Annotated in this window: 192 protein-coding genes and 7 pseudogenes; 97 read left to right on the forward strand and 102 right to left on the reverse strand. The window is 59.4% G+C overall.

Features of this window, described 5'->3' with window-relative positions:
• Positions 1–278 precede the first annotated feature (278 nt).
• From BMY54_RS24140 to BMY54_RS24160, 5 genes are all read right to left on the reverse strand, one after another.
• On the reverse strand, positions 279–536 hold the full coding sequence (locus BMY54_RS24140) for a DUF1652 domain-containing protein (protein ID WP_093438847.1): 258 nt from the start codon (positions 534–536) through the stop codon (positions 279–281).
• 136 nt (positions 537–672) lie between these two features.
• Complete coding sequence (locus BMY54_RS24145; protein ID WP_093438852.1) at positions 673–2,169, reverse strand: helix-turn-helix transcriptional regulator; 1,497 nt, start codon at positions 2,167–2,169, stop codon at positions 673–675.
• A gap of 187 nt (positions 2,170–2,356) precedes the next feature.
• Complete coding sequence (locus tag BMY54_RS24150) at positions 2,357–3,250, reverse strand: LysR substrate-binding domain-containing protein (RefSeq protein WP_093438857.1); 894 nt, start codon at positions 3,248–3,250, stop codon at positions 2,357–2,359.
• 6 nt (positions 3,251–3,256) lie between these two features.
• Positions 3,257–5,470 carry a xanthine dehydrogenase family protein molybdopterin-binding subunit gene (locus tag BMY54_RS24155; protein WP_093438862.1) on the reverse strand — a complete coding sequence of 738 codons (2,214 nt, stop codon included), beginning with the start codon at positions 5,468–5,470 and terminating at the stop codon, positions 3,257–3,259.
• Positions 5,470–5,934: a (2Fe-2S)-binding protein gene (locus tag BMY54_RS24160; RefSeq protein WP_093438867.1), complete on the reverse strand. Its 465-nt coding sequence runs from the start codon at positions 5,932–5,934 to the stop codon at positions 5,470–5,472. The genes BMY54_RS24155 and BMY54_RS24160 overlap by 1 nt, the downstream gene beginning before the upstream one ends.
• Before the next feature lie 118 nt (positions 5,935–6,052).
• On the opposite strand from BMY54_RS24160, the gene BMY54_RS24165 reads away from it, so the two are divergent.
• The 9 genes from BMY54_RS24165 to BMY54_RS24205 all read left to right on the forward strand — a co-directional run bounded on the left by BMY54_RS24165 (position 6,053) and on the right by BMY54_RS24205 (position 16,101).
• Positions 6,053–6,958 (forward strand): LysR substrate-binding domain-containing protein, encoded by a 906-nt coding sequence (locus tag BMY54_RS24165; protein WP_093438872.1) that lies wholly within the window; start codon positions 6,053–6,055, stop codon positions 6,956–6,958.
• 489 nt (positions 6,959–7,447) lie between these two features.
• On the forward strand, positions 7,448–8,377 hold the full coding sequence (locus BMY54_RS24170; protein WP_077572225.1) for an amidohydrolase family protein: 930 nt from the start codon (positions 7,448–7,450) through the stop codon (positions 8,375–8,377).
• A gap of 4 nt (positions 8,378–8,381) precedes the next feature.
• Positions 8,382–9,287: an amidohydrolase family protein gene (locus BMY54_RS24175; RefSeq protein ID WP_003224037.1), complete on the forward strand. Its 906-nt coding sequence runs from the start codon at positions 8,382–8,384 to the stop codon at positions 9,285–9,287.
• Between the two features lie 243 nt (positions 9,288–9,530).
• A complete protein-coding gene (locus tag BMY54_RS24180; protein ID WP_093438877.1) occupies positions 9,531–10,916 on the forward strand; it encodes a UbiD family decarboxylase in 1,386 nt (461 codons plus the stop codon).
• Complete coding sequence (locus tag BMY54_RS24185) at positions 10,913–11,530, forward strand: UbiX family flavin prenyltransferase (RefSeq protein ID WP_093438882.1); 618 nt, start codon at positions 10,913–10,915, stop codon at positions 11,528–11,530. The genes BMY54_RS24180 and BMY54_RS24185 overlap by 4 nt, the downstream gene beginning before the upstream one ends.
• Before the next feature lie 99 nt (positions 11,531–11,629).
• Positions 11,630–12,673 carry a CobW family GTP-binding protein gene (locus BMY54_RS24190; protein WP_093438887.1) on the forward strand — a complete coding sequence of 348 codons (1,044 nt, stop codon included), beginning with the start codon at positions 11,630–11,632 and terminating at the stop codon, positions 12,671–12,673.
• A gap of 251 nt (positions 12,674–12,924) precedes the next feature.
• Positions 12,925–14,292, forward strand: coding sequence for a nucleobase:cation symporter-2 family protein (locus BMY54_RS24195; RefSeq protein ID WP_093438891.1), 1,368 nt, complete (start codon positions 12,925–12,927; stop codon positions 14,290–14,292).
• A gap of 13 nt (positions 14,293–14,305) precedes the next feature.
• Entirely contained in the window at positions 14,306–15,694 is a 1,389-nt protein-coding gene (locus tag BMY54_RS24200) for an amidohydrolase family protein (protein ID WP_093438895.1), read from the forward strand.
• 215 nt (positions 15,695–15,909) lie between these two features.
• Positions 15,910–16,101: a hypothetical protein gene (locus tag BMY54_RS24205; RefSeq protein ID WP_077572215.1), complete on the forward strand. Its 192-nt coding sequence runs from the start codon at positions 15,910–15,912 to the stop codon at positions 16,099–16,101.
• A gap of 121 nt (positions 16,102–16,222) precedes the next feature.
• Here the strand turns inward: BMY54_RS24205 and BMY54_RS24210 are convergent, their stop codons facing one another.
• Positions 16,223–16,855: a Vgb family protein gene (locus BMY54_RS24210; protein ID WP_093438900.1), complete on the reverse strand. Its 633-nt coding sequence runs from the start codon at positions 16,853–16,855 to the stop codon at positions 16,223–16,225.
• Positions 16,856–16,886: 31 nt separating this feature from the next.
• Complete coding sequence (locus BMY54_RS24215) at positions 16,887–18,098, reverse strand: helix-turn-helix domain-containing protein (RefSeq protein ID WP_093438905.1); 1,212 nt, start codon at positions 18,096–18,098, stop codon at positions 16,887–16,889.
• Positions 18,099–18,661: 563 nt separating this feature from the next.
• Between BMY54_RS24215 and BMY54_RS24225 the strand changes: the two genes are divergently transcribed.
• A complete protein-coding gene (locus tag BMY54_RS24225) occupies positions 18,662–19,093 on the forward strand; it encodes a nuclear transport factor 2 family protein (protein WP_093438913.1) in 432 nt (143 codons plus the stop codon).
• A 164-nt stretch (positions 19,094–19,257) separates the two neighbouring features.
• Here the strand turns inward: BMY54_RS24225 and mqo are convergent, their stop codons facing one another.
• The gene (gene mqo, locus BMY54_RS24230; protein WP_093438917.1) at positions 19,258–20,904 is read right to left on the reverse strand and encodes a malate dehydrogenase (quinone); all 1,647 of its coding nucleotides are present in this window, start codon (positions 20,902–20,904) and stop codon (positions 19,258–19,260) included.
• 523 nt (positions 20,905–21,427) lie between these two features.
• Here mqo and BMY54_RS24235 point away from each other — a divergent pair.
• Positions 21,428–21,859 (forward strand): nuclear transport factor 2 family protein, encoded by a 432-nt coding sequence (locus BMY54_RS24235; protein WP_093438922.1) that lies wholly within the window; start codon positions 21,428–21,430, stop codon positions 21,857–21,859.
• Between the two features lie 175 nt (positions 21,860–22,034).
• On the opposite strand, the gene BMY54_RS31405 is transcribed toward BMY54_RS24235, so the two are convergent.
• Together BMY54_RS31405 and BMY54_RS31410 are read right to left on the reverse strand one after the other, a co-directional pair.
• Positions 22,035–22,898, reverse strand: a complete 864-nt coding sequence (locus tag BMY54_RS31405) for a methyl-accepting chemotaxis protein (protein ID WP_371857955.1) — start codon at positions 22,896–22,898, stop codon at positions 22,035–22,037.
• A pseudogene (locus tag BMY54_RS31410) lies at positions 22,893–23,666 on the reverse strand (MCP four helix bundle domain-containing protein); the annotation flags it as partial. The pseudogene BMY54_RS31410 and the gene BMY54_RS31405, both read right to left, overlap by 6 nt.
• Positions 23,667–23,891: 225 nt before the next feature.
• Between BMY54_RS31410 and sodC the strand changes: the two are divergent.
• The 3 genes from sodC to BMY54_RS24255 all read left to right on the forward strand — a co-directional run bounded on the left by sodC (position 23,892) and on the right by BMY54_RS24255 (position 25,369).
• Positions 23,892–24,413, forward strand: coding sequence for a superoxide dismutase family protein (gene sodC / locus BMY54_RS24245; protein WP_093438926.1), 522 nt, complete (start codon positions 23,892–23,894; stop codon positions 24,411–24,413).
• A gap of 159 nt (positions 24,414–24,572) precedes the next feature.
• Entirely contained in the window at positions 24,573–24,887 is a 315-nt protein-coding gene (locus tag BMY54_RS24250) for a DUF2388 domain-containing protein (RefSeq protein ID WP_093438930.1), read from the forward strand.
• A gap of 80 nt (positions 24,888–24,967) precedes the next feature.
• A complete protein-coding gene (locus BMY54_RS24255; protein ID WP_175559657.1) occupies positions 24,968–25,369 on the forward strand; it encodes a hypothetical protein in 402 nt (133 codons plus the stop codon).
• Here BMY54_RS24255 and ligD read toward each other — a convergent pair whose 3' ends face one another.
• The 4 genes from ligD to BMY54_RS24275 form a co-directional block, all read right to left on the reverse strand.
• Positions 25,370–27,961, reverse strand: a complete 2,592-nt coding sequence (ligD, locus tag BMY54_RS24260; protein ID WP_093438937.1) for a DNA ligase D — start codon at positions 27,959–27,961, stop codon at positions 25,370–25,372.
• Between the two features lie 17 nt (positions 27,962–27,978).
• The gene (locus tag BMY54_RS24265) at positions 27,979–28,932 is read right to left on the reverse strand and encodes a methyltransferase (RefSeq protein ID WP_093438941.1); all 954 of its coding nucleotides are present in this window, start codon (positions 28,930–28,932) and stop codon (positions 27,979–27,981) included.
• An 11-nt stretch (positions 28,933–28,943) separates the two neighbouring features.
• Positions 28,944–30,320, reverse strand: a complete 1,377-nt coding sequence (locus tag BMY54_RS24270; protein WP_093438945.1) for an iron-containing redox enzyme family protein — start codon at positions 30,318–30,320, stop codon at positions 28,944–28,946.
• Positions 30,321–30,482: 162 nt separating this feature from the next.
• The gene (locus BMY54_RS24275) at positions 30,483–31,253 is read right to left on the reverse strand and encodes a tellurite resistance TerB family protein (RefSeq protein WP_093438950.1); all 771 of its coding nucleotides are present in this window, start codon (positions 31,251–31,253) and stop codon (positions 30,483–30,485) included.
• Positions 31,254–31,512: 259 nt separating this feature from the next.
• Between BMY54_RS24275 and pcsA the strand changes: the two genes are divergently transcribed.
• Complete coding sequence (gene pcsA, locus BMY54_RS24280) at positions 31,513–32,235, forward strand: phosphatidylcholine synthase (protein WP_007919592.1); 723 nt, start codon at positions 31,513–31,515, stop codon at positions 32,233–32,235.
• A gap of 146 nt (positions 32,236–32,381) precedes the next feature.
• On the opposite strand, the gene BMY54_RS24285 is transcribed toward pcsA, so the two are convergent.
• The gene (locus BMY54_RS24285; protein WP_093438955.1) at positions 32,382–33,194 is read right to left on the reverse strand and encodes a class I SAM-dependent methyltransferase; all 813 of its coding nucleotides are present in this window, start codon (positions 33,192–33,194) and stop codon (positions 32,382–32,384) included.
• A gap of 33 nt (positions 33,195–33,227) precedes the next feature.
• A complete protein-coding gene (locus tag BMY54_RS24290) occupies positions 33,228–33,500 on the reverse strand; it encodes a DUF4242 domain-containing protein (protein WP_093438958.1) in 273 nt (90 codons plus the stop codon).
• A 225-nt stretch (positions 33,501–33,725) separates the two neighbouring features.
• Here BMY54_RS24290 and BMY54_RS24295 point away from each other — a divergent pair, with 225 nt between their 5' ends.
• The gene (locus BMY54_RS24295) at positions 33,726–34,187 is read left to right on the forward strand and encodes a GNAT family N-acetyltransferase (RefSeq protein WP_093438962.1); all 462 of its coding nucleotides are present in this window, start codon (positions 33,726–33,728) and stop codon (positions 34,185–34,187) included.
• A gap of 16 nt (positions 34,188–34,203) precedes the next feature.
• Here the strand turns inward: BMY54_RS24295 and BMY54_RS24300 are convergent, their stop codons facing one another.
• From BMY54_RS24300 to BMY54_RS24310, 3 genes are all read right to left on the reverse strand, one after another.
• Complete coding sequence (locus BMY54_RS24300; RefSeq protein ID WP_093438965.1) at positions 34,204–35,415, reverse strand: cytochrome c biogenesis protein DipZ; 1,212 nt, start codon at positions 35,413–35,415, stop codon at positions 34,204–34,206.
• Positions 35,416–35,452: 37 nt separating this feature from the next.
• Positions 35,453–35,707, reverse strand: a complete 255-nt coding sequence (locus BMY54_RS24305; protein ID WP_093438968.1) for a hypothetical protein — start codon at positions 35,705–35,707, stop codon at positions 35,453–35,455.
• Positions 35,708–35,789: 82 nt separating this feature from the next.
• Positions 35,790–36,053 carry a DUF2790 domain-containing protein gene (locus tag BMY54_RS24310; protein WP_093438972.1) on the reverse strand — a complete coding sequence of 88 codons (264 nt, stop codon included), beginning with the start codon at positions 36,051–36,053 and terminating at the stop codon, positions 35,790–35,792.
• A 296-nt stretch (positions 36,054–36,349) separates the two neighbouring features.
• On the opposite strand from BMY54_RS24310, the gene BMY54_RS24315 reads away from it, so the two are divergent.
• The 4 genes from BMY54_RS24315 to BMY54_RS24330 all read left to right on the forward strand — a co-directional run bounded on the left by BMY54_RS24315 (position 36,350) and on the right by BMY54_RS24330 (position 41,831).
• Positions 36,350–37,090 carry a response regulator gene (locus BMY54_RS24315; protein WP_007919579.1) on the forward strand — a complete coding sequence of 247 codons (741 nt, stop codon included), beginning with the start codon at positions 36,350–36,352 and terminating at the stop codon, positions 37,088–37,090.
• Positions 37,087–38,394 (forward strand): sensor histidine kinase, encoded by a 1,308-nt coding sequence (locus BMY54_RS24320; protein WP_093438977.1) that lies wholly within the window; start codon positions 37,087–37,089, stop codon positions 38,392–38,394. Before BMY54_RS24315 ends, BMY54_RS24320 begins: the two co-directional genes overlap by 4 nt.
• Before the next feature lie 241 nt (positions 38,395–38,635).
• Positions 38,636–40,816, forward strand: coding sequence for a hypothetical protein (locus tag BMY54_RS24325; protein WP_093438982.1), 2,181 nt, complete (start codon positions 38,636–38,638; stop codon positions 40,814–40,816).
• Positions 40,803–41,831, forward strand: a complete 1,029-nt coding sequence (locus BMY54_RS24330) for an NAD(P)/FAD-dependent oxidoreductase (RefSeq protein ID WP_093438985.1) — start codon at positions 40,803–40,805, stop codon at positions 41,829–41,831. The genes BMY54_RS24325 and BMY54_RS24330 overlap by 14 nt, the downstream gene beginning before the upstream one ends.
• A gap of 1 nt (position 41,832) precedes the next feature.
• Here the strand turns inward: BMY54_RS24330 and BMY54_RS24335 are convergent, their stop codons facing one another.
• A complete protein-coding gene (locus BMY54_RS24335; protein WP_093438988.1) occupies positions 41,833–42,585 on the reverse strand; it encodes an HvfC family RiPP maturation protein in 753 nt (250 codons plus the stop codon).
• A complete protein-coding gene (locus BMY54_RS24340; protein WP_093438992.1) occupies positions 42,578–43,417 on the reverse strand; it encodes an HvfB family MNIO-type RiPP peptide maturase in 840 nt (279 codons plus the stop codon). Before BMY54_RS24340 ends, BMY54_RS24335 begins: the two co-directional genes overlap by 8 nt.
• Positions 43,418–43,830: 413 nt before the next feature.
• On the opposite strand from BMY54_RS24340, the gene BMY54_RS24345 reads away from it, so the two are divergent.
• Together BMY54_RS24345 and BMY54_RS24350 are read left to right on the forward strand one after the other, a co-directional pair.
• Positions 43,831–44,877, forward strand: coding sequence for a class I SAM-dependent methyltransferase (locus BMY54_RS24345; protein WP_093439469.1), 1,047 nt, complete (start codon positions 43,831–43,833; stop codon positions 44,875–44,877).
• 54 nt (positions 44,878–44,931) lie between these two features.
• Positions 44,932–45,774 (forward strand): NAD-dependent protein deacetylase, encoded by an 843-nt coding sequence (locus BMY54_RS24350; RefSeq protein WP_093438997.1) that lies wholly within the window; start codon positions 44,932–44,934, stop codon positions 45,772–45,774.
• 323 nt (positions 45,775–46,097) lie between these two features.
• Here BMY54_RS24350 and BMY54_RS24355 read toward each other — a convergent pair whose 3' ends face one another.
• Positions 46,098–46,985, reverse strand: a complete 888-nt coding sequence (locus BMY54_RS24355; RefSeq protein ID WP_093439002.1) for a LysR family transcriptional regulator — start codon at positions 46,983–46,985, stop codon at positions 46,098–46,100.
• A 184-nt stretch (positions 46,986–47,169) separates the two neighbouring features.
• On the opposite strand from BMY54_RS24355, the gene BMY54_RS24360 reads away from it, so the two are divergent.
• The 3 genes from BMY54_RS24360 to BMY54_RS24370 are packed head-to-tail and all read left to right on the forward strand — an operon-like array spanning position 47,170 to position 49,751.
• On the forward strand, positions 47,170–47,868 hold the full coding sequence (locus BMY54_RS24360) for a CoA transferase subunit A (protein ID WP_016983257.1): 699 nt from the start codon (positions 47,170–47,172) through the stop codon (positions 47,866–47,868).
• 24 nt (positions 47,869–47,892) lie between these two features.
• A complete protein-coding gene (locus tag BMY54_RS24365) occupies positions 47,893–48,558 on the forward strand; it encodes a CoA transferase subunit B (protein ID WP_093439005.1) in 666 nt (221 codons plus the stop codon).
• A gap of 11 nt (positions 48,559–48,569) precedes the next feature.
• Entirely contained in the window at positions 48,570–49,751 is a 1,182-nt protein-coding gene (locus BMY54_RS24370) for an acetyl-CoA C-acetyltransferase (RefSeq protein WP_093439010.1), read from the forward strand.
• 219 nt (positions 49,752–49,970) lie between these two features.
• On the opposite strand, the gene cobF is transcribed toward BMY54_RS24370, so the two are convergent.
• Together cobF and BMY54_RS24380 are read right to left on the reverse strand one after the other, a co-directional pair.
• On the reverse strand, positions 49,971–50,726 hold the full coding sequence (gene cobF / locus BMY54_RS24375) for a precorrin-6A synthase (deacetylating) (RefSeq protein ID WP_093439014.1): 756 nt from the start codon (positions 50,724–50,726) through the stop codon (positions 49,971–49,973).
• Positions 50,726–51,280 (reverse strand): histidine phosphatase family protein, encoded by a 555-nt coding sequence (locus BMY54_RS24380; protein ID WP_093439019.1) that lies wholly within the window; start codon positions 51,278–51,280, stop codon positions 50,726–50,728. The genes cobF and BMY54_RS24380 overlap by 1 nt, the downstream gene beginning before the upstream one ends.
• A 332-nt stretch (positions 51,281–51,612) precedes the next feature.
• Here BMY54_RS24380 and BMY54_RS24385 point away from each other — a divergent pair, with 332 nt between their 5' ends.
• The 8 genes from BMY54_RS24385 to BMY54_RS24420 all read left to right on the forward strand — a co-directional run bounded on the left by BMY54_RS24385 (position 51,613) and on the right by BMY54_RS24420 (position 59,877).
• A complete protein-coding gene (locus tag BMY54_RS24385) occupies positions 51,613–52,467 on the forward strand; it encodes a MurR/RpiR family transcriptional regulator (protein ID WP_093439023.1) in 855 nt (284 codons plus the stop codon).
• Positions 52,468–52,469: 2 nt separating this feature from the next.
• On the forward strand, positions 52,470–53,114 hold the full coding sequence (locus tag BMY54_RS24390; RefSeq protein ID WP_093439026.1) for a cysteine hydrolase family protein: 645 nt from the start codon (positions 52,470–52,472) through the stop codon (positions 53,112–53,114).
• Positions 53,111–54,442, forward strand: coding sequence for a type I glutamate--ammonia ligase (locus BMY54_RS24395; RefSeq protein ID WP_093439031.1), 1,332 nt, complete (start codon positions 53,111–53,113; stop codon positions 54,440–54,442). Before BMY54_RS24390 ends, BMY54_RS24395 begins: the two co-directional genes overlap by 4 nt.
• Complete coding sequence (locus BMY54_RS24400; RefSeq protein WP_093439035.1) at positions 54,426–55,178, forward strand: N-formylglutamate amidohydrolase; 753 nt, start codon at positions 54,426–54,428, stop codon at positions 55,176–55,178. The genes BMY54_RS24395 and BMY54_RS24400 overlap by 17 nt, the downstream gene beginning before the upstream one ends.
• Positions 55,179–55,259: 81 nt before the next feature.
• Complete coding sequence (locus tag BMY54_RS24405) at positions 55,260–56,609, forward strand: APC family permease (RefSeq protein WP_077572161.1); 1,350 nt, start codon at positions 55,260–55,262, stop codon at positions 56,607–56,609.
• A 118-nt stretch (positions 56,610–56,727) separates the two neighbouring features.
• The gene (locus BMY54_RS24410; protein ID WP_093439039.1) at positions 56,728–57,744 is read left to right on the forward strand and encodes an arginine N-succinyltransferase; all 1,017 of its coding nucleotides are present in this window, start codon (positions 56,728–56,730) and stop codon (positions 57,742–57,744) included.
• Positions 57,745–57,805: 61 nt separating this feature from the next.
• Entirely contained in the window at positions 57,806–58,840 is a 1,035-nt protein-coding gene (gene astA / locus BMY54_RS24415; RefSeq protein ID WP_093439043.1) for an arginine N-succinyltransferase, read from the forward strand.
• 167 nt (positions 58,841–59,007) lie between these two features.
• On the forward strand, positions 59,008–59,877 hold the full coding sequence (locus BMY54_RS24420) for an isocitrate lyase/PEP mutase family protein (protein ID WP_007919546.1): 870 nt from the start codon (positions 59,008–59,010) through the stop codon (positions 59,875–59,877).
• A gap of 133 nt (positions 59,878–60,010) precedes the next feature.
• Here the strand turns inward: BMY54_RS24420 and BMY54_RS24425 are convergent, their stop codons facing one another.
• From BMY54_RS24425 to BMY54_RS24435, 3 genes are all read right to left on the reverse strand, one after another.
• On the reverse strand, positions 60,011–60,313 hold the full coding sequence (locus tag BMY54_RS24425; RefSeq protein WP_034152534.1) for a hypothetical protein: 303 nt from the start codon (positions 60,311–60,313) through the stop codon (positions 60,011–60,013).
• A gap of 402 nt (positions 60,314–60,715) precedes the next feature.
• Positions 60,716–61,954: a M20/M25/M40 family metallo-hydrolase gene (locus BMY54_RS24430; protein ID WP_093439048.1), complete on the reverse strand. Its 1,239-nt coding sequence runs from the start codon at positions 61,952–61,954 to the stop codon at positions 60,716–60,718.
• A 214-nt stretch (positions 61,955–62,168) separates the two neighbouring features.
• Positions 62,169–63,242 (reverse strand): diguanylate cyclase, encoded by a 1,074-nt coding sequence (locus BMY54_RS24435; protein ID WP_093439052.1) that lies wholly within the window; start codon positions 63,240–63,242, stop codon positions 62,169–62,171.
• Between the two features lie 177 nt (positions 63,243–63,419).
• On the opposite strand from BMY54_RS24435, the gene BMY54_RS24440 reads away from it, so the two are divergent.
• From BMY54_RS24440 to BMY54_RS31050, 14 genes are all read left to right on the forward strand, one after another.
• Positions 63,420–64,874, forward strand: coding sequence for a flavin-containing monooxygenase (locus tag BMY54_RS24440; RefSeq protein ID WP_093439056.1), 1,455 nt, complete (start codon positions 63,420–63,422; stop codon positions 64,872–64,874).
• 21 nt (positions 64,875–64,895) lie between these two features.
• Entirely contained in the window at positions 64,896–65,822 is a 927-nt protein-coding gene (locus tag BMY54_RS24445) for an alpha/beta fold hydrolase (RefSeq protein ID WP_093439060.1), read from the forward strand.
• 109 nt (positions 65,823–65,931) lie between these two features.
• On the forward strand, positions 65,932–67,431 hold the full coding sequence (glcD, locus tag BMY54_RS24450; RefSeq protein ID WP_093439064.1) for a glycolate oxidase subunit GlcD: 1,500 nt from the start codon (positions 65,932–65,934) through the stop codon (positions 67,429–67,431).
• On the forward strand, positions 67,431–68,480 hold the full coding sequence (glcE, locus tag BMY54_RS24455) for a glycolate oxidase subunit GlcE (protein ID WP_093439069.1): 1,050 nt from the start codon (positions 67,431–67,433) through the stop codon (positions 68,478–68,480). Before glcD ends, glcE begins: the two co-directional genes overlap by 1 nt.
• A 2-nt stretch (positions 68,481–68,482) precedes the next feature.
• Positions 68,483–69,703, forward strand: a complete 1,221-nt coding sequence (gene glcF, locus BMY54_RS24460; RefSeq protein WP_093439072.1) for a glycolate oxidase subunit GlcF — start codon at positions 68,483–68,485, stop codon at positions 69,701–69,703.
• Positions 69,704–69,791: 88 nt separating this feature from the next.
• Positions 69,792–71,171, forward strand: coding sequence for a 2-oxoadipate dioxygenase/decarboxylase HglS (locus tag BMY54_RS24465; RefSeq protein WP_093439076.1), 1,380 nt, complete (start codon positions 69,792–69,794; stop codon positions 71,169–71,171).
• Positions 71,172–71,602: 431 nt separating this feature from the next.
• Positions 71,603–72,118 carry an Hcp family type VI secretion system effector gene (locus BMY54_RS24470; protein WP_007919523.1) on the forward strand — a complete coding sequence of 172 codons (516 nt, stop codon included), beginning with the start codon at positions 71,603–71,605 and terminating at the stop codon, positions 72,116–72,118.
• 130 nt (positions 72,119–72,248) lie between these two features.
• Positions 72,249–74,291 carry a type VI secretion system Vgr family protein gene (gene tssI, locus BMY54_RS24475; protein WP_093439079.1) on the forward strand — a complete coding sequence of 681 codons (2,043 nt, stop codon included), beginning with the start codon at positions 72,249–72,251 and terminating at the stop codon, positions 74,289–74,291.
• On the forward strand, positions 74,284–75,183 hold the full coding sequence (locus tag BMY54_RS24480; RefSeq protein ID WP_093439084.1) for a DUF4123 domain-containing protein: 900 nt from the start codon (positions 74,284–74,286) through the stop codon (positions 75,181–75,183). Before tssI ends, BMY54_RS24480 begins: the two co-directional genes overlap by 8 nt.
• Positions 75,180–78,542 carry a toxin VasX gene (locus BMY54_RS24485; protein ID WP_093439088.1) on the forward strand — a complete coding sequence of 1,121 codons (3,363 nt, stop codon included), beginning with the start codon at positions 75,180–75,182 and terminating at the stop codon, positions 78,540–78,542. Before BMY54_RS24480 ends, BMY54_RS24485 begins: the two co-directional genes overlap by 4 nt.
• On the forward strand, positions 78,542–79,642 hold the full coding sequence (locus BMY54_RS24490) for a DUF6708 domain-containing protein (RefSeq protein WP_093439091.1): 1,101 nt from the start codon (positions 78,542–78,544) through the stop codon (positions 79,640–79,642). Before BMY54_RS24485 ends, BMY54_RS24490 begins: the two co-directional genes overlap by 1 nt.
• Before the next feature lie 167 nt (positions 79,643–79,809).
• Entirely contained in the window at positions 79,810–80,862 is a 1,053-nt protein-coding gene (locus BMY54_RS24495; RefSeq protein ID WP_256573948.1) for a DUF6708 domain-containing protein, read from the forward strand.
• A gap of 121 nt (positions 80,863–80,983) precedes the next feature.
• Entirely contained in the window at positions 80,984–81,118 is a 135-nt protein-coding gene (locus BMY54_RS31045) for a hypothetical protein (protein ID WP_256573949.1), read from the forward strand.
• An 81-nt stretch (positions 81,119–81,199) separates the two neighbouring features.
• Positions 81,200–82,018 (forward strand): DUF6708 domain-containing protein, encoded by an 819-nt coding sequence (locus BMY54_RS31050; RefSeq protein ID WP_256573950.1) that lies wholly within the window; start codon positions 81,200–81,202, stop codon positions 82,016–82,018.
• Between the two features lie 165 nt (positions 82,019–82,183).
• On the opposite strand, the gene BMY54_RS24505 is transcribed toward BMY54_RS31050, so the two are convergent.
• On the reverse strand, positions 82,184–82,996 hold the full coding sequence (locus BMY54_RS24505) for a VanW family protein (RefSeq protein WP_093439097.1): 813 nt from the start codon (positions 82,994–82,996) through the stop codon (positions 82,184–82,186).
• 224 nt (positions 82,997–83,220) lie between these two features.
• On the opposite strand from BMY54_RS24505, the gene BMY54_RS24510 reads away from it, so the two are divergent.
• Positions 83,221–84,030 (forward strand): glycosyltransferase family 2 protein, encoded by an 810-nt coding sequence (locus BMY54_RS24510; RefSeq protein ID WP_093439102.1) that lies wholly within the window; start codon positions 83,221–83,223, stop codon positions 84,028–84,030.
• Positions 84,031–84,379: 349 nt separating this feature from the next.
• Here the strand turns inward: BMY54_RS24510 and BMY54_RS24515 are convergent, their stop codons facing one another.
• The 7 genes from BMY54_RS24515 to BMY54_RS24545 form a co-directional block, all read right to left on the reverse strand.
• Positions 84,380–84,964: a hypothetical protein gene (locus BMY54_RS24515; RefSeq protein WP_093439107.1), complete on the reverse strand. Its 585-nt coding sequence runs from the start codon at positions 84,962–84,964 to the stop codon at positions 84,380–84,382.
• 85 nt (positions 84,965–85,049) lie between these two features.
• Positions 85,050–85,247: a hypothetical protein gene (locus BMY54_RS24520; protein WP_093439111.1), complete on the reverse strand. Its 198-nt coding sequence runs from the start codon at positions 85,245–85,247 to the stop codon at positions 85,050–85,052.
• A 10-nt stretch (positions 85,248–85,257) separates the two neighbouring features.
• Positions 85,258–85,500, reverse strand: a complete 243-nt coding sequence (locus BMY54_RS24525; RefSeq protein WP_093439116.1) for a hypothetical protein — start codon at positions 85,498–85,500, stop codon at positions 85,258–85,260.
• 194 nt (positions 85,501–85,694) lie between these two features.
• Positions 85,695–86,762, reverse strand: coding sequence for a lipocalin-like domain-containing protein (locus BMY54_RS24530; RefSeq protein ID WP_093439120.1), 1,068 nt, complete (start codon positions 86,760–86,762; stop codon positions 85,695–85,697).
• Positions 86,752–89,223 (reverse strand): ABC transporter permease, encoded by a 2,472-nt coding sequence (locus tag BMY54_RS24535; protein ID WP_093439125.1) that lies wholly within the window; start codon positions 89,221–89,223, stop codon positions 86,752–86,754. The genes BMY54_RS24530 and BMY54_RS24535 overlap by 11 nt, the downstream gene beginning before the upstream one ends.
• Positions 89,220–89,873: an ABC transporter ATP-binding protein gene (locus BMY54_RS24540; protein ID WP_093439129.1), complete on the reverse strand. Its 654-nt coding sequence runs from the start codon at positions 89,871–89,873 to the stop codon at positions 89,220–89,222. Before BMY54_RS24540 ends, BMY54_RS24535 begins: the two co-directional genes overlap by 4 nt.
• Positions 89,874–90,047: 174 nt before the next feature.
• On the reverse strand, positions 90,048–91,745 hold the full coding sequence (locus BMY54_RS24545; protein ID WP_093439134.1) for a sulfatase-like hydrolase/transferase: 1,698 nt from the start codon (positions 91,743–91,745) through the stop codon (positions 90,048–90,050).
• Between the two features lie 389 nt (positions 91,746–92,134).
• On the opposite strand from BMY54_RS24545, the gene BMY54_RS24550 reads away from it, so the two are divergent.
• The 17 genes from BMY54_RS24550 to BMY54_RS24630 all read left to right on the forward strand — a co-directional run bounded on the left by BMY54_RS24550 (position 92,135) and on the right by BMY54_RS24630 (position 110,893).
• Entirely contained in the window at positions 92,135–93,487 is a 1,353-nt protein-coding gene (locus BMY54_RS24550; protein WP_093439138.1) for a UDP-glucose dehydrogenase family protein, read from the forward strand.
• On the forward strand, positions 93,484–94,521 hold the full coding sequence (locus tag BMY54_RS24555) for an NAD-dependent epimerase (RefSeq protein WP_093439143.1): 1,038 nt from the start codon (positions 93,484–93,486) through the stop codon (positions 94,519–94,521). Before BMY54_RS24550 ends, BMY54_RS24555 begins: the two co-directional genes overlap by 4 nt.
• An 18-nt stretch (positions 94,522–94,539) precedes the next feature.
• Complete coding sequence (locus BMY54_RS24560) at positions 94,540–95,286, forward strand: sugar transferase (protein WP_093439148.1); 747 nt, start codon at positions 94,540–94,542, stop codon at positions 95,284–95,286.
• The gene (locus BMY54_RS24565; protein ID WP_093439152.1) at positions 95,286–95,933 is read left to right on the forward strand and encodes a CpsD/CapB family tyrosine-protein kinase; all 648 of its coding nucleotides are present in this window, start codon (positions 95,286–95,288) and stop codon (positions 95,931–95,933) included. Before BMY54_RS24560 ends, BMY54_RS24565 begins: the two co-directional genes overlap by 1 nt.
• A 21-nt stretch (positions 95,934–95,954) precedes the next feature.
• A complete protein-coding gene (locus BMY54_RS24570) occupies positions 95,955–96,980 on the forward strand; it encodes a polysaccharide biosynthesis/export family protein (protein WP_093439157.1) in 1,026 nt (341 codons plus the stop codon).
• A gap of 16 nt (positions 96,981–96,996) precedes the next feature.
• Positions 96,997–98,589 (forward strand): GumC family protein, encoded by a 1,593-nt coding sequence (locus BMY54_RS24575; RefSeq protein WP_093439161.1) that lies wholly within the window; start codon positions 96,997–96,999, stop codon positions 98,587–98,589.
• The gene (locus BMY54_RS24580; RefSeq protein ID WP_093439165.1) at positions 98,586–99,677 is read left to right on the forward strand and encodes a glycosyltransferase family 4 protein; all 1,092 of its coding nucleotides are present in this window, start codon (positions 98,586–98,588) and stop codon (positions 99,675–99,677) included. Before BMY54_RS24575 ends, BMY54_RS24580 begins: the two co-directional genes overlap by 4 nt.
• Complete coding sequence (locus BMY54_RS24585; RefSeq protein WP_093439168.1) at positions 99,674–101,044, forward strand: O-antigen ligase family protein; 1,371 nt, start codon at positions 99,674–99,676, stop codon at positions 101,042–101,044. The genes BMY54_RS24580 and BMY54_RS24585 overlap by 4 nt, the downstream gene beginning before the upstream one ends.
• Positions 101,041–102,009 carry a glycosyltransferase gene (locus BMY54_RS24590; protein ID WP_093439171.1) on the forward strand — a complete coding sequence of 323 codons (969 nt, stop codon included), beginning with the start codon at positions 101,041–101,043 and terminating at the stop codon, positions 102,007–102,009. The genes BMY54_RS24585 and BMY54_RS24590 overlap by 4 nt, the downstream gene beginning before the upstream one ends.
• Entirely contained in the window at positions 102,002–103,138 is a 1,137-nt protein-coding gene (locus BMY54_RS24595) for a glycosyltransferase (protein ID WP_093439173.1), read from the forward strand. Before BMY54_RS24590 ends, BMY54_RS24595 begins: the two co-directional genes overlap by 8 nt.
• A 13-nt stretch (positions 103,139–103,151) precedes the next feature.
• A complete protein-coding gene (locus tag BMY54_RS24600; RefSeq protein ID WP_093439176.1) occupies positions 103,152–104,153 on the forward strand; it encodes a polysaccharide deacetylase family protein in 1,002 nt (333 codons plus the stop codon).
• Positions 104,150–105,457: a lipopolysaccharide biosynthesis protein gene (locus BMY54_RS24605; protein WP_093439482.1), complete on the forward strand. Its 1,308-nt coding sequence runs from the start codon at positions 104,150–104,152 to the stop codon at positions 105,455–105,457. The genes BMY54_RS24600 and BMY54_RS24605 overlap by 4 nt, the downstream gene beginning before the upstream one ends.
• Positions 105,454–107,376, forward strand: a complete 1,923-nt coding sequence (locus BMY54_RS24610) for a hypothetical protein (protein WP_093439179.1) — start codon at positions 105,454–105,456, stop codon at positions 107,374–107,376. The genes BMY54_RS24605 and BMY54_RS24610 overlap by 4 nt, the downstream gene beginning before the upstream one ends.
• A 68-nt stretch (positions 107,377–107,444) precedes the next feature.
• Positions 107,445–108,134 (forward strand): GNAT family N-acetyltransferase, encoded by a 690-nt coding sequence (locus BMY54_RS24615; protein WP_093439486.1) that lies wholly within the window; start codon positions 107,445–107,447, stop codon positions 108,132–108,134.
• Between the two features lie 4 nt (positions 108,135–108,138).
• The gene (locus tag BMY54_RS24620) at positions 108,139–109,323 is read left to right on the forward strand and encodes a GNAT family N-acetyltransferase (protein WP_093439182.1); all 1,185 of its coding nucleotides are present in this window, start codon (positions 108,139–108,141) and stop codon (positions 109,321–109,323) included.
• The gene (locus BMY54_RS24625) at positions 109,295–110,086 is read left to right on the forward strand and encodes a ChbG/HpnK family deacetylase (protein WP_093439490.1); all 792 of its coding nucleotides are present in this window, start codon (positions 109,295–109,297) and stop codon (positions 110,084–110,086) included. Before BMY54_RS24620 ends, BMY54_RS24625 begins: the two co-directional genes overlap by 29 nt.
• A 114-nt stretch (positions 110,087–110,200) precedes the next feature.
• A complete protein-coding gene (locus BMY54_RS24630) occupies positions 110,201–110,893 on the forward strand; it encodes a GNAT family N-acetyltransferase (RefSeq protein WP_093439495.1) in 693 nt (230 codons plus the stop codon).
• 128 nt (positions 110,894–111,021) lie between these two features.
• Here the strand turns inward: BMY54_RS24630 and BMY54_RS24635 are convergent, their stop codons facing one another.
• The gene (locus tag BMY54_RS24635) at positions 111,022–111,819 is read right to left on the reverse strand and encodes a class I SAM-dependent methyltransferase (RefSeq protein WP_093439186.1); all 798 of its coding nucleotides are present in this window, start codon (positions 111,817–111,819) and stop codon (positions 111,022–111,024) included.
• Between the two features lie 249 nt (positions 111,820–112,068).
• Here BMY54_RS24635 and BMY54_RS24640 point away from each other — a divergent pair.
• Positions 112,069–112,206, forward strand: a pseudogene (locus BMY54_RS24640) (DNA-binding protein); the annotation flags it as partial.
• A gap of 98 nt (positions 112,207–112,304) precedes the next feature.
• A complete protein-coding gene (locus BMY54_RS24645) occupies positions 112,305–112,652 on the forward strand; it encodes a hypothetical protein (protein ID WP_093439192.1) in 348 nt (115 codons plus the stop codon).
• A 150-nt stretch (positions 112,653–112,802) separates the two neighbouring features.
• Here BMY54_RS24645 and BMY54_RS24650 read toward each other — a convergent pair whose 3' ends face one another.
• The 5 genes from BMY54_RS24650 to BMY54_RS24670 all read right to left on the reverse strand — a co-directional run bounded on the left by BMY54_RS24650 (position 112,803) and on the right by BMY54_RS24670 (position 121,423).
• On the reverse strand, positions 112,803–114,233 hold the full coding sequence (locus BMY54_RS24650) for a sigma-54-dependent transcriptional regulator (protein ID WP_093439195.1): 1,431 nt from the start codon (positions 114,231–114,233) through the stop codon (positions 112,803–112,805).
• The gene (locus BMY54_RS24655; protein WP_093439198.1) at positions 114,202–115,695 is read right to left on the reverse strand and encodes a sensor histidine kinase; all 1,494 of its coding nucleotides are present in this window, start codon (positions 115,693–115,695) and stop codon (positions 114,202–114,204) included. The genes BMY54_RS24650 and BMY54_RS24655 overlap by 32 nt, the downstream gene beginning before the upstream one ends.
• A 94-nt stretch (positions 115,696–115,789) precedes the next feature.
• Positions 115,790–116,893 (reverse strand): SCO family protein, encoded by a 1,104-nt coding sequence (locus BMY54_RS24660; protein ID WP_093439201.1) that lies wholly within the window; start codon positions 116,891–116,893, stop codon positions 115,790–115,792.
• Positions 116,890–119,697 (reverse strand): multicopper oxidase domain-containing protein, encoded by a 2,808-nt coding sequence (locus BMY54_RS24665; protein ID WP_093439204.1) that lies wholly within the window; start codon positions 119,695–119,697, stop codon positions 116,890–116,892. Before BMY54_RS24665 ends, BMY54_RS24660 begins: the two co-directional genes overlap by 4 nt.
• Positions 119,698–119,974: 277 nt before the next feature.
• A complete protein-coding gene (locus tag BMY54_RS24670) occupies positions 119,975–121,423 on the reverse strand; it encodes a sensor histidine kinase (RefSeq protein ID WP_093439207.1) in 1,449 nt (482 codons plus the stop codon).
• Positions 121,424–121,841: 418 nt separating this feature from the next.
• Here BMY54_RS24670 and BMY54_RS24675 point away from each other — a divergent pair, with 418 nt between their 5' ends.
• From BMY54_RS24675 to BMY54_RS24700, 6 genes are all read left to right on the forward strand, one after another.
• Positions 121,842–123,188 carry a hypothetical protein gene (locus BMY54_RS24675; RefSeq protein ID WP_093439210.1) on the forward strand — a complete coding sequence of 449 codons (1,347 nt, stop codon included), beginning with the start codon at positions 121,842–121,844 and terminating at the stop codon, positions 123,186–123,188.
• A 35-nt stretch (positions 123,189–123,223) separates the two neighbouring features.
• Complete coding sequence (locus BMY54_RS24680) at positions 123,224–125,458, forward strand: Ig-like domain-containing protein (RefSeq protein ID WP_093439213.1); 2,235 nt, start codon at positions 123,224–123,226, stop codon at positions 125,456–125,458.
• 72 nt (positions 125,459–125,530) lie between these two features.
• Positions 125,531–125,995 carry a curlin gene (locus BMY54_RS24685; protein ID WP_093439216.1) on the forward strand — a complete coding sequence of 155 codons (465 nt, stop codon included), beginning with the start codon at positions 125,531–125,533 and terminating at the stop codon, positions 125,993–125,995.
• A gap of 27 nt (positions 125,996–126,022) precedes the next feature.
• Positions 126,023–127,474: a curlin gene (locus tag BMY54_RS24690; RefSeq protein ID WP_093439219.1), complete on the forward strand. Its 1,452-nt coding sequence runs from the start codon at positions 126,023–126,025 to the stop codon at positions 127,472–127,474.
• A 310-nt stretch (positions 127,475–127,784) separates the two neighbouring features.
• Complete coding sequence (locus BMY54_RS24695) at positions 127,785–127,991, forward strand: type II toxin-antitoxin system RelB family antitoxin (RefSeq protein WP_093439222.1); 207 nt, start codon at positions 127,785–127,787, stop codon at positions 127,989–127,991.
• Entirely contained in the window at positions 127,972–128,265 is a 294-nt protein-coding gene (locus tag BMY54_RS24700; protein ID WP_081265248.1) for a type II toxin-antitoxin system RelE/ParE family toxin, read from the forward strand. The genes BMY54_RS24695 and BMY54_RS24700 overlap by 20 nt, the downstream gene beginning before the upstream one ends.
• A gap of 86 nt (positions 128,266–128,351) precedes the next feature.
• On the opposite strand, the gene BMY54_RS24705 is transcribed toward BMY54_RS24700, so the two are convergent.
• The 23 genes from BMY54_RS24705 to BMY54_RS24820 form a co-directional block, all read right to left on the reverse strand.
• On the reverse strand, positions 128,352–128,555 hold the full coding sequence (locus BMY54_RS24705; protein ID WP_093439499.1) for a type II toxin-antitoxin system RelB family antitoxin: 204 nt from the start codon (positions 128,553–128,555) through the stop codon (positions 128,352–128,354).
• Between the two features lie 72 nt (positions 128,556–128,627).
• The gene (locus BMY54_RS24710) at positions 128,628–128,999 is read right to left on the reverse strand and encodes a DUF6124 family protein (protein WP_093439225.1); all 372 of its coding nucleotides are present in this window, start codon (positions 128,997–128,999) and stop codon (positions 128,628–128,630) included.
• A 1,328-nt stretch (positions 129,000–130,327) separates the two neighbouring features.
• Positions 130,328–131,044, reverse strand: a complete 717-nt coding sequence (locus BMY54_RS24715) for a hypothetical protein (RefSeq protein WP_093439228.1) — start codon at positions 131,042–131,044, stop codon at positions 130,328–130,330.
• A gap of 796 nt (positions 131,045–131,840) precedes the next feature.
• Positions 131,841–132,701: a CsgG/HfaB family protein gene (locus tag BMY54_RS24720; protein WP_093439231.1), complete on the reverse strand. Its 861-nt coding sequence runs from the start codon at positions 132,699–132,701 to the stop codon at positions 131,841–131,843.
• 29 nt (positions 132,702–132,730) lie between these two features.
• Complete coding sequence (locus tag BMY54_RS24725; RefSeq protein WP_093439234.1) at positions 132,731–133,162, reverse strand: curli assembly protein CsgF; 432 nt, start codon at positions 133,160–133,162, stop codon at positions 132,731–132,733.
• Complete coding sequence (csgE, locus tag BMY54_RS24730) at positions 133,159–133,551, reverse strand: curli production assembly/transport protein CsgE (protein ID WP_093439237.1); 393 nt, start codon at positions 133,549–133,551, stop codon at positions 133,159–133,161. Before csgE ends, BMY54_RS24725 begins: the two co-directional genes overlap by 4 nt.
• Positions 133,548–134,099, reverse strand: a complete 552-nt coding sequence (locus BMY54_RS24735) for a type II secretion system protein (protein WP_093439240.1) — start codon at positions 134,097–134,099, stop codon at positions 133,548–133,550. Before BMY54_RS24735 ends, csgE begins: the two co-directional genes overlap by 4 nt.
• Entirely contained in the window at positions 134,074–134,448 is a 375-nt protein-coding gene (locus BMY54_RS24740) for a type II secretion system protein (RefSeq protein WP_007919395.1), read from the reverse strand. Before BMY54_RS24740 ends, BMY54_RS24735 begins: the two co-directional genes overlap by 26 nt.
• Before the next feature lie 5 nt (positions 134,449–134,453).
• Positions 134,454–134,927 (reverse strand): type II secretion system protein, encoded by a 474-nt coding sequence (locus BMY54_RS24745; protein WP_093439243.1) that lies wholly within the window; start codon positions 134,925–134,927, stop codon positions 134,454–134,456.
• A 2-nt stretch (positions 134,928–134,929) separates the two neighbouring features.
• Positions 134,930–136,777: a secretin N-terminal domain-containing protein gene (locus BMY54_RS24750; protein WP_093439246.1), complete on the reverse strand. Its 1,848-nt coding sequence runs from the start codon at positions 136,775–136,777 to the stop codon at positions 134,930–134,932.
• A complete protein-coding gene (locus tag BMY54_RS24755) occupies positions 136,774–137,286 on the reverse strand; it encodes a hypothetical protein (protein WP_093439249.1) in 513 nt (170 codons plus the stop codon). The genes BMY54_RS24750 and BMY54_RS24755 overlap by 4 nt, the downstream gene beginning before the upstream one ends.
• A complete protein-coding gene (locus BMY54_RS24760) occupies positions 137,286–137,834 on the reverse strand; it encodes a GspMb/PilO family protein (RefSeq protein WP_093439253.1) in 549 nt (182 codons plus the stop codon). Before BMY54_RS24760 ends, BMY54_RS24755 begins: the two co-directional genes overlap by 1 nt.
• Positions 137,821–138,366: a PilN domain-containing protein gene (locus BMY54_RS24765; RefSeq protein ID WP_093439257.1), complete on the reverse strand. Its 546-nt coding sequence runs from the start codon at positions 138,364–138,366 to the stop codon at positions 137,821–137,823. The genes BMY54_RS24760 and BMY54_RS24765 overlap by 14 nt, the downstream gene beginning before the upstream one ends.
• A 1-nt stretch (position 138,367) precedes the next feature.
• Entirely contained in the window at positions 138,368–139,171 is an 804-nt protein-coding gene (locus tag BMY54_RS24770; protein WP_093439260.1) for a hypothetical protein, read from the reverse strand.
• Positions 139,152–140,858, reverse strand: a complete 1,707-nt coding sequence (locus tag BMY54_RS24775; protein ID WP_093439264.1) for a GspE/PulE family protein — start codon at positions 140,856–140,858, stop codon at positions 139,152–139,154. Before BMY54_RS24775 ends, BMY54_RS24770 begins: the two co-directional genes overlap by 20 nt.
• Positions 140,859–140,939: 81 nt before the next feature.
• On the reverse strand, positions 140,940–141,470 hold the full coding sequence (locus tag BMY54_RS24780) for a response regulator (protein ID WP_093439267.1): 531 nt from the start codon (positions 141,468–141,470) through the stop codon (positions 140,940–140,942).
• Between the two features lie 219 nt (positions 141,471–141,689).
• Positions 141,690–142,451, reverse strand: coding sequence for a peptidylprolyl isomerase (locus BMY54_RS24785; protein WP_093439270.1), 762 nt, complete (start codon positions 142,449–142,451; stop codon positions 141,690–141,692).
• 15 nt (positions 142,452–142,466) lie between these two features.
• A complete protein-coding gene (locus tag BMY54_RS24790) occupies positions 142,467–144,017 on the reverse strand; it encodes an ABC transporter substrate-binding protein (protein ID WP_093439273.1) in 1,551 nt (516 codons plus the stop codon).
• 9 nt (positions 144,018–144,026) lie between these two features.
• The gene (locus BMY54_RS24795) at positions 144,027–144,647 is read right to left on the reverse strand and encodes an SCO family protein (protein ID WP_093439276.1); all 621 of its coding nucleotides are present in this window, start codon (positions 144,645–144,647) and stop codon (positions 144,027–144,029) included.
• On the reverse strand, positions 144,644–145,294 hold the full coding sequence (locus BMY54_RS24800; RefSeq protein WP_093439279.1) for an SCO family protein: 651 nt from the start codon (positions 145,292–145,294) through the stop codon (positions 144,644–144,646). The genes BMY54_RS24795 and BMY54_RS24800 overlap by 4 nt, the downstream gene beginning before the upstream one ends.
• Before the next feature lie 14 nt (positions 145,295–145,308).
• The gene (locus BMY54_RS24805) at positions 145,309–147,231 is read right to left on the reverse strand and encodes a YncE family protein (protein WP_093439282.1); all 1,923 of its coding nucleotides are present in this window, start codon (positions 147,229–147,231) and stop codon (positions 145,309–145,311) included.
• A gap of 300 nt (positions 147,232–147,531) precedes the next feature.
• The gene (gene mnxG / locus BMY54_RS24815; RefSeq protein ID WP_093439289.1) at positions 147,532–153,366 is read right to left on the reverse strand and encodes a manganese-oxidizing multicopper oxidase MnxG; all 5,835 of its coding nucleotides are present in this window, start codon (positions 153,364–153,366) and stop codon (positions 147,532–147,534) included.
• A gap of 200 nt (positions 153,367–153,566) precedes the next feature.
• Positions 153,567–154,175 carry a lytic transglycosylase domain-containing protein gene (locus BMY54_RS24820; protein WP_093439292.1) on the reverse strand — a complete coding sequence of 203 codons (609 nt, stop codon included), beginning with the start codon at positions 154,173–154,175 and terminating at the stop codon, positions 153,567–153,569.
• 205 nt (positions 154,176–154,380) lie between these two features.
• Between BMY54_RS24820 and gspG the strand changes: the two genes are divergently transcribed.
• From gspG to BMY54_RS30680, 3 genes are all read left to right on the forward strand, one after another.
• Entirely contained in the window at positions 154,381–154,809 is a 429-nt protein-coding gene (gene gspG, locus BMY54_RS24825) for a type II secretion system major pseudopilin GspG (protein ID WP_064120121.1), read from the forward strand.
• A gap of 14 nt (positions 154,810–154,823) precedes the next feature.
• Complete coding sequence (locus BMY54_RS24830) at positions 154,824–156,011, forward strand: type II secretion system F family protein (protein ID WP_093439294.1); 1,188 nt, start codon at positions 154,824–154,826, stop codon at positions 156,009–156,011.
• Positions 156,012–156,086: 75 nt separating this feature from the next.
• Entirely contained in the window at positions 156,087–156,671 is a 585-nt protein-coding gene (locus BMY54_RS30680; RefSeq protein WP_175559658.1) for a hypothetical protein, read from the forward strand.
• Positions 156,672–156,933: 262 nt separating this feature from the next.
• Here the strand turns inward: BMY54_RS30680 and BMY54_RS24845 are convergent, their stop codons facing one another.
• The gene (locus tag BMY54_RS24845; RefSeq protein ID WP_093439300.1) at positions 156,934–157,833 is read right to left on the reverse strand and encodes a LysR family transcriptional regulator; all 900 of its coding nucleotides are present in this window, start codon (positions 157,831–157,833) and stop codon (positions 156,934–156,936) included.
• Between the two features lie 162 nt (positions 157,834–157,995).
• On the opposite strand from BMY54_RS24845, the gene BMY54_RS24850 reads away from it, so the two are divergent.
• Both BMY54_RS24850 and BMY54_RS24855 read left to right on the forward strand, forming a co-directional pair.
• A complete protein-coding gene (locus BMY54_RS24850) occupies positions 157,996–159,018 on the forward strand; it encodes an alpha/beta hydrolase (RefSeq protein WP_093439303.1) in 1,023 nt (340 codons plus the stop codon).
• A gap of 108 nt (positions 159,019–159,126) precedes the next feature.
• On the forward strand, positions 159,127–160,554 hold the full coding sequence (locus BMY54_RS24855) for a mechanosensitive ion channel family protein (RefSeq protein ID WP_093439307.1): 1,428 nt from the start codon (positions 159,127–159,129) through the stop codon (positions 160,552–160,554).
• A 235-nt stretch (positions 160,555–160,789) separates the two neighbouring features.
• On the opposite strand, the gene ycaC is transcribed toward BMY54_RS24855, so the two are convergent.
• From ycaC to BMY54_RS24890, 7 genes and pseudogenes are all read right to left on the reverse strand, one after another.
• A complete protein-coding gene (ycaC, locus tag BMY54_RS24860; RefSeq protein WP_007913541.1) occupies positions 160,790–161,413 on the reverse strand; it encodes an isochorismate family cysteine hydrolase YcaC in 624 nt (207 codons plus the stop codon).
• Positions 161,414–161,487: 74 nt separating this feature from the next.
• Positions 161,488–163,326 (reverse strand): amidohydrolase, encoded by a 1,839-nt coding sequence (locus BMY54_RS24865; protein ID WP_093439310.1) that lies wholly within the window; start codon positions 163,324–163,326, stop codon positions 161,488–161,490.
• A gap of 43 nt (positions 163,327–163,369) precedes the next feature.
• Positions 163,370–163,996 (reverse strand): antibiotic biosynthesis monooxygenase, encoded by a 627-nt coding sequence (locus BMY54_RS24870; protein ID WP_093439313.1) that lies wholly within the window; start codon positions 163,994–163,996, stop codon positions 163,370–163,372.
• Entirely contained in the window at positions 163,989–164,402 is a 414-nt protein-coding gene (locus BMY54_RS24875) for a DoxX family protein (RefSeq protein ID WP_093439316.1), read from the reverse strand. Before BMY54_RS24875 ends, BMY54_RS24870 begins: the two co-directional genes overlap by 8 nt.
• A gap of 214 nt (positions 164,403–164,616) precedes the next feature.
• Positions 164,617–164,883, reverse strand: a pseudogene (locus tag BMY54_RS24880) (DUF6124 family protein); the annotation flags it as partial.
• Between the two features lie 445 nt (positions 164,884–165,328).
• Positions 165,329–166,252, reverse strand: a complete 924-nt coding sequence (locus BMY54_RS24885) for a LysR family transcriptional regulator (RefSeq protein WP_093439319.1) — start codon at positions 166,250–166,252, stop codon at positions 165,329–165,331.
• 54 nt (positions 166,253–166,306) lie between these two features.
• A complete protein-coding gene (locus BMY54_RS24890; RefSeq protein WP_093439322.1) occupies positions 166,307–167,290 on the reverse strand; it encodes an MBL fold metallo-hydrolase in 984 nt (327 codons plus the stop codon).
• 248 nt (positions 167,291–167,538) lie between these two features.
• On the opposite strand from BMY54_RS24890, the gene BMY54_RS24895 reads away from it, so the two are divergent.
• Positions 167,539–167,970, forward strand: a complete 432-nt coding sequence (locus BMY54_RS24895) for a helix-turn-helix domain-containing protein (RefSeq protein ID WP_093439325.1) — start codon at positions 167,539–167,541, stop codon at positions 167,968–167,970.
• Between the two features lie 125 nt (positions 167,971–168,095).
• Positions 168,096–170,984 (forward strand): ATP-binding protein, encoded by a 2,889-nt coding sequence (locus tag BMY54_RS24900; protein WP_093439328.1) that lies wholly within the window; start codon positions 168,096–168,098, stop codon positions 170,982–170,984.
• Here the strand turns inward: BMY54_RS24900 and BMY54_RS24905 are convergent.
• Both BMY54_RS24905 and BMY54_RS24910 read right to left on the reverse strand, forming a co-directional pair.
• Positions 170,961–172,418, reverse strand: coding sequence for an ATP-binding protein (locus BMY54_RS24905; RefSeq protein ID WP_093439331.1), 1,458 nt, complete (start codon positions 172,416–172,418; stop codon positions 170,961–170,963). The two genes, BMY54_RS24900 and BMY54_RS24905, sit on opposite strands and share 24 nt — an antisense overlap.
• A 90-nt stretch (positions 172,419–172,508) precedes the next feature.
• Positions 172,509–173,459, reverse strand: coding sequence for a GlxA family transcriptional regulator (locus BMY54_RS24910; RefSeq protein WP_093439335.1), 951 nt, complete (start codon positions 173,457–173,459; stop codon positions 172,509–172,511).
• A gap of 215 nt (positions 173,460–173,674) precedes the next feature.
• Between BMY54_RS24910 and BMY54_RS24915 the strand changes: the two genes are divergently transcribed.
• A complete protein-coding gene (locus BMY54_RS24915; RefSeq protein WP_093439338.1) occupies positions 173,675–174,397 on the forward strand; it encodes a pirin family protein in 723 nt (240 codons plus the stop codon).
• A 49-nt stretch (positions 174,398–174,446) separates the two neighbouring features.
• Here BMY54_RS24915 and BMY54_RS24920 read toward each other — a convergent pair whose 3' ends face one another.
• Entirely contained in the window at positions 174,447–174,842 is a 396-nt protein-coding gene (locus BMY54_RS24920; protein ID WP_093439504.1) for a hypothetical protein, read from the reverse strand.
• 249 nt (positions 174,843–175,091) lie between these two features.
• Positions 175,092–175,967, reverse strand: coding sequence for a LysR family transcriptional regulator (locus BMY54_RS24925; protein WP_093439341.1), 876 nt, complete (start codon positions 175,965–175,967; stop codon positions 175,092–175,094).
• Between the two features lie 111 nt (positions 175,968–176,078).
• Between BMY54_RS24925 and BMY54_RS24930 the strand changes: the two genes are divergently transcribed.
• From BMY54_RS24930 to BMY54_RS24940, 3 genes are all read left to right on the forward strand, one after another.
• Positions 176,079–177,278, forward strand: coding sequence for a YbfB/YjiJ family MFS transporter (locus BMY54_RS24930; protein WP_093439344.1), 1,200 nt, complete (start codon positions 176,079–176,081; stop codon positions 177,276–177,278).
• Between the two features lie 61 nt (positions 177,279–177,339).
• Entirely contained in the window at positions 177,340–178,338 is a 999-nt protein-coding gene (locus BMY54_RS24935; RefSeq protein WP_093439347.1) for an NAD(P)H-quinone oxidoreductase, read from the forward strand.
• Between the two features lie 112 nt (positions 178,339–178,450).
• A complete protein-coding gene (locus BMY54_RS24940) occupies positions 178,451–179,395 on the forward strand; it encodes an alpha/beta hydrolase (protein ID WP_093439350.1) in 945 nt (314 codons plus the stop codon).
• Here BMY54_RS24940 and BMY54_RS24945 read toward each other — a convergent pair.
• Positions 179,392–181,203, reverse strand: coding sequence for an ABC transporter ATP-binding protein (locus BMY54_RS24945; RefSeq protein ID WP_093439353.1), 1,812 nt, complete (start codon positions 181,201–181,203; stop codon positions 179,392–179,394). The genes BMY54_RS24940 and BMY54_RS24945 overlap by 4 nt on opposite strands.
• Before the next feature lie 221 nt (positions 181,204–181,424).
• On the opposite strand from BMY54_RS24945, the gene BMY54_RS24950 reads away from it, so the two are divergent.
• Positions 181,425–181,838, forward strand: a complete 414-nt coding sequence (locus tag BMY54_RS24950; RefSeq protein ID WP_093439356.1) for a VOC family protein — start codon at positions 181,425–181,427, stop codon at positions 181,836–181,838.
• 57 nt (positions 181,839–181,895) lie between these two features.
• On the opposite strand, the gene BMY54_RS24955 is transcribed toward BMY54_RS24950, so the two are convergent.
• The 4 genes from BMY54_RS24955 to BMY54_RS24970 all read right to left on the reverse strand — a co-directional run bounded on the left by BMY54_RS24955 (position 181,896) and on the right by BMY54_RS24970 (position 185,439).
• Complete coding sequence (locus tag BMY54_RS24955; RefSeq protein WP_093439361.1) at positions 181,896–182,225, reverse strand: hypothetical protein; 330 nt, start codon at positions 182,223–182,225, stop codon at positions 181,896–181,898.
• Positions 182,226–182,375: 150 nt separating this feature from the next.
• Positions 182,376–183,401, reverse strand: coding sequence for an RNA 3'-terminal phosphate cyclase (gene rtcA, locus BMY54_RS24960; protein WP_093439366.1), 1,026 nt, complete (start codon positions 183,399–183,401; stop codon positions 182,376–182,378).
• Between the two features lie 8 nt (positions 183,402–183,409).
• Positions 183,410–184,198 (reverse strand): nucleotidyltransferase domain-containing protein, encoded by a 789-nt coding sequence (locus BMY54_RS24965; protein ID WP_093439371.1) that lies wholly within the window; start codon positions 184,196–184,198, stop codon positions 183,410–183,412.
• Between the two features lie 14 nt (positions 184,199–184,212).
• Complete coding sequence (locus tag BMY54_RS24970) at positions 184,213–185,439, reverse strand: RtcB family protein (RefSeq protein WP_093439375.1); 1,227 nt, start codon at positions 185,437–185,439, stop codon at positions 184,213–184,215.
• 246 nt (positions 185,440–185,685) lie between these two features.
• On the opposite strand from BMY54_RS24970, the gene rtcR reads away from it, so the two are divergent.
• From rtcR to BMY54_RS24990, 4 genes and pseudogenes are all read left to right on the forward strand, one after another.
• Entirely contained in the window at positions 185,686–187,284 is a 1,599-nt protein-coding gene (rtcR, locus tag BMY54_RS24975) for an RNA repair transcriptional activator RtcR (protein WP_093439380.1), read from the forward strand.
• A gap of 121 nt (positions 187,285–187,405) precedes the next feature.
• Positions 187,406–187,675, forward strand: coding sequence for a hypothetical protein (locus BMY54_RS24980; protein ID WP_093439507.1), 270 nt, complete (start codon positions 187,406–187,408; stop codon positions 187,673–187,675).
• Between the two features lie 84 nt (positions 187,676–187,759).
• Positions 187,760–188,119, forward strand: a complete 360-nt coding sequence (locus BMY54_RS24985) for a hypothetical protein (RefSeq protein WP_093439384.1) — start codon at positions 187,760–187,762, stop codon at positions 188,117–188,119.
• A 291-nt stretch (positions 188,120–188,410) separates the two neighbouring features.
• Positions 188,411–188,969, forward strand: a pseudogene (locus BMY54_RS24990) (Arm DNA-binding domain-containing protein); the annotation flags it as partial.
• A 102-nt stretch (positions 188,970–189,071) separates the two neighbouring features.
• Here BMY54_RS24990 and BMY54_RS24995 read toward each other — a convergent pair.
• Positions 189,072–189,989, reverse strand: a complete 918-nt coding sequence (locus BMY54_RS24995; RefSeq protein WP_038364722.1) for a LysR family transcriptional regulator — start codon at positions 189,987–189,989, stop codon at positions 189,072–189,074.
• 238 nt (positions 189,990–190,227) lie between these two features.
• Between BMY54_RS24995 and BMY54_RS25000 the strand changes: the two genes are divergently transcribed.
• From BMY54_RS25000 to BMY54_RS25015, 4 genes are all read left to right on the forward strand, one after another.
• Positions 190,228–191,067, forward strand: a complete 840-nt coding sequence (locus BMY54_RS25000; protein ID WP_093439387.1) for a pirin family protein — start codon at positions 190,228–190,230, stop codon at positions 191,065–191,067.
• 72 nt (positions 191,068–191,139) lie between these two features.
• On the forward strand, positions 191,140–192,219 hold the full coding sequence (locus tag BMY54_RS25005; RefSeq protein ID WP_093439391.1) for an alkene reductase: 1,080 nt from the start codon (positions 191,140–191,142) through the stop codon (positions 192,217–192,219).
• A gap of 245 nt (positions 192,220–192,464) precedes the next feature.
• On the forward strand, positions 192,465–193,253 hold the full coding sequence (locus BMY54_RS25010) for an SDR family oxidoreductase (RefSeq protein ID WP_093439394.1): 789 nt from the start codon (positions 192,465–192,467) through the stop codon (positions 193,251–193,253).
• A 198-nt stretch (positions 193,254–193,451) separates the two neighbouring features.
• A complete protein-coding gene (locus tag BMY54_RS25015; RefSeq protein ID WP_224789881.1) occupies positions 193,452–194,144 on the forward strand; it encodes a GntR family transcriptional regulator in 693 nt (230 codons plus the stop codon).
• A gap of 63 nt (positions 194,145–194,207) precedes the next feature.
• On the opposite strand, the gene BMY54_RS25020 is transcribed toward BMY54_RS25015, so the two are convergent.
• The 9 genes from BMY54_RS25020 to BMY54_RS25060 all read right to left on the reverse strand — a co-directional run bounded on the left by BMY54_RS25020 (position 194,208) and on the right by BMY54_RS25060 (position 204,855).
• The gene (locus BMY54_RS25020; RefSeq protein WP_093439400.1) at positions 194,208–195,734 is read right to left on the reverse strand and encodes a UxaA family hydrolase; all 1,527 of its coding nucleotides are present in this window, start codon (positions 195,732–195,734) and stop codon (positions 194,208–194,210) included.
• Positions 195,731–197,101, reverse strand: coding sequence for an MFS transporter (locus BMY54_RS25025; protein WP_093439404.1), 1,371 nt, complete (start codon positions 197,099–197,101; stop codon positions 195,731–195,733). Before BMY54_RS25025 ends, BMY54_RS25020 begins: the two co-directional genes overlap by 4 nt.
• A 110-nt stretch (positions 197,102–197,211) precedes the next feature.
• Positions 197,212–198,138 carry a 3,5-dioxohexanoate:acetyl-CoA acetone transferase gene (locus tag BMY54_RS25030; RefSeq protein ID WP_093439407.1) on the reverse strand — a complete coding sequence of 309 codons (927 nt, stop codon included), beginning with the start codon at positions 198,136–198,138 and terminating at the stop codon, positions 197,212–197,214.
• A gap of 50 nt (positions 198,139–198,188) precedes the next feature.
• Positions 198,189–199,151: a 3-hydroxyacyl-CoA dehydrogenase gene (locus BMY54_RS25035; RefSeq protein ID WP_093439409.1), complete on the reverse strand. Its 963-nt coding sequence runs from the start codon at positions 199,149–199,151 to the stop codon at positions 198,189–198,191.
• Between the two features lie 322 nt (positions 199,152–199,473).
• Positions 199,474–200,694: an alpha/beta fold hydrolase gene (locus tag BMY54_RS25040; RefSeq protein ID WP_093439412.1), complete on the reverse strand. Its 1,221-nt coding sequence runs from the start codon at positions 200,692–200,694 to the stop codon at positions 199,474–199,476.
• Between the two features lie 65 nt (positions 200,695–200,759).
• On the reverse strand, positions 200,760–202,148 hold the full coding sequence (locus BMY54_RS25045) for an MFS transporter (protein WP_093439415.1): 1,389 nt from the start codon (positions 202,146–202,148) through the stop codon (positions 200,760–200,762).
• Between the two features lie 573 nt (positions 202,149–202,721).
• Positions 202,722–203,699 (reverse strand): saccharopine dehydrogenase family protein, encoded by a 978-nt coding sequence (locus tag BMY54_RS25050; protein ID WP_093439418.1) that lies wholly within the window; start codon positions 203,697–203,699, stop codon positions 202,722–202,724.
• Entirely contained in the window at positions 203,696–204,097 is a 402-nt protein-coding gene (locus BMY54_RS25055; protein ID WP_016980706.1) for a VOC family protein, read from the reverse strand. The genes BMY54_RS25050 and BMY54_RS25055 overlap by 4 nt, the downstream gene beginning before the upstream one ends.
• Positions 204,098–204,111: 14 nt before the next feature.
• Complete coding sequence (locus BMY54_RS25060) at positions 204,112–204,855, reverse strand: SDR family NAD(P)-dependent oxidoreductase (RefSeq protein ID WP_093439421.1); 744 nt, start codon at positions 204,853–204,855, stop codon at positions 204,112–204,114.
• A gap of 139 nt (positions 204,856–204,994) precedes the next feature.
• On the opposite strand from BMY54_RS25060, the gene BMY54_RS25065 reads away from it, so the two are divergent.
• Positions 204,995–205,888 carry an AraC family transcriptional regulator gene (locus BMY54_RS25065; protein ID WP_175559659.1) on the forward strand — a complete coding sequence of 298 codons (894 nt, stop codon included), beginning with the start codon at positions 204,995–204,997 and terminating at the stop codon, positions 205,886–205,888.
• A 5-nt stretch (positions 205,889–205,893) separates the two neighbouring features.
• Here the strand turns inward: BMY54_RS25065 and BMY54_RS25070 are convergent, their stop codons facing one another.
• Positions 205,894–206,358: a nuclear transport factor 2 family protein gene (locus BMY54_RS25070; RefSeq protein ID WP_093439426.1), complete on the reverse strand. Its 465-nt coding sequence runs from the start codon at positions 206,356–206,358 to the stop codon at positions 205,894–205,896.
• Positions 206,359–206,480: 122 nt separating this feature from the next.
• Here BMY54_RS25070 and BMY54_RS25075 point away from each other — a divergent pair, with 122 nt between their 5' ends.
• A complete protein-coding gene (locus BMY54_RS25075; protein WP_093439429.1) occupies positions 206,481–206,864 on the forward strand; it encodes a winged helix-turn-helix transcriptional regulator in 384 nt (127 codons plus the stop codon).
• A 14-nt stretch (positions 206,865–206,878) separates the two neighbouring features.
• Here BMY54_RS25075 and BMY54_RS31060 read toward each other — a convergent pair.
• From BMY54_RS31060 to BMY54_RS25100, 5 genes and pseudogenes are all read right to left on the reverse strand, one after another.
• Positions 206,879–207,206 (reverse strand): annotated as a pseudogene (locus tag BMY54_RS31060) (hypothetical protein); the annotation flags it as partial.
• A gap of 67 nt (positions 207,207–207,273) precedes the next feature.
• A pseudogene (locus BMY54_RS25085) lies at positions 207,274–207,452 on the reverse strand (transposase); the annotation flags it as partial.
• Positions 207,418–207,639 (reverse strand): transposase, encoded by a 222-nt coding sequence (locus BMY54_RS25090; RefSeq protein ID WP_093439432.1) that lies wholly within the window; start codon positions 207,637–207,639, stop codon positions 207,418–207,420. The pseudogene BMY54_RS25085 and the gene BMY54_RS25090, both read right to left, overlap by 35 nt.
• Positions 207,640–207,742: 103 nt before the next feature.
• Positions 207,743–208,669 carry a LysR family transcriptional regulator gene (locus BMY54_RS25095; RefSeq protein ID WP_093439435.1) on the reverse strand — a complete coding sequence of 309 codons (927 nt, stop codon included), beginning with the start codon at positions 208,667–208,669 and terminating at the stop codon, positions 207,743–207,745.
• A gap of 84 nt (positions 208,670–208,753) precedes the next feature.
• Complete coding sequence (locus BMY54_RS25100; RefSeq protein ID WP_007913179.1) at positions 208,754–209,290, reverse strand: 2,4'-dihydroxyacetophenone dioxygenase family protein; 537 nt, start codon at positions 209,288–209,290, stop codon at positions 208,754–208,756.
• A 352-nt stretch (positions 209,291–209,642) separates the two neighbouring features.
• Between BMY54_RS25100 and BMY54_RS25105 the strand changes: the two genes are divergently transcribed.
• Positions 209,643–210,647: an LLM class oxidoreductase gene (locus BMY54_RS25105; protein ID WP_093439438.1), complete on the forward strand. Its 1,005-nt coding sequence runs from the start codon at positions 209,643–209,645 to the stop codon at positions 210,645–210,647.
• The gene (locus tag BMY54_RS25110; RefSeq protein WP_093439441.1) at positions 210,644–211,591 is read left to right on the forward strand and encodes a nuclear transport factor 2 family protein; all 948 of its coding nucleotides are present in this window, start codon (positions 210,644–210,646) and stop codon (positions 211,589–211,591) included. Before BMY54_RS25105 ends, BMY54_RS25110 begins: the two co-directional genes overlap by 4 nt.
• Before the next feature lie 18 nt (positions 211,592–211,609).
• On the opposite strand, the gene BMY54_RS25115 is transcribed toward BMY54_RS25110, so the two are convergent.
• The 5 genes and pseudogenes from BMY54_RS25115 to BMY54_RS31065 form a co-directional block, all read right to left on the reverse strand.
• Positions 211,610–212,626 carry a LacI family DNA-binding transcriptional regulator gene (locus BMY54_RS25115; protein WP_093439446.1) on the reverse strand — a complete coding sequence of 339 codons (1,017 nt, stop codon included), beginning with the start codon at positions 212,624–212,626 and terminating at the stop codon, positions 211,610–211,612.
• 161 nt (positions 212,627–212,787) lie between these two features.
• Positions 212,788–213,750 carry a cyclase family protein gene (locus BMY54_RS25120; protein ID WP_027620510.1) on the reverse strand — a complete coding sequence of 321 codons (963 nt, stop codon included), beginning with the start codon at positions 213,748–213,750 and terminating at the stop codon, positions 212,788–212,790.
• Positions 213,751–213,797: 47 nt separating this feature from the next.
• Positions 213,798–214,889, reverse strand: a complete 1,092-nt coding sequence (locus BMY54_RS25125) for a glycerol dehydrogenase (protein ID WP_256573954.1) — start codon at positions 214,887–214,889, stop codon at positions 213,798–213,800.
• Between the two features lie 75 nt (positions 214,890–214,964).
• Positions 214,965–215,795 carry an SDR family oxidoreductase gene (locus BMY54_RS25130; RefSeq protein WP_256573955.1) on the reverse strand — a complete coding sequence of 277 codons (831 nt, stop codon included), beginning with the start codon at positions 215,793–215,795 and terminating at the stop codon, positions 214,965–214,967.
• A 594-nt stretch (positions 215,796–216,389) separates the two neighbouring features.
• Positions 216,390–216,542 (reverse strand): annotated as a pseudogene (locus tag BMY54_RS31065) (LysR family transcriptional regulator); the annotation flags it as partial.

The raw sequence follows: 216,542 nt of genomic DNA on the forward strand, positions 1-216,542 counted from the left end.
GTGGGAGCGCAGCGACCGTTTGGCGAAGCCAAACACAGCGAGAGGAGGTGCAGCGAAGCAAACCGTAGGCGCTGCGCCCGGATCGATCCCGGAGCGAAGGAACCCCGAGCCCCAGCGAGCGGGCCGAACGCCGGGGCCCAGCCTTTTGCTTACTTTTCGGCGTCTGGAAAAGTGAGTCGCTGTAAGAGCGAAACCGCCAGCCGCAGCACCCAAAGAAACGGATATCCACCCAACCCCCAAGAGCATGGTCGGCCCAAAGGCCGCCAAGCCTAAAAGCCCTAAGCCAAATCAGGATCCCGAAAAGAACGCAAAGTGTTGCTCTCCAACTCATACCGCAATTCTTCAATCAAAGCCTCAACCGACTCCGGCGTCCGCAGCGCATCAAGCTTCAACCCACTGATCACCAGATCCACCTGCCCCGACACCGGGTGATAAAGCTTCACGGTCAGCGAATGATCCCCATCCACCAGACACTCACACGCCAGCGGCGAAAAACTGCGTTCAAGCTGCGTGCGCAACTGCGCAAGATTCATCATCAGACTGTTCCTATAACGACTGCGAAGGGCCGCGATCCCGAGCCAGAAAAAACTCGTATCGCACCCCGCCAGACTAAGAACAGCCGTCGACCGCCAACACCTCAATATGCACCTGATGAACTAGTGCATTTGCACCTCAGCGCTGGCCCTTGGCGCCCCACTCCCCGGAAAACAATCCACGCTCGCGCGCCCAGACAATCGCCTCACTGCGACTGTGCACATCGAGCTTGGAATACACCGTGGCGACATGATTACGCACCGTGTTCGGTGCCAGTTTCAGCCGCGCCGCGATCTCCTTGTCCGCCAGCCCTTCACAGATCAACCCCAGCACATCGCGCTCACGCGCCGTCAGATCGGTGAACGAAACGCTAGGCAGTTGCGGCGAGTTGACCTTTTTCACATTGGCCAGTTTCTCGATCAACGTACGGCTAAACCAGGAAGCGTCTTTCATCACCTCCTCAATCGCCGCCACCAACTCAAGCTCGGTACGCTTGCGCTCGGTAATGTCCATCAGCACCAGCAAATAGCACGGTGTGTCCTGAATATTCACAGTGTCGGCGGACAGCGCGCACTCGAGCAGATCCGCATCCTTCTTGCGCACCCGCACATCCACCCGATCGACTCGCCCGTTTTTCGCCAGCGCCGCCAGCAACCGCGTGCGCGCGCCGCTGTCATCGATAAAGTCCAGCTGCGGCACGGTTTTGCCGAGCACGTCGTCGCTGTCATAAGCCAGGGTTTCGAGGAACGCCTGATTGACGTCGATCACCTGCTGTTCGTCGGCACTGCAAATCAGGATCGGCACCGGCGTCAGGCGAAACGCTTTGGCAAAACGCTCCTCACTCTGCCGCAACGCCACCTCGGCCTTGTGCCGCAGCTCCATGTCGACAAAGGAGAACAGCATGCAATCCTCATCGTTGAGCGTCAGTGGCTGACCGGCCACGATCACCTGCTTGCTACTGCCATCGGGCAGGCGCAGCTCGGCTTGCATCTGCGGGATGGTCGCGACGTCGCGCAGGCGCTGAATAGCCAGGTCCCGGTGTTCGGCCTGCTCGAAAATGTCGATTTCATAAGAGGACGTGCCAATCACCTGCTCGCGGGTGTACCCAGTCATTTCCAGAAACCCCGGATTGACCTTGATGTAACGCAGATCACTGAGCCGGCAGATCACTGCCGGTGCCGGGTTGGCGTTAAACGTCCTTTCGAAGCGCTGCTCGGCATTGGCCCAATCGGTGACATCGCTCATGATCAGCACCAGCGACTCGGGCTGCCCTTCGCGGTCAGTGAGAATCATGCTGCGTACGCTGTGCACCCAGATGCGTTCCGGGTCGTCGCTCGGCGACACTTCGATCAGCACGTCATTGAAACTCTCACAGCGCGCTACCCGGCTGATCGGGTAGTTTTCGGCGGTGATCGAGTGATTATTGCGATAGCGCAGGTTGAATTTCTTGGCGTATTCGTCGGCATTGTGGCCCAGATCGGTGATCCGTTTGACACCGTGCATGGCCAGCGCAGCTTCGTTGGCCCAGAGAATGCTCTGATCCAGCTCCAACAGGATCACCCCGTCGGACAGCCCGGCGATGATCTGCTGCAACTGGCGGCGGTTGGTTTCGGTGGTCAGGACTTCCTGGCTCATTGGATCTCCACAAGTGATACGGCCATGTGAAGAGTACGACCGCACGAGCTTGCGATCGTGCCAGCGTTAAATTCTTGCAACAACGCAAATCCCCTGTGGGAGCGAGCTTGCTCGCGAATGCGGTACTTCATTCAAACATTTTTCGACTGTCACTGTGCCTTCGCGAGCAAGCTCGCTCCCACAGGATTCAATGTTGGCTTGAGGTTTCGACCAACTCGCGCAGCGTATCGAGAAACAGCTTGAGCACCGGCGAAGCATCGTCCGCCCGATAAGTGGCATACAGCGGCACCTCCGGCAACGCCGGGGTCAGGCGCCGGAACACCAACCCCGCCGGGGCCAGTTGCTCAATGGACGCCGGCAACAGCGCCACGCCAAACCCGGCACGCACCAGACTCAGCAAGGTCTGCACCTCGATCACTTGTTGACGAATCTGCGGCGTGAACCCGGCCTGAATGCAGCATTGAAACAGAAAATGGGCGAACCGCGACTGCTTCAATTCCAGCGCCACAAACGGCTCCTGTGCCAGATCCGCCGGCGCCAGCACCGCGCGGCCAGCCAGCGGATGATCCGCCGGCATCACCACGTTGATCGGCTCGTAGATCAGCAGTTCATTGCGCAACTGCGGATCGTCATAGCCGACGCGAAACACACAAGCGTCGATGCGTTTCTCCTTCAACGCCTTGACCTGCGCCGCCGGGGTCATTTCATGCAAACGCCAGTTGACCTGCGGATAACGCTGGCGAAACAGGTGCAAGGCCTTGGGCAGCACGCCGACCATCACCGAACTGATCATGCCGATTTCCAGCTCACCGAGTTGTCCGCGCCCGGTCTGCCGCGTCAGGTCCAACGCCCGCTCAAGCTGTTCGAACACCAGCGGCGCCTGCTCCTTAAGCATCTGCCCCGCCGCCGTGAGTTCGACCCGATGATGGCTGCGCTCGAACAACGGCGTGCCGAGTTCTTCCTCCAGCAAACGAATCTGCTGGCTCAGCGGCGGCTGGCAGATATGCAGGCGCTCGGCGGCGCGACCGAAGTGCAGCTCATCGGCCAACGCCATGAAGTACCGCAGCAGACGCAGATCCATGACGGCTTACCCCAGACTCAGCGGCGTCGAACGCTGGCGTACGCCGGTCAGCGCGAACAAGGCATTGGCGATGGCCGGCACTACCGAAGGGCTGCCCAACTCGCCGACGCCACCGGGCTTACTCGGCTCGCCATTCAACACGACGATGTCGGTGGCCGGCATGTCGGACATGCGCATCACCCGGTAATCGTGGAAATTGCTCTGCACCACCCGGCCCTGTTTGATGTCGAGCCGATCGAACAACGCATGGCCAAGTCCCCACATCAGACCGCCGTAGATCTGTTCCTCGACACCGCCCGGCGAAACCGCCAGACCGCAATCGACCACACAGGTGAGTTTCTCGACCTGGGCCTTGCCATCAACCGTTGCCACTCGCGCAACCACCGCAATAAAACTGGTGTAACCCTGATTGGTCGCGATCCCCAGCGCCGTGCCCGGCGGCAACGGTTTGCCCCAACCGGCGCGCTCGGCAGCCTGCTTGAGCACGGCCACATGTCGTGGCCGCTCCTGCATATTGGCCAGCCGGAACGCCAATGGATCTTCGCCAGCGGCGTGGGCCAGCTCATCCATGAAGCTTTCCACGGCGAACACGTTGGGGATGAAGCTCACCGAGCGATACCAGCCGCTGGGCACGTGGCTTTCATGCTTGACCCAGTTCAGTTCCAGGTGCGGCGGTCGATAGGCGAAGTCCCACGCGGTGATCGCCTCGGTGGTGCTGTAATCCATATGGTCCGGCCGTTCGAAGTAACCCGGCTCCCACTGCTCCGGCGAGGCCGGCGACACCGCGTGCAGTTGCAGCGCGGTGAGTTTGCCCTGGGCGTCGAGCGCGCCTTTGACTCGATGCAAGGTCGCGGGGTGATTGAACAGCGCGTGCATTTCGTCCTCGCGACTGTTGAGCAGTTTCACCGGCACGCCGGTTTTCTGCGCCAGATACGCGACTTCGAACAACCAGTATTTAGCCTCCCGCGCGCCGAAGCTGCCGCCGGAGACCAATTCATGAATGGTCACGTTGGCCTTGTCGATGCCGCACACGGTTTGCGCCGCTTCCAGTGCCGAGGACGGCACCTGCACACCGCCCCAGTAAGTGATCGCTTTGTCCTTGACGTGGGCGGTGATGCAGATCGGTTCCAGCGGGTTCTGCACCTTGTAGGGCATGGTGTAATCGGCTTCGATCAGCTTCGCCGCGCCTGACCATTGCCCGGCGACATCACCCTGGGCCATGGCTTTGACGGTTTGTGCTTGCGGATCGCCGATGGCCTTGACCTGCGCGCTGGACAGTTGCTCGCTGTCGAACCCGGCCAAGGGCGAATCGCTCCATTTGATCGCCAGCAGATTGCGCCCCTGCTGCGCGGCCCAGAACGTATCCGCCAACACAGCGACGCCTTCCTGATTGCCGCCGAGCACATCAGGGCGCCCCGCAATCGCCAGCACTTTGCGCACGCCTGGCACCTGCAACGCGGCCGCTGAGTCGACGCTGAGCACTGTCGATCCAACCACCGGCGCGCGCTGAATCACAGCGACCAGCATGTCCGGCAGTTGCACGTCGATGCTGTACTTGAATTGCCCGCAGACCTTGGCCGCCGCATCACGTTTGTGGCGCAGTTTGCCGATGTATTTGAACTGCGCCGGATCCTTCAGCTTGACGTTTGTCGGGGCTGGCAGATTCGCCGCGACGCCGACCAGTTCGCCGTAACCGAGGCTGCGTTTGTTCGCAATGTAAACGACCCGACCTTCTTCGGTGGTGCAACTGTCAGGGCTGACTTTCCACTGCTTGGCGGCTGCCGTGATCAGTAGTGCCCGCGCCATGGCTCCGGCCATGCGCAGGCGCTCGTATTCCAGGGAAACACTGGTGCTGCCGCCAGTGGAAAAGACCTTCCAGACCGGATGAATGTAAGTCTCGAAAAACGGATCTTCCGGGGTGATGACCTGCACGGTCATCGGGTTGACGTCCAGTTCTTCCGCCACGCACGCGGCCAGCGCTGTTTGCGTGCCGGTGCCGGAGTCGTGCTTGTGCACCACCAGTTTCACCGTGCCGTCGGGAAAGATGCGCACCCAGGCATTGGGTTCGAATTCACTCGCCGAGGCCGGCGCTTTTGGGTCAGTCGCCGCCACGCCACCCGGCAGATAAAGGGCAATCGCCAGGCCCGAAGCAACCGTCGCCGCTTGCTTGAGAAACACTCGCCGCGGCAATTCTATGCGGCTGTCGTCGATAAGGCTCATCACGCCTCCTTCGGCGCATTCGCCGCGCGTTTGATCGCTTTGTTGATGCGCCCGTAAGTGCCGCAGCGGCAGATATTCCCGGACATCGCGTTGCGGATCGAATCGTCGGTCACCGCCGCACCGGTGTTGAGCAACGCGGCGGCGGACATGATCTGCCCGGATTGACAGTAACCGCATTGCGGCACATCTTCGGCGATCCAGGCCAGTTGCAACGGGTGGTTTTGCGTCGGTGACAAGCCTTCGATGGTGGTGATGCGGTGGCCCGCGACGGCCGCCGCCGGCAATTGGCAGGAACGTACCGCGACGCCGTCCAGGTGCACGGTGCAGGCACCGCACAGGCCCATGCCGCAACCGAACTTGGTGCCGGTGAGTTTCAGTTGATCACGCAGTACCCATAACAAGGGCTTGGAGGAGGATGCTTCATCCAGCTCGCGTCGTTCGCCGTTAACCGTGAATGCAATCATTGTCAGGCTCCAAAAGAGCGGCCCGTCTTTGTGCGGGCCTGGTGACCGATTATTGGAACCCCGGGCAAAACGCGGCCAGCGACGATTTCTGCCAACCGCTGTAAGCAGGACTAACAACATGTACAAGCGATACCCGTCGGTGCAGTCCATGAGCGCGTTTATCCACGCGGCGCGCAGCGGCAGTTTCTCCAGTGCTGCGCGCAAGCTCGATCTGACCCACAGCGCCATCAGTCAGCAGATCCGCGCGCTGGAAGATTTCATCGGCCAGCCGCTGTTCGTGCGTGAAGGTGGCGGCAGCAATCTGACCGACGCCGGGCAGTTGTTTGCCAGTGTGCTGTCGGACGGTCTGGCGCAGATTGATCGCGCCTTGTCCTCGGTGAAAAACCGCAGCATGGCGCAACGCCTGACCCTCGACGTCGACAGTGAACTGGCGCAGAGCTGGCTCAATCCGCGCCTGCCGCAGCTGCTCGATGAACTGCCGGATTACGAGGTGACGCTGCTGTCGATGCCGCGCAGTGATCGCAGTACGTTTGAGCGGGTCGATCTGGCGTTGCGTTATGGCTATGGCGATTGGGACGACTGCGAGATGACGCAGATTTGTGGCGATCGGGTATTGGCGGTGGCTTCGCCAGAGTTGCTGGAACGCTATGGTTTGCAAGTGCCGCTTAGCCCGGCGCAGATCCTGCAGTTGCCGCTATTGGGGTATACGCGGCGGTCGTGGATTCCATGGCTGGATGCGGCCGGGATGACACCAAACGAACCGTCGGCGCGGGTGATTTTTGATAATGCGGCGAATTTGATTGCGGCGGCTGAGGCCGGCGTTGGCGCAGGGTTGGTGCGTGGATTACTGGCGGCTGATGCATTGCGCTGTGGGCGATTGGTGGCGTTGAACGAGGCGCAGATTGCGGCGCATTACAACCTGTATGCGGTGTGGCCGCATGGGCAGGCTGAGCGTGTGGCGCCGGTGGTTGAAGCGATCAGGCAGTTGGCTTTGCGTACGCTTGAAATCCAGCCCTCACCCTAACCCTCCCGAAACGTCGGACCGCCCAGAGGTAGAGGGGACCGATCGGGGGATATTGGCGAATTACACCGACTTGAGAGATCAGCATTGAATCCATAATCGACTCGATCTGAAAGAGGGATGCTGCAGAAAATCGTCGACCTGAATCTGCCTCACCGAATCCATAATCGACTCGATCTTTCAGGTCGATGTCAGGCACAAGACACCTCGGTCGGCCCCCTCTCCCTCCGGGCGGTCCGACGTTTCGGGAGGGCTGGGGTGAGGGTCGCTTTTGACCTGTCCATATCGAACGCATATCACCACCGCGCCCAATTAATATTGTACGAACCCAACCCCGTCTTCCAATACTCGCCCTCAGCAACCACCCACCCGGGCCGGATGCGAACAGGCGAGGGAATGCGCATGTCTTGCGCATAGCAACGGCCGATTGCCCGGGACGTGGATGCCGAGAGCCGCAAGGCTCCCTTCCCCGCTATCAGGAGATCGACTGCAATGATCATCGATATCAGCTGCTATCCCACGGATCTCGTGGACCTCGCCTGGAGGCATGACGGTGACCCGTTCACCGGCGAGCGTCTGCTGGAGATGATGGATGGCCCGTACATGGTCAACGGCAAGCCGCGCCGTATCGACAAAGCCTTCATCCAGCCGCCGCAGGGCAACACGATTTACACCTGGACCGACGGCGACCTCAGCGGCCGCGAATCCATCGACGCCTACATGGCCTATACCCTGAAAATGGTCCAGACCTACCCGGACCGCTTCATCGGCTGCTTCGTCTACAACCCGCGCTGCGGTGTGGAAAACGGCGTCGAGGCGATCGAGCGCTACGTCAAGGAACACGGTTTCGGCATGGTGCAGATGCAGGCCAACATGCATGCCTACCGGCCTGACCGTGCACTTGACTGGGTGCGCCCATGCTTCGAGAAATGCGCCGAGCTGGGTATTCCGGTCAAGCTGCACACCGGCGATGGGCCTTACAGCATCCCGTCGGAATGGGTGCCGATGATCAAGGAGTTTCCCAACGTCAATTTCATCATGGCCCACTTCGGCGTGCAGACCGGCGGCGTCTATGTGTTCGAACCGATGCAATGGGCGATGGAATTGCCCAACGTCTACTGCGAATCCGGCTGGTGCCTGCAATCGCGGATCGTCGAATTCGCCAAGGTCTTGCCGACGCACAAGATCCTCTTCGGCACCGACACGCCACCGAACGAACCGGGCATGTGGCTGCGCCTGCTCGAAGTGCTCTGCCACGAGCCGCCGCAAGGCCTGAACCTCGACGAGGACACCCTCGAAGAATACCTGGGCAACAACACCGCGCGGATGATCGGCCTCGAACCGACCCCGCCACCGCGTTCCGTTTCCGAAGCAGAGGCGCAACTCAAGCGTCCCGTCACTACTCAACTGGCCAGGAGCTGAACCGATGATCATCGACACCCATCTGCACCCCACCAATCTGGTCGACGAGGCCTGGCGCCACACCGGCGAACCGTTCACCGGTGAGCGCATGCTCAAGTTGATGGACGGCCCGTACATGATCAACGGCAAACCGCGCCGCATCGACATGGGTTTCATCCAGCCGCCACCGGGCAACACCGGTTATCGCGACGGCAACCGCCGGGGCCGCGAGGGCGTGCGCGACTACATGTCCTACGTCGCCGAACTCTGTGTGAAGTACCCGGACCGCTTCATCGGCAACTTCAACTTCAACCCGCGCTGGGGGCCGGAAAACGGTGCGGCGGAGCTGGAATTCCACATCAAGGAATACGGCTTCAAGATGCTCAAACTGCACGCCAACATGCACGGCTATCGCCCGGATCGCGCACTCGACTGGTTGCGCCCGGCGATGAAGGTCTGCGCCAAGTACAACATCGTCGTGCTGATCCACACCGGCGACGGCCCGTACACGATTCCAACGATGTTCTACCCGATCATCCGCGAGTTCCCGATGGTCAATTTCATCATCGGCCACTTCGGTATCCAGACTGGTGGCAACTACTCATTCGAAGCGTTCTGGATGGCCATGGACACGCCGAACGTTTACTGCGAATCGGGCTGGTGCTTCCAGTCGCGGATCGTCGAATTCGCCAAGGAGCTGCCGCGCAACAAGATCGTGTTCGGCACCGATTCACCGCCGAACGAACCGGGCATGTGGCTGCGCGAACTTGAGGTGTTGTGCTCACCGGCGCCGCAAGGTCTGGGTATCGATGAGGATCATCTCGAAGACTACCTGGGCAACAACATCGCCCGGTTGTGCGGGATCGAACCGACGCCACCGCCCAAGGATCTGGTCGAGGCCGACATACGCCTGACCACCACCTATCTGTAGCCATACACAAAACCTGTGGGAGCGAGCTTGCTCGCGAATGCGGTGTGTCATTCAACAACGATGGTGACTGAATCAATGCCTTCGCGAGCAAGCTCGCTCCCACAGGGTTCGTTGCCAGAATTTAAAAGCACAGCGACTTTACAGGCACGAAGATGACCCGGCGTTCGCTCGACCGGCAGGCCAACGGCTGGCCGCGCGATCGCCCTCTCACCCCTGCGTGCCTGCTTTTTACGAGGTGACACCATGACCCGTTCGACGCTCGGCGATTCTCAGGACTTTCACGTGTTCATCGACGCCTATCGCCGTGAGTACCCGGACGATGTGCTGACTGTCACCCCAGCGATTTCCGCCGATCAGGACGTCACCGCCCTGGTCGATGCCCTCGCCACCCAAGGTCGCGATCCACTGCTGATCTGCGAACACGTCGGCAACCTCGGTGTTCCGGTGGCGACCAATCTGTTTGCCTCCCGAACCCGCATTGCCCGGCTGTTCGGCGTCACTGCGGCGCAACTGCACGAAACCTTCCAGACCCGCGCCAACCAGCCCATCGCACCACGCTATGTGGAGAGCGGTCCGATCCTCGATGAGGTCTTCGAAGGCGAAGCGCTGGACCTGGCGCTGCTGCCGATGCTCAAACATTTCGCCAGCGATCGCGGCCCATACATCACTAACGCCATCATCATTGCCGAGGACCCGCTGACCGGCATCGCCAACATGAGCTATCACCGCTCGATGCGCCACGCCCGGCAAGCACTTGCGACCAGCCTGCATTCCCGTGGGCACTTGTGGCGGATGTTGCAGACCGCTCGCGAGCGTGGCGAAGAGTTGCGCGTGGCGATGGTCGTCGGTGCGCATCCGTTGTTCATGCTCGCCGCTGCTGCGCGCTTGCCTTATGGCGCCGATGAACGTGCCGTCGCTGGCGGGCTGTTCGGCGCGCCGCTGGAGCTGGTGAAAACCCCACGCTACGGCATCGGTGTGCCGGCGTATGCCGAGTTCGTGCTGGAGGGTGCGATCGACCCGGCGGCCTACGCCGAGGAAGGCCCGTTCGGTGAATTCAGCGGTTACTCCTCGGATCGTTCGACCAACAACGTGCTGCGCGTGGATACGCTGTTAAAGCGCAAAGACGCCTGGCTGGTCGACGTCATGGGCGGCCGCTACGCCGAGCACCTGACCCTCGCCCGCCTGCCGCGCGAAGCGGAAATGAGCGAGAAACTGAAAGCGCGTTTCCCCGCCGTCACCGCCGTGCATTACCCCAATTCCGGCACGCACTTTCACTGCTACGTGGCGCTGGATCAGAGTCGCGACGGCGAGGCGCGGCAGATCATGCTCGCCTTGCTCGGCTGGGATCCGTACCTGAAAACCGTGATCGCGGTGGACAGCGACATCGACATCAGCGATGACAGCCAGGTGCTGTGGGCGCTGGCCACGCATTTCCAGCCGCATCTGGATATTTTTACCATTGATGGCTTGCCGGGCAGTCCGCTCGATCCATCGTCCTCGGTGAATGGCACCACCTCGCGGATGGGCCTCGATGCAACTCGCGGCTCCGGGTTTGACGGAATCAAGGCGCAGCTCGATCAGGAAGTTCTCGAGCGCGCGCGGGTTTTGCTCAAAGGACTTGAATCATGAACCGCCAGCGGATGGTGGTCGGTATCAGCGGCGCGTCCGGGTTTATCTATGGCGTGCGACTCCTGCAATTGCTCGCCGAGCTGAACATCGAAAGCCATCTGATCATCAGCCGCGCCGCGCTGCTGACCATGGCCCACGAAACCGACTACAAATTGGCCGACGTGACCGCGCTGGCCAGTCATTACCACCGCGCCGATGACGTCGCCGCCGGGATCGCCAGCGGATCGTTTCGCTGCCTCGGGATGGTGGTTGCGCCGTGCTCGATGAGGACGTTGGCGGAGATTGCCAACGGCACGTCCTCGGGGCTGATCGGCCGCGCCGCCGACGTCACGCTCAAGGAACGCCGCACGCTGGTGTTGATGGCCCGCGAAACGCCGCTGACCCTCGCCCATCTGCGCAACATGACCGCCGTCACCGAGATGGGCGGGATCATCGCCCCGCCGGTGCCCGCCTTCTATGCCCGCCCGGAAAGCCTTGCGCAAATGGTCGACCACAGCCTCGGTCGCGTGCTCGATCTGTTTGGTCTCGATGCGGGCGTCGCCACCCGCTGGCGAGAACACACAACCCCCTGTAGGAGTGAGCCTGCTCGCGATGACGTTGTATCAATCACATAAATGTCGGCTGATACACCGCCATCGCGAGCAGGCTCACTCCTACAGAAAAGCAGCATCACCCGAATTCAGTGTGCACCGGTCAATCAAAGGAGCCTCACCATGAACACCCCCTTCAACGCCCCAACCCGCAACACCAAAATCCCTGTAACCATCCTCACTGGTTTCCTCGGTGCCGGTAAAACCACCCTGCTCAATTACATCCTCAAGGAAAACCACGGCCGCAAAATCGCCGTGATCGAAAACGAGTTCGGCGAAGTCGGTATCGACGGCGACCTCGTCCTCAGTTCCGAGACCGAAGAAATCTACGAGATGGTCAACGGCTGCGTGTGCTGCACTGCCGAGGTTCGCGAGGACCTGGTGCGCATCGTCCGCGAACTGGTGGCGCGGCCGGTGCGACTCGATCACATCCTCATCGAAACCAGTGGCCTGGCCGATCCGTATCCAGTGGCGCAGAGCTTCTTCATCAATGACCCGATCGCCGAAGAAGTAGAACTCGACGCGATCGTAACCATGGTCGACGCCAAACACATCGCTCAGCATCTGGAGGATCTGCAACTCGATGGCGTCGACAATCAGGCGGTGGACCAGATTGTCTGCGCCGACCGGATCGTCATCAACAAGGTCGATCTGGTCAGCACTGAGGAAGTGGAAACCCTGCGCGGCAAGATCCGTGGCTTGAACGCCACAGCGGATCTGGTGACCTCGACTCACGCGCAAATCGATCTGACGAAAATCCTCGGCATCGGCGCATTCGAATGCACGCAGAAGCTCATGGAAATCGGTGCTGAACCTGAGCACCACGACCACCACGATCATCATCACGAAGCGCCCGATCACGAACACGATCCAAGCGTGTCATCGGTGGGCATCGCCGTGGACGGCGCGGTCAACCTGATGGCTTTCCACCGCTGGATCAGCGAACTACGTTCCTCCCAGGCCGACAATCTGTACCGCATGAAAGGCGTGCTGGCGGTGGCCAACGAGGACCAGCGCTACGTGCTGCAAGGCGTGCACAGTCTGGTGGAATTCCGCGCCTCGACCGCGTGGGGCACGGAGCCCCGCTCGAGCAAGATCGTATTCATCGGCCGCGACCTCGACCGCGCGGCGCTGAACCAGGGCTTCGCCGCCTGCCTGGCAGGCTGAAACAAGGCATCGAAGCCGGTGGATGGCGGCTTCGCAGCACGAATGACTGATGTTCGCCACTTGGGGCTGCACAAGTCCCTGTGGGAGCGAGCTTGCTCGCGAAGAGGCCGTCACATTCAACCTCTCAGTTGACTGACATATCGCCTTCGCGAGCAAGCTCGCTCCCACAGGGTTCCACTGTGTCCTTGAGCTGATCAGCATCAGACGAATACCCCTCTCTACCGCATAAAAACAGCCAGAGGTGTTTCCCCATGTCGTCAGCCCCATCTCCAACGCAATCCGCCGCCACCGTGCACCCCGTCGACCGCATTTTACCGGTGCGACAGATGCTCACCCTCGGCCTGCAACACATGGCCGTGTCGTACATCGGCGCCATCGCCGTGCCGTTGATTGTCGCCAGTGCCTTGAAAATGTCTCATGCCGACACGGTGGTGCTGATCAGCACCACGCTGTTCTGCTCGGGCATCGCCACCCTGTTGCAAACCGTTGGTTTCTGGAAATTCGGCGTGCGCCTGCCAATTCTGCAAGGCGTGGCGTTCAGTAGCGTCGGCCCGGTGATCGCCATCGGCAGCAACCCGGAGGTGGGCTTTGCCGGAGTCTGCGGGGCGGTGATCGGAGCCGGGTTATTCACCATGCTGATGGCGCCGTTCGTGGGTCGATTGCGGCGATTTTTTCCGCCGGTGGTGACCGGTTGCATCGTCACCGTGATCGGCTTGCAGCTGTTCCCGATTGCCTATGAATGGGTCGGCGGCGGGCGCAACGCGAGCAACTTCGGCGCCCCGGCGTTTCTCGGTGTGGCGGTGGTGGTGTTGCTGACGATTCTGCTGGTCAACCGCTACGGCAGCCCGCTACTGCGCAACATGGCGGTGCTGATCGGGATGCTGATCGGTGCAGGCCTCGCGTATGGCCTCGGCATGGGCAGTTTCCACAGCGTCGAAGAAGCGCCGTGGCTGACCGTACCCTACCCGTTCTATTTCGGTCTGCCGACTTTCAGTCTGATCCCGATCGCGACCATGGTGGTGGTGATGATCGTGCAGATGGTCGAGTCGATGGGGCTGTTCGTGGCCATCGGCGACATCGTCGAAAAGCCGGTGGAAGACAAACAGGTCATCAATGGCCTGCGCGCCAACGGCCTGGCCAGCACCATCGCCGGGATGTTCGCCGCGTTTCCGTTTATCGCCTTCATGGAAAACGTCGGCCTGGTGATCCTCACCGGCGTGCGCAGCCGTTGGGTGGTCGCAGTCAGCGGCCTGCTGATGTGCTCGATTGCCCTGGTGCCGAAGGCCGGCGCGATCATCGCTTCGATGCCGACCGCCGCCCTCGGAGGAGCTGGCATCGCCATGTTCGGCGTGGTCGCAGCGGCAGGCATCCAGACCCTCGCCAAAGTCGACTACGAGCGCAATCGCTACAACGTGCTGATCGTCGGTTTCACCATCGCCGCCGCGCTGGTACCGGTGCTCGCGCCAACCCTGTTCAAACAACTCCCCGAGTGGTCGCAGCCGTTCCTGCACAGCAGCGTGGTCATCGCCTGTCTGGTGTCGGTGCTGCTCAACGCCGCGCTGAATGGCGTCAGTGTGGCGGAAACCACCGCCAGCAAATCCGCCTCGCACATCCTTTAGTTTGGAGCTGCCCATGACTCAACTTCAGAACATCCTGATCAAGCACCCGGTCGCGGTGATGACCGGCCTGCGCGGCCCCCGCGCGCGGGCCGGTGCCGTGGACATCCGCGTGGTCAATGGCCGCATTGCCGAAATGGCTGCGAACCTTGAGCCACAACCCGGCGAACGGGTGATCGACGCGCGCAACTGCGTGGTCTACCCGGGCTGGATCAACACCCACCATCACCTGTTCCAGAACCTGCTCAAAGCCGTGCCCGAAGGTTTGAATCAAGACCTGCAAGGCTGGCTGGCCAGCGTGCCCTACCCGCGCCTCAACCGCTTTACCCCGCAACTGGCGCGGATCGCCGCGCGGTTGGGCATGGTCGAATTGCTGCTGTCCGGCGTCACCACCTGCGCCGATCACCATTATCTCTACCACGCCCACGGCAGCACCGAGACCGGTGATCTGCTGTTCGATCTGGCGGATGAGTTTGGCCTGCGCTTTGTCCTGTGCCGTGGCGGCGCGCTGGAGTCGGCGAGCGCCCATCCGGGCTTCTCGAAAACCGCGCTGCAACCGGAAAGCCTTGAGCAAATGGTCGGCGATATCGAACGGTTGAAATCGCGGTACCACCAGGACACCCCGGACGCGATGCGCCGCGTGGTGGTCGCCCCGACCACGCCAACGTTCTCGCTGCCGCCAACCCTGTTGCGCGAACTCGCGCACACCGCGCGCGGCCTTGGCTTACGCCTGCACACACACTTATCGGAAACGCAAAACTACGTGAATTTCTGCCGCGAAAAATACAATTGCCTGCCGGTGGAATTCGTCGCCGAGCACGAATGGCTCGGCCCGGATGTCTGGTTCGCCCATGCCGTGCATCTACAACCCGGTGAAATCCGCATGCTCGCGCAGACCGGCACCGGCGTCTCCCACTGCCCGGTGAGTAACGCTCGGCTGGGCAGCGGCGTGGCGCCTGTGCCGCAGATGTATGAGGCCGGCGTGCCGATTTCCCTGGGAGTGGATGGCGTAGCCTCGAACGAGTCCGGAAGCATGGTTGGCGAAGCCAACACTGCATGGCTGATCCACCGCGCAGAACAAGGCGCCTCGGCGACCACGGTGGAAGATGTCATTCACTGGGGCACGGCGGGCGGCGCGCAAGTGCTAGGCCTCGGCGCCGTTGGCACACTTGAAGTCGGTCAGGCGGCGGATCTGGTGATCTACAGCCTCGACCATCCACGCTTCTATGGCTTCCACGACAGCGCCGTCGCGTCCGTGGTAGCGGGTGAACCGATCACGGTGAAATACAGCCTGGTCGGCGGCCGCGTGGTCGTGGAGAACGGCGTGATTCCGGGCCTGGACATCGAACGCATGCGCGCCGAAGCATGGGAAGGTGTGCAGCAACTGATGAACGTCGACGACTGATTCCAATCCACCACAACTTCAATGTGGGAGTGAGCCTGCTCGCGAAGGCATATTGTCAGCCACTGCAACATTGACTGATCCAACGCTTTCGCGAGCAGGCTCGCTCCCACATAAAGCCGTCGCATTCGCGACTTCCTGCTTTCTCGACTAACGTTATTACCTCATCGGACAGAGCCCCTGCCCGCAACACCGGGCTCTTGATCAAGGAGAGACTGATGACGTCGCGTCGCAACATCGAACAGACCTATCGCACCTGGTCCAGCCCGATTCTGCTGGAGCTGAAAAAGCGTGAACACCAAATGGCGCCGGTCGAGCGTCAGGCACTTGAGAATGTTTTGCTGGAAAGAAGGTTGCTGGACATCGGCGGCCCGGAGGGTATTGAACGTCGTCGAAACAGCGGTGCCTGACACTGCGCTTTCGCGAGCAGGCTCGCTCCCACCGGGCATGAAGTGTTCACACATCATGTGTTCACCCGCAATCACTGTGGGAGCGAGCCTGCTCGAGAAGAGGCCCGTGTAGACGTCTCCATCATTTGGGGCGACGCACCGCCCTCACCCGCCCTGTGTCTCCACCGCCGCAATAGAATCGATCAGCGCCGTCGGCTTCCAGTCCGGAAACACCTTGCCCCGCGGGCATTTTCAGAGCCTCAAGGACCTTGCCATCCTGCGAATCGATCCGCCGCAGCTCACTCTCATCATCCTCCCAGGTGCCATGCCACAACGCACCCTCCACCCAGGTCACCCCGGTGACAAACCGGTTCGACTCCAACGTACGCAGGATCTCGCCAGTCTGCGGATCAATCTGATGAATCTTGCGCTCGCGATACTGCCCGACCCATAACGAGCCATCCGCCCAGGCCATGCCTGAGTCGCCGCCATTCCCCGGGGCCGGGATGGTGTGGAGCACGCGCCCCGTGGCCGGATCGATCTTGTGGATGCGGCGGTCGGCAATCTGGTACAGGTGCTGGCCGTCAAAAGCGGTACCGCCGTCGGCGCCAACCTTGATCGTGCGCACGGTTTCGCCACTGGCCGGATCCAGTGCATTGAGCTGGCCGTCGCTGGCAAACCAGACCTGCTGGCCATCGAATGTCACGCCGTGAATGCCTTTGATGTCATCAAAAGGACCGTACTCGCGAAGGATTTCTGCGTTTGCTTGTTTCATGGCAACTTCCTCGTGGATGTGTGGGTCCAGCCTAGCCATTGCCCAGCGACACCGGGAGTAACAAGATCGTCGCGAAACCCGGCAGCGGCGGCGTCATCCAGCGCCGCGCCCGGCCCACGCCGAAGGCCTGCACCTTGTCCGCCTGCGCCAATGCCTCCAATGCCCGCTGCACCTGGCGCTGACTATTGCCCAAGGCCAGTGCCAACGCCGAACTCGACCAAGCCTCGCCGTCGGCAAGCAAGGCCAGCAACGCCGCGTATTTGTCTTCAACCGGCAACGTCAGCAACGCAACGTCCTCAGCCACCAGCGCAAAGCCCCTTGGTGTTGCGGCGATATTCGCCAGCGGCTTCAGTGCCGCACGCAATCGGCCGATTTCGACCCGCAGGCGAGCACGGTGCGATTCATCCGTGAGGGGGAAACCAAAGGCTGTGGCGAACAGCGTTTCGCGCGCAACATCGTCCGGCCAGGCTTGCGCAAGTAATCGTGCGAGACTGAACAGCACCGGCCGCGTGGCCAGCGCCACCGTCATGCCGGCACCGCGCACGCTATAGCGGCAGGCATCGACGATCAGTGTCGACGAGTTGAACAAAGCTTCAACCTGAGCCAGATTCACTCGTTGCGCCTGACCGGCAACGATCAACCGCGCTGCCGGCGCAGCGAGCATGTGACAGGCGTGATCGACCTCGGCGCTCAGTGCGGCGATCCAGGCCTGTTGCGCCGCAGCCTGCGCTCGAGCCAGCGCCGCGCTGGCCTTGTGTGCCTGGACCCGACGCACGGCGATTCCGGCGGCGATCAACTCATGAGCAGTACGCAGCGTCGGCGGCAACGGCGCCGGGTCAGTTTCACCCAGCAACGTTTCGGCCTCATCCAGTTCGCCGATCAACAGCAACCGGCGAATCTGCAAATAGCGCGCGTGCGCCGCGTTCACGCCGTCACCGTGCTCCTGCAAGACCCGCCGCGCCGCCTCCAGCGCCTTCACCGGCCAGCCCAGATCCCGCGCTGCCAGCGCCACCTCGGCCTCGGCGACCACACAACGCGCCCGTGACAGCGGTTCATTGCTGCCGAACGCCTTTATCGCCCGTTGCAACAACGCCTTGGCGCGGGGCAGATCACCGAGCTGAGCCATGGCAATTGCGCGCAGGGCCAGCGCCGGCGGGTCCTCACGCAGAGCGACGTAGTTCAACGCGCCTAGCGGGTCACCGGCGGACAGCGCTCTGCCGGCAGCGTTGATCAGCGAATCCACGGTTCATTATTCCCCAATGGCTGAATCGTCAGCTGAGTCTAATACCTGGATTAACGGTCGACGTCGCGACACATTTGAGAGGGGATGAAAAACGCAAAGTGCGAGGGCGCGAATTCGCCTGGGCCATGGATGACATTTATTTCGAGGGGGAATGGCGCGGCGTACAAACACGATTCGCGCGCAACACCCCGGACCTCATCTTGCACCCGAATCTCAGACCGGAGAAATCGTTGCGAGCAGGCCGATCAGAATGGTCAGTGTCAGAAAGCCACCCAGAAAAAACGCCATCTTGTTCATGTTGCTCTCCTCAATGCTGAGCTTGCGGTGCACTGGGCGCTTCGGGATGAAGAACTGCCGCGAGTGCCGAACCGTGGGGCTATTTTGAGCGGATGACTGAGCTGGTAACAGAGGCAGATCCAGTGAAAAAATACGGATCAGATGCGCATCTGATCCGCATGGGCCATGGGCCGATATTCAGATCGCGGCACAAGGGTTCAATTTCGGCGAGGTTGATCTAGAGTCATTGCCGTCGCGACAACAACAAGAAAAATCCTGGAGTGAACATGACCGACCTGAACCTGCAACCCAACGTCGCCGCATCGCTGGGCAAATGGCACGAAATGATCCGCACCGGCGACCTCAGCGCCTTGCCCGGCCTGCTCGACCCGCAAGCCGTGTTCCGCTCGCCGATGGCCCACACGCCTTATCCGGGCGCGCCAGTGGTGTCGATGATCCTCAATACCGTGTTCGAGGTGTTTGAAGAGTTCACCTATCACCGTGAGCTGGCGACTGCCGATGGCTTGAATGTGATTCTGGAGTTCAGCGCCAAGGTGGGTTCGAAGGAGCTGAAAGGCATCGACATGATTCGCTTCGATGAGCACGGGAAGATTGTCGAGTTCGAGGTGATGGTTCGCCCGTTGAGCGGATTGCAGGCGTTGGGTGAGGAGATGGGACGGCGAATCGGCGCTTATCTGGCGTCCGCCAAAGCCATGTAGGAGCTGCCGCAGGCTGCGATCTGTTGATCTTGATGTTTCAAAAGCAAGATCAAGATCAAAAGATCGCAGCCTCGTTTCACTCGACAGTTCCTACAAAACTATTTGCCATAAAAAAGCCCACTGACCGTCGCCGGTTCAGTGGGCTTTGTGTGTCAGGCGTTTAGTTACAGCGCCATGTCACGTGCAGCGTTTTCCTTCGGAGCTTCAGCCTTTTCAGCTGCAGGTGCGGCCGGGGCAGCAGCCTGACCGATCACTGGAGGTGTCGGCAGTTCGAGGATCTTGGCGGTGTAAGCCCACTCTGCAGCCACTTTGGCTGGATCGTTGTTCAGCTGAGTGCCGTAGCTTGGAACGATCTGGTGCAGCTTGGTTTGCCACTCTGGGGTCGCGACTTTGTCTTTGAAGACTTTCTGCAGCACGCTCAGCATGATCGGTGCAGCGGTCGACGCGCCTGGCGATGCGCCCAGCAGGCCGGCGATGGAACCGTCTTGTGCAGCAACGATTTCGGTGCCCAGTTTCAGCACGCCGCCAGCGGCTTCATCACGCTTGATGATTTGCACGCGTTGGCCGGCTTGCCACAGGCGCCAGTCTTCGGCTTTGGCGTTCGGGAAGTATTCCTTCAGCGCGTTCAGACGGTCTTCATCCGACAGCATCAGTTGGCCAGCCAGGTACTCGACCAGCGGGTATTCCTTGATGCCGACCTTGGTCATAGGCCAGATGTTGTGGGTGGTGGTGCTGGTCAGCAGATCCAGGTACGAGCCTTCTTTCAGGAACTTGGTGCTGAAGGTCGCGAATGGGCCAAACAGGATGACGCGCTTGCCGTCCAGAACACGGGTGTCCAGGTGCGGAACGGACATCGGTGGTGCGCCAACCGACGCTTTACCGTAGGCCTTGGCCAGGTGCTGTTCAGCGATGGCCGGGTTATCGGTCACCAGGAACGAACCGCCAACCGGGAAGCCAGCGTATTCCTTGGCTTCAGGAATGCCCGACTTCTGCAGCAGGTGCAGTGCACCGCCGCCAGCGCCGATGAACACGAACTTGGCATCGGTTTCGGTTTTAGTGCCGTCTTTCAGGTTTTTGTAGCTGACGCGCCAAGTGCCATCGGCATTCTTGGTGATGTCCTGGACTTCGCTCGACAGTTTCAGATCGAAGTTAGGCTTGGTTTGCAGGTACGCAGCGAACTGGCGGGTGATTTCGCCGAAGTTCATGTCGGTACCCAGCGGGCTCCAGGTGGCCGCGATTTTCTGGTTCGGGTCACGCCCTTCCATCATCAGCGGGACCCACTTCTTGATCACAGCCGGGTCTTCGGAGTACTGCATGCCGGCGAACAGCGGGCTCGCTTGCAGGGCTTCGTAGCGCTTTTTCAGGAACTTGATGTTGTCATCGCCCCACACGAAGCTCATGTGCGGCGTGGTGTTGATGAACGAGCGAGGGTTCTTCAGAACGCCTTGCTGAACCTGCCAGGCCCAGAACTGACGGGAGACCTGGAACGCTTCGTTGATCTCGACGGCTTTCGGGATCGTCACGTTGCCTTTGTCGTCTTCCGGGGTGTAGTTCAGCTCAGCGAGCGCCGAGTGACCGGTACCGGCGTTGTTCCAGCCGTTGGAGCTTTCCAGGGCGACGCCGTCGAGGCGCTCGACCATTTCCATCGACCAGCTTGGCTCCAGCTCATTGATCCACACACCGAGGGTGGTGCTCATGATGCCGCCGCCGATCAGCAGGACGTCGACTTTCTTTGCTTCGTCAGCATTGGCGGATGTCATCCCCATCGCCAAAGCCAGACCCAGCAGGGCTGTGTTCACTTTCTTAAACATCTGTTGCACCTATGATAAAACGCCTTCCGCCCGCCGCTGTTATCTGTATGCGATCCGCTTTGATGACGCTCAGGCTCGCGTCGCAGATTCCGGCACACTTCAATTTTGACGGGTGGGCACACAAGGCCGACATGCTGCATCGACCTCAGTTAATGTCCCTTCTGAACTGACTTCTTATCATTATTGGCTTCAGCTACTTGAGCGACAGGGATTCCGTCGGCCCGCCCGAAGGCAGGCAAACCGAATAAGGTCAAACCAAGTTGGCGCGAAGAATATCACGTCAGGGCAAACCCGCGCGTCTGTTCCCGACTTGAGAGTCTTTTTCCGCTCAGGGACTTATCGGCCGCCAGTCGCTGAACATGACCCTCTGATGAGTGCGTCGACGCAAACCATCCTGCATTCAAGTGTAGTTGCCCAGACATTGAGCACTTTTGGGCAGTGCCTTGCTCAAGCATTATCTGCTACGTTGTACGACGACTGACAAATCAGTCGTCAACCCCATAACAACAAGGAAACAACCTCAATGACCAAGACCCGACTCCTGATCGGCTTTCTCTGTGCCTTCAACGGTTACGCCATGGCCGCCTCTGCCCCGGCGGAAAAAGACGTTGCCCAAGCGGTGGATCATCTGACCCAGGCGATGCTGCACAAGGACATCGCCGAACTGAACGCGCTCACCGCGCCCAACCTGACTTATGGCCATTCCAGCGGCAAGATCCAGGACAAGAAAGAGTTCATCGCCGACATCGAAACCGGCAAGAGCGCGTTCAAGACCCTGGAAATGCAGCACCAGACCATCACCCTGTCCGGCGACACCGCGCTGGTCCGCCACCACTTTTCCGCACAGGCGCTGAAGGGGACCGAGGTGGTGCCGACGGAGATCGAGAACTTTCAGATCTGGCAGAAGCAGCATGGCAAGTGGTTGCTGGTTGGGCGGCAGGCGTTCAAGTTCTGATTGTGGTGAATTTATCCAGCATTAGTGTTGGCTGAATTGACCTCTTCGCGAGCAAGCTCGCTCCCACTGTGTTCGGTGGCGCAGCGAATATTGCATTTACACCACGAAACCTGTGGGAGCGAGCTTGCTCGCGAAAGCGCTAGCCCGGCCAACACAAATACGATGGATTTCACCACTACAACCGAAACCGATCCACCGACTGCGCCAACTGCCCCGCCAGACTCGACAATTCATCCGTGGTATTCGCCGTTTGCCCGATCACCCGGCTGTTGCCTTCGGACATCCCGGCAATCATTTCCACCTGATGGGCAATCTCGTTACTGGCCTGGCTCTGCTCACCAATCGTGCGGGTGATGTCGTTGACCAGTTGCGTCGTGCTCAACGTCGCATCGAGAATTTCGCGGATGGCCCGCTCGACATCCGCCGTCACCGCCATGCCCTTGTCCACCTGCGCGACACCCGCCTCCATGCTGCTGACCGCCTCCCGGGTGCTGTGCTGAATGCGCGCGACCATCGCTGCGATTTCCTGGGTGGAAGCGCTGGTGCGCGCAGCGAGACTGCGCACTTCGTCCGCGACCACGGCAAAACCCCGACCCTGCTCGCCGGCCCGGGCCGCTTCAATGGCGGCGTTGAGCGCCAGCAGATTGGTCTGGTCGGCGATGCTCTTGATCACCTGAATGATGTTGAAAATGGCTTCGGATTCCTGATCCAGTGTGCGGATCACCTGTGCCGACTGTTGCGCGGAACGCGCGATATCGTCCATGTCGCTGACCACTTGATGAATAACTCCGCCGCCCTCTTTTGCCAAAGTTTCGGCTTGATTGGCCATGCTCAGGGCACGTTCGGCGTGGCGGGTGATTTCCTCGATGCTCGCGGTCATCTGGCTGGCGGCGGCGGCCATGGTGCCGGCGGCGACGCTTTGTTGCTGGCTGCTGTCGGCGACCTGATGGCAACCCTGACTGAGTTGTTCGCTCATGCCACTGACACCGTGAGCATTGCGCCGCACCACATCGATCATGTTGCGCAAGTCGCGCTGCATGGTTGCCAGTGTGCGTATCAGAGTACTGGCTTCGTCCTTGCCGGATGGCTCGGCAATCGGCTCGCTGAGGTTGCCGTGGGCGATGCTTTCGGCGATGCGACTGGCAGTCTTCAACGGCCCCATGATGCTCAGAATCACCCAGCGTCCCTGAATCAACAGCAGCACAAGACTGGCGATCAACACCACACCGAGCGCAACGTTGGCGCTGTGGATGGCTGATTCGGTTGCAGCGCTGGTCTGCCGCGTATTGGACTCGATCAACTCGCTCAACGCGGCCATTTGTTCTTCAAGCTGGCCAAACGCCGTGTTGAAGGTGCCCAGTTCCTGTTGAGCCGCATCAGGGTTGTCCAGCGCCAGCCCGACAATCCGTTCGCCCGCGTTGATGTAGGTATCGAGGCTCGGTTTGATCTGCTCCAGCGCCGTGCGCAATGCCGGATTGATCGGTAACTTGAGGTTTTCCTCGAGCACCTCACGAAAATGCCCGGCATGCTCGTTGATCGAATCGCGCACCTCGCTTGCCGTGCTGGTGCTTTTGCCCAGCCCGACCAGCATTGCCGAGTAGACATCGGCGCGCAGGGCGTCGTGCATCATGTCGGCTTCCATGTGGTTGCGCAGCGCGCTCATGCTGACCGCGTTATCGCTGACCGCCGAGGCCATCCGCTGATTGCCGACGTAACTGACCAGACTCACGATCAAGGCTGTCAGCAGACTTGTCACAATCAGCAACACTAAACGCAATTTGATCGACACCGGATCTTCCTCACTCATCACGCCCGTAAGCGCTTGTCAGCCTTCAGTTAAGCCTATTTGCGCAGGTCTGCCGCGCCAGAGCGTGTCAACCGGTGTCGGCATGCAGGCTTAACGCAGCAAAACTTTCGGATTGCGCGGCAAGTCTCACGTTGCAACGCAGCGGAAACGGCCTTCATCACCGGTTAATGTCGGCAGGCTATTGAGTCCGTCGCTCTGAACATTCGTACAGAAAAGGAAACGCCTATGAAACGCGCATTGTGGTTGGGTCTGCTCGGCACCTTCGCCATCGGCACCGCACAAGCGGCGACGGAAAAAGTTGCGATCAATCTGGTCAGCGCTGACAGCGCGCCGCAGGCGATCGGCTCGGTCACCATCAGTGAAACGGCGTATGGCCTGTTGTTCACGCCTGACTTGAAATCTCTGCCGGCCGGCGTGCACGGTTTCCACGTGCATGAAAACGGCAGCTGCGAGGCCGGCATGAAGGATGGCGTGAAAGGGGCCGCACTGGCGGCGGGCGGGCATTTCGATCCGCAAAAAACCGCCAAGCACCTCGGCCCTTACGCCGACGGCCATTTGGGTGACCTTCCGGCGATTTATGTGACTGCGGACGGCATCGCCAACTATCCGGTACTGGCGCCGCGCCTGAAGAAGATATCCGAGATCAAAGGTCACGCCCTGATGATCCACGCCGGCGGCGACAACCACGCCGACATGCCCAAACCACTGGGCGGTGGCGGTGATCGCATGGCCTGCGGGGTGATCTGACTCATTCCAGCGTGAAAGCGGGCAACCCGCCATGGCGTTGCCCGCGTCTGTTTTGCAATAACGCAGACTTTGCTGCGCCACGGAACTCCCGCCGCGCACGCCCCTCTCACATTATGTAATCCTTCCCTTTTTGCTTCGCGCTTGTGGAGGAACACCGTCATGCGCAAGTTAGTGCTCGTTTCTTCTTTACTCTTATGCCTGCCGGTCGGTTCGGCGTTGGCCCGCGTTGATGCGGGTGATGTCGCCACTTCGGCAGGTGTCTCCGCGTCGCTGTACTCGACCTTCAAGGATCACAAAATGGTGATTCCGGCCCGTGACGACTTGTCTGCATTTGTCGCCAGTGGCGGGGCCATTCGTGGGGTTTATCTTGAATCGGTGCTGCAACAGGCTCGCCAGGAAAATCCTGGACTCAATGCCAGTGATGAAGATCTGGCCAACGCGATTCTGGTGCATTACGAAGGCCTGAATCAGTAGCCGTCACGGAAAACGCAGCCGATGGATGGCTGCTGAAGGCGCATAGGCAAAACTGTCCGACGGCCTCTATGATGGAGGCCATGACGACTTCTGTGCCCTTGCGCTCCCCCTGCCCGCCCGGCGCCTGCATTTGCGGGCGCGATCCGTTGCTGGAGACGCCCGGCGCGGATTTGCGCATCCTGCGGCTGACCCGAGAGGAAGAAAAACGCCTGCTCGCTCGCCTCGAAATGCTCAAGGACCTGAATGACCTCAAACATCTGCAACAGCGCATGTTCGAGCAATTGGGGATTCGCGTCGACGTCGCTCCCGGTTTCAACGAAGTGCGCACCATGCGCGGGATCGCTATTCAAATCGACGAGTTACCGGGCCTGTGCCGCAAGACACGTGCAGCGATCCCGGCCGCCATTCGCCGCGGACTGGAAAACCACCCGGAAATCGCCTTCGAATTGCTCAACGCTCACGACTTGCTACGCGACACCTGATCACTTTTTCAGCCCCAGGCGTTTGCGCATTTCGGCGGTGATGCTCTGGCGGGTTTTCTTCATGTCGGCCCACGGCTCGTCACCGACCTCAGCCAACCGCTCATGAACGTTGTGCACGTTCCACTGATTGCCGCCCTTGAGCTCGGCGACCTCTTCGCGAAACAACGGCACCGAAACCGGCAAGCCTTCGCGGGTGCGCGCGGCGTAAGCGCAGATAGTGGTGGCGCCCAGACCGTTGCGCAGGTAATCGATAAAGATCCGCCCGACGCGGTTTTTCGGCCCGGACACCGCAGAAAAGCGCTCCGGCAACAGCTTGGCGATATGACTGACGATGGCGTGGCTGAAGTCCTTGACCTCGTCCCAACCGAGTTTGCGGGTCAGCGGCACCACCAGGTGAATACCCTTGCCGCCGCTGGTTTTGAGAAACGCCTTGAGGCCCAGTTCATCAAGTACGGTCAATGTCAGTGCCGTCGCTTCGACCATGCTTTTCCATGGCAGTGCCGGATCCGGATCGAGGTCAAGAACGAAGCGATCGGGCTTGTCCAGATCGACCGTGGTCGCGTTCCAGGTGTGCAGTTCGACGGTGCTCATCTGTACCGCGCCGATCAGCGCCTCGGCATTGTTGATCAGCATCACCGGTTGCCCGGTGACGTTTTTGTCCAGCGTGGTAATGCCGGGGATCGCCAGGCGTTCGGCGTTCTTCTGGAAAAACAACTCACCGGCGATGCCGTCCGGCGCGCGCACCAATGCCACCGGACGATCCTTGAGCTGCGGCAGAATCCATTCGGCAACGCTGGTGTAATACTCGGCCAGTTGCATCTTGGTGGTGCCGCTGACCGCGTCGATCACGCGATCCGGGTGAGTGATGCGCACCTTGCCGTTGGCCAGTCCGAGCTGCGACGGCGCGGTTTCTGCGCTGCTCGCCGGGGCTTTTTTCGGCGCTTTCTTCGTGGCTGATTTCTTCGCTGCAGTCTTCACCGGTTTCGCTCGCTCCTCAGTGATTCCCTTGGCCGGTTTGTCATCGCGCAAGCCATGGAACACGGCGTGGCGCACTGAACCGTCCTTGGTCATTTCGGCGAATGCGACTTCCGCCAGCAGTTTCGGCTTGAGCCAGTGCACGCCTTTGACCTCGAAGCCGCTGGGTGGATTGACCACCGCCGCCTTCTTCACCTGCAACGGTTTGAGTTGAGCCAGAATGCTTTTCAACGTCGACTCGTTGAAACCGGTGCCGACTTTGCCGGCGTAGCGCAACTCGCCGCTGTCGCGGTCATGCAGCCCCAGCAACAACGCGCCGAAGGCACTGCGCGAACCTTTCGGATCGGTGTAACCGACGACCACGAATTCCTGGCGGTGTTTGCACTTGAGCTTGATCCAGTCGCCGCTGCGCCGCGACACATAGGGCGAACCAAGGCGTTTGCCGATCAGGCCTTCCATCTGCATCTGGCAGGCGCTGTTGAGCAGGGCGTCCGGGGTTTCGTCGAAGGCCTCGGAGAAGCGCAACAACGGTTGCTCATGACTGCCGAGCACCGTGGCCAGCGCGGCGCGACGTTCCTCGACCGGCACTTCACGCAGGTCGACACCGTTGAGATACGGCAGATCGAACAGGTAGTAGAGAATGTTGCCGCTGCTTCCAGCTTCAAAAGCATTTTGCAGGGCCTGAAAGTCCGGTACGCCGTTTTCGTTGGCGACAACCATTTCGCCGTCGAGCCATGCGGATTCCAGCCCCAGCGCGGCCACTGCTTTGGCTTGTTGCGGCAACTTGTGCGTCCAGTCATGTCCGTTGCGGGTGAACAGTTGCACCTGATCATGATCGATGCGCGCCATGATCCGGTAGCCGTCGAACTTGATCTCGTAGCTCCACTGCCCTTCCGGCGCGCTGTCGACCAGCGTGGCCAGTTCCGGCTTGAGTTGCGTCGGCAATTTGGCCTTGTGCGCGCCGGTGAGCTTGCCGCTCGCGGGCTTGCGGGTTTTCGCCGCAGGTTTCTTCAGCGGTTTGCTTTGCTCGGCGGCCAGTTTGGGTTTGCCCACTATCGTGCGTTCGCTCAGGACACTGTCCGGCTCGGCCAGCAGCACGTCGTAATCATCCTGCGGCCGCGCGGCATCGTCCTGATGCTTGATCAGAAACCATTGTTCCTTCTTGCCCGGCATGTGCGTGCGCACCAGATTCCAGACACCGCCGAGCTTTTCGCCTTGCAGCTCGAACTTGAGTTTGCCCTTTTCGTAGGCCTTGTGCGGATCTTCCAGCGGAATCCACACGCCACGATCCCAGACGATCACATCACCGGCGCCGTAGTGCCCTTGCGGAATGTTGCCCTCGAACGTTGCGTAATCCAGCGGATGATCCTCGACATGCACCGCCAGCCGCTTGACCTTGGGGTCGAGTGACGGCCCTTTCGGCACCGCCCAGCTTTTCAAGGCGCCATCGAGTTCCAGGCGAAAGTCGTAATGCAGGTGTGAAGCGTCGTGCTTCTGGATGCAGAACTGCAAAGCATGCTCGGCAGCGGTTTTACCTCCCGAGCGCTTGACGGCAGCCGGTTCCGAGGTCGCCGAAAAATCGCGCATGCGGTTGTAGTCGTCGAGGTTCCTGTTCATCGTGCACCTGCCTTGTTTCAGCCCATTCGGGTCACGGTCAGCGCCACCACTGCGATGCGGTCGACCCGTTGATAGCCGGGGTTGAGCAGTTCTTCGCCAAAAACATCCGGGTCGAGTTCGCGGTACGTCCAGCCGAAGCGTTTTTCATCGAGGCGCGGCAGCACGGTGTCGAGAAACGGATCACGACCATCGACCATCGCCACACCGGTGTAGAGAAGCAGCGAGCCACCAGGCGCCAATCGATTCAAGGCCTGTTCGACGATACGCAGCGAAAGCCCTGCCCCCAGCGTCCCGCCACCGTGGCGATAGGCGCGTTCCGCCGGGTCGGCCATGTACGGCGGGTTGGCGACGATCAGGTCGAACTCGCCGTCGACGCCCTGCAGCAGATCACTGGCACGCACTTCAACGTTGGCGACTTCCGCCAGTGCCGCATTGATCGCAGTCAGACGCAACGCCGCAGGGTTGATGTCCAGCGCCAGCACCTCTGCCTCGCGACGGGCCCGGCCGATCAGAATCGCACCGACGCCAGCGCCGCAGCCGATGTCCACCGCGCGATGAATCGGCGCGAAGTTCTGCTGCAGGTGGGCGTGGATCAGTTGCGCGAAACGGTAGGTGTCGGGGCCGAAAAACACCGCGTCAGCGGCCTCGGTGGGAAATGCCGAATGGACGAACAGCAAATCATCCAGGCTCGACCAGCGCACCCGACTCTTCAGCTCACCTTCGTAGTGATCAATGATCTGTGCGTCTTGCAGTTGCCGCTGTTCATCGGCTGACAACAACCCCGGCGTGAAAGGACGCGACCAGCCGAACACATCGCGCAAAGAGTCGGCCATCTGGCCCTCGTCACGCTGGTTGACCCGTTGATGGGTCAACGGCGTCGGCGTGGTGAACCGATATCCGTCTGCCAACAAGCGCCGGCCCAATTGCAGCAGCACGAGGTCGTTGGGGCAGAGTTGTTCTTCCTGATTCATCGGCGGTGTCCTTAAGGCAAGCGGGATTTGAGTTCGATAAAACGCCGGGTGGCGAGCAGCCCGGCCGGGTGTGCATGGCGGGCCGGGGCGAGCCAGGGGATCAGAATCGCCATTTGCGCCGAGGCATCCTGACCTTGCAGCGCGGTGTTGAGCGCCTGTACGTCGGGATCCTGTGCAAGCCCTTCGATGGGCGCTGCGGTCTGACTGTGCCGCCGAACGGGTTTCGCTTTATCCGACGGCGTCCAGTCGCCGGCAATCCAGTCGTGCACCAGTTGTTTTTCGTAGGCATTGAACACGCCGAACATCGCCGCACCGTCGCCCGCGATCAGTTGCCAAAAACGGCTGGCCTGCGGGTCTTCGTGGCGCTTGATCCAGCCCTTGTTCTGCAACGCTTGGAGGAAACCGGGCAATTGCTCGGGTGCAGCCAGCCACTGATTGACGGTCTGCCCTTCGAAACGGCAGTAATCGGAGTGCATGTGTTGGGCAAACGGGCACTTGCGCTCGAGCATCGCCAGCAATTGCTGCTCAAGGTCGAAGCCTTCAATGATTGCGCGGCTGCCCTGCCCCAGATCGTTGAGCCGATAGCCCAGCGCTACCCGGCGCAGAAACTCAGCGCGATCGGCCTCGAGCGGCAGCAGGTCAAGCGTCGCCTGCACGGCTTTTTGCGCATGGCCGGTGCTGGCGTTGTCGATGGTCACGTGCAGGGTGAAATAGTATGGATCGATCCCCAGTTCACTGAGTTCGTAACTGCTGATCAACAGGTGCAACGGCAGTTGTTCGTAGCCGAGGTTGTAGCCGATCACCTCGGGCAGATAATCAGCACCACAGACACCGAGGGCCAGTTGTATCGCGCCTTGCAGGTAGCGTTCATCGTCGATGGCGCTGCTGTCCTGCAGATCGTGCTCGGCGAGCAATTTCTGATAAATCACCACGTGGTTCTGCGCCGGATTGCCTTCGCCCAGCTCTTCCAGAAAGGTTCGCAGCAGGCCCTGGAAACGTGGGTCCTGCCAGCGCGGCAACAGACCATAGAGCCAGGCGCCGTCGACCAGTTTGGTCGGTGCCACCGCTTGCAGGAAATACAGCGCCTGCGCCTTGCCACGGAAAAATTGCCGAGGCCCGCCGGCCTTGCGCTGCTGCAGATAGTCGGCGTATTGCCGGGCGACATCGGCGCAATGTTCGGCCACCCAGGCGTGCCACGTTGCCGGGTCTTCAGGCAACACATCGGCAAGTTGCGCGGCATGTTGCAGTTGCTCCTGCAAAAACGCCTGCGCAAGGTCCTGGGAATCGTCATCGCGCAACAACGCTTCATAGACCTGCCGCATGTTCCCGGCGGCGTTCATCAGGTGCGGTTGGGCAGGCGCGGCTTGCAGGGGTGTCAGGACAGTCATGGCAAAATTCTCGGTCGGTTGGCAGGGCGCTGTTCCACACGCCTCTACAGCAGCAGAGAGGCGGCGCCTGCGAAAAATTCAATCGACGTGAAAATTGCCCGGACGGACGGCGAAGCAGCTCCTTGACGGAGCTGCGGGTGGTTATGATTTTTTGCCGTTACATCAGGCCTGGCCTTTGGCCTGCTGCTCCAGATGCACCTGCAAATCCGGGTCGATCCGCAAGGCTGCTGCCAGTTCATCCAGATAGCTGCGCTCGGCGTCCTGTTGGTCATCCACGAGGATCACGCTGACCAGATACATTTCAGCGGCCATGGCCGGATCGCCTTTGGCCGCCTGCGCGACTTCGTTGGCGTCCAGCGGTTTCGAGACTTCGTCCTCAAACCATTGCTGCAATTGTGGGTCGTCGGTGTGTTTGCTGATTTCCCCACTGATCATCTGTTGTTCCCGGGCGTCGATCTCACCGTCAGCCTTGGCCGCCGCGATCAACGCGCGCAATACAGCGTGGCTGTGCTCCTCGACTTCCGGGCCGGCAAGCAGATTGGCCGTCTGCGGGATTTGTTGCGGTGCCGCGCTGGCCTGGCTGCGTTGCCACGCCTGATACGCCTGGAACGCCATCATGCCCAGCGACGCCAGCGCCGCATAATTGGTCCCGCCGGAACGATTTTGCGTGCTGCCCCCGCCGCTCAGCGCCCCACCCAAAGCGCCGCCAAGTCCACCACCGGCACCGCCGCCGAGCAAACCACCGAGCAAGCCGCCCAAGCCGCCAAGTCCACCGGCAGATCCGCCGCCGCTGGCCGCGCCCGAGCCGCCACCGAGCAGTCCGCCCAGCAACCCACCTAAACCACCCAAACCATCGCCAGCAGACGCTGAAGATTGTTGTCCCGCCGAGGCTTGGCCTTGCAGCAGTTTTTCGAGCAAATCGTTGGTGTTCATGACGTTATCCTCAGGCATTGGCAGTGACTGCGTCTGGCAACGATAGACCCCTTAAGCCATAGCGCCAGCACCGTTTGGCTGACGCTCGAAGCCTTGACGGATTTCGCCCGCGTATTTTTTCGCCGGCCAGCTAAGATTGATCAGTGGTGAACCTTATCCCGGCCAGACCGGTCGATAGCTGCAACCCCGACCCGGTTTGCCGGCGCCCTGCTACTCAAGGGTGATACCCGGCTTGCTTCACTTTCTGGAGAACGCCCCCGTGATATCGACCGTACACATCGCCAGGCTCAAAGCATGGGGCGCCCATGGTTTTACCGCGACTGGCGTGGTCACAGCCTTCCTGGCCACCCTCGCCCTGCTGGAAAACCAGCCGACCCATTGCCTGATGTGGCTGGGCGTGGCGCTGATTGTCGACGGCCTCGACGGCGCACTGGCGCGCAAGGTCAACGTGCAATCGGTGCTGCCGAGTTTCGACGGTTCGATCCTCGATCTGGTGATCGATTACCTGACATACGTGTTCATCCCGGCGCTGTTCATCTATCGCTACATTCCGTTGCCCGACTACACCCTGCTGCTGACCGTGTCGCTGATTCTGGTGTCGTCGCTGTTCTGCTTCTGCAACGTCAACATGAAGAGCAAGGACAATTACTTTGTCGGCTTTCCGGCGGCGTGGAATGTGGTCGCACTGTGCCTTTACATCATTGGACCGGGGCCGTGGATCACCTTCCTGACCGTGATCGGCCTGGCGTTGCTGACGGTGACGCGAATGAAGTTCCTGCACCCGTTCCGCGTGCGCCGGTTCATGCCGATCAACATTGCGGTGACGGCGATCTGGCTACTGTGCAGTTTGTCGCTGGTGCTCAACCACCCGGTGATCAACCCGTTGGTGATGGGCTTGTGGTTGCTGATGTCGGCGTACTTTCTGGGGATCTGCATCTGGCGCACGGCGCTGGAGTGGTTTGATCGGCCGCAGGTGAAATAGGCTCCAGAACCCAACACAAATCCATTGTAGGAGTGAGCCTGCTCGCGATAGCGGTCTGTCAGCTGAATATTTTTTACTGAAAGACCCCTATCGCGAGCAGGCTCACTCCTACAGGGATCGCAATAGATTCGAAAGTCGGGGGTGAATCAGCGCTTAGTAATCACCACCTCCAGATACTCGCTCGGCACTACCAGCGAACCCTCTCCCGCCCGATTCAACCGATTGAGCAGATCCGCCAGATCACTCTCCAGCGCCTGCCCGCTCTCCGGCGGTAATGCCGCAAAGGCCTTGTGCACCGGCCCGTACCAATGGCGAAAGATGTCGATGAAATGCGCCGCCGAGCGATAGCGGAAATTGAAATCGCGCCGTGTCACCCGCAGCAGAAAATCACGGTCATCGAAATGTTTGTGCAGCCAGGCATCGGAGCCCCAATTCGAGGGAGGCTGGGCACCAGCCGGCGGTGGCAGATGCCGGCCCAAAACCTTGAACATCTGCCCAACAAAACCTTCCGGCGTCCAGTTGGCCAGACCTATCCGCCCACCACGGCGACAAACCCGGCCCAACTCGGCCGCAGCCGTGTCCTGATCCGGCGCGAACATCACACCAAAGGTCGACAGCACCGCGTCGTAACTCTCATCGGCGAACGGCAGTGCCTCAGCATCGGCAACCTGAAACGTCACGTCCAGATGCTCCGCCCGGGCCCGATCCTGGCCGCGTTCCAACAAAGCCGCGATGTAGTCGGTCGAGGTGACTTGGCAGCCACGGCGCGCCGCCGCCAGCGTCGCATTACCGTTGCCGGCAGCGACATCCAGCACCTCTTCATCGCACCGCAGGTCACAGGCTTCGGCAAGGTTTTCGCCGACGATTTGCAACGTCGTGCCAATCACGGCGTAGTCGCCACTGGCCCAGGCGACTTTCTGGCGTTCCTTCAGGGCTGTCAGATCAATCGGGGTACTCATAAGAGTGAACTCCGCTGCGGGTGGGGTCGGTAATCATTCGGCCGTCGTCGGATCGATGACCGTCATCACTCGCGCCACACTGTTGGCAGGAAATCCTCCAAGCCTGGCGTGTTCGCGTACCTGCTCTTCGTCAGGCGCGATGTACACGCAATAGATTTTGTCGGCGGTGACATAACTCTGTAGCCACTGCACCTGTGGCCCAAGTTCGCGCAACACCTGGCAGGACGTTTGTGAGACGTTTTTGAGTTCGGCTTCGGACAGCTTCCCGGCCCCTGGAATCTCGCGTTCAATCACGAATTTCGGCATGGCAACCTCGCGCTCTTGTTATGGGGCAAGGCCGGCTGTGACCCTGCTCAGGCACTATCGCGCCGAGACCGCTCGGCGTCCCTGCCAATCGTCTGGCAACCCCGTAAAACCGCGGGTTTGCCGATGAGCGGTGGAAATCTGTAAAGCGTCTGGAACACCTGGAAGATTGCCAACGTTCGAGGATTGGTTTCTGATGCCCGCTCGCTTCTGGAACGGACTCTACCGATGTCACTGAAACTCGATTGGCTCGCGCATCACATGCACCACAGCGACCGTTATGCTCAATGGATCCACCAGCAATTCCCCTACGAATACATCGACCAACCCCTGGCTGAATGGCAGCGTGAATTTGCCGAGGGCCAAGGCAATGGCGACTGGTCTTGCCTGATCGCCATGGACGGTGAACGCCTGGTCGGCGGCGCGGCGCTGGCACGCGATGACCTCGCCCTGCGCCCTGATCTTGGTCCTTGGCTGGCCTGCGTGTTCGTCAGTCCTGAAGCGCGCGGGCAAGGCCTGGCAGAACGCTTGATTGCAGGGATTTGTCAGGAGGCGAAAGAGTGCGGGTTTGCGCGTTTGTATCTGCATACGCAGTCCAAGCAGGACTACTACGCCAAACGCGGCTGGCAAGTCCTGGAGCGTTTTCGCGCCTGGGACAATGAACAATGGCTCATGGTCCGCGACCTCTGAGCTAGTGGTTTGCTGATCACGCCGCAGGCGCCTTAGCCTCCTCCAGCAACTGCTGGATCATCTGCTCCTGCGCCTCGTAGCGACCTTCACCGAAGTGGCTGTAACGCACCTGCCCCTTGGCGTCGATCAGGTAATGCGCCGGCCAGTACTGGTTATCGAAGTTACGCCAGATCGCGTAGTTGTTGTCGATGGCCACCGGGTAGGTGATGCCGAGCTTTTTCACCTGGTCCTTGACGTTGTCGATGATCCGCTCGTAGCCGTATTCCGGGGTGTGCACGCCGATCACCACGAGGCCGTCCTTCTCGTACTTCTTCGCCCAGTCCTTGACGTACGGCAGGGTGTGCTGGCAGTTGATGCAGTCGTAGGTCCAAAAGTCCACCAGCACCACTTTGCCGCGCAGGGCGTCTGCGTTCAGTTCAGGCGAATTCAACCATTGCACGGCGCCAGCGAGTGACGGCATCGCACCTTTGCCCTCCTCCATCGGCGAGTCCGCGCGGACTTTGCTGATGAAGTAGTCGACCACTTTCGGCACGTTTTCCAACACGCGTTTTTCGACACTGGCGACGCCTTCGGAGGAGGTGTTGGCCAACAAGGTTTTATCGACGCCGGTGGCAATCACCGCTGCCGTCGCCAGTACCGCAACCCCGGCACCACGACGCAACCAACCGGTGAACGGGATCGACGGTTTCAAACGGTTGACCAGCCCGCGCCCGGTGAAGATCAACGTGCCCAGCGACAACGCACTGCCGGCGCCGTAGGCCAGCAGCAACAGGCTGGTCTGCGCGTTGGCGCCTTGCAGCATGGCACCGGTGAGAATCACCCCGAGAATCGGTCCCGCGCACGGTGCCCAAAGCAGACCGGTGGCCACGCCGAGCATGATCGAACCCATCGGCCCGGCCTTTTTCCGGGTGTCCGGGTCCAGACGATTGCCGAGCATCACCAAGGGGCGTGTCAGCCAGCCGCCGATGCGCGCCGAGATCAGCGACAGGGCGAACACGCTCATCACGACCAGCGCGACGTACCGGCCACTGTTGCTGGCCTGGATCACCCATTCGCTGCTGACCACGGCGAGGCTGGAGATCAGCGCGAAGGTCAGGGCCATGCCGCCGAGGGTCAACAGTATCGAAGCGCGACTGCGTTGAGCGCCGGCAAACAGAAACGGCACCACCGGCAAAATACAGGGGCTGAGCACGGTCAGCAGACCGCCGAGAAATGCGATGAGGTACATAGTGAGTCACCCTTGATCAATGATTGTGACGAGCCGTTCAGACGCTCTGGCTTTCCAGCCATTGGCTCTGCGGCGTACGGCTGGCGCCGTTCTCGGCAAACATCTGCCCTTGTGGCGTGCGGCTGGAGCCGTCCGCTGCAATCAGGCCGTCGCTGCCCTGCTGGGCCACCGGCGTCAGTTGGAAGCAGGTGCTGCTGTGGCAGCTATGCTGTTCAACCGCAGCGTTGGCATGGGCGGCGACGCCGGCCAGGGAGAAAGCAATGGCGGTGAATAAGCGCGCGACGTTGTTCATGGTGTTGTTCCTTCTATGAAGAGTTGGCTTGGTGGCCTTTGTTGGCCTGGTTGCCGTTGATGGCTTGGTTGCCGTTGGTGACTCAGTTGTCGTTGTTGCAGCCGTCGGCAAATTTGCTGTAATCGAGTACGCGGGTTTTGCCGGCAGAATCGAGGTAGGTCATGCGCGCCTCGACGATGCCGCAGGACACCGAGTCGCCCTGTTTCAGCGAGATCACTTTCTGGATATCCAGGTGGGTGCCGTAGGTGTAGGTTTGCGCGGTGACAGCGGCTTCGGCCCGGGCCGAGAGCGTGCAGATGTTCAGCGCGGCAAACAGGCAGGCGGCGATTACGGATTTGTTGTTCATGGCGTTTCCTCAAGGCTTCAGTGGGGTTTGAGCCGAGGCGATCTGTGTGGGCCTCGATGGAGCCTATTTGAGGCTCGCGAGGTATCGCCTCTGTGTCAGGAACAGGCGCGTTTCAATCGCTGTGTATCCTTGCCATCGGGGGATACACAGCGATACAAAACCCTGAAAAAATCGCGTTTTTGCGTCCCCGTGTATCCGTTGTGACGGCAGATACACTGCAATACAAAGGCAGGCAGGCGGCCCACCGCAGGCTCGATACACTGCACGGCAGTCCCTTTTGATAGAGGTTTGCACCGATGGATCATGTCGATCACATTCTCATCGTCGACGACGACCGCGAGATCCGTGAACTGGTGGGCAACTACCTGAAGAAAAACGGCCTGCGCACCACGGTGGTCGCCGATGGCCGGCAGATGCGCAGCTTTCTCGAAGCCAACACTGTCGACCTGATCGTGCTCGACATCATGATGCCCGGCGACGATGGCCTGCAGCTGTGCCGCGAACTGCGGGTGGGCAAACACAAGGCCACGCCGGTCCTGATGCTGACCGCGCGCAACGATGAAACCGACCGCATCATCGGCCTCGAAATGGGCGCCGATGATTACCTGACCAAACCGTTCGCCGCCCGCGAATTGCTCGCACGGATCAACGCTGTGCTGCGCCGCACGCGCATGCTGCCGCCGAATCTGGTGGTCACCGAGGCCGGGCGCTTGCTGGCTTTCGGCCGGTGGCAACTGGACACCTCGGCCCGTCACCTGCTGGACAAGGACGGCACCATGGTCGCCCTCAGCGGTGCCGAATATCGCTTGCTGCGGGTCTTTCTCGATCACCCGCAACGGGTGCTCAGCCGCGACCAACTGCTCAATCTGACCCAGGGCCGCGACGCCGATCTGTTTGACCGCTCGATCGACTTGCTGGTCAGCCGTTTGCGTCAGCGCCTGCTAGATGATGCGCGCGAGCCGGCTTACATCAAGACCGTGCGCAGCGAAGGTTACGTGTTCTCACTGCCGGTCGAGATTCTCGGGGCCCCGGCATGAGCATCAATCTGCACTGGCCGCGCACCCTCGCCTCGCGCCTGTCGCTGATTTTCCTGATCGGCCTGTTGCTCGCTCAGGCGCTGTCGTTCGGTGCGCAGTATTACGAGCGTTACCAAAGCGCCAAGAACACCATGCTCGGCAATCTGGAAACCGACGTCTCGACCTCGATTGCGATCCTTGATCGCTTGCCTGCCGAAGAGCGCCCTGCCTGGCTCGAGCGTCTGGCGCGAAAGAATTATGGCTACCTGTTGAGCGAAGGCGAACCGGGCACACCGATCGAGGCCAGTGATGTGCCGGTGGCGGTCACCTCGATCACCGAAGCCATCGGTGAACGTTATCCGCTGACCTTCACCGATATTCCCGGGCCGAAGAAACACTTTCAGGGCCATTTGCGCCTGAGCGACGGCAGCCCGGTGACCATCGACGTGCGTCCCGCCATGGTCCCGCTATCGCCCTGGTTGCCGGCGGTTCTGCTCGGCCAACTGGCGTTGATGATCGCCTGCACCTGGCTGGCCGTGCGTATCGCGATCCGTCCGCTGACCCGTCTGGCCAACGCCGTGGAAACCCTCGACCCCAACGCCCACCCGATCAACCTCGACGAAAGCGGCCCGAACGAAGTGGTCTACGCAGCACGGGCGTTCAACACGATGCAGGCGCGCATTGCCGCTTATCTCAAGGAACGCATGCAACTGCTGGCGGCGATTTCCCATGACCTGCAAACGCCGATCACGCGGATGAAACTGCGCGCCGAACTCATGGACGATTGCGCCGAGAAAGACAAACTGTGGAATGACCTCAACGAGATGGAACACCTGGTTCGCGAAGGCGTGGCGTATGCGCGCAGCATCCATGGTTCGACCGAAGAAAGCCGCCGCACCAATATGGATTCCTTCCTCGAAAGCCTGGTGTTCGACTATCAGGACATGGGCAAGCAGGTGCAACTGGTCGGCAAGAGTGCGGCGGTCATCGACACCCGTCCTCATGCGTTGCGCCGGGTTCTGGTGAACCTGACCGACAACGCACTGAAATTTGCCGGCGCCGCCGAAGTCTGGGTTGAAGCCAACAAAGGCAACCTGGCGATCACCGTCATGGACCGCGGCCCGGGCATCGCCGACGCCGAACTGGCGCAGGTGCTGCAACCGTTCTACCGCGTGGAAAACTCGCGCAATCGCGATACCGGCGGCACCGGGCTGGGACTGGCGATCGCCCAGCAACTGGCCATGGCGCTCGGTGGTTCGCTGACGTTGAGCAATCGCCAGGGTGGCGGGTTGTGCGCGGAACTGAAGCTGCCGCTGCATCCATAAACGCTTTAACGGCGCCTGTTTAAACGCTACCGACCAGTACCGGTCGGTGGCCTGCACACCGCCGCGCCAATGCCTACAACTTCATCAGAATCCACTGACTGTGCGCCTTGGCTGATGCGCTTATGGTTGTGTTGCCCGTTTCGCACTGTTCACCATTGGTCGCCACTGTCAGATCTGACAGTAGCAAGTCAGCGCCGGGCTACGGTTCCATGACAATTGGCCCAACCTGTCGAGGCGCAACATGACTCTGCTCGAATCCGTTACCCACGTGTGTACGCGCCTGGCGCCCGGCGGCTGGCATTCGCTGATGCTCGCCCACGGCCTGGACTTGCTGGCTGAACCGCTGGCGGCGGAACTGCACAAGCCCCTGAAAATCGACCGGTCAATACCCGGATTTACCGATTTCGCAACGACCGGCAGCCGGGCGATCGAGGCTGGCGCACCGGCGCACAGCCTGCTGTATCACGCGCTGGCCTCGCCAAACGTGCTCAGCGATGAAAACGGCCGGACACTACAGCTGTTTCCCACTGCCGCCGAGATCGAGACCGTGCTCGACTATGTCTACAGCGTCAGTCCGCCCACGCTCGACAGCCTGCGCCACAAAGCCCGGGGCGCGCCGTTAGCGGTGGTCGCGTTTGCCAGTGAATATCGCTGCGCCGCCGACACCGTGCATGGCCGGCATGCCGACCTGTGCTTCTCGCGTACCGGTATCGCCCGCGTCGGCACCGCCCCCCCGTGCTATGACGCAACGCTGCGCAGTTTCCTGCCCTTCGTCGACGATGACCCGCACGGCATCCGGGTGATGCCAGTGCGCTACAGCGCCTACATTGCCGTGCAACTCAAGGGCGATGCCGAGCGCTTCGGGCCGATGGATTTTCAGGTGGACCTCGACCCCGGACTGGATTTCTGGGTGCCCGTGCACAAGCTGTTCAATGGTTCGCAGTGTCTGGAGGGTCTGAACCTGACGGTGACGCTGGGCAACCACCAGATCAACGAAAAACTGCGGCATGTCCATTTGCGCCACAGCGGTACCGGTTGGCAGGAACCGCAGATCAGCCAGCCACCCTTCGTCGTCACGGAAAATCTTGCGCATTGGGCCTCGACTGTAGATCTCGGCCCCGGTCTGCTGGTGCCTGAAGCCAGAGCCCGGCTGGTTGCGCCCGTCGAATATCAAGGGCAGCCCTTGTCCTTTGTGCTGCCGGCCAATACCGGCGGCATGGTGCACGGACGTCACCGGGTCGAAGCGGATGGCAGCATCGAAGACCTGAACGAGCATGAAGGTGTCGAGGCGTTGGTACGTCAGGGCGGTTATCGCGCCTTGCATTATCAGGACGGCACTGCCGATGGCTGGGTGTTGCCACGCTGCCCGATGCTGGAAAACCATTTGCCGGCCGTCGCCGCCTATTCGCTGATCGGCCCTCCGGACTTCTATCCGTTATGCAGTCAACGCAAGCTGTTGCACTGGGTCAGCGACGAACCAGCGTTACCAAGTGCCGGTCTCTGGCACGCCCGACTTGAAGCGCTCTCCAACGTACGCTACTGCGCCAACCTCGATCTGCAGGATCAACTGTTCACCCCGACTGACCGTGGGGTGAGCGCCATCGTTGCCCTCGCCGATCAAACCGACACGGTGCAATCCATTGCCCCGCTACCACCGTCATCGCGGCCGACCTCGCTGCCCGACGGCGCCGCCGGGGTGTTCGGGCCTGGCTGGGAGGTCGGCTGGGTTCGCCAGCGCACGGCAGACGACGAATGGATCAACGTCCTCGCCGGCTATCAGATGGCCAGCCCGTTTCCCGAGGATGCGAAGATCTGCGCAGCGCTAGGTTCTTTCTGGCCTGGCGTGGCACCGGATTCGGCACGGGTCTTTGAGCCGCGCTCGACGCTGCACAGCATCATTCCCCTGACCGATGAGGAAATCGGCATGGGCGGCGTGGCCTGGGATAATCAGCGCGGCCCGCAACTGATCACTCAAGACGATCGGCTGATCGTCCAGTACCACGCGTACGCCCATGCCGATTACACACAGGTGGCCCTCGATGGCCAGTTCTCCCTGAGCACGACCGGCCACACTGCGCAAACCATCTATCAGCAGCGCGTGCGTTCGATGTATCGCGTGTACCGTGCGCTCGGCGCCGCCAGCGATAAATCCCTGCGCAATGCCTGGCCACTGTTGTCGTTCGTTGACGTGCAGCGGCCGAACGCGGAACTGGACAGCGCGCAGGCGCAAGCCGGGCAGCTCCTCGACGGCTGGGTGCAGCGCTTTTTGCTGTACAAGCGCGGCGCCGTGCAGATCCCTGCAAGTGATTTCAGGTTGCGCCACGTCGAAGTCGAAGAGTTGGTGATCTTGCTGCTCAGCGCCGATGCAATCCTGATCAAACGCGACACCCTGCCATGGCGGGTCGCCCATGAAACATTTTGATGTTGTGGTCGTCGGCGCCGGCCCTGCGGGCTGCGCAACGGCAATCAGTTGCGCCCGTCACGGGCTGCGCGTGGCCTTGATCGAACGGCAGGCGTTCCCGCGGTTTCGCCCCGGCGAAAGCCTGCATCCGGGCATCGAACCGCTGCTCCGACAACTGGGGGTCGCCGAGCAGCTATGTGGCCGCGGGGCCCGGCGCTTTGACGGCCACTGGGTGCACTGGAACGGTGTACCGCGCTTCAATGCCTTTGGCGCCGATGATCGCGGCGCCTGGCAGGGTTTTCATCTGGAGCGGGCGCAACTGGACGCGACGTTACTGGCGCAAGCGGCCACGTTGGGGGTGGAGATCAGTCAGCCCTGCCGGGCACGGCGAGTGCTGACTCAGGCCAATCGGGTGATCGGCGTGGAGACCGACAGCGCACGCCTTTACGCGACCTGCCTGATCGATGCCAGTGGCGCTTGCGACTGGCTCGCTCGCCAACTCGGTCTGCCGGTTCGCCACTGTTCACCGCCGCTGGTGGCGCGTTACGGCTACTTGCAAGGTCACAGCGCAACCTATGCAACAACCGCGCACTTGCTCGCCGATCCTGACGGATGGACCTGGATCGCCCAGGTTGAGCCGCAGTTGCTGCACTGGACGCACCTGACGTTCGAGAACAACAAGCGCTCGACGAGGCTTCCCGAGACCCTGCAAGCATTGCCAGCCGTAGGGCGGATACGCGGCGCCGATGTAACCTGGCGCATCACCCCGGCCGTCACCGGTGCTGGTTATTTTCTGGTGGGCGATGCTGCCAACCGGCTCGACCCGGCGTCCTCCCACGGCGTGCTCAAAGCGTTGATGAGCGGTATGCAAGCCGCGCAAGCCGTAGCGGATGGTCTGCGCCAACCGGCCTTGCAAACAGCGGCGCAGGCGCAATATCGCCAATGGCTGAACGCTGGATTCGCACGCGATGTGGCGCACCTGCGCGACTTCTATCGTCTGCATCCCTGCCCGCCGTCGTGGCTGCCTGCCGCATGACTTACAGGACGCTGGCGAGCACGCCCTCCTGGTGAAACTGCCGCAACAACGCCGATCCGCTGTCCATGAACGTTTCGGTGTCGGGCACCCCTGCTTCTACTGCCAGATCTTGCAATTGCTGGCGGCCATCAAGGTCAGGAAACGCTTCAATGCGCTGTAACAGGCGCCAGGCCAGCGGGCTCAGCTCGGAAAACTGCACATTCCAGTCTGCCGTGCGCCGCACCAGCAACAGGGTCGGATGCGCCGGCGGCGTGGCGGGCTGATGGTTCGGATCAAGTGCATGCACCGGCCACACATACGCCAATGGCCAGGCCAGTGCCGAGATCTGCAGCGGACGCTCCAGCAACAGCGCCGGATCGCTTGGCGGCAGCGCTTGAGCATCGGACTGCTGCAAGATCATCTCGACCCACTCGTAATGCGCCAGCTCCAGCAGAAACGCCGGCCACTCGCCCTCGCGCAACACCTGCGGTGGCGACGCGAGATAGTCGAGAAACGTTTCGGCAATCTCGCCAAACTTTGGGGTCTGCGCCCGCCACTCGCGCAAAAAGCCTCGTACCAGCAGGCTCCAGCGTTGTTCCCCGATGATCCGGATCAACACCGGAAACGTGCCGCTCAACAATAGCGAAACGTTGTTGAACACCAGATCGCGATAAACGTTGACCCGCGCCACGTTCATGTCGGCCGGTGGCGATTGATGTTCGGGATCGCGCAAATACCGGGTCAGTGCCTGTTGTTGCAGTATCAGGCTATTCACGAGGGCGACCTCCGGCTTGCAAATGGCGAATGGTCTGCAACTCGGCGACCAGTTCGGAAAATGCCGGGAAATTGAAGTCCCGCTCAAGCAGCGTTGGCTGCGCGCCAAACCGCCTATAAGCCTCCGCCAGCAGAGACCACACGACCGGTTTGACTGAGGCACCATGGGTGTCGATTTTCAGCGTCTCGGACTCATCGAAATGCCCCGCCACATGCATCCCGACCACCCGGTCCGGCTCGATACCGGCGAGGAAGGTTTGCGGATCGAAGCCGTGGTTGATCGCGTTGACATAGACATTGTTGACGTCCAGCAGCAGGTCGCAATCGGCCTCGCGCAACACGGCATTGGTGAAGCTCAGCTCGTCCATGTCCTGACGCGGGGCGGCATAGTAGGAGACGTTTTCCACGGCCAGGCGCCGGCCGAGAATGTCCTGAGCCTGACGGATCCGCGCGGCAACGTGCTGCACCGCTTCTCCGGTGAACGGCAACGGCAGCAAGTCATACAGATGCCCGTCATCGCTGCAGTAACTCAGGTGCTCGCTGTACAGCGGCACGTTGTAATGGTCGAGAAACACCCGAACCTCCTGCAAGAATCCGACATCCAGCGGCGCCGGCCCGCCCAGCGACAGCGACAAGCCGTGACAGGACAACGGATAGCGCTCGGCCAGTTCGCGTAACGCCGCACCGTGCGCGCCGCCGACTCCGATCCAGTTTTCCGGGGCGACTTCGAGAAAGTCGAAGGCGCCGCTACGGGCAGCCTGCAGGTCTTTCAGCAGACCACGGCGCAGGCCGAGGCCAACACTGGGTGGCATTGACGAGGGCGGCGTATGCATGGGATGTACCTCAGCAGTGGGTTTGCCACATTTGAGCCGCCGGATGTATTGCGGTTGTGTGCAGATGACCGGGCATTTGCAGCCCTGTGTGTCCCACCATCACGGCGATACACAGTGATACAGGTTCTCTGCCGATCAATATTGTGGGAGCGAGCCTGCTCGCGAAAGCGTCAGCACTGCCAATACCAGAATTGCCTGAAATGCCGCCTTCGCGAGCAGGCTCGCTCCCACAGGTTTTCGTTGCTCACAAATCCAGCGACACGCCCGGACCGGGGCTAGACTCCTTTATTACCCAGTCGAGGGGGACGCAGGACGTCAGCCGTGCCCTGCCCAACTCCGTGACCACCGCCCGGTGGCGCACGCCTCGACCCTCGACGCCGCCGGACCGTGATCCTGTTTCAGGAGCACACATGATGGATGAGGCGAAGCTCAACCAATTCATGGGCAAACTGGTCAACGACATGGGCGGCGCGGCGATGCTGGCCAATGTCATCGTCGGCGAAGAGCTCGGGCTGTACCGGGCAATGGCCGACAGTCAGCCGATCAGTGCCGATGCCCTCGCTGCCAAAACCACCTGCAACCCGCGTCTGGTGCGCGAATGGCTCAGCGCTCATGCGGCGTCCGGCTACATGGAGCACCACGACGGTCAGTTCCGTTTACCCGAAGAACAGGCACTGGCCCTGGCCGTTGAAGATTCCCCGGTGTATGTCGCTGGTGGCCTCGGGGTGGTGGCATCGTTTTTCCACGACAAGGACAAACTGGTCAAAGCCATGCGCGGCAACGGTGCCCTGCCCTGGGGCGATCACCACCCGTGCATGTTCACCGGCACCGAGCGGTTCTTCCGGCCCGGCTACAAGGGCCACCTGATCGCCGAATGGCTGCCGGCGCTGGACGGCGTGGTAGCCAAGCTTGAGCAAGGCGCGAAAGTCGCCGATATCGGCTGCGGTCATGGCGCCTCGACCGTGATCATGGCCCAGGCGTTTCCCAACTCGCGTTTCGTCGGCTATGACTATCACGCGCCCTCGATCACCGTCGCTACCCAGCGCGCCGAGGAAGGTGGCGTCAGCAGCCGGGCGAAGTTCTTTCAGGGTTCGGCGAAAAGCTACCCCGGCGACGACTACGACCTGATCTGCTATTTCGACTGCCTGCACGATATGGGCGATCCGGTCGGTGCCGCCCGTCACGCCTATGACTCGCTGAAAGACGATGGCACGGTGTTGCTTGTCGAGCCGTTCGCCAACGACACGCTGGACGACAACATCAACCCTGTCGGGCGGCTGTTCTATGCGGCCTCGACGTTTATCTGCACACCGAACTCGCTATCGCAGGAAGTCGGCCTGGGCCTGGGCGCACAAGCAGGGGAAATGCGTTTGCGCAAGGTGTTTACCGAGGCCGGTTTCAAGCAGTTCCGCCGGGCCACGCAAACGCCGTTCAACCTGATTCTGGAGGCACGCAAGTAACCCGCGCGGGTCGCGTGCTAACCTGCTGGCACTGCCCATTTCGGAGCGCTGACCATGCTCGACAGCCCGACCCGCGAACACCTCGACACCTTGCAAGAGGTGATGGCCGATGGCGACTTCCTCGTCCTGACCGGAGCCGGCATCAGCACGCCGTCGGGCATTCCGGATTACCGCGACAGCGACGGTGTGCGCCGTGGCCGGCAGCCGATGATGTACCAGGAGTTCCTCGCCGCCCCCGAGTCGCGCCGCCGCTACTGGGCGCGGGCCATGCTGGGGTGGCCGAGGGTGCGTCAGGCGCAACCGAATGCCGCGCACCAAGCGTTGGCCAGTTTGCAGCGCCATGGGCTGATCCACGGTTTGATCACCCAGAACGTCGATACCCTGCACGATCAAGCCGGCAGTCACGATGTGATCGAACTGCACGGCAGCCTGCATCGCGTCCTCTGCCTGGACTGCGGCCAGCGCAGTGAGCGCGATTCGATTCAACAATTGATGGAAATGCACAACCCGTATCTGGCCGGGGTCGATGCAGTCCAGGCGCCGGATGGCGACACCCTGCTCGACCCGGCCTTCGAAGCGCGCTTTCAGGTGCCGCGCTGCCCGCATTGCGCTGGCGAGCGGATGAAACCGGACGTGGTGTTTTTCGGCGAGAACGTCGCGCAGCCCACGGCGGCAAGGGCGATGGCGGCGGCAGAGAATGCAGCGGGGATGTTGGTGGTGGGTTCGTCGTTGATGGCGTACTCGGCGTTTCGCCTGTGCCGGGTGATTGCCGATCGTGGCAAGCCGTTGATTGCGATCAATCTGGGCAAGACCCGCGCGGATGATTTGCTGGATTTGAAGATTGAAGCGTCGTGTGAACAGCTTTTGCCGTTGTTGGTTGAAGTGCTGGATCGGTGAGTTGCTGCACTTTGTGCTCGACTCAGGACCCAAGCCCCTCACCCTAGCCCTCTCCCAAGGGAGAGGGAACTGACCGAGTTGTCAGGCCTGGATACGGCGACCTGAAAATGCTGAGTCGAGCCCACAAGCTGAATACCCCACGATCAGCTCCCTTTCCACCTCGCCCTAGCCCTCTGCCAGGGAAGAGGGAACTGACCGAGCTGTCAGGACTTAATACTGCGACCTGAAAATTTCGAGCCGAACCCATTTTTTGAAATGCCCCCGATCAGCTCCCTTCCCCCTCGCCCCCTCTGGGGGAGAGGGTTGGGGTGAGGGGGTAGATCTCACAGTCGCCCCAGATCTTCAGCCTTGAGAATATCGAACAATGCCTGGGCCGCCGCCGACAGTTCATTGCCCGGCTCAGTCAGCACGCCGATGGCCCGCTGCACCGAGTCATCCAGGGTCAGGCAGTGGGCGCCGAGCTCCTGCATCTGCTCGGCGCACAACGCCGGCACGGCACTGACGCCCAGACCGCTGGCGACCATCCGCCCGACCGTGGCCAGTTGATGGCTTTCAAATTCCACCGGCAACTTCATGCCTCGCGCCTGCAGGTGCTCTTCGAGCATCACTCGCACCGTCGAAGGCCGCTGCAAGGTGATGAACGGCTCCTGCAACAACGTCTGCCAATCGATCTCGTCGCGCTGCGCCAGCGGCGAATCCTTCGATACCACCCCGACGAAGCGATCCAAGTACAACGGCGTAAACGTCATCGAAGTGTTTTGCATCGGCTCGAACGCCACGCCCAGTTCCACCTGACGGTCACGGACCATTTCCAGCACTTGCTCATTGATCACGTCATTGACCGTGACGTTGACGTTCGGGTAGCGCGCACGAAACGTCTTGAGGATCGGCGGCAGCAGGTTGCCGGCAAACGACGGCATCGCCGCCAGCGTCACCCGCCCGCGCTGCAAGCTGAAGCGTTGGCGCATTTCGTCTTCGGCGTTATCCCAGTCGGCGATCAGCCGCCGCGCCAGCGGCAGCAAGGATTCACCTTCCGCAGTCAGCGCGACATTGCGTGTGTTACGGCTGAACAGGCGCCCGCCCAGGCCCTCTTCCAAGGCTTTGATGGTCAGGCTCAAGGCCGATTGCGACAGGTGCAGACGCTCGCAGGCCACGGCGAAGCTCAGGCTCTGTGCCACAGCGAGGAAGGCGCGGATCTGTTTGATGGTCATACTCAAGCCTCAGGATCGTCGGTGCATCGTGGGAACGATCAAGCGTTAAGCGGCAAGCCATAACGCGATTATTGAGTTTTATCTATCAATCAACCTTAAAAATCAACTTAACAAATATATCCTCCAGCGAGACACTCCAACCATTCGGCTAGCCAGCCGCCCGCAAATAATAAAAGAGGTGCATATGGCAGGTTTCGACAAGCGCGTGAGTTCCTACGAGGAAGCCCTGGCCGGGCTTGAGGACGGCATGACCGTTATCGCCGGCGGCTTCGGTCTGTGCGGCATTCCGGAAAACCTGATCGCCGAGATCAAACGCAAAGGCACCCGCGACCTCACCGTCGTTTCCAACAACTGCGGCGTCGACGGTTTTGGCCTCGGCGTGCTGCTTACCGATCGTCAGATCAGCAAAGTCATCGCCTCCTACGTCGGCGAAAACAAGCTGTTCGAAGAACAACTGCTCAAAGGCGACATCGAAGTCATCCTGACCCCGCAAGGCACCCTCGCCGAGAAGATGCGCGCAGGCGGCGCCGGCATTCCGGCCTTCTTCACCGCCACCGGCGTCGGCACCCCGGTCGCCGAAGGCAAGGAAGTACGCGAATTCAAAGGTCGTAAGTACCTGATGGAAGAATCCATCACCGGCGACTTCGCCATCGTCAAAGGCTGGAAAGCCGACCACTTCGGCAACGTCATCTACCGTCACACTGCGCAGAACTTCAACCCGCTGGCGGCTACCGCCGGCAAGATCACCGTGGTTGAAGTCGAAGAAATCGTCGAACCCGGCGAACTCGACCCCTCGCAGATCCACACCCCGGGCATCTACGTCGATCGGGTCATTTGCGGCACGTTCGAAAAACGCATCGAACAGCGCACCATCCGCAAATAATTCAGGCTGACGGAGAATAAAACCATGGCACTTACCCGCGAACAAATGGCTCAGCGCGTCGCCCGCGAAATGCAGGACGGCTTTTATGTGAACCTCGGCATCGGTATTCCGACCCTGGTCGCCAACTACATTCCCGAAGGCATGGAAGTCATGCTGCAGTCGGAAAACGGCCTGCTCGGCATGGGTCCGTTTCCGACTGAAGACACCATCGATGCCGACATGATCAACGCCGGCAAACAGACCGTGACCGCACGCATCGGCGCGTCGATCTTCAACTCCGCCGAATCATTCGCGATGATCCGTGGCGGTCATGTCGACCTGACCGTGCTCGGCGCGTTCGAAGTGGACGTCGAAGGCAACATCGCCTCGTGGATGATCCCCGGCAAACTGGTCAAGGGCATGGGCGGTGCGATGGATCTGGTGGCCGGCGCCGACAACATCATCGTGATCATGACCCACGCGTCCAAGGATGGTGAGTCGAAACTGCTATCCAAGTGCAGCCTGCCGCTGACCGGCGCCGGGTGCATCAAGCGTGTGCTGACCGACCTCGCCTACCTGGAAATCGAAAATGGCGCTTTTGTCCTCAAGGAACGCGCACCTGGCGTCAGCGTCGAGGAAATCGTCGCCAAAACCGCTGGTAAACTGATCGTCCCGGATCACGTACCGGAAATGCAGTTCGCTGCCCAGTGAGGAATTCGAAAATGCAAGACGTCGTAATTGTTGCCGCCACGCGCACCGCGATCGGCAGTTTCCAGGGCTCCCTGGCCAGCGTGTCCGCGGTTGATCTGGGCGCGGCGGTGATCCGCCAGTTGCTCGAACAAACCGGTCTGGAAGGTGCGCAGGTCGATGAAGTGATCATGGGCCAGGTGCTGACCGCTGGCGCCGGCCAGAACCCGGCGCGTCAGGCCGCGATCAAGGCCGGCCTGCCCCACGCCGTGCCAGCAATGACCCTGAACAAGGTTTGCGGTTCGGGCCTCAAAGCCCTGCATCTGGGTGCGCAAGCGATCCGTTGCGGCGACGCTGACGTGATCATCGCCGGCGGCCAGGAAAACATGAGCCTGTCCAACTACGTCATGCCGGGCGCACGCACCGGTCTGCGTATGGGCCATGCGCAAATCGTCGACACCATGATCAGCGATGGCCTGTGGGATGCGTTCAACGATTACCACATGGGCATCACTGCCGAGAACCTCGTCGACAAATACGAGATCAGCCGCGAACAGCAGGACGCCTTCGCCGCAGCCTCGCAGCAGAAAGCCGCCGCCGCGATTGAGGCCGGTCGCTTTGTCGATGAGATCACCCCGATCCTGATCCCGCAGCGCAAAGGCGATCCGGTTGCCTTCAAGGTTGATGAACAGCCGCGTGGCGACACCACTGCCGAATCCCTGGCGAAACTGCGCCCGGCATTTAAAAAGGACGGCAGCGTCACGGCCGGCAACGCTTCGTCGCTGAATGACGGCGCCGCTGCGGTCATCTTGATGAGCGCCGAGAAAGCCAAAGCCCTCGGTCTGCCGGTTCTGGCGAAAATAGCTGCCTACGCCAACGCAGGTGTTGATCCTGCAATCATGGGCATCGGCCCGGTTTCGGCGACTCGCCGCTGCCTCGACAAGGCTGGCTGGAACATCGGTCAACTCGACCTGATCGAGGCCAACGAAGCCTTCGCTGCGCAATCGCTGGCGGTGGCCAAGGACCTGCAATGGGATCTGGACAAGGTCAACGTCAACGGCGGCGCCATCGCGCTGGGCCATCCGATCGGTGCATCGGGTTGCCGCGTGCTGGTGACCCTGCTGCATGAAATGATCAAGCGTGATGCGAAAAAGGGTCTGGCGACCCTGTGCATCGGCGGCGGCCAAGGCGTGGCGCTGGCGCTGGAACGCGTATAACCAGAGTTCAACAGTGAATGGCGGATCCACGACATCCGCCGCTTGCTGGCAACAAAAAACCCGGTGCGACTTGCGTTGCACCGGGTGTTTTTTTGCCTGTTCGAAATGTGCGTTGAATGTTCCGGCGCCTTCGCGAGCAAGCTCGCTCCCACATTTTGAAATGCGTTCCCCTGTGGGAGCGAGCTTGCTCGCGAAGGGGCCTTACCGGCCAGTGAAAATCTAAGGCTTGCGCAACAAATACGTATCCATGATCCACCCATGCTCGGCCCGCGCCGCCTTGCGCACCCGCTCGATCTCATCCGCAACATCCGCCAGCCGGCCGCTGATCAAAATCTCATCCGGCGTGCCCAAGTAGGCGCCCCAATAAATCCGGGTCTGCCGATCGGCCACCCGCTGATACGAATCCTCGGCATCGAGCATCACCACCAGACTGTCCGCATCACTCACCTGCCCTGCCGCCAAACGCCGCCCGGTGGTGATTTCGATGGAACGACCGATGGTGTTCAACGGCACCTTGTGCTGCGCCGCCAACGCCTGAACGCTAGTGATCCCGGGGATCACCTCAAACTCGAAGGCGCACGCGCCCGAGGCCAGAATCGCCTGGAGGATGCGCACGGTGCTGTCGTACAACGCCGGGTCGCCCCACACCAGGAAACCGCCGCACTGACCGTCAGACAATTGGTCATTGATCAGGCGTTCGAAGGTCTGCTGCTTGGCGCGGTTCAGCTCATCAACACTGGCGGCGTAGTCGACATCGCCGCGTTCGCGCTCCGGACTGTGGGCCTCGACGAAGCGATAGTCAGGGTTGTCGATGTAGCGCTCACAAATCTCGCGGCGCAGGTCGATCAGCTTGTCCTTGCTCTGGCCTTTATCCATCAGAAAGAACACGTCGACCCGATTCAACGCCTTCACCGCCTGCATCGTGATGTAGTCGGGATTGCCGGCACCGATGCCGATCACCAGCAGTTGTTTCATCACAAAGCTCCTTTAAGACACAGGCGCCAGCGCCCGGTGAAGCGCAGTTCGAGCAGCGACAACGGTTCGACATCGATGTCATGCAACGCCGAACCGCGCAGCACGTGGATCAGCGCGGCGCGGATGACAAACGGATGCGTCACCGCCACGACATGTCCCGACGTGCCTTGCAGGTTAGCTAGCCAAGTCGCCACGCGCTGGCACAACTGCGCCACTGACTCACCGTCATGCGGAGTGGCGTGGGGATTGTCCAGCCAGGCCTGCAGCGCGGCGTCTTCCGAGGCTTGCAGGGCTTTGATCGACTGGCCATGCCAACGTCCCCAGTCACAATCGCGCAGCGCCTCATCAATCTGCGCGTCGGTGCCAAACCAAGCCGCTGTCTGGCGCGTGCGCAACTCCGGCGCGCAAATCAAGCGTCGCGCGGCGTCGAAACGCTCGGCCAATTCGCACGATGCCAGCTGGCTATTTTCAACAGGTTCATTCGTAGGAAAACACGCCAATTTCTGTGCGACGGTTCGCGCATGGCAAATCAATGTCAAACGAGTGGTCTGCACAGGGATCGCTCCGGTGGGCCTTCATGAAAAACAGCGGCGCAAAGCCGTTCTGTCGGCAATTGTGCCGTAAACCGAGGGCTGCCGGGTTGTTGCATCGCCCCGGCAAGTGCGGACAAAAGCAAAAAATACGGCAATCTCTGACACTATCGTGGGCGATGGACTACAAGCCCTGTAGAAGTCCGTGTGGCCCTTGTTATACAGGCGTCTCGCCCCATTTCGGGGCCTTTTCAACACGCTGAAAAATTCACTAGACATGTAACGTCAGTTACATAAATACTGTTTTTACGGATTATGAAGCGAATTCAACACCCCCTCATCCAGCAGGAGCCCGGATGCCCCCTCTTAGAGACCTGATCACCGATCCCGGCCTGGATCTTACGCCGTCGGAGCGCAAAGTCGTTCGCGCCTTGCTTGATCAGTATCCCCGCAACGGTCTGGGGCCGATGGCGCGTCTGGCCGAACATGCCGGCGTCAGCGATCCGACCATTGTGCGGCTGGTGAAAAAACTCGGCTTCGGTGGTTACGCCGAATTCCAGGATGCCCTGCTCAGTGACATGGATCACCGCCTGCGCTCGCCGCGCACGCTGTTGCAACCGCGCGCCCATCAACACAGGGACGACGCCTGGAGCCACTATCTGGGCGACAGTCATCGCCTGCTGGTCGAAACCCAATCGCTGACCCAACCCGAAGACGTGCGCATTCTCACCGACTGGCTGCTCGATGCCCGTCATCAGGTGTATTGCTTCGGCGGGCGCTTCAGCAGCCTGATGGCCACCTACCTGCTCAATCACCTGCGCCTGCTGCGGCCTGGTTGCTTTGCCCTGGAAGATAACGCGCAACTGCCCGATCGCCTGTTCGATCTGCAACGCCAGGATGTGGTGTTGCTGTTCGACTATCGCCGCTACCAGACCCAGGCCTTGCGAGTCGCCAGCGCGGCAAAAAACAACAACGCGCGCGTGGTGTTGTTCACCGACATCTATGCCTCGCCGCTGCGTGAACTGGCCGATCTGATCATCAGCGCGCCGGTGGAATCGGCTTCGCCGTTCGACACCATGGTGCCAGCGCTGGCTCAGGTCGAAGCACTGATCGCCTGCCTGACCTTGCGCACCGAAAACCTCGCCGATCGCCTGGAAGGCATCGATGCCCTGCGCAATGACTTCAACACCCACCTGCTGGAGGATAAATAAGGATGTTCAGCCTTCCCCACCGCTCGCCGCGGGACTTGCCGTTTGTCACCGATCACACCGCACTGTTGCTGGTGGACATGCAGCGTGCCTGGCTTGAACCGCAGTTCGACGCGCACCTCAACGGGCCTGACGCCGAGTATTTCCTGACCCGTGCACACATGCAGGTGGTGCCCAACCAACGTCGTTTGCTCAGTGCCTTTCGTGAAGCGCGGCAGAATGTACTGCACACCATTATCGAAAGCCTTACGGCTGATGGCCGTGACCGCTCGCTCGACCACAAACTCTCGGACATGCACCTGCCCAAAGGCAGCGCGCAGGCGCGGATCATTGAAGACCTGAGCCCGGTGGAAAACGAAATCGTCCTGCCGAAGACCTCGTCCGGGGTGTTCAACTCGACCAACATCGACTACGTGCTGCGCAACCTCGGAACCCGTCACTTGATCATCGCCGGCATCGTCACCGACCAGTGCGTGGACATGGCCGTGCGCGACGCCGCCGATCGCGGCTATCTGGTCACCCTGGTAGAAGACGCCTGCGCCACCTACAGCGCCGAACGCCATCACGCCTGCCTGAATGCGATCAAGGGTTACTGCTGGATCACCGACACCGACACCGTGCTCGCCCGCCTGCAGGAGATGCAGCCATGAGCACGCGCCTGACGCCACTGCCGATGACCACGTTGGTCACCACCGACCTGATCGGCATCACCCGCGGCCGCTCGTTTCCCACTGATGAGCTGGAGCATTATCAAGCCGCCGGCTGCGGCTGGGTGCCGGCCAACAGCGCATTGACGCCGCAGGACATCATTGCTTCGACCAATCCGTGGGGCGCCTATGGCGATTTGCGGCTGATTCCCGACCTGAGCAGCCGCGTCACGGTCGGCAACGGCCCGGACGTCGACGCACCGGCGCTGGATTTCATCCACGGCGATATCCGCGAAACCGATGGCCGCCCGTGGGGCGCCTGCCCGCGCACGTTGTTGCGTGATGAAATCGAGCGTTATCGCGATGAACTGGGCTTGCAGGTCAACGCCGCGTTCGAACATGAATTCAACCTGCACGCCGGTTTTGCCGAGCATCTGGCGTTCTCCCTCGAAGCCCAGCGCCAAGGTGCCGAGTTCGGTGGCTGGCTGCTCAGCGCCCTGCGCGCCGGCGGTGTCGAGCCGGAAATGTTTCTGCCGGAATACGGCAAGCATCAATACGAAATCACCTGCCGCCCGACGCTCGGCGTAGCGGCGGCTGATCGTGCCGTCAACGTGCGCGAGATCACCCGCGAGATCGCCCGGCAAATGGGCCTCGACCTGAGCTTCGCGCCGAAAACTGCGGCGGATGCGGTGTGCAACGGCGTGCATCTACACGTCAGCCTGCTCGATCTGGCCGGCCAGCCAATGCTCTATGACCCCGGTACCAGCAACGGTCTGTCGAGTCTTGGCCAGCATTGGGCGGCGGGGATCCTGCATTACTTGCCGGCCCTCTGTGCCTTCACCGCGCCGACGCCGGTGTCGTACGAGCGCTTGCAGCCGCATCACTGGAGCGCCTCTTACGCTTGTCTGGGTCAACAGAACCGCGAGGCGGCGCTGCGCATCTGCCCGACCGTGAGCCTCGGCGGCAAATCCGTGGCCCAGCAGTTCAACCTTGAGTTCCGCGCCATGGACGCCACCGCCTCGCCGCATCTGGCCATGGCCGCGCTGCTGATCGCCGGACGTCTGGGCATCGAACAGCGTCTGGCGCTGAACGCCATCACTAACGAAATTCCCGATTCACTCAATGACGAGCAACGCAAGGCCCGGGGCATCATCGCCCTGCCCGCCTCGCTGGCCCAGGCGCTGGATTGCCTGCGCAACAGTGGCACCTTCACTGCATGGCTGCCCAAGCCGCTGCTCGACACTTACTACGCCCTGAAAACCGAGGAACTGGCGCTGACGGAACAGCTCTCGCCCGCTGACTTGTGTGAGCACTATGCACGCCTGTACTGAATCCGCCGAGCTGGGGTTGTACACCCGACCGGCCTACAACCTGAGCCGCGCCGACTCGACGCACCCTGTGATTCTGGTGTGCGAACACGCCAACCGCTACATCCCCGAGGCCCTGAACAATTTGGGCCTGGACGAGGCTGCCGCCGCTGAACACATCGCCTGGGACATTGGTGCGCTGCAACTCGCCGAACAGTTATCGGAAAGGCTCGGCGCAACCCTGTTGAGCGCCAATTACTCACGCCTGCTGATCGATCTGAACCGGCCCCGCCACGCCCCGGACAGTATTCCGGCGCAGAGCGAAATCTATCAGGTGCCGGGTAACCGCGAGCTGGACGAAGCCACCCGCGAGTACCGCCGCCGAACCTTGTTCAAACCGTTTCACGCACGTTTGCAAACGTTGATCGACGAACGTGTTGCCCAAGGTCAAGCGGTGCGTGTAGTGGGTATTCACAGTTTCACCCCGGTGTTTTACGGCCAGCCGCGACCGCTGGAGGCCGGCGTGCTGTTCGGTCAGGCCAAGGCCTACGCGCAACGCCTGCTCGACGGCCTCGGCGAGCATCCGCTGAAAGTGGCCGGTAATCAGCCCTACAAGATCGATCCGCTGGGCGACATGACCGTGCCGGTGCACGGCGATGCCCGTGGCCTCGACTCGGTGCTGATCGAGGTGCGCAACGATTTGCTGCGCAGCCCCGAAGCCGTATCGCGCTGGGCCGGATACCTCGCGCCTTTGCTGTAATGAATGAAAGACTGCTGACGCTGTAAACGATGGATCGATAACAACTAAAACGACCGACTGGCTGACAAGGAGTTGCGCTTCATGGAAATTGAAGAATTCGGCTACAAGCAAGAGTTGAAACGTAGCCTGACGCTGACCGACCTGGTGGTATACGGGATGATCTTCATGATCCCCATCGCCCCGTTCGGTGTGTATGGCTACGTCAACGCCGAGGCACCGGGGATGGTGCCGCTGGCGTACATCATCGGCATGGTGGCGATGCTGTTCACCGCGCTGAGTTACGGCAGCATGGCCAAGGCTTTTCCGATTGCCGGTTCGGTCTATTCCTACGCGCAGCGTGGCCTCAATCAACACGTCGGCTTCATCGCCGGCTGGCTGATGCTGCTCGATTACCTGCTGATCCCGCCGCTGCTCTATGTCTACGCGGCGATGGCCCTCAACCATTTGTACCCGGACATTCCGAAAGTCGGCTTTATTCTCGCGTTTCTGGTCAGCGCGACCTTCGTCAACCTGCGCGGCATCACCTTCACCGCACGGATGAACATCATCTTCCTGCTCGCGCAACTGGTGGTGCTGGGGATCTTCCTGTTCTACGCCTGGAATGCCCTGCACAACGGTGGCGGTAACGGCGAGCTGACCCTGGCGCCGCTGTATCACGCGGAAACCTTTAACTTCGCCCTGCTGATGCAAGCGGTGTCGATTGCGGTGCTGTCGTTCCTTGGCTTCGATGCGATCTCGACACTCGCTGAAGAAATCAAGGGCGATCCGGGCAAGAGCGTCGGTAAAGCGGCGCTGATCACGCTGGTAGTCATGGGGGTGATTTTCGTTGCACAAACCTGGATCGCCACCGACCTGGCGGCAGGCATGGGCTTCAAATCCGCTGACACTGCGTTCTATGAAATCGCCGAAATCGCTGCCGGCAGCTGGCTGGCGACCCTGACCGCTGTAGCGACGGCGCTGGCCTGGGGCGTGGCTGTAGCGATCACCTCGCAAGCCGCTGTCTCGCGCCTGCTGTTCGGCATGGCCCGCGACGGCAAGTTGCCGAAAGTGCTGGCCAAGGTGCATCCGAAACACAACACGCCATACCTGAGCATTTATCTGGTGGCGGTGCTGTCGCTGGTGATCTGCTACCTGTTCATCAACTCGGTCGACACCCTGACCTCGCTGGTCAACTTCGGCGCGCTCAGTGGCTTCATGCTGCTGCACCTGACAGTGATCAACTACTACTGGCGTCGGCAGAAGTCCGGCCAGGTGGTGCGTCACCTGATCTGCCCGGTCATCGGCTTCATCATCGTCGCGGCCATCATGTACAACATGGGCGTCGATGCGCAGAAGCTCGGCCTGATCTGGATTGCCCTGGGCCTGGTGTATCTGTTCTTCCTGAATAAACTCGGCGCCAGTACTGCGCTGCCTGACCCGAGCAACGGCTGACAAGAAAAAGAGCGGCGTCTGACAACAAATCAGGCGACCGCCGATTTATCGCGTGGACACCGACAGTGATAGTCAGGTTTGGCGACATCGCCGAACCTTTTGATACAGGAGTACATCCATGCTGGTCTTACGCCCAGTCGAACAGACTGACCTGCCCCAGCTACAACAATTGGCCCGCGACAGTCTGGTGGGCGTGACCTCCCTGCCGGACGACAGCGAACGCCTGCGCGCAAAAATCGCCGCGTCATGTGCATCGTTCGCTAGCGCAGCGGCGGCCCACGGCCCGGAGAATTACTTCTTTGTGCTGGAAGACCTGGACGACCAGCGTCTGGTTGGCTGCTCGGAGATTCTGGCGACGGCGGGCTTCGACGAGCCGTTCTACAGCCTGCGCAATCGCCATTTCACCAGTGCATCCCGCGAACTGAACATTGAACACGGCGTGCCGGCGCTGTCGCTGTGCCATGACCTCAGCGGCCACACATTGCTGCGTGGTTTTCACATTAATGCCGAACTGGTGCGTACGCCGTTTTCCGAATTGTTGTCACGGGCGCGCCTGTTGTTCATCGCCGCTCACACGCGGCGCTTTGCCGAGGCGGTGATTACTGAACTGGTCGGCTACAGCGACGAGCAAGGCCATTCGCCGTTCTGGGATGCGCTGGGCAAACACTTCTTCGACCTGCCCTACGCGGAAGCCGAACGCCTGTGCGGGCTGCAGAGCCGCACGTTTCTCGCCGAACTGATGCCGCAATATCCGATCTACGTGCCGATGCTGCCGCAAGCCGCGCAGGACTGCATTGGGCGCATCCACCCGGATGGCCAGGAAGCGTTCGACATCCTCGAGCGTGAAGGCTTCGAAACCAACAGCTACATCGACTTGTTCGACGCCGGCCCGACCCTGTATGCGCGCACCAGCAACATTCGTTCGATCGCCCGCAGCCAGACGGCAACGGTGCAGCAAAAACCCCAAATCGATGCCCGCGGTCGTTATCTGCTGAGCAACGACGCGCTGCACGGCTTCCGGTCGATCATGGCCGAACTCGATTACCAGACCGATCAACCGCTGTCCCTCACCCCTGCAATGTGTGCGGCGCTGAACGTGACCGATGGCAGCCCGATCCGGCTGATTGCCCTGTGAAACCCGCCCGGTTGCGCAGTCAACGACAGTGCCCGAACAGGCGCGCAGAAGGAGTTACAGCATGATTGTCCGTCCGGTCAAAGTCAGCGACCTGCCTGCCTTGCTCGCGCTGGTACAACAGGCCGGCCCAGGGTTCACCACCCTGCCGGCCAACGAAGATCGCCTGTCCCACCGGGTCCGTTGGGCGCAACGGGCGTTCGCCGAACAAGTGGAACGAGCCGACGCAGACTATCTGTTTGTGCTCGAAGACGACGACATGCGCGTGGTCGGCGTCAGCGCTCTGGCCGGGGCGGTCGGCCTGCGCGAACCCTGGTACAACTATCGGGTCGGGTTGACCGTCAGTTCGGCGCCGGACCTGGGCATTCAACGGCAGATCCCGACACTGTTTCTCAACAACGAACTCACCGGCCAATCGGAGCTGTGCTCGCTGTTTCTCGGCCATGATCAGCGCCACGGTAGCAATGGCCGCTTGTTGTCACTGGGGCGTTTGCTGTTCGTTGCCGAGTTCCCGCACCTGTTCGGCGAGAAGATGATTGCCGAACTGCGCGGCAGTGCCGATGAACACGGTTGTTCGCCGTTCTGGGACAGCCTGGGTCGGCATTTCTTCCAAATGGACTTCAGCCATGCCGACCACTTGTCCGGGCTGGGCAACAAATCGTTCATCGCCGAACTGATGCCGCGCCAGCCGCTGTACACCTGCCTGCTCACCGAACAGGCCCAGGCCGCGATCGGCCAGGCGCACCCGAATACCGAGCCGGCGCTGAAAATCCTCCAGGCCGAAGGTTTCACCCACAAAGGCTACATCGACATCTTCGATGGCGGCCCGGTGATCGAAGCGCCAGTGCGCAATATCCGCACCGTGCGCGAGAGCGTCGAGCTGGCTCTGAGCCTCGGCAGCCCCGACGAACAGGCGCCGCTGTGGCTGATTCACAACCGCCGCCTGGAAAACTGCCGCATCACCGTGGCCCGCGCCCGCCGGGTCGGCAGCAGCCTGGTGATCGACCGCCTCACCGCCAAGCGCCTGCAACTGCAACCGGGCAATTCGGTACGCGCGGTGATGCTGCCCAATCAACAGCAACAGGCGGTGGCGGCCTGACGGTCACCACCGCAAAAAGGTAAATCCTTTCAGCAAAAGAGTCCGCGACAACCTGTCCCTTGCAAATTCGTCATGATCCTTGACCCATTCGCGTGATAGCCTTTTCATTCTTCGGCGTTGACACCTTTGTTCAAGCCCTTCCATTCCTTTGTATTGGTGGAACTCGTATGACCAGGCTTTCCCATCAAGATTTGCGCCGTAACTTCCGTCAACTGCTGGCTTCCGACACCTGCTATCACACGGCTTCGGTGTTCGATCCGATGTCCGCGCGCATCGCTGCTGACCTGGGTTTTGAAGTGGGCATCCTCGGTGGTTCCGTGGCCTCGTTGCAGGTGCTCGGTGCCCCGGACTTTGCCCTGATCACCCTCAGCGAGTTCGCCGAACAGGCCACCCGCATCGGCCGCGTCGCCCAATTGCCGGTGATCGCCGACGCCGACCACGGCTACGGCAACGCCCTCAACGTGATGCGCACCATCGTCGAACTGGAGCGCGCCGGCGTCGCCGCCCTGACCATCGAAGACACCTTGCTGCCGGCGCAATTCGGGCGCAAATCCACCGATTTGATCACCGTTGCCGAAGGCGTCGGCAAGATCCGCGCGGCGCTGGAAGCCCGGGTTGATACGGAAATGGCGATCATCGCCCGTACCAATGCCGGCATTTTGCCGAACCAGGAAATCATCAGCCGCACTCGCCAGTACCAGGCGGCCGGGGCTGACGGCATCTGCATGGTCGGGATTCAGGATTTCGATCAGCTCGAGCAAATCGCCGAACACCTGACCGTACCGTTGATGCTGGTGACCTACGGCAACCCGGCGCTGCGAGACGACAAACGTCTGGCCGAACTCGGTGTACGCGTGACCATTGATGGCCATGGTGCTTACTTTGCGGCGATCAAAGCGACGTATGACAGCTTGCGTGAACAGCGGCAGATCTTCACCCAGGCCTCCGACCTGAGCGCGACCGAGTTGACGCACACCTATACACAGCCGGAGGAATACATTCTCTGGGCCAAGGAATACATGAGCGTCAAGGAGTGATGCGCACGCTTCACCGGCCCTTTCGCGAGCAGGCTCGCTCCCACAGTGGATCTTGGTTGAACACAACATTCGTGTTCGACACCGATCAAATGTGGGAGCGAGCCTGCTCGCGAAGGCGTCCGCCGCTACACCGCTAAACCGGCGTCTTGTAAGCCTCTTCCCGCTGCACCGCCCGCGCCTGAATCACATTCAGAATCGCACAGCCCTCGCGCATCAACAGATGCACCGCGCTGGTCACCCGCGTCAGATCACAATCGGAAATACCCTTGAGGTTGAGACTGGCAAAGGTGTCGGCCAGATCGCGCACGACCACAAACCGGTGCATCGCACAGGCGGCCATGTCGCTGAGTTCTGAGTGGGTGTTAAGGAAGAGCACCGGGGATTCGGCGTCGTAGGTGTCGATGGGGAGGAAGCGGGGCATTACTTGGTCGGTCATAGAGTTCACTCCAAATAGGGGTCAGGTGCTGTATTCGACCGGCCAAGATCGTCGCAGATTTTTCTGCGAGCCGAGACTATAAGAGCCGCGCTCAACGGCCGCAATGAGCGCTTCTGTCGGACTTTTCGGTATTTTTTGTACGCCGTTCGCGACTTCCACTTTTCCCACAAAAGCCCCTCACCCTAGCCCTCTCCCAGAGGGAGAGGGAACTGATTGGGGGATGCTCGGGATCTACGCCGACGTGAGAGATCGCGTTGAATGCAAGTTTGAATTCAACTTGATCTGCCGGTTGCCACATGGACCACAAACAACACGGTCAGTCCCCTCTCCCTCTGGGAGAGGGCTAGGGTGAGGGCAAATGCACCTGATACCCCACCCGCATCAATCACACCACAAACCCACTCACCGCGGTTTGGCCAACTCCATAATCATCCGCGACAACAGATAAATCCGCGGCGCCACGCTCGCCACTTCGGCGTACTCCTCCGGCGTATGAATATTGCCGCCAACAATCCCGAAACCATCCAGCGTCGGCGTGCCGACCCCGGCGGACAAACTGGCATCCGCCGCGCCGCCACTGCCCTCCTCGGTCAGCTTGCGGCCAATCTCGCCATAAATCCCCTGAGCCATGGCCATCAAACGGTCCGACTCAGGCGTCTGCGGCATCGGTGGCAAGCCGCGTTGCAATGAAGTCTTCACTTCCGTCTCAGCAATCAACTTGTCCTGCGACACCCGCGCCAGATCCTTCTCGATCCGGTCAAACTCCTCCGGCACCGCCGCGCGCACGTCAGCCTTGGCCGTGGCTTGATCGGGAATCACGTTGGTGCGGTCGCCGGCCTTGAGCACGGTGAAGTTGATGGTGGTCTTCTTCGCCTCATCGCCGAGTTTGCCCAACTGCAGAATCTGGTGCGCCGCTTCCATCGCGGCGTTGCGCCCCAGTTCCGGGGCGACGCCGGCGTGTGCGGCTTTACCCTTGACCTCGACCAGCGCCGTCGCGCTGCCCTTGCGCCACACCACCAAGCCATCAGCCGGGCGCCCCGGCTCAAGGTTGAGAGTCACGTCGTGCTGTTTAGCGGTTTTCTTGATCAGATCGGTGGCGACGTCCGAACCGGTTTCTTCACTGGCGTCGAGCAGAAAGGTGATTTGCGCGTAGTCCTTGAAGTCGAGGTTTTTCAAGACTTTCAGCGCATAGATCCCAGCGACGATGCCGCCCTTGTCATCCATCACCCCTGGCCCGTAAGCGCGGCCGTCCTTGATGTGGAACGGCCGCTCGGCCGCCGAACCTTCCTTGAACACCGTGTCCATGTGCGCCATCAGGAGGATTTTCGCCTTGCCGGTGCCTTTCAGCGTCGCCAGTACATGGTTGGATTTTTCCGGCGTGTTCGGCACCAGTTCGATGGTCGCGCCGAGTTTTTTCAACTCATCGATGGCGATGTCGCTGACTTGCTTGAGGCCTGGCTCGTAACCGGAACCGGAGTCGATATTGACCAGCCGCTCCAGCAATTTCAGCGCTTCTGGCTGGTATTGCTCGGCATCAGCGAGCACTTGTTTGTGCGGTTCGGCAAAGGCGTGGGCAGCCGAGAAGGCGAGAGACAGGCCGAGGCTAGCGGCCAGCAGGGAGCGAGAAAATGAGCACGTCATGAAGCGATCCTTGTTTCGCGTCGGGGGGATTTAACCGTACCCGACATCGGCGCGAGGCTCTACACCGAATGCGACACTGATCTAACCGACAACACACAACCCCCTGTGGGAGCGAGCTTGCTCGCGAAAGCGGTGGATCAGTCAACATTGATACAGCCTGGCAGGACGCCTTCGCGAGCAAGCTCGCTCCCACAGGGGATCTACGGTGTAGCGGTCAAACCGAATCCAGTAACGTCTGCCGGGACTTGTCATCGCAATTGCAGATCACCCGGTTACGCCCGCTGGCCTTGGCTTCGTACAACGCCTGATCGGCATCATTGAGCCAGCGTGTTGCGTCGGCATGCGCCGGATCGTACGCCGCCAGGCCGATACTCAAACTGACCTTCAATGCCGGATTCTGCTCATAACCCAGAATCGCGAAGCGCTCACGCAACGCTTCCATCGCCTGCGCGGCGTTGAACAGCGGCAGATCCGGCAAAATCACGCAGAACTCATCACCGCCATAACGCCCGGCAACGTCCGTCGCCCGCAGGTTTTGTTTAAGCAACTTGCTCAGTTGGCGCAACACGATGTCGCCCGCGACATGGCCGTAGGTGTCGTTGATCGCCTTGAAGTGATCGATGTCGATCAGCGCAATCGCCGCACCCTGCTTCTGCCGCTTGCAGCGCTGAAAAGCGATCTCCAGTTGATCCTTCCAGGCGCCATGATTGAGCAGCCCGGTCAGGCTGTCGGTGCGGCTCAAGGCGAGCAATTCGCGTTTATGCAAGCCAAGCGTGTAGGCCTGACGAAAGCAGATCCAGCCCAGCGCCAAGGGGTACAGCAGCAGTAACGGGAAACAGGCGTACATTTGTGCAGGCGTAGTTTGCGGAATGAATGCCGGAGCAAACACCACCAGCCCGACGCCGACCCCGAGCAACTGCGCCGCAGAGCCTGCCAATAGAAAACGTGAACCACCGATTGCGACGTTGTTCATTGCCATCATCGAAATGGTCGTGGCAGTGGGCAGCGGATTGAAATGCATGGCGGCAAGCCAAAAGCCGCCGAAAAAAGCGTCAATCAACAGATTGCGGTGTTCAGCGTGGTAAGGAACCCGGGCGCGGCGCGCCCATTGAAACGCCAGATGCGGCCAGACCAGGCCGTTGAAGAACATCAGTGCCCAGACCCACAGCGGCGGATCGAGCGAGTACATCGACACGCTCACGCACACGAGCCCCAGAATCAACCCGAGGATGCGCGACGTATAAAGCCTCCTGGCCAATGAAAGTCCCTTTCCTCCGGTATTTCCCATAAGGACCTCGATCACGCACACCGCAGGACGGATGTGCTGGAAGTCTAACAGGGCGACGTTAAATAGCCATCACCGGCCAGCGGGCTGAATAGCGCGACATCAGGACCGCACACAGGGCAAATATTTGGCTATACATGAAAGGAGCAAAATGGAAAAAAAACTATAAGAAGGAGACCCATGCACCTCTATCACGTGTTGATCATCGGCAGCGGTTTTGGCGGTCAATGTGCTGCGGTCAACCTGCTCAAGGCCGGGATCGACGATTTTCGCCTGCTGGAGCGACGGGACTTCTTTGGCGGCACCTGGTGCCAGAACACCTACCCCGGCGCGGCGGTGGACGTGCCGTCGCCGCTGTATTCGCTGTCGTTCGCGCCGTACCGCTGGTCGCAGATGTTCGCCGGACAGGCCGAACTGCAGCGCTACACCGAGCATGTCATCGAGCAGTTCGGTTTGCGTGAGCGCGTGGAGCTGGAGGCCAATGTCGAGCGCGTCGAATGGGACGACACAGAAAAACGCTGGGCTGTGCACACCGCCAGCAAAGGCACCTTTTATGCGCAGTTCCTGATCAATGCCACCGGACCATTGAGCCAACCGGTCATCCCACACTTTCCCGGCCAGGATCGCTTTCAAGGCAAGACGTTTCATACGAACAACTGGGATCACAGCTACGACTACCGCGCTAAACGCGTGGCCATCGTCGGCAGCGGTGCCAGTGCGGTGCAGGTGATTCCGGCGATTGCGCCGCAAGTCGATCACCTGCACGTGTTTCAGCGCACGCCACACTGGGTGCTACCCCGCGCCGATCGTCAGTTCGGGCCGCTGCAACGCTGGCTGCTCGGTCTGAAACCAGCCTACCAGCTGTTGCGCTGGCTGATTTACTGGCAATTCGAAACCCGGGTCATCGCGTTCAAATACTCGAAAGCGGCGATTCACATGGTCCAGCAGCACGCCCTGCGCTTCCTCAAACGCCAGGTGCCAGACCCGGCGCTGCAAGAAAAACTCACCCCGGACTTCACCATCGGCTGCAAACGGGTGCTGGTGTCCAGCACCTATTACCCGGCGCTGAGTCGCGCCAACGTCACCTTGCATACCCGCGAGCAAGGCATTGCGTCCATCGACGAAACCGGGATCAACACTCAGGACGGTCAGCACATCGACGTTGATCTGATCGTCTGGTCGACCGGGTACGACGCCACCGACGGGGTGATTTCCTACCCGGTCAGCGGAAAAAACGCCGTGCAACTCAGAGAGGTCTGGGCGCAATACCCACGCGCCTATCTGGGTACCAGCCTGCCGGACTTTCCCAACCTGTTTATCGTCACCGGCCCGAACACCGGCATTGGGCACACCTCGGCGCTGTTCATCATCGAATCGCAGATGAACTACATCCTTGACTGCATTCGTACCGTGCAGGCGAAGGGTCTGCGCAGCATCGAAGTGCGCCGTGAAGCGGAACGTACCTACACTGAGATGATTCATCGGGAGATGGAGCGCACGGTCTGGAAGTCCGGCGGCTGCCACAGTTGGTATCAAAGCAAGAGCGGTCATGTGATCGCGATGTTTCCCGGCTTCAGTTTCAGCTATCACCGCTTGACCCGAGCGCTGAAACCGGCCGACCACATTCTGTCCTGAACACGTAAAAGGAAGACGTCGATGCTTTTGCTGTTTGTCGCCCTCGCGGTTTTCGTGGCCTGGAGCTGGTTGAGTTATCCGGCGGTCGGTCATTGGCTGTACGACCTGAACATGGCCATCGAGGCCAAGTTGTACAAATTGCACAAGATCGAAGTGCCGATCGCCGAGATGACCGTCTCGACTTGGCAGGGCGGGCCGTATGAAGCGGCCAGCGCGATTCTGATGCTGCATGGTTACAGCGCCGACAAGAACCTGTGGCTGCGCTTTTCCCGGCACTTTGTGCGCCAGTATCGGGTAATCATCCCGGACCTCGCCGGCCATGGTGAAACCGGCTTCAAGGCGGGCGGCGGCTACGACATTCCGCTGCAGGCCAAGCGCATGATCCAGTTGCTCGACGTTTGCGGCGTGGAGAAAGTCCATGTGATCGGCAACTCGATGGGCGGCTACATCGCCGCGTGGCTGGCGGCGACTTATCCGGATCGCATCGCTTCGGTGGCACTGATCGACCCGGCGGGCGTCACCGCACCCGAGGCCAGCGACATGGAGCGCCATCTGGCGCGCGGGCATAACCCGTTTCTGATCAATTCCCGGGAAGAGTTCCAGCAGTTCTACGCGATGACCATGGCCACGCCGCCATGGGTACCCAAATTGGTGCTGGACGCCATCGCCCAGCGCTACGAACAACAACGCGATGAACTGGAAGAGATCTTCCGCGATTTTCGCGCCAGCCCGCCGATGGAGCCGAAACTGGTCGACATCAAGTGCCCGGCGCTATTGCTCTGGGGGCGCAAGGATCGGCTGATCGACGTCAGCAGCGTGCCGGTGTGGAGCAAGGGCATTGCGAATTTGCGTGTGGATGTCTGGGATCACGTCGGGCACATGCCGATGGTTGAACAGCCGGGGAATACTGCGCGCCTGTATCGCGAGTTTTTGGGGAGCCAAAGATGACAATGCACTCTGCCCCTGATCGTTCCCACGCTCCGCGTCCAGTGACGCGGAGCGTCACGGGCTGCATTCCCACGCAGAGCGTGGGAACGATCAAGGGTAAGGGCTTGAGATGAACATTCTTTATGACGAACGCCTCGACGGCCGGTTGCCGCAGGTGAACAAGGCTGACCTGCTCAAGGCCTTGCAACACGCCGTGCCTGACCTCGACATTTTGTGGCGTGAAGAAGAACTCAAACCCTACGAATGCGATGGCCTCTCCGCCTACCGCACCACACCGATGCTGGTCGCCCTGCCCCGACGACTTGAGCAAGTGCAAATCCTGCTCAAACTCTGCCATGAAAAAAACGTCCCGGTGGTTGCCCGTGGTGCCGGCACCGGGTTGTCCGGCGGCGCCTTGCCGCTGGAGCAGGGCCTGCTGTTGGTGATGGCGCGCTTCAACAACATCCTGCACATCGACCCGGCCGCGCGCACCGCGCGGGTTCAGCCGGGGGTGCGCAATCTGGCGATCTCCCAGGCCGCCGCGCCCTTCGGCCTGTATTACGCGCCGGATCCATCCTCGCAGATCGCCTGTTCGATCGGCGGCAACGTCGCCGAAAATGCCGGCGGTGTGCATTGCCTCAAGTACGGTTTGACCGTGCACAACCTGCTGAAAATCGAAGTGCTGACCATCGAAGGCGAACGCCTGACCCTCGGTTCGGACGCCCTCGATTCAGCGGGTTTCGATTTGCTCGCGCTGTTCACCGGCTCCGAAGGTTTGCTGGGGATCATCACCGAAGTCACGGTCAAACTGCTGCCCAAACCGCAGGTCGCGAAAGTCCTGCTGGCCAGTTTCGATTCCGTGGAAAAGGCTGGCCGCGCGGTCGCCGAAATCATCGCGGCGGGGATTATTCCCGGCGGTCTGGAGATGATGGACAACCTCGCCATTCGCGCCGCCGAAGATTTCATCCACGCCGGTTACCCGGTCGACGCCGAGGCGATTCTGCTGTGCGAACTCGATGGTGTCGAAGCCGATGTCCACGACGATTGCCAACGGGTGCGCGAGGTCATGACCGCGGCCGGCGCCACCGAAGTGCGTCAGGCCCGCGACGAAGCCGAGCGCGTGCGTTTCTGGGCCGGGCGCAAAAATGCCTTTCCGGCCATCGGTCGTTTGTCACCGGACTATTACTGCATGGACGGCACCATCCCGCGCCGCGAATTGCCCGGGGTTTTGCAAGGCATCGCCCGCCTCAGCGAAGAATACGGATTGCGCGTGGCCAACGTTTTCCATGCCGGTGATGGCAACATGCACCCGCTGATTCTGTTCGACGCCAATCAACCCGGCGAACTGCACCGCGCCGAAGCCTTGGGCGGCAAGATCCTCGAACTGTGCGTGCAGGTCGGCGGCAGCATCACTGGCGAACACGGCGTCGGCCGCGAAAAAATCAACCAGATGTGCGCGCAGTTCAACAACGATGAGTTGAGTCTGTTTCACGCCGTAAAAGCCGCGTTCGACCCTAAAGGCCTACTCAATCCCGGCAAGAACATTCCGACCCTGCACCGCTGCGCCGAATTCGGTGCCATGCATATTCATGCCGGGCAATTGCCGTTCCCCGAACTGGAGCGTTTCTAATGGCTGACGTCGATGCCGCCGGCGCCTTGCTTGATCAGGTCAACGAAGCGCGGGCCAACGCCACTCCGTTGAAGATTCAGGGCGGCAACAGCAAAGCCTTTCTCGGCCGCGAAGTAGCCGGTGAAGTGCTCGATACCCGCGCCCACTGCGGCATCGTCCGTTATGAACCGACCGAACTGGTGATCACCGCGCGCGCCGGCACGCCGTTGTCCGAACTCCTCGCGGCGCTGGACGCTGTTGGACAAATGTTGCCGTGCGAGCCGCCGGCATTCGGTGAAGGCGCCACCGTCGGCGGCATGATCGCCACGGGGTTGTCCGGGCCACGACGGCCGTGGTCTGGCTCAGTGCGCGACTTCGTCCTCGGCACCCGAGTCATCACCGGCCTCGGTCAGCACCTGCGTTTCGGCGGCGAAGTGATGAAGAACGTCGCCGGTTATGACCTGTCGCGGTTGATGGCCGGCAGTTACGGCTGCCTCGGCGTGCTCACCGAAGTGTCGCTGAAAGTCCTGCCGAAACCGCGCCAGTGCCTGAGCATTCGCCTCGACATGGAATGCGCGCGGGCGCTGGCGAAGCTTGCCGAATGGGGTCAGCAACCGTTGCCGATCAGCGCCGCGTGCCACGATGGCCAGAGCCTGTATTTGCGGCTTGAGGGCGGCGAAGGTTCGGTGACGGCGGCGCATCAACGCCTCGGGGGTGAGCCGTTGGATTCAGGGTTCTGGCGGGATCTGAATGAGCAGCGTCTTGCGTTTTTCAACGAAGGTTTGCCGCTGTGGCGCTTGTCGTTGCCGAACAATCTCGGGCCACTGGATCTGCCCGGCGAGCAACTGATCGACTGGGCCGGCGCGCAACGCTGGCTAAAATCCGACGTTGAGCACATTCATATCCTCGCTCAGGAACTCGGCGGCCAGGCCACCTGCTTTACCCACGGCGCCAGCATTTCACCGTTCCAGCCGCTGGCCTGGACACTGCTGCGCTATCACCAACAACTCAAGGCGCAACTCGACCCGCAGGGGCTGTTCAACCCCGGGCGCATGTACGCGGAGTTCTAGCCATGCAAACCACCCTCAGCGAACAATCGCGACAACTGCCCCGCGCCGCCGAGGCAGAAAAGATTCTGCGCACCTGCGTGCACTGTGGTTTTTGCAACGCGACCTGTCCGACCTATCAATTGCTCGGTGATGAACTCGATGGCCCGCGCGGGCGCATCTACCTGATCAAGCAAGTGCTCGAAGGCGCACCCGCGACGGCGCAGACACAACTGCATCTGGATCGCTGCCTGTCGTGCCGTAACTGCGAAACCACCTGCCCGTCCGGCGTCGACTATCACAACCTGCTCGACATCGGCCGCGCGGTGGTCGATCACGCGGTGCCGCGTCCGGCGGCGCAACGCCTATTGCGCGAAGGGTTGCGCGCATTGGCGCCGAATCCGGGATTGTTCAAAGGTTTGTTGCGGGTGGGCACGACGTTTCGCCCGCTGCTGCCGCGCTTGCTGGAAAGCAAACTGCCGCAGCATCTGCCGTTTTCCGGTTTGCGCCCCGCCCCGCGCCATGCCCGGCAGGTGTTGTTGCTTGAAGGCTGCGTACAGCCGGGGTTATCGCCAAATACCAATGACGCCACGGCGCGGGTGCTGGATCGCTTGGGCATCAGTGTCACCCCGGTGGCCGAGGCCGGGTGTTGCGGCGCGCTGGACTATCACCTCGACGCGCAAGCCAAAGGCCTCGACCGCGCGCGGCAGAACATCGATGCCTGGTGGCCGCACCTGCAAAACGGCGCCGAAGCGATTGTGCAGGCCGCCAGCGGTTGCGGCGCATTCATCAAGGATTACGGGCATTTGCTGGCAGACGATCCGGTGTATGCGGCCAAGGCACGGGAAATCAGCGAGCGGACGCTGGATCTGGTGCAGGTACTCGCACAGGAACCGCTCGAACAGATCTGCGCCGCCACTGAACGGCGGATTGCCGTGCATTGCCCATGCACGTTGCAGCACGCATTGAAACTGGGCGGCGCGGTGGAAGCCGTGCTGACACGCCTCGGTTTCAACCTCACTGCCGTGCCCGACGGCCATTTGTGCTGCGGTTCGGCAGGCACGTATTCGCTGACGCAACCGCTGCTGGCGCGGCAACTGCGCGACAACCGCCTCAACGCTCTGGAGAGTGGCCGCCCTGAGCTGATCGTTACCTCCAACGTCGGCTGTCAGAGCCATCTGGGCAGCGCCGGGCGCACGCGCGTGATGCACTGGATCGAACTGGTGGATCAGTCGTTGGCAGAATGAAGTTCGTAGGATTCTTCGTTTGCCCGCGTGCGAGAAGGCTGCGATCTTTTCCCTCATCCATTCCGTGACCGTGGCAGGAATTTTTTTCATGACCGTACAGCCGTTCGTCAGCCCCGACCTGATCCGCCAACGCTTCTCCAAAGCGATGTCCGACATGTACCGCGAAGAAGTGCCGCTGTACGGCGCGCTGATGGAGCTGGTGGAGCGAACCAACCGCGAGGTGCTGGCCCGTCAGCCAGACATCGCCCGGCAGCTCGACAGCACCGGTGAAATCGGGCGGCTGGACATGGAGCGTCACGGCGCGATCCGCGTGGGCACTGCCACGGAGTTGGCCACCCTTGCCCGCCTGTTTGCGGTGATGGGCATGCAACCGGTGGGCTATTACGACCTGACTCCGGCGGGCGTGCCAGTGCATTCCACGGCGTTTCGCGCGGTGCATGAAGAGGCGCTGCAAGTCAGCCCGTTTCGGGTGTTCACGTCGTTGTTGCGCCTGGAGTTGATTGAGGATGCGCAACTGCGTGCCTTCGCCGAATCAGTACTGGCCCAGCGTTCGATCTTTACCTCTGAAGCATTACGCCTGATCGCGCAAGCTGAAACCGCAGGTGGTTTGAATGAAAGCGAGGCCGAGGCATTCGTCCTGCAGGCGCTGGAAACTTTTCGCTGGCATCACAGCGCTACGGTTACCGCTGCGCAATATCAAACTTTGAGCGCCCAACACCGTTTGATCGCCGATGTGGTGGCGTTCAAAGGACCGCACATCAATCACCTGACGCCGCGCACGCTGGACATCGACAGCGTGCAGGAACAAATGCCGGCCCATGGCATCACCCCGAAAGCCGTCATCGAAGGCCCGCCGCGCCGGCAGTGCCCGATCCTCTTGCGCCAGACCAGTTTCAAGGCGCTGGACGAGCCGATCGCCTTCACCGATCAGAACCAGACCCGTAGCAGCCACAGCGCGCGTTTCGGCGAGATCGAACAGCGCGGCGCGGCACTCACGCCCAAAGGCCGGGCCCTGTACGACCGCTTGTTGAATGCCGCACGCGATGAACTCGGCGACTTCCCCAACGAAGCCAACGCCGCACGCTACAACGCGCTGATGGCTCAGCACTTTGGCGAATTTCCTGACAGTGTCGAGGGTATGCGTGAACAAGAGCTGGCGTACTTTCGCTATTTCGCTACGGAAAAAGGACTGGCTGCTGGAGGGCTTGGGCAGTCGTCTCTGGAGGACTTGTTGCGCGATGGCTATGTGAAAGCGGAACCGTTGGTGTACGAAGATTTCCTGCCGGTGAGCGCAGCGGGGATTTTTCAGTCGAACCTTGGCGATGCGGCGCAGGCGCATTATGGCGAGCATTCCAATCGGCAGGCCTTCGAGCAGGCGCTGGGGCGCGCGACCATTGATGAGTTGGGGTTGTATGCGGCGACGCAGCAGCGTTCCATTGATGAGTGTCTGACACAACTTGCGCGTTGAAAAATCAAAAGATCGCAGACTTCGGCAACTCCTACATTTGGAATGCATTTCCCCTGTAGGAGCTGCCGCAGGCTGCGATCTTTTGATTTGAAAGTTTTTAAGCAGCCGCTTCAGCCAAATGAAGGCATCTGGCCATTGTGCGCAAGAAGTTGCGCACTTGTTTTGCAAAACAGACCGCTAAAACCGCTGAGAGCCACGTCGTACAAGGCCTGCAGCCAAGTGCGCAAGAAGTTGCGCAGTACTGCGCAACTTCTTGCGCACTTTTGCATTGGGCGAGCGCTTTATTTCGCACAAGCGCCTGAAAAATCAGACAAACACCCCGGCCCGTATGGCCGGCACAATTGTTGGCACGCTCCTTGATAACAGTCAGGCACCCACCGGGCGATTTCGCCTCCCGGGCACCTTAAATTATTCCGCAAGGAGAGCACCCCATGGCAACACCAGCGTACATGTCGGTTACCGGCGAAAAACAAGGCCTGATCACTGCAGGCGCTTTCACCGCTGACTCCGTAGGCAACACCTACCAGGAAGGCCACGAAGACCAGGTTATGGTTCAGGCTTTCAGCCACGACGTGATCATCCCGCGTGACCCACAATCCGGTCAGCCAACCGGTCAGCGCGTTCACAAGCCAGTTGTGATCACCAAGGTCTACGACAAGGCTTCGCCACTGCTGCAAGCCGCTCTGACCTCCGGCGAGCGCATGAGCGAAATCGTTATCCAGTGGTTCCGTACTTCTGCTCAAGGTACCCAAGAGCACTACTACACCACCAAACTGGAAGACGCGATCATCGTCGCCATCAACAACAAAATGCACAACTGCCAGGATCCAGGCAACTCGCACTTCACCCACCTGGAAGAAGTGCAGTTCACCTACCGTAAAATCACCTGGACCCACGAAGTATCCGGTACTTCGGGTTCCGATGACTGGCGTGCTCCAGTCGTTTAATTACGGCTGATCGTTACAAGCATCGGCCAGCTCTGCTGGTCGATGTTGTTTTCGCCCTCCAGAATTTCGCGTAAGTTGAGCCGTTTTGCGGTCGTCGACTCACGCCGCTGTACAGCACGAGGAACAAGGGATGTTCGCGCCGGCCAATGAAACTCACTTTGCCCTGACCATCGAAGGTCTTTCCGCTGACTTTCAGGTATTCACCCTGCAAGGCCGCGAAGCCATCAGCCAGCCTTTTGTGTTCGAGGTGGAGCTGGTCAGTGAGCAGCCGTCGCTGGACCTCGAAACCCTGCTGCACAAACCGGCCTTCCTGCAACTGTCGCCTGACGGCAGCGGCATCCACGGCCAGATCTACCGCGCCGCGCAAGGTGATTCGGGCAAACGCCTGACCCGTTACTCAGTGACCCTGCGCCCGCAATTGTCCTACCTGGCGCACCGCGTCAATCAGCGCATCTTCCAGAACCTCAACGTGCCGAAAATCATCGGCATGGTCCTCGAAGAGCACGGCATTCAAAGCAACGCCTACGAATTCAAGACCGGTTCGATCTATCCCGAGCGCATCTACTGCGTGCAATACGATGAATCGGACCTGCATTTCATCCAGCGCCTGTGCGAGGAAGAAGGTATTCATTACCACTTCGAGCACACGGCGACGGCGCACAAACTGGTATTCGGCGATGACCAGACGGTGTTCCCGAAACTCAAGCCTGTGGCCTATCAGCAAGACTCCGGCATGGTCGCCAGCGACCCGGTGATCAAGCGTTTCGACCTGCGCCTGGAAACCCGCACCAGCCGCACCACCCGCCGCGATTACGACTTCGAAAAACCGCGCCTCACCCTCGAAAGCGAAAACCGTGGCGACGCCCTGCCCGACCTTGAGGACTACGATTATCCGGGTCGTTTCATCGACCGCGAGCGCGGCAAACACCTGGCCAAACGCGCCCTCGAACGCCATCGCAGCGACTTCCAGCTCGCCGAAGGCAAGAGCGATCAGCCGTTGCTGGTCAGCGGCCACTTCCTCGCCCTGACCGCGCACCCGAAAGCCAAATGGAACGACCTCTGGTTACTGACCGAAGTCCTCCACGAAGGCAAGCAGCCGCAAGTTCTCGAAGAGTCGGTAACCAGCGACACCACTGCACTCAAAGACGATTTCCATCAGGGCTATCGCAACCGCTTCCAGGCCACGCCGTGGGACGTGCCGAACCGCCCGCCCCTGCGCCACCCGAAACCGCGCATCCTCGGCAGCCAGAGCGCCGTGGTCACTGGCCCGAAAGGTGAAGAGATCCACTGCGACGAATACGGCCGCGTCAAAGTCCAGTTCCACTGGGACCGCGAAGGCGAAGCCGACGACAAAACCAGCTGCTGGCTGCGCGTCTCCAGCGCCTGGGCCGGCGCCCAGTACGGCGGCATCGCCATCCCACGCATCGGCATGGAAGTGCTGGTCACCTTCCTTGAAGGCGACCCCGATCAACCGTTGATCAGCGGCTGCCTGTACCACAAGGAAAACACCGTCCCCTATCCACTGCCGGCGAACAAGACCCGCAGCACCTTCAAGACCCTCAGTTCCATGGGCGGTGGCGGCTACAACGAACTGCGCGTCGAAGACAAAAAAGGTCAGGAGCAGATATACCTGCACGCCCAGCGTGACTGGGACGAAAACGTCGAACACGACCAGAAAATCCGCGTCGGCAACGAACGCCACGACACGGTCGAGCAAAACAGCTACAGCGAATTCAAAGCCGAAGAACACCACACCGTCTACGCCGACCGCAAAGTCGAAACCCGCGCCAACGACCACCTCACCGTCGGCGTCAATCAGCACATCAAGATCGGCACCGGTCAGTTCATCGACGCCGGGCAAGAAATCCACCTCAGCAGCGGCATGAAAGTGGTGATGGAAGCCGGTGCGGAGCTGACCCTCATCGGCGGCGGCAGCTTCATCAAGATTGATGCTGGTGGCGTGACGATGAGTGGGCCGGTGATCAATATGAACTCCGGTGGTAGCCCGGGGAGCGGCACGGGGGCGGCGCCGTTGTTGCCGGGGCCGTTGAAGCAGGCGGATACCGATAAGGCTGGGCAGTTGCTGGTGCCGGCGCAGCGGCAAGCGTTGATGCAGAAGAAGCCGATTTGTGCGGTGTGCGAGAAAGCCAAATTGGAGGCACAGAATGCTTAAGTCGGAATTTCCATTGGAAAACGGCCTCCCCCAAGGCCTTCCATGGAATGGCACGGTAGGTTTACTGCTTGATGGTGTCAGCGTTGAGAAGCTTCCGCAGCACCTGTATCAGTGGACGGAAAACCCCGAGTTCGAGCCGCTTTATCTTGGGACTCGCTGGGCAGAGCTGGGCGATATCTCCCCATGCCTCGTGCAAATAAAAGCACAGAACAATCCGGTCCTGACCCGGTTCCTGAACGCATCGCGTCAGGAATGGGGGCACTTGGTGTTTAGCGATCAATCATGGGATCAACTGGTCGCACACTTTCGCTGGCTCACCAGCGTCATGCACCCACTCGGTGAGGAAGTGTTATTGCGAATCGCGGACCCGGCCGTAACCCACGCACTGCTCGCTCACGCAGAAACCATCAAGGATCCGACCCTATTCGGCCCGTGCAAACAAATCGTTACTGCCGATGCAGCACTGGATTGCTGGTACATAAACAATAGGCCGGGCAACGCTCCCGAGCCCGACCACAGCAAGCGCTATCGATTGAGCGAAGCACAACTCAGTCAACTGGATGAGGTGAACTTTCGCAATGTTGTGATGCGTCTCGATGCACACATGCAAGAGTATTTTCCAAGCTATCAGGCACAGTCGACCCCACAGCAACGCTGGGAACACCTGCATGCGTTGGCTTCCACCTCCTATGATCGCGGCTTCAACACCGAACTCGATATCACCCTCTACGCCAACATTCACGGGTTCCTTGGCGAGCAAGCACTGGAAGAACATCCAGACCTCGACGCCATACTCAAAACCCCGTCGGAACAAACGCCCGCGCAACGACTCGAAAGGGTCGCTGATATTGCCCAGGAACGGGCTGCAACCCTGAACAGGATCCAAGGATGACAACGCCAACATCGACCGGCAAAAGCCCGAACAACGTTGCAAAAAGCCGGGATGACGGCAAGTGTGCCATGGGCGGCTGCTCGTTGATGAAGGCAAAAATCCAGCTCATCCCACTACGTTACGGCCTCGTTGAACGACTCGACCCGTCAAGCGCGCTGACCATCCCGTACAAAACCACTTCCCGCCCACTAGGCATTCGATTGATGCGTGACGGCTGGCTCTACGTCATCGTTGACAAAAAACCTCAAGCCGTCATGCACGAATACCGAATCCAGAACGGCATCGTGACCCAACTGCTTTGGGAAAAGGGCGAAATCACCGCCAACAAACGCGAAAGCAACGTGGGCGAAGCCGTGTTGGTATTCCCGCGTTTGAGCAAACTCTACGTCAATTACTCCGAGGTGCAATGGACCGCCGCAAAATGCGCGCAGGTCATCAAGCACAAGTCTGAACGTGAGTATTTCATGCAGAAGGTCGATCTCACCAATGCAGACCCTGAGAAAGGCGCAGCTAATCTACTGACTCCAGGTCAGGCGGAAAAGTGGATTGCGGAGATTGCGGAGCAGCCGAGTAAAGAGCCGCCTGTTACGGGTGCCAAACCTGAGGAAAGTCAGGACTATCTCTGGGAGCAAGCGTCGCACTTCAAGAAAACTCAGTTAGGCACGCTCAAAAAGCAAGTCAAGGCAGAACATGAGCGTGACCATCTGTACTTGGTCTTACAGGATGACCTGGGCGTGTTACGCGATCTCGCTGAGCATCAGGACTTGGTCACTGGCTGGATCAGCGACTGGAGCGACGCTGAGGCCAATCAAAAGAAGTATGTGTTTGGTTGCTACATCGAATCGTTGTACACCGTAACAGGCGAAACCATTCTGAATGCCGCCCAAGGCGACCCTCGTTTTGCCAAACTCAAGGACGAAACAAGCGAAGAGCAGCGGCAATCGATCGTCGACTATGTCAACGTTAAAAATCAAACCCAGTATTCAGGCGCTGGTACGCATCGTGGGGCTATTGCAGCCTCAAAGTCGCGGATGCGTACGAATCTTGGACCTTTGTATTCCAAGTACGAAGACCTGATCGAGACCATCGAAGACAACGCGGATGAAGCGCTCAATGGCGCAAAAATGGGACAAGAAGGCATTAACGACCTGATTGACCGACCGGCTATGGAAGCCTTCCTTAAACAACAGCGAGCACAATTAAGCCGTTGGAACAAGCGTTTGGATCTGATAACTGAAGATCGAGCAAAATTAGTATGTGAAAAACGCTTCTATAAATCTGCTTGGTATTTTGACCCAAAACTAGTAACCCAACTTGAATCGGCTCTTGCTACTGAATACGCGTGCATGAAAGATATATGCCGCACCGACAAGGCTACCGAAGCGATTGCAGACCTAATAGAAAAAGAGCCGGGCTTTACAGTTCCAACCTTCTTTACTGCAAGTTTGACCGATCAGAAGGACCTGTTTGCAAAAATCGGCTCATTAATAAAATCGGCTCGGGATATACCCCTTTCAGCGAAGGACTTCCAAGGACTGCAAAAAATTAGTCGAGATTTTGTCACGCTCCTGACCCAGGATCTCGCGGCATCAATCAATCTAAGCAACGATGGTATAACTTTCGATCAAGCACGAAACACTGCTTATGAACCTGCCAAACAACTCCGCTTGGCGAATGCTCTAGAAGAAGCTATAGAAGGACTACGCAACGGCCGGGCAATAGACCCATCTAAAATTCTACGAAACATTCCCGGCTCAGCATGGATCGACGTACTAAGAACATTTGGCAAAAAAGGAATTACTCTTGAGTTTGCTTCTGCAAGCCAGCTTCATGCGTTCGAAGCTGACATGGCGAAACTCACCGAACTCCGCCAGCAGATGTCCTCGTTGAAAAACAGGATCAGAGAGACATTGGCTAACGAGCGAAAAGGTCGGGCCCCCAAGGGGAGCTATCGATCATTGGTTGCACAGCGTAAATCTGTTCAGCAATCCGTCGCCCCGTTAGAGAAAAGAATCGCGCCTGCGATGATTGCTGTTGGCGAAGGCCCGAGTAAAGCAAGTATAAAAATAAAAGGACTAACCAGCGCCCAAGAAGCTGAAGTCCACCGAATGGCCGAAGATCATCGCTTAAACACAGGCGATAAGGTAAGGGGACTAGGAAAAGACATCTTTCAATCTGCGGGAGGCGACATCTTCGCATCCGCTGTATTTGTCGTACAATTAATTAGCTTTGTCACTGTTTATTCAGAGTTAAGAAGAAAACCCAGCTGGGATAAAACCGATTACGTTGCATTTGGCAATGCGTTCTTCTCTGCAAGCGGAGGAGGCTTTGCGGCTGCACAGGGGATATCTGCCACCACTCTAAACGTAGTCAAAAACAACTATTCAAGTGCTGCCGGCAAAGTCCAGCTAGCCGCGCGCATTGGAAAGCTCACCGGGGGGCTGGGACTAGCTGCTTACGGGTTCGGTATGGCGGCGGCAGCCACAAGTCTGTACGGGGAAAAAGGCTCTGTCGCTCGTTGGACTGAAGCCTTGAGGTCGGGAGATAGTGCAAAGCTGGCTGGTGCCAGCATGACAATCGCGGGCGACTCTGGACAGTTCGTCGTTAACGGTTGGGCAGTTGCACGAACAGGGCAATATATGTTTGAGGCGGCTTCAAATGTTAGTCAAGCAAGAGCTGTCGCTTGGGTTACAGCTGGAGGCAAACTTCTGAGCGTTGCTGCGAGAGCCAACCTAATAGGGTTAGGCTTGACGGTGTTGCAGCTAGGTGGCGAGTGGATTTACAACCGAAACAATAAAACGAAGCTTGATAACTGGCTTCAGCAGGGCGCGTGGGGAAAGAAGAACCAAAATCGCGGATTCCAAGAAGATCGCATGCAATTGGCAGAGATCACTTCAACCCCTCAGGTCGGTCTAAGACAAATAAATAACAGGCCTACTGCAGTGATTAGCATTCCAAATATAACAATTCGAGAGCTGGATGATGTTGGATTTGGCCTTACCGCGTATTGGTCAAGCAATCTCCAGCGCAATGACTGGGAGCCTTGGACTGAACCTTTGCTATATCAACTCAATTTACTGAGTCCACCAGACGCGCCACTCCAATTGGGGTTAGAAATTTTTGCGCATGAGGCTAACGCTCAGCACGGTCTTGCCATAAAGTTGCGATACCATCCACTCCCCGGAGACCAAAAACTTCAAGAAATAATGTTTGAAACCAAGACACTTAACGTTGGAAGCGGGAAGGAATTTTCAACAACCGGGTTTCTCAGCGCACGAAATACAACTGCTCAAGCATTCATTGTGACCACCGACACGCTAACTGTGCTCGAATCATCAAAACAAGCCGGGCAAACCTAATGTCTTCAATAAATGAGCAATCCAGCGACGATCTAAATCTCGAAAAAATACGGCCCGTGGCTGGTGAGAAACGTAAGTTCGCGACAGGTGAGGCATTATTCTTCTCCCCGCTTCCGATACCAACGGGCAACGTCCCCATGGATTTGGGCGGAAGCTTTGTTGAGGTAAATGACACATTCCTCGACGTAGGCAGTAGTAATTTCGGCAAGGCTTTCCAAGCGAGGGCAATGATTGGGCTCGGGATGATGTTTATTTTTTCATGCCTGATTATTCTGCCTTTGCTTGCAGGATCTACTACCTGGGGATCCCCATTTTCCGAGTCCTTTTGGGACAGAACAACAGGCATGTTCGATTTCGGTGTGACCTTTAGTATCTGGGGTGGAGGAATAGCTGCGCTCTTGGGTATTTACGTTATCTTGAGCACTACCAGAGCGAAGTCGCGCACCCGTCCAATTAGATTCAACCGCCAACGCCGTGAAGTCTGTTTCTTTCCCGAAGGTTCTGACCTCCCCGTCATTCAACCATGGGAAGAGATAGTATCTTGGCTTTCAATCAGTACAGGTGTTACTGGAGTGGGCGTAACAAGCGCCTATACATTTGGTATGGCGTTCGACGATTCCAGAGCTGACGTAGTGCATTTTGTGAGACAAGGCGTGATGACTCCTGCCCATGCCTTGAGTAAGTGGGAAGCCATACGGATCTATATGGAAAAAGGTCCAGAGTTCTGCCCAGGCAAGGCACCCTACGAGGGTCGCCACACCTTTGATAAAAAACGACAAGACATGTACGAGGAATACCAGCACAACGAACGTTCCGCTTTAGGAGTTGGTTGGTGGTACCTGGCACATTTGATCACTTGGTGGCGTTTTCCGTATTGGGTAGCAGAATGGGACCATCGTTTCAGCATGAAATCTCTACCTGAATCCATTGCTGAGTGGTCTAAACCTCTTCCGCCTGAACAATGGGGCAAGCCAAGCCCGGCGCTTAAAGAGCAAAGCGCGAAAATCGAAAAAGCCTTTGCTCAAGGACAGGATTTTATGACGTACTTCAAGGCAAACCTAAACGAAAGCCAATCAGTTGGTAAAAAATCCAATGGATAAAAAAATCGTAACGTTTGTAGTTGCGTGAAAGTCTGCCGATTTACTCTAAAAAGAATTGGCACATAATGAGACCGATTTTTCTTAATTGAAAAATAACACACATCAGAAATTATTGCTTTTATAACTCGACGAAGCCTTTCTGAAACTACCGAAAAGATGAGCCCTTTGTGCCTAACAATAAATATGAGCGATTACCCCACGCGGGGGACTTCGAAAAAGATAATGGACTAGAAATAATATACTTGTCTCCGAAACCGATACCAACCGGGATGCCTGCGATCAGCTCTCGGCAACTACACCGCAATGCTAATAACACCTTCCTGGACTTTCCTACAGGGCAAGGGAACTTCGAGTTCATGGCGCGAATTGGTATTGGTTCGATAATATTGATTATCACCTCGCTTTTTTTGTTCTCAGCTTTCGCTTCTTGGATCAGAAGATACTCAGAACCGTTCCTGAGTGCTTGGGCCAGTTTTTTCTTCAACCCCGTGATATGGTTCATAATTCTATCAATTGCTGCACTCTATCTTTATTACTTTACAAAGTTAGCCAATGAACTTTCTTCAAACCCACCTCTACGTTTTAATCGCGAGCGCCGCGAAGTTGTATACGTAGCTAAAAAAGGAGAAAAGCCCAGATATACAGCTTGGGAAAGCGTTATAGCCTGCATATCTTCCGGCAAACTGATAACACAATATTCTGTAACCCCAGAGCACAAGCTAATGATCGGTCTGCGCGAAACGACCAGCGGCGAAGTCCTTTGGAGCGTAATACCATGTGGTAGCTTAAGTCTGGCGATATCAGAATGGGAGGCTATTAGAGCTTACATGGAGAATGGTATAGACAGCCTCCCAACCAATTATAGCGACGAACTTGAAGAAGGTACTGTCGAGTTTTTCAAATTATGCCGTGAGAGCTATCGCGAAGAACATTCCCTAGTACGTTACATCTGGGGTTTTATCACAATTCAGTTATTTAGTGGCTGGACTTTACCATGCTACATATCCGAATGGATTAACAATCGTCCTAAAGCGCTTTTCCCCAAGGAAGTATTAGAGTGGTCAAAGCCCCTGCCACTAGCAGATCATGCAAAGCCCAGCAAAGAGCTAGTTGCGGAAACCGAAGAAATCCGCAAGCACTTCGCAAGAGGGAAGACTCTTTTAGATTACTTCAGCGTAAAATTCTCTGATGAGGATACAAAATCCGAGACAAGTGAATAATTACTACCTCGGACTTTGCGTCGCTAGTATATATGGCGCATTCCGAGTTCCCGTAAGATGCCATATACAACGGCGAAATAGAGCAACCACGAAGGATGCCACACTCTACCGGATCAATTGAATGCCTGATAAAAAATCCTACCGTTTGCCTCAAGCCGGTGACACTGAAAACAAATTCGGAACCGAATTTATTTATCTTTCGCCGATGCCAGTTCCAACAGGGGTGCAAGCCTTCAGCGCTCGCAACTTACATTAAGAGGCAAACGAAACCTATCTGGATTTTTCCGTAGGACGCGGAAACTTTGAGTTCATGGCGAGAGTGGGTATTGGCGTCGTCATGTTTTTTATTATTTTTCTATTTCTTGCAACCGGATATTTGTCCTGGCTACGACGAAATTTTGAACCGTTCTTATCAAGTTGGTGGGAGTTTTTCTCCGGCCCGGTTGTGTGGGCCATTGTAATACCATTAGCCTTGCTCTATACCGTGATCTTTTATCTTTCCACACGCCAGATCACACAACATCCACCCTTACGTTTTAACCGTCAACGTCGCGAGATCGTTTTCATTCCAAAAAAAGGAAGTCGCCCTCATTATGTAGCTTGGGAAAGTACTATTGCTTGCGTAACTGCTGGCCAACTAGTAACGCAATATGCAACGATACCTGAATTCAAATTAATGATCGGCTTGCGTGAAGCAGAAACCGGAAACATTCTTTGGTCATCGGTGGCTTGTGAGAGTTTAAGTTTAGCCATTTCCGAATGGGAGGCTATACGGGCCTATATGGAAGAAGGACCCTCAGCCTTGCCTGCACCACAAACAGACGAACTTGAAGAAGGAAGTGTGGCGTTTTTCCATTTATGTCGACGAACTTACCGAGCAGAACACTCCGTAATCCGTTACGCCTGGGGCTTCCTGACGATACAGTTTTTTAGCGGCTGGACTTTGCCCTGCTATATTTCCGGTTGGGTAAATAACCGCCCAAAGGCAAAATTCCCTAAAGAAGTACTGCAGTGGTCGAAGCCAATATCCACTGATCAGCATGCAAATCCGAGCGAGGAACTTTTAAATAAAAGTGCCGAGATTCGCTCGACCTTTTCAAAGGGGAAAACTTTTCTCGACCATTTCAAACTCAAGCGATCTGATCAAGCACAGTAAATAGACAATCGGGGGATAAACCACGTTTTCTTTCTTCTAGAAGTGGTCTCCCCCCGAATAGCCTGCCCCCCTTACTCGGTAAACAGCTAACCCACATAAAAATCCGCGAAAATCTGAAGAGCAACAGTACGTCATCAAAGCTGAAACCCCGCATTCACAATGCATCTATTCAACCAGTTCGCCCGCCACTTCATACTTCACCACGACCCGATTCCGATAAAGCCTCTCCCTTTCCACCAACGACCCCACCTGCCCCTTTTCCCTGACCTCCCGCCAAATCTCATTCTCCCGATACACCCGCGCCCCCTCCCGCACAAACCGATGCGCCTCCTGGAACACGTGATAGCGATATTCCCTCACCCGATCACACAGCAACTCCCCTTCGAGTTGTGTCTCGCCGACGTTCAATTTCAACTGAAAGCTCCGATCCGTCGGGTTGTGCAGCACCAGGTCAACGTAGTTATAGAAAATCGCCGCCCCGGATCCAAACGGCAGCACCCGCCCCTCATCCGGAAACGGGTCGAAGCTGTGGTTGGAGCGTTCGACCACCACCAGCGGTGAATGAATGGCCATCCAGTGAATCAGGTTGCTCAGTTGGCAAATTCCACCGCCGACCCCGCGTCGTGCCTCGCCGAAGGACAGTTCCATGCCTTCAACGTAGCCTCGCTTCAACGTCGGGCGGCCGACGAGGCGGCAGAAGGAGAAGTGTTCGCCGGGGGCGATGATGACGCCGTCGATGGCGGCGACGGCGAGTTTGAGGTTGATGACTTTGTTGTGTTGCAGGGCGAGGTCGGAGTCGCCGAGTTTGCGGATGAGTTTTGAGGTGTGTTTGAGGTAGCGATATGGCAGACGCTCGGCCGTGGCGACGGGGCGTGCGTAGCGTTTGCTGGAACAGCGCCAGGCAATCTGGCGGAACAGTCTTTTTTGCCACACGCGCAGCCAGTAGAGGGCTGGGTGGTAGAGGGAGAGTGGTTTCATCCGTGACACAACGGCGCGCGCCGTTTCTTCCTTGAGCCGTGAGGGGGGCGCACATTTTATCCGGTAATGACCGGCAGCACCCCATGCATTTCATTAGACCAGCAGCCTCTCTTCGGCATACATCTACCGTCACATCCGCAAATTAAGGTTCGACTAAGGTTGCCTCGCTACGATCGCGGCAACGAAACCCTGTTGTCCTTGAATCGCAGATGAGTCCTTCCGACATGAAAGCGTTTGATTTACCAGCCCAGCCAGCGTCGAATTTCAGCCTTGTCTTGGTAAATTACAAAACCCCGGACATCACCCGAATGTGCCTCGAGCTTTTGCGTGAGCATGTCCAGGAACAACGCATTCCGGTGTGGGTGGTGGACAACGATTCGGCGGATGCCAGTCTCGATTACTTGCGTTCGCTCGATTGGATCAACTTGATTGAACGGCCTTCCCCGGGCAAGGAAATCGGCCATATTGCGCATGGCAAGGCGCTGGATCTGGCGCTGGAAAAAGTCGACACCGATTATTTGTTTCTGTTGCACACCGACACCTTTGTCTACGACAAGGAAGTGTTTGCGATGATGATGCGTGAATGCACGAAAAAACCGGATATGGCCGCAGTCGGTTGTGTAGAACAACTCAATCGCGGGGTTGTTCGTGACACTTGGCGGTTAACTTCGCGTTTCTGCAAGCACTATGCTCGTAAAGCGAAAGTGCGTCTGGGTCTGCGTTCGAAAATGCCAAGACCCTACAAGGAAACTCATCTGAAAAGTTTCTGCACATTGTGGAATGTCCGTCTGATGAAGTCCCTGGGCCTGCACTTCTGCATGGATGAGCAGGTGCCCGGTTATGCGCTGCAAGATCAAATGAGCAGCCTGGGCTATGGCATCAAGTTCCTGTCACCGCGCAAGATTTTCAGCTATCTGGATCACATTCAGTCAGGAACCGTCGCGGCGGCGGGCACCTACGGGGTAAATCACCGCAGGACAAAAATGTATCAGGCCACGCTGAAGCGCTTTCAAGGGGCAGCTAGACACAACTGAAGCGCACACCTCGGTCTAATTCACAGCAAACAAAAAGGGCGACTATAAAGTCGCCCTTTTTGTTTGCAGAAATTGTATACATTCACTCCGAAGAGGTGTTCGCCCAGTGTAATGGCCTGGCAATCCATGCACCGGTAAAGAGCCCTGACACTGGGCGAACGGGTAGGATTTTAATAGAAGTTGGCGCTTATGTCCTCATTCTTGAATATGAAATTTATGTACGGAAACGTTAATAGATATTTATCGGCGATTCCTTTCATGAAACTTTCAATGAGGTCAAACCACACTAATAGTATGACTACTCTCATACAAAAACTGTACAAGAGCAGTCATCTTGTAGAGTTAAAGCTCAACTTTCGTGTTGACTGGTCACTTTTAAGATATCGGTGTAAGTGACAATAACGCTCTGCCCTTCTTTCAGATCTTTCAGCTTGGCTTGAATTTCAGGCTGTTTCACGTCGAGGACTTTCGATTGACCTTGCGGGTTTTGCAGGGTCACCTGATATGTTTTCAAATCAATTTTGGTGATTTTCAACTGTACCTGAACCTGACGATACGCCTCGCCACCGGGGTTATCGCTGCCCGGAGCCTTACGCAACTCACCAGTACGTTCGGTGGTACCAGGCAGACCTTTATCCACATCGGTGTCGAGGTAAGCGGCGACAGAACGCTGCACCTGGATGGTGACCTGATCGCCGGCCTTGAGATTGTCGAGGTTTTTCGCCTTGTCGCTGAGCTGAACGTGAACCGGCTTACCTTCGGCACCTTCCAGCACAACTTGATGGTTGGCGGCATCGACGGAGATCACTTTGGTGGTGACCTTATCCGCCTCGATGGAAGCGGACAGCGGAATATCGGCAGCGAAGGCGCCGAAGCTGGTGGCGGACAGTACGGTTGCGAGGGTGATGGCCTTGGCCAGTGCGTCGAGCTTCATAATCAATACTTTCCCTGTGATGAATGGCAGCGCTCGCCGCCGAATCGACTTCGGCGACGAGCGTGCCACTGAGCATAGACGCAGTTCAGGGCTTGGCTTTGGTTTGTGACGGCGAGCTTTGTTGCTTGGCGGTGTCCTGCGCGGTGGATTCACCACTGGGCGTGCCTTTGCCATTGTTTTCACGCTGTTTCGGGTCGGTGGGCCGCAGGGCGTCGTTGTCACGTTCGGTCTCGCCCGGTGGACGGGGTTCGTCGGGGTGTTCGCCTTGGGTGATGGGTTTCATCGGGTTGTCCTCAGGCTTTGGGGTCGTCGAGTTCACGGGCGACGTTGATCGCGGGTGAATCCTTGTGCAGGTCGTCGGCTTTGGCGCGCAGGATCTGCCATTGCTCAAGGTCGATGGCGCCTTGGCCGAGCAGGTCGTCGGCGATGCGTTGCAGGTCGAAGTAATGTGCGTCGGGGGATTGCTGCCAGTAGGTTTCGTCGTCGAACAGGCGTTGCCAAGTGGTCATGTCTGGAGGTTGCAGGTCGTCGCTCATGGGAGAGTCCTCGACGGCGTTTCGCAAAGGTGTGAGAGATATTCGGTAGAGGGGTTGAGAAGTAGCGGAGTTCCAGCCAATTTCTCTGTGGTGTCTGGGCGGGCGCTTTCGCGAGCAGGCTCGCTTCCACATTTTGATTTCGGTCAGATCCGGATTCTGCGCCCGTTACAACTCGCAGTTTTTACGAGGCGCTGTCAGTACCCGGTCATTTCCAGATAGCCCTGGCCGGGATGGCTGCCGCTGATGTGCACCGGGCCTTCCCAATAGGGGATGCGCAGGTTCATCCAGGCATTGGGGTTGAGCGCGTCGAGGCTGATGTCGAGGTGTTTGTCGGGGATGCTGATCGACCATTTCACCGGCATCGCCCGGCCGGCGACCTTGGCCGTGGTTTGCGGGGTGAGCCGGATCTGCGAGCTACTGAGGGTTTGCGTCTGACCATCAGCAGCAACCCAGGTACCGGTGAGATACGGCGCTCCATCCTTCTGGCGCATGCGATACAGCATCACGTGTTCGCCACTGTCCAGGTGCAGGGAAAACCAGTCCCAACCGGTTTGATTGGCAGTCAGCGGCTGGCTGCTCCATTCGCGATCGAGCCATGCCGGGCCGCTGACGGTGTAGCTCTGACCGTAGATCTGCAAGGTGCCGCTGGCCTGGAAAAACGGCTGACTGTAGTAGTAAGACGCCTGACCTTCTTCGGATTTCTGGCTGAAGCCCTTGTCGCCCTGCAGCACCAGCGGACGGCTGGACGTGAGGTGCAGTTGATAGGCGAAATCCTTGTCGCGAGCACTGAGTTGCAGGTCGCTCAGGGGATCCTGCGCCTGACTGGCGAACCGCCAATCATCGATCCACGCCTCGAACGGCGCCAGTTGCACACCCGCCTGCCCCACCCCGCCTCGCGCATAACGTTCGGCAGCGTGATGTACCGTGCTCGACGTCACCGCCGCATGCCCCAGCCAGATCGTTTGATTGCCCCACCCTGCCGTCTCCGCCACAGGTTTCAAAGCGCTGCGAAACAAGGTCCACTGCACGCCGAATTCATTGCCCTGCTGATCCTTGAGATTGGCGGTGACGTACCACCACTCAATGCGAAAGCCGTCATGCGCCCCGTGATCTGCCGGAAAACTGAACACCCGCCCCGGCACCACCGGCGTAAACGCCAACGCCTGATTGCCCATCCCGGCGAAGCCCTTCTGCTCCGGCGCCGATTGATCGCAACCGCCGAGCAGCAGCAAAACCAGGAGCACAAAGCGGTTAATCCTCATGGGCAAACGTCCTCAACAGGTCCGCCGGTTGCGTGCGGTACAACGAGTACAGCGGCCATGCCGACGCCAGCAATGTCGCCAGTAACGCCAGTCCCATCAGTTGCAGCAATTGCCATGGGAATATCCGCAACGGCAACCGCCAACCAAACGCCTGAACGTTGATCACCGCATCCAGGCACCACGCCAGCGCGATCCCCAGCGGCAACGCTAACACCAGCGTCAGCACCGCCAACAGCCAGGTCTGACCAAGATTGAGCAGCATCAATTGCCGCCGCGTTACGCCCAACGCCCACAGCGGTGCGAGTTGTCCGAGGCGACTCTGGCTTTGCGTCAGCAGGCTGATGAACAGCGCCACACCCGCCACCGCCAGGGTCAAACTGTTCAACGCCGCCGTCGCCGCAAAGGTCCGTTCGAAGACTTGCACCGACCAGCCCTTGAGCCGCGCCTGATCAACGATGCGACTGTCATCGAGTTGAAAACGCGTCTGCAATGCAGCTAAAAATCCCGGGATGTTCTGCGGTTCGATGCGCAGATTGAAACGGTTCGGCGTCAGTTGCGGCCAGCCGCGCAACAGGTGGTTGATGTTGACCAGCAAGTGGCCCTTGGGATTGCCGTAGTCGGCGTAGATGCCAACGATGCGCGGCGACCATGGGCCATTGGGTGTCGGAATCGCCACGTGTTCACCCACGTGCAATTTCAGGCGCCGGGCGATTTGCTCACTGAGCATCACCGCATCATCGGTGGCCAGATGCGCCCACGGGTCGTCGCCAACGGCATCGAGCAGCGGCCAGTGCTGGCGATAATGCGCGTGATCGATGATGCCGAACACTTCCGCCGGCCAGCCCTGCAACGTCACCGCGACCTGCCAGTTGGGCAGAATCGCCGCGATGTTCGGCTGCTGCTTTAGCCAGCTGTACATTTCCCGCGACTGTGCCGGATTGCTCGGGTTGATATACAGCTCGGCGCTCAGGCGTTGTTCGAGCCAGTCATCGAAGGTCTGGCGAAAACCGGCGGTCATGCTGCCGGCACCGATGTTGGCGGCGAGCGCCAAAAGCAACGCCATCAGCGCCAGGCTCAGTGCCGGCAATTGCTGACGACAATCGGCGAGAAACCACTGCCCCAGCACCGAGCGACTGCGCCCGAGCAACTGATTCAACAACGCGCTGAGCAACACCGGCAAAGCCAACGCGGCGCCGATCAGCAACCCAGCCATCAGGACAAAACCGCTGGCCAGACTGTCACCCCAGATCAACGCCACCAAGGCCAGCAAACCGAGCACTGCCGCCAGCCAGCCTTGTCGGCGCAGCCAACGCGCATATTGCTGATGCCAGGCTTGCGGATCCGCCACGGCCAACAACGGCAAACGGGCGGCGCGCAGCAGACTGTTGGACCCGGCGAGCAACGCGCCGAGCAGGCTCAAGCCGATGCCGCTGAACCACCACCACGGACTGAGGCGCAACTGCCCCGCCACTTCCGCGCCATACAAACCGCGCAAGCTGGCGGCGACGTCCGGCAGCAAGACACTCGCCAACCAATAGCCGCTGATCACACCGAACAATCCGCCGATCAGCGCCAGCACACCCAGTTCGACGATCAGGCACACGATCAACATCCGCGCGCTGACCCCGCAGGCGCGCAACGTACGCAGCAGACCGCGTCGTTGCTCAAGAGCCAGGCCAATCGCGGCGTGGACAATGAACAAGCCCACCACGAATGACAAAAAACCTAACGCATCGAGATTCAGGTGAAAGCTCTCGGTCAGTCGCGTCAGATTGTTTTCCTCGCCGCTGCTTTTGAGCTGCAACTGACCTTTGAACACGGCGGGCAACTCGCCGTGGAAATCCTTGGGCAGCAATAGCCGCGACAATTGCCCGGGTTGTTCCAGCAGCGTTTGCGCGACGCCGATGTCCACCAGCAACAGGCCGGGCGCCATGTCCTTTTGCGCGAGCAACGGTGGCAAGCGCAGCCCATTAGCCGTTTGTGGTGTGTCGCCTTCACGCAGATCAAGCGCCTGCAAGGTTTCCGGAGAAATCCAGGTAGTGCCGGGGGGCATGAAGAACTCGACGACACGCTCAATCGGCAGCGCCTGCCCGGCCACTGCGGAATCGGCCGGCAATGACACCGGCTCGATGCCCATCAATTGCAGGCGCTGATCTTCATGGCCCTTGAGCAGCAACCGCCCCTGCAGCAGCGGAGACACCGGCCAGCCCTGTCGGCGCAGGTCAACGAACCATTGCTGCGCGAACGTCGCGCCGTTCGGCGTACTGAGACTGGCCTGGGGTTCGCCGCCGATCAACTGGCTGGCCCGTGCGTAGCTGTCGCGCGCCTGACTGTTCAGCGCTTCGACGCCGGTGAGCAAACTGGTTGCCAGCCACAACCCGGTCAGCACACTGAAAAACTGCACCGGATGGCGCCGCCAGTGGCTGAGCAGCGCGCGCAGGGTCTGTCGGAAAACGCTCACGTCAGCCGCCCGTTGGACAACACCACCCGCTGGGCTAAACGGGCAGCGACCCGTTGGCTGTGGGTGACCATCAACAACGTGGTCGACGTGTCATCGAGCAATTCCAGCAACAGCCGCAGCACTTCGTCACTGGTCGCTTCATCGAGGCTGCCGGTGGGTTCATCGGCCAGCAGCAATTTCGGCTGCGAGGCCAATGCCCGGCCCAATGCGACCCGCTGCTGCTGACCACCGGAAAGTTGCTCGGGATAGCGCTTGAGCAAATCGCCGAGGCCCAGACGCTGCACCAGGTGCGCCTGCCAACGCGGTTCATGCCGCCCGGCCAGACGCGCCTGAAACGCCAGGTTGTCCTCCACGCGCAAACTGCCGATCAGGTTGAACTGCTGGAACACCAGACCGATTTCCGTCCGCCGCCAGTTCGCCAGTTGCGCTTCGTTCATGTTTTCCAGCCGATGCTCGCCGCTGCGAATGCTGCCGCTGTCGACTTTGTCGAGACCGGCCACCAGGTGCAGCAAGGTGCTTTTGCCACTGCCGGATTCGCCCATCAGTGCCAGGCTGCTACCGGATTCCAGCGTCAGGTCGACGCCTTGCAGCACCGGCAATGGGCCTTGCGGGGTGAGATAGCTTTTGAAGACGTTTTCAACACGAAGCATGCCGCCACCTGATCGGTCAGTGTGGAGCAAGGATAGCGGATGGCGCTGACAGACCTGAATCTTGCGTTGAAGCAAACCGCCCCTTCGCGAGCAGGCTCGCTCCCACAGGTTGATCGCATTTCAAATGTGGGAGCGAGCCTGCATGCGAAAGCGCCAACCCGGCCAACCCAAAACTCACTGCCCCGCCGCCACACTCGTCGGCGCCTGCGACGGCGTGACAATGCTGCCCAGATCAATGTGCTTCCACTCAGGCTTGGCACCCAACCGTGCATTGAAGCGGTAGTTGAAGGTGAACTCATCCGCCGTCGCGACACTCAGTGGCTTGCCATAAACAGCCTCGATCCCCGCCAGGTCGTAGCCCATCAACTGCAGCAACGTCGGAAAGATGTTGTAGTGGCTGGAGCGATCCTTGTTCGCCGCCAGTTGCGCCGACCAGTCCAGTGTCTTCAGATCGCTGCCCTGAATCACCACCAGCGGCACCAGCCCTTCCTCCTCCACCGGATCGCCACCGCAATGGGTGTTCAGGCCCGGATTACCGCGTTCATGCAAATCCTGGCCATGATCAGAGGTATAGATCAGTAACGCATTGTTCAGATTGGCCTGGGCAAACACCCGCGCGAAAAACTCGCCGACGTTCCACAACAGCGTGTTCTTGTAGGCGTTGCGGTACAGCAGCCAGTCATCTGGCTGGCCATTGAAACCGGTGCGTTCGCCGGTATCGGCCACCTCGGTGAACTGCCCGCGCGGTAAGGTCGGGCGGTAGGCCATGAACGCATCGGGATACTTGTCGTGCACCGGAAAGTGCGCGCCGACCTTGTTGATCACCACCAGCTCCGGCTTGTCGTCGTTGAGCAGTTCGATGAGCTTCGCTGCCGCCGCCATGTCGCGATCGCGCACGCTGGTCTGGTCGAATTGCACGAACTGGTCGATGTCCTTCTTCTCGGTATCAGTCATCAGGTTCTGCAGATTGCCGGCGGTGCGCTGGGCGTCGATGTACACGGTGCGCAGCCCAGCCTTCTTGGCGTACTGCCAGATCGACGGCAACGTGGTGTTGATGCGCATGTAGTCGGCGCGGGTGCCGCCGTAACGCAGGGTCACGTTGGTGTCGGCGCTGCAATTGGCGATGGACGCGGCGTAGCCATAATTGAAGATGTCGACACCGGGATGCGCCTGCTTGAGGTTGCTGTGCACCCCGAACGGCGCGTTGATGTCCAGATAATTGCCGGAGATGCTTTCATCGATGATCAGCACGATATCGTGACCGACGGCTGGCGAGGTGCGCGTCAGTGTCACTGGTTCGCGCGGGCCGACGGTGCTGTGCAGGGCTTCATAGGCAAACAGGTTCAGGTAGGCCAGCGGCGTGTACATGATCGGCAAACCCCGCGCGCCCTCGCCCGCACGCAAGAACAGCACCGCACTGAGCAGCAACACGCCGCACAGCGGCGCCGCCACACGTAACGCGTTGGGAATCGCCAGGCCGTGGCGAGGCTTCAGACCGATGCCGAACAGCAACAACAAACCGCTGAGGGCGCCGTGCAGGATCGCGTCTCGATACTGGTACGCCGCTTCCTGGATGAAGCCGCCGGAATACACCAGCGAGACGAAGCTGCTGTAGCTCAGGTAATCCGCCGTGACCCGGGTGTAGACATCGAAAAACACTGCGGAGGCGAACATCACCAATGCGAATGCATGCCGGATGAGACTCTGCCGTATATAGGCCGTTAGATATAACGCTAAAGTTAGCGCCAAAAACATCGCGCCAAAAAGAAGTACAGCAAAACCGAGGCCGATAGCATTTAACCGCTCTATGTAATATTCGACATAAAGCAGAAAATAAATAATTAAAAGCAATTCTTTCGCATATCTGAACATGGCGATACCGGTCTTGCAAAACGGCGGAGAGTCAAAAGCTTGTCAATCAGAATCTGACACTAGCACCCGGCCATCAAAGCGCAAGAATTGACTGCCTTTTGTAAAAAGCGTCAAAAAACCGATGACTCAAATCTGACACACATCAAACCCCAGAAGCCTTTAAATTAAAGGCTTACGACCGTTTATCGCTTATTTTGAATCTGAACAAATCTGCAAAAAACCAACAAACTCAATCGCAGCAATGACTTGATGGCCAATCGCCAAAAAATGCTCAAGTGTTATACAGATGCAACATGTCATTTTGCTGACACGCTTTGCAAACCCTGCGCTATACCCCATTTACAGTCTTCTTCCGAACTTCTTCTTTTCGCTCTATCGAGGGTGCGCAGATGGACGTGAGCGTATTTGGCACGGGCTATGTTGGATTAATACAAGCCGCCGCACTTGCAGATGTCGGTCATCGCGTTTTATGCGTGGATATTGACCCAAACAAGATTAAACAACTGCAACAAGCGGTGCCGCCAATTAGCGAGCCAGGTTTGTCCAGCACTCTTGAAGAGAACATCAAGGCCGGCCGTCTGCTGTTCAGCACCCAGGCCAGCGATGCGGTCGAGCATGCCGAGCTGATCTTCATCGCCGTCGGCACCCCGGCCGATGAGGACGGTTCTGCCGACCTCAGCCACGTGCTCAACGTCGCCCGGCAAATAGCTTCGCACATGGAGGCCGATCGCACGTTGATCATCAAATCCACGGTACCGGTCGGCACGGCCGATCAGGTGCTGGCCACCGCCAACAGCGAATTGCATCGCCGCGACAAGGCAGGTCTGACCGTACGGGTGGTCTCCAACCCTGAATTTCTCAAGGAAGGCAGCGCCCTCGCCGACTGCATGCGCCCGGACCGGATCATCGTCGGCACCCGTGACGACGCAGCTCGCGAGCAGATGAGCGAGCTGTACGCGCCGTTCTGCCGCAACCACGAAAAACTGATGTTCATGGACAACCGCAGCGCCGAGCTGACCAAGTACGCCGCCAACGCCATGCTCGCCACGCGCATCAGTTTCATGAACGAACTGGCCAACCTCACCGAACTGCTCGGTGCCGACATCGAAGCGGTGCGCAAAGGCATCGGTTCTGACCCGCGCATCGGTTACCACTTCATCTATCCGGGCTGCGGCTTCGGTGGCTCATGCTTTCCCAAAGACCTGCGCGCCCTGCTGCACACCGCTGAACACAACGGCATGCCGTTGAAACTGCTGCGCAGCGTCACCGACGTCAACGACCTGCAGCGGCACATACTCTTCAGCAAACTGAAAGCGCAATTCCCGCAAGGCCTTGCCGGTAAGTCCATCGCGATCTGGGGCTTGGCGTTCAAACCCAACACCGATGACATGCGCGAAGCCCCGAGCCGCTATCTGATGGATGCGCTGTGGGCCGAGGGTGCCAGCGTGCAGGCCTACGACCCGGAAGCGATGTCCGAATGCCGGCGCCTCTACGGCTACCGCAACGACCTGCACCTGTGCGCCACCCGCGACGACACCCTGGAAGACGCCGACGCACTGGTGATCTGCACCGAGTGGAAAAACTTCCGCGTGGTCGATTTCGAGTTGCTCGCCGAAAAGCTCCGTTCGAAGGTGATCATCGACGGCCGCAACCTGTACAACCCGGAACAAGTGGCTGCCGCCGGTTTGCATTACAGCGGCATCGGCCTGCGCCACATTGCCCCCGAAGGGCTACGGCCATGAAGGTGCTGGTCACCGGTGCGGCCGGTTTCATTGGTGCCCATTGCGTGTTGCGGCTGCTGCGCGACGGGCATTCAGTGGTCGGTCTGGACAATTTCAACGCCTACTATGACCCGCAACTCAAGCACGACCGCGTGCAGTGGGTGCGTGAGCAGGCCGGCGATTTCCAGCTCGTCACGGTTGACCTGGCCGACGCCTCGGCCATTGACGCGCTGTTTGTCCGCGAACGGCCGCAAGTGGTGATTCACCTCGCCGCGCAAGCCGGGGTGCGTTACTCGCTGGACAATCCCAAGGCGTATCTGGACAGCAACCTCAACGGTTTCCTGAATATTCTCGAGAGCTGCCGGCATCACCCGGTCGAACACCTGATCTACGCGTCATCGAGCTCGGTGTACGGCGCCAATCAGCACACGCCCTACTCTGTGAAAGACGGCGTCAATCACCCGCTGTCGCTGTACGCCGCGACCAAGAAAGCCAACGAGCTGATGGCGCACAGTTACAGCCATCTGTTTGGCATTCCCTGCACCGGCCTGCGCTTTTTCACCGTGTACGGGCCTTGGGGCCGGCCGGACATGTCGCCGATCCAGTTTGCCCGGGCGATCAGCGAAGGCGAGCCACTGAAGCTGTTCAACTATGGCGAGCACCAGCGCGATTTCACCTACATCGACGACATCATCGAAAGCATCGCCCGCCTCACCGAATGCCCTCCGCACGCCGACCCGCACTGGGATCGCGAGCTGCCCGACCCGGCCAGCAGCATGGCGCCGTGGCGGCTGTTCAACATCGGCGGGCAGCACCCGGTCGAGCTGAAAACCTATTTGGCGCTGCTGGAAAAACATCTCGGCCAGAAAGCCATTGTCGAGCTGCTGCCGCTGCAACCGGGCGACGTGCTCAACACTTGCGCCGAGGCCAGCGACCTGGCCCAGGCCACCGGGTTTCAGCCCCGGATCGAGCTGGATGAGGGACTTGGGCGATTCATCGCCTGGTTCCGCGACTACTACCCCACTGCCTATCGCCCACGCGCCGCTCGCGGCTGAATTAATGCGGAGGACTCCATGACTGGACATGAGAAAGGTGTGCCGATCCAGGAAATGCGCCGTGACAAGCGCGTTGACCCCGAGCACCGAATGCGTCTCGACGCGGCAATCCATCGCCAGGGTCGCGGCTGGTTCACTGGCCGCGACGGCGGTCGCCCATGGCAACTGTCACGCACCAATCGCGTGGTCGCCTGCCTCGGTGCGCTAATGATTCTGGTGCTGATCTCGCCACTGCTGCTGGGTCTGGCACTGGTCATCAAGTTCAGCAGCCCAGGTCCGGTGATGTTCGTGCAAAAGCGTACCGGTTACCGCGGCCGCAAGTTCGGCATGTACAAATTCCGCACCATGGTCGCCAACGCCGAAGAATTGAAAGAATCGCTGCGCCACCTCAACAAGCACGGTGCCGACGCCATCGATTTCAAAATCGACCACGATCCGCGCATCACCCGCATCGGCGGTTTTCTGCGGCGCACCAGCCTCGATGAACTGCCGAACCTGATCAACGTGGTGACCGGTGACATGCGCCTGGTCGGCCCTCGCCCGACCTCGTTCAACGCTTACCGCTACAAGGACAATCACCTCGCCCGTCTGGCGATCTACCCCGGCATGACCGGCCTGTGGCAGATCTCCGGACGCAGCAATATCGACTTCGACCAGCGCGTTGAGTTGGACCTCAGCTACATCGCCGAGCAGAGCCTTTTGCTTGATCTGAAGATTCTGTTGAAAACCCCCTTCAAAGTATTCAGCGGCCACGGAGCAAGCTAATGGACGGTTCAACCAACAAAAGCCTGAGCATTGCCAACCCCAGCGAATCGAACCTGACCTCGACCGTGCTGGATCTCGACCTGCGGATCCTGTTCCTGACCGCCGCAAATCCCGGCGCCGGCACCACCACCAGTGCCTTGGCGCTGGCCAGCCAACTGGCGCAAATGAGCAGCGGCCAGGTGCTGCTGGTCGATGCCAGCCAGTCGGCGAGCAACCTCACGCAGCAGCTGAACCTGAGCAAGGAGCGCGGCCTGCGCGACTTGCTGTTCAACCCGGACAACCCGCCGCTGTTGCAGGACTGCGTGGTGCAGGTGTCGAGCCTGCCCTTCCACGTGCTGCCCAATGGCCGGCCGATCCGCACCATGGAACACCTGACCGCCGAGCGCCTGAGCCCGTTGCTCGATCAATTGGGCAGCCAGTACCGCTTCGTGGTGATCGACGGCGACGCGGTGTATTCCGCTGCCGACACCCTGGTCATCAGCACTCAGGTCGACGGCGTGGTGTTTGTCGTACGCGCCGAAGACACCCGCTGGGAAGCCGCCCAGGCCGCCGTGCAACGCCTGACTCAGGCCGGAGCCAAAGTGGTCGGTAGCGTGTTCAACCGGCGCAAGTACTACATGCCCAAATGGCTTTACAAAAACCTCTAAGCGAACGCGAAGGATGACGCCATGAACGCCAAGATTCTTGTGCTGCTGATGCTGCCGCTTGCAGGCTGCTCGAGCACCTCCGAAACCCAGAACATGCCGGTGAATATCCTCACCGCCACCCCGGCCAACGCCCAGGCGACCGATATGCCGAAGATCGAGCAGACCCTGCGCCCGCAGGACGTGCTCGACGTGATCTTCCATATCAGCACCAGCGGCTCGGACGCTTACCGCGTGCAGTCGGGTGACCAGATCGGCCTGAACTTCACCGCAGCCAGCCAGCTCAACGGCAATCAACTGGTACTGCCCGACGGCACCATCGAACTGCCGGGCGCCAACACCTCGGTGAAAATCGCCGGGCTGACCAGCGATCAGGCCCGCGAAGAAATCCAGCGCGCCTATCAGCGCAAGCAACTGTTCCAGCCCAACCGTAATCAGCTGACCGTGCAAATCATCAGCCCGCTGACCAATGAGCAAAACCTGAAAAGCGCGCTGAACCACCCGGCCACCGGCATGAGCCGCGAGATCACTGTCGGCACTGACGGCTACGCGAGTTTCCCGGAAATCGGCGCCGTGCCGCTGCAAGGCATGACCGTCAATCAACTGGAAACCTTCCTCAACCAGAAATACGCGCAACTGCCGGGCCGGATGACCGTGGACGTGCTGTTGAAATCCACCGCCGGCAACGAAATCTATGTGCTGGGCGAAGTCGGTCAACCAGGTTCCTACCCGATCCGCCGGCCGGTGTCGGTGCTTGAAGCACTGACCTTGGCCCGAGGCACCAACGTCAAGGCGCGCCTGGATTCGGTGGTGATCATGCGGCGCAATGGCAATCAGGTGCAGGCGGTGCATTACGACGTCGAAAAAGCCTTGTCCGGCGATGCCTCGCAAATCGCTTACCTGCAACCGGACGACATGCTGTTCGTGCCAAAAACCAAACTGGCCAGCGCCGGCGAACTCGCTCGCCAACTGGCCGATGTGGTGCTGTTCCAGGGCGTCGGGTTCAGCTTCGGCTACCGCGTCGACAACAAAGGCAGCAACAACAACTGACTCTCAGGTGACCGACATGAATCCAAAGGAAAACTACCTGCATGAGTTCTTCAGGATCTTCTTCGCCAACAAACAACTGGTGAAACGGGTCTTCCTGATCTTTGCAGTCATCGCCCTGCTCCTGCCGCTGGTGCTCAAACAGAGCTTCGATATCACCGCGCAGGTGATCGTGCAGTCGAAAAAACTCTCCCAGGGTGACGCCACCACGTCACTCACGGTGGACAACGCCACGTTCATTCCGCCGTCGCTGGCGGACATGGAAACCGAGAGCAACATCCTCCGCTCGCCGGCGCTGATCCGTCAGACCATCAGCGAACTGCGCGACAAGGGCGAATACACGCCTTCGCCGGGCATTTTCAGCAGACTGGTGGCCGAGCCGTTCAAGCGCTACGTCACTTCACCGCTGCGCCAATACGTGATCAATCCGCTGCGCAATGTGCTCGGGCTGGACACCGATCCGGTTCGTGACACCGCGCTCGACGCCTTCACCCAGCAAGCCATCGATAGCCTGAAAATCGAGACCCTGCCCGGCTCCAACGTGATCTCGATCATCTACAGCTTCCCCGATCCGCATCAGGGCACGACGTTTGTTTCAGCCTTGCTGCAGAACTATCTGTTCAGCCGTCAGGCCTTGCAGTCGATCGACTTGCCGCAGTCCTTCTATGAGTCGAAAAAGCATCTCTACCAAGTGCGCCTCGACGGCCTGGAAGGCAATCGCCAAGCCTTGCTGGAAAGTGTCGGCTCGTCGGATCCGAAGGAAGAAATCACCTTCCGCCTCAACGCGATCAACACCGAAGAGCAAGCCCTGAACCTGTATCAGGATCGCCTGTTGCAGAGCCAGCGCTGGCTCGAATATCTGAAAACCGCGTTGGCTGCGGCCAGCAACAACAAGCTCAACGACTACACCTTCCCCTACACCTTCACCACCACCGTCGACAACGTGGCGTTCGAAGATCGGGAAATCAAACAGATGGGCGAGCAATTGACCACCCAGGTCAGCCGCTACATGAATGATCTGGCGGTGTTCCAGCCCGGCAGTGAACCGATGCTGCTGACCCGCGAGCAGATTGCTCGCACCCGTGGCCAGTTCCTCAAAGTGGTGAGCAACCGCATCCAGGAGCGCACCAACGATCTGGCGGTGGTCAAGCAAGTGATCGATCAGAAAACCGCGCGCATCGCCGAGTTCAAGAACCGCATCCACGAGTTGCAGCAGACGCAAAGCAAGCTGCGGCAGATGGACACCGAAATCGATGCGCTGCACGCCGCCTTCTCGACTTACGCCCAACGTTTCGCCGAAAGCAGCACCACCGGCGCGCTCAACGACGATCTGTCCAACGCCCGGGTGCTCAGCCCGCCGTTCGAACCGACCGAAGCAGCGTTCCCGAAACCGGGCCTGATCATTCCATTCGGTTTGTTCACCGGGTTGTTGCTGGCGATTGCCCTGGTCTACGTGCGTGAGTTCTTCGATCACCGCTTCAAACACCCGGCGCAAATCAGCCACGAACTGGGTCTGCCGGTGCTGTTGGTGATCAACGACCAGAACGCGCTGCCGAGCAATCCGCACAAGAACTGGACGGTGCCAAGCTTCCTGCACTGGGTGCGCAATTGAGCACCGCATCCTCCCCGACTGCCGCGCTGCCGATCATTCATTTGCTCAGCAGCGGCGGCTTCTATGGCGCCGAGCGCATGTTGCTGGATCATTGTCTGGCGACGCCGGGTCAGCATCAGGTGCTGTTCCTCGACGCGCCGCCAGAACTGATCGCGCGCTTTCGCACGGCCGGGGTCGACTGTCGCGGCTGTGCCGGGCTGGGAGAATTGCTGCAGTATCTGCGTCAGCGCCGCAGTGAAAAACCGCTGATCAATACGCACAACTTCAAAGGGCTGTTGTTCGGTTGGGTCGGCGCAAGCCTGTTGCGCCTGCCGCTGGTGATCACCCAGCACGGCTTCACACCGCGCAGTCGCAAGCAGAAGTTCTACACCTGGCTAAGTCTGCAACTGTGCCGCACCGCGTCGGTGGATCGGGTGGTCTGCGTGGCGGAAAGTATCGCCGCGCTGCACCGTCAGGCCAGCGTCCGCGCGGAGAAATTGCAGGTGATCCCCAATGGTTTGCCAGCCGCTGCGGCGCTGGTGCCTGACGCGGATCGGCAGCGCTGGCTGGTCGGTTACGTCGGTCGTTTGAGCAGCGAGAAAGGCCCGGATCTGTTTCTTGATGCGCTGATTCCGCTGTGTCACCAGCATCCACAACTGGATGCGGTGATGCTCGGTGACGGCCCGGAACGCGAAGTGTTGCAGACGCGGATCGACAATGCCGGTTTGCAGCAACGTATTCGTTTGCCCGGTTATCAGATCGCCATGCAACCGTGGTGGCGGCAACTCGATGCGCTGGTGATCAGCTCGCGCACCGAAGGCACACCAATGATTTTGCTTGAAGCCATGCAGGCCGGGGTGCCGGTGGTGGCGTTCGGCGTCGGCGGCATTCCCGATGTGCTCGAGCACCGGCACAACGGCTTACTCGCCACACCGGCCGACTGCGCCGCCCTCGCCCGTCAGCTCGACACGTTGCTGAGCGAGCCGAAACTGGCCCGGCAACTGCGCGACAACGCAAAACGCACACAACAGGATCGCTACGACCTCAAGGCGCTCGCTGAGCGCTGGTCGCAGCTGTACATCCGCACGGCACGGGAGGCACGCGCATGATTTTCCCGCTCTCGATCGTCAGTCTGCTCGGTCTGGTCTGCATCGGTTTGCTGGCCAGCCCTTATCCGTTTCTGGCGCCGGGGGCGGTGCTGGGCCTGGTGGGATTTGCGCTGCTGTACCGCAAGCCGACCTGGGGCCTGCTCGGCATTGCTGCACTGGTGCCGTTCGAGGGCTTTTTCAAGGACACGTCGTTCTCCGGCAGCAAGCTGATCGGTGCTTCACTGGCGGTGATCCTGATGCTGCAACTGGCGTTGCACCAGATTCCCTCGGAGCGCCTGCGCAGCAATATCTGGCGCTTCCTGATCTGGTTTCTGGTGCTGTACTTTCTGAGTTTGCTCAACACCGATGACCTGGGCATGTCGCTCGGCCACCTGCGCGAGCTCAGCGTCGGTCTGATTCTGTTTGTCATCACCCTGTTGATCGGCCGCGAGCTGAACCTCGATCTGTTCGCCCGGCTGGTCACCCTCGCCGTCAGCACCACCTGTGCGATGGCAATGTTCTCGACCAAATTTCAGGATCAGGGTCGCGCCGCCGGACTGCTCGAAGACCCCAACGCGTTCGCCCTGCTGATCGCCTTTGCGATTCCGCTGGGGCTGCTACTGGTGATCCGCAGCCCGAACCTGCTGCACCGATTGTTCTGGGGCGGTTGCTGCCTGATGCTGTTGGGCGGCATGACCAAAACCGAATCGCGCTCGGGTCTGGTGGTCTTGGCCTTGAGCCTGCTGATCGGCTGCTGGCATTACCGCACCCAACTGACACGGATTCGCCCTCGGCATCTGGGCTTCGCCATGCTTGGCGCGGCGATCGTGATTCCGCTGGCGATCTACGCAATGCCCGCCGGTTACATGGCGCGCATCCAGTCCCTGAGTATTCTCAGCGCCGGTTCCAAGGCTCAGGACGAATCCCTCGGCCGCCGCGCTTCGTACATCGTGGTTGGCAGTCAGATGATCCGCGAGAACCCACTGCTCGGCTCCGGCCCCGGCACCTTTCCGCTGCACTACGCGACCACGGGTTACGCCAAGGCGTTTTCGGCCAACCGCAAAATCGGCGACCTCTATCGTCGTGCGCACAACACCTACCTGGAAATCTTCAGCGAACTGGGGATTCCCGCCGGGCTGTTGTTCGTCGGCATGCTCGGTCTCGGCCTGTACAACCTGATCCGCGCACGCGCCGCGTGGATGTTGCGCCGCGAATGGCATCAGGCCGACATGATGACCCACCTCGGTGTGAGCTTCCTGTCGCTGACCTTGTTCCTGATGTTCCTCAGCGCACCGAACCAGAAATACGTGTGGATCATGCTCGCCATGACCAGCGTCCTGCGCCTGAAAGCCGAGCAGGCGCCCCTGAGCACGGAGGCAAAGGCATGAGCCGCATCAGCATCGTCATCCCGATGTTCAACGAGGCGCGGCACATTGGCCGCACCTTGCTTGCCGCGCAAAAAGCTGCCCATGCGGCCAATGTCGAGTGCGAGTTGATCGTGGTCGACAACGGCTCGACCGATCAGGGACCACACATCGCCCGCCAGTTCGGCGCGCAGGTGCTGGTGCAGCCGGGTTTGTTGATCGGCGCCCTGCGCAATCGCGGCACGGCCATCGCCACGGGTGAATGGCTGGCCTTCATCGACGCTGACATTGAAATGCCGGAGAGTTGGCTCAAGCCGTTGTTCGACATTGAGGCCAGCGGCCAGGCCGATGTCTTCGGCCTTGATCTGCACACCCCCGCCGAAGCGCCGTGGTACGCCACAGCCTGGCAACGCCGCACCGCGCGCGCGTCGTCGCAGGCGTCCCACGTCGTTGACTGGCTGCCCAGCTCAAACCTGCTGATGCGCCGGGGCTGGTTCGACAAGGTCGGCGGTTTCAACGAAAGCCTGCGCACTGGCGAAGACAAGGAATTCACCCTGCGCCTGCACGAACAGGGTGCGCGGCTGCTGTCGATCAATGACAACGTCGCCCTGCATTGGGGTTACGAAATGAACTGGCGCGAATGGATGGGCAAGGAGTTGTGGCGTCAGGGCAGTCACCTGCAACTGCTGCGCGCCCATGGCTTCAGCCTGCGCCTGTTGCGCTTTCCGGTGCTGTCGCTGCTGGTGTGGTTGCTGGACTTTCTGGCGATTTCGGCGCTGCTCGATGGCTTTCCGCATCACGCGATCGTCATGGTCAGCCTGACACTCCTACCGGGACTGGTGCTCAGCCTGCGGCAAAGCTCCAAACACCGCAATATCGGCCTGACCCTGCAGCTGTGGGGCCTGCATTGGGTGCGTCTGCACCTGGCCGGCGCCGCGTTCATTCTGAGTCTGTGTCATTGGAACGCCAGGAGGCCTGCCCGTGGCTGAATTCATTTTCTGGATGTGCCTGTTGCTGCCGGTCTACGCCTATATTGGCTACCCGCTGCTGCTGACGATTCTGGCGCCACTGTTCCCGGCCTGGCGTCACACGCCGGCGCCGCCATTGAGCGTCAGCATCGTGATTGCCGCGCACAACGAGGCGCGGCACATCGAACACAAGTTGCGCACCTTGCTGGCGCAGGATTACCAGCCGGCCTCGCTGCAGATCATTCTCGCCAGTGACGGTTCGACCGATGACACCGTGGCCTGCGCACACAAGATCGTTGATCCGCGCATCACCGTCCTCGATCTACCGCGCCAAGGCAAAGCGGCGACGTTGAATGCCGGCGTGGCCCTCAGCACCGGCGACATTCTGGTGTTCACTGACGCCGACAATCAATGGTCGCGCGAAACCCTTGGGTATTTGCTCGCGCCACTGAGTGATCCGAATGTCGGCGGTTGTGCCGGGCACATGGTGATTCCGGTCACCGGCGGCGGTTTGAGCGTGGGTGACAGCCTCTATCGGCATTACGAAGGCTGGCTGCGCCGGGTCGAGAATCGCACCGGGTGCATGGTCTCTGCCGACGGCGCCCTGCTCGCCCTGCGCCGCGAGTTGTTCCAGAACGTGCCGGCCGAGGTCAACGACGATTTCTTTATCAGCACCTGCGCGCCGGTCGCGCACAAACGCATCGTCTACGTGCCGGAAGCGCAAGTGATCGATCACGGTGTCGATGAGGCTGACAAGCAATTCCGCCGCCGTCAGCGCGTCACCGTCGGTGGTCTGCAAAGCCTCGCCCAGCGCCGCGAACTGCTCAATCCGCTGAAATATGGCCTGTATTCGATCGCGCTGATCAGCCACAAATTGATCCGCCGTCTCGCACCGATCCTGTTGCTGCCGCTGCTGCTGAGCAACTTCTGGCTGTGGGAAGACCACGGTTTCTATCGCTTGGCCCTGATCGCGCAACTGTTCGGCTATGCCGTGGCGATTGCCGGTTTGCTGGATTCGCAACACCGCTTGCCGAAACCCTTCCGCCTCGCCGCGTTTCTGCTGGTCACCCTCGCCGGGATGAGTCTTGGCCTGTGGCAGTTCCTGCGCGGTCAGCGGTATGCCCAGTGGAATCCGGAACAGAACCGTTAAGAGGACCGAAGCCATGGCGATCAAACAATTACTCAAACGCACCAGTGGCTGGCTCTATCTCAACTCGTCCATGGGCCGCAACCAACTGCACGGCGCCGGGGTGATCCTGATGCTGCACCGGGTGCTGTCGAACGACCGCGCCGCCGACCTGCCGCATCGCAACGAACTCTGCGTAGGGCCGAAAGCCTTCGAGCATTTGCTGATGTGGCTGCGCAAGCATTTCGATTGCGTGCCGCTGATGGAAATCCTTCAGCCCAACTCACTGCGTACCGAACGCCCACGGGTGGCATTGACCTTCGATGACGGCTGGCGCGACAACGCGGTGAACGCCTTCCCGCTGCTGCAAAAATATCAGGTGCCGGCGAGCATTTTTCTCTCCACCGATTTCATCGGCAGCCGTCAGCGCTTCTGGTGGGAAAGCCTTGGCGAAACCCTGTGGGGCAGTCATGGCGACAAGGCGCGGATGCATTTGATCGAATGCCTGCATGCCATGCATCACCCGTTGCCGGTGCTGCTGGATGACATCGACGTCGACCGTCGCAGCCTGGCATTGCTCCATTACCTGCAAGGGCTGAAGTCGATTGACTCGCAGGAGCTGGAACGGCTGACCGATGAATGCCCGCAGGAGTCGCAACCGCAAGCGCTGGACTGGCATCAGGTGCGCGCACTGGAGGCGTCCGGGCTGGTGCGTTTCGGTCCGCACGGCGCCAGTCACGCCATCCTCACCGGTCTCGACGATGTGCGCCTGAGCGAAGAAATCAGCCGCAGCCGTGACGCCCTGCACAACGGCTGCAATCGTGCGCTGCCGGTGTATTGCTACCCCAATGGCGACAACGATGAACGCGTGCGCCAACAGATTGCCCGTCACGATTACCCGTTTGCGCTGGGCACCGGCACCGGCATTTATCGCGGCGAAGGCGATCCGCTGAACCTGCCGCGCTTCGGTGTCAGTCAGCGCACCGCGCGTAATCCGGAATTGCTGTCGTGGCGGATTTTTCGCGGGGCGCGGCCATGAGCCGAAGCAATTACCTCAAACATTTGGCGCTGAGCATGGGCACCAAACTGGCGATGATCGCCCTGCGTTTGCTGCGCAATGTGCTGCTGGCGCGGATTCTCGGGCCGAGCGAGCGCGGGCTGTTTGCGTTGCTCAGCACCCTGCCGGATCTGATCAGCGCCGCCACCAGTGGCGGCCTGAATTCGGCGGTGGGTTATCAGGCCGCCAAGCAGCGGCCGATGGGTTTGTTGCTGAGTCAGGTGTTGGTGTTCGGCTGTTTGCTCGCGGCGTTGCTGACCTTGCTGGTGGTGGCACTGGTGCGTGAGTTTGGCACCGAGCTGGATGTGACGATGCAGCTCGGTTTGCTCGCTTGGCTGTTGTTGCTGGCAGTGCCGCTAACGGTATTGAAAAGCGGCCTGCTGACACTGCACAACGCCTCGGGTGGCGTAGTCGCATTCAATGCCTTGCGCCTGGTCGAGTCGCTGGCGCCGCTGTTGCTGTTTCTCGCATTGTTCTGGATGTGGCAAAGCGCGGCCCTGGAAGCGGCGCTGATCAGTTGGCTGGCCGGCATCAGTCTGGTAGTGCTGGTCGGTTGGGTCTGGCTCAAACGCGCACAACCGTTGCAACTGCAATGGGACCGCGCCAGCCAGAACGAACTGCTGCGCTACAGCGCGCGCAGCCATCCGGATCTGTTGTTTCAGCAAGTGATCCTGCGTTCGGATTACCTGTTCATCGGCGCCCTGCTCGGCAGCACCGCCCTCGGTCACTACGCCATGGCCAGCGCCGCTGCTGAATTGCTGTTGATCGTCCCGGAAGCGGTGACCACGCCACTGATGAAACGCCTGCTGCAGCAAGACGAAGGCATGGACAAGGTCACGCCGCTGGCCCTGCGCCTGACCGCCACGGTGATGCTCGGCGCGTGCCTGACCATGGCGGTGATTGGCGAATGGCTGATCGTCACCTTGTTTGGTGCGGCGTACCAACCGGCGTATCCGGCGCTGCTCGCCTTGCTGCCGGGGCTGTTGGGCCTGTGCTACGCGAGCATTTTGCGTCTGGACCTGTTGGGCAAGAATCGTCCCGGCACGGTGTCGTTGCTGATGGGCCTCGGTGCCCTGCTCAATCTGGCGCTGAATCTGGTGCTGATTCCGGCTTACGGCATCGTCGGCGCGGCGGCGGCTTCGTCGATTGCCTACCTGGCGGTGACCGTGGCAATGCTGGTGCTTTACTGCCGTTTGAGCGACGTGCCGTTCTGGCAAACCCTGATCATTCTGCCGCGCGACGTCACACCGATGTGGCTGATGCTGCAACGGCGCAAAACCGCATGAAAGGCCTGGTCTTGCTGTTCGGTCTCGGCCTGTCGCTGGACGCCTTCGCGGCGTCGATGCGCTGGGCCGAGATTCGTGACGGCAGCCTGTATCTGCAAACCGATCGTCCGGACACGCTGACCGTGCGCTGGACGCCGGCGTGGCAGGCCGATGCCAATGAAGAGCATCTGTATTTGCTCGATGGCCAGGGCAAACTGGCAGGTGATCGTTTTATAAAGGCCAGTGAAATTCGTGGCAGTCAGAGCTGGCCACTGCTGCCCGGCGCGGCGAGTTATCGACTGGAAATTCCCGGCTACAGCTTTCGCAATTACCGCGTCGAACATGACGAGCACACGGTCGCGCTGTTCGCCCCGGCGAAAGTGCATTTCAGCGTCGACACCCGCAACGGCGACGAGTTGTATTTCAAGGTTGCGCCAGGTGAACACGCGGTGCTGGCGGGCAAGTTTCACGGAGGTGTCAGCGGGTTGCAGGCACAGCGGGTCGGCGCTGAGCAGCAACTGACGCTGGCATTGAAACCGTATCGCGCCTACTGGCAGTTCGATCAGGTCGCCCTGCCCGTCAGCGAGCGCGAGCAAGTCTGGCGTCTGCGTCTGCAAGGCAGCGGCAAAGCGGCGTTCTGGCTGGATGGCACGGCCAACCTGTTCGCGCAGAACCCGCAGCAACTGAAAGCGCTGCGTGAAGACGCCGGTCAGACGCATCTGGTCTTGCACGACAAAGTGCTCGGGCGCACGCCGGATCTGGGCATCGCCCTGCCCTACTTGATGCCGCCACCCGCCAGTCATGCCGCGCTCGATGCGCTGAAACCGACGGCGGCGAGTTACTACAGTTTTGTCGACGTGACGGCGAAGAATCCGCAGTTCGAAGACGCGTTCCGTCAGGTGTATCAGGAGCGTTTCGGCATCAGGCAGGACATCACCTTGCTCGCCGGCAGTCAGCGCCAGGCTGACTTGCGCGCCGATGTGCAAAGCAACGGCGGGCTTGATGCGTGGTTAGCCAGCACCCGAGCGCTGGGTGGCAAGGGCACCCACTACATCGGTTTTGCCGATGAGCCGAACCTCAACTATTCCAGTTACCCGCAGTATCAGGCGATTTTCACCAGCATGGCGCGGCAGGTGCGCAGCGATCCGGCCAATGCCAAGGCCGGCGTGCGCATCGCCATGCCGGCCAGTTCGCGGCTGGTCAACGGGCCGTTTGCCAATAACGCTGCGGACAAGCGCGGCATCGATTGGGCACGGCGTCTGCTCAGCGAATCCGGCGATCAGGTTGACGCGCTGGCGTGGCACGAATGGATGATCCGCGACCTGCTCGCCACACGCGTCTATCGCGACAGCGTGCGCCGCGCGGCCGAATTGGTTGGCCTCGATGGCAAAGGCCAGCCGCGCAAAGCCTTGTTGCTCGACCAGACCAATCTGTCCAGCGGCTCCAGCCTCAGCCCTTATGATCAGGAAACCCACTACACCTCGCTGTGGTGGGCGTCGGTGGTGATCAACGCGTCGCAGGATGGCTTGTTGACGATGCTCAACTGGTTCCAGGCCGCCGATGAGCCGCAGTACCCCAAGGGCATGCTGCGTGTCTCGGCCGATGAACAACACTTCGAGCTGAAGCCGGTAGGCCTGGCCCAGCAATTCATAGCCCAACACTGGCTGCATCAAGTGCTGTGGCTGGAAAACGATGCCTTTGAAGTCGATGTGCTGGCGATGGCCGGCGACGATCAGCGCGGCTTGCTTGGGGTAAATAAAGGCACTCGGCTGCAACGTGTAGACCTGGCCGGCGCCAAGTGTCCGCTGAACAACGGCGCCCTGCGCTACTTCGGTGCTGACAATCGCAGTCGCGACGCGCCGTTTACCTGCCAGGACGGGCGTGTGCGTTTCGAGCTGCCGGGGCAAACCCTGTTCGCCCTCGGCTGGAGCGCTTCATGAACCGTCCGTTGATGTTCAGCCGCGCAGGCCTGTGGCCGCGCGATGCCTCGTCATCAGGAGCCAAAACCATGAACATGCTAAGCAAACTGACTGAACACCTGCGGCAGAAAGGACTCACTGCTACCGCCAAAAAAGCGTGGAAACACTACATCTTTTCCCATCAGGAACTGCTGTGGATGGAGCGCGATCTGGTCAGCCCGGTGCCGCCGCACAACCTCAAACCGTACCCGCCGCTGCGGGTGGTGAAGATCACGGCGGACAACGCCAGCGCCTTCGCGCGCTACTTCGGCGACCGCGTCGGCACCATGGCGGAGCTGGCCAAAGAAGGTCACACCGGGCACATGCACCTGGACGATCAGGGCGATGCCGTGGCGTTTATCTGGGGCAGTTCGCGGGACTATTTCGACCGGCACTATTACGGTTGCATGTTTCCGGTGAAACCCGGCGAGTTCTTCGAGTTCGGCGGTGAACTGACCCGCGCCTACTGGGGCAGCGAGTTGTCGGTGGATCTGCAACTGGAGCTGTGGAAAGCCATGGCTGCACAGGGTTGCGACAAGGTTGTCGACGTCTGCGAATTCCACAACATCCCGGCGCTCAAGCTGCACTTGCGCATGGGCTATACCGAGCAGAACCGCATCATGAATGTGTACACCTTGTTCGGTCGCTGGCGTTTCTACCGCGAAAGCCGCTACAGCGGTTCGCGTCTGGAGGCGCTGCGCAAACCTTCCCGTCCACCCGTAACAGCCACGGCGGCCTGAGTCTATGGTGACGCGATTCGAATGGCGCACTTCGCTGTGCGCCGCCGATTTCCCGGAAGCAGCGTATGAAGCGCTGCGCCTGCGGGTGACGGATCACACGCCGTTCAACCACCTCGGCTGGTTGTGCGCGGCCGAGCAGGCCCTTGGCGCGGATGAGCGTTTGCACACTCTGCTGGGGTGGGAAGCGGACGAATTGCGTCTGTGCCTGCCATTGGTGGCGAGTCGCGAGCGCTTTGCCGGCCTGCCGTTCCGGGTCGTGCATCACTTGGGGTATCCACTGGCCGATCGTTTGGCGCTGTTGTCTTTGCTTGGCCATGAAGACATGCGCAAGGCCTTGCTGTTGATTCACCAACGGCTGCCCCACGCGTTGCTGCAACTCAATGAGTTGTCCGAACCTGCGGGTGAGGAAAGTGCGCTGACCGAATGGATGGCGCGCAGTTCCACCGCTGAACGACGCCTGAGTTGTCGGGTGCCGGTGCATCTGATCAGCGAGGCCGATCATCAGGAAGTCTCCGGCGACCCGCGCTACAAGCTGCGGCGGGCACGCAAGCGGATCGCCGCGTGCGGTGCCGAAGTGCGGCGCATCGTACCCGATGCGTTGAGCATGGGCCCGCTGTTAAAGGTCATCAGCGACGTCGAAGCGGTGAGCTGGAAAGGCGACGAAGGCGTGGGGATTTTCGCTAGCGAACGCAGCAGCCAACTGATCGAGCGCGCCTTCACCGCCCTCGCCGGCCAGGGCCTGGTGCGGGTGGTGACGCTGGAACTGAATGGCCACTGCATCAGTTATCGCCTCGGTCTGCTGGAGCAAGGACGGCTCTACGATTACAACCTCGCCTTCCTGCCGCAATACGCCGATCTGGGCAGCGGCCGGGTGTTGCTGGAGGAATGGATTCGCTGGGGGCTGGACGACAACTGGCGCTGGATCGACGCCTCGCGGGTCAGCCTGGAAAACTCCAGTCATCAACTGCATGAACGCATGACCGGACAACTGGAGCACTGGCGCTGGAGTTTTTATTCCTGGCGGCCGAGTGGTCTGGTGCTCGGCCTGGGCCTGCGCCTGTGGCATCGCCTCAAACCGCACGTACAAGCCTGGCGCGCCCGTCGTACCGAGCCTGCGAAACCCACACCGAAACCTGTCGCGATCACCACGGAGGGCGAACATGCCTCGCCAAGTCATAGTCAACGCTGACGATTTCGGCCTTAGTCCGAACGAAAATTCGGTGATCTTCGCCGCGTTTCAGGCTGGGGTCATCAGTTCTGCCACCGCCATGGCCAACATGCCGGCGTTCGAAGCGGCGTGTGCCATGGCGCGGCATCCGACGTTGCAAGGTCGGGTCGGGCTGCACTTCAACCTGACTTACGGACGACCACTGAGCCTGGGGATTCTGGCGCGTCGCACCTTTTGCGATGACTTCGGCGTGTTTGACCTCAGCCTGCCCCGCCACAGTTTCTGGCTGGGCCGCGAGGATCGCGAGGCGGTACGCGAAGAATTGCAGGCGCAGTGGCAGCGCTGCGTCGATCACGGCATGCGTCCCAGCCACATCGATTCTCACCAGCACGTGCACAACATCTGGCCGATCGGCGAGATCGTCGCGCGGTTTGCCGCGCATCAAGGTGTACCGATTCGGCTGGCGCGCAACCTGGGGCAGAACCTCAATTTGCCCAAACGTGTGTTCAAGGGATTGCTCAATTGGCGTTTGCAGAGTCTGGCCGGCGTTACCGCCGACTATGTGTGCACGCCGATCGACCTGCGCAACGGCAACGCGCCGACCGACGGCGTGCTGGAAATCGTCGCCCACCCGACGCAACTCGGCGCCGATTTCGGTGACGCCTATCTCAACCCGAACGAGTCATTGAGCCTTGTGCTAGAGCAGCGGCTGACGGGCGTTGCGCGGGTTTCCTATAGCGATCTGAACAAGGATTTTCTACGCGGGGCGACGGCACTCGATTGAGTTACACACGTTGAAATACTTTCCAAAGTGGCCCTTTGAAATTAAATGGCCGGCGTGATCTATACCCACAAAAGCACCATCCACCACACCCGGGCTGCGGCCACGGAGGGCATCATGAGCGTGATCGAAAAACTACAAGAGCGCATCCGGCAAAAAGGCTTCGGCCGCACGTTCGGCACGTTGTGGAAACGCTACGTGTTCTTCCATTGGGAACTGTTGTGGATGGAGCGTGACCTGGTCAGCCCGGTACCGCCGCACAAGCTGCGGCCTTACGACGGGCTACGCAAAGTCGATATCACGCCGCAGAATGCCATCGCGTTCACCAAGCATTTTGGTGACCGGGTAGGCACCATGGCGGAACTGGCGGCCGAGGGTCACACCGGGCACATGTACCTCGATAAGGATGACCACGCCGTTGCGTTTATCTGGGGCAGCATCCGCGACTATCACGACCGGCACTATTATGGCTGCACCTTCCCGGTGAAGCCCGGCGAGTTCTTTGAATTCGGTGGTGAGATGACCCGTGCGTATTTCGGCAGCAGCCTGTCGGTGGACGTGCAGGTGGCGCTGTGGGAGGCGATGGCGGCGCAGGGTTGCGACAAGGTGGTGGATGTTTGCGAGACGCACAATATTCCGGCGCTGAAGCTGCATCTGCGCATGGGTTACCACGAGCAGGGCCGCGTGATGCACGTTTACTGCCTGTTCGGGCGCTGGAAGTTTTTCCGCGAAACGCGGTATGAGGGTTCGCGTCTGGAACCGCTGCGCAAACCAGGGCGGCCGGTGGTGAGTGCGGCGGCGCAGGCTTGATTCAACTCTGAAAGGTTGTGGCGGTCATGAGGCCGCCTTCGCGAGCAGGCTCGCTCCTACATTTGAAATGCATTCCCCTGTAGGAGTGAGCCTGCTCGCGATGAGGCCGGTAGCCGCGCTGATTATTTTCAGGCCTTGATGGCGACCAAGGTAAAACACATCGGCAGCTGCGCTTCCTGATTCAAATACCGGTCATACGCCTCTTCCCGATTCGAATGCGCATACTCCCTGAAGTGCGCAATATTCAGCCCTGCCCCGATGGCACCACCGAAAATCGCCCCCAGCGTGTGCACAAACCAATACGACTTCGCCGCCTGCTGTTCAACCTTGCCGACATAGACAATCGGTTCTTCCTGCACAAACGGCTCGGCGCGGAAGTACGAACTCGCGAGGCGATAGGGATCTTCCCCATCCGGGTCGACCATTTCCAGAAACGGGTGGGTTTCGTAGATCACCAGTTTCCCGCCCGGTTTCAGCGTTGAAGCGACATGGCGGAAAAACTCGCCGATGTCCGGCATCCAGTTCAAAACACCAATGGTGATCAGCGCCACATCGAAGCGATTGTGCAAGGACGCTGGCAAATGATGGATATCGCTTTCGATGAACTCGGCTTTGTGCGGTGAACGCTTGTTCAGCTCGCGGGCCTGTTCTAGAAACGCCGCCGATTGATCGACGCCGACCACGCTTCTGGCACCAAGCGCAAACAGCGAGAGACTCTCACGGCCATTGTTGCAGCCCAGTTGAATCACATCCTTGCCATCGACCTCCAGCAACCCGCTCAGGGTCTCATCGAGGCAAGAGAAATCCGCCTGTGCGACTTCGCCGAGCAAGGCCTGCCAATCAGGCGAATCCTGGTGATGGCGGGCGGAATCGTTCCACGCCTGTCGATTGCTTTCGATGGCGGTTTTATTGTTAGGCACTTCCATGGCGCACTCCGGACGATGCTCGTGATTGAGCGGATCCGAGTCTAGATCAGCCCGGCAATTGCGGTTGTTGCAAACTTGTAAGCCAATTCCTGCGGCAACTCCTACATATCAGGGTGTTCTGGCCTACAAATGTCGGCGAATTATCAAAACAGATAAAGGACACGGCTGACTATTCAACTCTGCTCACGTGGATACCCTCACAAAGCGCAGTCATCCGACGCGCACAAAAATGGCTAAGGAGGTTTAACCATGAGCCAGACTTTGACGAATTTCGACGTGATAGCACTGCTGGACAGTGACGAAGCCATCAACGAATACCTGTCTCAGGTTCTTGCAAATGGGGATAACGAAGAGTTTCTTCGCGCAATCGGCTATGTGCTCAAGGCCTGCGCACAACCGGAGCATGTGATCAATCACCCGGTTGTTTGAATGTCGGGCAGCTATAGTTAATAGCCTTGGGGAAAACCGCACTCGCAGGTGCCGCCATGCATATGCTCGATCGGCTGTTGTTGACCGGCTGTCTGCTCGCTGCCACTCAGGCGCAAGCGCTGGACAGCAATTTCAATTATTACGGGCCGAACCAGCCCTTCGCCCACCCTGCCCCGTATTCACTGAGTTCCACGCCGCCCAAGCCTTACGACGATACGGCGCCGCAGGATTTTGTAGTGATCCCGGGTGACCATGAGTTCTACGATTCACAACTGCCGACTGTGGCGGACGCGACGGTGCGGGTGTTTATCCGCACGTACGATGCCGAGCGCGGGATTTATGTGAATGACGAGGTGCTGGATCCGGGTTGTTTGCTGGAGTGTTTGAGTCGGCAGCAGCATTGATCCGGGTTGCTCACAACATCTGCGGCACCACCGATCCCTTGTAGGAGTGAGCCTGCTCGCGATAGCGGTGTGTCAGCAATAAAGAGGTCGACTGACACACCGCTATCGCGAGCAGGCTCACTCCTACAGGGGAAATGCGGTGTGCCTGGGTTACCACTGCCGTTTATCCGGGCGGGCGAGGCCGAGTTTTTCGATGCGGTAGCGCAGCATGTCGCGGCTCAGGCCCAGCAGGCGCGCGGATTTGGTGACGTTCCAGTCGGTCTTGTCGAGCATTTTGCGCACCATGTCGCGCTCGACTTCCGGCAGGTTCATCGATTCGGTGTTGCTCGCCGGACGCGGTTCGTAGTGCATCGGTGCTTCATGAATATGCAGCGGCGGCTCGTCGACCAGGCTCATGCACACGTTGAGCTGATGCGCAGCGATGGTGTCGCTGGGCGCCAGCAACACGGTCTGCTCGAGCATGTTGCGCAGCTCGCGCACATTGCCCGGCCAGGTGTAACTGAGCAGCAGCTCTTCGGCCTGCTGACTGAAATGCAGATTTGGTTTGCCGTAGCGTTTGCCATGACTGGCGAGGAAGTGCCGCGCCAGCAACAGAATATCGTCGCCCCGGGCATACAGGCGTGGCACTTTGATCGAAATGATCCGCAGGCGGAAAAACAGATCACGGCGGAATTTGCCCTGCTGCACCATCTGTTCAAGGTTGCAGTTGGTCGCACTGATCACCCGCAGATTGACTTTGCGCTCCTTCACCGAACCGACCCGGCGAATGGTGCGATCCTCCAGCAACTTCAAAATCTTCGCCTGCAAGAGCAGATCCATCTCGCCAATCTCATCCAGAAACAGCGTGCCACCATCCGCGGCTTCCACCAGACCAACGCGACGATCCTTGGCGTCGGTGAACGCACCTTTCTCATGGCCGAACAGCTCCGACTCGACCAGATTCGATGGAATCGACGCGCAGTTGAATTCAATGAACGGCCCTTTGCTACGCGGACCGTCGAAGTGCAACGCGCGGGCCACCAACTCTTTGCCGGTGCCGGTCTCGCCTTCCACCAAAACCGGCGGTAGATCGGTGTTGGCCATGCGTCGCTCGGCGTCGAGCAACTGGCCGATGGTATTTTTCAGGTACTGCATCGGCGCCGAGTCGCCAATAAGCGCCTGCACCCCAGACTTCTGCGCCTCGCGCTCCTGATAGAACGACAACGTGCGCTCCATCCGTTCGGTGGCCAGGGCCTTGTCGAGCAGCAGTTTGAGTTCCGTCAGCGCCACCGGTTTGGTGACGTAGTGAAAGGCGCCCTCCTTCATCGCCACCACCGCATCTTCGACGTTGCCGTAACCGGTCATCATGATCACTTTGAGATCCGGCGCGCTGATGCGCAGCTTCTGGATCAGGTCGTGACCGCTCATGCCCGGCAGCGAGTTGTCGGTCAGCACAATGTCGGGCATGAAGGTTTCCAGTTGCGCCAACGCGTCTTCGGCCGAATGGCAGACGGTCACCTCGAAGTCCTTGCGCTCCAGGTAGGTCTGAATATTCTCGGCCAGCAGTTCGTCATCCTCGACCAGCAGAATGCTGTGTTCCATATTCCCCTCCCGATGCCACTTTGAAGTTGAGACTGACGCGGGTTCCCTCCTGCTCGCGGCTGGTCAGCACGACCGAACCTTCAAAACGCTCCATGATTCTTTTGACCAACGCCAGACCAACCCCGAGGCCGCCCTGTTTGGTGGTGAAAAACGGTTTGAACACCAACAGTTGCTGCTGCGCGCTCATGCCCTTGCCGGTGTCGCTCACGGTCAGGCGCACGCGGTCGGACTGCGGCGATTCGAATTCGACGCTGAGCACACCGCCCTTGGGCATCGCTTCCAGGGCGTTGGCAAACAGGCTATTGAGGATTTGCGTGAGCAGCACCTTCTGGCTGACGACCGGCGCGCAATTCTGCGCAGTGAAGCGCACTTCGACGTTGCAGCGTTTGATCAATGCTTCGAAGGCGCCAACGGTGTCTTCGACCGCCATCACCAGGTCCACCGCCTCGCCGTCGTCGTTCATCGGCCGCAGCGACACCAGCAACTCGCGCACCCAGCGCGACATGCGATCGACCTGGCTGATGATGTCGCCGATGTTGCGCTGCGCACCGGGGCTGGCGATTTCCTGGGCCAGTTCGGCGCTGGAGCGAATGGTCGCCAGCGGATTACGCAGACTGTGCGCCACCGCCGAAGACATCTCGCCGAGGGCGACAAAGGTTTCATTGCTGATCAACTGTTGCTGCTGGCTCTGCAGCAGTTTCGCCGCGCGGCGGACGATCCAGAACAACGCGAGAAAGATCGCCGCACCACCGAAACAGGTCGCCGCCCAGATCGAGGCGAATCCACGGTCGATGCGGTCGACCAGATCCGCCGGTTCCTTGTAGATCTCGACCATGGCGACGACTTTGCTTTTGTCGGCGTTGAACATCGGGATGTAGTTCTCGATGAACAAATACTTCGGCTCGCGCAGTAACTGCTGCTCGGGTTTCTCATCGTCGATCTTGTGATAACTGGAAGACACCGCGACTTTCATCTCGAACGATTCGTCGAGTTCGTCGTCATCCTCGAATTTGACCCCGATCAGTTCCGGATTGGTCGACCAGATCACCGTGCGATCCAGCGCGTACACCGTGGCCAGGAGAACGTCGGGCAGGTGTTGGACATGGTCGAGGAACTCGGCGCGGGCGGCTGCATGGGCAACGGGATCGACATCGGGAAAGTTGTCGTCCTGGCGCGGGTCGAGCATTTCGCCCATGGTGCGCGCCGGGGTGATACCGGCGTGGCGTATTTCCGCTGCGCCGATGGCCTGAACGAATTGCGCCGTCAGCAACGCATCGCGCTCAACGCTTTCAGTGACGATGAAGCGCGTGGAGATATAGCCAAGGCCCACCGCCACGGCGGCAATGATGAAAAAACTCGCGAGCGAGAACCAGCGCAGCAGATTGAACTGTTCACGCCAGCTCTTGCCCATTGCCGCCGGGGTGTCCGGCGCAGGTGTTTGTTGTGCTTCCAGTCGCTGCATGGGAGTGCCCTGGAGGTTTTGTATCGAGCCAGTTACTGCCATCAGTGTAGGTGGCTCTGACCGCGACACACGGTTCAATGATGCTATTTCGCCGCTACCGCATCTGACTCACCGTCGCGGCTGAATCGCCCGGTTTTACTGGCGTCAATGCACCGTCAGCCACGGCCGGGGTGGACGGTTGTTGACGCTCGGTTTCATCACGGAGGAAATCGATGATCGACTGCGCAGATGCCTCGTCGAGACGCAGGTTGGGCATCGGAATTCGCTCGAACTGTTCGTAGAGTTGCTGGGCAATCGGGTCTTTTTCCGCAAGCAGGCGATCCGGCTCGCGGATCCAGCGATTCAGCCACTTCGGATCACGGTGACGGGTCACGCCGATCAGGTCAGGGCCGATGCTGCGCATGCCAAGGCCCTGGCCATCCATTGGGCCGAGGCTGTGGCAGGAGGCGCAGCGGGTGCGGAACAGTTCTTCGCCATTGCTCGGCGGACGAATGTCCGGGGCGTTGGCGTAGCTTTCCTCGATGCTTGGCTGCTTCCAGTTCTGCAAGGTGTTGGCCAGTTGATCGGCGAGGATCCACGGGTTTTCGAACGGCGAGGCTTTCATCCAGCGCCCGGTGGTCTGGTTGCCGACTATCAGGCTGAGGTTGTGGTCCTTGTTGCGGCCGTTGTCGACGCCTTCGATAAACAGCCCGAGTTTTTTGCGCAGGTCGGTGACGTCTTCGAACTCGCCGGTGAGAAACCTCCAGCCGGGGCCGACTTTGAAGCGCTGCGAATAGGCCTTGAGCACTTCGGGCGTATCACTGAGCGGATCGATGCTGATCGAGTAGAAAAAGATGTCCTGGCCAACCCGATCACCGAGCAGTTTTTGCACCTGGCGCAGGCGCGCGGTTTCCAAGGGGCAGGAATCGCTGCACGAAGTGAAGATGAAGTTGATCACCACCACTTTGTCTTTGATCAGGTCATCGAAGAAATGCACCTGCTGACCGTCCTGATCGGTCAGCAAGGTGTTGGGGAAATAGTCGCCACCCCACGGGGTGGCGGATTCGCTCGCCGCTGGTGGCTCGCCGACGCTGGCCTGATGCGCCAGCAGCACACGGCTGGCGAACACACAGACCACCAGCATCAGCACCAGGTGCATGCCCAGCGCCCGGGAGCGCGGGGTATGCACGGGTTGGCTGTCACCGTGGCGACGGTTCATGGCTTGATCACCACTTGTGGGCCCATACCGTCGCCGCTGCGGAAGGTAGGCAGCGCGGCCGAGTTGACGTAGCGCACACCGTCCCAGCTTGGCAGTGGGGTTGGCATCAGTTGCAGCTGACCGGGTTTCTCCAGGTCCCAACGCAGCAGCATCGAGTTGTCCTCATGCTGAGTGTTGTGGCAGTGCTCCATGTAGGTCCCGGCGAACTCGCGGAAGTTGATCGCCATCTCGACGTTGTCCAGACCATCCGCTTCAGAACCAATCCGATAGACATCTTTGCGCGCCCATTTTTCCCATTCCGGCGGTGCCTTGCCGCCGCGACTGAGAATAATGCCCTCCTCGAAGTGCACGTGCACCGGATGGCTCCAGCCCGTGCCGCCAGCCTTGATCTTCCACACCTCCAGCGTACCGAACCCGGTGACACCGGCATCGGTCGGGCCACTGGACAATTGGGTCGAGGCATTGAGTCGGCGTGGGTCCATGTGGAAGCCGAACCCGCCGTCAGTCTTGACCGTCCACGGCGCTTCATCGGTGCCGTCGGAACGGCCGAAGGTGAAGGTGCGGTGGCGAGCCTTGGCCAGCAGGGCTTTGTCGGCGGCGTTGTCGCGATGGAGTTTCAGCGGGATCATCACCAGCCCTTCAGCCTTGCCCGGTTTCGCCGGTTCGTAGGCTGCCGGGTTCATCGCCAGATCCTGACCGGTGTAAGCCTTGACGTTGAGCTGCAAGACCTTGCCCACCGCCGGATCGCCTCTGTCCCATTGCGGGCCTTTGCTGGTCTGCTTGATCACTGCCAGGTATTTTTCCGACAGGATGTCGCCCAACGGAATGACCTCTTTGGGTCCCTTGCCGTCGTCGTGGGCCTGCAGGTTGACGAAAAACAGCTTGTCCCCCGGCTTGATGCCGTTTTTCGAGAAGTTGACGATGATATCGAAGCGCTCGGCGATGCCCTGGGTCGGCAGGATCGCGTTGTGGTTCTGTTTATCGCCATCGGCGTCGAGGTCCATGCTGCCGTCGAACGGCACGCTGTGCTCCATGATGTTGCCGTCGTTGGCGATCATGTGGAACGGCACGCGGCTGTAGGTCACGCCGGAGTTTTTCGGCCCTTGGAACTCGCCGCCGCTGCCTTTGATTTCCCGCACCAACGCCAGTTTGAAGTAGCGCGACACCGAGCCATTGAGGATGCGGAAGCGATAACTGCGCGCACGCACGTCGAGGGCCGGTTTCCACTGCCAGTTGACCAGCACCTGATCACCGAGGAAGCCGTCGGTGTTGAACGGGTTGAACCACAACTGGCCTTCCTGATCCCACGCCTTGTCGGCGAACACCAGATTGACATCGTAGTCACGGTTACCCCATGGCAAGGCGCTGCCACTGGGGAATCGCAGGTTGACGCCGTCGTTCACCGACTCGTTGCCGCGATCCAGCGCGCTGTAGTAGTTCATCATCGCCGCGTTGCCCTTGTAGACGTTCTGCGCGGTGAAATCGAGCATGTGGTCATGGAACCAGTGGGTGCTCATGGTCTCGCGCCAGTCGCCGCGGATCTTGATGGTGCCGTTGTCACAGGTCTTCTTCGCCGGTGCGAGGTCGTTGACCCACAGGGTTTCGCCCGGTGCGCACGGGAACGCCGCGCGCGGGTCTTCGGCCTTGGTGTTGATGCTGTCGTAACCGGCGAGCTGGATCGGCCAGCGATAGTCATAGAACTGCCCCGGAAAGAAGAACGCGTTGGCATAACCGTCGCTTTCTGCCGGCGCGTGACCGTTGTGCTCGTGGGTGCTGATGGTGTGCAGACCGAAACCACGGTTGGCCGACGGATCGATCGGCAAGCCGTTGTAGTGACGCATCATCACCGGTTGGCCGTAGCGCACCATCAACAGTTTCGGCGGCAGCGTGCCGTCGAAGGTCCACACTGCGTTGTGGTTCTGCACCGGCATGGCCGGGTGGAAACGCGGGTCGACGCCTTTCGCAGTACCGTCAGTCAGCGGTACACCCGCGACGTTGTGGTACAAGCCGCCGGGGCCGAATTCGCCCACCGCGTAATGGTGCATTTGCACGCTGTCACGCAGGCCACCATTGAGGCGCGCGCCGGTCTGCGCGGTTTTATAGGCGACCTGTGGGTAGAACTCGTTCCAGCGCTGGTGTGCCCAGCCTTTTCCTGGTGGCCGGCCTTCAGCGGACGAGCCGATGTGGCGATTGAGGAACACTTCGATCTGCGCCTGCCACGGGTTGCGGTCGACCACGTTAGAGAACTGGCTGGGAAACGGCGTCAGCCCCGGTTGGCGCAAAAACGCATCAAGGACGGTGCCGGGTGGCGCGCTGCGGGCGACGTTGTTCGGGTCCTGAGCCGGTGCCGGGCCGATCGCAGCGGGCGGAAACGGCAATGGCGCGGCCGGGGTGGTCGGGTCGAGTTTTTCCGGGCCGAACTCTTCGAACAGGGTCAACTGCTGGGTGAACGGCTGCGCGCCATAGAGCGGGCTCGGCTTGCCGTTGGTGGGGTAGTTGAAACTGGTCTGCACGGCCGGCGGCAGGACGTTCTCCGTGCGTGTCGAGGCACGGGTGCCTTTGACGCCGTCGGGCAAATCGAAGGAGTCTTCGTTGGCCTCGGGCATGGTCAGGATGGCGTTGAGCGCCGTCGGTTCGTCTGCCGGCTCGTCGTAGTACACCGACGGGTCGGAGGTTTCTGGCTGTCGTTCGTCATCGATCGGACTGGCGCGAACGCCGGCCATGGTGCCGAGGGTCAACATCAGAAAGACACTCAGAGGCGTCAGCAGAAAGGTATTGCTTGGGTTACGCGTTGTTCTGTCCATCACCAGCCGCCTCATCAAGGAAGGGGTGATGGTGTTTTGCAACTAGTGCGCCAAGAAATTATTTCCAGTTGTAACAGGGACTTGGAAGGTCTGCGGGTTTCCCCACTCCCCGGTGACCGGGGCTTGACACCCAGTGATGGGGGAAGTTCATAAATTTTTGCGGCGTTTATAAACCTGTGTAGGAGCTGCCGAAGGCTGCGATCTTTTGATCTTGGTTTTTAAGATCAAGATCAATAGATCGCAGCCTTCGGCAGCTCCTACAGGGGGAAGATGTGAATCAGGGGACCAGTTGAAACGCCAGACGAACGGTGGTGCCCTCACCTTCGCGGCTGTCGAGGGTCACGCCGCCGCCGAAGCGCTCCATGATGCGTTTGACCAGCACCAGACCGACCCCGAGGCCGCCAGACTTGGTGGTAAAAAACGGCCGGAACGCCATGGTCCGTTGTTCTTCGTTCATGCCTTTACCCGTGTCACTGAGCACCACGCACACGCCACGGTCATCACTCGGTTCGAGGCTGACAGTCAATGTGCCGCCCTTGTCCATCGCCTCCAGCGCGTTGGCCAGCAGGCTGTTGAGGATCTGCGTCAGTTGTACCGGTTGGCTGAGCACCATCGGCGTGTGTTGCGGATGAAACACCACCTGCACGCCGGCCTTGGCGATCTGCTGTTCAAAAGCGACAAGGCTTTCGTGCAGCGCCGCTACCAGGTTCACCGGTTCCGGGTCATCGTTGAGCGGACGCAGGGACTGCAGCAACTCGCGCACCCATTTCGACATGCGGTCGACCTGGCCGATGATGTCCTTGATGTTCTTTTCTGCCGGGCCGGCGTCGAACTCCAGCGCCAGTTCGGCGCTGGAACGGATCGTCGCCAACGGGTTGCGCAAACTGTGCGCCACCGCAGAAGACATCTCGCCCAGTGCGACAAAGGTTTCATTGGCGATCAGTTGTTTTTGCTGGGCGGCGAGCAGAATCGCCGCGCGCCGGACGATCCAGTACAGGCCCAGGTAAATCAGCCCGCCGCCGAGCGCAGTGGCCAGCCAGATCAGGGCCAGCCCGCGCTCCATGCGCGCGATCAGGTCTTTGGGTTCCTTGTAGATCTCGACCATCGCCGTGACGTTCTTGCCCTCGGCGTCGAACAGCGGAATGTAGTTCTCGATAAAGATGTAATCCGGCGGGATGACGAACTTCTGCTCTTCCCGGGCCTTGTCGACATCGTGGTAACTGGCCGACACCGGAATCTTTTCGTTAAAGGAGCGATCAAGGTCTTCGTCGGCATGGATGCTGGTGCCGATGAGCGCTGGGTTGGTCGACCAGATCACCTGGCGGTCCGGCGCGTAAATGTTGGCGAGAATCACGTCCGGCAGGTGTTCGATGTGGTCGAGAAATTCACCGCGCGCACCTGCCCGGGACTGCGGGTCGACATCGGGAAAATCCTTGTCCTGACGTGGATCGAGCAACTCGCCCATCGTGCGGATGTTGGGAATCGACACGTGGCGCACTTCGGCAGACGCGATGGCCTGGATGAACTGCGCGGTGAGCAAGGCATCGCGCTGCACGCTTTCTTCGATCACGAAACGCGTTGAAACCGCGCCTAGTGCGATGGCCACGGTGCCGATCACGGCCATGCTGATCAGCGAAAACCAGCGCAGCAGGTTGAACGGTTGCTTGCGCGAACCCAAGCGTAGCGTGCCCTCCTCAACCGGAAGCGATTTCGACTGCATGTTCATGGCGGCGACTTCCCGATACGTCCTATAGGGTTATAGCCCACGGGTGGGGGTTTGCCCGGATGCGGGGATATCGACCCGATAAGACCGCCCAAACCACCACAAATCCCTGTGGGAGCGAGCTTGCTCGCGAAGGCGGCAGATCAATCGACATTTTCGTCACAGGAAGTCCGCTTTCGCGAGCAGGCTCACTCCTACAAGGATCTGTGTTCGGCAGGCCATGAGTGTTCATCCCCACCGTCCCCAATCCTGGGGAATGACGCCCTTTCCCCGCTGGCCAAAAACCTGACCCTTCTGCGCGTCAAGCCCTCTACCCCGGCCCTCTCCCGCCCATCCACCACACCTTGGCATGGAAGGTGTACAGGCCCTGTGCAACTGACCCATCCCCAAGGGGCAGGTACTTCGATAGAGGGATTAACTCATGCACCCTTTACTGTCCAAAACCGCGACTGTCCTGGTCGTGAGCGCGTTGGCCCAGGGCATAGCCCAGGCCGCTTTGTTTGCTGTTGACCCGGGTCCGTACACGGTGGCCACTGGCGGTTTCGCCAGTTGGTATCAGGACACCCACGGTCGCACCCTGGATCTGTGCCTGTCCAAAGCACTCAGCTCTCGCGTGCCGAGCACGCCCGGCGCACCTTCGTACATGTGCTCGCTGCTGCCGGCGCCCGGCATATTCGATGACGCCCAACCGCTGGCTTTCCCCAGCAACTTCCCCGACGAGGCGTTCTGGTTTACCGCTGACGGCACGATTGTCGACGCCGCGCGCGGCATCAACCTCTCCTACGGCTCGGCGATCGAAGCCGCGTTCAGTGGCGGTGACCCGGCGGAAGGCGATCAGATCAGCTTTGCGCGGATCCGCATCCGGGTCGATATTCCTACGGCCGGCACCTACGTCATCACCCACCCGTATGGCGTCGAAGTGTTCAACATCGACACGCCCGGCCGCCGCGCGATCAACATGACCCGCGACATCGGCATCGGCACACCGAAAACCTACGACGGCGCGCTCAAGGGTGACGTCGGACCGTTCCTGCGCAGTCTCAACGGGCCCTACACCGAAACCAACCCGGTGACTGGCTCGGCAGAACAGTTTGTCGGTGATCCGAACCTTGAAGAAGCCGTGACCGGCAGCCCGTTCAACACCAACTTCATCCGCATCGAAGGCCCCAATGGTCTGGATCTGCGGACGACGACATTTGCCGTCTCCGGCAAGTTGTCGACGGTAGTTCGACCCACACCAATGATTACCCAGCGCAGCACTTACTCACGCAAGGCGGGGACCAGCGCACCGGTCGCCCAGCAAGACGTGTTCGTCCTCGCCCCACCAGCGCCCGGCACCGTCGCCGTGACCAGTTTCACCCCGGTGCTGAACATGACCGAAGCCAACTCCACCGGTGCCTGGTATGCGCAATCGTCGGCCAACCCGACCGTCCCGAGCGTCCTGCAAGTGACCGCCGACAACCACCTGGCCATCGCCAGCAGCACGCCGACCACCCTGCCCATGACCCTGACCGACCTGGTAGTGATCCAGAGCGCGCAATACAGCCTGAGCTCCGGACAACTCACCGTGGTGGCCTCGACCAGTGACGAAACCTCGCCACCCGTACTCACCGCCACCTCCGGCAGCGGCGCCGCCATCGGTGCGCTGAGCGGCGACGGCGCGCTGAAAAGTCTGGCCACCGGGATCTCGCCGATACCGCCAGCCAAGGTGCGCGTGACGTCGTCCAACGGCGGCAGCGACACCGAAGAAGTGGTCATCGTGCAATGAACGCTCACATGCCCAGATCCGCATCAGGAGGCATCATGAACAAGTGGCCACGCTTTGCGCTCAACGCGCTCGGGCTCGCTCTCTCGCTGACCGGCAGTGCCTATGCGCAACTCGCCGCCGTCGACCCCGGCCCCTACACCTTTGCCACCGGGAAATTCCCGATGTGGTACCAGGACAACAATCTGCTGTCGATGGAGCTCTGCCAGTCGCGCGCCGCCAGCTCGCGAGTAGCGGTCAGCACGCCACCGGCCTACATGTGCACGCTGCTGCCGGAACCGGGCATCTTCGATGACAGCCTGCCGATGGTGTTCCCCGACAACTGGCCGCCGGAAGCCTTCTGGTTTCTCGCCGAAACCACTATTCCCAACAACGGCGCGGGCTATGGCATGGACGCTTATGTCGCGGGGATAGAAGCAGCGTTTTCCTCCGGTAATCCGGTGGACGGCGATCAAATAGCTTTCGCGCGAATTCGCATCCGGGTGAACGTTCCCGTAGCCGGCACATACACCATCACCCACCCGTATGGCGTCGAAACGGTCAACGTCACCACCCCCGGGCGCCGTGCGATCAACATCACCAAGGACATCGGCATCGGCGCGCCGGGCAACTTCAGCGGCGCATTGACCGGTGCCATTGGCCCGTTCCTGCGCAGCGTCAACGGCCCTTACACCGAAGTGAATCCTGACAGCGGCGGTGTCGAAACTTTCGTCGGTGATCCGAACCTCACCGAGGCCGTGACCGGCAGCCCGTTCGACACCAACTTCGTACGCATTGTCGGGCCATCCGCTGCGGGTACGATTCAAACCAGCCTGTTTACCGTCGCCGGCAAAGTGCTCGACAACCGTCAGCAAACCGCTGTCGAACTCGACCGCGCCACCTATCGCCGCACCTCGGCCGGTGTGCGTGCCGAAGTGTTCGCCAAGGCTGACAGCAGCTCGACCCTGTGCTTCCGCGAAACGGTGGCGCTGCTGCCCGGCCCTCCGCCAACGCCTTGCCAGACCAGCCTGACCGGTGACAATACCGGTTTGTTCTTCGGTCAGCGCCTGGGCAACGGCACCCTGCCGTCAGTCATCGTCGTGACCGCGACCAACCCGGCCGGGACCACACGCCCGACATCGGTGTCGAGCAAGCTCACCGACGTGGTGAAAGTGCAGACTGCGCGCTACAACTGGTCCAACAAAACCTTGTTGATCGAAGCGACATCGACCGATGAAGTAGCGATCCCGGACATGGTTGCGCAAGGTTACGGACGTCTATCGAAGTCCGGCACCTTGCAGCGCATCACCGTCGCCGACCTGACTCAGCCACCGGCCACCGTGACGGTGAAATCCGCCGCTGGTGGCAGTGACACCGAGCCGGTTGTCGTGGTCGGCACCGCACCGGACACCGGAGAAAACCAGGCACCGATCGCTAACGCCGACACCGGCAGCACCAGTTTCGGCGTGCCGATCACCCTCAGCCTGTTGACCAACGACAGCGATCCCGACGGCAACAACCCACTGGGCATCACCGCGCTGACCCAACCGGCGGCCGGCCAAGGCACCGTCGCCCTCAGCGGCACCGCCGCCGTGGTCTACACGCCGCCAGCCGTGGTCAACACGCCACTGACCACGACCTTCACCTACAAAGCGCAGGACGCCAAAGGTCTGGCCTCGGCCAACCCGGCCACCGTGACGATCACCGTCGCGCCAAACCGGGCACCGACCGCCGTCGCCGACAGCGTCGCCACGTTGGGCGTTGCGATCCCGATCAACGTACTGGCCAACGACACCGATCCGGAAGGCAACGTACCGCTGGGCGTCGCCAGCCTGACCCAACCGGCCGCCGGCCGTGGCACGGTCAGCACTGACGGCACGGTAATCACCTACACCCCACCGGCCACCGTCACCACGGCGTTCACCACGACCTTCACCTACATCGCCCGGGACAGCTTCGGCGCCCTGTCGACGCCGGCCACGGTCACGGTGCAAGTGTCGCCACGGCCAGCAGCGGAAACCTTCACCGTTACCGCTTCCACAGTGCAGGCACGCTCGGGCGGGCGCTTCAACTGGGACTTCACCGGCACCTCGTCAGTGACCACCGGCAACACCATCACCGTGCAGGTCACCACCCCGACCGGGCTGGTCACCCTCGGCACCACCACCGTACCGGTCACCGGACGCTGGCGGCTGACGCTGAACAACACGACGGTAGTGCCATCGGCCAACCCGACCGCGACGATCCGCTCGTCCCAGGGCACCGTGCGCACGGTCTCGGTGACCACGCTGTAAGCCTGATCCCCAGCCACTTGCGGGTGGCTGGGGCCGACTTCGAACCGGTTAACGCCTGACAGGATGTGAGCCATGAACACGCCGACCGCCGCCCTGCTTTGCCTGCTCCTGCTGTGCAGCACAGTAGGCGTGCGCGCCGACGACCTGATGGACAACGACGACCTGGCCCCGACCAGCAGCGACCTCGGCGAACTGCCCCCACCGGTGGGTCAGCAAGCCCTGATCGACCAACTCGGCCAGGCCAACGTCGCCCTGCTGCAACAGAACGGTCAGTCGCTGCTCGGGCAGATCGTGCAATCGGGCAGCAATCAGGAGGCGTACATCCTGCAACAGGGCAGCGACCTGATGGCGCTGATCAACCAGAACGGTTCCGGCAACGCCGCCTCGATCACTCAGAACGGCAGCCACAACCGCGCGCAGATTTCGCAAAACGGCAACAACAACGACGCCAGCATCGAGCAGGCCGGCGCGGGGCTGCAAAGCGCCGTGACCCAGTCGGGCAACGGCATGAGCGTTTCGGTCAAGCAATATCGCTAAGCACTGCAAATCATCGGAGAGATCATCATGTTCAAACTGACGCCCCTCACCGCCGCCCTCCTGGTCATGATCAGTGCCCAGGCGATGGCCGACGACAGCCTGTCCAACCAAAGCCAGGTCGGTACCGCCAACATCGCCGACGTGAAACAGACCCAGGCACCGTTCAGCACCGCCACCCAGACCCAACTGGGCCAGGGCAACGACGCCGCCGCCGTGCAAGACCACGCCAGCAGCGTGATCACCCAGGACGCGGTCGGCGACTACAACGCCGGCTACGCCGAACAACTTTACGAAGACAACGCCACCATCACCCAACAACAGATCGGCGCCTTCAACACCGCCCACGCCAGCCAGTCGTTGGGCTTCGGTTCACCGAACAGCGCGCTGCAACAGCAGCAAGGCACGGGCAACTTCTCGTTCATCTATCAGGATTCGCAGAACGGCAGCGAAGGCAAAACCTTCCAGTTCGGCGACAGCAACGAAGCCAACATCGAACAACTCTATGAAGGCAGCGGCAACAGTTCAGTGATCACCCAATACGGCACCGCCAACTACGGCACCGCCGAACAGGTCACTCATAACGGCGGCCAGATCGGCATCAACCAGGCCGGCGAAAGCAACTACGCCTACGGCGACCAGCGCAACGGCACCGGCGGCAACATCACCATCAACCAGTTCGGCAACCTCAACGGCAGCGAAATCTGGCAGGACGCGCAACTCGCCAGTCAGGCCACCGTCAACCAATACGGCGACAGCAACGAAACCGTGGTCGACCAAAGCTTCGGCGAAAACAACAGCGCCGCCGTCACCCAGGTCGGCAACAGCAACGCGATCTACGCCGACCAATTCGAATCGGTCAACTCGACACTGGCGCTGTATCAAGTCGGCAATGGCAACGTCCACTACACCTATCAGAGCGGCGACGGCCACACGCTCAGCGCCACCTCGGTGGGCAATGACAACAAGGTCTACGCCAGCAACTGGAAAGGCCCGCAATCGGGTGGACAGTTCGGCAGTAACCAGCGTGCGACCGTCACCCAGGCGGGCAATGGCAACATCGCCAGCTTCACTCAGGATGGCGTCGGCCATGTGATGACCACGCACCAGACCGGGGCTGGCAACAAGACCACGGTCAGTCAGGCGGAGTCGTATAACGAGCTGTATTTTGATCAGAACGGCAGCGACAACATTTTGATCTCGGATCAGCGCGGCACGGGCAACCTGGTGCAGGGTTCTTCGAATGGCACCGGCAACAGTGCTGAGTTTGATCAGTCCGGGTCTGGCAACCAGGCGTATACCGCGCAGTTGTATGGCAGTGACAACATGATCACGGTGAAACAGGCGGACACGATGAACGTGGCGTACGTGACCCAGGGCGGGACGGGGAACATTGCCAATGTCGATCAGAGTGGGGTTACGCAGACGGCGAATATTCAGCAGTTCGGGTCGGCTAACCAGGCGACGGTTTTGCAGCAGTAGGGGTTGGGTGTTGATGGGCCGCGATTCTCTGGTGAGGGGGGTCGCGGTTTTTTTGTGTCCGTAGGACCGATCAACGACACGCGTTGTTTAAAGCCCAGACGCGCCACGTCCTACAGAAAAATGAATGGTTTATGGAAAACCTGCACGTTTTCCTACCACGTCTAGCGGTTGGCCGTCGGAAGCGCAGCGACTAGGATTTTTCGGGACAACCTGAACCCTACGGAGCTCGACCGACGTGCAAATCATCCAGACAACCACGACAACATTCCCCTTACCGAATAGACTTCCAGGCATTGATCCCGGAGGTGCCATGATCGACCCAAAGATGATTGACCCGCTATGCCCAGTCGTCTCGGATCTTGATCCTGAAGAACAGGCTGCGAGCTATGACCGCTGGTTCAGGGCGGAAGTACAAGCGTCTCTCGATGATCCGCGTCCGAATCTTTCGCATGAACAAGTAATGGCCGAGATATATGCCTTGATTAAGGCAAAAGACAATGGTTTCGAGGCCGATTGAGTGGAGGCCCGAAGCACGGGCGAAGCTGGTAACAGTGCTCGAATACATAGTCGAAAGGAATGTTGGAGCAGCCAAAGAGATCTTGAAGGCAGTTGGAAAGGCCATAGCTTATCTTCCTGATCATCCCTATCTCTATCGATCAGGCCGGATCACCGGCACTCGGGAGATCGTCGTAAATTCCAGCTATCTGATCATTTATCGAGTGACAGATCGGATCGAAATCGTGAACGTTCTGCATGCGCGTCAGGAGTATCCGAGACGCGATTCTTTCTAAGCCATTCATCAACAAAAAAAACCGCGCTGCCTTCAGGAGCGCGGTTTTTTTATTGGGTACGATCAATCTTTAGGAACCGGGTCTTCCTAGCGCAACGCCTCACGAGCCTCATGTTTGATTCGCTGTTCCGCCATCAATGCCTTCATCTCTGCCATTACCTGCTCATTCGGAATGCTGGGGCGTGGGTCATTCATTGATTTCTGGACTTTGGCACAGAGCCAATGGTCGTAGCTGGCGGCTTGTTCTTCGCTTTCGAACTCTGGAACGGTTGAGGAAAACAGGGGATCCATGGTGCCTCCGGACTGAGTGTAATCGCGGTTTCTGTTCTTGATCGTTCCCACGCTCTGCGTGGGAACGATCAATCAGCCATCCTTCAACTCGACGTGATCCAGCGCTTGATTCACCGCCAGTTCGCCCAGCATGACGACTTGAGCGATGCCCAATGCTGTCTTGCGTTGTGAAGTTTCCAGCGAGGCGGCGAAGTTGATCAGCATTTCGCTGGCCGAGCCTAGGGTTTCGCTGGCGTTGGCCAGCAGGGATTCGGTGTTGTACCTGGGGTTGGCGAGGTACATGGGTTCCGGCTCGTTGGTGCTGGACATGATGTGAGGTGTGGGGTTGAGGTAGAAGTCGAGGGCACGGTCGGCGGCTTCGTGGAGTTTTTTGCTGTCGACGGAGGCGTAGGGGGATGTGGTGTTGGTGTCTGATTCTGGGGGGTTGGGTGTTGGTTTTTTCATGATTATTTACCCTGTATGACGGTTATAGCTGGCCCCCCATTCGGTTTCCAAGCGAATAGGTGGCAGCTGTACGCAGGTTGGAAACCCGGGACAGAGGCAACCCGGCAGACACAAGGTCTCCCACGCACAGCCGCCATAACAAAGTGCACACAGTGAAGGTGCGCAAGGATACGTTATGAATGGCGCTTGTGCGCTCTGTAGTTACTCGGGTTTCCACGCCCGGTCGCTGAATTGGCAGCGACGAATACAGGCTAGAGACCAGACGTCCGACGGACAACCTGAAAACCTTGTGGGAAGGTTCCGCAAAATCGAAACATCCTTTAAACATCCCGAATTGAAATACGCATGTGTAGGAGCTGCCGAAGGCTGCGATCTTTTGATCTTGATTTTTGATATTCATCTTAAAAAATCAGAGTCAAAAGATCGCAGCCTTCGGCAGCTCCTACAGTGAATGAGAGCAACCGGCGGGAATTGGTCGGCTCATAGATCGCCATCGCTGGCAAGCCAGCTCCCACAAGGATTTGGGTACATCCGCAATAGCTACTGGTGTCTGAGAGATAGCTATCGCGAGCAGGCTCACTCCTACAATTGAATCGCGTGCTGTCAGCAAGAGATTGGGTGGCTGTCAGGCCGCCTTCGCGAGCAAGCTCAGCTCCTACGAAGATCAAAAGCCAAGCACGCCGTGCTTCTCACCACTCAACAGGATGAGCGTTAGCTCGGCTGCAGCTTTTGATCTTGATCCACGGGCGACGTCGGAAGGCTTCGTTCCGGGATTGATCCGGGCGTGGGAGCGCAGCGACCGTTTGGCGCAGCCAAACACAGCGAGAGGAGGTGCAGCGAAGCAAACCGTAGGCGCTGCGCCCGGATCGGTCCCGGAGCGAAGGAACCCCGAGCCCCAGCGAGCGGGCCGCACGTAGGAGCAAGCGTTTTTTGCTTACTTTTTGCTGGGCCGGCATTCCGGCGTTTGAAAAAAAGTGAGTCGCCGTAAGGGCGAAACCCTAGATGGCCATTGCCGCAGGAATGGATATGTACTCAATCAGAAAGAACCCCACCGCCTGACAGAAAGCCTTCGCGAGCAAGCTCGCTCCCACAGGGGAACTGAGTGCAGATGGAAGAGATTTGTTGCCTGTCAGGCCGCCATCGCTGGCAAGTCGAATCGTCGCACCGCAGCTGCGACAGAAAAGCAAAATCAAAACCCACACCGATTGGATGCATTCAGAAAGGATGGGCGGTGCCAGGCAAACGCTTTGCGATAGCGGGGAATTGGATACGGGTAACCCGCGACTTCCTGATGAAGAGGTCGCGGATGTTTATGTGCTGGTGAACACTCAGCTCTTGTTGCTCTTTGTGATAACGAACCACAATCCCGTGTATTCAAGCGTGATCGATGAGTAAGTCAGGTCGCCGACTATCCGCTGGACGCCCACCTTGGAGTTGAAATTCACAATAGACTCATGGAACACGTCCATGACGATTTTCTTGTTTTCCTCCACCGGGATGTCGGGGTTGAGCGCCTCAGTCGTCGCAAGCAAAACAGTCAATATCTGCCGTTGTTCTTCCTCGCTGCCGCTCGGCGAAAAAACCATCAGGGTCACGCCATCTACGTTGGCATCATTCGTATCAATGGTTCCCTGCATCAGCAGATCCTTGCTCAATTGATACAAAAACGTCGGCTGGGCTCCGCCTGTCCGAACTTCAAAGTCGGCGATTTTATAATTTTTATTGTATCGGCCAATGGCAGCGTTGAACGCGTCATGGAATTCGGAAGCGGTCAGCCCCAACGAGGTCGCTGAAGGCGCAGCGTTGCGGTTGGCGCTGGCGGACACCACCTCAGATCTACCGGCATGCTCAATCTGGGTAGAGAGATAGGTCAGAAGAGCGAAGGACAGCGACGTCAGGATTATCCCCGTCAGAAAACTGCTCAACCGGCCGGGAACGTTTCCGGTTTTTTTGTTCCTGTATACCTTCGGCGCTATCAGGCCAACCACCCCATAAACGGCAAACACGACAGTCAGCACAAACACCAGCCCGAACAATATCAGCACTTATTCATTCCTTTTGAATTGCGAAAGTGATGGCATTCTAACGTCACCCCTCCGAAAAAGCCCAATCGTGACGAAGGGAAAGCCACAGTTTGGTTCAGTGTATTCAAACAGAGATTGGTCGGCTTTCACGCCGCTTTCGCGAGCAAGCTCGCTCCCACAGTTTTAATGTGCGTACAACCCAAGCGGCAAAGCCGCCCCACTCAACAGGATGAGCGTTAGCTCGGCTGCAGCTCTTGATCTTGACCCACGGGCGACGTCGGAAGGCTGAGTGGAGGGATTGATCCGGGCGTGGGAGCGCAGCGACCGTTTGGCGCAGCCAAACACAGCGAGAGGAGGTGCAGCGAAGCAAACCGTAGGCGCTGCGCCCGGATCGATCCCGCAGCGAAGGAACCCCGAGCCCCAGCGAGCGGGCCGCACGTAGGAGCAAGCGTTTTTTTGCTTACTTTTTTTAGGCGTTTGTAAAAAAAGTGAGTCGCCGTAAGGGCGAAACCCTAGGTGGCCATTGCCGCAGGAATGGATATGTACTCAATCAGAAAGAACCCCACCGCCTGACAGAAAGCCTTCGCGAGCAAGCTCGCTCCCACAGTTGGAACTGGATACATCTGCCAGAGGTTGGTCGGCTATAAGGCCGCCATCGCTGGCAAGCCAGCTCCCACAAGGATTTGGGTACATCCGCAATAGCAACTGTGTCTGAGAGATAGCTATCGCGAGCAGGCTCACTCCTACAGGTTTAAACCGGTTTCGACCGAGAGAGCCTGGTCGGCTGTCAGGCCGCCAAGCTCAAAGATCCAACAGCTCACTCCGCCTCAGGATCAACCTTGTTCTGAGTCAAATACCGATTCAACACATCATCCTGCCCAGGCACAGAAGCGTCCCCCGCCACCTGCCACAAATGCCGCTCAATCCCCTGCGCCACCATATGCCCCACCGCCGCCTCAATCGCCGACAACACACACAACTGCGCCGGCTCATTCGTCGTATACCCAACCTCCGCCTCAAGCAACTTCTTGAACTCGATAAACTTGAAAATCCCCGCGCTACGCGCCACCGAATAAATCGTCTTGCTGGTCATCACATTCGCCAACACCTGCCCGCTGCGCACATCCACCGCCCGCAAATTCACGGTCACCTGATCCACCCGATACTCACGCTGCAAATCAATCCCCAGATACCGCGCCCCTTCCCCACCGCTACGCACGTTAGTGTCATAAGCGATGATCCCACCCTCGAGCATCATGTTCGCCGCCTGCAACGGTGGCAGCTCACCCTGAATATTCACCGGCGTATTCGGCTTTTTCTGCGACGCGCGAATAATCTTGCGCTCGGTCAACAGGTTCTGCAGCCCTTCCCTTTCCAGCACCACAAACCAGCCACTGGCCTGCATCGCGTCCATCAACATCGACGCCGCACCCTGAGTCACGCTGGTGGAAAACGAACTCGCCGGCGTCGGTTTGTACTGCCCGGTCTGGTCACGGAAGCCGTACACCACCGCCATCAACCGCCCCTTGGGGCGCGGCATCTTCAGCAAGTCGTAATAAGTCGAAGCCCTTGGAGTCAAGGTCGGGGTTTCGGTGTCCTGCTCGGCCGACATCGGCTCACGCAGACTGCACCCTTGTAATGTCGCCAACAGCAGCCCTAACGCGATGATCTTTTTCATGTCCATCACTCCCCGGAACCGTCAGCCCGTCATGGGTTGAGGCCGTTCACCTGAATTTCCGAAACCTCACCGGTCGCTCGATCGGTCACTTCAATGCTCAGTGCCCCGGAGTCGTCGATGACGTTGACGATAAAAGAGTCGGTGGACAGGCTCCCCGTGTTGCCGGTGGAGATGTTGTCCAGCAACTGCCCTAGCAGCCGCGATTGCAATTGACTGGTGAAGCGCTCCAGCGCCGAGGTGCCGGCCACGGTCGAACGGCTCTTGAGATCAGGGTCGTCGTAATCGTTTTGCGCCTGCGCGTTGTTGAGCAGCCAGGTGCCGTTGAGCGGGTTGCCGCCGAACGACGGGTTGACCGGCGTGTAGACCAGTTCAGTGGCCTGGACAGCCGCAACGCTGGCGAGCCCGATCAACAACCCCGAGATCCAGAATCCGCTGCGCCGTGAGAACGTTGTGCTGTTCATAATTCGTCCTTCTCAAGGTCGGTGGTGTCCTGCAACAGAGCCTCCAGCTTGCGCTGGACAACCTGGCGTCGAACCCAGTCGGCGGCCGCGTAGGCCTCGTCCTTCAGTTCCACGGTGTTCGGCGGCAGGAAGCGCCGATAAACCAGGCGTTGCTGATATTCCACGGTCACCAGGCTGCCCCAGCGCGCGTCGGGCCGCTCGCGCACCACCAGGTTGAAATCCATTGGGCTGGTGTCACGCAGGCGTTCACTGAACGAGTAGTAAAAGTCGTGGCCGATGTGCGAGATCGTGTCGTCGACGATGAAGCCCATCATTTCGTCTTCTTCACCGGCGTGGGCGCAGCACGCCACAGCGGTGAGGATCAGCGCGCACCACCATTGGCGAGTCATGGCTGCAACGCCTGCGGCAAATTTGACTGGCCTTTGGCCGGGCCCCCGCTACTAGTGCCAGTGCCCTCAAGAAAGGCTTTTTCAGCCACGAACTGCCAGTCCGAATAACGCTGCATGCCTTCGAAATCCGACCACTGCGACGGGAAGCCCGCCTGCTTCAACGGCAGCTCGGTCGACGGGCTGTTGAGGCCGGTGATGCGTCCATCGAAACCGCGTTGTACTGCCCATTCACCCTGACCGATCGGGTCTGGATAAAGCTGACGCAAATGATGTTTCGCTTCTGGAAAACGTTGATCGTCGAGCAGATCGACCAACTCTTTCGGGTACTGCGCCAACCCCGGCGAACTGCGGTAGTAGCTGCGCAGCGCCTGCGCGTACTGAGTGCCGACCCAGAGCAACTGGCGTTCACGGTCGCGGCGCGAAGCGGTCGACCACAACTCGCCAGCACTGGCCAGGCCCATGCCCATCACCACAATCAGGAACAGCACGCCCAGGTAAGTGAAGCCGCCCTGCTGCGCACGGTTACCACTCGGAATACTGGCTGCCATCACGCGCCCTCCCGGTAGCACCGCTTTTGATATCAGCCACGCCGCCGGCAACGCCGTCCGGTGGCGCGATCAGCACCCACTGGTCTTTGCGTTCGGTGATCGGATCGAGTGGTGCGTTGCGCAGGTAACGTTGTTCGATCAGTTGCTCGATGGAATCCGGATACCGCCCGGTGTCGCCGTAAAAGTGATCCAGCGCCTCGCGCATCGCCGACAGGCTCTGGCGCAAGGTGGTTTCCTTCGACGCTTCGAGGCTGTTGAAGTAGCGCGGCAGCGCGATGGTCATCAGCGTGGCGATGATCGCCATCACCACCATCAGCTCCAGCAAGGTAAAACCTTTTTCCCGGCGCATGAGGTTCACCACTCGCGATAGGCGATGCCGTTGAGGCCCTTGCCCCGGGCGTGGGAGTAGACGTCAAAGACGTCCTCGCCATCGCGCGGGATCTGAGCCGAACTGTCGTAGGCGCGCACGCCCCAACCCCCTTCGTCATCCCGTTTCGCCGGCACCAGCGGATCGCGCGGGATGCGGCGTAAAAAGTAGAACTTGGCGCCCTTCGCACTGCGCACATCGCGCACGCCTTCGACCAGCACTTTCAGGTTCGGCGGGTAGCCGCTGCTGTTCAGCGACTTCTCGATGTACCCGGCATCGAAGGCGCGTTTGTAGGCGTCGATGGCATCGCGAATCTGGTACAGCGCGTTGCGCAATTCCTGCTCCTTGCCACGCCGCACCAGGGTCTCGGTCAGCGGCGCAGCCATGCTCGCCAACAGGCCGATCAGGGCCAGCGTCACCACGACTTCGATCAGGGTGAAACCGCGTTGGGAGGCGTTCATGATCAAGGCTTCTCGACAGTGACGCGGGTGGTGGCCACGGCCGATTCACCGACGGCACGTGGCTGCGCGGCAGGCGACGGCATCACGTAACTCTGCGAACGATCCGGTGCCTGAATGTGCATGCTGGTTTCGGTGCCGGTGGAGAATTCCATGTCCGACGGGCTCTGGTACGGCAGGTTGCGCACGATCCGTGGGGTGATCGACAGCACCAGTTCGGATTTGCCGATGGTGTCTTTGTTGCTGCCGAACAAGCGGCCGAGTCCGGGAATGTCACCGAGGCCGGGAATCTTGTTGCCGGTGGCGCCGTGGTCGTTGCGCACCAGCCCGGCGAGGATCTGGGTTTCGCCGTCGTGCAGACGCAGCGAAGTTTGCGCGTTGCGGGTATCGACCTGCACCGGGATCGTGCCTTGGCGGGTCGGCTCCAGCGGCGTGGCATTACTCACTTCCAGGGCGATCTTGATCGCCACTTCGTTGTTCAGGTGTACGGTGGGGGTCACTTCGAGCTTCAGACCGACATCCAGATAGGTCACGCTTTCGGTGATCACCGGCCCCTGTGTCGACGGCACCGAGGTGGCGCTGATGATCGGCACACGCTGGCCGATGTGGATGCGCGCCTGCTCACGGTTGCTGACGCGAATCACCGGGCTGGCGAGGGTGTTGATGTCGTTGTCCTGCGCGTTGATCTTGGCCTGCGGCGATGGGCCGATGGAGATGCGGTCGGAGTTGATGCCCTTGAGTTGCCCGAGCAGCGTGACCGGCGAACCATCGCTGTTAACCACGCCGAAAGTGCTCGGCCATTGCAGGCCAAGGTCGAGAATGCGCTGGGTGGCGACTTCCATCACCTCCACTTCGAGCACCACTTCCGGGTTGGACTGGTCTTGCGATTGCAGAAGTTTCTCGGCCATGCGCACGGCATCTTCGGTGTCGCGCATGGTCAGGGTATTGAGGCGTTCGTCGACAAACACGTCGCGGGTCTTGAGCATGGTTTTCACCATGTTCAGCGCGGTGTTGGCGTCGATGCTGGTCAAGTAGAAGGTGCGCATTACCAGTTCCTGGTAATCCTTCACTTTCTGCGGCGAGTCCGGGTAGATCAGCAAGGTGTTTTCGTTCACCACTTTCTGGTGCAACTGGTTCTGTTGCAGCAGCAAGGTCACGGCGTCTTCGATGCGCACGTCACGCACGAATATTGTCGCTTTCATGTCCGGGCGCAGGTCTTTGTCGAAGATGAAATTCAGCCCGGCGACTTGCGACAACACTTCAAAAATGGTCTTGAGGTTGGCGTCACGAAATTCCAGAGTCACCGGTCGATCGAGCTTGGTGCGCAGTTGCGGATAAGCAATCACGTTGCGGCTCTGCACCAGGCGAATGTTGCCTTGCAGCTCCAACGCACCTTCATTGGCCGGGTCGAGTTCGAGGATCTGTTTGACCTGACGATCAGCGCCGTAGATGTCGCCGCGACGCAGATCGCCACGGGCCAGCTCGAGTTTTTCGTCCATGCTGCGCAGGTACTCCATCTGCTTCAGGGCATCCTGGGCGCGGCGGTTGTTCGGCTCGATGGTCAGCACGCGCATGTATGCAGTGCGCGCCGAGGTGAAATCGCGACGCGCGCGGTCGGTGTCGCCGGCCGTCAGCAACGCCGTGATCGCCTTGGCCCGGCCGGTGTTGAGCAGCAGGTGCAATTCGGTGTCGCGAGGGTTTTCACGCAGGCCTTCTTCGATCCGCGCCAGCCCCGCCTCGTACTGACCCTGTTCAATCAGGTCGGCGGCTTCCTTATTGGCCACCTGCGCAGTGCTGCACGCGGCCAGCCCGGCACACAGGCCCAGGCTCATCAGCAAACGGGAACGGTTCATTGCGTACTCCCCACAGACAAGGTCTGCGACAAATGCAAAGGCAGGTAAACCAGGCTCAATTCCAGATCGGAAATGCCGGTGATCTTCCAGGTGTCGTCGATCACATCCCCGTTGCGCACGACGTAGATCTTTTCGCCGTTCTGCAAAAACACTTGCAGGTCGCTGCGGTCATGCAGCCGACCGACGAACTGAAACGGCACCGGTGGCAGGCTCGGGGCTTGCACCACTGTGGCCGGGTTGATCGCTTGTTCGGTGACCGTGGCCAGGGTCGGCGCGGCCTTCCAGGATTTCGCCGCGAACAGATCGCCGGCCGGGCTCAGGTCCCTGATCGGCGCGTCTTTGGCCTTGGCGGTGCTGGCCGGCAGCGCGCCCCGGGTTTTCCCCGGCGTGGCGACCGCTACTTCGCTGGAATCGGCGTCTTCACTTGGCGAGAAATACTCCGGCAACCATGCCAGCGCCGCCGCCACGCCGAAGAACGCCAGCCACCCTGTCACGCGCTTGGTATTCATCACGACCTCGACAGGTAAAGGGTCATACGGATCCGGCCATTGAGGTCGGTGTCGCCAATCTTCTTGCGTTGCAATTCGAGGTCTTCCACCACCACTGCCGGCAACTGACCGAGCAAGGCGTGCACGAAGCGGCGCAGTTGCGGGTAGCTGCCGCGCACTGGCAAGAGGATCTGATAGCGCGCCAGATGGGTTTTCGGGTCGACACCGAGGGCGTACTCACCGCGCGCCAGGGTGATGTGCTCCTGGGCTGCGAGGGCGTAGATGCGGTCGATGGCGACCGTGGCTTGCGGCTGCGCCGGCAGTTTGTTGCGAAAGTCGTCGAGCTGACGCTGCGGCACCACCGGCGGCGCGATGCTGCCGTCTTCAACCTTGGCCAGGTACGCGCTGGCTTCCTGAGTCTGCTGGCTCAAGTGCTGCAACGATTGCCAGCCCGGCAGCAAGCCACCGAGTGCCCAAGCCACGGCGACCAGCAGCAGCGCCAACCCGGCCAGGCCCGGAATGCCGAGGCCTTGCAGGTATTCGTGGACGATCAGTCTAGGGATTCGCATCGCCCATCTCCCAGGTCGCCGACAGGTTGAATTGCACCGGTTGTTCCGGCGATTTGACGACAATTTCGTGGCTCAGCAGCGACACGTCGGACAGCTCGTCGCTGGCTTCCAGCCGTTTGTGGAAATCGAGCATCGCTTGCAGATCCCGAGCTTCAGCGCTGATGCGTACCTGGCCTTTACGGGCATCCGGGGTCAGGCTCAGCAGCGCAACGTCATCGCGGGGCATCGCTTCGAGCATGGCGAACAGCCGTTCCCACGGCCGGCGCAGTTGTTGCGAGACCTTGCGCATCTCGGCGAGGTTCACCGCTTGCTCGCGGATTTGCGCCGGGCTCAGGGTGGACTTGGCGCCGCTGTCACCGGTGAGCTGACGCTGCGTGGTTTGCAGATGACCTTGTTGCTGTTCGGTGTGCGCGTCGAGGTGCTGTTGGACGCCGAAGCACAGCAGCGCCAGCAGCACGCCGCCGCCGAGCAGGCTCCAGCCCAACGGGCCGGAACGTGGCCGTGGCTGAAAATCGAGATTAAGCGCGCGCATGTCAGGCCACCGCCCGGGACATGACGTACAAGCCGTCACGCACGGTCATCGCGTCGTCTTCAAGGGTGCGCAGTTGCACCCCCGCCACGTCCGGATGCGCATCGAGCCGCGCCGGCGCATGCAGATATACATTGAAGGCGCGTTCGCTGGTCGAGGCTTGCAACTGCCGTTCGCGACCGATCAGTGCATTCAACGCGGCATCGCTGTCGCTGCCGCCCACCGAACGCACGCCAGCCCAGCGCCCTTCCCTCGCCAGCAACAACACGCTGCGCTGCGGCTCGGCGACGACGAAGAGGAAGTCGCCGGCATCGAGACTTTTGTCGAAGCGGTTGAACGCCGCCATCAGGTACGGCTGCACCGAGCGCAGGCGCAAACCGCGAGCACTGACCAGCGTGCGCAGGCGTTCGAGCAAGTCTTGCGGCAAGGCGCTGGCGATGCGGTCGTAACCGGCCGGCTCGGCGGACAACACCAGACTCCACGGCTGGGTTGGTGGACCGAACAGGTCTTCGAAACACAGTTGGGCAAAGCCGCGCAGTTCTTCCGGGCTGCTGATCTGCGCGCTCCATGGCACCAGGCAGAAGCGGCTGAAATGCCCGGAGATGACCACGCTCAATTCGGCACCGGCGCGGGCGTGTTCACCGAGCAGGCGATCGAGGGTGTCCAGCGCCACCGCGTAACTCTGGAAGCCTTCGTCGATGTAGCCGACGCTGCCCAGCCACAGGGTGTCGCTACCGCGCCGCTGACCGAGGCCAACACCGCTGGCGCCGAGCACGGCGACAAAACGCTCACGAGATAAATGTGACACGATTGATCTCCTCCAGCGTGGTGCGACCTTGTTCCACCAGCTCCAGCGCCGATTCGCGCAGCAGGCGCAAACCACGGGCACAGGCCAGGGCTTTGATTTGGGTGATCGGTTGGCGCTCGACGATCATCTGGCGCAGTTCGTCGTCGAGGTGCAGCAGTTCGGCAATCGCCGTGCGCCCGCGATAACCGCTGCCCCGGCAGTGTCCGCAGCCCTTGCCGTGGACGAAGTGGTAGTGGTCGACTTTCTGCGGATCGAGGCCCGAGGCGCGCAGTTCTTCATCGCTTGGATTGACCGGTGCGCTGCAACTGGCGCACACCAGCCGGATCAGGCGCTGGGCGAGAATCGCGTTGAGCGCCGAGACCAGGCTGTAGGGGTCGATTTCCATTTGGGTGAAGCGGCCGATCACGTCGAAGACGTTGTTGGCGTGGATGGTGGTGAACACCAAGTGGCCGGTGAGCGCCGACTGAACGGCGATCTGCGCGGTGTCGGGGTCGCGGATCTCACCGACCATGATTTTGTCCGGGTCGTGGCGCAGGATCGAGCGCAAGCCACGGGCGAAGGTCAGGCCTTTTTTCTCGTTGACCGGGATTTGCAGCACCCCCGGCAATTGATATTCAACCGGGTCTTCGATGGTAATGATCTTGTCCACGCCGTGGTTGATCTCGGTGATCATCGCGTACAGCGTGGTGGTTTTACCGCTGCCGGTCGGGCCAGTCACCAGCACCATGCCGTAGGGCTCGGCGGCGAGGCGGCGCAACTGGCGCAGGGTTTCGTCTTCAAAGCCCAGCGCCTGCAATTGCACGCCGCAGACCTTGTCGGCGAGATCCTGTTTGTCGAGCACCCGCAGCACCGCGTCTTCGCCGAAGATGCTCGGCATGATCGACACGCGAAAGTCGATCTGGCGGCCACTGATGCCGATCTTGAAGCGACCGTCTTGCGGCACGCGTTTTTCGCCGATGTCCAGTTCGGCCATGACCTTGACCCGCGAAATCACCTGCTCGGCGAATTCGTTGCCCTGGACTTTGCTGATGTTGTTGAGCACGCCGTCGATGCGGTACTTGATCACCAGGCCATGGCCGGTGGTGCCGAGATGGATGTCGCTGGCGTGCATTTTCAGCGCGTCGTACAGGGTCGAGTTGACCAGTTTCACCACGCTGCTGGCGTCTTCGCTGATGCTGGTCAGCGACAGGCTTTGCAGGGTGTCGATTTCGTGGTGAGTGTCGCCCTGAGCGTTCAGCGATTCGACGGCATGAAAGCTTTCTTCGTGGCGGGCCAGATACGCCTTGAGGTCATCGGCGTGCACCAGGTACAGCGGCGCGCCGTGCAGGCAATCGTCGATCCAGGCCAAGCGCGCCGGGTCGAAGGGGTCGGCAAATACGCCGATGACTTCGTCGTTGTGGCGCAGCAGGATGAATTCACGTTTCAGGCATTGTGCGAGGGTGACCCGGTCGAACACCGGCGTCGCGGCAAACAGGCTGTCGGTGTCGAGCACCGGGTAATGCAGGGTGGCGCCGAGGGTGTGAATGAACGGCATCGGCGCCAGTTCACAGAGTACGCCGAGGGCTTCTAGGACGCGTTCGCCGGAGGTGGCGGCCCGCGCCCGGGCCTGGGCAAGCTGTTCACTGGAAAAACGCTCTGGGGCGCTTTCGGCCGGCAGCGGTTCGACGACAACGGACAGACGTTCCATGGCTTGCTCTCCAACCGGGGCTTAGAGCCCTGTCGGCGCGGCAAACCTTGGCGGCAAGTGCCGGAACGTCTGTTCGCGCCATTACTCCCCGGTGAGCATTTGATCGTCGTCCGGTGCCATGGCGTGCAACTGTCGTCGCCGATCCGCCAACACCCAACTGCCATCGTACAACTGCAACGGGAAGCTCTCGGTCCTGCTCTGGCGTCGTTCGACAAAGCCCTCGGAAGGGCTCGCACCGGGTTTCGCTTCACGCTTGATGCCCAGAAGGTCGCAGACCGCCCGCGCCAGTTCCGCCAAGGGAAACGGTTTGAACAGGATGTGGCTGACCCCCAGTTGCCGCGCCCGCTCACAGACTTCAGCGGTCGGGTGACCCGTTATCAGCACAAAATGGCACGTCCTGTTCTGGCGGACCGCGTCGAGCACCTCAAAGCCTTCCATATCGGGCAAGCGGTAATCGAACACCAGCACGTCGGGGGCAAAGGTTCCGGCCAAACCGATAGCCGTCGCTCCGTCATGTGCAATCGCGACGTCCAGCCCCTGCGCCGACAGATAATCCTGAAGGTTCTGTGCAAGCAGCTGTTCGTCTTCGACAACCAGTACTTTGTTAACCAAGGTCGACTCCTTGAAACAGCAGGTCCGATGACCCCGCCCTGAGAGTGCGCCTTACCAGGGGTAACGCACACTTCATGCCAGGCTGAGCGCCGGTAATTTTATGTCTTCATGTCCTTGAATTTAATGACAATGCCCGCTCGTCCTGGTACCCCGTTCCCCAGAAACGGGGAAGCACCTGAATGGGCATCGAAGCCATTCCCCACTATTGGGGGGGAACCTTCAGTCGTCGTCAATTCGTTCGATCCTGTTCTGCACCCGTAATTGCGCGAGCACCTGACGACGAGCCTGGGTCTGTTGCTGTCGGGCGAGCTCTGCCCTGACTGTATCCAGCCCCTGTAAATCTGGGACATCGGCGGCCTCCAAGTGGTTCGGCAAATAAATCACATGCCAGCCAAACGGTGAACGCAGTGGTTGGCTGGCAAAACTCGCCCCGCTGACAATCGAGGCGCGCATTTGCATCAAGCGTAGACGCGCTTGAGCCACTGTGGCTGCATCTGCTTGCACGGGCACGCGGATCAACAGGTGACGGGGTTGCAAGGTATTGGCGCGGATCAGTTCGGCGAACATCTGCTGCGCCGCCAGTTCGCGGCGGGTGTACTCGGTGAAGGAGGCCTCATCGAAACCGGCGTCCTGCAAGCGCCGGACGAATTTTTCCGCGCCGCCGATGGCCATGCGGGTTTGCTCGATCTGCTGACGCAGCGCTTGCTCGTCGATCTGCCGGCCACGTTTCTGCGATTCCTGCCACAGCAATTCTTTGTCGATCAGCATTTGCAGCGCCGCCTGGCGCAGTTCCTTGTAGGCCTTGGGGCTGCGAATACTCGTCACCGCGCGGCCCTGATCTTCCAGGTATTCGGCGAAGAAGCGCTCGAAGCGAAACCCGGAAATCTCCGTGCCGTTGACCCGTGCCACGGCCGGCTCGTTATTCGCCCACGCCAGCGGCAGCCAGCAAGTCAGCAGCAAGATCAGCGTTGTGAGTTTCATGATCGGGCCCTCCGTTCAGGGGCTGGCAACCATCGGTTTATAGGGTGCGACCAGATAGAAACGTTGATCGGGCAAATCCACGGTAACCACATGCGCGCCGCTCAAGCCCAGCCGTCGACCGGGACCGAAACTCAGGCGCGGGGTCAGGCCGGTGTCGAAGTCGTGCAGGCCTTCCAGCGCCGCCACCAGTTTCTCGCGGCTGGCGTCGCGGCCGGCCTGCTTCATGCCTTCGCTGAGCAGCAACATCGAGGCATAGGCGCCGACTTGCAGCACCGCGTGCTGGGCGCCGAGTCCTTGGCCTTCACGCAGTAACGTCAGGGCCATGCGCCCAGCCTGGGTCCAATCGCTGGGCACGAACGGATAGGCGAGAAACACCCGCCGGGTGAATCCGTCGGGGACTTGCAGCAGATCACCCGCCACCTGACTAGAGGCGGCAAACAGGTAAGGCACTTGCCCGGCGCTTTGCAGCCGCGTCGCCAGACGACTGAAGCCGCCGCCAGTGCCCAGATAAAACACCGAACGCGAACCCAGCGGCAGCGCATCCGCCGCCGGGTCGTAGGCTTGCAGATGGACTTTCTGCCAGCCGTGATCCTGCAAGTACTGGCCGAGGTTTTGCGCGGCTTGCGTCTGGATCGGGTCATCGGGATAAGCAATCAGTGTCGGCCCTTGCAGCACGCGCAAACTGGCCGTGGCGTAATCGGCCAGCGCGATCAACTGCTCACGCAGGCCTGGTAACGGCTCGAATATCTGCGGACTGGCCTGCAGGGTGCCGAGGATCGACATCGGCCCGATCAGCGGCATACCGGCCTGTTCCAGGCGAGCCCCCAGTTCGCTGTCGAGAGCCGGTGCCAGCGGTGCGATCAGGGCGAACACCTGCTCCTGCTCGATCAACTGCTGCAAGGCTTGCTCGGCACTGGCGCGGTCCGGGCCGGGATCGATCACCGTCAAGCGCAACTGCCGGCCGTGAATGCCACCGGCCTGATTGATCCGCGCGACACTGCCGTTGAGCACCGCCGCAACGGTCATGCCCTCCTCGGCCAACGGCCCTTGGCTGGGCAGCAAGGTGCCCAGATGCAAGGTCTCGGCATCGAGGCCAGGGTCGCGTTCGTCGGCGAGGCGTTTGAGATAGGCGGTGAGGTTGCGCTGATCCTTCATCGACAGCAGAAAGCGCGGCATGCTCGGGTCGAGACGGTTGTGGCCGGGGTCTCGGCCCTGCTCAATGGCCGTGGCCAGAGTGCTTTCGCTGTAGGCCGGATAGCTGCGGCCGTTGACCTGTTGCTGGCCATACGTGCTGGTCAGTCGCGCCCAGTTCAATTCGGGGGGACGCACGCCACCTTCAGGTCGGCCGAGGCCATCGGCGCCATGGCAATTGGCGCACGGCAGGCTGGTCGCCGGCAGCAACACATCCGCCGCGCCGACCCGCGCCATGATCGCTTCGCCACTGGCCGACAAGCCTTGGCGGTACAAGCGTTTTCCCGCCGCCTCTTCGGGTGTCAGCGGCGCAGCGCTCGTGCCAAGGCTGACGCCGGCGAGCAGGACCATGGCGAGGACGCGGTAGCGTTTCATGGCGCGGACTCAGCGGCCGGCCACGGGCATTGTCAGCAACTGCAAGCGCTGGGCAATGGCGGCAGCCGGGGCGTCAGGACGGATTTTGCTCCAGCGTTTATTGGCGACATCGCCGACGATCAACTGCGTGGAGTGTTGCTCTGGCGTCGGTACGATCTGGCCGATGCGACTCAGCACCAAGTCCATCTGCGCCTTGTCGCCGGTGAGAAAAAGCCAATGAGGGTCATCGGAACCCTGCTTCAAGGTGTAAGCCTTGAGCACCGCCGGCGTGTCGCGCAGCGGGTCACTGGTAAGGGAAATGAAGGTGATGTCTTGCGCCTTGTCGCCCAACAGCTCGCGGACTTCCTTGAGCTTTTGCGTGATCAGCGGGCAGGCGTCATTGCAACTGGTGAAGATCACGTTAAGCAGGACGATGCGGTTTTGCAGCGCATCGCTGTAGAAGCGCAGGGTCGCGCCGTTCTGATCCTGTAAAGGCGTGTCGGTGAACCAGGTTTTCGCGTCGTGGGTACCTTTGGCCGGCGCGGCGGCCACAGCGGCTGGCGGCTCAGAGACGTGGTCTTCGTGAGCAAACGCGACGTTACCAAGAATCCAGAAGCACACGGTCAGGGCGATCCAGTCGAGCAGTCTCATGGCTGTTGCTCCATGGCGATGGCTGTGTGTTTGGCGTGGGTGCGCAGGCCGCTGAGTTTTTCCACTTCCTTGGCCAACAGTGCTGGATCGGTGAAGCCGTAATAGCGCATCCAGTGACGATTGTTGCCGTCGCCGACGAGGATCAACGGTTGGTGATTCTTGAAGTCGCCGCTGAAACTGCCGAGGCCCTTGAGGGTTTCATTGATCGACTGCGGCGAGCCGGTCAGCCAGCTCCAGCCCGGCCCGCGCTGGAAGGTGCGGGCATAATCCTGCAGGCGTTTCGGGTCGTCGCGCTGCGGGTCGATGCTGATCGACACCAGTTGCACTTCGTTGCCGACCCGCGCACCGAGCTGTTTCTGCACCTTGCCCATGATCGACGAGACCACCGGACACACCGTGGTGCAACTGGTGTAGATGAAGCTCATGACGACGATTTTGCCCTGCACCAGGTCTTGTTCCAGGCGTACGGTTTTGCCGTTCTGGTCGAGCAGCGGCACGTTGGCGAATTTCACCTGGGCGTGTTCCTGAGTGCTGCTGGCCGGGGCTTTGTGCCCAGCGTGTTCGTCTGCCGAGTGAGCGTTGGCGTATTGGATGCCAAGGCTCAACAGGCACAGGGTCAGCAGGCCACTGGATGCAAATCGGTTCATGTCGAAACTCCTCTTCAACGGGCTTGGCCGGGGGCTACCCGAACACTGGCAAAGGTCTTGTCATCGAAACCGGCGCCCAAAGAGGCCGCACGCACATGCAGATACCAAGCGCCGCTGCGGTCGAGGGTGATCGGCGCTTCGTACACGCCGTCGGCGACTTCCAGCGCCGCCACTTCGCGGGGATGCGAGGTGGGCGCGAGGTAGTAGCGCAATTGCACGTCTTTCACGCCGCTGCGCTGGGTTTTGTCTTTGCCCTGCACGATGCGGAAACGCACGACGTAGGGGTCGTTGAGCGCCACGGCAGTCTTGTCGAGGAGGAACTCGACTTTCGGTGCGCCGAAGTGTTTTACCAGGGCGCCATTGGTTTCGATCTGCGCGGTAAAGCAGTGAATGATGTTCGGTTGATTGAGCAGGAACGCCACGTCAAAGCGCCCCGCCGCCGGCAGCTTCACCCGCGCGCTGTACAGTCCCGGCGAGATTTCGCGCAAGCTGCGATCGATGACCATGGCGGCGCGGGCGATCTGGCCACGGTTGGGGTAGCCGGACATCGGCGCGTTCATGCCTTCGGCGTAGAAGTAGGTGGTGTTGTCGACCGGGTTGACCACGAACACCGCGTTGTCGTCGCGCGACACCGCCAGGCTTGAGGCCAGTGGCAAATCCCCGGCCAGACGCGGCGCTTGCGGGCCGGCTTCGAACCCCTGGCTGATCGGCTGGCGGCCTTCGCCTAAAGAAGACAGGTTGATCATGGTGACTTTCGGTGAAGCGAGTCCGCGGATGTAGGCGTAGGCCTGGGTGAACACCACTTGGTAGGGTTCGGCGCTGACGTCGAGGTCGTGAATGGCGCTGTTGGTCGCGGCGTCGATGATGCTGGCGCGGTTTTCCACGGTGTTGAGCACCACGCCGAAGCGGCCGTCGGCGCTGAAACCCATGGGGCCGAGGCCTTGTTGCAGTTTGATCACCCGGCGGATGGCGTGCGTGTTGGCGTCGATCACGGTCACCGTGCCGTCCTTGCCATCGGCCACATACACCGCGCCGGACAGCGCGGAATAGGCGACTGACAGCGGATGCGAGCCGGTTTTGATCTGCTCGACGATGGTCAGGCTGGCGATGTCGACCACGCTGACGGTGCCGTCGTCACGGTTGCTGACGAAGGCGAAGCGGCTGTCCTTGCTGAAGCTGATTTCGTGGTGGCCGCGCCCGGTCTGCAAGTATTTGAGGGGTTTGAGGCTTTGGCTGTCGATCACTGTGACGCCGGAGTCTTCGGTTTTGCTGGCGTTGTTGCCGACCCAGAGCAGACGTTCATCCGGTTGCAGCGCCAGGCGCACCGGTTGGCTGCCGGCTTTGATCGAATCGAGAACCTTGAATTGTTCGCTGTCGATGACGGCCACTTCGCCGGCCGTCGGCATGGAAACGAACACACGTTTGTTGTCTTTGGGCGTGACCCAGTCCATCGGCGGTTGCTTGAGTTCGATTCGCGCGAGCGTGCTGGTGATGCCGCCGACCGACACCGACGGATCGACCACAGCGATGCTCGCGTCGCGGTTCATCACCAGCAGGAAATAGCTGTTGAGGTCGAGCAACGGCCGCGCACCGATGTTGGATTTGAGAAACACCCCGACCCGGGCCTTGCAGCTCTGGTCGCGGCCCTGGGCCTGATCGGCGGCGAGGGTTTGCGGATCGACCCAGGCCCCCGGCGCTACCCCGGACAACGGCTGGCCGGAGGCGCTGTCAGTGACGCGAAACTGCACATCGGCGAATTCACCTTCACGCAGTTTGCCGTCAGCGGCCAATGGCTTGAGGTTGAAATCCACCGCCACGCCGTCGCGGTTCAGCGTCTGACCCGCACCGGTTTGTGCCAGCGCAATCTCACTCAGCGTCAGCAACGCACCGGCCATGGCCAGCGTGCAAATACCGATGATGTTGATGATCCTGTTCATCTAACTCTCCCCTACCTCTTCACCTGGCAAAACACCGCCCCCCATGTGGGAGCGAGCCTGCTCGCGAAAGCGTCTTCAGCCTCACCCTCACAAACCGAGTTGCCCCCATTCGCGAGCAAGCTCGCTCCCACAAGGGATTTGCGTACATCCACTTCCTCACTGCCAACCACTGTCCCCTGTGGGAGCGAGCTTGCTCGCGAAAGCGGTCTGTCAGCCAACACACCTGTTGCATGTGCCGCCCTCTTCGCGAGCAGGCTCGCTCCCACAGGGATTTGCATCCACCGGGGCATTGCCGCTCTGCTACTGCCCCTGCGGCGCCGGTTCCGGTTCGTTGGTCACGCGCAGCAGTCCCCATAACCCGGAGGTGTTGCCGTAGGCGGCGTAATCGCGGAACAGATAATCCCCCGGGATCGCATTGCTGCCACCAGCGCTCGGGATCATGAAGCTGAAGTGCGCGGCCGGCAGGACGCTTTCGTGGGCGCCGATGTACATCGACATCGGGTTGTAGCCGAAGCGCACTGAGCCGACGCCCGGCGACCCCATCGGATAACCCCCGGTATCGCTCTTCTCGGCCTGGAACGGATTGACCGACCAGACGTGCCCATCGAGCTGGAACGTGGTGCCACGACTGCCACCGCTCGGCATCAAAATATGCGTGCGGAACGGTTGCCCGGGTTTGGCATACAGCACCGGCGTCTGCGGATCACCGCCCACCAACGCGTTGCTGTAGGCCATGTGCGCATTACTCATGTCGCCGTAACCCGCGCCATCGGCATGCCCGAACGGTGCGTCCGGAGCGAGGCCGAAGCGGTACCACAGCGGTTCGGTCTTGTAGTTGATCGCCATGCTCGAGTTGTCCTGCGGATCGGTCGGCACGCCGAAGCCTTCGGCGGCAATCCCTTCCACTGGCCGGCCATTGGCCCAACGGGTGTTCAACGCCTTGTGCCAGACCATCGCAAAGTCGCGGTAGCTGGTTTGCCCAGGCGCGGTGACCGTGGCGTTGACCTTGCGCGCATCGTCGACCCAGGTCGCGCCGATCGGCAGGATGCTCATCGCTCCGCCAAGACCTTTTTGCGGCTGCTTGATCACGTCCGCCGGGGTGATGTTCAAGCCGCCGAACTCCACCGCTGTGGCGTTGATGTTGTCGACGCTGCGGCCCAGTTGAGTTACCGGTTTGCCTTCACGCTCCAGGTGCCCGGCGTAGTACTGATAGGTACGGGTCGGGTACGCGCCGCTGTTGCCGACACGCGGTGGCACGGTCTGAATCGGGTTGGCGCCGACATTGGCGCCGTCGGATTTGGTGATGTCGTACGCCAGCAACTGCGCGTGCAGGCCGACGTGGCTGGACGGCCGCATCAGGTTGTTGCTGAAGGTGGTCGAGCCCAGACCGCTGTTGCGATCACGCTTGACCATACCTTGCATCACCGCGGTTTGCGTCAAGTCGGGCATCACGCTCGGCAGACGGTTTTCCAGAGTGATGTTGATGCAATCCCCCGCGGCTGCACGCAGCACCAACGGCTCGACCGGAATGCCGGGTTTCAGCTTGCCACTCACCGGATCGAGATCGGATTTACGCACATAGAGAATCGCGGTTGGGTCATGCAACGGCCCGCTCTGCCCGCCGATGGTGATGGTTTCGCCATCCTCCGGATCGGTCACCGTGACCTGCGGAATGCTCACCGTGCGCGAGTTCAGCACCAGGGTGCCACCCGCCGGATTCAGCGGCCCGCCGACATGTTGACCAAGCCCTTCGGGATCGCCGATGGTCAGGCCCAGCGCATTGCCGAGAATGTCGTTGGCCAGCGCCGCGACCACTTCGTAGTTGCGCTGCACCGTAGGCCGGGTGCCAATGCCGTTAGGGTTGGCGCCATAGCGCGGGCAACTGCCCTCGAACGCCACGGTGTTGCGCATGCCCGCCGGATTCGGGTTGTTGGGGATGGCGAACAGGTCGGCGCGTTTGGCGGTGTAGTTGCGCATCACGCCCCAGATACCGCTCCAGTAGCCTTCGATCGAAGCGTCCATCGAGTACAGATAATCACCCGTGGTCGCCGCCGAACTGGACAACATCGACACCGGCGCAATGAAGCCCATCTGCTCGGAGATGCCGATCATCTGCGACGCGCGCCAGCCGGAGTTGGAGCTGTTGCCGAAACCGGAACCGCTCTGCAGCCATTTCACACCGTGCAGGGTGACGTTGTGCTCTTCCTCATGGCCGCCGGCATGCACCCGCAACCGCACGTTGTCGCCGGTATAGGTGCGCAGCATCGGCGTGAACGGATCGCCCGGCTCGGCGCCGCCCTTGTTGATGTGCGGTGGAAACAGCGTGGTACCGCCGGTGGGTCCGGTCGCCGAAGTGAGCAGATTCGGCGCCAGATTCATCGCCGGAATGGCGCGGTCGGTACGGCTTTGCATGGCGAACGACAGATCACCGCCGAGGCCGTCAGCCTGCATGCCGCGTTTGCCATCCGGGCCGACCTTGTTCGGGTCGTACACGCGCAGGGCCAGCGGTTCGTTGCGATAGTTGACGACGAACATGCCCGGATCATCCACCGAGATCGCCTGCGGACATGGCCGGCTCGGGCAGCCCGGCACCTGACCGCCCTGCACTTCCAGCACGCCTTCTAGCAAGTTGCTGGCGTTGTTGCGTACTGGCGGGTTGATCGCGTAACGGAAGCTGTCGGCGGTGGCCGGGAACGCCTGCGCGTTGGGCACACCGTTAGGGCCAGCCCCCACATAGACGCCAGCTTCATAGGCGTGCTGGAAGTCGCTGTATTCGAGGAAGAACTCGCGGAAGCTGTCGTTCTTGCCGTCGCCATCGAGGTCGCCGGTGTTGATCACCGCCTGCCATGAGGTCGGCCCACCATCCTGGCGCGCGCCGCTGTACAACGGCTCGCCGGTTTCGGCGTGGAACCAGGTGGAACCGGCCGGCTCGGCAAGCACAGTCGCGTACAGTCCAATCTGCTGATGCGTCGATGGGCCTAAGTGGTCGTGGGTGAAGATGGTGCCGAGGCCGCGATCGACGCCTTTGGCGTTGACCACCGGATCGACGAACCAGCGCTGCATCGCCGTGCGCGCACCCAGCCAGTCGGCGCGACCATACTGGCCGAAAAATGGGTGGTTCCTGGCTATCGGGCAGGCCTGGGTGCCGTCACGTGGATCGGTGCCGGCGCACTGGTTGAACTCGCGGATCGCATGAATGCGTTCCTGCACGGCGCCGGGTGAGAGCACGCCGTCCTCGTAGTTCCAGCCGTTGGAGGAGCCGTCCGCCGAGGTCAGATCCCACTTCGGCAAGTGAATGTGCTGGCCGATTACGTCGGTCGGCGTGCGCACCTGATAGTCGTCCATCTCATAGGTGGCCGGGACCAGGTTGGTTTGCTGGTATTGCACGCAATCGAAAGTGTTCATGCGCATCACCAGCGGCTCTGGTGGACGTTGCTTGGTGATCACCGGCCAGGCGTCTTCCCACAGCGCGAGAATGCGCGCCTGCGGAAAGTGATAACCGACTTTGTTGTACACCGCGTCGAACTGAATGTTGGCGGCTTTGTAGATCCGTGGGCGGTCGGCGGTGAAGCTCGAGGCGCCGACAAAGGACATGCCGTCGATGCGCTCACCGCTGGCGAACTCGCCGCTGCCGGCGTTGCTGGTCAGGCGTTTTTGCCGATCGTCCATGCACGGCTCGTAGTACGGCGCGCCGGCCATCGGCAAGGCACCGTTGGTGCGGAACGCCTTGGCCACCACTTGATTGCCGGGCAGCAAGGCGTAGCTTGGGTGATCTTTTTTCGCGTGGAAAGCCATCGCGGCCTGTTCGACTTCAGTGCCTTCTTCCGGCAGGTAAATCGGCTTGGCACGGCTGACTTCCTTGGAGAAGTCCAGCGAAGTGGTCACGGTGTGCGCTTCGCCGCCGGCCGCGACGCCATCCAGTGCGTGACGCTGCAAGCCGCCATTCCATCCGCCGGACTGCGCCGGGTCGAGATTGGCCCACAGTGCCTTGCCGCTGGCCTTCAAAGACTGCGCGGTGGCCGCGTCGAGCATGTCCAGCGGCGGCGTTGGCGGACGTTGGCCGACCGAGCTTTCCATGCCGCCGATCCAGAACGGATAGCCAGGGTTTTTCAGGCTGCCGTCGGCATTGCGATTGGCTTCGCTGCGATCGACCAGCGCCAGCGAACCGATGGCTTGACCAGCGGCATTGCCGCCATGGTGCTCACCGTCGTCATCGCCCTCTTCTTCGTCATCGTCGTGATCATTTTCGGCGACCAGGGTTTCGCCGATCTTCGGCACGACCACGACTTTGCCCGGCATTGGCGCCATGGCTTTGCCTGGAAGCGGCACGATGGCCGGAATCGGCGTACCGGCGACGATTTCGCCATCGGGCAAGGCCCGTGCACCCGCCGCCGGTTTGCCACTGCGCAAGGCAAACGGTTCGCTGTGATAGCCGTCGGCGCCCTGCTGCGAAACATCGAGTCGCGTGCCTTCTTCGAACACGTCGTGCACCCGCCACATGGCCCACATGCCTTGGGCGAAGTGCGGATAGAAATGGCAGTGATAGATCGCATCACCGGCCACGCGGTTGCGGTTGCCCGAGCCACCGTTGGCAATTTCATAGGTATAACCGGCACCCGGGCCGATACCCTGGGCGTCGACGTAATCGGAGTTGTCGTCGTTGGGGTTGAACAGCCACTGATGGCCGTGCAGGTGGAAGATGTGTTGCTCGTGGCCATTGTGGGTGTTGCGGAATTTGACGAAGTCACCGATGTAGCTGTGGTTGACGTTCGACGGCTCCGACGGATACAGAGCCATGGTGGCTTTCACGCCGATCTGATCGGCGCGCGGTGTCTGGCCGGGGGCGATGTTCTCAAGCCCGGTGTTGGCCGGCACATCCACCAGCATCGCTACATCGCCGACGGTGTGCGAGCTGAGGAAGAACTCTTCGTAAGCGCACGACAGGCAGTCGTGCATCGGCCCCACGCCCAAGCGGTTGGCGACCACTTCGGCGCCCATACCGCCGGAGCCGTAGTTGATCATGAACGAGTCGCGTGTCGGCTCCAGCACATGGGCCATCACCGGGTCGGCCCAGTACGCTGGGAACGCTTGGGTGGCGGCGGTTTCGTCCTGGAATTGCGAAGCGAAATCGCGGAACGCTTCGAGGCGGTTGGGAATTGCCGGGTTGCGTTTGCCCATCGATTCCAGCGGGTAGGTGCTCGACGGAAAACTGCCATCGGCGTTGCTGCCCATGACAATCGCATCGCTTTCGCTGGAGATGATTTCATTGCCGTCGACCATGCCGATGATCGGCGTACCGGCCTTGCCTTCGCGCAACCACGGTTCGCGCTGCGGGTAGCGCGCCTGGTAATCGACGATCGGTTGGCCGGTGGGTGCGCGGCCGGTGGTGGCCAGGCGCATTTCTTCTTCGGTGAGGGTATTGCGATAAGTGCGACCGCCCTTGGGCAGCACGACGACCTGGCCGAACAGACCATTGGCAACGTTGCCGGCCGCGCCCTCGCCACCAAACGTCGCGCCTCGGCTGCTGACGGCAAACGCGCCCTCACGTTCGGCGAACAAGGTGTAGGAACGGCTGGAGCCCGGAGGCACCAGGCTGTTGGCGTTACGCCCGGTGAACGAAGAGATGTCATCAATGCTGTTCACCGCTTGCAGGCCGTTGACCTGGAAACCGACGTGACGATCCGCCACCTGCTCATCGACTTTGAAGGCTTCGGCGCCGTTGGCGTTTTCCGCGCCCTCTTCTTCGCCCTGGTTTTCAAAGTGCTTGTTCGGGTTGGCCTGATAGTCGAGCATGTTCTGCAGATTGATCGTCAGGCAATCGCCGGCGGCCACACGCAATACCAATGGCCGAGGGCGCTTGTCCGGACGCAGCGAGACTTTGCCCGGCACTGCGGCGCCGCCGTAAGCCAGCGACTGCTCATGTTCATCGACCACGTCGCGGCGCAGGGCGAACATCATGCCGTTGATGTTCTGCGCACCGAGGCGGTTGAACATCAGCGGTTGATCGAAGGCGACGACGTTGGCCACCAGGTTGCGCTCGCAACGCACGGCTGCACCGGCCAGCTCGACGCTGAGCATCGAGGCCAGAATCACCAGCCAATTCAACAGAGACGGAGCGTGATGAATGCCAACCATGATCAGTAACCTCGTAGTGGGTGCTCTTGGGAACACTTCTCGACAAATGCCTCGGAGCAATCCGCGTGCCACAAAAAATTTCATTACCGTTCAATCAGTTACCGCAACCATTTGAGGATCCGGGGGATATTCCCCACCGGTTTTCCCCACTTTTCGGGCCTCTGCGGTTTGCCCCCGAATGTGGGGAAAACCGGGTTGGGTCACAACGGCGCATCCATGGCCAGGCCCTGCAGACGCCGGTACTGACGCAATACGTTCGGTACATAACGCTGGGTTTCGGCAAACGGCGGAATCACCCGGCCACGGCTGAGCACCGCGTCGGGCCCGGCGTTATAGGCCGCCACGGCGAGAGCAATGTCGTTGTCGAACAAGGTCATCAGGCGTTTGAGATATTTCGCCCCGCCCTGGATGTTGGCCTTGGGGTCGTAGACGTCGGTCACACCCAGTTCGCGCGCGGTGTCGGGCATCAACTGCATGAGTCCGCCTGCGCCTTTGGCTGAGGTCGCACCGGGGTTGTAGTGGGATTCGGCGTTGATCACCGCGTGCAGCAGCGCTTCGGGTAATTGATTGACTTTGGCGGCTGCCGAGACCAGTTCCGCGTAGGGCTGGTTGGCGATCATTTGTGGCTGTTGATCGAGGCTGGCCACAGGCATTTCAGCCTCGTGGATCACCCGTTCGTAGGTGCGTCCGGGCCGGTGAACGTTGGACAGGACATAGCTGCCCTTGGCGTCCACGGAGATGAATACGTCGGCTTGCGCGGCGCCGCTGAGCAGCACACATCCGAGCAATCCGCTGGCGAGAAATTTCATGTCGGGCCTCCCCGGATCGACCCCGATAAATTGGGGGAAATGCCCCAATGGCCGATCACGTTTGAGCCATACGCAAGCACTGTGCCGACTCTTGAAATGCCCGATTTACAAGGGTTTCAGCCAATCAGCCGGTTTTCAGTGAGGCTGAGCATGGCAATTGCATAGGCCCTTCAGGCGACACGGCTGCCACTTACGGGAGGTCATCATGAAGCTGCAATTTCGTCCGCGTGGCCAACGCGGTTTTACCCTGCTCGAATTGCTCGTGGTGCTGGTGGTGCTCGGCCTGTTGGCCGGGATCGTCGCGCCGAAATACTTCGCCCAACTCGGTCGCTCCGAAGTGAAAGTGGCCAAGGCGCAGATCGAAGGGCTGAGCAAAGCGCTGGATATCTACCGACTGGAAGTCGGCCACTACCCGTCCACCGAACAGGGCCTGCAGGCCTTGGTCACCGCACCGAGTGACGAAGCGAAATGGACCGGCCCGTACTTGCAGAAAAAGCTCCCGCAGGATCCGTGGGGACGTAATTACACCTACCGCTATCCCGGCGAAAACAGCGAGTACGACTTGCTCTCGATGGGCAAGGACGGCCAGCCCGGCGGTGAAGGTGAAAACGCTGAAGTGACCAACTGGCAGTAAACGGAGCGCGGCCCATGCGATTTCATTTGAAAGCGGTCGGCAAGGCGGGCGTGGTGTCCTTGAGCGTCGAGGCGGCGGGTGACAGCGACGCACGGCGGATCGCCGAGGATCAGGGCTTGCGTGTGCTCAGCTCGCACGCCGACAAGCATTGGCGCTCACTGAAACTGCGCCAGCGCGAGACCTTCAACCTGGTGTTATTCAGCCAGGAATTGACCACCCTGCTCAACGCCGGCCTACCGTTGATCGATGCGCTGGAAAGCCTCGCCGAAAAAGAAACAGCGCCAGCTGCCCGGAAAACCTTGAGTGAGCTGGTGCGCCTGCTTTATGAGGGCAAATCCTTCTCGCAGGCGTTGGGCCAGTTGTCGGCGGTGTTCCCGCCGTTGTACGTGGCGCTGGTACAGTCCAGCGAGAAGACCGGCGCGGTCGGCGATGCATTGGGCCGTTACGTCAGTTACCGGCAGCGCATGGACGAGGTGCGGCAGAAGATCATCAGTGCCTCGATCTACCCAATGCTGCTGCTGATCGTCGGTGGTGGCGTGGTGTTGTTCTTGATGGGTTACGTGGTGCCACGCTTCAGTCTGGTGTTTGAAGGCTTGGGCAATAACCTGCCGTGGCTGTCGCAGGTGCTGATGAGCAGCGGCATGTTTTTGCATGCGCATCAGGCTGAGTTTTTTGGCGGGCTGGCGGCGCTGGTCATTGCCCTCGCCGTCCTGCAGAAGCAACCGGCGTTTCGCCGTGGGCTGGATCGGCTGGTGGAGAAACTGCCAGCCGTGCATCAACGGATTTTCATGTATGAGCTGGCGCGGTTTTATCGTTCGCTGGGGATTCTGCTGCAAGGCGGAATTCCGCTGGTGACCGCCATGAGCATGGTGCGTGGCTTGCTCACCGTTGCCTCGCGGGTACGCCTGGATCAGGCCTGCGAGCGGGTGCGCGAGGGGCAGTCATTGTCCACCGCGCTGGAGCTCAATCACCTGGTGACACCGGTGTCCCTGCGCCTACTGCGCGCCGGCGAACAGTCCGGCAACCTCGGGCAGATGATGGAACGCAGCGCCGACTTCTACGACGAGGAAATCAGCCGCTGGCTGGAGTGGTTCGTTAAATTGTTCGAGCCGCTGCTGATGACCTTCATCGGCCTGCTGATCGGGGTCATCGTGATCCTGATGTACATCCCGATTTTCGAACTGGCTTCAAGTATTCACTGACCCCCGGGAACGGGTCCGGTCCCTGCAACAATGCACTTTTACGTTCCCAACAAAACCACAAAGACGGAGAACGATATGCACATTCAAAAGCTCGTGCTCGCAATGGCCATCGGCGCAGTTCTGTCAGCGTCTACGGTGCTGATTCCGGACAGTTTGTCCGGGGTATCCAGTGCTCATGCCAAGGATGGTGGGAGTGGTGGTGGAGGCAGTGGTGGCGGTAGCGGAGGGGGCGGCGGCGGAAATGGTGGGGGCGGAGGTGGAGGAAGTGGCGGGGGCGGGGGCGGTCACGGTGGCAACGGTGGTGGCAGCGGTGGAGGTGGCAGCGGTGGAAATGGTGGGGGCGGAAGTGGCGGCGGAGGCAGTCACGGCGGTGGCGGCAACAGTGGCAGTGGTGGTGGCGGTGGCAACAGTGGCCACAGCGGCAGCGACCACGGCTCGGGACACTCGGGCGACAGCGCCTCATCCGGCCGCAACGGCGCCCATGCTGAAGCGGGAGATGACCATGGCGTCCACCGCGCTGGAGAAGTCGGCGATGACCACGGGGTCCACCGCGCTGGTGAAGTCGGTGATGATCGTGGCGTCCACGCTGCGGCTGAAGCCGGCGATGATCGCGGCGTACATGTCGGCGGCGAGCCGGGCGATGACAAGCGCGCCAACTGATTTTTAGAAACACCACAAAACCTGTGGGAGCGAGCTTGCTCGCGAATGCTGAGGGTCAGCCAATGATGTTTTGACTGACACACCGCTTTCGCGAGCAAGCTCGCTCCCACAGGGTTTTGTGGCGTGCGCAGATTTCACAGACGACCTTTATCAAATGTGGGAGCGAGCTTGCTCGCGAATGCTGAGGGTCAGCCAATGATGTTTTAACTGACACACCGCCATCGCGAGCAGGCTCACTCCTACAGTTTGATCTGCGTATAAATCAGAGGGCGACGTGGCTCTCGTTCAAGCGTTCACGCAAAAACTCGACCAGCGCCTGCACCGGCCTTGAGGCCTGACGATGCTGCGGATACACCGCCGATAACGTCAGCGGCTCGGGGCGCAAGTCATCCAGCACCGGCACCAACCGGCCATCCTTCAGCGCCGCGCCGACAATGAACGTCGGCAAATAGGTAATCCCCATCCCCTGCACTGCGGCATCCCTGAGCAACTCGCCGTTGTTAACGCGCATGCGCCCGGTGACATTCACCAACAACGGCTTACCCTGCCCCGCGTTAAAGCGCCATTGCACCGAACGCCCATGGCCATAAGGCAGGCAGTCATGGCTGTGCAGGTCTTCCGGCTTGAGCGGCGTGCCGCGCTCGGCGAGGTACGCCGGGCTGGCGCAGTACACGCGCTCGATCGACGCGATGCGCCGGGCAATCAGCGTCGAGTCTTCCAGAACGCCAATGCGCAACGCCAGATCGTAGCCCTCACCGAGCAAATCCACCGGCCGATCACTCAGATCGACCTCTACCGTAACCTCACGATAGCGCTGCAAGAACAGCGGCAGCAGACAGCCCAGATGTGCCACGGCAAACGACAGCGGCGCGCTCAAGCGAATCGTCCCGCGTGGTTCGGCGGTTTGCCCGGCGATGCCCTGCTCCACTTGCTCGACTTCACCCAACAGGCGCAACGCCGACTCGTAATAACTCTGCCCCAGCGGCGTCACGTCCAGACGCCGAGTCGAGCGGTTCAACAACCGCACGCCGAGACGCTCTTCCAACTGCATCAAGCGTCGGCTGACGAACTGCTTGGACAGGCCCAGTTGATCGGCCGCAGAGGTGAAGCTGCCGGAGTCCATGACCTGGCAAAAAATACGCATGTCTTCGAACGGGTTCATTGTCACTCTCTGGTAGACAGTTAAACGCTTTATAGCCGCTTTTTCACTTTTGAGCAGCCCATTAATCTGTGCTCACGGTGTTGCTGAGGCCCTGAAGCCCAGCGCCACAGCAGCCCGCAACCCAGGCATAAAAAATCAAAAACATTCAAAAGGATTTCCACCATGAACATCGTCAAGAAAACCCTCACCGCTTCCCTCCTCGCCCTGTCCATCGGCAACGCTTTCGCCGCCGAAACCAGCGGTGTCGAACACAACACCCAAGCCTTCCTCAACGCCCTCGCCGCCGGTGGTGGCAAACCGCTGGAGCAACTGAGCCCGAAAGACGCCCGTGCGGTGCTGACCGGCGCGCAGGCTTCGGTGAAGGTGGACTTGTCCGGTGTTGAAGTCAGTGACAAAGCGATCAAGGTCGATGGCCAGACCCTCAACCTGAAAGTGGTGCGGCCGGCCAAAGTCAAAGGCGAGTTGCCGGTGTTCATGTTCTTCCACGGTGGCGGCTGGGTGCTCGGCGATTTCCCGACCCACCAACGCTTGATTCGTGACTTGGTGGTGGGTTCTGGCGCGGTTGCGGTGTACGTCGACTACACGCCGTCGCCGGAAGCCCAGTACCCGACCGCGATCAACCAGGCCTACGCCGCGACGAAATGGGTGGCTGAGCACGGCAAGGAGATCGGTGTCGACGGTAAGCGCCTGGCCGTGGCCGGCAACAGCGTCGGCGGCAACATGGCGGCGGTCGTGGCGTTGATGGCCAAGGAGCAGAAAGCCCCGGCGCTGCGCTTCCAACTGCTGATGTGGCCGGTGACCAACGCGCAGTTCGACGACGGTTCGTACCAGCAATTTGCTGAGGGCCACTTCCTCACCAAAGGCATGATGCAGTGGTTCTGGGACAACTACACCACCAACCCGGCCGAGCGTGCGCAGATCCATGCCTCGCCGCTGAATGCCAGCGCCGAACAGCTCAAGGGCTTGCCTGCGGCACTGGTGCAGACTGCCGAGTTCGATGTGCTGCGTGACGAAGGCGAAGGCTATGCGCGGCACCTGGATGCGGCGGGTGTAGCGGTGACCTCGGTGCGCTACAACGGGATGATTCATGACTTTGGTTTGCTCAATCCGCTGAGTCAGATTCCGGAAGTGAAAGCGGCGGTGCGTCAGGCGGCGGCTGAGCTGAAGACTCATCTGAATCCTTAACAGCAAAAGATTGCAGCCTGCGGCAGCGCCTACATTGGAATACGTTCTTCTGTAGGCGCTGCCGCAGGCTGCGATCTTTTTATTGGCAGACACTGCGGAGCACCGGCCATGACCTTTTTCTACACTCACCTGCTGTCCTGGAGCGCTGCCCTGCTGCTGCTCGACGCGGTGCTCTGGCACTTCTCGCCCTTCAGCCATCGCGCCCCGAGAGTCGGAGTGCGCCTGGTGTTGTTTCTGGCGTTCACGGCGCTGGTGATCAACGCCGGCGTCAGTCCGTTGCAAGCACCACAATTCACCGATGACCGCGTGGCGCAACTGGGTGCGACGGCACTGGGAATTCTCTGGTGGCTGTACGCCGCGCGGGTGCTGACCGAAGTCATCGGCCTGGCGCTGATGCGCCGCATCGGCCACAGCGGTCGTTTGCTGCAGGACGTGATCGGCGCCCTGGTGTTTCTGGTCGCCACCGTCGCCGCAGCCGGTTACGTGTTGGAATTGCCGGTAAAAGGACTGCTGGCAACCTCGGGCGTGGTGGCCATCGTTGTCGGTCTGGCGCTGCAAAGCACCTTGGCCGATGTGTTTTCCGGGATCGTGCTCAACACCACCAAGCCGTATCAGGTGGATGATTTCGTGGTGATCGACGGCGTCGAAGGCAAGGTCTTCGACATCGACTGGCGCGCCACGCACTTGCTGACCAGCGCCGGGACCATGGCGGTGGTGCCGAACTCGGTCGCGGCCAAGGCGAAGATCGTCAATCTCAGCCGCCCGAACAACATGCATGGCGTGTCGATCAGCATTCAGGTGCCGAATCACATCCGCCCGCGGCGGGTACTCGATGCGCTTGATCGCACTTTGCAGGGCAGCAGTTCGCTGTTGCTGACGCCAGCGCCGAAAGCCGTGCTGAAAGAGGCCGGCGAAACCATGTCGGAGTACGTCGCCAGCGGGTTCATCGCCGAGCTCGGCAAGAAAAGCGAAGTACGCAATCAACTGTTCGACCTCGCCCACCGGCATCTGGAAGCGGCAGGGATTTCGCGGCATCCGGATGGCGTGATCGAACCCTCGACCCGCGCCCGTGCGTTGCTCGATGAAGTGAAAATCTTCCGCTCGCTGAGCAGTGATGAGCGCGATCGTCTGGCGGAATCGATGATTGCCCAGCAGTACACGGCGGGCCAGGTGGTGCTGGATCTGGACGAGGTTCCGGACAGTCTGTTCGTGATTGCCACCGGGGTGGTCAGTGCGACGGTGCCGGACGGCGACAGCCAGGTCGAGGCTGGGCGGATGGGGCCGAGTGAGGTCATGGGTGAACAGAGCATTCTGGCGGATACGCCGTCGCAGGCGACGTTCACGGCGTTGACGTCGAGCATCATTTATCGACTCGACAAGAACCTCACTCGCCAGTGCATGGAGCAGCGCACGGAGGTGGGTCAGGCGTTGAATAAATTGCAGGCGGTGCGTCAGCAGAACAGTCGCCTCGCGTTGATGGCTAAACCGGTGGCGGTGAGGAAAGGTGGTTTTCTCGGTTGGTTGCAGAAGCGTTGAAGCGGCAAGATCAAGATCAAAAGCCTCCCCCTCACCCCAACCCTCCCGAAACGTCGGACCGCCCCCAAGGGGGCGAGGGGGAAAGGGAGTCGATCTCCGGGCATTTCAAGACCTGAGTTCGGCTCGGTATTGCACGTCGGCGTACCTCGCAAGAACCCCTCGGTCAGTCCCCTCTCCCTCCGGGAGAGGGTTAGGCGGGCGGCGTTCCGATGAGGGGCTCTTCAAGATCAGCCGATTACTTGGCCGTGAACTTGGTATAGCTGTTGATCAAATTGCGATAGTTAGGCAGACGCTCCGACAGCAAATGCGCCAAACCTTCCATGTCGTTGCGCCAGTCACCCTGCAGCTCGCACGCCACCGAGAACCAGTTCAGCAGGTGGGCACCCGCTGCCGACATCCGCGCCCACGCCGCCTGCTGCACGGTGGTGTTGAAGGTGCCGGACGAGTCAGTCACCACAAACACTTCGTAGCCTTCAGCAATCGCCGACAGGGTCGGGAACGCCACGCAAACGTCAGTCACCACACCGGCGATGATCAGTTGCTTGCGACCGGTGGCCTTGATCGCTTTGACGAAATCTTCGTTGTCCCACGCATTGATCTGGCCCGGGCGCTGAATGAATGGCGCATCCGGGAACTGCTCGCGCAACTCAGGCACGATCGGGCCGTTCGGGCCTGCGTCGAAACTGGTGGTGAGGATGGTCGGCAGCTTGAAGAACTTGGCGATGTCGCCTAGCGCCAGCACGTTGTTCTTGAATTCGTTCGGAGTGAAATCCTGGACCAGCGAGATCAGACCGGTCTGGTGATCGACCAGCAATACAACCGCGTCATCTTTGTTCAGACGTGTGTAAGGAACGCTCATGGGAAAACTCCTGATGGACGGATGGATGGATGAAGCGTGAAGCGCCGACCGGACGGCCGGCGCTTCAGGGAAAATCAGAAAGCGAAGCAGGAACAGCCAAACGCGCCCCAGAAACCGGCGAAATCGCTGACCGGTGCGTTCGACATCCGCGCCTTTTCATGGCTGTGGGTGTGCACTGCACACGGCCCGCTGCACTGGTGAACCTGCGCCTGCAATGGCGAATTTGGCCGCCAGTGGCCTGGGACTTTGGCCACCGGCGACCAGTCCGGCAGCACTGGAATCGAGCGTGGGCCGAGGTCTTCGAAGTCGCCGGCCGCGTAGACAATCTTGCCGCCGACCACGGTCATGACCGATTCGATCCACTTGATCGCTTCTTCTTCAACATGGAAGAAGTCCGCGCTCAGCGCCGCCAGATCCGCCAGTTGCCCGACCTTGATCTGGCCTTTCTTGCCCTGCTCCGAGGAGAACCAGGCGCTGCCGTGGGTGAACAGTTCCAGCGCGGTGGCGCGCGGCAGACCTTCTTCGTACAAGGCCAGCCCGCCGACGGTGCGACCGCTGACCATCCAGTACAGCGACGTCCACGGGTTGTAACTGGAAACGCGCGTGGCATCGGTGCCGGCGCCGACCGGAACACCTTCGGCGAGCATGCGTTTGATCGGTGGTGTCGCCTCGGCGGCTTGTTTGCCGTAACGGTCGACAAAGTATTCGCCCTGGAACGCCATGCGATCCTGAATCGCAATGCCGCCGCCCAGTGCTTTCACCCGTTCGATGTTTTGCGGGGTGATGGTTTCAGCGTGGTCGAAGAACCACGGCAGACCGTTGAACGGAATGTCGCGATTGACCTTCTCGAACACGTCGAGCATGCGGCTGATCGACTCGTTGTAGGTCGCGTGCAAACGGAACGGCCAGCGCTGTTCGACCAAGTGGCGCACCACCGGCTCCAACTCCTCCTCCATTGTCTGCGGCAGGTCCGGGCGCGGTTCGAGGAAGTCTTCGAAATCGGCTGCCGAGAACACCAGCATTTCCCCGGCGCCGTTATGGCGCAGGAAGTCGTCGCCCTGGTGCAACTTGACGCTGCCGGTCCAGTTCTGGAAATCGCTCAGCTCTTCTTTCGGTTTCTGGGTGAACAGGTTGTAGGCGATGCGCACGGTCAACTGGTCGTCTTTGGCCAGTTGTTCGATCACCTGATAATCGTCCGGGTAGTTCTGGAAACCGCCGCCGGCATCGATCGCGCTGGTCAGGCCGAGGCGATTGAGTTCGCGCATGAACTGGCGGGTCGAGTTGACCTGATATTCCAGCGGCAGCTTCGGCCCCTTGGCCAGCGTCGAGTAGAGGATCATCGCGTTAGGCCGCGCGACCAGCATGCCGGTCGGGTTGCCGTTGGCATCGCGAACGATCTCGCCACCCGGCGGGTTCGGCGTGTCGCGGGTGTAGCCGGCCACGCGCAGGGCGGCGCGATTGAGTAGCGCACGGTCATACAGGTGCAGGATGAACACTGGTGTGTCCGGCGCGGCCTGGTTGATTTCTTCGAGGGTCGGCATGCGTTTTTCAGCGAACTGGAATTCGTTCCAGCCACCGACCACGCGCACCCATTGCGGGGTTGGCGTGCGGTCAGCCTGATCCTTGAGCATGCGCAGCGCGTCGGCCAGCGACGGCACGCCTTCCCAGCGCAGTTCGAGGTTGTAGTTCAAACCGCCACGGATCAAGTGCAAGTGCGAGTCATTGAGGCCGGGAATAACGCAGCGGCCATGCATATCGACCACTTGCGTGTTCGGCCCGCGCAGGGCCATGGCCTGGTTGTCGTTGCCAACGACCACGAAGCGGCCGTCGGTGATGGCCACGGCACTGGCCAGCGGTTTGGTGCGGTCTACGGTATGAAACTGGCCATTGAATAAAATCAGATCGGCGCTCATCGCAGTTCCTCAAGCAAAGTGAAAAGGAGCAAACCCCGCGCGCTCAGCGTGGCGAGGTCTCTTGGGAATCGAGGTGTTCATGGGCTTGGCTGGCTTCGAGCCACGGCGTAAACAAACGGGTTACCGGCGGCATCACCACGTAGACCACCGACAGAACGATGGTCAGGGTGATCAGGAACGTGGCCACCACGTAGTTGGAAAGAATCGGATGCAGCGCCAGCAGCGGTCCCCAGATCAGCGGCACGAGCAAGGTGTGCGGCAGAATCACCAGCAGCGTGACGACCGCTTGCTTCCAGCGCGGCGGCGGCGAAGCGGCATCGGCCAGTGGTGTAAACCAGAACTCCTTGATCGGCGCGACTTCAGTCTGATCGCCGTCAGCCAGCATCGGCGCCGCTTCGGCGACCAGTGCCTGACGCTGCGGCGACTCCAGCCACCCCTGCATCGCTTCAGTGGAGCTGAAACGCAGCACGCAAGTGTAGAAATCGAGACGCCCGCGCTTGCCGCGCACCACGTCCACGCCCAAATGGCCTTCACGCTGGCTCGCGACGCGGACGATATTGCGCAGCCAGGCCTCATACGCTGACTCGAAACCGGCCTTGACCCGGTGCTTGATGATCAGCGTGACCGTCTCATCGGCCCCCGGCGTTTGTGGATCGAGGACTTCAGGCATAACGCAGCACTCCGGGCAAACGAACAGGAATCACCAGCCGTCCCGGCCCGGCGATCAACACAGTGGTAAACAGGATCAACAGCAACCAGCCGAACTGCCCTTCAGCCACACTCCATTGCGGATGCACGACCAGCAGTGCCACCAGCAGCACAAAGAGAATAGGCAAGCACGCCAATCGCGCCAGCACCCCGGCGACGATCAGTACTGGACAGAGGACTTCGGCGAAGATCGCCAGGATCAGGGTGAGGTGGGCACCGAGGTGGAACGGGTCTTCGATCAGTTGCAGTTGCGCGGTGAAATCCAGCAGCTTGGGCAAGCCGTGGACCCAGAGCAGAAACAACCCGCCGCTGACCCGCAGGAACAGCAAACCGATGTCGCGTGCCCGTTCATCTGTTGAGGCATTCATGACCCGACCCTTGAAATGTCATTGACTGGAATCATGCCAATGATGGTCGGGAGGAAATTGGATAGATGTGCTCAGTTCTGCGACATTCCAAAATTCTTGGAGGACCGCAAATCCCTGTGGGAGCGAGCTTGCTCGCGAAAGCGGCGTGCCATTCAAAGTATTTATAACTGACCCGACGCCTTCGCGAGCAAGCTCGCTCCCACAGGGAATGGGTTCAGGCCGGTGGTTCGAGGTTATCCAGCACCCGATTCACCGCCAGTTCACCGAGCATGATCAACTGCGCAATCCCCAACAACGCCCGGCGCTGCGGCGCGGGCAACAGGTGGGCGACGTCCTGGGCAATGGTCTTGGCCGAGGCGAGTGTTTCGCTGGCGTCAGTCAGCAGTTCTTCGGCTTTGGTGTCGGCGGTTCCGCGAGTTCTGCGTGGCGGTGGCGTGGAGCCGGGTGGAAGGAGGTAGTGGTCGAGGTGGCGACCGTATGCAGGTTAGCGAACCGGTAAAAAGGCAACCCGGTAGACCCGAAGGTCTCCCGCATACAGCCGCCATAGCGAAGTGCAGACGATAGCCTGCTACGAAGCATGGAGCGCTGATGCACTTTTTTTGGTCCGAGTCGCTAAACCCGATCGCTGAGTTTTCAGCGACCACCAAACGATAGAGACCCGACCACAAGCGCACAAGCCGGCGGATTCTGGCGTAGCTGTAGGCAAAGGCGCAAGGTTGCGTAGCCTGAAAGAGTGTCTGATGGTGTTGCTTAAACGGCGATGTTTAAACCACCAACAACTCAGGGATCACGCCTTCCCAATGTGGGAGCGAGCTTGCTCGCGAAAGCGGTGTGTCATTCGAAGTATTTATCGACTGATACGACGCCTTCGCGAGCAAGCTCGCTCCCACAGGGATCAGTGCTGTATTTGAGATTGGCGTAGGGATTCAGCTAGCCGGGATATTCAGCGGCGCCGCCATGAACTGACTGATCCGCGAGCGCAGCCATTTCTCCGCCGGATCGTTGTCATGCACCCCGCTCCAGGCCATCGACAATTGCGCCGCATCGATCGGAAACGGTGGATCTTCGGCGCGCAGCGCACACCCTTCCACCAACGCGCAGGCGGCGTAATCCGGCACAGTGGCGATCATCTCGGTGCCGGCGAGCAAGGCGCGCAGGCCGCTGAATTGCGGCACGCCCAACACCACGCGGCGGGTACGACCGACCTTGGCCAGGTCCATGTCGATATTGCCGCTCAGGTCGCCGGAGAACGACACCATCGCGTGCGGGCGCTCGCAGTATTCGTCGAGGGTCAGCGGCCCGGGACGGTCGTCGCCGCGCAGGACTTTGCAGGGAATGTCGCGCAATGTCTTGCGCTTGGCGTTGGCCGGCAGATCGGTGGTGTAGCTGACGCCCACTGAGATTTCCCCAGAGGCCAACAGTGCCGGCATCAACAAGTAATTGGCGCGGCGCACGACCACGACAATCCCCGGCGCCTCTTGCTGAAGCTGACGCAACAACGGTGGAAACAGGCCAAATTCGGCGTCGTCCGACAGGCCGATGCGAAACACGTCGCAACTGCTCGCCGGCTCGAACTCCTTGGCCCGGCTGACCGCGCCAGAGATGACGTCCATCGCCGGTTGCAGCTCTTTGAGAATCGCTAGCGCCCGCGCGGTCGGCTCCATGCCGCGACCGTTGCGCAGCAGTAACGGATCGTCGAACAGATCACGCAAACGCCCCAACGCCGCGCTGACGGCCGGTTGCCCCATGAACAGCTTTTCGGCAACGCGGGTCAGGTTCTTTTCGAACATCAGCGCTTCGAAAATCACCAGCAGGTTCATGTCGACGCGACGCAGATCGTTACGGTTCATGGGCATGTTTTCCTTTTCGGTGTCAGCTGCTTTTGCGGGTGGGCGCTGCGCACTTTACTCGATTAACGGCACCTTGGCCGCGCGCTTATACGGACCGTATTCCACGGGCACCCACTGAAAATGTTTGCCCTGCGCGGTGATGTGACCGATGCCCGGGAACGGCAGGTGCGCCGCCGTCACCCACGTCTTGCTGGCGACCGCCGCACTGAAGACTGCCTGACGCGCATTGATCGCTTGCGCACTGTTGACGTCAAAGCCGATGGACACTTCCGGATGCTCAAACTGCACAGCGAGGTTATGCACCAGATCCCCCATGAAGACGATGCTCTGAGTCTGCGAGGTGAACCGGTAAGTGGTGCTGCCCGGCGTATGTCCGGCTTCCAGTGTCGCTTCGACTAACCCCGGCAACGGCGACTGGCCCGCGGCGAAGGTCTTGAAACGCCCGGCGGCGACGTAGGGCGCGGTTGAGTCCTGGGCAATCTTGAAAAACTCTCGGGCGCCGGCCGGAGCTTTGGCCAGCGCGGCCGGATCGAGCCAGTAATCCGCTTCAGCCTTGGCGGCATACACCGTGGCATGGCTGAACAACGGTTGTTTCTGGGCATCGACCAGACCACAGACATGATCAAGGTGCAGGTGCGTCAGCAAAACCGTATCGACCTGCTCTGGCCGGTAGCCGGCCGCCTGCATATTCGCCACGAGCTGCCCGGCGGTGGCGCCGATGCATTGCCCGGCGCCACTGTCGACCAGAATCAGTTGCTTGCCGGTGTTGACCAGAAAGGCATTGAACGCCGTCTGGACACCCGGGGTTTCAATCGAACGGCGTGCCAGCAGTGCGCGGATCTGACTCTGACTCATGCCCTGCAACAGCTTGGGCGACAGGTCGTTGTAGCCATCGAACAACGCGGTGACCTCGTAATCCCCCACGGCCAGGCGGAAATAGCCCGGCGCCTGAGTGCCCTGCTGTGGTGCCTGAGCCATGGCACCGGAAATCACCAGCGCGCACGTCAGCGCCGTCGCTGCGTTAAAGATGCCTTTCATTTGATTCCCCTTGGACCTGCCGATTGCGGCGCCCCCTCGGTTCGCCACGCTTGCAGTCATCGTGCCGCAAACCGCGGGGCGCAGACTTGCAGGGATGTGCTGAGTTCAGGCCAATGCGCTGGAATTAACAACGATTAACTCGTCAGCCTCCCGCCCTCGGCCAACAATGAAATCCTCTGCGCAGCGTTGTTTTTTTGACCTGAGGGGATGCGCCGACCGTGCATTCCCCATCAACACGGACTTTGGCCATGGCTCACTTACAGCACAGCGTCGCCCTTGCCCCTGCCAACGAACCACGCAAGACCGGGGTCGGCGGACTCAGTCCGCAACGCGAACGACAGGTCAAACAACTGATCCTCGAACGCCTCGGCGAAAGCCTGGAAGTCACCGAACTGGCCCGCGCCTGTTCACTGTCACGCAGCCATTTTTCCCGCGCCTTCAAATGCAGCACCGGGGTGTCGCCGCAGGACTGGATTCGCACCCAGCGTCTCGCGCGAGCCAAGCTGCTGATCCAGCACACCGACCTGAGCCTGACGCAAATCAGCCTGGAATGCGGGTTCTGCGATCAGGCGCATTTCTGCCATATGTTTACCCGCAGCGAGGGCATTAATCCGTTTGCCTGGCGCTGCCAGATCATGCGTGAACCCAAAGCCCAGCGTTCACAACCCGCCATGTTTTGATCGCGGCACCCGTTGCACTGACGCTCAAACCTGAGGATTATGCCGGGACACCCCGGAATAGAAGGCCTGCGCACGCGCCCGGCCCTACTCCGCTCTGTCCGCCGCAGCACCGCAGGAGTGAGCTGTTGAGTCTTTCCCCGAATCAGGCCCTCGGTTTTGGCCCCTATCGGATTCATCCCGGCCAACGCCTGGTGCTCGAAGGCGAGCAGCCGTTGCGCCTGGGCCGACGGGCGATGGACATCCTCCTGATTCTGCTGGCCCATGCCGGCGAAGTGGTGAGCAAGCAGCAACTGATGGCCGGGGTCTGGCCGGACAGCGTGGTCGAGGACATCAACCTGCGGGTGCACATGGCGGCACTGCGCAAAGCCCTCGGTGACGGTCAGGCCGGCCAGCGTTACATCATCACCGTGGCGCAACGCGGTTACAGTTTCGTCGCCCCGGTTCTACCGCAATCCATGGAGGAGCGTCCTGTGGGCGATGCTGGCGGTCGGCACAATTTGCCCTTGCGGCGCACGCGGATGCTCGGCCGCCAAGCGCTGGTCGACAGCTTGATGACGCAGTTGCCGCGCCAACGCTGCATCACCCTGGTCGGCCCCGGCGGGATCGGCAAGACCACGGTGGCCTTGCGCGTGGCCGAGCAGTTGATCGGGCATTACCGCGACGGTATTCGGCTGGTGGACCTGGCACCGCTCAACGATCCGCGGCTGATTTGCTCACACCTGGCCGCCCTGCTCGATCTGGCACTCCCCGAAGGCGATCCGCTGGCGGCGCTGGTCAATGGCCTGCAACAGCGACAGATGCTGTTATTGCTCGACAACTGCGAACACCTGATCGATGCCGTCGCGATGCTCAGCGAAAGCATTCTGCGCGGCGCGCCGAAGGTGCATATCCTCGCCACCAGCCGCGAGAGCCTGCGGGCGGAAGGCGAATTCGTGCAGCGTCTCGATTCGCTCGAATACCCATTGATGAACGCGACATTGAATCGTCAGCAAGCGCTGGATTATTCGGCGCTGCAACTGTTCATCGAACGGGCCACGGCCGCGCAGGAAAGCTTTGAACTGAGCGATGCGCAGTTGCCGCAAGCAATCGAAATCTGCCACCGACTCGACGGTATTCCTCTGGCGCTGGAGCTGGCGGCAGCGCAGGTCGCCGAACTGGGCCTGGAAGGTTTGCTGAGCCAACTGCAGGGCCGTTTGCCACCGCTGGCAGCGGGTAATCAAAGCAGTCTTGAGCGCCATCTCACCCTGCGCGCCACGCTGGACTGGAGTTTCAACCTGCTCGACCGGTGCGAACAAACCTGCCTGCGTCGTCTGAGTGTGTTTTGTGGAGGGTTTACCCTGGAGTCGGCGGCGGCCGTCATCGTCGGCCAACAGATCGATCCCGGTGTGGTGTGTGTGTCGATCACCCAACTGGTGGCGAAATCCCTGCTCAGCGTCGAAGTCGGTGACGAAGAGGTGTTCTATCGTCTGCTCGACACGACCCGCCGCTATGCACTGGAAAAACTCGAGCACGCCGCCGAATGCGAAGAAACCCGCGAACGCCACGCCGAACGCTGCCTGGCATTGATGCAACAGGCGCAAAGCGATTGGGAAATGACACCGACGGCTTTGTGGATCGAGCGTTACGCCCGAGGGCTGGAAGACCTGCGCGCGGCGCTGGACTGGAGCCTGAACGGTGTCGGCCCTGGTAGTCTGGGGATTCACCTGACAGCAGCGTCGGCGCCCCTGTGGCAAGAGTTGTCGCTGCTCAAGGAGTATGGCGGCTATGTGCGGCGGGCGCTGAGCCTGCTCGATGAACTCGGTGCCCCCTGCCCGCGTCTGAAAATCTCCCTGAAACTGGCCCTCGGCAGTGCCTGTTATCACACGTGGGGAGGCACCCCGGAAACCATCCAGGCGTTCGTCGAGGCTCGGCAGTTGGCCCTTGAGCACGACGACGTCGCCGGGCAATTGCGCGCGGTGTCCGGACACCTGGCGGTCAACCTCAGTTGCGGGCACTACCGCATGGCGCTGGCGCAGAGTGAGCACTTCGATCGCCTCGGCGTGCACGGCGACCCGTTGTTGTCACTGAGTACCCACCGTTTACGCGTGCTGGCCCTGCACTATGCCGGCGATCAGCCGCAGGCGCGCACTCATGCCGAGCAGGTGCTGCAGCGCATGGCACACAGCGGCCACGTCAACCGCTTCACTCACGGTTTTGGCGTGCAATACGACCAGAGCGTCGCGTCGCTGACGGTGCTGGCGCGGGTGCTATGGATGCAGGGATTGCCGGAGCAAGCGTGGCATTCGGCGCGACTGGCCCTGGATATTGCCGTGCAGATCGACCATGGCACCTCGATTTGTTACACCCTGGCACTGGCCAGTTGCCTGATCGCTCATTACAACGGCGATCAGCAGAACGCCCGGGCGCTGTTGCAACTGCTGCTGGAACAATCGCAGAAGCATTCGGTGCTGCTGTTCAACACGTGGGCGCGACATTACGCGCAGGTGATCGACACGCAAACCAGCACGCCCGTGCCGAAGGACAGCAGTGGGCTGATTCGGGAAATCATGGTGACGCTGGATGACCGCTTTGTGGATGACGCACTGTTTGAGCGAGCGCTGAGTGGTGATGCGGGATGGAGCACGGCGGAGATTTTGCGGGCTCGGGCTGCTGCGTTATTGAAAGACGATCCGGATTGCCTGGACGGGGCCCTTCGCGAGCAAGCTCGCTCCCACAGGGATTTTGGGTGTACTCGGAACCCATGTGAGAGCGAGCTTGCTCGCGAAGAGGCCCTCAAGGAAGCCGAAGCACTCCTGCAACAATCGCTGACCATCGCCCGCAGCCAAGGTGCGCTCGCCTGGGAACTGCGCAGTGCCACCTCACTGGCGCAACTCTGGCAGCGCCAATCGCGCAGCCAAGAGGCGCTGGATTTGCTCACGCCGATCTATCAGCGCTTCACCGAGGGCTACGCGACCCCGGATTTGCGCAAGGTGCGCCTGCTGATCGACGATTTACGCGAGCACAGACACGCCTGAGGCCCGGCGTATCCGGTTGATATAGAGCGTATGCCGGCGCTCAAGATCAATCCCTTCACCGCAACGCTCCAGTTGCTTACGCGCATAGCAGCGAGTGGTGTGGAGCATTCGGTATCGGCCTGTGCTGCCGCCCCGCTCCGCCACCAGCAATGACTTGCACGCCAGGCCTTCAATGATCGCGGCAAGCCGCGACGACGCGAGTTGCGGGCAACTGATCACCGCCAGCGCCGCCTCCAGGGTAAACGCCATTTTGAACACCGATAACCGCTGTAGCGCGCGTTGTTCCTGCTCGCTCAAGCGTTGATAGCTCCAGTCGAGTGCCGCCTGCATCGATTGATGCCGCGGTACCGCGGTGCGCCGGCCATGGCTGAGCACTTGCAGACCATTGCTCATTTGCGCCTGTAAGCCGACCAATGCCAAGGCATCGATCTGCGCCGCCGCCAGTTCGATCGCCAGCGGCAAACCGTCGAGTTGGCGACAGATCTCCAGGACGGCTTTGACATCCTGTTCACGCAAGCAGAAATCATGCTGTCGTGCGCGAGCGCGGCTGACAAATAACTGCACCGCAGAATGGCCCATGGCTTCAGTGATGCAATCGCCTGCGGAACGTTTCGGCAGGGTCAGCGGTGGCACGCCCTGAAGGGTTTCCAGACCGACCTGCAAGGCCTCGCGGCTGGTGGCGAGAACCGACAGGCGGGGAGCGGCCTCGAGCAACGTTTCAACTGCTGCCCGGCAAGCGCCGAGACGGTGGTCACAGTTATCCAGCAGCAGCAACGCATGGCGAGTCGACAGTCCGGGCAAATCGCTTTCAAGAGTGCGTAGCACCTGATCGAGCAGCGGTGTGTCGTCGTCGATCAAGCTCAGATCGATCTGCCACACGCCGTCTCTGTAGTACTGCAACAGCAGTTCCGCGACCCGCAACGCGACAGTGGATTTACCCACACCAGCCGCCCCCGTGACGGTCATCAGCCGACACAGCGGCATTTGCCGCACCAGCCCGCCGACCAGCGAGTCGCGCCCGGCGACCGGGGTCAGTCGCGCCGGCAGATTATGCTCGGGCGTTCGCAGCCCCTCAAAGACCACTTGCGCGACGCTGTCGCAACGCACCGGGGCGATAAAACTGTAACCGCATTGCGGCACGTTAACGATGTAGCGCTGACCGTTTTCGCCGTCACCCAAGGCGCGCCTGAGCGCGGCGATGTGCACGCGCAGGTTGATCTCCTCGACCACCGACGTTGGCCAAACCAGGGCAATCAATTGCTCCTTCCTGACCACTCGCCCGGCACGCTCGACCAGCACCTGCAAAATGTCCAGCGCACGACCGCCCATGCGTAAAGGCCGATCTCCGTCGAGTATCAGCCGTTGGCGCAGGTGGAAGGCGAAGGGGCCGAAATGCAGCACCGACGCCGTGTTCAAATCGATGAGGCTATCCATGCCAACTATCTTGGCAGCCTCAGATGACGCGACAACCGCTACACGAGACTCAATTCGGACATACGGGTGCGCCAGACGGACAACAGCGCTCTAGCTGAACTGTTCGCGGTATTGCGCGGGCGTCAGGCCGAGCTTTTCAGCGAACAGCGAACGCATGTGCCGCACACTGCCGAAACCACTTTTGTAAGCCACGGTTTTAAGAGGCAGATCGCTGGTTTCCAGCAAGTTTCGTGCGCAGTCGATGCGCGCACTTTGCAGAAACTCCATCGGCGTCATGTTGATGTCGCGGGTGAACACCCGCGCGAAGTGCCGCGCGCTCATATTGGCAATCGCCGCCATGCGCTCGACCGTGAAGGCTTCGTCGAGGTGTTCCAGCACGTAACTCTGCGCGCGGGTAATCGGCGTTTCCTGCGGTGCCACGGCAGCCATCAACGGGCTGAACTGCGCCTGCCCGCCCTGGCGTTTCATCACCACCAGCAGGACTTTGGCCACATCCTGCGCGAGCTTCTTGCCGTGATCGCGGGCGATCACAGCCAGCGCCATATCGATCCCCGCCGTAACGCCTCCCGAGGTGATCAGGTTGCGATCCTCGACATAGATCTGATCAGTCGTGACATGGGCTTTCGGGAACCCCTTGATCAGGCGCTCGGTGTAGTTCCAGTGCGTGGTTACACGGTAACCGTCAAGCAAACCGGCGTGCCCCAGGACAAAAGCACCAGTGCAGATAGATCCGAAGTACTCGACTCGCCGGACTGCGTCTTTGAGCCAGGCAAACAACGACGGGAACTGCTGGTTGTAGGCACCGGGGCCTCCCGGCACCAGCAGCAAATCATAACGCTCGGTGTCGTCGCCAATGATCCGGTCGGCCTGCACCATCACACCATTGGAGGCCCGCAGCGGGCCCTCTTCGGTGCCAAGGGTGATCAATTGATAATGCGCATCGGGTTTCAGGTAGCGATTGGCAACCGAAAAAACCTCCAATGGCCCGGCCATGTCGAGCAGAAGAAAGTCGGGAAACAGCACCATTGCCACGGTTTTCATGGGAAGACATCACTTCAATCAGAGAGACATGATACGGACCAGACATTATGGCCAACTGTAGCCGTTTGAGCGCAAAAGTTTTGTGTGAAGGCTATCGCAAAACTGTCAACCTGACAGGGACAGTCTTTCAGTTTTCATCTACTTATTGCGCAGTACAGTAAACAGTAACCTTCTCCTCACTCGGACGAATTCACGTCCCGCAAGGAGATTTCATCATGCTGACCCTTCGCAAAGCCTCCGATCGTGGCCTCGCCAATCATGGCTGGTTGAAGTCCTTTCACACCTTTTCCTTTGCCAGCTACCGTGACCCGCGTGAGCAGGGTTTTTCCGATCTGCTGGTGATTAACGATGACCGCGTCGCTGCCGGCAAAGGCTTCGGCCAACACCCGCATCGCGACATGGAGATCTTTTCCTACGTGCTGGAAGGTGCACTGGAACACAAAGACACCTTGGGCACCGGTTCGGTGATCCGCCCAGGCGATGTGCAACTGATGAGTGCTGGTAGCGGCGTAGCGCACAGCGAGTTCAACCATTCGGCGACCAAACCGGTGCATTTCCTGCAGATCTGGATCGTGCCGGAAGTCAGCGGTGCCAAACCGCGTTATCAACAGGAACATTTCAGCGCACAGAAAAAACGCGGTCGCCTGCAATTGATCATCTCGCCGGACGGCAACGGCGGTTCGCTGAAAGTGCGTCAGGACGCACGAGTCTTTGCCGGGCTGTTCGACGGTAAAGAAACTGCCACGCTGGAGCTGCCAGCCAACCGTTATGCCTACGTGCATGTGGCGCGTGGCAGTGTTGAACTCAATGGCCAGCCCTTGCAGGAAGGTGACGGCGTACGGGTTCGCGAAGAACAGTTGCTGACCTTGAGCAATGGTGTCGATGCCGAGGTGCTGGTGTTCGACTTGCGGCCGCAGGAGTTGCCAGAAATGCCATGATGCGGTGTTTCAATGCTCACGAAAAACGGCCTTCTTTGAAGGCCGTTTTCTATTGTGGTGATTCGGGTGCTTGTTGCGAAGCAGGTCTTGGTGCACTTATATCCTTGCCGATCTGGATCGCGGCGAGTGTCGTCTGCAAGGTGGTTAATACCGCTGCTTGATTGGCAAAGTGCGCCCCTACGACGACGGTGATCATTCCGAGAAAATGAACGGCGGTCGTCGCCCAGTAATGCGCCTTCACTGTCGAGGCATGTTTGATGGCTTCTTTTGAGTCTTCGGCGATTTGTTGTACGCCGTCCCACATCAGATCGTATCGTTTGTCCCTCTCCGCCTGAGTCAAAAGATAAGCATCGATTCTCGCCGACACACCTTCGACCCGAGCGTCCATCCTGCTCTCAATGGTCTCGATCCTGGCATTGAATTCTTCACGACTGATAGCGTTCATGGCTTGAGTATTCCGACCTTTGCTCGCAAGGTCACTGATTGGGTTTTGACTGAATTCCGTGGTTCTCAATTCGACACCTTCCTGGGTTTACCGATACCGTCCCTGGTATCAACATCAGTGCGAGCCCTGCGCCCCTCACCGACATGACGAAACAATAGGCCCCATCCAACCGCCTCACAAGCCGGGAGATTCTGCCTCTGATGTAGGCCGTTTCGTCAGAGCTTGTAGCCCTGCCAAAAGAACGTCTGCCTAGTCATTCTCCGACGCGAACACGTCGACAATCTGCTCAATCACCGCCCGCACCCGCGCGGTATGCCGCAAGTCCGCGTGGGTCACCAACCACACTTCGTACGGCAATGGTCGAGTGCGCTCCGGCCAGAGCCTGATCAGGCCATCGCGCTCGCCCATGTACACCGGGATTTCTCCTACACCCAACCCTGCGGCAATTGACCGGCGGACGAGCAAACTGGAACTGAGGCTGGCGACGATGCGACCGCGACTTAGCGGCTCCGACACCAGGGTCAGGTCCTTTTTGCTTTGCAGATACGGTTGATAGACCACCAGATCATGCCCCTCAAACGCTGTGTCCGGTTGCGGCACGCCATTGGCGTCTATATAGGCCTGAGAGGCGAACAGGCCCACCGGCCATCGGGCGATTCGCCGAGCGATCAGATCAGGATTGTCCGGCCGGGTGTTGCGCACCGCGATATCCGCCTCGCGCTTGGCCAGGCTGAGGATCTGCGTGGACGCGTCCAGTTGCACTCGTACGTCCGGGTGCTGCTCGTGCAAACGGGCGATGGCCGGGATCAGAAAGTCGATCGCCAGCGAATCCGTGGTACTGACGCGCACCGTGCCGGTCAGGCGATCATCCAGGCCCTGAATCTGCCGCTCCAGCTCCAGTGCCGAATGCTCCATTTTCTCCACACTCCTGAGCGCCGCCTCACCGACAGCGGTCAACGCGTAGCCGTCGGAGGTGCGCAGGAACAACGTAGCGCTCAGGGACTTTTCCAGCGCCGTGATCCGTCGCCCGACAGTGGCCTGATCCACCCCCAAAACCCGTGCAGCGCCACGTAGCGTCGACTCGCGGCAAACGGCCAGAAATACCCGTGCGTCATCCCAATTCATGCTGCCTCCAAGTGATGCAAATTCGCATCGCAGCAACGCTAAATCGCTGCATTAACGCAGCAACAATAGCCGATATGCTGAACGCCATAAACCTTCCGCGAGATCGCTATCATGCGCACTTCAACCTCCACCGGTATCTGGCTGCCGATTTTCGCCGGCCTCTGCGCCAGCCTGGTCAGCATCGGGCTGGCGCGTTTCGCTTACACCCCATTGATCCCTTCGCTGATTGAGGCGCAGTGGTTCAGCGCCAACGATGTGGTCTACCTCGGTGCGGCCAATCTGGTGGGCTACCTGATCGGCGCTCTGCTCGGCCGGCCGACAGCGCGCCAGCTCGGCAATAAAAATGCCTTGCGATTGATGATGCTGGTGGTCACGGCGGCATTTTTTGCCTGCGCGTTTCCGTTGTCGGTGAGCTGGTTCTTCGGCTGGCGACTGCTGTCGGGGATTGCCGGCGGTGCGATCATGGTGCTGGTAGCCGCGACAGTTCTGCCGCATGTTCCGCCGGCGCGTAAAGGGCTGGCCAGTGGCGCGATCTTTCTCGGCATCGGTCTTGGCATTGCCGGTTCCGGGACGCTGGTGCCGCCGCTGTTGAGCCTCGGTTTGCAAGCGACATGGCTGGGTCTGGGGGCTTTGGCCTTGGTGCTGACGGCGCTGAGCTGGTTTGGCTGGCCGGCTGATTTCCTGCACCCGGTCGTTGCGCAAGAAACGGTGTCCGCAGAACCGACACCGCGCGGTGTGTATGTGCTGTTCGCCCAATACGCCTTCATGGCCGCTGGCCTGGTGCCGGCCATGGTATTTCTGGTGGATTACGTGGCGCGTGGACTCGGCGCCGGGGCACATATCGGCGCGCTGATCTGGGTGATGTACGGTTTGGGCGCAATTGTCGGTCCGGTGAGTTATGGCTTTCTTGCCGATAAGCTTGGCGCACGTTCCGGCATTCGCCTGGTGCTGGTGCTGCAGGCGATTGCCCTTGGGTTGCTGGCAATGACTCACTCGTTTCTGGCGCTGGCGTTGCTGGCGGTGATTCTCGGTTCATTTCCGCCCGGCATTGTGCCGCTGGCGCTGGCTCGGGTGCATGAACTGGTGCCAGAACACCATCGCCAGCAGATCGCCTGGAGCCGTGCCACGGTGTCATTCGCCACCTTTCAGGCGCTGGCCGGATTTGCCTATTCAGCGCTGTTCAATGCCAGCGGCGGTCATCACGCGCTGTTGTTCATCATTGCCGCTGGCGCAATCGTCGTGGCGCTGCTGCTGGAGCAAGCCATGAAATGGCTGCCCGCCCCTACTGAGTCGCGCTGCTGTGCAAATTGAAGGGAATCATTGCTTGCATAGCACGCTCCCATCTACAGAACTTATGCCAACAGGAATCGATATGTCCCTGCCCAACGAAATGACCCGAATCGAAATCAGCGAACCCGGTGGCCCCGACGTCTTGCAACCCAAACGCGTGGCGCTTCCAGCCGTCGCAGAAGGCGAGGTGCTGATCCGCGTACACGCCGCCGGGATCAACCGGCCGGACGCCTTGCAGCGTGCCGGCAAATACCCGATGAAACCCGGCATGAACCCGATTCCCGGGCTGGAGGTCGCCGGCGAAATCGTGGCACTCGGAGCCGGTGTCAGTCAGTTCGCCGTGGGCGACAACGTCTGCGCGCTGACCAACGGCGGCGGTTATGCCGAATACTGCGCCGTCCCCGCCGGCCAGACCCTGCCGATTCCACACGGTCTGGACTGGGTGCACGCCGCCGCAATCCCGGAAACCTTCTTTACCGTGTGGGCCAACCTGTTCGGCCTCGGTGGCGCCAGTCGTGGTCAGCGCGCACTGATTCACGGTGGCACCAGCGGCATCGGCACAACCGCACTGATGCTGTGCCGCGAATTCGGTATTGAAGCGTTTGCCACCGCCGGCAGCCCGGACAAATGCGCAGCGATTCGCGATCTCGGTGGCGCAGCGATCAATTATCGCGATGAGGATTTCGCGGCAGTCATCGCCGAGAAAACCGCAGGCCAAGGCGTCAATGTGATCCTCGACATCATGGGCGGCTCGTACCTCAACGATAACGTCAGCGCCCTGGCGATGGATGGCCGACTGGTCATGCTCGGTTTCCTCGGCGGCGCACGGGCCAATGACTTTGACTTGCTGGCAATGATGGCCAAACGTGCGGTGATCACCGGTTCCCTGTTGCGCGCCCGTACCGCTGCTGAAAAAGCTGCGATTGCCGATCAACTGCGCGAGCACGTATGGCCGGCGCTGGCTGCCGGGCGCTGCTTGCCGATGATCGACAAGGTCTACCCGCTCGCCGACGCCGCTCAGGCTCACGCGCACATGGAGGCTGGCGACCATATCGGCAAGATCGTTCTGCAGGTCGTGTGAGTCTTTGCAGCATTTGGTAATCGTTACGCCGGGGCGGTGGTCGAAAAACTCACGCGCAGACCGAGGCATCTGGTAAAAAGCTTTCTTTGTCTGCGCTTGGGTGAAACGTTTAATGTTCCTGTCCTTCATGACGCGTCTGCGACGCCGCCGTTTGGCGTTTGCCTGCATGGCCGCGCTGATTATCGGCGTGCCGACCAGTTGTGCCGTGCTCGAACACACCGAACGCAAACTGCTGTTTCGCATCGAACCGGGCACCGCCGGTTGGTATCGCGGCTTGCCCGGCAGCGTGCAGGAACTCGACCTGCAACCGAAAAGCTTCAAGGCCGGGGAAAACATTCATGCCTGGTGGTGGCCGGCGGAAAAAGCCAATGCGCCGGCCATTCTCTATCTGCATGGCGTGCGCTGGAACCTCACCGGGCAGTTGTTCCGCATCGAGCAACTGCGCGCTGCGGGTTATTCAGTGCTGGCCATCGACTACCGTGGTTTCGGCAAGAGTCACGGTGATCTGCCGTCGGAGAGCAGCGTTTACGAAGATGCGCGGGTGGCGTGGGAACGCTTCAAACTGCTGCAACCGGACCCGGCCAAACGCCTGATCTACGGGCACTCCCTCGGTGGCGCCGTGGCCATCGATCTGGCCGCGGAACTCGGCCAGGCCGCCGCTCGCGATCATTCTGCATTGCCGGTTCGCGGACTGGTGATCGAGTCCACATTCACCACGCTGGCGGATGTTGCCGCGTCGGTGGCCAACACTTCGCTGCCGGTGCGCTGGCTGCTGTCGCAGAAATTCGACTCGATCGACAAGATCGCTGATATCCACATGCCGCTGCTGGTGGTCCACGGTTTAGCTGACGCTTTCGTGCCGCCGCGCTTCAGCGAGCAACTGTTCAACGCCGCGCAACAACCCAAGCGTTTGCTGTTGGTGCCGGGCGCGACGCATAACAACAGCATGGCGCTGGGTGGGCAGAATTACCGCAAGGCGCTCGACAGCCTGATGCAGAGCAAACCGGCCCCCCGGGTGGCCGGACCTGCCACCGTGCGCAACGGGCGGGACACTTAACGGTAGCCGCGAGCCTGCAAATCGAACAGTTGCGCGTAATGCCCAGCGGCGGCGATCAGTTGATCGTGGCCGCCCTGCTCCAGAATTTGCCCTTGTTGCAGCACGATGATGTGGTCGGCATTGCGCACGCTGGAAAAACGATGGGAAATCAGCAACGTCATGCGACCTTCGCTGTGTTGGCTGAAATGCTCGAACACCGCCGCCTCGGCCGCCGGGTCAAGGGCGGACGTTGGCTCATCGAGGATCAGAATGTCGGCATCACGACGCATGTAAGCGCGGGACAAGGCAATCTTCTGCCACTGCCCGCCAGACAATTCCTGGCCACCGGCAAACCAGCGTCCCAACTGCGTGGCATAACCCTTGTCGAGCCCTTCGATGAAGGGGGCCGCCATGCCTTGGGCCGCGGCCTCCTGCCAGCGTTGCGCGTCGTTGAACGCCAGGGTATCGCCGACGCCAATGTTTTCTCCGACGCTGAACTGGTAGCGGATGTAGTCCTGAAAAATCACCCCAATGCGCCGACGTAACGCGGTCTCCTGCCAATCCTGCAAATCGCTGCCGTCGAGCAGGATGCGCCCTTGATCGGGGCGGTAGAGCCGGGTCAGCAACTTGATCAGCGTGGTCTTGCCTGAACCGTTCTCGCCGACCAGCGCCATGCTCTGGCCTGGCACCAGTTGCAGGTCAATGTTTTCCAGCGCTGGCCGACTGGCACCCGGATAACGGAAACCGACGCTCTCGAAACGCAAGCCATCACCCGGGCAGACGCCAACCGTCAGGTGACCGCTATCGACCTGAACCGGTTCGGCCAGGTATTCATACAGACTGGTCAGGTAGAGACCGTCTTCGTACAGGCCACTGATCGCACTCAGACTGCTGCTCACAGCGCTTTGGCCTTGCTTGAACAGCACCAGATACATGGTCATCTGACCAAGGCTGATCTGGCCATGTACGGCATCGATGACCACCCAGGCATAGGCCGCATAGAAGGCCGCGGTACCAAGCAGGCCGAGGCCGAAACCCCAGCCATCGCGCCGCAACGTCAAACGGCGGTCTTCGGCATACAGCCTGGCGAACGTGTCGCGGTAGCGTTGCAGTAACAGCGGCGCGAAGCCGAACAGCTTGACCTCTTTAATATAGGTTTCGTGGGACAGCAGGGTTTCGATGTAATTCTGCTGCCGACTCTCCGGCGCACGGCGAGTAAACAAACGAAAGGCGTCACCGGAAAAATGCGCTTCGGCAAAAAACACCGGTAACGCACCGACCACCAGCAACGCCAGCGCCCAAGGGGAAAAATGCACCAGCAGCACCCCGAAGCTGATCAGCATGATCAGGTTTTGAATCAAACCCAACGACTTCATGACCAGCGCCAGTGGCCGGGTCGAAGCCTCGCGACGGACACGCACCAATTTGTCGTAGAACTCGGAGTTTTCGAACTGCACCAGTGACAGGGTCTGCGCTTTCTGCAAAATCAGCGTATTGACCTTCTGCCCCAGTTGCACCCGCAACAGCGATTGCTGCACCGACAGTGCCCGTTGCGTGCCGGACAACAGCGCCAATACACCGGCCTCCAACAACACGTAACGCAACACGGGCCACAGCGGCGCACTGCCGTGCTGCGCGTGCAACTGCATCGCTGCCACCACCGCATCGACAATCCGCTGGCCCAACCATGCCGCCAGCGCCGGCAGCAAACCGGCAACCAACGTTGCCAGCACCAGCCCCAGAAACAAGCCACGCGATGTCCCCCAGACCAGGCGCAAGGCTCGCTGCGCCTGATCGAACAAGGACGTGAAACGCGATAGATCAGGCATGGGGCATTGGACTCTGCAGGTGATGATTGTGCGTCATGGTACTCCAGCGCTACGACTGAATTTCAAACGACGACCACGTTATCGTCGACGTGCTTTTCAGAACAAAAAAATCTGGAAGACTCAGCCCTTTCCGGCGTCCAACGCTCTGCTATGGTTTAACCGCCCTACGCGGAACCCGGCGACACCCGCCCGCTCCGCGCCTGACTGCCGGGAGCAGAGACATGAGAATCAATCCCTACCTGATCTTCAACGGAGATTGCCGCGCGGCCTTCACCTGTTACGAGCAAGCCTTGCAAGGAAAGCTTGAGGCGATGATGACGTTCGGCGAAACACCCGCCGCCGAACAAGTGCCCAAAGAACACCACGACCTGATCATTCACACCTGTCTGAAGGTGGGTGAGCAGATGATCATGGCCTCGGACACCACACCCGATCGCCCGACTCAGGGCATGAGTGGCTGTTCGATTTCGCTGAACGTCGACAGCATCGCCGAAGCCGAGCGCGTGTTCAACGCACTGGCCAGCGACGGCCGCATCGACATGCCGCTGGAAGCGACGTTCTGGGCGGCGCGTTTCGGCATGCTGGTCGATCGTTTTGGCGTGTCGTGGATGGTCAACTGCGAGAGCGAAAAGTAACCCTGACATTTCGTCGGGCATGAAAAAGCCCAACCGGTTCAGGTTGGGCTTTTTGCTTCAGCGCTGGGCCAATTCGTGGCGTACACATTGTTCGTAATAGGTCTGCTTGACAGCTGCAGGCTTGAGTTTCGACGTGCTGTTGTAGGTTTGCTCGGTGATTCCCATCGCGGTCATACGCATCCACGGTTGCTGGAATCGTCGCACCTGCAATTGTTTGCGCGCGCCATACAGCGAGACGCCTGACAGCTTCGATTGCTGAGCACCGGCAGCGATATCCGAACCCCAGGTGCAGGCAAAGCGATGGCTTTTGCTTAACTCTTTCGCCTGCACGCCTGTGGCGAAGACAGCCAGGGAAAGCGTTGCAACGGTGATAACAATCGTCCGCATAGAGCCCACCTAACCTTTTGAAAAAAGGCGATTTTGCCGGGGAAGCGAACGCCCGGGGGCCAGCAATTTGCCGCCTTTTCAGAGTTTTTTGCGGGCCAAAAAAAGGCGACAGGATTCCCGATAAAATCCTGTCGCCCTGTTCATGACCAATCAACTGCCAATGACCTCAACACGCAGTCGATCGGCACCCTCCTCGCGACAATCAATACGAATCGGCAAGAACAGCTCGATCACCGCGATATTGCTGTGCAAATGCTCGGTCATGCGCGGCGTGGTGAACGAGCCACCACCGGCCAGCGCCATTGGCAACAGCAACTGATCGGCGAGGTGTTCAGCCACCGCAGCGCCACTGCGCAACCAGTCGGCAGCCTGACTGATCGCAGCATCGGCAACCTTCTCTGCGCGCAATGACACTTGGCCAAACGCGCTGAACACCTCGGTGACGTGTTCGAAAACGTACTCCAGCAGCAACACGTTGCCTGGCCCGCGGGCTGGATCGAGCGTCACAGAGTGCAGCGCCGTAGCCGGAAGATTCAATCGCTTGGCCACTCGGCTCAGCTCACGTTGGGCGACCGTAGGTCCAAGCCCGGCGGTCAGAGCCCACGCGCTTGGTGAAATCGCTTCGCCACGGTCACACAGATCGAGTCGCGTCAGGTTCGCCGGTTGCACATTCACCTCAATCTCGCCACCGCCGGCCGGGGCAAAACCATGGCGCAACAAGTCCAGCTCAACGTTGGCACCCATGCGGCGCAGCAGCGGCAGCCAACTGCGCGTGAGAAAATCGGCCGGCGGCGCGAGCGGGTTATGCGTGCCACCGGAAATCCGCAGCCGACTCGCCTGCGGTGCCCGTAACAGTGCTGGCAACAAAGTCTGTAACACCAGTGTGCAACTGCCGGCCGTGCCGATGGCGAATTGAAAGTCGCCAGCGCGAATCGCGCCGGGTTCGAAGCTCAAGGCTTGCGAACCCAAATGTGCACCGCCAACCGTTGCACCACACACCTCGGCCGCCGCCATCACCGCCGTTAAGTGTTGGCGCAGCAGTCCCGGACGGCTGCGCCTGGCACGAATCTGTTTAATGCGAAACGCCCTGCCCGTCACCATCGATAGGCTCAAGGCGCTGCGCAACACCTGGCCGCCACCGATGGCACCGTCCAGTTCTATCACTTCCTGTTTCATGGCATTCCTTACGCGTACAGCCCGACGGTATCCCGGAGGTACTGATCCAGCCGTCGCGAGTCTTCCTGAGTTCTGAGTAATGTGGGCACTTCGCGCTCAAGTTCAGCGGCGATGAACCCGTGCAACGCCGGACGACGCGGCCCGTAGGCGCTCTCGTCGGCATTGCGTTTGAGGGCGAGCAATTCGTCGACTTCATCGAGCAACGCGCGGTCGTCGACGGTGGTCAGCAGGTCGGCGAACGTCATCGGCGGCCGCCCTCGGCCTTGGTCGATCCAGCGCACCGCCAGCAGTGGCCGCAGCACGTAGAAGTACTTCTTGAAACGCACGGTTTCACCTTGCAGGTAACCGCGAAAGTTCTTCTTTGCCATCGACAGATAGTGATTGCGCGCTGCTGGCGGGCTGTAGAACGCTTCGGCGAGTTCGCGCAGCTGTGCCACCTGCGCGGTTTCACTGCGATAAACCAGCGGCGAGTCGAGCCACTCCAGCAAGGTCGGATTGGATTTGCGCAATAACCCGAGGGTCTTGCGCAGCTCCCAACCACTGACGTCGAGTTCATCGTCCAGCGGACGCTCGATCACATCACGCGGCGCATCGACCTGAACGAACCACTCGGGCTTCTCCACGTAGACAAACCGCACGTCGTAATCACTGTCGGTCGAGGCAAAACCCCAGGCCCGACTGCCGGATTCACAGGCGTACAGCACCGTGACATTGCGCTCACGCTCTATCCGCGCCAGCTCTGCCAGTACCCGCGCACGCATCGTGGCGCACAGCGGGTGACGCTCTTCCAGTTCCATGACTTGCTTTCCTTTTATCCTTTGACGCACACCACCTGACGCAAGGTGTGCAGCACTTCCACCAGTTCACGCTGGGCGTGCATGACTTTGTCGATGTCCTTGTAGGCCATCGGAATCTCGTCGATCACCGCCTCGTCCTTGCGGCACTCCACATGGGCTGTGGCGCGAATCTGATCCTCGACAGTGAACGTATTCTTGGCCTTGGTCCGACTCATGGTGCGGCCGGCGCCGTGGCTGCAGGAACTGAAGGATTCTTCGTTACCCAGGCCACGGACAATGAAACTCTTGGCGCCCATCGAGCCTGGAATAATCCCCAACTCGCCCTTCTTCGCCGACACCGCACCTTTGCGCGTGACCAGTACCTCTTCGCCGAAATGCCGCTCTTTCTGCACGTAGTTGTGGTGGCAGTTGACCGCTTCCAGCGCCACTTCGAACGGCTTGCGGATAATCTGCCGTGTCGCTTGAATCACCGCGCGCATCATCAGCTCGCGGTTCTGTTTGGCGAAGTCCTGCGCCCAACCCACCGCTTCCACGTAATCATCAAAGTGCTGACTGCCCTCTTCGAAGTAGGCCAGATCACGATCCGGCAGGTTGGCGATGTGCTGTCGCATATCCGCCTGAGCCATCTGGATGAACAGGTTGCCGATGGCATTGCCGACGCCACGCGAGCCGCTGTGCAACATGAACCAGACCCGGTTGGCTTCATCCAGGCACACTTCGATGAAGTGGTTGCCGCTGCCGAGCGTACCGAGGTGCCCGCGGTTGTTGGTGTTGGCCAGTTTCGGGTACTTGTCAGTGATCAATTTGAACCGTGGCTGCAGCCCCGCCCAGGCCTGATCGGCTTGCTGCGGGATCTCATCCCAGGCGCCCTTGTCGCGCCGCGAACGGGTCGAACTGCGGCCATGTGGCACCGCTTGCTCGATAGCGCTGCGCAGACCGAGCAGGTTGTCCGGCAAATCAGCGGCGGTCAGCGACGTACGCGCGGCAATCATGCCGCAGCCGATGTCGACGCCGACCGCTGCCGGAATGATCGCGCCGACTGTCGGGATCACGCTGCCGATGGTCGAGCCCTTGCCCAAGTGCACATCCGGCATGACCGCCAGATGTTTGAAGATGAACGGCATTTTTGCGGTGTTCATCAACTGCTCGCGGGCCTCGTTTTCCACCGGAACGCCTTCGGTCCAGAGTTTGATCGGTTTGCCGTTGGCGACTTCGAGCAATTGGTAAGTGTGATCTTTCATGTCTTTATTCGACTGCGTATTAAAGAAATTTGAGTTGGCCATCTTGACGTCTCGCGGGGTTTTGCTGTTCGTTGCGATAGACATAGCAGCGCCCGTGCCAGGTTTTCAATTCCCCCGAAAAAACTTCATAACTCTCTGTTTTAAATGACCTTTATTATCTATCGACTTTTTGAGTGTTTGAATTGACGACAAACCCTGCGTAGAAAAATTATCATTAGATATCGTTTTTTATCTTTTGAGATAAGCATGCAAAATAGACGTACCGTCGCTATCGGTTTTATCGGAGCCACCCTTGATCGCGTCGGTAAAGGCGCTAATCGCTGGAGCCATTGGCGCCCGAGCGTGGGCCTCTGCCAGCAGGCGGATGTGCTGATCAATCGGCTTGAGCTGATTCACGGCATCGACGCCCGCGACGTCAGTCTCGCCGAGCGAGTGCGCGCCGACATCCAGCAGGTTTCACCGGAAACCGAAGTGCGCCTGCACTCGATGGCGTTGCGCAATCCGTGGGATTTTGAAGAGGTCTACGGCGCGCTGCACGATTTCACCACTGCCTACGCGTTCGACACCGAACACGAGGACTACCTCGTCCACATCACCACCGGCACCCACGTCGCGCAGATCTGCTGGTTTCTGTTGACCGAGGCGCGCTACTTGCCCGCTCGCCTGATCCAGACCTCCCCCGCCAAGCGCAAGAGCGAAGACGAGCACGCCTGCGGCACCCACGCCCTGATCGACCTCGACCTGTCGCGATACGATCGCATCGCCTCACGCTTCGCCAATAAACGCCTGGAAGGTCTGGCATTTCTGAAGTCCGGCATCGCCACACGCAATGCCGCGTTCAATCGCTCCATCGAGCAGATCGAACGCGTTGCGGTACGCTCGAAAGCCCCCATGTTGCTGATCGGCCCGACCGGTGCCGGCAAATCCTTTCTGGCTCGACGCATCTACGAACTCAAACGCAACCGCCATCAGATGCAGGGGCGCTTTGTTGAAGTCAACTGCGCCACCCTGCGTGGCGACGGTGCGATGTCGACCTTGTTCGGCCACAGCAAAGGCGCCTTCACCGGCGCACAGAACGCCCGCGACGGCCTGCTGCGCGCGGCCGATGGCGGCATGCTGTTCCTCGATGAAATCGGCGAACTGGGCGCCGACGAGCAGGCGATGCTACTCAAAGCGATTGAAGAGAAACGCTTCTTTCCACTGGGTTCTGACAAGGAGGTGGAGAGCGACTTCCTGATCATCGCCGGCACCCATCGCGACCTGCGCAGCCGGGTCGCTGAAGGCCTGTTTCGCGAAGACTTGTACGCACGCATCAACCTCTGGACGTTCGACCTTCCCGGCCTCGCCGGCCGCCGCGAGGATATCGAGCCGAATATAGATTTCGAGTTGCAGCGCCATGCCCGTGAGCATGGGCAATTGGTGCGCTTCAACCTTGAAGCACGCCGCCGCTATCTGGCCTTCGCCAGCTCTAGTGAAGCGGCGTGGCTGGGCAATTTCCGCGAACTGTCTGCGTCGATCACGCGCATGGCGACATTGGCGGATAGCGGGAGAATTGATGAGGCGCAGGTGCAGGAAGAGATTGAGCGGTTGCGTTATGCCTGGGGCCTGACCCAAGTGGGAAGCAACTCAGAAGATTTGCCAGGGAATGAAGAGAGCATGGATCTGTTTGACCGCTTGCAGTTGCGGGCAGTGCTTGAGGTCTGCCGGCAAGCAGACAGCCTGTCAGATGCCGGTCGCCGCTTGTTTGGCATCTCGCGCCTGGCCAAGGCGCAGCCTAATGATGCGGACCGCTTGCGCAAGTACCTGGCCCGGTTCGGGATTGAATGGAGCCAGTTGGCGCCGTAGATCTCTTAGACGTATAACGCCTGGCCACCTTACTTGACCGGATGCCGCTGGTCTGATGTACCGCACCTTCGCCCTGTGAGTTCTTCCAATGCAGTACATCCCCGACCTGGAAGACAACCTCATGAACAAGCGAATGATTGCTATCGGATTGGCAAGCCTGCTTTCACTGTGCCCACTGTTTTCCCTTGCGGCTGAAAAAACAGGCGGATCCTCAGTTCCAGCCACTGCGATTCCCGGCGTAAACCAAGGCGGATCCGAGTCAAAAGAAGACAAAGCTGACAAGAAAGGTGAGGAAGCATCAGGGTCAAATTCCGGTGCCGAGGCACACGAAACACAGAAGGATGCCAACACCTCGAGCGATTCCGCAGATATCAAAAAACCCAGCCAGTGAACCGCTGCTTTTGGCCGATGAACAGATGGTAGCGCCGAGCCATGAATGCTAACGTTCCCGGCCAACATTCAGGGATGGCGTGCCATGTTCAATCGGTTTCTGGCGACAACGGCAATACTGCTCACTTTCAGCTTTGCAGCACACAGCGCACCCTTGCCCAGCGAATATCTGGAAGAGTGCCAGCGAGTCGAAAATTCGGCCAAAGCCATCATGAAAGCCAGGCAAGGAGGCGTGCCCCTCTCCTCCGTCCTGGAACTGGCGGACAACGCAGGAAAGGAGAGCGAGTATGTGGGTAGTTTGTACAAAGCCTTGATCGGGCAGGCCTACGACATGCCTAGGGAGTCGGACGCGAGGAAGCAGGAGAAGGTGGTGGCTGACTTTCAGCAAACTTTTTATTCGCTTTGCATCGATTCGGCGCAGAAAACGGCGAGTGAAAGAAGCTGACGGGAAATGCTCTTCTATAGAGAGCAAAAATCACTGCGCATGAAAAAGCCCAATCTTTTCAGATTGGGCTAAGTCATTGAATTATATGGTCGGGACGGAGTGATTCGAACACTCGACCCCTAGCACCCCATCTCCTTTTTCATACTTCTTGATAGCTTCCAAAATTTTACCCTGGATTTTTCCAAGCCGTTATTTACTTGAGCTCCAGCGGTGTTCTGCTCTACGAGAGTCCAGTAACGTCCATCAAGAGCCGACGTTTTTGTGGGGGTAAAAGTAGGGGGAGTCCATTTTATGGCCAAAATTACCATCAAAGAACTCGAGTCGCTGACCGCCAATGATGCCGGCCGCATCCTCCGGGAGGATGGCAATCTGGCCGGTCGAATCTCAGTCCGTATGGACGGTGTGTCAGTCAGCTTTTTCTATCGGTATCGCTGGGGCAACCAGAACAAAGAGTACGCCTGCGGATCCTGGCCGCGCAAATCCCTGACGGACATCCGCAAGGCACGCAACCAGGCCCGTGCGCTCACCGATGAGCAGATCAATCCCAACGAGCATAAGAAAACCGCCAAGGCATAGACATACGCCGCTGCTAACGTAGAGGCCGAACAAGTAAAAACGACGAAGGTGCAAACGCTGACCGTCCAGGACCTGATCAAGGCCTGGCTGTTGGATGGCGTCGCGCGTAAAGATGGCAACTCAGTTGGGCCAGAAAGCGCCAACTTGGCGGGCCTTGTTGGTCGAGGGCAATCCGACGGAACTGGTCGACATCACCCCACTGACCCCTGTCGACTACGAAGCCGAAAGAAACCGCTTCCTTTCACCGGCGGAGCTGTTGGAACTGCACAAAAAAAGGTGTTGAGGACGGGCGCAGGCACTTCCTGACTTTTCACTGCATCCCTGCCCCCCTTCTTTCGAAGACAACTGCTTGAACGATACTTGGGCAATGTGTTGATCAGGAACGAGCCGTCACGGGGAATTCTTGACCCTCTAGCTTCTCCATAACCAACTCAATGAATGCAGACACAGCTAGCGGCAAATGTTGCCGACTGGGGTAAAGCACGTGCAGGCCGTATCCGGTTCTATGGTACTGCGGAAGCACAGACACAAGGCGCCCTGTCTGAAGATCAGACTTTGTCATGGCGGGCGGCAGCAAGGCAATTCCTAGCCCGGCCAACGTCGCCTTGCGCAAAGCTTGGGCGGTGTTTCCATTGAAACGGCTAGTGACCCGCACTTCTTCCGCTGCACCATTTGGCCCATGGAGAGTCCAGGTAGTGACGCCACTAGGATGACCAAAAGTTACACAATCATGATTGACCAAATCTCCAAGCGAATCAGGTACGCCTCTTTTTCTGAGGTAATTCGGGCTGGCCACCAGACCTTCGTTACCAGCTCCAAGGAGTTGGCGACCCACATATCCTGAGTCTTGTAACGCTCCGCCTCGAAACGCAATGTCGATACGATCAGCGATCAAATCGGCGCGTGCATCACTCAGCACAAAGTCGACGTGTACCCGTGGATGCGCCTCGAGAAAATCGGCTACCCACTCCATAGGAAAGAAGTCGAAAAAATCAGCCATTGCCGCAATGCGGACGGTGCCACTCGGCTCTTGGTTTCCTGTCATCAGCTGCTCACCAGCGTCAATCAGTCCATCCACGGCTCCACAGCATCGCTCGTGAAAAGCCTCGCCAGACTGGGTGAGTGTGAGCTTGCGCGTGGAGCGCTGCAGCAGCCTTGTACCGAGTTGAGCCTCAAGCTGTTGAACCCGCCGGCTTAAGGTGTTTGAGGGCATTCCAAGCTGCCGTGCTGCCTCAGCGAAACTACCGCTGCGCACCACTTTTACAAACAATGCGACGTCATTCAGATCGATCATCTTGCTGCCACCCACTCCAAAAATGGATCAGTTCAATCCAATTATGCCATCTAATAAATCAATCAATAGACGCATATCCTTCAGTCATTGCTGCAGCTGACCTTCACTTGCCGGAATCTCCTGCGGGCTGACCGTCAAGGCTTTTCGGCATCACTGAGTTCATCCACATCCAGTCCAGGCAGCCGGAACTCCGCTCGACGACATCGTCTGTCGGCAAGGGAGAACAAAGAGAAAACATATGACCGCCACCGTAGTAGTTCGACCACGCGCCATTGTCCATCGTACTGAAGGAACCACACATGGCCCCATAACGAGGCTTATGAGTCCAGGTGATCTAGGAGAGCTGTTGAAACCGTTTATTTTCCTGGACATTTTCAGTCTGAACGCCAGTGGTAGTAAGTCGAGTTTTGGCATGCATCCGCACTCAGGAATCGCAACGGTTACCTTCATGACAAAAGGGGATGTCTCTTATGAGGACACCACTGGGGCGACCGGTCTACTGCTCGCGGGTGGTGTTGAATGGATGCAGGCCGGCAATGGGGTGTGGCACGACGCTACGCTAGCAAGCGAGTCCGCAATACAGGGATTCCAGCTCTGGGTGGCATTGCCGCCGCCGCTTGAAAACGCTCCCGCGATGAGTACCTACCTTGATCCGTCGCAAGTTCCACAAGTGGGCCCAGCACGGGTACTACTGGGACGTTACGGGGCAGCCAAAAGCCTGATCGAAGTACCGAGTGAAATGAACTATCTCGCCGTGAGTTTAAAAGACGGTGAGCACTGGCGTTACACCCCACCGTCCGGTCACAACGTTGCCTGGCTCGCGGTTAGTTCAGGAAGTCTGGACGCAGGAGGGTTGGTCAATGTCGGCGAATTAGCTGTGTTCGAAGAGTCAGAGCACCACATCAACTTCATCGCGAAAGGCGATTGCTCCTTCGTGATGGGGTCGGCGGTAAAGCATCCGTACGACCTGGTAACAGGTAACTACTCGGTTCACACGAGCAAGGCAGCTCTGGCGCAGGGCGAAACGGAAATACAGCGGATTGGTACACGGCTGCGGCAGCAAGGACGGCTCAACTAGCGCCGCTCAACCCGGCGTGAAAATCATCTCGACGATAACTATCCAACACCCCAAATCATACTGAGGCACGTCATGACAGCGAGCAATCTCAACCTTCTTTTGTCCCCCACCCGAATCGCCAACCTCCCCCTGAAAAATCACATGGTGATGGCGCCGCTGACGCGAAGCCGAGCTGGCCAAGGCGATGTTCCAACTTCCACAGTGGTCGAGTATTACCGTCAACGTGCAAGCGCCGGCCTCATCATTACTGAGGGTTCTCAGGTCTCGGCTCAAGGCAAAGGCTATATGAGAACACCGGGCATTTTCACCAACGAGCAAATCGCCGGCTGGAAACACGTGACCGACGCCGTGCATGCAGAAGGCGGACGGATATTTCTCCAGCTCTGGCACGTTGGGCGCCTGTCACACTCCCTAGTACAGATCGATAATCAGCTGCCGGTAGCCCCCTCAGCGATCAAAGCTGATGGCGAGATCTACACGCCTGAAGGACTGAAGCCTTACGAGTCGCCACGAGCTCTGAGTCTGGATGAAATTCCTGGTGTGATTGCGGATTTTCGCCAAGGTGCTGAAAACGCGAAGCGTGCAGGTTTTGACGGTGTGGAAATACATGGCGCGAACGGCTACTTGATCGATCAGTTCCTGCGCGATGGCACCAACACCCGAACCGATTCATACGGCGGCTCTGCAGAAAATCGCGCTCGGTTTCTTAAGGAGGTTGTGGAGTCGGTCATCGAAGTATTCGGGGCTAGCCGCGTGGGCGTTCGCCTGTCACCGATTTTTAATTACTTCTCCATGAGCGACAGCGATCCCCAAGCGACATTCAACTATGCAGCAAAAATGCTCAGTCGCTACGGGCTAGCCTACATTCACGTAGTAGAAGTCGGTGCGGGTTCATTCGACTTCAGAGAACTGAAGCGTCGTTTCGCAGGCACCTACATCGCCAATGGGGGCTATGACGCGGAACGCGCAGAAACGTCCCTCAGAGAAGGAAATGCTGATCTGGTGTCCTTTGGCACTGCGTTCCTAGCCAACCCGGATCTGGTAGAGCGATTCGAACAGGGTGTCGCATTGAATGACGCAGACCCGACCACCTTCTATCAGGGTGAGGAGCGAGGTTATACGGATTACCCGACCATGGCCCAGATTCGATAACGATGAAGTGCTGCGGGAAGCGCAGTCGCTGCCAGCTGCCTCTCGCAGATTAATCGGGCCGGCAGGTAGCAATGCTGAGCCGGAGTAGGAGTCTGCGCCCTCTCCGGTAATCACCTGCAAATCTGCGGCAAGCCTGTCTTGACAAACAAACTGTGATCACATATCACTTAATGAGGTTTTCTTGTCTACGCACTCCGTAGCCACGAAAGAACTCATGAACAAAAATAAGACAGGACGCATTAGCTATGAACGTGATGAAGCGGCTGACACCCTATACCGGATTGAGAGTTTTGATTTCCGGTGGGGCAGCAGGCATTGGCGAATCGATCGCGGCTGCATATCTCGAAATTGGGGCAAGAGTCCATGTATGCGATGTAAGTGAGCAGGCGATCGCACAATTTCGTGAGCGCTATCCAGAGGCTTTGGCCACATTGGCTGACGTCTCCGACTCTGCTCAAATTAAGCGAGTCTTCGAGATACAACAGGAGTGGGTGGATGGGCTCGATGTACTTATCAACAATGCAGGCATAGCAGGGCCGACCGGCGGAATCGACAAAATTAGCGATGCAGAATGGGAACAGACAATAGACATCAATCTCAATGCGCAGTATCGCTTCGCTCATCATGCTGTCCCCCTCCTAACGAAGTCAGAACACGCACACATCATTCATATTTCATCGGTCGCGGGGCGCTTAGGCTATGCCTGGCGGACTCCATACGCCGCGACCAAGTGGGCCATCGTTGGTCTTATGAAGTCATTGGCAGCCGAGTTGGGCGAAAAAGACATTCGAGTCAACGCACTGCTGCCAGGCATCGTCGAGGGCCCGCGCCAGGATCGCGTCATCAGTGATCGCGCCAAACAGTTAGGCATTTCAGAGCCGGAGATGCGCCAACAAACATTGAAGAAAATATCATTGCGCCGGATGACTCCACCCGAAGACGTGGCAGCAATGGCCTTATTTCTATGCTCTCCTGCTGCTAACAATGTGACAGGGCAAGCGATCAGCATCGACGGCAATGTCGAGTATCTTTGATTAGTCAGACCTACACGTCTCGCCACCGACCGTGGTAGCGAGACGCTTATTGTGCGTGTGCTAAAGAGCTCGTTTCTCCCGAATTCCGTCACTTTCTATACCGGCACATCCGTGATCACAGTTGTCTCATTTTCCTATGCTGGCTGATCGAACCTGCCTATAATTCTCGTCATGAACCTATCCACACTAGTAACGCCCATGATCCGCCAGACCCTCAGTGCGGACGTTTATGCCCAACTGCGTGATCTGCTGATAAGCGGACGCGTTATGCCTGGGGAAAAGCTCTCGCTCAGATCTATAGCGGACGCTCTTGGTGTTAGCGTCATGCCAGTGCGAGAGGCTGTTCACAGGTTGGTCGCTGAGCAAGCGCTTGAAATGGCGGCTAATCGATATATTCGCGTTCCTGTACTGACAGTCAGTCAATTCCGGGAAATCACCAGTATCCGGTTGAATCTGGAGGGGCAAGCGGCAGCTCGTGCTGCGGAGCTTGTTGATTCGCAGGCGCTGGCTGAGATTGAAAAGATACACGAGGCATTTTGCGCAGAGTTTGCAAAAGGCGCTCCCGATGAGTCACGGCTGATTACGCTGAACAAAGAATTGCATTTCGCAATTTATAATCAGGCGGACATGCCCATCCTGCTCCAGATAGTTGAGTCCCTGTGGCTGAGAATAGGGCCTATCATCAACTATGACCTACGATCTGGCACTGAGCGTGTGGTTCAGCGAGTGCAAGCCAGTCATCACGCAGCGATGGTTGATGCTTTAAAGAAGGGTGACTCGGTTGCCGCCTGTGAATCACTGCAAGATGACATCAAAAGTGCTGCCGAGTTTATCCTGAATACAGGGGCGCTGATCGTTGCCGATGCGCATAAGCCTGTCGAAGTTGATTAATTTCACCAACAAGTTTTAAGAAGAGGCGCCCTGATAACAGAGCGCCTCTTTTTTGCTCGCTTATTACATTTGAGCACCGATCATCCAAGGCACTGTTTCTTCATTGCCAACGCCCAACGCCTCGCTTTTAGATTTTTCCCCAGAAGCCACTCGTATGAGCATGTCGAAAATCTCTTTACCCTTCGATTCAAGGGTGGCATCGCCATCCATGACATCCCCGCAGTTGATGTCCATATCATCCTTCATGCGAGTGTACATCTTGGTATTCGTCGCAAGCTTGATCGAAGGAGCAGGTTTGGCGCCAAAGCACGAGCCGCGTCCGGTGGTGAACGCAACGAGGTTTGCGCCGCTGGCGATTTGGCCAGTGGCTCCCATCGGGTCGTAGCCAGGTGCATCCATAAACACCAAGCCTCGGACTGTAATGGGCTCGGCGTAACGATAAACGCCCATGAGTGCTGAGGAGCCACTTTTGGCAACTGCGCCTAGAGACTTTTCGAGAATGGTCGTCAGGCCGCCAGCCTTGTTACCAGGCGTGGGGTTGTTATCAATACTGCCTTTTTCGCGGTCTGCGTAGCTTTCCCACCATTTGATAAGGTCGACGATACCCTGGCCGACCTCACGGGTTGCAGCGCGACGAGTCAGCAGGTGTTCAGCGCCGTAGATCTCCGGCGTTTCGCTAAGGATGGCCGTTCCACCTTGCGCTACGAGCATATCGACAGCCACACCGAGGGCGGGATTGGCCGTGATGCCCGAGTATCCGTCTGAACCGCCGCACTGGAGCGCCACGGTCAGGTGCCGCGCCGAGACCGGCTCGCGTCGGCACTCGTTGGCAACCGGCAGCATCGATTCCACGGCGGCAATGGCGGCATCCGCTGCGTTGCGGGTTCCGCCAACGTCTTGGATGACCACGGGAGCGATAAGCTTGCCGGTCTCGATGCCCTGGGCCATGAACAGCGCCCCCATCTGATTGGCTTCACAGCCAAGGCCGATGACGACCACGCCAGCGAAGTTGGCGTGCTTGATGAAACCGCCTAGCGTGCGCCGCAGTTGGTTCACCCCCTCGCCATTGTGCTCTATGCAGCAACCGAAGCTGTGGGTGATCGGCACCACACCGTCCACGTTTGGGTAAGCATCCAGCACACCGTTTCGCGAGAAGTGTTCAACCACCATTTTGGTAACAGTGGAGGAGCAGTTCACAGTGCTCACTACACCAATGTAGTTTCGAGTTGCTACTCGCCCGTCAGCGCGGACGAAACCTTGGAATGTCACAGGAGAGGCTGCAGGCGACGCGACTTTGGCATCCTCGCCGAACGCGTAGTCTCGCTCGAACGTCGCCATCTCCAGATTGTGCGTATGCACGTAATCGCCTGGCTCAATGGGTTTAGTAGCAAAGCCAATGATCTGGCCATAACGCAGAACAGGATCACCTGGGTTTACGTGTGCGAGGGCGATTTTGTGCGCTGCGGGCACATCGGCGAGCACCACGATATTATCGAACTCCGCAACCACGGTTCCTTGAGGTATCGAAGCGCGTGCGATTGCAACATTATCGTCGGGATGTAGTTTAAGTGCCAGGGATGTACTCTTCATTTTGTCCTCGCATTATCAGTAATACACGGCGCAGCCTGGGGCAATACAATGTTGTCCCGCGTTTTTGTAGTAATCGTTTCTTGTGCCTGACGTAGTTTCAAACTTAGGAATGCTGCGAGCGTTAAAAGAGCCGCTACAATAATGAGTCCATTCTTCGTGCTCCCAGTAGTTTGTTCAACGAAGCCCAGAAGTGAAGGGCCGAAGAAACCACCTGTAATACCAAAGGTATTCACTAACGCCAGACCCGCCGCCATACCTGCTCCCGCTAGTCTTGAACTGGCAAAAAGGAATATCACAGGCTGAACAACGAAAAACATCGATGCCGTAAGAGTGAATCCTATTAGAGCTATCAGTGGAGTGGTAAAGGCCGCGAGGGTCAATCCAGCCGACATCAGGAGCAGCCCACCGAACATTATTTTGCGTGAAATTTTTGGAGTAGTTGCATACTTTGGAAGAAACGCTGCCCCGAGTGCTGCTGCGATCCATGGGATTGAGTTTAACAATCCTATTTGTAATGATGACAAGCCTCCATACGTTCCAATGATGCCCGGCAAGAAGAAAATTACCGAATACACACTAACTTGGTGGAGGAAGTACACCGCAATCGCAAGCCAAATCTGAGGGATTTTAAGAACGCCCTTAAAAGAATGACCTACATTACCGGAGGCGATTTCTTCATCATGTTCTTTCTTCAGAACTTGCTCTACTTCAGTGACTTGTTCCTTTGACAGCCAACTTGCCGTAGATGGGCCGTCCGGAAGCTTTCGCCAAATCACGACGGAGAATAGAACAGCTGGAATCCCCTCCAAGAAGAAAAGCCACTGCCAGCCGTGCCAACCCCAGATTCCATCCATCTCTAACAGCAGCCCGCCAACCGGCCCGCTGATGATGTTCGCGAGACAGACCCCGATTAGAAAATAGCCACTGGCTCGTGCCCTTTGCTCACGACCAAACCAATAGGTTAGATAGAGCATTACACCTGGGAACAATCCGGCTTCAGCTGCGCCCAGTAGCGCGCGGGCAATGTAAAACGTAGTCTCATCGGTAATGAAGGCCATACCGGCAGACAACAACCCCCAGGTGATCATGATCCTGGTGATCCAGAGTCGGGCACCTACCCGGTGCATGATCAGGTTACTGGGTACCTCCATGAGTGCATAGGTAAGGAAGAAGAGCCCTGCACCAAAACCGTAGGCGGCAGCGGAAATACCCAAGTCTACTGCCATGTGTGTTTTGGCAAGTGAAATGTTAGTTCTGTCTAGAAAGCTTATAATGTAAGCAAAGATTAACATCGGCATTAGTTTGCGAAACATTAAAGCGTTCAGCGACTGTCCCTTTTGTATTTTTGTATGGGTCGTAGCTAACATGGTTCATTTTCTCCTCATGAGGATAAGTTGCTAAGGCGCGAGTGTTGTGCCGCGACCTTTAGTTATCAAAATATCCTCTAGATAGGCTTTACGGGGATGAATACCCGCGTTTAGAAATTGACGTTATCGCCACCTTTGAGCTTCAGGATTTCCCTCGCGTCAGCAGGTGTCGCCACTTCAAGTGAAAGCCCTTCGAGAATTTTGCGCATACGCGAGACTTGATCGGCGTTGCTTTTTGCCAATTGGCCCGGCCCGTCCCAAAGCGAGTCTTCAAGACCCACACGCACGTGTCCTCCAAGCGTGGCTGATTGAGCACCAATGCTCATCTGCTGCTTTCCTGCTGGAAGAACCGACCACTGATAGTCATCTCCGAAAAGACGATCAGCTGTGCGACGCATATGCAGGACGTCCTCAGGGTGACCGCCGATACCGCCCAAAATGCCGAAAACCGATTGGATCAAAAATGGGGGTTTGATGAGGCCGCGATCAATGAAATGTGCAGCGGTGTAGAGATGCCCAATGTCATAGCATTCGATTTCAAAACGGGTACCGTTCTCACTGCATGACTCGAGGATGTGGGCTATGTCGGTAAATGTGTTTTTGAAAATGCGGTCATGGCTGCCGACGAGGTATGGTTCCTCCCAAGCGTGTTTGAACTCCTTAAACCGATTAAGCATTGGGTAAAGACCCATGTTCATCGTGCCCATGTTCAGTGAGGCCACTTCCGGTTTGAACTGATGTGCTGGACGAAGTCGATCTTCAAGCGACATTGTCGGTGCGCCACCTGTAGTCAGGTTTATCACCACATCGCTAGCCTCTTTAATAGCCGGCAGAAACTGCTTAAACAGTTCCGGATCCTGAGAGGGGCTGCCATCAATTGGGTTACGAGCATGTAGGTGAACAATTGAGGCGCCAGCCTCAGCGGCACCAATCGCCGCTTCGGCAATTTGACCTGGTGTTACCGGCAGGTAACGGGACATGGAAGGTGTATGAATTGCGCCGGTGACCGCGCAAGTGATGATGACTTTACGAGCCATGGTGACCTCCTGGTTACTTTTATTTTGGTGTTCAGGATGAAGTGATGCCGTCAGGAATTTGGTGCTTGACGCTTGTGCGCAGCGAGAGCCATAAGGCGGCGGTCACGCCAGGCGGATCGCAATGCAATGCCTTCAAGTTCAAGTTTTTGGCGGCGCTCGTCATGTACTCGGGCGACTGCTGATTCCGACCAGTCAAAAGCATTTTCGGAATTGATCGTTTCGCGATTTTGCTGACCGTAGCGTTTGGCATAGTCAGATACGCCGGCAGGGGCGTTGAGATCGATGGTTTCGAAGGGGCCCATAAATGACCAGCGGAGGGCGAGTCCATCTTTGAGCACCCGATCAATATCCTCCGAGCTGGCAAAGCCTTCCTCATGCAATTTGAAGCATTCGTTGAGGACTGCTGCTTGGACTCGGTTCAACAAGAAGCCGTGGATCTCTCGGGATAGAACGACAGGGCTCTGCCCTGCTGCGGTGTAGATCTCATGTGCTCGAATCATCACTTCAGATTCTGTCCACGGCGCAGGGCAAAGCTCCACAAGAGGAACTAAGTAAGGTGGGTTGGTAGGGTGTGCAACTACGCAGCGCCCCCGACCTGGTAGATCTTTAGTGAACTCGGAGGCCGGTAACCATGAAGTTGAACTGGCAAGAATCGCGGCCTTGGGCGCCAACGCATCCATTCGACTGAAGATATCGATTTTCGCCTCCACCGTTTCCCGAACGTTTTCCTGTACGAGCACCACGTCACGTAGCGCATCAGCCAAGTCGGGAACGCAAGTAATGCGTGCCAGCACGGTGAGGGGGGCGTCATTAAGAAGATCGAATTCTGCGAGCTCATTAAGTCTCGCTTCGATGTAGGCATGGCTGTTCTGCATTGTCTGCAGATCCATGTCGTGTAAACGCACCGAATGTCCCGCCCGAGCAAAAACAATCGCCCAAGCTCTCCCAATCAGGCCTGCGCCAACGATTGCAATGGGGCCACGCTCGGTCGCAGATGGAGTTGTACTTCGCATGATGTTCTCCAAATTTTGTATTTATGTTTAGGAGTAATCGTTTGAGCGGTTGGTGAACAATGCTGACGCTCAGATGTTCGCTCTGAGACAGATGCTATCCACTGTGATCACAGATCACAAGAAAATAATTCTGATTGTCTGACGATCGGCTATGGAAGGGATTCGAGGGTCGAGATAGCTCCCGCAACGGCCTGAGCCTCGGTGGGTCGGCGCGCTTTAGGTTTTTGTGCGGGAATAGAAAAGGTTTTTTTCGGGATTGAACCTTCGCGTTAAATAAACGCAGAAAAGCCCGCCTGACGAGCGGGCTCCTCAATCAGATCTTTCAGCCTGCGTGGCCGTGACCCGCTTCACGAAGGAAAGCGCGTACCGTGTCACAGAACTCCATTGGGTTCTCAGTCATTGGATAGTGGCCAGTACCTGCGAGCACGGCGATTTTACTGCCGGGAATGCGAGATGCTGTCTCCTCAACCTTCTCTTGGTACACCAACCAATCCGCATCACCGCGCAGAAGTAAAACAGGCGCTTTGATCTTTCCAACTTGTTGCCGCTGATCAAAGTTCGCATAGCCTGTGAGGTCACCCTTCATCACCTGCGGCGTAGTTCGCGAGATCTGCCACACCACCTCCCTCGCACGATCTGGTGGAGTGCGATTGCCCGTCATCGAACGAGACCAGGCACCGATGATCTCTGGCCCATTCATGAGCAACATATCGAGGAAGAACTCGGAAACCGTCGGGGTAAAATCTGCCCCTTCAGCTGAAATGATCGCGCTGTACGCATCGGGCCGACGCGCCCCCAATTCCAGCACCAGATTGCCACCCATCGAGCATCCCATGATGGCGGGTTTCTCAAGTCCCAAGGCCTCCATAAGGTGCTCATTGAACTCCGTATGGCGAGTGAGGCTGTGGAATGGGCCTGATTCGGGTAGCTCTGATTTGCTGTGCCCGGGGGCGTCAATTGCGATGACGCGGAACTCATCTGAGAGACCGTCCAGTACGTGCCTGTACATCAGAGAATCTTGTGATGCTGCGTGGAAGCAAACGAGTGGACGCCCCTCCCCTGATTCTTCGTAGTAAACGCGAATTCCATCAACAGTAATGTACCGTCCTACCGTCTCTTTCCCCGACGGCTTAGGCCCGGGAGAGTACGAGACTGGTGGGTTATTATTGGCTTTCCCTACACGCTTCATTGCGTCGAACGCGCGGGCCATCACATCTACGTACTGCCATGCAGCGACCACGTTGCCCTCAAGCTCAAGTTTTCCCAATCCAGGGGACAACGCTTCAAACCAGTCAATCTTTCCGTCAAGAACGCGCTGCCACTCATCATCAGCACCAGACACAATGATGTCTGCGCCCAACGGGCTTCCTTCGGGGTAAACCGCAACGACTTTACCGGCGAGAACCGCAAGCGTTGAGAAACCTGTGCTGTGCTTGAATTGAATGCGCCCATCAAAATAGCGAGCAGCGGCAGTCCAATCAGCATCACCGTTTAACTCGTCGGCGAATTGGCTCAACCATTTGGCATCATTAATAAGGGTCATGACTTTCTCCTAGCTTTAACTATCCCCAAGGGGATTTTCTTGTAATTGCAGGTACGATCGGTTCGTTACAAACCCATGTTGCAAGAGGACTTCGATACCAGCGCCTTGTCGTACTTAAGGAACCAGCCAGTAGTTTCACGGGTGAAGAAAATGGTGATGATGGCCGCCAGTACCATTAGGCCGGAGATAAAGTAGAGCGCGTAGTTGTAGCCCGCAGCCTGCTCAAAGCCACCACCTGCGCCGATGAACATCCCGATCACGAATGGCCCAAAGCCACCGGCGTAAATACCGACGTTGACGATTGAGCCCGCCAGGCCAGTCGTGCCTTGCTTCGCAGAGTCAAACGCAATGGCATACAGCAACGTGTAGGGCGCGTTCATCGCGAATCCAGCAAACAACTGAATCGCGATAAGCCAAGTCAGGCTGACGGATGAGTATTTGAAGAGGTACATGCCCACCGCAAGCCACGCGAAAACAAGCACTAGGCAAAGCTTTCGGCCCGCACGGTCTGAAATCCACCCCCAAACGATCTGGCCGATACCACCGGTGATCGTGAAGAGCACTGAGTAAGCAGCTGCCTCTGCGAAGTTATAATGGGCAACAAAAGCTAGGTACTGAGGTAGCCAGAAGCTGATGCCGAAGTAGCCAACGATTGCGAACATCGAGATAAGAGCGATAGCGGAGATGTTCGGATTTTTCATTGCAGACTTGAACGCGCCTTTAGGCACTTCCACCACACCCTGTACCGCTTCCATTGATGGAGGGGTCTCACCGACGGCTTGAGCGTGTTCAACAAAGGACTGGTAACGCTTCTTCGTACTGAACCACCAGTAGACCGAAAAGATGATGATCATCGGTACAGGGAACAGCAGGAATGCCAAGCGCCAATTTTCCGGGCCGTAAGCGTGGAGTAGAGCACTGATCGCTAAGCCACCGATCAATGTGCCCCAAGGGTATCCGGTGTGATGAAGTCCTAGGGCGAAACCACGGCGCTCCTTCGACCACCACTCAGACAAGGAGGTGACTTCGATGGCTTCGCCAGCACCGCCAAATGCGTGAGACATCACTTGCAGCGCGACAAGCACTCCAAGCGAGCCTGTCAAGAAATTGAGGCCGGTCAGAAAGGTGAATAGCGTGTATGCAATCACGATTGGCAGGTGGCGGTATTTTCGCATCCATCCCTGACCGCCTTTATCAGCCCAAATCATGCAAGGCACGGCTATCAAAGATGTAGCGATCGTGATGAACGCGGCAAGCAGCCCAGTCAGCTCAGCGCTTGTCTTGAACTCGCTGGTGATGGAGGGCAATACCATAAAGAACATCTGGCGGGAGTTGGCATCCATGGCATACACGAGCCACAAAAGAGCCATCGCGCCCCACGAGGCTGCACCTGCTCCTTTTGGCACACGATTGACCGCAGGTAATGCTTCGATTTTGTCTTGAGCAAATCCCATGGGGATATCTCCGGGTATTTATTTTTATTCTCCGGCTGAGGATCGGTGTTTTGCACACATACGCCTCAACATCCGAGATGATCCAGCACTTGTCGTACTGCTCACCATGGACAGAGGTTATGGCTCAATTTCAGGGCTGAATATAGCTGGCAAAGCACACCTGCTGTGACCGCCAGGAACAGGTCAGTGGCACAAAATGAGAGAAGCGCCAGCGAAGCATTTGGCTAAGTAAATACTGGGGAGTAGGTCTCAAATTTTTGAGAGCTCTGTTGGGCACGGATCAGGAGGGGAAATTACAGAGAGGTGGAGTATTGGCTCCCTTGTGCAGGAGCCAAAGTTGCAAGCTTGCGCGGAGGTAGAGCGAAAGTAAGCGCGGGGCCGTAGTGGCTGTCAAGGTAAGCGTCCGGCTAACTCACCTTCCAAAGTCCAGCATTAAGGGCGATGGTGGCCGCGTATTTTAAGCGGGCGCGATGACCCTTATCTCCCAACACCTGATCGCCCACAGTCGCCCCTTAGTCGTTGTTTTTCGATTAATAACGTCAGGGCAGCATTCACTCGGCTGCCCAACTCTGGCTAGAAATCGGTGATTGTTGTACCGGCTACGGTTTCGGCGAAACCGACGCCGAGCAGGTGTGCCGGGGTTTCAAAACCTGCACGCCGTTCCCCGCTCAGCACTCGGCGTGCCGCCTCAACCGCCGCCAGCGGTGTGTAGGTGTACCCGTTGACGGTCTCGATCACCGAGCGGGCCACGCTGCTATCTGCATCCACGACCTCGGCCACGGCCAATGCTCGATGCGCCAGACGCTGCTCTTCACTCGGGCCTTCCGGCAATAGCGAGAGGTCGCCCTCGGGAAAGGCGGCATCCGGGATGTGCACGTACACGGCTATGTTAGGGATACCTGTGGAGCGCCAACCCGTCACCAGATCCCCGAATGACAATGGCACACACAGCTTTGGGCCAGCGCCAAAATCAAACTCGCGGGGAGGCTGGTCGGGGGCTGCCACGAGCTCCCCTTCAATACGCGCCAGAACCCCTACGCCGATGATCTCACTCACGCTTGATGCCGAGCCGCGAGACATGGGGCCTGCCACTTGCAGCGCCACGTTCAACGATTGGGGTTGTTCAACCCTGGCTGCGACATGCAGAGCCAGGCAGTCGGTCGGCACCACGTCCCAGCCAACGCCAGGCAACAACATGACACCCGCTTGCGCAGCTTCGAGATTCAATGACTCGGCCAGCCGGTAAACGTTAATCTCTGCGGTGATGTCGAGGTAGTCCACACCTGTCCCGATGCAGGCGCGCATCAAAGGCTCTGCGGTATATGCGAATGGCCCGGCGAAATTCAGCAGGACGCTGATACCGTCCAATGCGTCTGCCGTCACACCTTCAGCGCCAAATACGCGAAAAGGCAGCTCCAGTTCGGCGGCCAGAGGCGCCAGTCGGTCAGCGCTACGGCCTGCCAGAATCAGATCCAGGCCCACCGCTTTGGCGTGCTGCGCGGCCATGCGTCCGGTGTAGCCGGTCGCACCATAAATCATCAGAGTTTTCATTGGGCGTGCTGCCAGTTCTTGTAAACGAATTCGAGGCTATAGCCGTCCGGGTCGAGGACATTGGCCGCGTAGTAGTTCGGGTCGTAATGCAGACGTGCGCCGGGAGGGCCATTATCTGTTGCGCCTTGGGCGATCGCCGCTGCATAGGCGACATCGACCTCGGCACGGCTATTGGCGACGAAACCTACGTGCACCGCCTGTCCCTCCACTACCCCTTCGCGCAGCCAGAAGAACATTCGGCCATGGGCGCCAAAGCCCTTGAGGTCAGGATGACCAGGAGGCCCGTCCTTGCCGTCGTAATCCAGACGAGCGGTGATGCCAAGCGGCGTCAGTGCTGCCTCATAAAAGTGTATCGAGCGCTTGATGTCGCTTACCGAGAGAAAAATATGATCGAGCATGGAGCCTCCATGATTCAGATGATGTAGCCGCCTGCGACTTCGATGGTTTGCGCGTTGATCCAGGCGCTTTCCTGAGACAGCAGCATCGCAATAACACGAGCGACGTCTTGCGGCTCGCCCACCCGGCCCAGTGCTGTCTGACCGGCCAGCATGGCTTCAAACTCATCGTTCAAACCGCCCCCCAGCTCAGTACGAATGGCACCAGGCGAAACCGCATTGGCACGAATACCGCGCTCACAAAATTCTTTCGCCATATAGCGGGTCAGCACTTCGAGACCGCCTTTAAAGGCCGCATACGGCGCGACCCCTGCTGTCGCGACGCGTGTTGTGGCACTGGTCAGGTTGACGATGGTCGCGCCATCTTCAAGTAGCGGCAGCAGCGTTTGAGTGAGGAAGAAAGGCCCCTTGAGGTGCACTGCGAACAGACCGTCGAATTGCTCCTCGCTGACTGACTCCAGCGGGTTGAACAGACCGTAGCCTGCGTTATTTACCAGACCTGCCAGCGTGTTTGTGCCCCAGGTAATTTCCAGAGCGGAGACCACGGCATCACGAAATGCAGCAAAGCTTGAGGTGTTACTTACGTCCAGCCGCAGCGCAACCGCCTTGCCGCCAGCGGCCTCGATTTGCCGGACGACCTGGTGAGCTGCATCAGGATTCTGGTTGTAGGTAAGGATGACGCCCATCCCCCGTTCGGCAATATGGAAAGCAGCGCTGGCGCCGATGCCGCGACTGCCTCCGGTGATAACGATGACGCCCATGGTGCACTTCCCGTGTCGATGACTTGAGCCTCCACAGTAGAGTCCCCGGCCATCCAGAACGTGGCCATTCCTACTCGAAACCTGCCTGTTTCTGCTTTTTGCTTGCCAAGTCCCAAACGAGCCGGGCAGGATCCAGCCCATGACCACACAATTGAATGAACTGCGAGCCCTGACCTCAAGTGCTGAAAATCGGCGCACTGAGACAGGAATCCCCAGGGTAGCCATGGTGCAGGGTGAGATTCCCGAGCACATGCTGGCCGCCGTCTACGAGCCGATGATCAACCTGATTCTCCAGGGCAGTAAAACCATGACCGTCGGGGAGCAGACGTTGCACTATGACCCGGCGACGTACTTCGTGATGTCCATCGAGCTGCCCGCCGTGGGCACAGTTTATCCGGCGTCGACTGGAGAGCCTTATCTCGCGGTAAGCCTGACGCTCGACCCGGTGGCGCTAACCACGCTGCTGGCCGACCTACCTCTTCCGGCTGATCGCCATGACCAAGATCCGGGTTTTTCAGTAGCGCCGGTCACGCCTCAGTTGATGGACGCTTGGGTGCGCCTGCTGCGCTTGATGGGTGACCCGCAAAGTATCGCCGCCCTGGCGCCCGCATACGAACGCGAGATCCTCTACCGTGTACTCCAAGGCCCTCACGGCTGGATGCTGCGTGAAATCGCCGCGCCGGACTCTGCGATGGCCCGCGTCAATCAGGCCATTCAATGGATCCGCCGCGACTTCGCCGAATCTATTCGGGTAGAACATATGGCAGAGAAAGCAGCGATGAGCGTTTCGGCATTTCACCGACACTTCAAGGCGGTAACCACGCTGAGCCCTCTGCAATATCAGAAGCGTGTACGCCTGCTTCAGGCTCGCACCCTTATGGTTGCCAACGCCAGAAGCGTCACTGCGGCTGCCTTTGAAGTCGGGTATGAAAGCAGCACCCAGTTCAGCCGAGATTACGCAAAAGTCTTCGGGCTACCGCCCTCACGAGACGCTGCGCGCATTCAGCACGAGAGTAAAGTTTCAAGGGCTTGATCAGATCAAATACCGGCGAGGACTGCGGGATCTCCCGTCCGCCAGACGTTGTCCACCACGATGTGCTGAATGCGCCAGGTTTCACCCTGCCTGACCAGGTTCACGTCGTAACGGTTTTTCATGAGATAGGAACGGGAGTGATCAGTTTTCAAAACATGTTGGGCTTCTACCAACGCATCCAGCACTGCCTTATCCCCTTCAAGGGTGACGCGGGGATTGTTCACAGAGTGCGTGGTGTCGACTTGGCTAAGTGACGTCATGAGGGCCTGTACGATGGTGTCACGACCTTCAAGAACAGGGTATTCGAAACCGGCTTTGGCTGCTGCGGGCCGGAAATCAGAAGCGGCACTATCTGTAAGCACCGAGGCCATAAGCCCGGCATCACGAAGATCAATACCTGCAGCGTAGCCATATAGAGCTTCGGCGACTGCAAGCTTGTCAGCGGTTTCTTGATCGTATTGAGAGGACATGACTAACACCCTAAGTTAAGTAAGGCCTCAGGGTATAAGATGCGGATCAAATAACAATTACGCACTTTAAAGTAATCAGGTATATCCAAATACACCACATGCGCGAGCGCGAGGCGTGATCCATGAATAATACCAACATCGACATATCGAGCGGGACGGCCAGCTGTCCAAGCCGCTATTTGTTGGATCAGATCGGTGACAAGTGGACGATGTTGATTCTTACGACACTGTGTGAAAAGCCGCTTCGCTTTAACGAACTGAAGCGGTGCCTGGACGGTATCACTCAAAAAGCGCTGACCCAGGCGCTCAGAAGGCTCGAACGCAACGGGATCCTTGCGCGCCGTGTCATACCCTCTTCACAAGTTGGGGTGGAGTATCGAATCACGCCGCTGGGGCGGACACTGGAAGAACCTTTCAAAGCTCTACATATCTGGACGATTGTGCATCTGGCGACAGTCGTCAAGGCGCAATTGGATTTTGATGAGCGCGAAGCAGAAGCGGAATGACACTGCTGGATCACTCAGCTCACAGCTGCAAACATGCCAGCGATAATCCTGGCATCGAGCAAAGCGTGGTGTGGCAACTCCGCGCCTTCGCGGGTTGGCTTGAGCGTCGTTGCATCGGTAGGAAAATTACGAACGATCCTGGGCTAGCGTCCGTCCTCATAAACCAAGTCGCAAAATAAGCTCCCAGTCGTAATTAGGGGCGTCAGTGAAGATCTCGACTTCTTCATTGAACGACGTCAGAAATCCGAGCGGCGTTGACCTAGCGCCAACAATGGGCCGTGAGTCCCTCCCGCCCCATAGCTGCTGGAGCACGATTTCCTTAACGAACTCACTACAGTCTTCTTATCGCGTAAGCGTCCGCCCACCTCGCCTTGCGTAAGTCAGGCCGGCCCCCACTGATGCGGCAGCAGCTACGCGCATGTTCCCCGGCACGACTGGGCTGAAGTCATACACAACTGCTTTCAGTGCCGAAAACGGCGTCGTGCTGTAAGCCCAGACGTAGGCCCGGCGGTTTTTCTTCTCGCCTGGCGCAAGTATTTGAACCGGCGTTTCGTCAGCGTGAATCACGCCCTGGTTCAGCACCGCTTTTAGCGGTACGAATGCCGGTAGTGAAGTCGCTGGAGGGCTGGTCTCGATAGAGCGGCATCCATTTGCGGACGACGTTGGCATTGATGCCGTGGTTGATGGCGACACTTGATACGATTGCGCCAGGTTGCAGGCATTCCTGAACGACTTGGGCTTTGAATTGTTTCGGATAAGAGCTTCGTTGGCGCATGGAAATCTTGGCGATGAGGGTGATCGCGTCCGCTTAAAAATACGCGGACACCATCGCCCTTAAAATTTGAGTTCGGAAGGTGAGTTCGCCGGACGCTTACCTATCAATTCGCTTCGGGTAGCCCTCTCACGACCTTCCATGGATGTGCAATCCATTTTTTTTGGAAAAACTCGATGAACACCCGGATGCGGGGACTTAGATGTTTTCTATCCGAGTAGAGCAGGTAAATAGGCTCTAAGATCTCCGCTTTGTACTCGTCAAGCAGAAGCACCAGCGATCCGTCCTGAATGTCTTTTCCAATGTGGAAATCCGCAAGACGGACTATACCCGCACCTGATTTGGCCATATCTCTCAGCAGCTCACCCTGGGTAAAGGATCCTCGAGGCTTCACAGGGGTCGTCACACCTAGGCCATCTTGGATAAAGGCCCATTTGTTCCAAGGGCTGGCAAAACTGAAGTTAAAGCATCGATGATTCATCAGGTCTTGTGGCTGCTGCGGTGTTCCATACTTTTCCAGGTAGTCAGGTGAAGCACACAGCAACCATTCACATTCGCCTATCTTCTTTGCGATTCTGGAAGAGCTCGGAAGAATCCCGCTATGGATGGCTATGTCCAATCCTTGTTCGAACTGGTCAACGAACTGAGCGCCTAACTGAATCTCGACATCAAGACCGGGATAGGTGTCGAGGAATTCCGGCAACCAAGGCACGATCTGCTGCTTCGCAAAAGAGGTCATCGTGTGGATGCGAAGCGTGCCACTGACCCTTGAAGGAAGCCCTTCTGCCAGAGAGTCAGCTTCACTCATCGCCTCAACCACAGCTTTCGCACTGCGCAGATAAGCCGCCCCCTCCTCCGTCAGAGTGAGGACTCGGGACCCCCTCTGAAAAAGTCGAACCCGAAGCCGATCCTCTAGCCGTGCTATCAATTTACTGATGGCCGACGGAGTCATCTCATGCGCCCTGGCGGCAGCAGAAAAACTTCCGCACTCTGTTGACCATATGAAGGCTAGCATTTGAGAGTATTGATCCATTTCGGTACGCTCCTTAAGCGACTGAATCTACCTGTTTATCTACACAAAAAAACGCGCCGTAGCGCGTTCTTTTTTGAACCAGAATCAGCGAATGAACTGCTCGATATAATCGTCCGGCAAGCCCAAATTTTTGTAATGGCTGCGGGCAGCTTCCAGCTTGGTGAAAACGTCTTCATAGCCAACCGCGACACCCTGTGGGTCGACGTAAGTGTAGCCACCCTGAACGTGGAACCAAGTAATCATTTCTTCGACATCTTCAGGGACGAACAGAGTGTGAGTCTCCCCTGGCGGCTCGAATGCAAAGGAGCCTTCATCAGCAACCCAATCGTGTTCGAGGTAGTACCAACGCCCCTTCAACACGATCGCATGCACTGCACCTGAGTGGCGGTGACGTGACAAAACCCCGCTCTGCCGCACTCGGAGCAAGTTGATGTAGTACCCACCGCTAACGCTCAGCAGCAGTGGTTTGAAAGATACTGACTTGGTGACAGGCACCCAGAGATTATCGTCTTCGAGCCAAGTGGTCATAACGCCTGGATGCACCATGTCTGGAGACATGAAAGGCACCTGCGGCAAAGCATAAGGAATGGCAAGTTCATCAGGTTTAACGGGCGTATTCATTATAATTTCTCTCAACGTGTGACTGGCGAGCGAGCCAGGATTTCAATCGCTGAGTGAGAGTAGGTGATGCTCTCGCACAGGAGAATACTCAGAAATTCACACCATCTGTGACCACTCGTCACAGCGCGTAAGACTCATCCCGTTGAAGGCCGCGACTCATCTAAGACGCCTACTGCGGACGAGTTCAAGCGATTGACCCAGTAGTTTTTTTATTGAGTGGATAGCGGCCACCAGTGGATCGCGCCCCATCAGAGGGGACACATTTTCCCCAATACCTTCACTACCATGCAGACCTGTTCATCTGAAAGCCGCTTACACAGTAGTAATCGGCTTGAAATAATGAGGTTTAGCAATGACTTCTCTCAGCCCTTCCCTTGAGCTCAGTCCCGAGCTTGCAGCTCATCCGGCCTATTCGCGAGTGTTCCAGCCCGAATGCCTCACCTTCGGATACATCATGCCCTTGGAGGGCTATCCGAATTCACCGTTTCCCACGCTGCAGGATCATCAACGCCTTGCTCGCATCGCGGACGAGGCTGGATTCGCAAGTCTGTGGATGAGAGATGTGCCCTTCTATGACCCGAGCTTTGGTGATACTGGTCAAATGATCGACCCGTTTGTATATCTGGGATATCTGGCTGCTGTTACCAAAAACATTGCCTTGGGCACAACGGGCATCGTTCTTCCGTTACGTGAACCACTGATCGTCGCTAAGCAGTCCGTTTCGGTCGACCAGCTAACCGGCGGTCGTTTCTTGCTAGGGCTATCCAGCGGAGATCGCCCGATTGAATATCCAGCATTCGGGATTGATTTCGAAGCGAGAGAAGAACGATACCGGGAAGGCTTCGAGCTGATTAAGACAGTCACTGAAAACAGCTTCCCAAGCGTCTCAACCAAACTTTTCGGCCAGCTGGAAGGCTTGCTAGACATGGTACCCAAGCCAGTTGGCCCTCGACTCCCCATGATTGTCGTAGGCCGGGCCCGTCAGACGCTTGAGTGGATAGCCAATAATGCCGATGCCTGGATTTGGCATCTGAGCGACTTCAATCGTTTGCCCGGCCTCATCCGCGAGTTCCGTTCTGCCAGCCAGACCGGCAATGCAAAACCATACGGCTACGCGACATTTTTCGATCTGGCGAAGGATCCGAACACACCGCTGGAACGAGGCTACAACGGAATAAGGATCGGGCGTAATGCTCTCGTGGAGCTCTGGAAACGGCAACAGGATGAAGGTGTTTCACACGTCGCACTGAATATCAAACCTCTGCAGCGACCAGCCGCTGATGTCCTGGAGGAGATGGCTGAGTATGTCCTGCCACACTTTCCCATAGGCCAACCTGCCTCGCAGGTGACCCAGTGACCGGCTCAAGTGATCGCACCGACATTAAGGGCGTTATAGCCACCTTTCTGGAAGCCTGGGAGAGCGGTAATTGGGAGTCTGCTGGGGATATATTCACTGAAAATTGCCAGTTGGTGACAAGCCACATGTCCGCTCATGAGGGTGAACGCAAGATTGTCAGAGCTTTCCAGCAAGACCGTGTCAAGGCTGATGGCTTTTCAGTGAAGGCAACCAATCACTATGTGGGAGGTGGAGAAACCGACGCCACTTTCAGTTTCTACGCCTATGGCCATATCAGCAAAGCCACAAAGTCGGCCAAGCTCAGATTTGGAATGACTGTCACGGGCTCTCTGAAAAAGACAGCAGGCACCTGGCACCTCGACAGCGTGCTGATTGCCTTGAATTGGGTAACCGGGGACTACTCGCTTGCAACTCACTGGCAGCTTCCACCAGGTGACGACGGATGGAGAATTGGCGACCCAGCCCCGACCATCGTGAGCGAACTGAACGCGCCATGGCTTGCTTTCCCAAGCTCAACGCCTTCGGTACCCAGCGAGGAGTGTATTGCTGAAACCTACGCTCGTTACTCATGGGCGCTGGATCAGGCTGACATGCAGCTACTTGCCCATTGCTTTGCCAACGACGCCGCTGGTGATTTCCAACCGATGGGCCTTATTGAAGGGCGCCACGCGATCATCGGCTCCTTCAAAGAGTTTCGCAGGCCCTGGCCGTGGATGCAGCATTTCGCGGACGTGCTGGAGATCAAGTCCGACGAGGAAAAGGGTGTAGCGGAAATGATTGTCGGCAGAGTCATTCCTGGAAACTCACACACGCAAGATGGCACGCCTCTCTATGGCGCGCATTACCGGATGCGGCTTCGTCGCAAGCATGAAGGCTTCTGGCAACTGACCTGGAGCGAGTACCGCCCAGGCTGGTTCAATGCCAAAGAAGCACCAAGAGTTTAGTCCCTTCCTGGAAACGCTCTAGGGCCGTGGCGCCGTACTATCTCGGACGACGAGTTCGATTTGTATGCGCTCGCGGCGTGCAAGTGGGCGCCCCTCGATCAGCGCAACGATGTTGTTGGCGCTGCTGATACCAATTTTCGAAGTCGGCACCCTGACGGTCGTCAGGGCTGGCACGTAGGCAGCCGCGAACTCGATATCATCGAACCCGCTGACTGATAGTTCTTTGGGGACGTCGATCCCATTGGAGCGCGCTTCCGCCAACGCTCCGATACAGGTGAGGTCAGTGCTGCAGACAATGGCCGTAGGCTTGGGGTTAAGCTCCATAGCAATCCGCAGCCCGGCGCGCCCTCCCTCAATCGTGAATGGCTGCTCAATAATCCGTTCACTTGAAAGCTCTATCCCTGACTCGAGTAGCTGAGCGGTGATTCCTTTCAGACGGTATTTTGCCCGTTCGTTGTTAGAAACAACTCCACTGATCATGGCGATACTTTGATGACCAAGGCTAAGCAAGTGCCTGGCTATCAATCGACCACCCTCCTCATTGCTGAACCCCACGCAGTGATGGTCGTGAGCACCATCTAGTGACCACATGAGAATGAATGGGCATTGGGCGACAGTTAGTGCTTCATAAATTTCAGGACTATGTTCAGTACCCACTAACAGTAGGCCTTCGACGCCCCGCTCAATCATGTTCCTTACGTTTACCAGTTCTTGCGCCTGGTCGTATTCATGGGAAGAAATGATTAGGTGATACCCAAGCTCCGTTAGCCTTAACTGGAGGGCCTGGACAGCTTCAGCGAACGCAGGGTTGTTAAAAGTAGGAAAAACGGCTCCGATGCTGTGCGTGCGCCTGGATGCCAAAGCACGCGCGGCCCCGTCTCGCACGTACCCGAGCTCTTGAACAGCTGCTTGTACTTTGGCCAGCGTTGCAGGTTTCACTAAGTGCGGGACAGCCAATGCTCTTGAAGCACTCCCCATCGAGACGCCCGCCAATTCAGCCACATCCTTGAGCTTCGGTTTCTCGATTTTTTTCATTGGAGATTCAGCATCCTCGATCGTAGCGCGGAGACAGGACGATCAGAAGAACGCCCTCGATTTGCGCAGAGGATGATAAGCCAACAGCCTGCCGTTCGGGAGCCGTTAATTGGAGGGAAAAACCTGAGAACAGCGTTTCTGCTGCCCCCAGGCAAAGACACTTATTTAATGACGATCGGATTCACAGGAGCTCCGGTTCCGCCAACGACCTTTAGAGGGGCTGCGGTGTAGAGAAACGTCCACTGACCGTCCTCAGCGCAGTCCTCAGCGAGAGGATCAAGCTGAGCGATCTCAGTGAGAGTGATGCCCAAGTTCCTCATGAGTGCGTTGTGCAACGGCAACGCAACCCCTGACACGGGATCGACGGTGACTTCGTTAGCAATGGTGTCAGTGACAATGTTCGGAATTTCCATCTCCTGAAACCACTTCACCAGCTCAGGGCTGTAGGTCAGGCCTGGCTCGATAAAGTCTTTGTAGAACTCTTCCGGGTCGCGTTTATAAAACGAGCCAATCCATCCAGTGCGGATGATGAGAATGTCGCGCTTGTTGATAGAGACGCCCTGAGCCCGGGCCGCAGCCATCAAATCCTCATGGTTGAACGTCTCACCGGCATCCAGCACATCTTTGCCACGGTGACGTGCTATATCGATCAGAATACCTCGGCCAACAATGCCTTTTTCACCCAATGGAGCAACGCTCGCCTTGGCCAGGGAACCGATAGTGGTATCGGCGCTGTAGCCATTCCAAATCTGATCGTCGTACCAGACATGCCCAAGGGCGTCGTACTGAGTTGACCCTTGAAGATGAAAAAACATCACGTCGTCGGCGAACTCGTAAGAGCCCGGAAAATGTGGGCCTTTGCCACAGTTGTAGTGACCACGATCCATGATATTCATGCGTTTTGACTGGGAGCGACCAGGCCAGACCGGGTCACCAGCAGGATCTGCCATCCGCACCTGCAAAGTAAATGTCTTGCCTTGCTTGACCTCTTTGACCCCTTGGAGAACTTCGATACCTGTAAGGTAGTTGAGTGAGCCTACCTCATCATCCGGGCCCCACTTACCCCAGTTCTTAGGGGAGTCTTTGAGCAAGTCATGAATATGCGGAACGGTCTTGTCTGTCATTTTCTGAGCCTCTTTTATTCTTGGATTAGCTGTGCTGCATTTAGCGGTTAGTTGAAACGTTCAAATCGTTGTCCCAGCTCGTCGGCACGAGCGAGTCCTCGGATGAGTCGTTCAGCCGTAAGGGCTGGCGCCATATTTTTTGCGTACACCGCACCCAGTGTTGCCTGGACGACAATGTCCAATTCCTCAGAGGTAAACGCAGACGTCTGGCCAAGGCCGTCGAGGGTGACGGGAAGATTCACATCATTCAGAAGCTGAGCGACCTCTAGGATCACTGAGTCTGGGCGCTCTTCGACGGACATCTGCACCAGTGTCCCGAATGCGACAAGCTCACCATGCAGCATGGAAGTAATCGCAGGAATTGCCGTAAGACCTCGCACAAGCGCATGAGCTAGCGACAAGCCGCCACTCTCGAACCCAACGCCACTGATAAGGACGGTTCCTTCAACAACCCGCTCGACATCATCATTAACCTCGTGCCGGCCTACTGCTTGGTAAGCGCTGTACCCGTAGGTCATAAGCGTCTTAAACACAGCCTCTGTCAGCAGCAATGCAGTGTTCAACGCTGGAGTACCAAATGAGTTATTGCCTCCGGCAGACTGACATTGTTGCGCCTCAAACTTTTTACTGATGGCGTCGCCGATGCCTGCGGCGAAAAACCTTGCAGGCGCACGGACGATCACTTCGGTGTCCACGACGACTGCGGAGGGGTTCATGTTCAGGTACTCGACACCAACGACCTTGTGCGCCTCGTCGTAAAGCACAATCAAACGGCTGGTTGGGGCGTCGCTGGAAGCAATGGTCGGGCATACGACAATGGGGACGTTAAGCTGAGCAGCCATCCCTTTAGCCGTGTCAATTGTCTTACCCCCGCCCAAAGCGATGATGGTGTCTGGCCTGTAATCTGCTGATCGCTCACAGAGAGACGCAATTGCAGCTTTGGTGCATTCACCAGGAAAAACGATACTGTTCGCCTCGAAGCCATGCTCTGACAATGCATTCCCTACCTCAGGCCACAGATGCCTCGAGACGAACTCGTCGCACAAGACCAATGGGCGCGATTGCCCCATATCGGAAAGGATTCTGCCAAGCTGCTTTAGCGCGCCTGGCCCTTGCTCGTATCGGCCAGGAAAACCCATTGTTCGAACCATGCCACCACCCGCTGCTGAAAAACTGTGAGATAAATCGTTACGTTGAATACGAGCCCGGATGGATCAGCGCATCAACCAGCCACCCGCCACATCCACAACTTGGCCCGTGATGAAGTCGCTGTCGTTTGAAGTCAAAAAGCATGCTGCTTTAGCTACCTCAAGTGGCGTTCCAAGACGGCCCAACGGAGTCTCATCAACGACTGCCTGGTTCGCTTGCGCAGAAACGGTTTTTAGAAGCGGCGTTTCGATGCGTCCCGGAGCCAGTGCGTTTGCCGTAATGCCATAGGGCCCGAGTTCACCTGCCAGGTGACGGGTAAAACCGATAACTGCGGCTTTCGTGGCGCTGTAATGCGCCGCGACGATAGGGAGGTAAGCGCTGCCAGCAACGGAAGACATATTCACTATTCTTCCAAAACGGCGTTCGACCATCGCTGGTGCGAGAGCTCTGACCAAGTTGAATGAGCCTGTCAGGTTGATGCCAACGACGCGATCCCATTCCTGAGGATCCATTTCCCAAATCGGCGCTGGTGCGCCCTCGTGTTTGGGTGAAATACCTGCATTGTTAATCAAGGTGTCGATCGGGCCGAGCTGCTCACTAAGCTCAAGACAGGCTCGACTGCATTGAGCGAAATCTGATACGTCAGCTTTAGCCCAAGCCACCAAATGTCCGGTAGCACTAAGCTGCCGGGAAAGCTCGGAAACTGAGTGTTCGTCGAAATCTACCAAGGCAACCCGCGCGCCCTCCTCGCAGTACAGCCGGGCAATTGAGGCACCGATGCCCCCTCCTGCCCCGGTAATGAGAACTGTGCGTCCTGAATGTCGAAGATTCGTCATGCCAAATTCCCCGCGCTGAAAAAACAGAAACAAGACGCGGTGATGCTCAAACGCGTCCAATGCCGCACTGGCTGACCGAAAATTTCGGACTCATTTAGGCGGGTGGTTTTAGGAGATTTGCGTGGCGAAGCCAGTGCCCCCGTGCCGGAGCGGTCTGTGACTTTAGGTAAGAGAGTGGCGAGGGCAGCCTGCGTCGTTGACCGAGCGAAGGCTAATGATGCAGTGATCATTATGATCTCCAGACTTGCCTAGGAAAACGGCAAATATGAATCGTTTCATTCTCACAGGCTGCGGCACTAAGCCAACAAAATCTGTGGTTTTTTTCACGACTCTATTTTTGTATTTATTCTCGAAAGAGATATTTATGAAGCGCTTCATTTTTATTCGGATATTTGACCGCTGTCAAGCGGTCTGCACGGTCACTTCCCCAGCAAGGAGCGCCAGTGATTCCTACGAAACGCAGTCATGAGCATCTGCGCCAATCATATTGAGGATGTGGAAAACACCGGCGCACTAAGCCTCTGAGGCACTGGCTCCTTTGGCAGATGCACGGAACACGGGCGCAGTGCCCACGCCTGGAAGTGATGCTCAAGTGAGATGAATACGCGATGCATATGCTAGGTATCGACTAGACGAGCGGGCCTCGCTCAAGGGTCAGGCAGAGTGAATGCCTTCCGCAGAATGCTGCTCCCATGGCGGGCATGGCGACCAAGCCTCCACGAGCTTATCGATGAAGAGTCGAATTTTTGGAGAGAGGTGCCGCTTGCTAGGGTAGATCACCCGAATAGGCTCTGCGGCCTCTGCATA

The organism is Pseudomonas sp. ok266 (assembly GCF_900110195.1).
Taxonomy (GTDB): domain Bacteria; phylum Pseudomonadota; class Gammaproteobacteria; order Pseudomonadales; family Pseudomonadaceae; genus Aquipseudomonas; species Aquipseudomonas neuropathica.

Coding starts and splice junctions, on each gene's coding strand:
- BMY54_RS24355 (WP_093439002.1), bottom strand. CDS start 46,985: ATGACCATCAAACAGATCCGCGCCTTCCTCGCTGTGGCACAGAGCCTG.
- BMY54_RS24665 (WP_093439204.1), bottom strand. CDS start 119,697: ATGGACAGAACAACGCGTAACCCAAGCAATACCTTTCTGCTGACGCCT.
- BMY54_RS24820 (WP_093439292.1), bottom strand. CDS start 154,175: ATGAAATTTCTCGCCAGCGGATTGCTCGGATGTGTGCTGCTCAGCGGC.
- BMY54_RS25030 (WP_093439407.1), bottom strand. CDS start 198,138: ATGGCTCGTAAAGTCATCATCACTTGCGCGGTCACCGGCGCAATTCAT.
- BMY54_RS24630 (WP_093439495.1), top strand. CDS start 110,201: ATGAGCGTGATCGAAAAACTACAAGAGCGCATCCGGCAAAAAGGCTTC.
- BMY54_RS24290 (WP_093438958.1), bottom strand. CDS start 33,500: ATGCCGAAATTCGTGATTGAACGCGAGATTCCAGGGGCCGGGAAGCTG.
- BMY54_RS24675 (WP_093439210.1), top strand. CDS start 121,842: ATGCACCCTTTACTGTCCAAAACCGCGACTGTCCTGGTCGTGAGCGCG.
- BMY54_RS24735 (WP_093439240.1), bottom strand. CDS start 134,099: ATGGCAGCCAGTATTCCGAGTGGTAACCGTGCGCAGCAGGGCGGCTTC.
- BMY54_RS24345 (WP_093439469.1), top strand. CDS start 43,831: ATGGATGAGGCGAAGCTCAACCAATTCATGGGCAAACTGGTCAACGAC.
- BMY54_RS24755 (WP_093439249.1), bottom strand. CDS start 137,286: ATGAATACCAAGCGCGTGACAGGGTGGCTGGCGTTCTTCGGCGTGGCG.
- BMY54_RS24795 (WP_093439276.1), bottom strand. CDS start 144,647: ATGAGACTGCTCGACTGGATCGCCCTGACCGTGTGCTTCTGGATTCTT.
- BMY54_RS24525 (WP_093439116.1), bottom strand. CDS start 85,500: ATGAGCGACGACCTGCAACCTCCAGACATGACCACTTGGCAACGCCTG.
- BMY54_RS25125 (WP_256573954.1), bottom strand. CDS start 214,889: ATGGGTTTTCCTGGCCGATACGAGCAAGGGCCAGGCGCGCTAAAGCAG.
- BMY54_RS24405 (WP_077572161.1), top strand. CDS start 55,260: ATGGAAATTGAAGAATTCGGCTACAAGCAAGAGTTGAAACGTAGCCTG.
- BMY54_RS24300 (WP_093438965.1), bottom strand. CDS start 35,415: ATGTACCTCATCGCATTTCTCGGCGGTCTGCTGACCGTGCTCAGCCCC.
- BMY54_RS24870 (WP_093439313.1), bottom strand. CDS start 163,996: ATGCCTGAAGTCCTCGATCCACAAACGCCGGGGGCCGATGAGACGGTC.
- BMY54_RS24950 (WP_093439356.1), top strand. CDS start 181,425: ATGAGAATCAATCCCTACCTGATCTTCAACGGAGATTGCCGCGCGGCC.
- gspG (WP_064120121.1), top strand. CDS start 154,381: ATGAAGCTGCAATTTCGTCCGCGTGGCCAACGCGGTTTTACCCTGCTC.
- BMY54_RS24565 (WP_093439152.1), top strand. CDS start 95,286: ATGGACGGTTCAACCAACAAAAGCCTGAGCATTGCCAACCCCAGCGAA.
- BMY54_RS24935 (WP_093439347.1), top strand. CDS start 177,340: ATGTCCCTGCCCAACGAAATGACCCGAATCGAAATCAGCGAACCCGGT.
- rtcA (WP_093439366.1), bottom strand. CDS start 183,401: ATGAAACAGGAAGTGATAGAACTGGACGGTGCCATCGGTGGCGGCCAG.
- BMY54_RS24695 (WP_093439222.1), top strand. CDS start 127,785: ATGATCGACCCAAAGATGATTGACCCGCTATGCCCAGTCGTCTCGGAT.
- BMY54_RS24670 (WP_093439207.1), bottom strand. CDS start 121,423: ATGAACATGCAGTCGAAATCGCTTCCGGTTGAGGAGGGCACGCTACGC.
- BMY54_RS24700 (WP_081265248.1), top strand. CDS start 127,972: ATGGTTTCGAGGCCGATTGAGTGGAGGCCCGAAGCACGGGCGAAGCTG.
- BMY54_RS24655 (WP_093439198.1), bottom strand. CDS start 115,695: ATGCAGCGACTGGAAGCACAACAAACACCTGCGCCGGACACCCCGGCG.
- BMY54_RS24430 (WP_093439048.1), bottom strand. CDS start 61,954: ATGACGTGCTCATTTTCTCGCTCCCTGCTGGCCGCTAGCCTCGGCCTG.
- BMY54_RS25010 (WP_093439394.1), top strand. CDS start 192,465: ATGAACGTGATGAAGCGGCTGACACCCTATACCGGATTGAGAGTTTTG.
- BMY54_RS24530 (WP_093439120.1), bottom strand. CDS start 86,762: ATGAGGATTAACCGCTTTGTGCTCCTGGTTTTGCTGCTGCTCGGCGGT.
- BMY54_RS24805 (WP_093439282.1), bottom strand. CDS start 147,231: ATGAACAGGATCATCAACATCATCGGTATTTGCACGCTGGCCATGGCC.
- BMY54_RS24600 (WP_093439176.1), top strand. CDS start 103,152: ATGGCGATCAAACAATTACTCAAACGCACCAGTGGCTGGCTCTATCTC.
- BMY54_RS24775 (WP_093439264.1), bottom strand. CDS start 140,858: ATGGAACGTCTGTCCGTTGTCGTCGAACCGCTGCCGGCCGAAAGCGCC.
- BMY54_RS25115 (WP_093439446.1), bottom strand. CDS start 212,626: ATGAAAAAAATCGAGAAACCGAAGCTCAAGGATGTGGCTGAATTGGCG.
- ligD (WP_093438937.1), bottom strand. CDS start 27,961: ATGAACAGGAACCTCGACGACTACAACCGCATGCGCGATTTTTCGGCG.
- BMY54_RS24865 (WP_093439310.1), bottom strand. CDS start 163,326: ATGAGCGCCGATCTGATTTTATTCAATGGCCAGTTTCATACCGTAGAC.
- mqo (WP_093438917.1), bottom strand. CDS start 20,904: ATGTTTAAGAAAGTGAACACAGCCCTGCTGGGTCTGGCTTTGGCGATG.
- BMY54_RS24205 (WP_077572215.1), top strand. CDS start 15,910: ATGACGTCGCGTCGCAACATCGAACAGACCTATCGCACCTGGTCCAGC.
- BMY54_RS24925 (WP_093439341.1), bottom strand. CDS start 175,967: ATGAATTGGGATGACGCACGGGTATTTCTGGCCGTTTGCCGCGAGTCG.
- BMY54_RS25060 (WP_093439421.1), bottom strand. CDS start 204,855: ATGGGCGTCATCGTTATCACCGGAGGCAGTCGCGGCATCGGCGCCAGC.
- BMY54_RS25025 (WP_093439404.1), bottom strand. CDS start 197,101: ATGTTAGCTACGACCCATACAAAAATACAAAAGGGACAGTCGCTGAAC.
- BMY54_RS25095 (WP_093439435.1), bottom strand. CDS start 208,669: ATGGATCAATACTCTCAAATGCTAGCCTTCATATGGTCAACAGAGTGC.
- BMY54_RS24270 (WP_093438945.1), bottom strand. CDS start 30,320: ATGACTGTCCTGACACCCCTGCAAGCCGCGCCTGCCCAACCGCACCTG.
- BMY54_RS25015 (WP_224789881.1), top strand. CDS start 193,452: ATGATCCGCCAGACCCTCAGTGCGGACGTTTATGCCCAACTGCGTGAT.
- BMY54_RS24255 (WP_175559657.1), top strand. CDS start 24,968: ATGACGACTTCTGTGCCCTTGCGCTCCCCCTGCCCGCCCGGCGCCTGC.
- BMY54_RS25035 (WP_093439409.1), bottom strand. CDS start 199,151: ATGCGAAGTACAACTCCATCTGCGACCGAGCGTGGCCCCATTGCAATC.
- sodC (WP_093438926.1), top strand. CDS start 23,892: ATGAAACGCGCATTGTGGTTGGGTCTGCTCGGCACCTTCGCCATCGGC.
- BMY54_RS24505 (WP_093439097.1), bottom strand. CDS start 82,996: ATGAAACCACTCTCCCTCTACCACCCAGCCCTCTACTGGCTGCGCGTG.
- BMY54_RS24635 (WP_093439186.1), bottom strand. CDS start 111,819: ATGGAAGTGCCTAACAATAAAACCGCCATCGAAAGCAATCGACAGGCG.
- BMY54_RS24910 (WP_093439335.1), bottom strand. CDS start 173,459: ATGAAAACCGTGGCAATGGTGCTGTTTCCCGACTTTCTTCTGCTCGAC.
- BMY54_RS24210 (WP_093438900.1), bottom strand. CDS start 16,855: ATGAAACAAGCAAACGCAGAAATCCTTCGCGAGTACGGTCCTTTTGAT.
- BMY54_RS24710 (WP_093439225.1), bottom strand. CDS start 128,999: ATGAAAAAACCAACACCCAACCCCCCAGAATCAGACACCAACACCACA.
- BMY54_RS24365 (WP_093439005.1), top strand. CDS start 47,893: ATGGCACTTACCCGCGAACAAATGGCTCAGCGCGTCGCCCGCGAAATG.
- BMY54_RS24385 (WP_093439023.1), top strand. CDS start 51,613: ATGCCCCCTCTTAGAGACCTGATCACCGATCCCGGCCTGGATCTTACG.
- BMY54_RS25050 (WP_093439418.1), bottom strand. CDS start 203,699: ATGAAAACTCTGATGATTTATGGTGCGACCGGCTACACCGGACGCATG.
- BMY54_RS24855 (WP_093439307.1), top strand. CDS start 159,127: ATGACCTTTTTCTACACTCACCTGCTGTCCTGGAGCGCTGCCCTGCTG.
- BMY54_RS24690 (WP_093439219.1), top strand. CDS start 126,023: ATGTTCAAACTGACGCCCCTCACCGCCGCCCTCCTGGTCATGATCAGT.
- BMY54_RS25065 (WP_175559659.1), top strand. CDS start 204,995: ATGACCACACAATTGAATGAACTGCGAGCCCTGACCTCAAGTGCTGAA.
- BMY54_RS24490 (WP_093439091.1), top strand. CDS start 78,542: ATGTCTTCAATAAATGAGCAATCCAGCGACGATCTAAATCTCGAAAAA.
- BMY54_RS24410 (WP_093439039.1), top strand. CDS start 56,728: ATGCTGGTCTTACGCCCAGTCGAACAGACTGACCTGCCCCAGCTACAA.
- BMY54_RS24515 (WP_093439107.1), bottom strand. CDS start 84,964: ATGAAGCTCGACGCACTGGCCAAGGCCATCACCCTCGCAACCGTACTG.
- BMY54_RS24785 (WP_093439270.1), bottom strand. CDS start 142,451: ATGAAACTCACAACGCTGATCTTGCTGCTGACTTGCTGGCTGCCGCTG.
- BMY54_RS24995 (WP_038364722.1), bottom strand. CDS start 189,989: ATGATCGATCTGAATGACGTCGCATTGTTTGTAAAAGTGGTGCGCAGC.
- BMY54_RS24510 (WP_093439102.1), top strand. CDS start 83,221: ATGAAAGCGTTTGATTTACCAGCCCAGCCAGCGTCGAATTTCAGCCTT.
- BMY54_RS24225 (WP_093438913.1), top strand. CDS start 18,662: ATGACCGACCTGAACCTGCAACCCAACGTCGCCGCATCGCTGGGCAAA.
- BMY54_RS24685 (WP_093439216.1), top strand. CDS start 125,531: ATGAACACGCCGACCGCCGCCCTGCTTTGCCTGCTCCTGCTGTGCAGC.
- BMY54_RS24605 (WP_093439482.1), top strand. CDS start 104,150: ATGAGCCGAAGCAATTACCTCAAACATTTGGCGCTGAGCATGGGCACC.
- BMY54_RS24645 (WP_093439192.1), top strand. CDS start 112,305: ATGCATATGCTCGATCGGCTGTTGTTGACCGGCTGTCTGCTCGCTGCC.
- BMY54_RS24390 (WP_093439026.1), top strand. CDS start 52,470: ATGTTCAGCCTTCCCCACCGCTCGCCGCGGGACTTGCCGTTTGTCACC.
- BMY54_RS24350 (WP_093438997.1), top strand. CDS start 44,932: ATGCTCGACAGCCCGACCCGCGAACACCTCGACACCTTGCAAGAGGTG.
- BMY54_RS24435 (WP_093439052.1), bottom strand. CDS start 63,242: ATGGGAAATACCGGAGGAAAGGGACTTTCATTGGCCAGGAGGCTTTAT.
- BMY54_RS24395 (WP_093439031.1), top strand. CDS start 53,111: ATGAGCACGCGCCTGACGCCACTGCCGATGACCACGTTGGTCACCACC.
- BMY54_RS25020 (WP_093439400.1), bottom strand. CDS start 195,734: ATGAAGAGTACATCCCTGGCACTTAAACTACATCCCGACGATAATGTT.
- BMY54_RS24930 (WP_093439344.1), top strand. CDS start 176,079: ATGCGCACTTCAACCTCCACCGGTATCTGGCTGCCGATTTTCGCCGGC.
- ycaC (WP_007913541.1), bottom strand. CDS start 161,413: ATGAGCGTTCCTTACACACGTCTGAACAAAGATGACGCGGTTGTATTG.
- astA (WP_093439043.1), top strand. CDS start 57,806: ATGATTGTCCGTCCGGTCAAAGTCAGCGACCTGCCTGCCTTGCTCGCG.
- BMY54_RS24555 (WP_093439143.1), top strand. CDS start 93,484: ATGAAGGTGCTGGTCACCGGTGCGGCCGGTTTCATTGGTGCCCATTGC.
- BMY54_RS24150 (WP_093438857.1), bottom strand. CDS start 3,250: ATGGATCTGCGTCTGCTGCGGTACTTCATGGCGTTGGCCGATGAGCTG.
- BMY54_RS24440 (WP_093439056.1), top strand. CDS start 63,420: ATGCACCTCTATCACGTGTTGATCATCGGCAGCGGTTTTGGCGGTCAA.
- BMY54_RS31045 (WP_256573949.1), top strand. CDS start 80,984: ATGCCTGATAAAAAATCCTACCGTTTGCCTCAAGCCGGTGACACTGAA.
- BMY54_RS24165 (WP_093438872.1), top strand. CDS start 6,053: ATGTACAAGCGATACCCGTCGGTGCAGTCCATGAGCGCGTTTATCCAC.
- BMY54_RS25070 (WP_093439426.1), bottom strand. CDS start 206,358: ATGTCCTCTCAATACGATCAAGAAACCGCTGACAAGCTTGCAGTCGCC.
- BMY54_RS25100 (WP_007913179.1), bottom strand. CDS start 209,290: ATGAATACGCCCGTTAAACCTGATGAACTTGCCATTCCTTATGCTTTG.
- BMY54_RS24195 (WP_093438891.1), top strand. CDS start 12,925: ATGTCGTCAGCCCCATCTCCAACGCAATCCGCCGCCACCGTGCACCCC.
- BMY54_RS25090 (WP_093439432.1), bottom strand. CDS start 207,639: ATGCGCCAACGAAGCTCTTATCCGAAACAATTCAAAGCCCAAGTCGTT.
- BMY54_RS24310 (WP_093438972.1), bottom strand. CDS start 36,053: ATGAACAACAAATCCGTAATCGCCGCCTGCCTGTTTGCCGCGCTGAAC.
- BMY54_RS24190 (WP_093438887.1), top strand. CDS start 11,630: ATGAACACCCCCTTCAACGCCCCAACCCGCAACACCAAAATCCCTGTA.
- BMY54_RS24200 (WP_093438895.1), top strand. CDS start 14,306: ATGACTCAACTTCAGAACATCCTGATCAAGCACCCGGTCGCGGTGATG.
- BMY54_RS24965 (WP_093439371.1), bottom strand. CDS start 184,198: ATGGAACTGGAAGAGCGTCACCCGCTGTGCGCCACGATGCGTGCGCGG.
- BMY54_RS24575 (WP_093439161.1), top strand. CDS start 96,997: ATGAATCCAAAGGAAAACTACCTGCATGAGTTCTTCAGGATCTTCTTC.
- BMY54_RS24250 (WP_093438930.1), top strand. CDS start 24,573: ATGCGCAAGTTAGTGCTCGTTTCTTCTTTACTCTTATGCCTGCCGGTC.
- BMY54_RS24830 (WP_093439294.1), top strand. CDS start 154,824: ATGCGATTTCATTTGAAAGCGGTCGGCAAGGCGGGCGTGGTGTCCTTG.
- BMY54_RS24970 (WP_093439375.1), bottom strand. CDS start 185,439: ATGAAAGATCACACTTACCAATTGCTCGAAGTCGCCAACGGCAAACCG.
- tssI (WP_093439079.1), top strand. CDS start 72,249: ATGTTCGCGCCGGCCAATGAAACTCACTTTGCCCTGACCATCGAAGGT.
- BMY54_RS24265 (WP_093438941.1), bottom strand. CDS start 28,932: ATGAATCAGGAAGAACAACTCTGCCCCAACGACCTCGTGCTGCTGCAA.
- BMY54_RS24235 (WP_093438922.1), top strand. CDS start 21,428: ATGACCAAGACCCGACTCCTGATCGGCTTTCTCTGTGCCTTCAACGGT.
- BMY54_RS24185 (WP_093438882.1), top strand. CDS start 10,913: ATGAACCGCCAGCGGATGGTGGTCGGTATCAGCGGCGCGTCCGGGTTT.
- BMY54_RS25105 (WP_093439438.1), top strand. CDS start 209,643: ATGACTTCTCTCAGCCCTTCCCTTGAGCTCAGTCCCGAGCTTGCAGCT.
- BMY54_RS24520 (WP_093439111.1), bottom strand. CDS start 85,247: ATGAAACCCATCACCCAAGGCGAACACCCCGACGAACCCCGTCCACCG.
- BMY54_RS24330 (WP_093438985.1), top strand. CDS start 40,803: ATGAAACATTTTGATGTTGTGGTCGTCGGCGCCGGCCCTGCGGGCTGC.
- BMY54_RS24540 (WP_093439129.1), bottom strand. CDS start 89,873: ATGCTTCGTGTTGAAAACGTCTTCAAAAGCTATCTCACCCCGCAAGGC.
- BMY54_RS24140 (WP_093438847.1), bottom strand. CDS start 536: ATGATGAATCTTGCGCAGTTGCGCACGCAGCTTGAACGCAGTTTTTCG.
- BMY54_RS24985 (WP_093439384.1), top strand. CDS start 187,760: ATGTTCAATCGGTTTCTGGCGACAACGGCAATACTGCTCACTTTCAGC.
- BMY54_RS24745 (WP_093439243.1), bottom strand. CDS start 134,927: ATGAACGCCTCCCAACGCGGTTTCACCCTGATCGAAGTCGTGGTGACG.
- BMY54_RS24650 (WP_093439195.1), bottom strand. CDS start 114,233: ATGGAACACAGCATTCTGCTGGTCGAGGATGACGAACTGCTGGCCGAG.
- BMY54_RS25040 (WP_093439412.1), bottom strand. CDS start 200,694: ATGACCCTTATTAATGATGCCAAATGGTTGAGCCAATTCGCCGACGAG.
- glcF (WP_093439072.1), top strand. CDS start 68,483: ATGCAAACCACCCTCAGCGAACAATCGCGACAACTGCCCCGCGCCGCC.
- BMY54_RS24920 (WP_093439504.1), bottom strand. CDS start 174,842: ATGAACGCTATCAGTCGTGAAGAATTCAATGCCAGGATCGAGACCATT.
- BMY54_RS24465 (WP_093439076.1), top strand. CDS start 69,792: ATGACCGTACAGCCGTTCGTCAGCCCCGACCTGATCCGCCAACGCTTC.
- BMY54_RS24625 (WP_093439490.1), top strand. CDS start 109,295: ATGCCTCGCCAAGTCATAGTCAACGCTGACGATTTCGGCCTTAGTCCG.
- BMY54_RS24550 (WP_093439138.1), top strand. CDS start 92,135: ATGGACGTGAGCGTATTTGGCACGGGCTATGTTGGATTAATACAAGCC.
- BMY54_RS24570 (WP_093439157.1), top strand. CDS start 95,955: ATGAACGCCAAGATTCTTGTGCTGCTGATGCTGCCGCTTGCAGGCTGC.
- BMY54_RS24485 (WP_093439088.1), top strand. CDS start 75,180: ATGACAACGCCAACATCGACCGGCAAAAGCCCGAACAACGTTGCAAAA.
- BMY54_RS24765 (WP_093439257.1), bottom strand. CDS start 138,366: ATGCGCGCGCTTAATCTCGATTTTCAGCCACGGCCACGTTCCGGCCCG.
- BMY54_RS24800 (WP_093439279.1), bottom strand. CDS start 145,294: ATGAACCGATTTGCATCCAGTGGCCTGCTGACCCTGTGCCTGTTGAGC.
- BMY54_RS24585 (WP_093439168.1), top strand. CDS start 99,674: ATGATTTTCCCGCTCTCGATCGTCAGTCTGCTCGGTCTGGTCTGCATC.
- BMY54_RS24720 (WP_093439231.1), bottom strand. CDS start 132,701: ATGAAAAAGATCATCGCGTTAGGGCTGCTGTTGGCGACATTACAAGGG.
- BMY54_RS24445 (WP_093439060.1), top strand. CDS start 64,896: ATGCTTTTGCTGTTTGTCGCCCTCGCGGTTTTCGTGGCCTGGAGCTGG.
- BMY54_RS25075 (WP_093439429.1), top strand. CDS start 206,481: ATGAATAATACCAACATCGACATATCGAGCGGGACGGCCAGCTGTCCA.
- BMY54_RS25055 (WP_016980706.1), bottom strand. CDS start 204,097: ATGCTCGATCATATTTTTCTCTCGGTAAGCGACATCAAGCGCTCGATA.
- BMY54_RS24155 (WP_093438862.1), bottom strand. CDS start 5,470: ATGAGCCTTATCGACGACAGCCGCATAGAATTGCCGCGGCGAGTGTTT.
- BMY54_RS25045 (WP_093439415.1), bottom strand. CDS start 202,148: ATGGGATTTGCTCAAGACAAAATCGAAGCATTACCTGCGGTCAATCGT.
- BMY54_RS24470 (WP_007919523.1), top strand. CDS start 71,603: ATGGCAACACCAGCGTACATGTCGGTTACCGGCGAAAAACAAGGCCTG.
- BMY54_RS24545 (WP_093439134.1), bottom strand. CDS start 91,745: ATGTTCAGATATGCGAAAGAATTGCTTTTAATTATTTATTTTCTGCTT.
- BMY54_RS24285 (WP_093438955.1), bottom strand. CDS start 33,194: ATGAGTACCCCGATTGATCTGACAGCCCTGAAGGAACGCCAGAAAGTC.
- BMY54_RS24705 (WP_093439499.1), bottom strand. CDS start 128,555: ATGGATCCCCTGTTTTCCTCAACCGTTCCAGAGTTCGAAAGCGAAGAA.
- BMY54_RS24875 (WP_093439316.1), bottom strand. CDS start 164,402: ATGAATGCCTCAACAGATGAACGGGCACGCGACATCGGTTTGCTGTTC.
- BMY54_RS24145 (WP_093438852.1), bottom strand. CDS start 2,169: ATGAGCCAGGAAGTCCTGACCACCGAAACCAACCGCCGCCAGTTGCAG.
- BMY54_RS24620 (WP_093439182.1), top strand. CDS start 108,139: ATGGTGACGCGATTCGAATGGCGCACTTCGCTGTGCGCCGCCGATTTC.
- BMY54_RS24275 (WP_093438950.1), bottom strand. CDS start 31,253: ATGAACACCAACGATTTGCTCGAAAAACTGCTGCAAGGCCAAGCCTCG.
- BMY54_RS24175 (WP_003224037.1), top strand. CDS start 8,382: ATGATCATCGACACCCATCTGCACCCCACCAATCTGGTCGACGAGGCC.
- BMY54_RS24420 (WP_007919546.1), top strand. CDS start 59,008: ATGACCAGGCTTTCCCATCAAGATTTGCGCCGTAACTTCCGTCAACTG.
- csgE (WP_093439237.1), bottom strand. CDS start 133,551: ATGACTCGCCAATGGTGGTGCGCGCTGATCCTCACCGCTGTGGCGTGC.
- BMY54_RS25005 (WP_093439391.1), top strand. CDS start 191,140: ATGACAGCGAGCAATCTCAACCTTCTTTTGTCCCCCACCCGAATCGCC.
- BMY54_RS24740 (WP_007919395.1), bottom strand. CDS start 134,448: ATGCGCCGGGAAAAAGGTTTTACCTTGCTGGAGCTGATGGTGGTGATG.
- BMY54_RS24610 (WP_093439179.1), top strand. CDS start 105,454: ATGAAAGGCCTGGTCTTGCTGTTCGGTCTCGGCCTGTCGCTGGACGCC.
- BMY54_RS24320 (WP_093438977.1), top strand. CDS start 37,087: ATGAGCATCAATCTGCACTGGCCGCGCACCCTCGCCTCGCGCCTGTCG.
- BMY54_RS24680 (WP_093439213.1), top strand. CDS start 123,224: ATGAACAAGTGGCCACGCTTTGCGCTCAACGCGCTCGGGCTCGCTCTC.
- BMY54_RS24180 (WP_093438877.1), top strand. CDS start 9,531: ATGACCCGTTCGACGCTCGGCGATTCTCAGGACTTTCACGTGTTCATC.
- BMY54_RS24660 (WP_093439201.1), bottom strand. CDS start 116,893: ATGAACCGTCGCCACGGTGACAGCCAACCCGTGCATACCCCGCGCTCC.
- BMY54_RS24940 (WP_093439350.1), top strand. CDS start 178,451: ATGTTCCTGTCCTTCATGACGCGTCTGCGACGCCGCCGTTTGGCGTTT.
- mnxG (WP_093439289.1), bottom strand. CDS start 153,366: ATGGTTGGCATTCATCACGCTCCGTCTCTGTTGAATTGGCTGGTGATT.
- BMY54_RS24560 (WP_093439148.1), top strand. CDS start 94,540: ATGACTGGACATGAGAAAGGTGTGCCGATCCAGGAAATGCGCCGTGAC.
- BMY54_RS24480 (WP_093439084.1), top strand. CDS start 74,284: ATGCTTAAGTCGGAATTTCCATTGGAAAACGGCCTCCCCCAAGGCCTT.
- BMY54_RS31050 (WP_256573950.1), top strand. CDS start 81,200: ATGTTTTTTATTATTTTTCTATTTCTTGCAACCGGATATTTGTCCTGG.
- BMY54_RS24325 (WP_093438982.1), top strand. CDS start 38,636: ATGACTCTGCTCGAATCCGTTACCCACGTGTGTACGCGCCTGGCGCCC.
- BMY54_RS24400 (WP_093439035.1), top strand. CDS start 54,426: ATGCACGCCTGTACTGAATCCGCCGAGCTGGGGTTGTACACCCGACCG.
- BMY54_RS24170 (WP_077572225.1), top strand. CDS start 7,448: ATGATCATCGATATCAGCTGCTATCCCACGGATCTCGTGGACCTCGCC.
- BMY54_RS25000 (WP_093439387.1), top strand. CDS start 190,228: ATGACCGCCACCGTAGTAGTTCGACCACGCGCCATTGTCCATCGTACT.
- BMY54_RS24905 (WP_093439331.1), bottom strand. CDS start 172,418: ATGGATAGCCTCATCGATTTGAACACGGCGTCGGTGCTGCATTTCGGC.
- BMY54_RS24160 (WP_093438867.1), bottom strand. CDS start 5,934: ATGATTGCATTCACGGTTAACGGCGAACGACGCGAGCTGGATGAAGCA.
- BMY54_RS24760 (WP_093439253.1), bottom strand. CDS start 137,834: ATGCGAATCCCTAGACTGATCGTCCACGAATACCTGCAAGGCCTCGGC.
- BMY54_RS24305 (WP_093438968.1), bottom strand. CDS start 35,707: ATGAACAACGTCGCGCGCTTATTCACCGCCATTGCTTTCTCCCTGGCC.
- BMY54_RS31405 (WP_371857955.1), bottom strand. CDS start 22,898: ATGCAGCGCGACTTGCGCAACATGATCGATGTGGTGCGGCGCAATGCT.
- BMY54_RS24915 (WP_093439338.1), top strand. CDS start 173,675: ATGCTGACCCTTCGCAAAGCCTCCGATCGTGGCCTCGCCAATCATGGC.
- BMY54_RS24295 (WP_093438962.1), top strand. CDS start 33,726: ATGTCACTGAAACTCGATTGGCTCGCGCATCACATGCACCACAGCGAC.
- BMY54_RS24980 (WP_093439507.1), top strand. CDS start 187,406: ATGAACAAGCGAATGATTGCTATCGGATTGGCAAGCCTGCTTTCACTG.
- BMY54_RS24890 (WP_093439322.1), bottom strand. CDS start 167,290: ATGAAAGGCATCTTTAACGCAGCGACGGCGCTGACGTGCGCGCTGGTG.
- BMY54_RS24425 (WP_034152534.1), bottom strand. CDS start 60,313: ATGACCGACCAAGTAATGCCCCGCTTCCTCCCCATCGACACCTACGAC.
- BMY54_RS24885 (WP_093439319.1), bottom strand. CDS start 166,252: ATGAACCGTAACGATCTGCGTCGCGTCGACATGAACCTGCTGGTGATT.
- BMY54_RS24360 (WP_016983257.1), top strand. CDS start 47,170: ATGGCAGGTTTCGACAAGCGCGTGAGTTCCTACGAGGAAGCCCTGGCC.
- BMY54_RS24845 (WP_093439300.1), bottom strand. CDS start 157,833: ATGAACCCGTTCGAAGACATGCGTATTTTTTGCCAGGTCATGGACTCC.
- BMY54_RS24590 (WP_093439171.1), top strand. CDS start 101,041: ATGAGCCGCATCAGCATCGTCATCCCGATGTTCAACGAGGCGCGGCAC.
- glcE (WP_093439069.1), top strand. CDS start 67,431: ATGGCTGACGTCGATGCCGCCGGCGCCTTGCTTGATCAGGTCAACGAA.
- BMY54_RS24955 (WP_093439361.1), bottom strand. CDS start 182,225: ATGCGGACGATTGTTATCACCGTTGCAACGCTTTCCCTGGCTGTCTTC.
- BMY54_RS24615 (WP_093439486.1), top strand. CDS start 107,445: ATGAACATGCTAAGCAAACTGACTGAACACCTGCGGCAGAAAGGACTC.
- BMY54_RS24750 (WP_093439246.1), bottom strand. CDS start 136,777: ATGAACCGTTCCCGTTTGCTGATGAGCCTGGGCCTGTGTGCCGGGCTG.
- BMY54_RS24945 (WP_093439353.1), bottom strand. CDS start 181,203: ATGCCTGATCTATCGCGTTTCACGTCCTTGTTCGATCAGGCGCAGCGA.
- BMY54_RS24725 (WP_093439234.1), bottom strand. CDS start 133,162: ATGAACAGCACAACGTTCTCACGGCGCAGCGGATTCTGGATCTCGGGG.
- cobF (WP_093439014.1), bottom strand. CDS start 50,726: ATGAAACAACTGCTGGTGATCGGCATCGGTGCCGGCAATCCCGACTAC.
- BMY54_RS24790 (WP_093439273.1), bottom strand. CDS start 144,017: ATGAAACGCTACCGCGTCCTCGCCATGGTCCTGCTCGCCGGCGTCAGC.
- BMY54_RS25120 (WP_027620510.1), bottom strand. CDS start 213,750: ATGACAGACAAGACCGTTCCGCATATTCATGACTTGCTCAAAGACTCC.
- BMY54_RS24850 (WP_093439303.1), top strand. CDS start 157,996: ATGAACATCGTCAAGAAAACCCTCACCGCTTCCCTCCTCGCCCTGTCC.
- BMY54_RS24340 (WP_093438992.1), bottom strand. CDS start 43,417: ATGCATACGCCGCCCTCGTCAATGCCACCCAGTGTTGGCCTCGGCCTG.
- BMY54_RS24315 (WP_007919579.1), top strand. CDS start 36,350: ATGGATCATGTCGATCACATTCTCATCGTCGACGACGACCGCGAGATC.
- glcD (WP_093439064.1), top strand. CDS start 65,932: ATGAACATTCTTTATGACGAACGCCTCGACGGCCGGTTGCCGCAGGTG.
- BMY54_RS24370 (WP_093439010.1), top strand. CDS start 48,570: ATGCAAGACGTCGTAATTGTTGCCGCCACGCGCACCGCGATCGGCAGT.
- BMY54_RS30680 (WP_175559658.1), top strand. CDS start 156,087: ATGCACATTCAAAAGCTCGTGCTCGCAATGGCCATCGGCGCAGTTCTG.
- BMY54_RS24895 (WP_093439325.1), top strand. CDS start 167,539: ATGGCTCACTTACAGCACAGCGTCGCCCTTGCCCCTGCCAACGAACCA.
- rtcR (WP_093439380.1), top strand. CDS start 185,686: ATGCAAAATAGACGTACCGTCGCTATCGGTTTTATCGGAGCCACCCTT.